Source organism: Geodermatophilus sp. SYSU D00965 (assembly GCF_054050075.1).
The window spans coordinates 1-166,413 of sequence record NZ_JBJGYQ010000012.1; the positions used below are offsets into that span (position 1 = coordinate 1).

The window sequence follows — 166,413 nt, forward strand, 5'->3', positions numbered from 1 at the left end:
GCGCCGGCCCCCCCCCCCCCCCCCCCCCCCCCCCCCCCCCCCCGGGCGGGGGCCGCCCGCGGCCCCCCCCCCCCCCCCCCCGACGGCGCACGCGCGGGACGGAGTGGTGGGTCAGGCCGGGGCGTCGGCGTCCTGCATCGAGGCCGCGGACGCCTCGGGGCCCCGCTCCACCGCCGCCGGGTCCATCCACATGACCTGCCAGCCGTGGCCGTCGAGGTCGAAGAAGCTGCGTGAGTACATGAAGCCGTGGTCCTCGGCGCCATCCGCCTCGGAGCCGCCTGCGGCGAGCGCAGCGGCGCTGACCGCATCGACCTCGTCGCGGGACGACACGCTGAAGGAGTACAGCGCCGAGGTGTGGGTGGTGGGATCGGCGATCGGGAGCTTGGCGAACTCCGCGAACTTCTCCCGGCTGAGCAGCATGACGAAGGCGTGCTCGCCGACCAGCATGCACGCGGCGGTCGCGTCGGTGAACGCCGGGTTGAAGCCGAACCCGAGCTGCGCGAAGAACGCCTTGCTGCGCTGGAGGTCCGCGACGGGCATGTTCACGAAGAGCATGCGGCCGGGGTGTGCGGAACTGGTCATGCTGGATCTCCACTCGGTGGCTCGACGGCGTACGTCCTGGTGGACCGGCACGGCCGGCGGAACTCATCGGTGGTGTCGTCAGCCGCCGGTGACCGCGGCGCGCTCCCGGGCGGCCAGCTCGCGCTTGAGCACCTTGCCCGCCGCCGACACCGGGATCGCGTCGATGAAGACGACGTCGCGCAGCCGCTTGTAGGGCGTCACCCGGCCGTTGACCGCGGCCATGACCGACTCGGGCGTGAGCGCCGCGCCGGCGGCGTCGTCCCGGCGGACGACGTAGGCCACCGGCAGCTCCCCGGCCTGCTCGTCGGGGCGGCCGACCACCGCGGCGCCGGCCACGCCGGGCACGCCGAACAGGACCTCCTCCAGCTCGCGCGGGAAGACGTTGTAGCCCTTGTAGAGCAGCATGTCCTTGGTGCGGTCGACGATCGACAGGTAGCCGTCCTCGTCGAGCACCCCCACGTCGCCGGTGTGGAACCAGCCGTCGGCGTCGATCGCCTCGGCGGTGGCCTCGGGCCGGTGCGCGTACCCGCGCATCACCTGCGGGCCGCGGATGCAGACCTCGCCGCGCTCGCCGGGCGGCAGCGGGTCGCCCCCACCCAGCGGCCGGATGGTCAGCTCGGTGTCGAAGACCGGTACGCCGACGGTGCCGGCCTTGCGGGTGCCCGAGCGGAACGACGGGTTGCCGGTGGCCTGCATGGTCACCTCGGTGAGCCCGTAGCCCTCGCCGATGACGGCGTCGGGCAGCAGCGCACGCAGCTTCTCGATGAGCGGCACCGGGAGGGGCGCGGCGCCGCTGGAGACCCCGCGCACCGAGGAGAGGTCGGCGTCGGCGACCCCGGGCACCTGCAGCAGCGCGACGAACACCGGGGGTGCACCGCCGATCGACGTCACCCGGTACCGGACGGCGTCCTCGACGTACCGCGCCGGGTCGAAGCGCCGGTGGACCACCGTCGTCGTCCCGGCCATGACCAGGCCGTTGAGGTAGCCGATCGCGCCCATGGCGTGGAACCACGGGGTGAGGTTGATGATCCGGCCCTCGCCGAGCCGGGTGGGGACCTCGTCCGGGCCGAGCACCTGGCGCAGCGTCACGTCCCCGGCCCCGTCGAGCTCCGGCAGCGACCCCGACGTCCAGCAGCCCGACTGGAGCACGTTGGTGACCACGGCGCGGTGCGGCAGCTCGACGCCCTTGCTGACCCCGGTGGTGCCGCCGGTGTAGGCCAGGTGGGCCAGGTCGGTGGCGACGTCGAGGTCCGCGTCGAGGTGCCGGTCGGCCGGGTCGGCGGCGAGCAGGTCGGCCAGGTCGACCTCGCCGGGCGCGAGGCCGTCGAGGCGCGCGGCCAGGTCGGTGGTGTGCGCGGGGCCGGTGACGACGACCGTCCCGACGGCGGTGCCGGCCAGCGCCGTCCGCACGAGGGGCAGGACCTGGTCCCAGGTGACCAGGACGCGGGCGCCGGCGTCGGCCAGCTGGGCGGCGAGGTCGGCGGCCGGCAGCAGCGGGTTGGTGGGGGAGAAGGTGGCCCCGGCGAGCAGGACGCCGTAGTAGACGGCCGGGTACTGCCGGCAGTTCGGCAGGTGCACCGCGACGACGTCCCCGCGGCCGACCCCCGAGTCGGCCAGCCAGTTCGCCACCGCGTGCGCCCGCCGCGCGAGCTCGGTGAAGGTCAGCTCGACGTCGGAGTCGACGAACGCGACCCGGTCGCCCCAGCGACGGGCGGCCGCCCGCAGGACGGAGCCGACCGGCACCGCCGGGTAGTCCAGCGAGCGGGGCAGGCCCGGCGGCCAGCTGCGCGCCGACGTGCTCAGGGGGGCCTGCGGTGCGGTCATGCGGGTCCTTCCTCGGCGGGGTCCCCAGCGTGGCGCACGTCACAACCCGTGTCGAGAGCCCACCGTGGGTGAGGATGGACCGATGAGCGACCAGCGCACGGCCCTCGTCCTCGGCGGCGGCGGCATCACCGGCATCGCCTGGGAGATCGGCGTCCTCGCCGGCCTGGCCGAGGCGGGCGCCGACCTCACCGGTGCCGACCTCGTGGTCGGCACGTCCGCCGGGTCGGTGGTCGGCGCGCAGGTCACCAGCGGCGCGGACCTCGAGGCGCTGTTCGCCCGCCAGCTCGAGCCGCCGACCGGCGAGAAGGTCGCGCGCATGACCCGCGCGGCGCTGGCCCGCTACGGCTGGGCGATACTGCGCAGCCGGCGGGACGACGTCGCGTTCCGCCGTCGGGTCGGTGCATTGGCGCTCGCCGCGGAGCGGGCGGGCCTAACGCCGCCCGAGCAGGAGCGGCTCGACGTCATCGGCTCGCGGCTGGTGAGCACCGAGTGGCCCGACCGGGCGCTGACGACCACCGCCGTCGACGCGGAGACCGGCGAGTTCCGCACCTTCACCCGCGACTCCGGCGTGCCGCTGCTGCTCGCGGTCGCGGCCAGTTGCGCCGTGCCCGGCGTCTACCCGCCGGTGACCATCGACGGCCGCCGCTACGTCGACGGCGGGATGCGGTCGGCCGCCAACGCCGACCTCGCCGAGGGCTACGACCGGGTCGTCGTCCTCGCGCCCATCCCGCGCGGCGTGGGGCCGATGGCCAGCGTCGACGCGCAGGTCACCGGGATGGTCGCCCGCGTCGCCGTCGTCTCCCCGGACGAGGCCAGCCGGCGGGCGATCGGCCGCAACGTCCTCGACCCGGCCGCGCGGGCCGGGTCGGCGCGGGCCGGCCGCGCCCAGGCCGCGGGCGTGGCCCTGCAGGTCGCCGAGGTCTGGCACGGCTGAGCGCGGCCCCCTGCAGGGTCCCGGCGCGAGCTCGCGAGCGACGGGGGGCAGGGGGTCCTTCTAGAGGGCGCCGGCGGAGTGCTCCTCGCGCAGCCGGGTCTTGAGCACCTTGCCGCTGGGGTTGCGCGGCAGCGCGCCGACCAGCGAGTACTCCCGCGGGTTCTTGTAGCGAGCCAGCCGCTCCCGGCACCAGGCGGACAGCTCCGCAGGCGTCGGCGGGTCGGCCGGGTCCCGCGGGGCGACGACGGCCAGCGGCGCCTCCCCGTAGCGGGTGTCGGGGACGCCGATCAGCGCCACCTCGGCGACCTTCGGGTGGGCGGCCAGCACGTTCTCGACCTCGGCGCAGTACACGTTCTCGCCGCCGGTGATGATCATGTCCTTCTTGCGGTCGACGACGTAGAGGTAGCCGTCCTCGTCCTGCCGCACGAGGTCGCCGGAGTGGAACCAGCCGCCCGCGAAGGCCTCCGCGGTCGCTTCCGGTTTCCCCCAGTACTCCTCCATCACCATGGGGCTGCGGTAGACGATCTCGCCGACCTCGCCCTGCGGGACGTCGTCCATCGCGTCGTCCACGATGCGGACCTCGACGTTGAGCATCGGCGTGCCGATCGAGCCGATCTTGCGGACGGCGTCCTCGCCGCGGAGGAAGCAGGTGACCGGGCTGCACTCGGTCTGCCCGAACGCGGTGATCACCTCCGCCTGCGGGAACGTGTCGATCATGGTGCGCAGCAGCGCCGTCGACGCGGGCGCCGCGCCCCACGAGATGCGCCGGAGCGAGGACAGGTCGCGGGAGGCGATGTCCGGGACGGCGACCACCGCCGCCCACATCGCGGGCACCAGGAAGATGTTCGTGACCCGCTCCCGCTCGATGAGGTCGAGCGTGGCCACCGGGTCGAACCCGCCCGACCGCAGGATGACGTGCGTGCCGCCGAGCAGCAGCGGCGGCAGGCCCCCGGCCAGCCCGGCGATGTGGAACAGCGGCGCGCCGGGGACCGCGACCCGGTCGGCGGGGTCGACGCCGAGGTGGGTGACCTGGCTGAACGCGTGCACGAGCAGGTTGCGGTGGGTCAGCACCGCGCCCTTGGGCCGGCCGGTCGTGCCGGAGGTGTACATGACGAAGGCGGGGGCGGTCTCGTCGATCTCGACGTCGAGCGGCTCGCTGCCGGCCGCGGCCAGGGCCGCCTCGTACTCGGCGCCGACGGTCAGCACGGTGCGGACGCCGGGCACCTGCTCCCGGGCCTTGGCCGCCACCTCCGCGAGGGCGGGGTCGACCACGAGGGCGACCGCGCCGCTGTCGGCCAGCACGTAGGCCACCTCGTCGGCGACCAGCCGGAAGTTGACCGGGACGACGATCGCGCCCAGCCGCACCCCGGCCAGGTAGGACTCCCACACCTCGAGCGAGTTGAGCCCGAGCACGGCCACCCGGTCGCCGGTGCCCACGCCGCACTCGGCCAGCGCGCGGGCCAGCCGGGTCACCCGCTGGTCGAGGTCGGCGTAGCTGCGGCCGGTGCCCTCGAACCGGAGCGCGACGGCGTCCGGCGTCCGCCGGGCCCAGCGGGCCAGCTGGTCGCTCGCGGTCATGCCGCGGCCCTGCAGCCGGGGGATCTCGACGCTCACGGGCCCTCCTCGCAGAGTGGGACCCGCGTCATGCTCACGGCGGCCTGCGCCGGGGTCAACCGCCGAAGAGCATCCGCTCGGCGAGCCGCTTCCACAGCGCCACGTGCGGGTCGGTCGCGGCGGGGCGGTCCTCGAAGGCGTAGACGACCGCGACCCCGCGCATGCTGGTGAACAGCAGCTCGCAGGTCTCGGCGTACAGCGGGGCCGCGGCGATCTCCGGCCCCCAGATCTCGTCGGCCACCGCGCGGATGGCCGCCCGGAGGCGCCGCTCCTCGGCCCGCAGCGCCGCCCGCAGCTCGGGGTCGGTGCGCGCCGCCGTCCACAGCTCGGTCGCGGCCCGGAACGGCGGCTCCTGGAACGTCGCCCACATCAGGTCGATGGCGCGGTCGACCCGCTCGGGGCCGGCCGGCTGGTCGGCCATCAGCGCCGCGGCCCGCTCGCGGACGGCGGCCAGCAGCGTGGTCGACAGGTGCTCGGCGGCGGCGACCAGCAGCTCGGCCCGGTTGGGGAAGTGGTGCAGCAGCCGCCCGCGGGACACCCCCGCCCGCGCCTGCACGGCCAGGGTCGAGGCGCCGGCGTACCCCTCCTCGACCAGGCAGGCCACGGCCGCGTCGAGGATGAGCGCCCGGCTGCCGGCGGTCCGCGCGGAGCGGGAACGCGGGCCGGGCGGCGCGGCGGGGTCGGCGGTCACCGCGCGAGCGTAGGGCCGGGGGACCACGCCGAACAGTCACCGTTGACCGTTCCGGGGGACCGCTGCCACGCTGCCGCCGTCCGCACCGACGAGGGAAGGCGCCGCCCGTGGACTTCGACGACACCCCGGACGAGGCGGCCTTCCGGGCCGGCGTCCGCACCACCCTGCAGGAGCACGCGGGCGAACTGCTGCACGTCGGCGCGGGGGAGGAGGCGGTGGACGCGCGCACGCACGAGGCCGCGCTGCGCCGGACCCAGCGGGTGCTCGCCGAGGCCGGCCTGGTCGGGATCCCCTGGCCGCGCGAGTACGGCGGGCAGGGCGGCACGCTGGTGCAGCAGGCGATCGTGCAGCAGGAACTGGCCCGCGCCCGGGTGCCCACGTTGATCAACCACATCGGGCTGGGCATGTGCGGGCCGACGGTGATCGCGCACGGCAGCGAGGACCAGAAGCGGCGGTACCTGACCCGGCTGCTGCGCGCCGACGACGTGTGGTGCCAGCTGTTCAGCGAGCCGGGGTCGGGGTCCGACCTGGCCGCCCTGCGCACCACCGCCGTGCGCGACGGCGACGACTGGGTGGTCAACGGCCAGAAGGTCTGGACGACGCTGGCGCACGTCGCCGACCTCGGCATCCTGCTCGCCCGCACCCACCCGGACCGGCCCAAGCACGCCGGCCTGACCATGTTCGTGGTCGACGTCCACGCGCCCGGGGTGACGGTGCGGCCGCTGCGGCAGATGGTCGGCTCGGCCGGGTTCAACGAGGTCTTCTTCGACGACGTGCGCATCCCCGACGCCGAGCGGCTCGGCGAACCGGGCGAGGGCTGGCGGGTCGCGCTGACCACGCTGATGAACGAGCGCGTCGCCATCGGCGGGGCCGGCAGCGACCTCGGCGTCCCGGTGGAGACCCTGGTCGCGCACGCCCGCGAGCGGCTGCCGCGGCTGGACCCTGAGCGGCAGGTGCTGGCCCGCCAGGCGGTGGGCCGGGCCGTCGTGGCGTCGCTGGCCACCCGCTACACCGGCTACCGCCGGTTCACCGTGCTGAGCAAGGGCGGCGTCCCCGGGCCGGAGGCGAGCGCGGGCAAGCTCGCCGGCACCGCCGCGGCGAAGCTGGTGGCCGACGCCGGCGTCCGGCTGCTCGGCGACGACGCGGTCTACGCCGCGACCGCCGACGGCGACGACACCTGGCAGCGCAGCCAGGGGTACCTCCCGGGGCTGGCCATCGCCGGCGGCACCGACCAGGTGCTGCGCAACGTCCTCGGCGAGCGGGTGCTCGGCCTCCCGCCCGAACCGCGCACCGACAAGGCCCGGCCGATGGCGAGGTGACACCGGTGGACTTCGACCTCGGCCCCGACCAGCGCGACGCCGCCGCCGGCGCCCGCGACTTCTTCCGCGGCACGGCGTCGGTGGCCGCCGCCCGGGCCGCGCTGGAGGGCGGCGCGGTAGCGCCCGGCCACGAGGCGCTGGCCGACATCGGCTTCCTCGGCATCACGGTCCCGGAGTCGGCGGGCGGTGCCGGCGGGTCGCTGCTCGACCTCGCCGTCGTCGCCGAGCAGGGCGGCGCGGTGCTGGCCGGGCCGTCGCTGGTCACCGCCGCCCGTGCCGCGGTGCTGCTGGGTGAGGCCCCCGACCTCGCCGCGCGACTGGCCGACGGGTCGGCGCGGTTCGCCGTCCTCGACGGGCCGGGAACCGGCTCGGCGCCGTCGATCGACGCGGCCGGGGCGACGCTGTTCCTCGCTCTGGACGACGGCGCGCTGGTGGTCGGCGAGGGAGTGGCCACGCCGGGCACGCCGCTCGACGCCACCCGCGGGCTGGCCTCGGTGCGGCTGACCTCCCGGCGGGTGCTGGCCGACGACGCCGCCGGCCTGTGGGCCCGCGCCCGCCAGGTGGCCACGGTCGTGCTCGCCGCCGAGGACCTCGGTGCCGCCGACGCCGCCGTGCGGATGGCCGTGGGGTACGCCCAGCAACGGGAGGCGTTCGGCCGGCGGATCGGCTCCTACCAGGCGGTCAAGCACATGCTGGTCGACGCCTGGGTCGGCGTGGACCAGCTGCGCTCGCTGGTGTGGTGGGCGGCGTGGGCCGCCGACGCCGCGCCCGACGAGCTGCCGCTGGCCGCGTCGGCCGCCAAGGCGCAGGCGGCCGAGGTGCTGGAACAGGCCGCCGAGACCTGCATCCAGGTGCACGGCGGCATCGGATTCACCTGGGAGCACGACGCCCACCTGTACTGGCGGCGGGCCAAGGTCGACCGGCTGCTGCTGGGGGACGCCGCCGAGCACCTCGACGCCGTCGCCCGCCTCGCCGTGGCCGGCGCGCTCGGATGACACCGACCCAGCTGCGGTACGCGGTCGCCGACGGGGTCGCCACGATCACCCTCGACCGGCCCGACCGGCGGAACGCCTTCACCGCGGTCATGGCCACCGAGCTGGCCGCCGCGGCCGCGGCCGCCGACGCCGACGACGCCGTCCGGGTGGTCGTCGTGACCGGCGCGGGGCGGGCGTTCTGCGCCGGCGCCGACCTGGGCGGCGGGGAGGGCACGTTCTCCGACCGCGCCGCGCGCCCCGACCCGGTGCCCCGCGGCACGGTGGACGGCGTCCCGCGGGACTGGGGCGGGATCGCGTCGCTGCCCTTCGCGGCGCTGCGCAAGCCGGTGGTCGCCGCGGTGAACGGCCCGGCGGTCGGCGTCGGCGCGACGCTGACCCTGCCGATGGACGTCCGGATCGCCGCGGAGTCGGCGCGCTTCGGCTTCGTCTTCCCGCGCCGCGGCATCGTGCCCGAGGCCGCCTCGTCGTGGTTCCTCCCGCGGGTGGTCGGCATCAGCCAGGCGGTGGAGTGGGTGGCCACCGGCCGGGTCTTCGACGCCGCGGAGGCGCTGCGCGGCCGGCTGGTCTCCCGCGTGGTGCCCGACGCCGACCTGCTGCCCACCGCCCTGGCGCTGGCCCGGGAGATCGCCGACAACACCTCCGGGGTGGCGGTCGGGGCGGCCCGGCAGCTGCTGTGGTCGATGCTCGGCGTGCCCTCGCCGTGGGACGCCCACCGGGCCGAGTCCCGGGCGCTGGTCGAGCTCGGGGCCGGGCCGGACGCCGCCGAGGGGGTCGCCTCGTTCCTGGAGAAGCGGCCGCCGCGGTTCACCGCGCGCCTGGGGGAGGGAGCGGTGGCCGGCGTCCCCCGGTGGCCGCAGCCGCCCGAGGACGTGACGCCGTAGCGGAGTGCGAGAGCGCAGGGAACCCGCGCCGAGGCACTCCGGTACCCCGTTTGTCCACACCGGTTGCTCGGGCAGGAGCGCGGCGTGGACACCGAGATCACGCTGCGGGTCGACGGCGCGGCGCACCCGCTGCGCGTCGACACCCGCACCACCCTGCTCGACGCACTGCGCGAGCGGCTGCGCAACACCAGCCCGAAGAAGGGCTGCGACCACGGCCAGTGCGGCGCGTGCACCGTGCTGCTCGACGGCCGCCGGGTCAACAGCTGCCTGGTGCTGGCCGTCACCGTCGACGACGCCGAGGTCCGGACGTCGAACGGGCTGGCCGCCGACCGCGAGCCGCACCCGCTGCACCGGTCCTTCGTCGAGCGCGACGCCTACCAGTGCGGGTACTGCACCCCCGGCCAGGTCTGCTCGGCCGCCGGAGTGATCGAGGAGGCCCGGGCCGGCTGGCCCAGCGCGGTGACCGCCGACCTCACCGCGGACGACGTCGAGCTCACCGACGCCGAGATCCGCGAGCGGATGAGCGGCAACCTGTGCCGCTGCGCCGCCTACGCGAACATCGTCCCGGCGGTGGCCGAGGTGGCGGCGGCGAGCGGGGTGCGCCGGTGAGGGAGTTCCGCTACGAGCGCGGCACCGACCCCGCCGCCGCGGTCGCGCTGCTGGCCGCCGAGCCGGGCGGAGCGTTCCTCGGCGGGGGCACCAACCTCGTCGACCTGATGAAGCTCGGCGTCGCCACACCCGACGTGCTGGTCGACGTCCGCACCCTCACCTCGCGCGAGGTGACCGACCTCCCCGACGGGGGCCTGCGGATCGGCGCCGGCGTGCCCAACGCCGACCTCGCCGCCGACCGCCGGGCCCGCGAGCGCTACCCGGTGCTGGCCCAGGCGCTGCTCGCCGCCGCCTCCGGGCAGCTGCGCAACCGCGCCACCACCGCGGGCAACCTGCTGCAGCGCACCCGCTGCGGCTACTTCACCGACGTCACCAAGCCGTGCAACAAGCGCGAGCCGGGCGCCGGCTGCGGCGCGCTGCGCGGGCTGCACCGCAACCACGCGATCCTCGGGCAGACCCTGGAGGGGCCCGGCACCTGCGTGGCCACCCAGCCGTCGGACATGGCCGTCGCGATGGCCGCCCTCGACGCGGTCGTGCAGGTGCTCGGCCCCGACGGCGAACGCAGCGTCCCGATCGGCGAGCTGCACCGGCTGCCCGGGGACGACGCGTCCCGCGACACCACGCTGCGGCACGGGGAGCTGATCACCGCCGTCGACCTGCCGCCGCTGGGCATGCCGTCGCGCTACCGGAAGGTCCGCGACCGGGCGTCGTTCGCCTTCGCGCTGGTCAGCGTCGCCGCGGCGCTGCGGGTCGAGGACGGCGTGGTCGCCGACGTGCGGCTGGCCCTCGGCGGGGTCGCGCACAGACCGTGGCGGGCCACCGCCGCCGAGGAGGTGCTGCGCGGGCAGCCGGCCACCGAGGAGGCGTTCGCCGCGGCCGCCGGCGCCGAGCTCGCCGCGGCCACCCCGCTGCGGGACAACGGCTTCAAGGTGCCGCTGGCCCGCAACGTCGTCGTCCGCACCCTGCTCGAGCTGACGGGAGCGACCGCGTGACCACCCTCGACCGCGTGATCGGCGCGGGCATCGACCGCATCGACGGCCCGGCGAAGGTACGTGGCACCGCGCCCTACGCCTTCGAGCACGACCCGGGCGAGCCGATCGCGCACCTCGCGCTGGTGCAGAGCACCGTCAACCGCGGCCGGATCACCCGGCTGGACCCCACCCGCGCGGAGGCCCTGCCGGGCGTGCTCGCCGTGCTCACCCCGGCCAACGCGCCGCGGCTGTCCGGGGACCTGCCCTCCGACCTGCCGGTGCTGCAGTCCCTGGACGTCCACTACCAGGGCCAGGTGGTGGCGGCGGTCGTCGCGGAGGCCTCCGAGATCGCGCGGGCTGCGGTCGGGCACGTGGCGGTCGACTACGCGGCCGAGCCGCCCGACGTGCGGCTGTCGACCGAGCGGCCCGACCTCTACGCGCCGCCGCAGGTGATGGCCGGCTACGAGACCGACTCGGTGATCGGCGACGTCGACGGCGCGCTGGCCGCGGCGCCGGTCGTCGTCGACGCCACGTACGAGACGCCGACCCAGCACAACAACCCCATCGAGATGCACACCTCGATGGCCCGGTGGGACGGCGACAGCCTGACGCTGTGGGACGCCAACCAGGGGCCGCACACCATCGTCAAGGACCTCGTCGCCGCCTTCGGCCTGGAGGAGGGCCGGGCGCGGGTGGTCTCGCCCTACGTCGGCGGCGCGTTCGGCTCGAAGGCGTTCACCCACCCGCACCAGATCCTGGCCGCGATGGCCGCCCGGGTGGTGGGGCGCACCGTCGTCCTCGAGCTCACGCGGCAGCAGATGTTCAGCCTGGTCGGCCACCGGACGCCCACCATCCAGCGGCTCCGGCTGGGCGCCGACCGCGACGGCCGGCTCACCGCGGTCAGCCACGAGGTCGTCGAGCACACCGCGCGGATCAGCGAGTTCGCCGAGCAGACCGCGACCTGCACGCGGGTCATGTACGCCGCCCCGAACCGGCGGACGACGCACCGGCTGGCCCGGCTCGACGTCCCGCCTCCGACGATCATGCGCGCGCCGGGGGAGACCCCGGGCATGTTCGCCCTGGAGTCGGCGATGGACGAGCTGGCCCACGCCGCCGGCGTCGACCCGGTGGAGCTGCGCGTCCGCAACGAGCCCGCCGAGGACCCCGAGCGGGGGATCCCGTGGTCCTCCCGGTCCCTGGTGCCCTGCCTGCGCACCGGCGCCGAGCGGTTCGGCTGGGCCGGGCGGGACCCGCGGCCCGGCGTCCGCACCGACGGCCGCTGGCTGGTCGGCACCGGCGTCGCCGCCGCCACCTACCCCGCCCGGCGGCGCAAGGCCGACTGCCGCATCTCGGTCGACGGGCGGGGGCGCTACACCGTCGAGATCGACGGCTCCGACATCGGCACCGGCGCGTGGACGGCGCTGTCGCAGATCGCCGCCGACGCGCTGGGGGTCGGCATGGGCGACGTCGAGCTGCGCATCGGCGACAGCCGGCTGCCCTTCGCCGGCGGGGCGGGCGGCTCGACCGGGCTGGCCTCGTGGGGCTCGGCGATCGTGCTGACCGCGCGGGAGGTGCGCCGGCGGCTGGCGGGCTTCGGCGGCCAGCTGCCCCCGGACGGCGTGACCGTCGACGGCGGCGTCGACGGTCCCTCACCGCACGCCGAGCGGTACTCGATGCACTCCTTCGGCGCGCACTTCGTCGAGGTGCGGGTCGACGCCGACACCGGCGAGGTGCGGGTGCCGCGGGCGACCAGCGTGTACGCCGCCGGGACGATCGTGAACGCCAAGACCGCGCGCTCCCAGTTCCTCGGCGGCTTCTGCATGGGCCTGTCGATGGCGCTGCACGAGGAGTCGGTGCAGGACGAGGAGTTCGGCCACTACGCCAACCACGACCTGGCCGAGTACCACATCGCCACCAACGCCGACGTCGGCGAGATCGACATCTCCTGGCTCGAGGAGGAGGACCCGCTGGTCAACGAGCTGGGGCTCAAGGGCATCGGCGAGATCGGCATCACCGGGGCCGCGGCCGCCGTCGCCAACGGCTACTGGCACGCCACCGGCAAGCGCATCCGCGACCTGCCGATCACCCCCGACAAGTTCTTCCGGCCCTGAGCGGAGTGGGAGGGACGCGTCCTCCGCGCCCTCCCACTCCACTCGGGCTCAGCTCGCGATGGCGGCGACGGGGGAGGTGCGGACGGCGCGGCGGGCCGGCAGCACCGAGGCGAGCAGCCCGGCGACCGTGGCGACGGCGACGATCGCGGCGACCTGCAGCCACGGGACGTCGACGACCACCTCCCCGGCCATGCCGAGCACCGACGCCGTCCCGGTGACCCCGTAGACCCCGCCGAGGACGACGCCCAGCACCGCGGCCACGCCGGAGACGAGCACCGCCTCCCAGGCGAGCAGCGCACGCAGCTGGCGGCGGGTCAGTCCCAGCGCCCGCAGCAGGCCGTTCTCCTGGCGGCGTTCCACCACCGACAGCGCCAGGGTGTTGCCGACCCCGATCAGCGCGATCACCACGGCCACCCCGAGCAGCCCGGTGACGACGAGCAGCAGCACGTCGAGCACGTCGTCCATCTGCTCGCGGAGGCTCACCAGGCCGGTCACCTGCGCGTCGGTGGTCGCCGTCCCGACGGTGTCGGTCACCGCGTCGACGACCGCGGTCTGGTCGCCGCCGTCGGCCAGCCGCAGCCACACCTGGCTGACCGCGGCGTCCGGGGCGAGCCGGGCCAGGTCGGCGGCGAGCACCAGGGGCGGGGCGTCGCCGTCGACGACCTGGGCGCGCAGCGTCTGCGACCCGCCGGCGCCGGAGAGGGCGACCGGGGAGCCGTCGGTGACCGCCCAGGAGTCGGCCAGCCACTCGGGGACCAGCACCTCGCCGGCGTCGGGCAGCGGGGTGTCGGCGGTGGACCGCAGCACCGGGACCGCCGTCGCCTCGTCCACCCCGTAGACCGTCCACGGCTGCCCGTCGGGCCCGGTGAGGTCGGCGGCCGGCAGCGCCGTTCCGCGGGCGACGCCGTCGACGCCCTCCAGCCGGGCGAGCAGCGACCCCGGCAGCTCTCCGGCGAGCCCCTCCACGACCACGTCGGCGGGGTAGGCCGCGGCCAGGCCCGCGGCCGCGGTGGCCCGGGTCGACGCGGTGCCCACGACCATCGCCGTGGTCAGCGTGACGCCGATGAGCAGCGCGGTGGCCGTCGCCGCCGTCCGCCGCGGGTTGCGGGTGGCGTTGCCGGCGGCGAGCCGCGCCGGCACACCGGCGCGGGAGACCAGGCTCCCGGCGGCGCGCACCACCGGCGGGACCCCCCGCTGCGCCAGCAGCACGACGCCGAGGAAGCTCAGCACCCCGCCGGGCAGCGCGACGAACACGCTGGCCACCGCCACGCCCAGCGCCAGCAGCGCGGCGCCGGGGAGGAGCAGCAGCAGGCCGAGGACCAGCCGCAGCACCCCGGGGCGCGAGCGCAGCGGGGCGGGGTCGACCGGCCGCAGCGCGGCCAGCGGCGCCACCCGGGTGGCCCCGCGGGCGGGGGCGAGCGCGGCGAGCAGCGTGGTGAGGGTGCCGACCGCGAACCCCGCGACGACGGCGAGCCAGGGCACCGACACCCCCGACAGCGGCACCGGGGACTCCACGCCCCCGGCCAGCGCCGAGACGGCGGCGGCCAGCCCGATGCCGGCGCCGACGCCGAGCGCGGAGGCGGCCAGCCCGGTCAGCGCCGCCTCGCCGAGCACGCTGCGCCGCACCTGGCGGGCGGTCGCGCCGACGCAGCGCAGCAGCGCCAGGTCACGGGTCCGCTGGGCGAGCAGCACGGCGAAGGTGTTGGCGATGACCAGCCCCGCGACGACCACGGCGACCGTGCCGAAGACCAGCAGCACCGCCGTCAGCGCCAGGGCGTTGCCGAGCATGCTGCCCGCGCGTTCCTCGGCCTGCTCGGTGCCGGTGCGGACGGTCACACCCCGCCCGTCGAGGGCGCCGCGGACGTCGGCGGCCAGCGCGGTCTCGTCGGTGCGCGGCCAGCCGGCGACGCGCAACTCGGTCGGGTCGACCGCGCCCCACGCCCGCGCCTGCGCCGGGGTGGTCCAGGCGCGGCCGTAGAGCCCCGCCTCGGGGTCCCCGCCGAGGTCGACGACGCCGCTGACGGTGACGGGCGCGGCGATCCCGGTGCCGCCGTCCACCTGGAGCACGTCGCCGACCGCGGCGCCGACCCGCTCGCTGACCGCCACCTCGCCGTCCCGGTCGGGCAGCGAGCCGGCCGACAGCCGCTGCCAGCGCAGCGCGGGGTCGTCGGCGACGGCGCCGACCACGACGTACTGCGCGCCCGCCCGGCCGGGGACGACCGCCTGCACCGACGTCTCCCACTCGGGGGCCACGGCCTGCACGCCGGGCAGCGCGGTCAGCGCCGCGACGTCCCCGGCCAGCGACCCGCCGTCGTCGGAGGTGACGACGACGTCGCTGCCGACGTACCGGGCGCCGGCCGCGGTGAGCACCGTGGACCGGGTCGTCTCGTTGAGCACCAGCGTCGCCACGACGAAGGCGACGGCCAGCACGATCGCCACGCAGCAGGCGACCAGCCGCGCGGCGTGCGCGCGGACCGACGCGAGGGTCACCGAGCGCACGTCAGGCCCCCAGACCGCGGAGCGCGGAGACGACGGAGTCGGCGGTCGGCCGCTGGACCTCACCGGCCAGCCGGCCGTCGGCGAGCAGCACCACCCGGTCGGCGTAGGACGCCGCGATCGGGTCGTGGGTGACCATCACGACGGTCTGGCCGGTCTCGCGGACGCTGCTGCGCAGCAGGTCGAGCACCTCCGCGCCGGCGCGGGAGTCGAGGTTGCCGGTGGGCTCGTCGGCGAAGACGACGTCGGGGCGGGGGAGCAGTGCGCGGGCGACGGCGACCCGCTGCTGCTGGCCGCCGGAGAGCTCCGCCGGCCGGTGGCGCAGCCGCTCGCGCAGCCCGAGCCTGGCGACGACGGCGTCGAACCAGGCGGGGTCGGGACGCCGGCCGGCCAGCTGCAGCGGCAGCACGATGTTCTCCCGGGCGTCGAGCACCGGCAGCAGGTTGAACGACTGGAACACGAAGCCGATCCGCTCCCGCCGCAGCCGGGTGAGCCGGTCGTCGGGCAGTCCGGTCAGCTCGGTGTCGCCGACCCACACCTGACCGCTGGTGGCGGTGTCCAGCCCGGCCAGGCAGTGCATCAGCGTCGACTTGCCCGACCCGGACGGCCCCATGATCGCGGTGAAGGCGCCGCGGTCGAAGTCGACGTCCACCCCGGCCAGCGCGTGCACGGCGGTCTCGCCGCTGCCGTGGACCTTCGTCAGCCCGCGGGCGCGCACGGCGGCGGCCGAGGACGGCGGCTCGCCGGGGACGGTCAGGACGGGGACGGGAGCGGACACGTGGGCACCTCCGACAGGGCGTGATCAGGAACGGTGATCACGCTGCCGGGCGGAGGCGTCCCGCCGCGTCGGAGCGCGGGCTGATCTCGCCGTCCGCCCTCGGTCCGACCCGCCGTCATCCCGCGGTCGCACCCCTCTCCGCCGGTCCCCGCGGAAACCGACGCCGAGGGCGGGGCGGTCCCCGCGGGGACCGCCGCGCCTAGGCGTCGCGCAGCAGGTCGGCGGGCCGGACCAGGCCGGTGCGATAGGCCAGGACGACGGCCTGGACGCGGTCGCGCGAGCCGGTCTTGGCCAGCACCCGCCCGACGTGGGTCTTCACCGTCGCCTCGCTGACCACGAAGTGCGCCGCGATCTCGGTGTTGGTCGCCCCGTAGGCCATCTGCTCCAGGACCTCGCGCTCGCGGGGGGTGAGCTCGGCCAGCTCGTCGGGGCCCCCGGCCGGTCGCGGCGCGCTCCCGCGCAGCAGCGGTGCCACGTGCTGGAGCAGTCGCCGGGTGGAGCTGGCGGCGATCACCGAGTCCCCGGCGTGCACCGTCCGCACGGCGGCGAGCATCTCCTCCGGCGGGGCGTCCTTGAGCAGGAAGCCGCTGGCCCCGGCGCCGATCGCGGCGACCACGTACTCGTCGAGGTCGAACGTGGTCAGGACGACGACCCGCGGCGGCTCGGGCAGCGCGCTGACCTGCCGGGTGGCCTCGATCCCGTCCATCGCCGGCATCCGGACGTCCATGAGGACGACGTCTGCCGGGGTCCGCGCGAGCAGCGCCACCGCGTCGGCGCCGGTGCCCGCCTCGCCGACCACGGTGAGGTCGGGCTGGGAGTCGATCACCATCCGGAACCCCGCGCGGACCATCTGCTGGTCGTCGACGAGGACGACGCGGATCTGACCAGTCATCGGCGGGCAGGGTAGGGCAGCACCGCGTGCACCCCGAAACCGCCGCCGGGGCGCGGGCCGGCGTCCACCCGGCCGCCGTGCAGCCGCGCCCGCTCGGACATCCCGAGCAACCCCTGGCCGGCCCCGTCGGGCTCGACCATGGCGGCCGAGGCGCCCCGGCCGTCGTCGAGGACCGACAGCTCCAGCGCGTCGGGCCGCCAGTGCAGCCGCACCCACGCCCGGCCGGCGGGGCCGGCGTGCTTGAGCACGTTGGTCAGCGACTCCTGCACGATCCGGTAGGCGGCCAGCTGCGGGCCGGCGGGCAGCTCGCGCGGGGTGCCCTCCACCAGCAGGTCGACGTCCAGGCCGCTGGACCGGACGTCCTCGACCAGGCCGGGGATCGCGGCGACGTCGGGCTGCGGGGCGTACTGCTCCCGGTCCTCCTCCCGCAGCACGCCCAGCAACCCGCGCATGTCGGCGAGCGCCTGGCGGCCGGTGGTGGCGATCGCCTCGAGCGCGTCGGTCGCGGCGGCGGGGTCGGCCCTGCCGGCGTAGCGGCCGCCGTCGGCCTGGGCGATGACCACCGAGAGGGAGTGCGCCACGACGTCGTGCATCTCGCGGGCGATGCGGGCCCGCTCGGCGGTGGCGGCCAGCCGCATCTCCTGCTGGCGCTCGAGCTCGAGCAGCCGGGCCCGCTCCTCCAGCTGGGCCAGCCGCAGGCCCCGCGCCCGGCGCAGGTCGCCCAGCGCCCAGGCCGCCACGACGGCGACCCCGATGGACCCGGCCGTCGGCAGCAGCGAGTCGCTCGCCCCGCCCGAGAAGTACCGCAGCGCGGCCAGCACCGCGCCCAGGAGGCCGACCACCAGACCGGCCCGGCCGGCCCAGCGCGGGGCGTACGCGGCGAGCGCGTAGACCATGACCAGCGCCGCGACGTTGGCCGCGAGGAACTGCTCGACGACGACGAGCTCGAGCAGGCCCGCGGCCACGACGACCGCGGCTGCGCGGACCGGCCGCCGGCGCCGCCAGGCCAGGGGGACGGTCAGGGCCGTCCCGACGACGAACGCCGTGGCCTCGGCCGGCCAGTACGAGCCGTAGGGCAGGAGGACCGTCAGGAACCAGACGAGCCCGGCGATGCCGGCGTCCACGGCGGAGGGGTGGGCGCGCAGCCACGTCTCGAGGCGTTCGAGCGGAGGGCGGCCGTCCATCGCGACGACCCTAGGCAGCGGCCCCGACGGCGTCGTCCACCCCCGGGATGACCCGCGCGTCCGACCCCGGGGTGAGGCCGCGGTTCCGCTGACGGTTCCCGACGCGCGCGGTCGCGGTGCCGGACTACGCGGCGGTCGGCGGCTGAGCGGTCGCAGGGACGACGTCGCGACGAGCCGGGGGTGGGCTCAGCGGGCGTCGAGGTGGCGCAGCAGCGTCTCACCCAGGTCGCGCATGTGCTCGACCTGCTCGGGGGTGAGCTGGTCGAACAGGTGCGTGCGCACTCCCTCGACGTGCACCCGCGCGGCGGCCTCCAGGGCGGCGAACCCCTCGTCGGTGAGGACCGCCAGCTGGCCGCGGCCGTCCTCCGCGCAGACCTGCCGGCGCACCCAGCCGCGCTCCTCCAGCCGCGCCACCGCGTGCGAGAGCCGGCTGCGGGAGGACAGGCAGCGGTCGGCGAGCTCGCTCATCCGCAGCCGCCGGCCCTCGGCCTCCGACAGCGCGACGAGGATCTCGTAGTAGGCGTGGGAGATGCCGGTCTGGCGGGTGAGCTCGCGGTCGAGCCGGTCCTGCAGGAGCAGCGAGCTGTACAGCCAGGCCCGCCAGGCCCGCTGCTCCTCGGCGTCGAGCCAGCGGGGCTCCCCGTGCGCGGTCATGTCGATCAGGGTACTGGCGGAATAGATGAGCCTTCAACTACGCTAGGCTCCGGCAGAAGGTCAAGCGCTCAATCACCTCAGGAGACTCCCATGACCAGCACCGCCACCCAGATCCCCGGCTACGTCGTCGGCACGTGGGACATCGACCCCACCCACTCGACGGTGGGCTTCTCCGTCCGCCACATGATGGTCAGCAAGGTCCGCGGCTACTTCCGCGACTTCTCGGGCGAGATCGTCACCGCCGAGGACCCGACGCAGTCCACCGTCACCGCGCGGATCAACATGGACTCCATCGACACCCGGCAGGAGCAGCGCGACGCGCACATCCGCTCCGCCGACTTCTTCGACGTGGGCAACCACACCGAGATGACCTTCCGCTCCACCGCGGTCCGCACCGACGGTGCCGACTGGACCGTCCTCGGTGACCTGACCATCAAGGGCATCACCAAGCCCGTGGAGCTCGAGCTCGAGCTCAACGGCTTCGGCCCCGACGCCTACGGCGGCACCCGCGCCGGCTTCTCGGCCAAGACCGAGATCTCCCGCAAGGAGTTCGGCGTCGACATCGACATGCCCATGGACGGCGGCGGCGTCGTGGTCGGCGACAAGATCAACGTCGAGCTCGAGATCGAGGCCGTGCTCCGCGCCGCGTGAGCGACTCGTACCGCAGACGGAGGCCCCGGGCAGTCGCCCGGGGCCTCCGTGGCGTTCCGGGTCCTCCCAGCCGATCGACAGCACGCTGCCAGGCGCGCGGCCGACGCTGGCCCCGTGGGAAGGTCCCTGCCCCCGTGGCCGGCCACCTCCGGCCGGCTCGTCCTCGGCAGCCGGCCGGCATCCGTCCCGGAGGCGTCCGGTGTCCGCTGACCGGCGACGGGCGGTCCTCGGCGGCGCGGTCGCCGCGGTGCTGGTCGCGGTCGCGCTGGTCGTCGTGGTCGTCGTCCAGGAGGCTCGGACGTCGGCCCCGGCGAACGCGGCCGTCCCCGCCGGCACGGTCGACGACGGCACCGGCATCGCCGTCGGGGCGGCCTCCGCGCCGGTGACCGTGGACGTGTACGAGGACTTCCAGTGCCCGGTCTGTGCCTCCTTCGAGGCGACGAACGGCGCCACCCTCGACCGGCTGGTGCAGGACGGCACGGTCCGGCTCGTCCACCACCCGATCGCCTTCCTGGACCGGGCGTCGACGACCGACTACTCCACCCGGGCGCTCGACGCAGCCAGCGTGGTGCTCGACCGGGCCGGCGTCGAGGCCTTCGTCCGGTTCTCCGACCTGCTCTTCACCGCCCAGCCGCCCGAGGGCGGTGCCGGCCTGACCGACGACCGGCTGGTCGACCTCGCCGCGCAGGCCGGGGCGTCGGGCCAGGCGGTCGAGGAGGGCATCCGCGACCGCGCGTTCGCGGACTGGACGCGGCAGGTGACCGACGCGGCCGGCCGTGCCGGGGTCGCCGCCACACCGACCGTGCTGGTCGACGGCACGCCGGTCGCGAACTCCCGGCTCACCCCGGCCGGCATCAGCGCCGCGGTCGAGGCCGCCGCGCGCGGCTGACGGGGTCCCACCCGCGTCCCGGCCGGTGCGGCAGCATCCGACGGGTCCGGGAGGGGGAGGGATGTCCAGGGTGCTGCGCGCCGCGGCCTGGCCCACCCTGCTCGCCGGCCTCGTGCTCATGGCATGGGCGGGGCTGCGGTCGGCCCGCTACCGGCCGGGCTGGCTCGAGCCGGAGGTCGCCTGCCTGCGGTCGGGGGAGTGCAGGCCGGCCGACGTCGAGGCCGGGCTGACCGCCCTGTGGTGGGCGGTGGGCGCCGGGGCGGTGGTGCTCGCGGTCGGCGTCGTCCTGGTCGCCCTGCGCCGCCCGCCGGTCGCCGTCGGCCCGCCGGCGCGCGGTCGACCGCCCCTGGTGCACGCGGTGGTCGTCGCCGCGGCGGGCAGCGCGGTCGGCCTGCTGCTGGAGCTGCCCCTGCTCGTGGCCCTGTTCGCCGGGGCACACGCCGTGCCGGCGGCGCTCGCCGTCCTGTGGCTGGTCCAGGCCGAGGTGCTCGCCGGGCTCGGCCTGCGCCTGGGCCCGCCCGGGACGTCGCCGCGCCGGGCCTGGCTCACCGGGCTGGCGGTCAGCGGTGCGGCCACGTTCCTGGTCGCCCTCGCGGTCGGTGCCGGGTGGGCGGGGTCCGGCGACTGGTGGCTCCTCCTCCTGGCCGACGGCGCCCTGCTCGGCCTGGGGACCGCCGTCGCTCGGCTGACCGGCGAGGCCGGGCGCGGCGGGTCACCGCGGCACGCCGCCGTCGCCCTCGCCGTGTTCGGGGTGGCCGCGTTCGTCCTCCTCGGCGGCGTCCAGGCGCTGGTGCGGACCGGGGTCCCGGCGCTCGTCGCGCTCGGCCCGCCGCTGCCCGAGGAGCCCGCCCTCACGGCGCCGGCGCCGACCGCCCCACCGGCATCACCCGTCCCGCTCCCGCCGCCGGTGACCACCCCGCCTCCGCCGCGCGTGGCGGCCGACGTGCCGTGCGCGGTCGGCGACCTCGACCTCGCCGTCGTCGGATTCGACGCCGCGATGGGGGCCCGGGCGGCGAGCGTGCAGGCGCGCAACACCGGCGACGCCCCGTGCTGGGTGGAGGGCGTGCCCGTGGTGACGCTGCTGCAGGGCGGCCGGCCGCTCGCCCTCACCGTCGAGCCCGGCCGGAGCCCGACCGGCGGGCCGGCGCCCGTCGAGCGGGTCGGCATCGCCCCCGGCGGGACGGCGCTGTCGCTGCTGACCTGGCGGACGTACGCCGGCTGGGCCGACGCGCAGACCCCGCAGTCGGTCACCGTGGCCCTCGACGCGGGCTCCCCGGCGGTCGAGGCGGGCATCGTCGGTGGCGCGCCGCAGGTCCCGTTCGACATCGCCGACGGCGGCGCGTGGGGCATCGCCCCGTGGGCGCCGCCCTGGAACTGACCGGCGCGGACCGGACCGCGGCGAGGGGGAGACTGGTCGGCATGTCGACGTCCACGCTGACCCGTGCCCGCACCCGCTTCCCGTCCGCCCTCCTGGTCGCGCTCGGGCTCGCCGCCGGCTTCGGCGTCGCCCAGGGCACCGGCGTGCGCGCGCTCGGGGGCGCCCTGTTCGCGCTCGGCGGCCTGGGGGCGGCGTGGCTGTGGGTGCAGCGGCGCGGCTGGGCGGTCGCGCTCGGGCTGGGCGCCCTCTACGTCGGCGCCTTCGTGCTCGCCCACGTCCTGGCGCTCGGCGTGGGGATGGCGGCCTGGCTGGCCGTGGGATTGGTCACGATCGCCGCCGCAGGGGTGACGTTCGCGCTGGCCGATCGAGCCTGAGCTGCTGGAACGGCCACCCTCCAGGGGCCCGCGCCGAGCCCGCGAGGCGTGGGGAGGAGGCTGGTCCTTCTAGAGTGGGAAGGTCGCCGGGCCGGCGGCCGTTACCCGAGATGCCGCGAGCGCCGACTGCCGCGGATCCCCGAACTCCCCCGAGGTGCCGTTCCGCATGCCCACCCGCGACGACCTGCGCAACGTGGCGATCATCGCCCACGTCGACCACGGCAAGACGACCCTGGTCGACGCCCTCCTCCGCCAGGCGGGCGCCCTCGGGCGCGCCAAGGGCGAGGGGACGGACAACGACTCCACGCAGGACCGCGTCATGGACTCGATGGACCTCGAGCGTGAGCGCGGTATCACCATCCTCGCCAAGAACACCGCCATCCGGCTGGCCGACGAGAACGGCAACCCGGTGACGGTCAACATCGTCGACACCCCCGGCCACGCCGACTTCGGCGGTGAGGTCGAGCGCGGCCTGTCGATGGTCGACGGCGTCGTCCTGCTCGTCGACTCCTCCGAGGGGCCGCTGCCGCAGACCCGGTTCGTGCTCCGCAAGGCGCTCGGCAAGGGGATGCCGGTCATCCTCGTGGTGAACAAGACCGACCGCTCCGACGCCCGCATCGCCGAGGTCGTCGACGAGACCTACGAGCTGTTCATGGAGCTGCTCGAGGACAACGGCCTGGACACCGACGCGCTCGAGTTCCCGATCGTCTACTCGAACGGCAAGACCGGGCAGGCCTCGCTCACCCGGCCGGCCGACGGCACCAGTCCCGACAGCCCGGACCTCGGTCCGCTGGTGAAGACCCTGCTGGAGACCATCCCGGCGCCCACCTACGACGCCGAGGAGCCGCTGCGCGCGCAGGTCACCAACCTCGACGCCTCGCCGTTCCTGGGCCGGCTGGCGCTGCTGCGCATCCACTCCGGTGAGATGAAGCGCGGCCAGCAGGTCGCCTGGTGCCGCACCGACGGCACGGTCAAGAACGTCAAGATCACCGAGCTGCTCGTCACCGAGGGGCTCACCCGGACCCCGGCCGACAGCGCCGGCCCCGGCGACCTGGTCGCCATCGCGGGCATCGAGGAGATCATGATCGGCGACACCCTCGCCGACCCCAACGACCCGCGCCCGCTGCCGCCGCTGACCGTCGACGAGCCGTCGATCTCGATCACCATCGGCATCAACACCTCGCCGATCTCCGGCAAGTCGGGCAAGAAGCTCACCGCCCGGCTGATCAAGAACCGGCTCGACCAGGAGCTGGTCGGCAACGTGTCGGTGCGCATGCTGCCCACCGAGCGCCCCGACACCTGGGAGATGCAGGGCCGGGGCGAGCTGGCCCTGGCGATCCTCGTCGAGCAGCTGCGCCGCGAGGAGTTCGAGCTGACCGTCGGGCGGCCGACCGTCGTCACCAAGGAGATCGACGGCAAGCTGCACGAGCCGGTCGAGCGGGTCACCATCGACACCCCGGGCGACTACGTCGGCACGCTGACCCAGGCGCTGGCCACCCGCCGCGGCCGCATGGAGAACCTCGTCCACCACGACACCGGCTGGGCGCGGATGGAGTACATCGTGCCGTCGCGGGGCCTGATCGGGTTCCGCACCGAGTTCCTCACCGAGACCCGCGGCACCGGCGTCCTCAACCACAACCTCGAGGGCTACGAGCCGTGGATGGGCGACATGCGCGCCCGCCCGACCGGCTCGCTGGTCGCCGACCGGCAGGGCGTGGCGACGTCGTACGCGATGTTCTCGCTGCAGGAGCGCGGCTCGATGATGGTCGCCCCGGGCACCGAGGTGTACGAGGGCATGATCGTCGGCGAGAACTCCCGCCCCGACGACATGGACGTCAACATCACCAAGGAGAAGAAGCTCACCAACATGCGGTCCTCGACCGCTGAGGAGCTCGAGCGGCTCATCCCGCCGCGGATCCTGAACCTCGAGCAGGCGCTGGAGTTCTGTGCCGAGGACGAGTGCGTGGAGGTCACCCCGGCCGCGATCCGCGTGCGCAAGGTGATCCTCGACCAGAGCGAGCGGGGCAAGGCCCGCAACCGCAAGCCGAAGGTCTGAGGCCGGGGGGCGCTGTGTGCACACACCGCGCCTCCCGTGCGGTGCCGTCCGCGCTGTGTGCACACAGCGCGGGCGGGTTGACGGCCGAGTGAGCTGTCGTCGTCGCGACGCGTGCGCGACACGCCGTCCCTGACGGTGGCGACCGCCCACTCGGCCGTCGGCGTCTTTGACACTCCTCCGGCTGCGTCCCTACGGTTCCGAGTCGTCCCAGGACCGCTCGTCGGGGCCCGATCCCGTCCGTTCCCCGTCCCGACGTGCCCCGCCACCGTGCGACGACGCCGGTGGACCGCACGGACAACGGAGTCCTCCATGACCGGACGCCCGACCCCCCTCCCACCCGCCGCGACCTCCCGGGGACGCCTCCGCTGGCCGCTGGTCGCCGCGGCCGGTGCCGGCCTGCTCGTCACCGCGTTCGCCAGCCCCGCCGCCGCGCAGGGCCCGACCACGACCGTCGAGCCCTTCGGCACCGCCCCCGACGGCACCCAGGTCGAGCGCTGGACCCTGGCCAACGGGGACGTGACGCTGCGCGTGCTCACCTGGGGCGGCGTGATCCAGTCGCTGGAGGTCCCGGACGCCGACGGCGAGGTCGAGAACGTCGTCCTCGGCTTCCCGGACCTGGCCGGCTACGTCGAGGACACCGACCCCTACTTCGGCTCCCTCATCGGCCGCTACGGCAACCGCATCGCCGGCGGCACCTTCACCCTCGACGGCACGGTCCACCAGCTGCCGCAGAACGACGGGCCGAACACGCTGCACGGCGGTCCCGACGGCTTCGACGACCGCGTCTGGGAGGCCACCGACGTGGGCGACGACGAGGTCGCCGCGCTGCAGCTCGAGCTGGTCAGCGAGGACGGCGACCAGGGCTTCCCCGGCACGCTGACCGCGACGGTCACCTACAGCCTGGACGCCGAGTGGCAGCTGACGGTCCACTACGAGGCCACCACCGATGCGCCGACCGTGGTCAACCTGACCCAGCACACCTACTGGAACCTCGCCGGCGAGGGGTCCGGGAGCATCTACGACCACGAGCTGCAGCTCGACGCGAGCGGGTACACGCCGGTCGACGAGACGCTCATCCCCACCGGCGAGATCGCGTCCGTCGAGGGCACCCCGTTCGACTTCCGCGAGCCCACCGCGATCGGCTCGCGCATCCGCGAGGACGACCAGCAGCTGCTCTTCGGCCAGGGCTACGACCACAACTGGGCGCTGGACCGCGAGGACGACGGGGCCCGCGAGGGCTCCGACAGCGAGGACCCGCTCGAGGAGGCGGCGGTGCTGCGCGACCCGGACAGCGGCCGCACCCTCACCATCTCCACCACCGAGCCGGGCATCCAGTTCTACTCGGGCAACTTCCTCGACGGCACGCTGGTCGGCACCGGCGGCTCGGTCTACCGGCAGGGCGACGGGCTGGCCCTGGAGACCCAGCACTTCCCCGACTCGCCCAACCAGCCGGACTTCCCGTCCACCGAGCTGCGCCCCGGCGAGGTCTACGACAGCACCACCGTCTTCGCCCTGACCAGCTGAGACGGGCCGCCGACGACCGTCGTGATCACCCCGTGACCAGCTGTGATGACGGGCCGGGTGGCCGGAACCCGCCGACGACGCGTTCCCCGGGACCCGCCGGGCCCGCTCCGTAGGTTCTCCTCGGGCCCGTGTACCTGGGGCGACATCCGACGTGGGAAGGCGGCGCGACGCTGATGAGGACGACCCTGCAGACGCTGGCAGCCGAGGGGCACCGGGGCGGGATCGACGTCCGGGTGAGCCTGCGCAGCGACGCGGGGTCGGGGGAGCACCCCTTCGACGGCGCCTGGTTCCCGCGCAGCCGCGACCTGGCCGTGGAGGTGCCCGAGCTGGTCGCCGCCCTCGACAGGCGCGGCCTGCGCATCGAGCGCTTCACCTACCCGCTCGACGCCTGGACCGCGTGTCCCCGCAAGGTCGCCGTCGGGGGCCGGGTGGTGCGCACCGGGGGCTTCCGCAGCATGGACCCGGGCGTGGTCTGCCTCAGCTGGGACGGCGGTACCCGCCGGGCGGACCTCCTCGTCGTCCCCCCGGAGACCGACGTCATCACCGGGGCGCGGGCGTTGCGCCTGTGCACCCGGCGGGGCCTGCCGCGCTCGCCGCAGATGGTGCTGGCCGCCGCGCGGTCGCTGCCGCTCCCGCAGGTCCCCCGGCTGCCGGTCACGGTCTGAGCTCGTTCGCCGGCCGCGAACCGGCTGGACGGCGGGGGAGCGGCTCGGCTGGGCTGTCGGCATGCGACTGCTCGTCCTCGGCGGCACCCACTTCCTCGGCCGGCACGTGGCGACGGCGGCCCTCGACCGCGGGTGCGAGGTGGCCACCTTCACCCGCGGCGTCTCCGGCCCCCCTCCGGACGGGGTCCGCGCGCTGCACGGCGACCGCGACGACCCGGCCGCGCTGCCGGCCGCCCTCGACGGCTGGGCGCCCGACCTCGTCGTCGACACCTCGTGCCAGACCCGCGCCGCGGCCCGCAACGCCGCCGAGGTGCTGACCGGCGTCCGGGGATACGCCTTCGTCAGCAGCCTCAACGCCTACCGGGACTGGCCACCCGGGCCGATCCGCGGCGAGGACGAGCCGGTCTGGGAGAGCGACGAGGACGAGTACGGGCCGATCAAGGCCGAGGCCGAGCGGGTGCTCGGCGCCGCGCTCCCCGGCCGCTTCCTCACCGCCCGCGCCGGCCTGATCGTCGGCCCGGACGACCGCGTGCACCGGCTGGGCTGGTGGCTGCAGCGGATCGCGCGCGGCGGTCGGGTCGTCGTCCCCGACGCGCTGGACCAGCCGATCGCCGCGGTCGACGTCCGGGACCTCGCCGGCTGGCTGGTGGACGTGGCCGCGCGTGGCGAGTCCGGTGCGGTGAACGCCACCGGCCCGGCGGGGATGACCACGCTGGGCGGGCTGCTCGACCTGTGCCGGCGGGTGACCGGCAGCGACGCGGAGTGGGTGGTGGTCCCCGAGGTGGACCTGCTCGCCGCGGGCGTCGAGCCGTGGCTGCACCTGCCGCTGTGGCTGCCCGCCGAGATGGCCCGCACCGCCTGGGACGTCGACACCAGCCGGGCCCGGGAGCTGGGACTGCCCAGCCGGCCGCTGGAGGAGACCGTCGCCGACACCTGGGCGTGGCTGCGCACCGTCGACGAGCTGCCGCCCCCGCCGCACGGGCTGCCCGTGCCCGGCCTGCCCGCCGACCTGGAGGCCGCGCTGCTCGCCGGTCGCTGAGGTCAGCGGCGGCGGGCCCGCAGCACCTCGTCGGCGTGGTGGTCGCCGTGCCCGCCACCCGGCCGCGGCCGCCTCTCGGCCACCAGCACCTCCCAGGCCCGCGGGTCCAGGTCGGCCGCCACCTCGCCGGCGGCGGCGAAGCGGTCCGCGCCCCAGACGGCGGCGCGCTCCTCGTCGAAGGCATGGCCGACCCACAGCAGGGTGCCGCCGGGGACCACCGCCGCCGCCAGCCGCGGCACCAGCTCGCGGCGGAGCGCCTCGTCCGGGTGCAGGAAGTGCGCGGTGACCAGGTGGAAGACCTGCGGCGGCCGGTGGGTCGCCACGTCCCCGCGGACCCACTCGACCCGCGCGGTGAGCCCCGCCGCGGCCGCGTGCTCCGCGGCGCGCGCCAGCGCCACCTCCGACCAGTCCAGGCCGGTCACCTGCCAGCCGCGGCCGGCCAGCCACAGGACGTCGCCGCCCTCCCCGCAGCCGACGTCCAGTGCGCGCCCCGGCGTCAGGTCGGCGGCCTCGGCCACCAGGACGTCGTTGGCCCGGCCGCTCCACAGCGAGGGCGCCGCGCGGTAGCGCTCCTCCCAGGACGCGGAGTCGAGGCCGGCCGGCTGGGGTCCGTGCTCGTGCATCGTCACGCTCAGACCCCGTGCCGCCGGTCGCCCAGCACCGCGTCGCCCAGCTCCCGCTCGGCGGCGGGGGAGAAGGGTGCCCGGCGGGCGGCGACGGCCCGGGCGGTGTCCTCCTCGACCAGGTCGGCGTTGATCCGCGCGGCCGCCGTCAGCCCCTGGGCCGCCGCGCTGACCACCTGGGCCCGCAGGTCGGTGACGTTGCCGGCCAGGTACACGCCGGACACCGTGGTCGCGCCGTCGGCGCCGGTCGGGACGGCGCTGCCGAACACGTGACCGCCCATCCGGAGGTCCTCGGCGACCAGGCCGAGCGAGGCCAGCAGGGCGGAGCGGGCGGTGAACCGCGGGGCCACCACCAGGGCGTCCCGGTGGACCAGCCGGCCGGACACCAGCCGGACCCCGGTGAGCCGGTCGCCGGCGGACTCCACGGCGGCCACCTCACCGGTCACCACGGCGATGCCGCGCGCGGCCAGCTGGTCCCACTCCTCCTCGGCCGGCTCGGGGCCGGTGTGCAGGAAGAGGGTGACGTCGTCGCTCCACTGCCGCCACAGCAGCGCCTGGTGCACCCCGAAGGAACTGGTGGCCAGCACGCCGATCGCGTGGTCGCGCACCTCCCAGCCGTGGCAGTAGGGGCAGTGCAGGACATCGTGACCCCAGCGCTCGCGCAGCCCGGGCACCGGGGGGAGCTCGTCGACCAGGCCGGTGGTCACCAGCAGCCGCCGGGCGTGCACGGTGCCGCCCTCGGCCAGCTCGACGGCGAACCCGCCGTCCTCCGCGGTCGCGGCGACGGCCGTCCCGGCCCGCAGCTCGCCGCCGTAGCCGGTCACCTCGGACCGCCCGGCGGCGAGGAGGTCGCCCGGCGGGGTGCCGTCCCGCCCCAGGTAGTTGTGCATCTCCGTGGCCGGGGCGTTGCGCGGGGCCCCGTCGTCGATCACCAGCACCGACCGGCGGGCCCGGCCCAGGGCCAGCGCTCCGCTCAGGCCGGCCGCCCCGCCGCCGACCACCACCACGTCGTACCGCTGCATCGTCGTCCTCCTCGTCGTCCGGTGCCGACGACGGTGCACCTGGGGACGGCGTCTTGACAAACACCTTTGCCGGAACCGCAAAATGGGCCATGGTCGACGACGCTCCTCCGCTCACCGACGTCCTCGACGCGGTCGGTCCCCGGCTGCGTTCGCTGCGCCAGCAGCGCGGCGCGACGCTGGCCGAGCTGTCGGCGACCACCGGCATCTCGGTGAGCACCCTGTCCCGCCTGGAGTCCGGGCAGCGCCGGCCCAGCCTGGAGCTGCTGCTCCCGCTGGCCCGGGCGCACGACGTCCCGCTCGACGAGCTGGTGCAGGCGCCGACGGAGGATCCGCGGGTGCGCGCGCGGCCGGTCCTGCGCAACGGGATGACGATGTGGCCACTGACCCGGCGGCCGGGCGGGCTGCAGGCCTACCGGGCGGTCATCTCGCCGGATGCGGCCCGCGGCGAGCCGGAGCAGAAGAGCCACGAGGGCTACGAGTGGATGTACGTGCTCTCCGGACGGCTGCGGCTGCTGCTCGGCGAGCACGACCTGGTGCTCGTGCCCGGCGAGGTGGCCGAGTTCGACACCCACGTGCCGCACTGGTTCGGCGCCGCCGGGAACGAGCCGGTGGAGGTGCTCCTGCTCTTCGGTCCGCAGGGGGAGCGGATGCACGTGCGGGCCCGTCCCCGCTCCCGCTGAGTCGTCAGCGGGTGGGGACGGCGTCGGCCGTCTCGGCCTCCTCCAGCCGGGCGGCTTCGGCGGCGAGGGCGTCGGCGGACTCCAGGGCGCGGTCCTTGCGGTACTCGCGGAAGGAGTGGACGACCGCGGCGGCCCAGAGGGCGTAGAGGGCGGCGTAGACGGTGTAGCGGACCGGGTCGGAGGCGTCGATCCAGTCGCTGCGCAGCAGGGTGCGGGTGTTGGTGATGACGATGATCCCGCCGACCAGGGAGCCGAGCATGCGCGGCGGGACGTGGCGGACCAGCCAGGCGGCGATCGGGGCGGCGATCAGCCCGCCGAGGAGCAGGGCCAGCACCCAGCCGAAGTCGATGCCCTGGGAGCCCAGGGCGAGCAGGAAGCCGAGGCTGGCGGCCAGCGCGACGAGGAACTCGGAGGTGTCGATGGAGCCGATCACCTTGCGGGGTTCCATCCGGCCGCTGGCCAGCAGGGCGGGGGTGCCGACCGGGCCCCAGCCGCCGCCGCCGGTGGCGTCGACGAAGCCGGCGACCAGGCCCAGCGGGCCCAGGAAGCGCTTGCGGACCGGCTTGCCCAGGTGCCGGCGGTCCACGCCGCGCAGGGTGAAGCGGATCAGCAGGTAGACGCCGAGGGCGAGCAGGATCAGCGACATGACCGGGGCGGCGACCTCGGTGGAGAGGCTGGCCAGCACGGTGGCGCCGAGGAAGGCCCCCACGGCGCCGGGGACGCCGACCTTGGCCACCACGCGCCAGTCGACGTTGCCGAACTTCCAGTGCGACAGGCCCGAGGCCAGGGTGGTGCCGATCTCGGCGAGGTGGATGGTGGCCGAGGCGGTGGCCGGGTTGGTGCCGATGGCCAGCAGCAGGGTGGTCGAGGTGACGCCGTAGGCCATGCCCAGGCTGCCGTCCACCAGCTGCGCACCCAGACCGACCAGGGCGAGCAGGACGAGGGTCCTCACCGGGACCCCTCGCGCGCGTCGCGTCCCTCCGGGGACGCCGTCACCACTGCCACACCAGCATGTGTACGGAGCGGCGCAGGCGGGCGGAACGCCTCAACCGGGGGGACGCCGACGCCGCAACCTGGGGGTGGACGACGAGAAGCCCCGCCCGGCGGTGTGCCGGGCGGGGCCTCTCCGTGTTCGGCGTGGCCCCGGGACGGGGTCCGTGCTCAGTCCTGCGGAGCGCTGGGCCGGCCGGCGGTCAGGTTGCGCCGCAGGTCGGCCGCGTCAGCGGCGTCGGCCGTCTCGGCCTCCTCCAGCCGGGCGGCTTCGGCGGCGAGGGCGTCGGCGGACTCCAGGGCGCGGTCCTTGCGGTACTCGCGGAAGGAGTGGACGACCGCGGCGGCCCAGAGGGCGTAGAGGGCGGCGTAGACGGTGTAGCGGACCGGGTCGGAGGCGTCGATCCAGTCGCTGCGCAGCAGGGTGCGGGTGTTGGTGATGACGATGATCCCGCCGACCAGGGAGCCGAGCATGCGCGGCGGGACGTGGCGGACCAGCCAGGCGGCGATCGGGGCGGCGATCAGCCCGCCGAGGAGCAGGGCCAGCACCCAGCCGAAGTCGATGCCCTGGGAGCCCAGGGCGAGCAGGAAGCCGAGGCTGGCGGCCAGCGCGACGAGGAACTCGGAGGTGTCGATGGAGCCGATCACCTTGCGGGGTTCCATCCGGCCGCTGGCCAGCAGGGCGGGGGTGCCGACCGGGCCCCAGCCGCCGCCGCCGGTGGCGTCGACGAAGCCGGCGACCAGGCCCAGCGGGCCCAGGAAGCGCTTGCGGACCGGCTTGCCCAGGTGCCGGCGGTCCACGCCGCGCAGGGTGAAGCGGATCAGCAGGTAGACGCCGAGGGCGAGCAGGATCAGCGACATGACCGGGGCGGCGACCTCGGTGGAGAGGCTGGCCAGCACGGTGGCGCCGAGGAAGGCCCCCACGGCGCCGGGGACGCCGACCTTGGCCACCACGCGCCAGTCGACGTTGCCGAACTTCCAGTGCGACAGGCCCGAGGCCAGGGTGGTGCCGATCTCGGCGAGGTGGATGGTGGCCGAGGCGGTGGCCGGGTTGGTGCCGATGGCCAGCAGCAGGGTGGTCGAGGTGACGCCGTAGGCCATGCCCAGGCTGCCGTCCACCAGCTGCGCGCCCAGACCGACCAGGGCGAGCAGGACGAGGGTCTTCACGGGTTACTCCGGATCCGGGGAGGAGGTCGCGGGCGCGCGGCAGCGCGCGGCACAGCGCGGGACGAACGGGGGAGCGGTGCGCAGCAGCGCGAGGGGTCAGCAGCCCGGACAGCGGGCGGTGCAGACGCGCAGCAGGTCGACGTGGATCCGGCTCACCAGGAGCACCGTCGTCGCCGCCACGGCGATATGTCTACCAGATCGATCGGGATTGACGCCAAGGCCGGTCCCAGCCAGCGGGACACCGTCCTCCCGGCGGGGACGCGACGGGCCCGGCAGGACGCGCCTGCCGGGCCCGTGGGGAGGGAGCTCCCCGGGTGTGTCAGCCGACGACGAGGTCGGTGAGGAAGTAGGCCAACGCCGCGACCGCGGCCGCGGCCGGGAGCGTGACCACCCAGGCGACGACGATGTTGCCGGCCACGCCCCAGCGGACCGCCGAGAGCCGTCGGGTGGCGCCGACGCCCATGATCGACGTCGTCGTGATGTGCGTCGTCGAGACGGGGACGGCGAAGACCGTCGCGGTGGTGACCATGACGCCGGAGGCCACCGTCTGGGACGCGAAGCCGCCGGCCGGGGTGAGCTGGATGATCCGGCGTCCCATCGTCCGCATGATGCGGAACCCCCCGGCGTACGTGCCGGCGCTGATCGCGAGCGCAGCGGCCAGGACCACCCACAGCGGCACGGTGAAGTCCTCGATCTCCCCGGCGGTGAACAGCGCCAGGGTGATGACCCCCATGGTCTTCTGCGCGTCCTGCAGGCCGTGGCCGAGGGCCATCGTCGCCGAGCTGAGGATCTGCGCGTACTTGAAGCCGCGGTTGGCCCGGGCGACGTGGGCCCCCCGGAAGGACCACAGGAGCAGCAGCATGAACAGGTAGCCCAGGCCGAAGCCCACCATGGGCGACACGACCATCGGGACGACGACCTTGTCGAGCACGCCCATCCACTGGACGGTGTGCGCGGCAGCGAGCGCGGCGCCGACCAGCCCGCCGATCAGCGCGTGCGACGACGACGAGGGCAGCCCGAACCACCAGGTGATCAGGTTCCAGATGATGGCGCCGATCAGCGCGGCGAAGACGATCTCGAGCCCCTCGGTGCCCTCGGGGGCGTCGATGATGCCCTCGCCGACGGTCTTGGCCACCTCCGTGGACAACAGCGCGCCGACCAGGTTCATCACCGCGGCCAGCGCCAGGGCGACCCGCGGGGTGAGCGCCTTGGTCGACACCGCCACGGCGATGGCGTTGGCCGCGTCGTGGAAGCCGTTGGTGTAGTCGAAGGCCAGGGCCACCAGGACGATGACGACCAGCGCGACGAAGGCGGCGTCCATACGGGGTCAGGACTCCTTGACGGTGATCGTCTCGACCACGTTCGCCACGTGCTCGAAGGCGTCCGCGGCCTCCTCGAGCTGGTCGGCCACCTCCTTGAGCTTGAGGATCTCCAGTGCGTCGAACTCGCCGCTGTAGAGGCGCGACAGCAGCCGCCGGTACAGCTTGTCGGCCTCGTTCTCGATGCGGTTGACCTCGATCCAGTAGTCGGAGAGGTCCTTCAGCGTCCGCAGCCGGGGCATCGCCTCGGCGGTCGTCTGGGCGGCCCGCTGCAGCAGGGCGGCCTGCTGGGTCATCTCGGCCGGCAGGGTGCCCAGGCCGGTGAGGATCACGAGGTCGGCGGCGGCTTCGACGAAGTCCATGACGTCGTCGAGGTCGCTGGCCAGGTTGTAGATGTCCTCACGGTCGAACGGCGTGACGAAGCTCGAGTTCAGCTGCCGGAAGATCGCGTGGGTGGACTGGTCGCCAACGTGCTCGAGCTCGCGCAGCTTGTCGGCCAGCTCGCCGCGGCGGGCGTGGTCGTGGATGAACTCGCTGAGGACGGCGGTGGCCGTCACCAGGTTCTCCGCGGAGGCGGTGAACAGCGGGTAGAAGCTCGAGTCCTTGGGGGTCAGGCTGAAGGGCACGACGTGGGGCTCCCGATCGGCTAGGGGGACCGTCACCCGCCGGCCTGGCGGTCACACGGCCGTCGGGCAGCATAGGTGCCCGTTCACCGCGGGTTCACGCAGGTGTCACGCCCGCGCGGCGTCGGCTTCCCCTCCGGAGAGGGCGTCGACCAGGTCGGCCCGTGCCCGGGCGACCCGCGACCGGATCGTGCCGACCGGGCAGCCGGCCACCTCCGCGGCCTCGGCGTAGGGCAGGCCCAGGAGCTGGGTCAGCACGAACGCCTCGCGCCGGTCGGGTGCCAGCCGGGCCAGCAGGTCGGTGACGACGGCGCCCTCGCCCACGTGGTCGGCGCCGTCGGTGCGCTCGAGCCCCTCCAGGTCGGCGTCCTCCCGGACGAGGGTGAGCCGCCGGCGCCGCCGGGAGCGCACCGCGTCGGCGCAGACCCGGCGGGCGATCGCCAGCAGCCAGGTGCGCAGCGAGGACCGGCCCTCGAACCGGTGCAGGGCACCGAAGGCGCGCAGGTAGGTCTCCTGGGTCAGGTCGTCGGCCGACTGCCGGTCGCCGAGGGCCGCGCACAACCGCCAGACGTCGGACTGGGTGGCCCGCACCAGCGCCGCCGCGGCGAGGGGGTCGCCGTCGACGGCGGCGGAAGCCAGCCGCTCCAGTTCGTCCACGCCGTCCATCCTCCCGGGAAGCCGCCGGCCGGACTGCTCCCGAAATCGGGGGGAACCAACCGGCCCCGGACGACGACTACCCCATCATGCAGTGCACCCCCTACCGCGAGGCGCTGTCGGCGCGACTCGACGGTGAGCACCCCGGTCTGCCGGCCGGCGAGCTCGACGCCCACCTCGCGTCGTGCGCCGCCTGCGCGGCCTGGGCCCGTCGCGCCGAGCTGGTCACCCGGCGGGCCCGCCTGGCCCCGGCCCCGGCTGTGCCGGATCTCACCGCCGCGGTCCTGGCCGCGCTGCCCCGGGAGCTGCCGGGGGCCGCAGCGGCCGCCCGTGCCCGGCTGGCCGCCACGGCGCTGCGGCTGGCCCTGCTGGCGGTGGGGGTGGCCCAGGCCGGGTTCGCCTGGCCGGCGCTCGCCTCCGGGGCGGCCGCGATGAGCGCACCGGTGCACATGGCCCACGAGTCGGGTGCCTGGAACCTCGGCATCGCGGCCGCCTTCCTCGCCGTCGCCGCCGCTCCGCGCCTGGCCGCCGGTGCGCTGCCCTTCCTCGGCACGGCGGCCGTGCTGCTCGCCGTCCTCACCGTCGCCGACCTGCGGGCCGGCCACGTGCACGCCGACCGCGCCCTGGCCCACCTCGTCCTGCTCGTCGGCGTCGCCCTGGTGGCGACCGTCGCCTGGCGGGGGCGCCGGCGCAGGGCGGTCCCCGCGGTCGCCCGCGAGCGGGTGCCGGCGTGACGCGCCGCCCACCGGCCGCGGCGCTGCTCCTGCTGCTCGGCCTGCTGGGGGCCTGGTTGGGTGCGGGGGTCGTGACGGCGCCGCCCGCGGCCGCCCACGCGGAGCTCGTCTCCACCGATCCGGGGGAGGGGGCCCGGCTCGCCGCGATGCCCTCGCAGGTGACCCTGCGGTTCAGCGAGGGCGTCTCGCTGGGCGCCGGCTACGCCCGGGTGCTGACGTCCGACGGCGAGCGGGCCGACACGGGCACCGCCGGGGTGGAGGACGCGACGCTCACCGTGCCGCTGCGGAGCGGCCTGCCCGACGACGGCTACCTGGTGACCTACCGCGTGGTGTCGGCCGACTCGCACCCGATCTCGGGGGCGTACTCCTTCGTCGTCGGCGACGGGGAGCTGGTGCCGGCGGGGAGCTCGGCGAGCGAGGCCGACAGCGACCCGGTCGTCGCCGCCCTCCTGCCGGTCGCCCGCTGGCTGGGCTACGCCGGCCTGGCGCTCGGGATCGGGGTGCCGGTGCTGCTGCTGACCGGCTGGCCCGCCGGCTGGGCGTCGCCGCGGCTGCGCCGGCTGGTGACCGGCGGGCTGGCCGCGGTCGCCGCGGGCGCCGTCCTCACCTTCCTGCTGCAGGGGCCCTACGCCGCGGGCAGCGGGCTGGGCTCGGTGGCCGACTCGGCGCTGCTGGGCGCCACAGCGGCGTCGGCGAACGGCATCACGCTGCTGGTCCGGGCCGTGCTGGCTGTGGCGCTGCTGCTCGCGCTGTGGCCGTCGTGGGGCAGCGGGCAGGCACCCGAGCGCAGCGTCCTCGTCGTCGCCGGCCTCGCGGCGGCCGGGCTGGTGCTCGCCACCGCCGCGGTCGGGCACCCGGTCGCGGGCCCCTGGCCGGTGCTGGCCGTGGCGGCGGCGACCGTGCACACGGCCGCCATGGCCGTGTGGCTGGGTGGTCTGGTCGCCCTGCTCGCCGGGGTCCTGCGCGAGGACGCCCCCGCGGCCGACCTGGCCCGCGCGCTGCCGCCGTTCTCCCGGCTGGCCGCCGGGTCGGTGACCGCGCTCGTCGTCACCGGCGTCGTGCAGTCGGTGCGGGAGGTCGGCTCGCCCGCCGCCCTGGTGACGACGACCTACGGCTGGGTGCTGGTGGCCAAGCTGGCCCTGGTGCTCCTGCTGCTCGCCGCGGCCGGCATCTCCCGGGTGTGGGTGCAGCAGCACCTCGGGATCTCCCGCCCGCGGCCGGCCGGGCGCCGCCGGGTGACCGCGCACGCGTTCTCCGCGACCGCCGACCCCGAACCGCACCCGGCGGTCGCCTCGGCCGCGGGGGCACGGGCCGAGGTCCAGGCGCAGGCCGCCGCCGTCGAGCGCCCCGTGCTGCGCCGCTCGGTGCTGGTGGAGCTGGGCATCGCCGTCGTCGTCCTGGCGCTGTCGGCGGTGCTCGTCGGCACCCCGCCGGCGCGCGCCGAGGTCGCCCAGCCGGTCGACGTGACCCTGCCGCTGCAGACCGCCGCGGGTACCGACGGCAGCGTCCAGGTCTCCGTCGACCCGGCCACCAGCGGACCCAACACGCTGCACGTCTACCTCTTCGACCAGTCCGGGCAGCTCGCCCAGCCGGCCGACATCCGGGTGACCCTCACCGAGCCGGAGCAGGAGATCGGCCCGATCGACGTCGCCCTGGAGCCGGCCGGGCCCGGCCACTACGTCGGCGACGGGATGGCCATCCCGGGCGCCGGCACCTGGACCCTCGCGGTCACCGTCCGCCTCGACGAGTTCACCGCCAGCACCGCCAGCACCACGCTCGCGGTGCGCTGACCCCCGCACGACCCCGTTCCGACAGGAGAACCATGTCCGCACCGCTGCCCAGACCGCTCGCCCGGCTGGGTGTCGTCGTCCTCGCCCTGCTCACCGCCCTGGCCGCCGCCGTCGCGACGGCCGGCGTCGCCTCGGCGCACGTGAGCGTCTCGTCGGCCGACGCCGCACCCGGCGGCTTCGGCAAGCTCACCTTCCGGGTGCCCAACGAGAGCGACACCGCCAGCACCGTGGCGCTGCGCATCTCCATCCCGGAGGAGGCGGCGATGGCCTCGCTGCGCTACGAGGCCGAGCCCGGCTGGACGGTGACGATGACCACCTCGGACCTGCAGACGCCGCTGGAGAGCCACGGTGAGCAGGTCACGAGCTACGTCTCGGTCGTGGAGTTCCGGGCCGCGGAGGGCGGCGGGATCCGGCCGGGGGAGTTCGCCGAGTTCTCGCTGTCGGGTGGACCGATCCCGGACGTCGACCAGGTCGCCTTCCCGACGGTGCAGACCTACAGCGACGGCACCGAGGCGGCGTGGATCGAGCCGACCGTCGAGGGCCAGCCGGAGCCGGAGCGTCCCGCGCCGGTGCTGGCGCTGGCCGGCGGCTCGACGGGCTCGAGCGGCGAGGAGCCGGCCAGTGCCGGTGCGGCCGAGCCGGCGTCCGGTGACACGGCCACCGAAGCCGCGGCCTCGACCGAGGCGGCGGGCGACGGCGGCTCGAGCACCGGCACGGTCGCGCTGCTGCTGTCGATCGTCGCCCTGCTCCTGGGCCTCGGCGGCGTCGCCCTGGGGTGGCGGGCCGGCCGTCGTACCGTGTCCTCGTGACCCCGCACCGCCGCAGCCGTCCGGCCGTCCTGGCGCTGTGCGCCGGGCTCCTGCTGGCCGGCTGCGGCGGTGGCGCCGCCGCCGAGGACGGCGAGGGGCACGACCACTCCGGCGGCGTCGCCGTGGTCGAGGGCCCCGAGGACCGCTATGCCGGCCTCGACCTGCCCGATCCCTACCAGCGGCCCTCGTTCACGCTCACCGACACCGCCGGCCAGGCCTACGACTTCGCGGCCGCGACCGCCGGCACGCCGACGCTGCTGTTCTTCGGCTACACCAACTGCCCCGACGTCTGCCCGACGACGATGGCCGACGTCGCCGTCGCGCTGCGCGGCCTCGACCCGGCGCTGGCCGAGCAGGTGCAGGTGGTCTTCGTCACCACCGACCCGGCGTTCGACACCCCGGAGGTGCTCGCCGAGTACCTGGGCCGGTTCGACGGCGACCTGCCCAACCGCTTCGTCGGGCTGACCGGCGACCAGGCCGCGGTCGACCGCGCGCAGCTGGCCACCGGCGTGCCGCTGGCCGAGGAGCAGGGCCGGCTGCACTCCTCGCTGCTGCTGCTGTACGGCGCCGACGACCTGGCGCACGTGGCCTTCGACACCGGCAACACCAGCCGCGACATCGCCGGCGACCTCGAGCTGGTGGCGGGGGCGTGAGCCGCGCGGCCGGGCGTCTGCTGGTCGTCGTCCTCGGGGCGCTGGCCGCCCTGCTGGTGGCCGGCCCGGCGCAGGCGCACGTCGGCGGCGGGGCCGCCGGCAGCGACTTCGACGCGCGCGTGCTGGCCGTCGAGCCCGCGATGCCGGGCGTCGAGGTGCGGGCGCTGTCGTTCGGCGACGAGTTCGAGGTCGTCAACCCGACCGCCCACGACGTCGAGGTGCCCGGCTACTCCGACGAGCCCTACCTGCGGATCGGCCCGGACGGCGTCTGGCGCAACGCCAACAGCCCGGCCACCTACATCAACCTCGACCGGTACGGCCGGACGACGCTGCCGACGAACGCCGACCCCGACGCCGAGCCGGAGTGGGTGCAGGTCTCCACGCAGCCGCAGTACGTCTGGCACGACCACCGCACCCACTGGATGAGCGAGGGGCTGCTGCCGCCGGTGGTGGCCGCCGACCCGACCCGTGACCACGTGGTGTCCGAGTGGGTCGTCCCCGTGTCCTACGCCGGCACCGCCGTGCAGGTGCGCGGCGAGCTGACCTGGAGCCCGCCGCCGTCGCCGTGGGTCGTGTGGCCGGTCTACGCCGCGGTCGCCCTGGTGGCCGTGGCCGCCGGGCTGCTGGCCCGCGGGCCCCGGCTGCTCGGCGGGCTGCTGCTCGTCGGCGGGGCCGCCGCGCTGTGGCACGCCGCGATGACCCCGGAGCCGGCGGCCAGCACGTCGTCGCACGCGGGGGCCGTCGTCTCGGCGCTGCTGCCCGCGCTCACCGCCGTCGCGGTCGCGGTCCTGGGGTTCGTCGCCTCCCGGCGCGGGCGCGGGGCGATGACCGGGCTGCTGGCCGTCGTCCTCGGCTGGCTGTTGCTGGTGCAGGGGCTGCCCGACGTCGACGTCCTGTGGACCGCCCACGCGCTCTCCAGCGGCCCGGCCCTGCCGGGCCGGGCCGCCGTCGCCCTGCTCGTGGCACTGGGAGCCGGCTGTGTCGTCGGCGGCATCGCCGCGACCCGCCGCTTCCGGGAGACCGGTGGCCGCCCCGGCTCCCGGCCGGCCGAGGAGCCCCTGCCGGTCGGCTGACGAACGGCCGGATCAGTCCTCGGGGACGGGGTGCAGCCGGCCCCGGGCGGCGAACATCTCGTTGGCCCGCTCGAGGTCGGCCTCGAAGTCGACCTCGACGGCGGAGAACCGGGAGATGTCCAGCGGCCGGAACCGCAGCCCCTCGCCGAGGATCGCCGTCTCGATGCCGCGCTCGAAGTAGTCCTGCGGGGCACAGGCGGCCAGGTGCTCGACGAGGACCGGCTTGTCCGCCGACGACACGTAGTTGATCCCCACCGCCTCGCCCAGGCCGCCGACGACGGTCTTGGACAGCTCGGCGATGCAGCCGTCGGCGTCGAGCGTGTACTTGACCTCCTCGTCGGCGACGGTCGAGGTGTCGACGCACACGAAGCTCTCGTCGGCACGCAGTGCCGGCAGCGCCGCCTCGAGCACCTCCGGGTCGAAGACGACGTCCCCGTTGAGCCAGAGCACGCCGCCGTCGCGGGTGGCGCGCAGCGCACGCAGCAGGCTCTGCGAGGTGTTGGTGACGGCGTAGTCGGGGTTGTAGGCGAACCGGACGTCCGGCACCGCCTGCATCACCCGCTTGGCCTTGAACCCGACGACGACGGTCACGTCCGCCGCCGGGCCCAGGACCGCGCGCAGCCCGTCGAGCTGGCGCTGGAGGATGCTGCGGCCGTCGTGCAGCGGGGTCAGCGGCTTGGGCCAGGGCCGGCCCAGCCGCGTGCCCATGCCGGCGGCGAGGATCACGACCTGGACGGGCGCCGGCACCGGCGCGGCGGCCGGGGTCGGGGCCGTGGGCAGCGTGCGGGTCAGGCCCAGGCGTGCGGTGGTGGCGCGGTCAGCGAGCACTGTCGTCCCCTCCTCGGGTCGTGGTGTCGGTTCCCGGCGCCTGCGCACCGGTTGAGAACAGCAGGTCGAGGACGCGCTCGGTGGCGTGCCCGTCCTCGAGGTGGCAGAAGGTCTCGCGGAAGCGGGCGTAGCGCTCGGCGTGCGCCGCGGCCACCGCGTCGAGGTCGGCGACCGCCTCGATCAGCTCCTTGCTGGTCGACAGCAGCGGGCCCGGCGCGACCTCCTCCAGGTCGAAGTAGAACCCGCGCAGCTCGTCGCGGAAGTACTCCAGGTCGTAGGTGTAGAAGAGCATCGGCTTGCCGGTGATGGCGAAGTCGAACATGGTCGACGAGTAGTCGGTGACCATGGCGTCGGCGGCCAGGTAGAGGTCGCGGATGTCGGGGTGGCTGCAGACGTCGCGGACCGGTGAGCCGTCCACGATCTCCAGCCGGTCCATGACCATGTTGTGCAGCCGCAGCAGCAGCACGTGGTCGGCGCCCAGCCGCGCACTGAAGTCGTCGAGGTCGACCGGGAACTCGAAGTCCTGCGGCCCGGTCTTGTTGAAGACCAGGTCGTCGCGCCAGGTGGGGGTGTAGAGGACGACGGTCTGGTCGTCGGTGACGCCCAGGTCGGCCCGGACCGCGGCCCGCACCTCGTCCCGCTGCGGGCTGCTGAGCAGGTCGTTGCGCGGGTAGCCGGTCTCGTGGATCGGCCCGCGGTAGCCGAACGCGCGCCGCAGCCGCTCGGTGCTCGCCGCGTTGGGCGACAGCAGCAGGTCCCAGCGGGCGATGTCGTGCTCGAGGTAGGCCAGCCGGCCCTCCGGCGCCCACCGGACGTCGTTGTGGATCCGCTTGAGCGGCGTGCCGTGCCAGGTCTGCAGGTAGGTGGTGCCCGGCCGCTTCTCCCAGTCCAGCGGGATGTGGTCGTTGGAGATGACCACGTCCGCGCCCTCCAGCGCGGCGATCGACTCGGGGCTGCCGAAGGTCACGGTCGCCACGTCGTCGGGGAACGTGGACCGGGTGTGCGGCGCCGCCAGCCAGGTGTGCTGCGCGTCGACGCCCCGGGCCAGCAGGGCCTCGTACAGGGCCCGCGGGCTGTCGGAGAAGTGGCCCCGGAAGGCCACGTAGACGATGTTCACCGGTCACCTCCCGTGGTGAGCAGGTCGCCGGTCGCCGACCGGCGGCTGAGGGTGGGCAGGAGCAGGTCGGCCAGCTGCTGCCAGGACTCGACGATCGCCACGACGCCGGCGTCGCGCAGGGCGCCAGCCCGGTCGGCCCGCTCGGCCTCGGGCACGAACAGCAGGTTGCCGACGGTGGGACACCCGGCGCGGACGGCGGACAGCGCGCCCGGCACGGAGTCCTCGACGGCGAGACCGGCCTCCGGCGCGATGCCCAGCCGCTCGCAGGCGTGCAGGTAGACCGCGGGATCGGGCTTGCTCGTGGGGGCCGGCAGCGAGTCCTCCGCGCTGAACCGGACCGCGGGCGGGATGAGCTCGTCCAGGCCGGTGGCGGTGAAGCAGGCGGCCAGCCGGGTGAGCGCACTGGAGCTGACCGCGGCCAGGCGCAGGTGCCCCGACAGCGCGGTGAGCGCGTCGGTCGTCTCCGGGTGGGGGGTGAGGGTCGCCCCGAGGTGGGCGGTGACCGCCCGCTTCTCCTCGGCCACCCACGGCTCCACGTCGACCTCGGGGCGGCCGGCCTCCTCCGCCAGCCGGCGCGACGTCGTCCGGAAGTTCATGCCCGTGGTGGCCCGGCGCAGCTCCTCGGCGGTGAACCGGAGGTCCACCCCCAGCGAGTCGAGGAAGCGGTTGGTGACCTCCGCGGAGGCGACGAACGCCGGTTCCTCGGAGGGGAACAGGTTGCCGTCGGCGTCGCAGAGCAGGGCCTCGAGACGGGCGACGAGCGTCTCGGGGAGGGCGGGCATCGGGGGAGTCCTCCCGGGGGTCATCGGGGCAGGGTGAGGGCCGGGCCGGTGTCGGCCAGGGCGGCGGCGACGGTCACCCGGACGCCGAGCCGGTCGAGGCGCTCCAGCGTGCGCTGCAGGTCGGCGACGAAGTCCGGCAGGTCACCGAGGTCGCCGAACACCGGCCGCAGCGACAGCAGCGGCCGCGGGTCTGTGCCGCCGGCCAGCGCCAGGGCCTGGAGCTCCTCGCCGCGCGGGTCCTCGATCGGCAGCGGCCGGCCGTCGGGGCCGGTGCCGCGCAGGTACCGGCACCAGCCGGCGACGGCCAGGGTGAGCAGCGCCGCCGGCCGCCGCTCGGCCAGCGCCCGGTGCAGCGAGGGCAGCAGGTGGTGCGGCAGCTTCGTCGAGCCGCGCCGGCACAGCCGGGGCAGCCCGTCGGCGATGGCCGGGTTGGCGAAGCGCTGCACCAGGGTGCGCTTGTACTCGGCGAGGTCGACCCCGTCGGGCTGGGGGAGCAGGGGGGTGACCTCGTCGTCCATGAGCCGGGTCACGTACTCGGCGAAGACGGGGTCGGCCATCAGCTCGTCCATGCGGGCGTGGCCGGCCAGCGACCCGAGGTAGCCCAGTGCCGAGTGGCCGGCGTTGAGCAGCCGGGTCTTCATCAGCTCGTAGTCGCCGACGTCCGGGACGAACCGGACGCCGACCTCGTCCAGCGGCGGGCGGCCGTAGCTGAAGGTGTCCTCGATGAACCACTGCGAGAACGGCTCGGTGATGACCGGCCAGCGGTCGTCGACGCCGTAGCGCTCGGCGACCGCGGCCCGCTCCTCGGCGGCGGTCTGCGGGGTGATCCGGTCGACCATGCTGCTGGGGAAGGCCACCCGGTCGGTGATCCACCGCGCCAGCACCTCGTCGCGCAGTCGGGCCAGGCCCACCACGGCCGTGCGGGTGACGTCGCCGTTGCGGTGCAGGTTGTCGCAGGAGACGACGGTGAACGGCGGCGTCCCGGCCCGGCGGCGGCGGTCGAGGGCCTCCACGAGGTAGCCGAACACCGTGGTGGGTTCGTGTGGCCGCGCCCGGTCGCGGCGGATGTCGGGCTCGTCGGGGTCGAACTCGCCGGTGTTCGGGTCGAGCGGGTACCCGGCGCTGGTGATGGTGAGGGTCACCATGCGGGTGTGCGGGTCGGCGAGCCGGTCCAGGACCGCCGCGGGCGCGTCCGGGGCGAAGAGGTAGTCGACCATCACCCCGACGACGCGGGCGCGCTCACCGTCGGGGCTGCGCTCGACGACGGTGTAGAGGTGGTCCTGCGGGGCGAGGGCCTCGTGCATGGTGCGGTGGCGCAGGCCGACGCCCACGACGCCCCAGTCGTCGGAGATCCGCCGTTCGGCCAGTTCGTCGAAGTAGATGAGCTGGTGCGCGCGGGAGAAGCCCCCGACGCTGAGGTGCACCACGGCCGGCGTCAGCGACGTCCGGTCGTAGGTCGGCACGGTGAGCCGGGCGCCGTGGCTGTGCAGGGTCTCCTGCGTCAGAGGCCGGATCTCCGGGCGGGCGCCGGTCAGCAGCGAGGTGGTCGCCCCCTCCGAGAGGGCCGCTGCTGGTGGCTCCGGCATGCGCTCCGGCCTCGTCATGCAGCATCAGCCTCTCTCGTCCAGGTGGTGCGTTCGCCCCCTTCGCGCAGTCCGGTGCCGTCGTCCCATCGAAGGGCAACGGCTGGTGCGGCGTCGATCATCAGTACACGGAGAGCACCGATCGTGGCGAATCGGGCCTCGTGCGAGGGACACCGCGGCGGACGAGTGGGGACGTCCAGGCGCGGTGGTTTCACGCCGGGAGACGGGACTAGCCGGAACGGGCGGGTTCCAAACCGGACGCTGATCACACGGTCGCGTGACGCGTGGGGAGTGTGAGGCACGGAACACGGCGTGTCCCGGACGGCGCGCCGACCAGAGGGTCACGAATGCGTCACGGAGTGTTTGTATCGAGGCAACCCCTCCGGCCCGGCGACGGGCGTTCTTCCCCCACGAGACGGGTAGGTGCATGGCTGGTCGACGTCGCGCCACGACCACCGGCGACCGGTCGGTCGCCCGCAGGTCCGAGGCCCCCGACGGGGCGGCACGGCGCACCCGCGGACCCCGCCGGGGCCCGCTGCTGCTCGCCGCGGTCGTCGCCGGCGGGGTGATCGCCGGCGTCACGGGGGTCGCCGGTGTGCCGGACGCCGCGGCCGAGCCGACGTCGGTGCTCGCCGCGCAGCAGGAGCTGGTCACCGCCGACGAGGACCTCGAGCTCCTCCCGCAGGCGTCGATCTCCGTCGCCGAGGCCGAGGCGCGCCTGAAGGAGGTGGCCGCCTCCCGCGCGGCGCGGGCGGCTGCCGAGGCCGCGGCCGCGGAGGCCGCGCGCGAGGCGGCCCGGCCCAAGGCGGTCCTGCCGGTCGCCGGTGCCCGCCTGAGCAGCACGTTCGCCGCCCGCTGGGGCACCTTCCACTACGGCATCGACCTCGCCGCCCCGATGCGCACCCCGGAGTACGCGGCCATGGACGGCGTCGTGCTGCGGGCCGGGGCGGCCAGCGGGTTCGGCCTGGCGGTCTACGTCCTCCACGAGAACGGCGACGTGACCGTGTACGGCCACATGGACGAGATCCTCGTCGAGCCCGGCCAGTTCGTGGAGGCGGGGGAGACCATCGCGCTCCTCGGCAACCGCGGGCAGTCCACCGGCCCGCACCTGCACTTCGAGGTGCACCAGGGCGGCATCGACGGCAAGCGGATCGACCCGCTCCCGTGGCTGGAGGAGCGCGGCGTCGAGGTGTGACCGCCGCGTGGTGGGATGCGGGGGTGGCGGCCGAGGACGCGAACCGGCGGCTGCTGCGGGCCCGGGACGCGATGGACCGTGCCTACGCCGAACCCCTCGACGTCCCCACGCTGGCGCGGATCGCGCACGTGTCCGAGGCGCACTTCATCCGGACCTTCCGCGCCACGTTCGGCGAGACGCCCAACCGGTACCTGCAGCGGCGGCGGGTGGAGCGGGCGATGTTCCTGCTGCGCTCCACCGACCGCAGCGTGACCGACATCTGCATGGACGTCGGGTTCAGCAGCCTGGGGACGTTCAGCCGGGTGTTCCGGGACGTCGTCGGCGAGCCGCCGTCGGTGTACCGGCGGCGGGGGCCGTTGCCGGCCGTGCCGTCCTGCTTCGCGATGGCGTGGCTGCGGCCGAGCAGTTTCGGAGAAGCGCCGGGCACGTGATCGTCCCTAGCGTCGTCCCCATGCTGACCGCGATCACCATCACCCAGATCTACGTCCCCGACCAGGACGCCGCGCTCGACTTCTACGTCGGCAAGCTCGGCTTCGAGGTCCAGGCCGACATGGACTTCGGCCCCATGCGCTGGCTCACCGTGAACCTGCCGGGCCAGCCCGACCGCGCCGTCCTGCTGGAGCGGCCCGGACCGCCGTCGATGAGCGAGGAGACCGCCGCGCAGGTGCGCGACGCCGTCAGCAAGGGCGTCGCCGGCGGCCACCTCTTCTTCGCCTGCGACGACGCGCACAAGACCCACGCCGAGCTCAAGGCGAAGGGCGTGGAGATCACCGAGGAGCCGGTCGACCAGCCCTACGGCATCGACTTCGGCCTGCGCGACCCGTTCGGCAACCACATCCGCATCGCCCAGGTGAAGCAGGGCTGACCCGCCCCGACCCCCTGCGTCGGAGCGTCGACGCAGCCCTGTACAGTTGTCGACGGCTCGGGGGACAGCGACCGGGCCAGGCAAGGGGCTGTGGCGCAGCTGGTAGCGCACCACACTGGCAGTGTGGGGGTCAGGGGTTCGAGTCCCCTCAGCTCCACCCCGATCGACTCAGGCCGTTCCTCCTCCGGAGGGGCGGCCTGAGTCGTCTCCGGCATCTCCCCGACGTCCCCGGCCGGTGCCGTCGGGTCCGGGGCTCTCAGCCAGGGCCAGCGCCGTCTGAGGAAGCCGACGAACTCCTCGGGTCGCTCCCAGGCGGCGAAGTGGCCACCGGCCGTGCCCTGCTCCCGGACCTGGAGCTCGAAGAGCCGCTCGGCGACCGATCGTGGGGCGTGGACGGTGTCGTGGGGGAGCACGCTGACCACCGTCGGGACGGCGATCCGCTCGAGTGGCGGGCTGGGCTTCGCGCAGGGAGCGAACGACGTCCCGATCGTCCCGGACACCCGGTAGGCGGTGGTCCAGGTGAGCAGCTGGTCGCGGGGGAAGACGGACTCGACGGCACCTGCCGCGCCCGGCGACCCCGAGGCGTCGACGCCCCGGGCCTGGCGACCGGTACGCCGTCGACCCCGGTGCCCCCGATGGGGGAGGAGGCCGCGCCCGGTCTCAAGCGGCGGGCGAGGCGGGCCGTTGACCCGTTCGTGAGAGAGCGATGTCGCGTGTGGCGGACGACTCCGTGGAGTCCGGCCGGGCGCGCTCGTGCCCTGCTGGTGGTGGCCGGCCTGGTCGTGGCCTCCACCGTCCCCCTGCTCACTCCCTCACCGGGTGAACGGCTGGCCCTGCTGACCCTGTCGCTGACCATGTTCGCGCTGGTCCTGGCGAGCACGCTGCTCCCGTGGCGACGCTGGTCGCCGTGGGCCCTGCTGTTCTTCCCCTACTCCGCGATGGCCGGCGGTGCCGCTCTCGGGTACATCGACGGCCGCTTCGGGGCGTCCTACGTCGGCCTGCACACCCTGTGCTTCATCTGGGCAGGGCTCTACGGGCGCCCGCTCGCGAGTCTGGCGCTGTTGCCCGTGGCCGTCCCGACCTGGCTCGTCGCCCTGGACGGCTGGTCGCCCATCACCGGTGTGCGGATGCTCATCAGCGTGCTGCTGTGGTTGGTGGTGGCCGAGGTCCTGGCGGCCCTCACGCGCCGGAACGACCGGGTCGTCGCGCTGCTCGAGCGGGCCGCCCGGACCGACAGCCTGACGACCGTGGGCAACCGCGCCGGCCTGCGGGAGCGGCTGTCCTCCGTGCCGGACGGCGATGCCGTGGTCATGCTCGACCTCGACCACTTCAAGGCGATCAACGACGAACTGGGACACGCCGTCGGCGACCGGATCCTCAGCGACTTCGGTGCGACGCTGCGGACCTGCGTCCGTGCCGAGGACTTCGTGGCGCGCTATGGCGGCGAGGAGTTCGTGATCATCCTGAGCGGCGCGTCCGCCACCGAACCGGCCGTCGTCACCGCACGCATCCGCCGGCAGTGGGAGCTGCTCCACCCGCTGGTCACGTTCTCCGCCGGCATCGCCCGGCACCGTGCCGACCGCCGTGTCGACGCCAGCCTGGACGCCGCCGACCGAGCGCTCTACCAGGCCAAGGAGGCCGGGCGGGACCAGGACCGGTTCGAGCGGTCACCGGAGATCGCCGGCGAACCGTCGAGCCGGGCCCTCCTCCGGGCCTGACGGTAGGACCCCCGACTCGTCTCCGGTGCCGCGGCGGAGGGCTCAGGGCTCGATCAGGCCGGTGCGGATGGCGTAGCGGGTGAGCTGGGTCCGGTCCCGGATCTCCAGCTTCTGCAGGACGTTGGCCCGGTGCCGCTCGACGGTCTTGACGCTGATCACGAGCAGGGCGGCGATCTCCTGCGAGGAGCGGCCCTCGGCGATGAGCTTGACGACCTCCGTCTCCGGGGCCGACAGGATGCTGCCGGGCAGGCGTTCCCCGCGCCGGGCCCGCTGCAGGTACTCGCGCATCAGCGCGGTCAGGGCGGCCGGGTAGATGAACGGCTCCTCGCGGACCACCGCGCGGCACGCCTCGACCAGGTCCCGGTCGGCGACCGACTTGAGCACGTACCCGGAGGCCCCGGCTCGCAGCGCCTCGAAGAAGTACTGGTCGTTGTCGTACATCGACAGCAGCAGGATCCGCGTCCCCGGGGACCGGCGGGACAGCTCCCGGGCGGCCTGGAGGCCGGTGAGCCGGGGCATGGCGACGTCGAGGACGGCGAGGTCGACGGCGTGCACGCGGGCGAGGGCGAGCGCCTCCGCGCCGTCGCCGGCCTCCGCCACGACGCTGAGGTCGGGCTCGTTGTCGAGGATGAGCCGGACGCCGCGGCGGACCAGCGCGTGGTCGTCGGCCAGCAGGATCCGGGTGGGCGCGGCGTCGGTCACCGGCGGTCCTCCGGTCCGGGCACCGGCACGAGCAGCCGCAGCTCGGTCCCGCCCTCCTGGTGGGGACCGATGGTGAGCGTGGCGGCGACGAGCACCGCCCGCTCGCGCATGCCGCGGATCCCGGCCCCCTCGCGGACGTCGCCGAGCCCGCGGCCGTCGTCGACGATCCGCAGCTGCACGGCGTCCCCGGCGAACGTCGGCGCCAGGTCCACGCACACCCGGCAGGCTCCGGCGTGCCGGGCGACGTTGGTCAGCGCCTCCTGCGCGACCCGGTAGACGACCAGCTCGGCGTCCGGGCCGAGCGGCGGGAGGTCGGGGGAGAGCCGCCGGCACACGTCCGCCCCGGTGAGCGCGGCGTGCTCGGTCACCAGCGACGTCAGCGCGCTGACCAGCCCCAGGTCGTCGAGCACACCCGGTCGCAGCCGCCGGACGACCTGCCGCACCTCGTCCAGGCCCGCCCGCGCGGTCTCCTGCGCCAGGAGGACCTCCTGCGCCAGGTCGGCCGGCGCCCGGTCGGCCACCCGCCGCAGGCCCAGGAGGACGGCGGTCAGGCTCTGCCCGACCTCGTCGTGCAGCTCCTGGGCGACCCGCCGGCGCTCGGCCTCCTGGGCGGCCAGGGCCTGCCCGCTCGCGGCGGCGCGCTCGGCCTCGAGCCGGTCGAGCATGGCGTTGAAGCTCCCGATCAGCTCCGCGACCGGGCCGCTGCCCTCCTCGGGCAGCCGCTGTCCCGGGCGGAGCAGGTCCACGCCCTCCATCAGCCGCCGGAGCCGGTCCAGCGGCCCCAGCATCGTGCGGATCAGCACGCCGTTGGCCGCCAGGATCACCGTCAACCCGACGGCGAGCACCACCGCCTCGCGGGCCAGCACCGGCGCCGAGACAGTGGCCGGGGACGCCGCCAGCACGGCCGTGCCGACGGCGAACACGGCGCCGTTGACCAGGCAGACCCGCCAGAACAGCGGCAGCCCGCGATCGGCCCCGAGCGGTGCCCCCTGTGCCATCCGCCGCTCCCACCGCCGTCGTCCGGACCCGCCGCGTCGAGCGTCGGACACTCAGGCCCCGTCGGCCAAGGACCCGTGCAGAAGATGGGGCCCAGCACCCATGCCCCCCCGTCGGCGAATGGGTGCTGGCACGGATACCGCCCCCGCCGGCCGGCCGGTGAGGATCGGGCGCGGGCCGACGGCCGGCAGGTGGGGGAGGACGTCCACGAGGGGGCCGGGTGCACCACGTCGCTGAGGCACTCCTGGCCCTCGGCGGCGCCTTCCTCGTCTGCGGGCTGGTCGCGCGGGCCGGTGTGCCGATCGGGCTGCCGACCATCCCGCTGTTCATGCTCGCCGGGGTGCTGCTGGGACCGCACACGCCCGGGTTCGTCCTGGTCGGCGACCCGGGCGAGCTCGAGCTCGTCGCCCGCCTCGGGCTGGTCTTCCTCCTCTTCTACCTCGGGCTGGAGTTCTCCCTCGGCCAGCTGACCTCGGGCGGACGGCGGCTGGCGGCGGCCGCCGGGGTCTACCTGTGCCTGAACACCGGCGGCGGGCTGGCACTGGGCTTCGCGCTGGGCTGGGGGACGGCGGAGGCCTTCATCGTCGCCGGCATCGTGGGCATCTCGTCGTCGGCGATCGTGACCAAGCTGCTCGTGGAGACCCGGCGGCTCGGCAACCCGGAGACCCGCGTCATCCTCGGGATCGTCGTCATCGAGGACCTCTTCCTCGCCCTCTACCTCGCCCTCCTCCAGCCGGTGCTGGGCGGCGCCGAGGGCCTGCTCGACGCCGTCGTCGGCACGGCCGTCGCCTTCGCGTTCCTGCTGGTCCTCTCCCTGGTGGCCCGGTACGGCACGCGGGTGGTCAGCGGGCTCATGCGGACCAAGGACGAGGAGATCGTCGTCGTCCTCGCCCTGGGACTGGCGGTCACCACGGCCGGCGCCGGCGAGCACCTGGGGGTCTCCGACGCCATCGGCGCGTTCATGATCGGCCTGATCCTGGCGTCCACCCCGGCCGCGGCGCGGTTGCGCCAGCTGACCCACCCGCTGCGCGACGGCTTCGGCGCGATCTTCTTCTTCCACTTCGGCCTGACCATCGACGTCGGGGACGTCGTGGCCGTGCTGCCGCAGATCCTCGTCGCCGTCGGGACGACGGTCCTGCTCGCCGTCGTGGCCGGCGTCGTCGCCGCCCGCCTGCACGGGCTGGACCGCACGGGAGCCGCGAACATCGGCCTGACCGTGCTCACCCGCGGCGAGTTCTCGCTGGTCCTGGCGTCGCTGGCGCTGGCGGCCGGGCTCGACCCGCGGCTCGGCTCGTTCGCCGCCGGCTACGTCCTCGTCCTCGCCGTCCTCGGCCCGATCGCGGTCTACTCCTCGCCGCGCCTGGCCGTCCTCATCCCGCGCCGCCTGGTGCCCGGTCCCGCGACGAGGGTGCGGTCCGACGGCGTGCCGCTGGACCTGGACGTGGGCACCTCGTCGCTGCACGAGCTGGGCACGGACCTCCTGCAGGTCCGCGTGCTGCCCGGGTCCCGCCTGCACGGGGTCCACGTGAACGAGCTGCGGCTGCCGGAGGGCGCGACGCCCGGGCTGCTGGCCAGGGACGGCGCGACGTTCGCCGTCGCACCGCACACCCGCCTGCAGACCGACGACGTCCTCCTGGTGTTCACCGACCCGGCCGAACGGCACGCCACCGAGAAGCGGATCCTGGCGGTGCACCGCAGCGGCCGGCTGGCGCACTGGCTGGGCGACACCGGCTCGTGAGCGGTCAGCCGGTGCGTTCCCCCGGCACCAGGTGCAGCCCGGGGCGGATCCCCGGAGGGTGCAGCAGCTCCCGGTCGGCCGGGGCGTCGTCGTCCGCCGTCCGGTCGGCGTCCAGGCGCAGGCAGAGCAGCACGACGTCGTCCTGCAGCCGCCGGCCGGCGGTCAGCTCGGCCATGACGACGTCCCGCCAGACCGCCGGGTCGTCGGCGTCGATCTCCTCGGCGACGGCCGACAGCAGGCCCATGCCGGCGTCGAGGTCGCTGTCCCGGCGCTCGACGAGGCCGTCGGAGTACCAGAGCAGCACCGAGCCGGGCGGGACGGCGAGCTCGGCCTCGGCGCGGGGCTTGTCGGTGACGGCGAGCGGGGTGGAGCGGCCGCCCTGCAGGTATCGGGCCCGGCCGTCGGTGACCAGCAGCGGGGGAGGGTGGCCCGCGCAGGCGTAGCGCAGGACGCACGTCGTGGGGTCGTACTCCCCGTAGGCGAGGGTGGCGAAGGCCGCCCCGGGGATGCTCGGGCAGGCCTCGTCCAGCGCCTCGAGCACCTGCCGCGGTCCGGCGTGCCGGCCGCCGGCGATGACCCGCAGCGCCGAGTGCAACCGGCCCATCGCGGCCGCGGCGGGCAGGTCGTGCCCGACGATGTCCCCGACGACGATGGCGGCGCGCCCGCCGGGCAGGGGGAAGACGTCGTACCAGTCGCCGCCGATGTCGTGCTCCTGGTCGGCCGGCCGGTAGCAGCCGGCGACGGCCACCCCGGGCAGGTGGTCGGGCAGCACCGGGAGGAAGGCCTGCTGCAGCTGGTGGGCGGCCTCGTGCTCCTGCTCGTAGAGCCGCGCCCGGAGGAGCGCCTGGGCCATCAGCTCGGCGAGGGTGCTCGCGACGGCGGCGACCTCGGCGTCGCCGGCGGCGTCCGAGCCGAACCCGAAGCCGAGCGCGCCGACGGTCACCTCGCCGATCCGGGCCGGCACGGCCAGCGCGCTGCGGCTGTCGTCGGGCGGTTCGCCGGCCAGGCCGGCCGGGAAGGTGGCGTGCAGCGCCGGGAACTGCGCCCGGACCTGCCGGCCGGAGCCGACGGCGACGGCGAGGAGGGCGGGGGCGTCCAGCGGGAGGTCCCGCTCCACCGGTGCGGAGTCGTCGGGCACGGTGCGCCAGGTGCGCAACCGGGAGCCGTCCGGGGTGAGGACGCCGACCACGCCCTGGTCGGCGACCAGGCCGATGCCGCGCCGGACGAGCACCTGGGCGATCGCGTCCGACGTGGCCGCGTTGGCCAGCCCCGCCGTCACCTCCTGCAGGGCCTCCACCCGGCGGCGCACCGCCCGGTCCCGCTCGGAGACGGTCCGGGCCCGCTGCCGCTCCTCGATCTCGACGGCCAGCAGCCAGGCGGTCAGGACGGCGACGGCGAGGAACAGCTGCAGGCTGGCGATCTCCAGGTTGGGGACCCCGGCCAGGATCGCCCAGGGGCCCCGGCCCGCGGCGGTCACCACGTTCGCGGCCAGGGTCACGGCCAACCCGGCGGCGGTCACCATGGGGACGCCGTACACGAACGCGTAGGCGATCAGCAGCGGGACGGTGGCGTAGCTCAGCGGCACCACCACCGGCCAGAACGCCAGCACGGTGACCCCGGCGGCCAGGGTCACCAGCAGGACCCGCCGGACCGTCGTCCCGAGCGTGGGCCAGGCGCCGTCCGTGCGCCAGGTGAGCACCGTGCCGGCCACGGTGAGGACGCCCAGGCCGTCGCCGGCCCAGAACGGGAAGAAGGCGTCGAACCAGTCCCGGCCCATCGCCAGGTGGTTGGTGGTCGCGCCGATCAGCGCACCCACGAACGGTCCGGCGAGCACACCGCAGCCGATGAACGCGCCGAGGTCGCGACGCCGCCGGAGGTCGATCCGCTGGACGAACCGGCGCAGCAGCAGGGCGCCCACCAGGGGCTCGGCGACGTTGGCCAGCACGAAGCCGGCCACCGACGGGGCGGGCAGCCCGAAGTACAGGTCGACGGCGGCCTCGACGACGGCCGCGGTGCCGAGCACCCACGGCCACCGGCGCGGTGCGGTGAGGACCAGCGCCGAGAACGTGACCCCGGCGGGCGGGAAGAACACCGCGCCGATGGCCGAGGCCTCGAAGAGCGCGAAGGACACCGCCGATCCGGCGGCGTAGGCGGTGCCCACGACGAGCACGAGCCGCCACGGAGGCTGGGGAGAGCGCTGCCGGCTCGTCATCGAGCGCTCCGCGGATCGAGACCTCGCAACGTCGTCACGGGCTCTCGTGACCGCCACATCATGGCGTGCTCCGCGGTCGCCGTCACCCCCGCTGCCGGGTGCGGTCCGTGGTCCGGCGTCGTCCCCGTGCCCGGCGTCGTCCCGGTGTCCGGCGTCGTCCCGCCTTCTTGCGGGAGCCTTGCGACGCGGCGGTGGAGGTCGTGCGGGGCGCGCCCGAGACTGGGCGTCGTCCGGCGGAGGGTCCGTCGGACGCAGACCGGGGAGTGGCAGCGTGGCGGCGTCGACCGTTGAGTGCGTGACCTGGGTGTCCTCGGCCATCGCGCTGCCCTATCCCGACCGGCGCAGCGCCCTCGTCGGCCTGCGGGCGGAGATCGACCACGAGGTCGCGCGCGGCGACGTGGGGAAGCCGGACTGGTCCACCGCGGTGCTCGTCGGGCCGGTCCCCCTGCACGAGGGCGAGGGGCAGCGGTGGTTCGACTACGTGCTGTCGGTCGCCTGCCGACGGGGCGCAGCGGCTACGGGAGACGGACCGGGATGACCGGGCCGGGCGCGTGGGCCTCCGGTGCGACGGCGGAGCGGCCCAGCCCCAGCGGGTCGGGGTCCTCGCCGCGGTCGAGGACGTAGCAGGCCGCGATGACGCCGGCGCGGTCGTCGCGGATCTTCTCGATGATCTCGTCGATCGTCTCGACGACGCAGTACCGCGCGCCGTCGGTCAGGAAGACGACGGTGTCGGGAGTCGTCTCGACGCGCTCGATGGCGTCGGGGTCGAGGCGGCAGTAGTCGCCGCTGCGGCGGATGAGGCCGATCATGGCGGTCCTCCTGCTCGGCGGGGCATCGGGTCCCGGCGGCGGTCCCTGGGTGTCGGGCAGCCTCACCTTCGGCGGGTGGGTGCTCGCCCTTGAGTCCGGTGGTGGGAGCCGCCCCCATGGGGTGAGCGTTCCCGCGGGAACGTGGGGCGGGTCGGGCTCGCGCTGTCGGCCGGCGGCCCTCCGGCTCCTACGCCGCGGCCGGGCGTTCCCGCGGGAACGCTTCAGCGCCGTGACCTGCAATATTGTCACTCCCCGCTCCTAGTCTTCGAACATGCGTACGAATGAGGGGCCTGCGCCCGCCGGAACCGACCCCGCCGGAACCGACTTGGCGGAACTGGCCCGGCGGATCACGTCCGGCGCGGTGCGGCTGGCCGCGGCCACCGCGGCGTGGCTGACGCTGGTCGCCGAGTTCGACCGCCGAGAGGGCTGGGGCGCCTACGGCATCCGCTCGTGTGCCCACTGGCTGGCGTGGCAGTGCGGCATGTCGCCGGGAACGGCGCGCGAGCACGTCCGGGTGGCCCGGGCCCTGGTCGTGCTGCCCCGGATCGGTGCCGCCTTCGCGGCCGGCCGGCTGTGCTACTCCAAGGTCCGCGCTCTGACCCGCGTCGCCGAGCCGGACACCGAGGCCGAGCTGCTGGAGTTCGCGCTGGAGGCCACCGCCTCGCAGACCGAACGCGTCGTGCGCCAGTGGCGGCGTGCGGACGCCGCCGACCGGGACCGGGTCGCCGCCAGGCGGCAGTTCGAGTACTGGTGGGACGACGACGGCATGCTCACCGTCCACCTGCGCCTGGACGCCGAGCAGGGGGCCCGGTTCCTCGCCGGGGTGGACTCGCTGGCAGAACGCGCTGCCCGGCGGGACCGCGCCCAGGCCAAGCGGGCGGCAGCCGCCGGTGCTCCGGCCGGGCCCGTCGCTGCGCCGGCCTCGACCGCGCCGGAACGCGTCGACGACACCGACGAGGTCGCCATGGCCCGTGAGCGCACCACCGTGCGCCGGTGTGCCGCACTCGCCCAGCTCGCCGACGCCGCGGCCGACGCCGACCGCCGGGCCGGTGACCCACCGCGGCGGGAGGTCGTCGTGCACGTCGACGCAGCCGTCGTCGCCGACGACGCCGCCGCGGGCCGGGCCTTCCTCGAGGGTGGCCCTGCCCTGCACGCCACGGACGTGCGCCGGATGCTGTGCGAGGCCACCGTCGTGACGATGCTCTCCGCGGGGCGGGAGCCGCTGGCCGTGGGCCGGGGTCGGCGCCTGGCGACCCGCGCCCAGCGACGCGCCCTGCTCCGGCGTGACGGCGGATGCGCCCGGCCCGGCTGCCCCGAGGTGCGGATCGAGCGGCTGCACGCCCACCACCTGCGGCACTGGATCTTCGGCGGGCGCACCGACGTGGACAACATGGTGCTGCTCTGCGACGCCGACCACGGCCTGGTCCACGACCTGGACCTGGTCATGACCCGGCGTCACGGCGAGCTGGTCGTCACCACTCCTGACGGCCGCCGGGTGTGGGGTGTCGCCGATGCCGCGTTCGACGCCGGCCTGGCGGGTCTGTCGGACCCGTCCGGGCTGTCCCGTCCGTTGCGTGTGCCGGCCGAGCCTGGCCCGGCCGCACCGGAGGGCGCTCGGCGTTCCGGCGGTGCGGGCGCCGCGGAACGGTTCGTCGGGATCCACCCGATCGACCAGCAGGCCGGACGCCGCCCGCAGACTGCACCCGCCCGCCTCCGTGGCGTCGAGGGGCCCGGCTCACCTGGTCCGGACGAGCCCCCCGCGGCAGCCGGCGGCAGCGCGACGGTGACCGAGCTGCTCTTCCCCGACGGTGCGCCCGACCTGCCCGACGCGCTGCGCGTCAACGGCGAGCGGATCGACCTCGGCTACGTGGTCAGCGTCCTCATGGGACACCGCGACTTCGTCCGCCGGCTCGCAGCGGAGGCCGACGCGGCGGCGTGAGGACGACGGTGGGGTCGCGTTCCCGCGGGAACCCGACGGCAGCAGCCGGTGGGGTCCCGGAAGTGCGGCCCGGACCGGGTCGGGGGCGGTCGCGGCCGAAGGGAGCTGACCCGGGCGGTTCACCGAGAGGATGCTGACCATGCCCGTTCCGTCGGAGGTGAGCAGACCGTGACCGCACCGTCGGAACGGATGACCTGGGCCGCGGAGGTGGTCGCCGCCGAGCCGGGGGAGCGGGTGCTCGAGGTGGGCTGCGGGCCCGGCGCCCTCGTCGCGCTGCTCGCCGACCGCGGGGCCGAGGTGGTCGGGATCGACCGGTCGGCGGCCGTGGTCGCCTCGGCCGTCCGGCGCAACCGCGTCGCGGTCGAGGCCGGCCGGGTCCAGCTGCTGACCGCACCACTGGTCGACGCCGACCTCGGCCGCAGGGGGTCCTTCGACGTCGTGGTCGCGTTCGACGTCCGGGCCTTCTGGGACTCCGGCGCCGCGGCGACCTGGGCCGTCGTCGACCGCGCGCTGGCCACTCCGGGACGGGTCGTCGTGGCCTTCTCGGTCATGCGGCCGGGTGCCGAGGTCGCCGTCGTGGACGCGGTCGCCGAGCACGCCGCCCGGCGGGGCCTCGTGGTCGACGGCGTCTCCCGGCGTCCCGCCACGCCGATCGGGTCGGTCGCCGTCCGGTTGCTGCGGCGCGTCAGCGCGGGCTGAGCGAAGGCTCCCGCGTCGCCAGGCGGGACGCCTGCCCGAGCGGGGAGCCCCGGCCCGTACGGGCCCTCCTCCCTTCGGGGGAGCCCTGGCCCCATCGCTCAAGGCACCCGCAGGCACCGCCGATCACCCGCTCAGGTGACGGGAGCTCCGTCGCCGGGTCCCACCAGCGCGAGCGGATGGAGGAAGGTCGTGACCGAGCAGTCCGTGCTCGTCGTGGAGGACACCGAGGAGATCCGGGAACTGGTCTGCACGGTCCTGCGCCGCGCGGGGATGGACGTCCGTGCGGTCGCGTCCGGAGCCGAGGCGCTGGCCGAGGTCCGGCGCGCGGCGCCCGACGTCGTCGTCCTGGATCTGGGCCTCCCCGACGCGGACGGCACCGAGGTGTGCCGGCAGATCCGCGCCGAGAGCGAGTGCTACGTCCTCATGCTCACCGCGCGCGCCGAGGAGGTAGACCTGCTGATCGGCCTGGCCGTCGGCGCCGACGGGTACATGGCCAAGCCGTTCTCCCCGCGCGAGCTGGTCGCCCGCGTGCAGGCGATGCTGCGCCGGCCGCGCGTGCCGGCACCGCGCCCGGCGCCGGTCGAGGAGTCCGTCCTCCGCCTCGCCGAGCTCGAGGTGGACGAGGACAGCCGCGAGGTCCGGGTGGACGGCGCCGTCGTCGACCTGACCCGCACCGAGTTCGACCTGCTCGCCGCCCTCGCCTCCCGACCCGGCCGCGTGCTGCAGCGGGAGACGCTGCTGCGCGAGGTCTGGCAGACCGACTGGGAGGGCAGCGTCCGCCTGGTCGAGGCGCACATGTCCAACCTCCGCCGCAAGCTGCAGGCGGCCGGCCTCAGCTCGCCGGAGATCCGCACCGTCCGCGGGGTGGGCTACCGGCTGGTGGCGTAACCCGTCCTCCGACACGACAGCGGGCCCGGACCTCACCTGAGGTCCGGGCCCGTCGTGTGTCTGCGGTCAGCAGGTGACGACGTTGCTCAGTTCCGAGTTCGCCGTCCAGCCGTAGCTGGTGAGCGTCACCATCGCCAGGCGTGCCTGCAGGTCCACCACGCTGGCGTCGTAGTGCCCGGTCACGGTCGTCGCCGCGGGGCCGGCGTCCTCGAGGGGGTAGACCCAGCCGTTGTTGAGGATCGCGGCCAGCCGGTACCCGGTGACGCCGGGCGTCGCGCTGGGCTTCCACCTGCCGGTGGCGTAGAGGTCGGTGTTCTTGATCGTCCGGGTGGTCGTGTACTCGGTGCTGCTCGTCCACGTCGTCGTCGTGGTGTCGCTCTCGACGTTGCTCTTGCTGGTGGCCGTGGTCCGGGTCTCGCTGTAGCTGGTCCGGGTGGTGTACCCGGTGTACGGGTCCACCCGGTAGGTCTGCTTGATCACGGTCGTCGTCGTGGTGCACGAGGGGTCCACGCGGACGTTGGTCGGCGGCTGCACGGTCCGCGTGCCCAGCGTCGTCGTCACCGCGGTGCTGTCGGCGTACAGGGCCTGGGCCGGCAGTGACGCGCCGACGATCACGGCGACGATGAGGACGAGGAGGACGACAGTGCGGCGGACGGCGCTCACGGCCCCTCCCTCTCTGTCCGGTGCGGGACTCGGTGTCCCGGCGGTCAGGGACGACTCTGCTGTCCGGACCGCACGCGCCGCGCGAGGGAACCGCAAGAGTTCCGCAAGGCCGCGGCTGCGCCGCCCGGTTCAGCAGGTGAGCGTCTTGGAGAGGGCCGAGCTCGCCGTCCATCCGTAGGTGGTCACCGTGTCGATGGTCAGCTGGAGGTTGGTGGACAGGTAGTCGGCGTCGGCGTTGGCGCTCATCGAGGTGGCGTTGGCCGACTGGGCGAAGGTGAAGACGTCCCCGTTGCCGAGGTGGGCGACCATCTGATAGCCGCTGACGTTCGCCGAGGTGCTCGGCTTCCAGCTGGCGGTCGCGTAGAGCTCGGTGTTCTTCGACGTCGTGGTGATCGTGTACTCGTTCCAGCCCGGGCCGTCGGTGCGCGTCGTCGCGGTGCTGTCCACGTTCGTCCTGCTGGTCTGCGTGGTGGTGCTCTGGCTGTAGCCGGTCTGCGTGGACCCGCCCCAGTAGTTGGAGGTGTAGGTCCGCCGGGTCACCACGGTGGTGGTCAGGCAGGAGGTGTCGACCTTGACGCTGGTGGGCGGCTGCACGGTCAGCGTCCCGAGGCTCATCGCCGGCGCGGCGGCGGTGTCGGCGAAGAGGGCCTGGGCCGGCAGCGAGGCGCCGACGACGACGGCGACGGTGAGGACGAGCAGGACCAGGGTGCGGCGGACGGTGGTCACGCGTCGTCCTCCTCGTCGTGGGCGGGGTGCCAGATGGTGAGCAGGAGCCAGCCGGCGAGGAGGGCGGGGGCGCCGTAGACGAGGGCGTGGCTGATCCAGGGGGTGCGCAGGGCGGTGAGCAGGTGGCCGAGTTCGGGGATGACGGCCTGGACCTGGTAGGCGGTGTCGCCCTGGAGGACGGCGGTCCAGGGGTCGGGGGCCTCGTTGGCGTCGCCCTGGGTCTGGACGGTGACGGTGCCGTCGGGGGCGTGGGTGACGTCGGTGACGCGGTGGGTGACGACGCGGTGGTCGTCGATGGGGATGTGGTAGCTGATGATCATGCCCTCGGTGACGTCGGAGACGGCGAGGGGGGTGCTGATGACGACGTCGCCGGGGTCGATGGCCGGGGCCATGGAGCCGGTGAGCATGGTCATGGTGCGGTAGCCGAGCACGTGCGGGCCGATGGCCAGGCCGGCGAAGGCCACGACCGCCACCAGGACCAGCAGCCGGACCAGCCAGCGGCCGGCGAAGGCGGCCACCGGGGCGAGCACGCGGAGGGCGGGCCGGGCCACCGGGGGCAGCGGGCGGGCTGCCCCCGGCACGGCGAGGGGGAGGACGGCGGTCATGGCGGGGCTCTCCGGTCAGCTCGGCGGGACGGCGGTCGGTCGGGTCAGCGCGCGGTGCCGTTGCGCTGCACGCCGGTGAAGGTCAGCGAGAGCGTGTTGCTCAGGCCCTGGAACTGGTTGCCCGCCCCCGTGGGCAGGGAGATGCTCAGGACCAGCTGGTCGGTGCTGCCCGGGGTCAGGCTGGCCGGGCTCTGCAGGGCCTCGTCGGCGCGCAGGACGCCACCCGGGGTGAGGACGTTGCGCGCGGTGCCGCCCGAGCAGGAATAGGTCGGCGCGGTCGAGCTGCCGCCCTGGACCCAGCTCCCGGAGCACGCCTGCAGCGACAGCTGGAGGCCGTTGGTCTTGTCGGTGGTGAGCACGTTGGACGTGCTGGACGTGACCTTCAGCGACACCGAGGACAGCGCCGAGGTGCCGTCGTTCTTGAGGGCCACCAGGCGGTTGACGGAGTCGCCCGGGATGAGGTCGGAGATTGTTGCCGGGATCGCGGTGGCCGGCTGGGTCAGGTCGATCGACACCGTGCCCGTGGCCACCTGCGTCGACACCGGGGTGGTGGAGTCGGTGAAGGTACCGAAGGTGCCCAGGCCGGCGACGGCGGCGGCGGCGCCGATCACGCCGAGGGAACCGACGACCTTGCGGGCGGTGGTGGCGCGGGTCTTGCGGGTCATGGCTGTCGTCTCCTGCTTCCGGCCGGGGCGGGGTGTCCCGGCGACAGGAACGACTCTGGAGGCCGAACCGCAGGCACCCCGCCCGCTTTCCGCAAGAGAGGCGCAAGGCTCCCGCGAGGTCAGGGCGGGAGCCTCGGGCGGTGGTGGGCCGGCGGGCTGCGGGCTGCTCAGGCGCCGGCGACCGAGCGGAGCTCGACGACGAGGTCGTGGGCGAGGACGCCCCGGCGGGCGTCGCGGGCGATCGCCCGGCAGACCGCGGCGACCTCCGGGTGGCCGAGCTGGGCGCTGGTCCCGGCGAGCGTCGTCGACACCTGGGCGAGGGCCGGTGCGTCCCCGGCCCGGGCGCGGTCGGCGATGGCGGTCAGCCGGTCGGGCAGGGCGCTGACGTAGAGCTCCTGCAGCCGGTCCATCACGGCGGCGTCCACGTCCTCGTCGTGCAGGTCGCCGACCTCGGTGACCGGCTGCGGCGCCGCGGCCCGGTCACGGAGCAGGTCCAGCAGGATCTCGGCGCCCACGGGCTTGGGCAGGCAGGCCACGGCCCCGGCGGCGAGCGCGGCGGCCCGCTCCTCCGCGGGGGAGTCGCCGGCGACGACCAGCAGGTGTGCCCGGCTGCCCGCCACGCGCAGGCGGCGGAGCAGGGCGGGGCCCTCGCCGGCCGGGGCCGGCAGGTCGGTGACGACCAGGTCCAGGTCCAGGCGGCGGGCCAGGGTGAGGGCCTCGCGGGTGCCGGGAGCCTCGGAGACGTCCCAGCCGGTCACCCGCAGCAGGCCGGCGACCCGGGCGCGGTCGGTGGCGTCGGCGTCGACCACCAGGGCGGTCGGCCGACGGTGCGGCGAGCTCACGCGTCGTCCTCCTCGTCGCGGGCGGGGTGCCAGATGGTGAGCAGGAGCCAGCCGGCGAGGAGGGCGGGGGCGCCGTAGACGAGGGCGTGGCTGATCCAGGGGGTGCGCAGGGTGGTGAGCAGGTGGCCGAGTTCGGGGATGACGGCCTGGACCTGGTAGGCGGTGTCGCCCTGGAGGACGGCGGTCCAGGGGTCGGGGGCCTCGTTGGCGTCGCCCTGGGTCTGGACGGTGACGGTGCCGTCGGGGGCGTGGGTGACGTCGGTGACGCGGTGGGTGACGACGCGGTGGTCGTCGATGGGGATGTGGTAGCTGATGATCATGCCCTCGGTGACGTCGGAGACGGCGAGGGGGGTGCTGATGACGACGTCGCCGGGGTCGATGGCCGGGGCCATGGAGCCGGTGAGCATGGTCATGGTGCGGTAGCCGAGCACGTGCGGGCCGATGGCCAGGCCGGCGAAGGCCACGACCGCCACCAGGACCAGGGCCCGCACGGACCAGCGGGACACGAACCCCACGGCGGGGCGCAGCCGACCCAGGGTGCGGGCGGCGTCCTCGGCCGGGGACAGCGGGCGGGCTGCCCCCGGCACGGCGAGGGGGAGGACGGCGGTCATGGCGGGGCTCTCCGGTCAGCTCGGCGGGACGGCGGTCGGTCGGGTCAGCGCGCGGTGCCGCCGCGCTGCACGCCGGTGAACGTGAGGCTCAGCGTGCTGCTCTTGGCGGCGAACGCGTTGTCGGCCGTGGTCGGCAGCGAGACGGTGAAGACCAGGTTGTCGACCTTGCCGGGGGTCAGGCTGGCGGGGGTGTCGAGCGTGCGGTTGCTGACCGCCGGCCCCGTGCCCAGCGAACGCTGAGTCCCCGAGCAGGTGTAGGTCGGCGCGTCGGCGGTGCCGCCCTGCGTCCAGGCGACCGAGCACGACTTCAGCTCCAGCTGCAGGCCGTTGACGATGTCGGTGGTGAGCACCGTCGAGGTGGACGAGGTCACGCCCAGGGTGACCGAGGACAGCGGTGCGGTCCCGTCGTTGGACAGGGTGACCGCGCGGGACATGGTGTCCCCGGGCACGAAGTTGGCCGTGGTGGCCGGGATGGCGGCGGCCGGCTGGGCCAGGTTGACGTCCACGGTGCCGGTGGTGACCTGGGTCGAGATCGGGGTGGTGGAGTCGGTGAAGGTACCGAAGGTGCCCAGGCCGGCGACGGCGGCGGCGGCGCCGATCACGCCGAGGGAACCGACGACCTTGCGGGCGGTGGTGGTGCGGGCCTTGCTGCTCATGTCCTGCGTCTCCTGTCGTGGGGACCGGAACGGGTTGTTCCGGCGACAGGGACGACTCTGGAGGCCGAACCGCAGGCCCCCCGCCCGTCATCCGCAAGAGAGCCGCAAGCCTCCCGCGGGATCGCATCCCGGGGAGGCTCGCGAGGGGCGGGGAGGAGGGGGCCCGTCTAGCGCGGCAGGGTGAGCGTGAAGGTCGTGCCCTGCCCCTCGACGCTGGCCACTTCGAGCGTGCCGCCGTGCGCGGTGGTGATCGCCTTGGTGATCGCCAGGCCCAGTCCGACGCCGGGGACCGCGGCCCGCCGGGCGGTGGAGGCGCGGAAGAAGCGGGCGAACAGCTGTGCCTGCTCGCCGGCCGGGATGCCGATGCCGGTGTCGCTGATCGACAGCCGGGCGACGGGGACGGCGTCCGGCCGCGGGTCGCTGCCGACCTCGCCGTCCGCCGTCCGCCAGGCCTCGCGCAGCGTGAGGGTGACCCGGCCGCCGCGCGGGGTGAACTTCACCGCGTTGGAGACCAGGTTGTCGCAGGCCTGGCCGAGCCGGACGGCGTCCCCGCGGACGACCAGGCCGCCCTCGGGCGCGTCCACCACCACGTCGACGTCGGCGCCCGCCGCGGTGACCCGGGCGGTCTCCTCCGCGGCGCGGACGACGGCGGCGAGGTCGACGTCCTCGGGCTGCAGGCTGAACCGGCCGGCGTCGACCTGGGCGGTGAACAGCAGGTCGCCGACCAGCCGCAGCAGGCGCTGGGCGTTGCGCTCCACCGTGGTCAGGTACTGCCGCTGCTCGTCGGTGAGCGGCTGGTCGGGGTCGTCGAGGACCAGCTCCAGGTAGCCGAGGATCGAGCTCAGCGGCGTGCGCAGCTCGTGGCTGATGAGGCTCACGAACTGGTCCTTCATGCGCTCGGTGGCGCGGACCTCGGTCATGTCCGTGCCGACGAAGTTCCAGCCGGCGTGCGCGCCGGTGTCGTCGGTGCGCGGGGTGACCGCCACGGAGACGGTGAGCTCCTCACCGGCGGCGGTCAGGTACGTCCAGTCGCGGACGTCGCTGCCCTGCTGCTGCGCGGTGCGCACCAGCGCGGCCAGCCCACCACCGGCCTCGGCGAGCTCCTCGGGGAGGTGGAACTCGGTGATCCGGCGCCGCCGGACGACGGCGGCCCGGGGGAGGCCCAGCATCCGCTCGGCCCCGGGGTTCCAGACCCGGACGACGCCGTCCACGTCGGTGCCGATGATCGACTGCTCGGTGACCGCGTCGATGACGCTGGTCATCGTCTGCGCCCGCGCCTGCAGCATCCGCGTGGCGACCTCGAGCTCCCCGTCGCGGGTCTGCATCCGGGTGGTCAGGGCCGCGTTCTCCGCGCGCAGGCGCTCGACCTCGGCCTGCAGCGAACGGACGTCGGCGGGCGGCCGTGACGCCTCGGCGGTGGTCATGCGGGCGCTCCGGCGGTCAGGTCCCGGATGCGGGCCACCAGCCCGGCGACCGAGAAGGGCTTGGCGAGGTAGGCGTCGGCGCCGGCGGCCAGCCCGCGGGCGACGTCGTCGGGGGAGGCGCCGGCCGACAGCAGCAGCACCGGGACCGCGGCGGTGCCCGGCTCGGCGCGCAGCGCGGCGCAGACCTCCAGCCCGCTGGCGCCGGGCATCGACACGTCGAGGACGGCGAGGTCCGGGGACTCCGCCCGCACGGCGGTCAGCGCGGCGGTCCCGTCGGCCACGTCGGCGACCACGGTCCCCCCGGCCCGGCGGACGGCCAGGCACACGAGCGCGCGGATGTCGTCCTCGTCGTCGGCCACCAGCACGCGCGGGGCTGCGGTCGGCACGGGCGGGCTCCCTCGCATCCGGCGTCCCGGCGGCTCCGGGCGGTCGTTCCTTCCCGGACGACGTCGGCCTGCCGCAGCCGGTCCTGCAGAGCCCGCGGCCGGCTGCTCACCCCATCAGGGGACCCGAACGCACCGCGCCCCGCCGGGAGATCCCGGCGGGGCGCGGTGGTGGTGGAGCGACGAGTGCCTAGCTGGACGTGTGGCTCTGCACCGTCTGCCGTGACTCCTGGGCCTGGCCCTGGACGTCCTGGGCCGCGGACTGGCCCTCCTCCTTGACCGTCTGGGCGGCGTCCTGCGCGGTGGACTTGACCTCCTGGACGGCCTGCTGCGCGGCCGGCTGGAGCTCCTCCTTGATCTCCTGCGCGACCTGCTTGGCCGGGGCCAGCAGCGCGTCCTTGTTCTCGCGCACCGCGGTCTCGGCCTGCTGTGCCAGCTGCCGCTCCTTCTCGGTGGCGGGCATCAGGCTGGAGACCAGCCAGCCCACACCGAAGGCGATCAGCCCGGCGGCCAGCGGGTTGCCCTGCGTCTGCCGGACGATGGTGTCCGGCGCCTGCTGCACGGCGGTCGCCGCCGAGGAGGCGGCGTCCTGCACGGACTCGGCGGCGCTGCTCGCCTTGTCCTGGATGGTGCCGGCCGCGTTCTGCGCGTGGTACGAGGCCGTCGAGCGGGTGTCGTGCGCGGTGCCCATCACGGAGCTGCGGGCGTTCTGGGCGCTCCCCATCACTCTCTCCTTCGCGCGGGTGATGCGGCCCTTGGCCGCGGTGACCCGCCGGTCCACCACCCGGGCGGGGTTGACCTTCTCGTTGAGGGCGTCGACGTCGTAGCTCAGCTCACGCTGGGTGGCCTCGATCTGCCGACGGATGGCTTCCGGGTCGTTGCTGGTGGTCATGTCCAACTCCGATGTCTGAGAGGGGCCGGGTCAGTTGGGCTTGAGCGCGCCGGGCACCTGCTGGAGGGTGTCGACGGTGCGCTCGGGCTTCGGGTTCACGCGCTTGAGCTGCTTGCGGCCCATCACGAAGGTGACCGCCGCGATGACGCCCCAGATGACCGCCACGATCAGCGCGGCCAGCCCGGCGTCCATCACGTTCTCCAGCGCCCACCACAGGGCGATGGAGAGGAACAGCAGCACCATGTAGCCGGCGAACCCGGCCGCGCCCATGAGGCCCGCGCCCTTGCCGGCCTTGCTCGCCTCGGCCTTGACCTCGGCCTTGGCCAGCTCGAGCTCCTGGCGCATCAGCGTGGAGAGGTCCTTGGCGACCTCGCCCATCAGCTGGCCGACCGAGGTGCCCTCGACGTCCGGACGCCCCTCGGCGGTGGTGGGGGTGCCCATGGCGCCGCTGTGCGCCCCGTAGGTCTGCGCCTGCTCAGGGGAGACGGTGTAGTTGCCCTGGCCGTACCCGCCTTGCGGGTAGTTCTGCTGCGACGGGTCCTGGTAGCCCTGCGGCGACCCGACCGGCGACGCGCCGGAGTAGGGAGTCGTCATCGGTCAGACCCCCCGACCGGGCTGGCGGGCCGGGTCGTCCCAGCCGGACGTCGTCGTCGGCGGGACGGCGGCACCCTCGGGCGGCACCGTGCCGTACGGCGGCGGCGGGACCGGCGTGGTGCCCGTCGTCGGGGCGCCGCTGTAGCCGGCCCCCTCGCCGTAGCCGGTGGTCTCGGTGTACCCGGTCGTCGTGTCGGCGTAGCCGGAGTAGGCCGGCGCCGGGTCGACGTAGTTGGTCTGCGTGTAGCTCACCGTGGCCGCCCGGTGCTGGCCCGTCGCGGACCCCGAGTCGCTGTGGGCGGCCTTGACCCCGCTGGTCAGCCGGCCGGCGACGACGCCGGCGAGGGCGGCGCCGAGCAGGAAGGTGCCCGGCTTGCGGCGGGCGAAGGAGCGGATCTCGTCGAGCAGGTCGGCGGGCTCGCGGTTCTGCAGCCAGCTCGCGAACTCCTCGACCTTCGCGGTGCCCTGCTCCACCAGGTCACGGGCGGGCCCGGACGGTGCGCCGGTGCCGTCGACCATCCCGCGCAGCTGCGAGGCGATGCCCTGCAGGCCCTGAGCGGCCTTCTGCTGCGAGTTGACGGCCTGCTGGCGCACCTGGGAACGGCCCTGGTCCAGCAGGTTCTGCGCCTGCTGCTTGGTCTCGTAGGCGACCTCCTTGGCCTGGTCGGCGGCGGTCGAGGCGACCTGGCTGCCGGCCTGCGCGGCGGTCTGCCCGACGTTGCGGGCCTCGTCCTTCGCGACGTCGGTGGTGGAGGGGGAGTCGGAGGTGTACGTCGTGGTCGTCGTGCCGTACGTCGTCGTACCGGTCGTGGTCGTCCCGGTGGCCGCCGACCCGGCGGTCGCGCCGGATCCGGTGGGCGGGGGCGGCGGGAGCGGGGTGTCCATGGAGTGCGTCATGGTTCCTCCTCGGCGTGCGTCGTGGTCGGTGCAGGCGCTACCCAGATCGCGATCACCCACACATCCGCTGGACGGTCGTCGCCCAGGCGAATGTGCAGGTAGACCAGGCGCCGGCCCACCCTCGGAGGGTGGGCCGGGTCGCGCGGTGCTCGACCGCCGGACGCTTCCTCGCATCCCGGCGGAGCGGCGTCGGCGTGGCCGTGGCCCCCGGATCCCGGGTCCGGAGGCGCACGGTCGGGTCGTGCTCACCGCGTCTAGGTGGCGCCGTGTCGCGGTGCAGCGGATACCCGCAGGTGGGCCGACGAAACTGTGCCGTCCGGTCCGTGCGCCCCCCGGGCGCCTTCCGCGGACTAAGGTGAGGCAGTCCTTACCTCCGATCCCAGGAGCCTCCATGGCCGAGCAGGCCCCGCGCCGTCCGCGCACCCCCCGGCTGGCCACGGTGCTGCGCACCGCTCGGCCCACCCCGCACCTGGTGCGCCTCGTCCTCGGTGGGGAGGGGCTGGCCGGCTTCGCACCCGCGCACGCCGACAGCTACGTGAAGCTGGTGCTGCCGCCCGCCGGTGCGCCCTACGCGGCACCGTTCGACGTGGAGGCGGTCAAGGCCACCCACCCGCAGGAGCTCTGGCCGTGCCTGCGGACCTACACCGTGCGCGCGTGGGACGCCGCGACCGGCGAGCTCACCCTCGACGTCGTCGTGCACGGGGACGAGGGGGTGGCCGGCCCCTGGGCGGTGGCCGCGCGCCCCGGGGACACCGTGCAGCTGCTGGGTCCCGGCGGGGCCTACAGCCCCAGCCCGGACGCCGACTGGCACCTGCTCGTCGGTGACGAGACCGCGCTGCCGGCCATCGCCGCCGCGCTGGAGCGGCTGCCCGCGGGGGCGGCGGCGCGGGCGTTCGTCGAGGTGGCCGACCCCGCCGAGGAGCAGGACCTCGCCGTCGCGCCCGGTGTGGAGCTGGTGTGGGTGCACCGTGCCGGCCCGCCCGGGGTGGCGCTGGTCGCCGCCGTCCTGGCCACCGAGCTCCCGGCCGGCACCGTGCACGCGTTCGTGCACGGGGAGGCCGGGTTCGTCCGCGACCTGCGCCGGTTCCTGCGCGCCGAGCGCCTGGTACCCCGGGAGCTGCTGTCGGTGTCGGGCTACTGGCGGCTGGGGCGCACCGACGAGGGGTGGCGCGCGGAGAAGGCGGAGTGGAACGCGGCGGTGGAGGCCGAGGAGCAGTCCCTCGCCGTCGGCTGAGAGCGAGGGGTCCCGGTCTCAGCCGGTCCAGGGGAAGCGCGGGGAGCGGCGCTCGGCGAACGCGGAGACGCCCTCGGCGAGCTCGCCGGTCGTGATCGTCTCGCGGTACCAGCGGCCGGCGACGGCCCGGCCGTCCCCGCCGGCGGTCAGGTCGGCGACGATCTCCTTGACCGCGCGCTGGGTCAGCGCCGAGCGGGCGGCGAGCACCTCGGCGAGGGCGAACACCTCCCGCTCGAGGTCCTCGGCGGCCACCAGCCGGTCGACCAGGCCGGTGCGCAGCGCCGTCGGCGCGTCGATCAGCTCCCCGCTGAACAGCAGGTACTTGGTCGTGCCGGGCCCGACCAGGTCGAGCAGCGCCGCGGTCGACTCGGGCGTGTAGACGATGCCGACCCGGGCCGGGGTCACCCCGAACACCCCGGTCGGGTCGGTGAACCGCAGGTCGCAGCAGGTGGCCAGCTCCACGCCGCCGCCGATGCAGTGGCCGCGGATCATGGCGATCGTCGGCTTGGGGAACTCGCGCAGCGCGGTCTGCGCGGCGAGGTTGTCCGCCCGCAGCGCCGCCATCGGGTCCTCGGCGTCCGGGCCGCCGAGGAGGTCGGCGATGTCGGCGCCCGCGCAGAAGCTCGGCCCCTCTCCGGTGACGACCAGGACGCGCACGGCCGGGTCGCCGGCCGGCCCGGCCAGCACCTCCGGCAGCGCCGCCCACATGCCGGCGGTGAGCGAGTTGCGCTTCTCGGGCCGGTCGATGGTCAGGACGGCGACCGCGCCGTCGGTCTCCACCCGCAGGTGGCCCCTCTGCAGGGTCCCGCCGTGAGCTTGCGAGGGGCGGGGGGCGGAGGGGTCCTTTTCCATCAGCCCAGGTCGTCGGTGGCGAAGGTGTCGCACTGCGCCGGGTCGCCGGTCTGGTACCCGGTGGTGAACCAGCGCTGCCGCTGCTCCGACGAGCCGTGGGTGAACGCGTCCTGGTCGACGGTGCCGCCGCCGAGGTTGCGCTGGATGAAGTCGTCGCCGATGCGGGCAGCGGCGTCCAGCGCTCGGTCGACGTCGTCCTGGGTGATCTCGGCGATCAGCGGCTGGCCGGACTCGTCGGGCACCGTCTCGGCGTGGTTGGCCCAGCTGCCCGCGTAGCAGTCGGCCTGCAGCTCCAGCCGCACCGTCCCGCTCTCCGGGCCGGTCTCACCCGGGGTCACCTGCTGGTTGGTGCCGAGCAGGTTCTGCACGTGGTGGCCGTACTCGTGGGCGATGACGTAGGCGTTGACGAACAACCCGCCCTCGGCGCCGAACTGCTGCTGCAGCGTGTCGAAGAACGACAGGTCGATGTAGACCAGCCGGTCGCCCGGGCAGTAGAAGGGGCCCGAGCCGCTGGTCGCGCCGCCGCAGCTGGTCTGCACCGAGCCCTGGAAGAACACCGTCTTCGTGGGCTGGTACCGGTCGCCGAGCACGCCGGACCAGTAGTCCTGGATCGACTCGATGTCGGCGACGACCGCGCAGTCGACCGACTCGTTGGCGTCGGCCCCCGTCCGGCACTGCTGCTCGAGCTGGCCGTTGTCGGCGGTCTGCCCCTCGGCGAGGCCGCCCAGCTGGCCGAGGGCCGCGCCGGTGCCGCCCCCGCTGCCGCCGCCGAGCAGCTGGAACAGGACGAGGACCACGACGCCGACCAGGCCCAGCCCGCCGCCGCCGACCGCCAGGCCCTTGCCGCCGCCCAACCCGCCGCCGCGCCGGTCCTGCACGCCGGACGTGTCGAGGTCGGCGCCCTCGCTGTACCTCATCGCGCACATCCCTCCCGGTCGTGGGCACGCCGAGACGGTGCCGACCCCGACGGCGGTGCCCCGAGCGGACCCCGGTCATGCGCGCTCGGCGGCCTCCCCGCCGGTCGGGGTCCGGCTGGGCTGATCGCGCGGCTGGTCGCGGAGGAACAGGTACCAGTAGGACGTCGCGACGAAGACCACCGCGCCGACCAGGTTCCCCACGCCGGCCAGCACCCAGTTGAGCAGCACGTCGCCCCAGCCGATGTCCGGGACGCCGGCCCACATCGCCGCCGGCAGGAAGAACATGTTGGCGACGACGTGGTCGAAGCCCATGGCGACGAACGCCATGACCGGCAGGAAGACCGCCAGCACCTTTCCCGACACCGACTGCGCGGCCAGCGACATCCAGACCGCCAGGCACACCAGCCAGTTGCAGCCCACGCCGCGCAGGAAGACCTGCCACGGGGACTCGTGCAGGGCCTTGGCCTCGGCGATCGCGGCCAGCCGGTCGTGGGTCAGCGCGGCGTTGCCCGAGGAGCCGGGCGTGCCGATGACCCCGGTCTGGACGGCGAGGAAGTACGCCACGAACAGCGCGCCCAGCAGGTTGCCCAGCAGCACCAGGGTCAGGTTCTTGGCCACGTCGCTGCCGCTGAGCCGGCCGTGCATCGCGCCCAGCGGGACCAGCATCATGTTCCCGGTCGCGAGGTCGGAGCCGGCGACGATGACCAGGACCAGCCCGAGGGTGAAGGCCGCGCCCATGAACAGGGTGGGCAGCGTGCCCCAGGTGCCCGGGTCCAGGCCGGAGGAGACGGTGATCGCCACGAGCGCGCCGAAGGCGATGTAGGCACCCCCGAGGAAGGCGCTGACGAGCACGCGGTCCCACGTCCGGTGGACCTTCTTCGCCCCGGTCTCGCTGGCGACCTGGGCCATCTCGGGCGGTTGGCGGTCGGACATCGCGCCTCCACGCGGCAGCGGGCCTCGGTGTCCGGACGCTAGCGCCCGGCGGCCGACCCGGCTCGTCGACGGTGCGAGAGGGTGACCACCTCCAGGTGCCGATCTAGGGTCGGCCGACACCCTCGACACAGCCGGGAGAGCACATGGCCGTCTCCAACCGCGTCCGCAGCGCCCTCACCACGACGGTGCTCGCGACCGCGGCGACCGGGTTCCTCGCCGGGTGCGGGACGGACGACGACGACGAGCAGGTCGCCTACTGCACGAACGAGGACGGCGAGATCGTCGACGACGACTACTGCGACGACGGCTACCGCGGTCCCGGCGCAGGACTGTTCTTCCTCTACCTGGGCGGCTTCCGCCCCGGGCTGCCGGTCGGCACCGTGCTGCCCGCCGGCGGCACCCGGATCAGCCCCACCGACTCCGCCGCGCGCCAGCGGGCCGGCCTGCCGGCCACCGGCAAGGTGTCCGGCGGCACCCGCGTGACCGGGGGCATCGGGTCGGGCACGGGCGGCCGCGTCGGCACGGCCGGCGGCTGAGCGCGGTGCGGCGGATCGAGTCCGGCGTCGTCCGGCCCGGGTGGGAGGCCGAGATCGAGGCCCAGGGGCTGGTCTACAACCGCACCACCACGCCGGGCGGCGAGGAGCGCAGCTACTGGCGGGAGGGCCCCTTCTACGACTTCACGATGGCCGAGGTGACGCGGCTGGAGGGCTGGGTCGCGCAGCTGTTCGAGATGTGCGTGGCCGCGGGTGACCACGTCGTCGAGCACGACCTGTTCGACCGGATGCGGATCCCGCCGGTCGCCCGGGCGGAGGTCCGGCGCACCTGGGAGGCCGAACCGCCCAGCGTGTACGGCCGGTTCGACCTGCGCTACGACGGTCAGGGCCCGCCTCGGCTGCTGGAGTTCAACGCCGACACCCCCACCGGGCTGGTCGAGTCCGCGGTCACCCAGTGGAACTGGCACCTGTTCACCGGCCAGGGCGCCGACCAGTGGAACGCCCTCCACGACAGGCTCGTCGCCGCCTGGCGGCGCAACCTGCTGCGGTGGGAGCGGCGGACCGGCGTGCGGCCCCGCGTGCACCTGGCGTGGACGTCGGAGGAGCGCTCCGGCGAGGACCGGATGACCGTCGCCTACCTGATGGACACCGTCGTCCAGGCCGGGTACGAGGCGATCGAGCTCGTCGTCGAGGACATCGCGCTGGACGACGGCGACGGGCGCTTCTACGACCCGCAGGGCCGCCACCTCGACGTCGTCTTCAAGCTCTACCCCTGGGAGTGGCTGGTCGAGGACGAGTTCGGCGCCGCCGTCCTCGCCGACGCCGCCCGGCCCGGCGGGACGACGTGGGTCGAGCCGGCCTACAAGATGCTGTGGAGCACCAAGGCGCTGCTGCCGGTGCTGTGGCAGCTGTTCGGCGGCGACGCCGAGCTGTCCCAGCTGCTGCTGCCGGCCTACTTCGCCGACGAGATGCCGTCGTCCTGGCGGGACTACGTCCGCAAGCCGCTGTGGGGCCGGGAGGGGGCGAACGTCTCCATCGTCCGCGGCGGGGAGGTGCTGGTCGCCCAGCCGGGCGGGTACGGCACCGAGGGCTGGGTGGTGCAGGAGTTCGCCCCGTTGCCCGACTTCCCCGGCGTCGACGGCCCGCACCACCCCGTGCTCGGGGCGTGGGTGGTCGACGGCGAGCCGGCCGGGCTGGGCATCCGCGAGAGCGACGGGCTGATCACCGACAACCTCAGCTGGTTCGTGCCGCACACCATCGACCACCGGGCTCCGCAGGCCGTCGGGAGCCGGCCCGTCTAGGGTCCGGCCATGCCGCTCGAAGGGGAGTACGAGCCCAGTACGCAGCAGTGGGTCCGCGACCAGGTGGAGCGCTACGAGGCCACCGGCGGCCGCGAGGCCAACACGTTGCGCGACACCGGCATCCCGATCGCGATCTTCTGGACCCGCGGCGCCAAGACCGGCAAGGTCCGCAAGAACGGGCTCATGCGGGTCGAGCACGAGGGCGCCTACGCGATGGTCGGTTCCGTCGGCGGCGCGCCGAAGGACCCGGCGTGGGTCGCCAACGTGCGGGCGCACCCGGACCAGGTGACGGTGCAGGACGGCCCCGAGCCCTGGGACGGCGTCGCCCGCGAGGTCACCGGCGAGGAGAAGGCGCGGTGGTGGGACCGGGCGGTCGCCGTCTACCCGGAGTACGCCGTGTACCAGCAGCGGACCGACCGGGACATCCCGGTGTTCGTCGTCGAGCGGCGCCCCGGGTGATCACGAGTAGGTGAGGCTCGCCTAAGTTCTCCTGGTGCCGGAGGGACCGGCAGGCGAGGAGGACGGCTGTGCAGGGGATCGGGCGGTACCGCGGGGGAGCCCTCGCGGTGGCGGTGGGGCTGGCGCTGTCCGGCTGCGGCGCGGACGACGAGGGGACGACGGAGGCCGCGCCGACCGCGGAGACCCGCACGGTGGAGCACGCGCTCGGCACGACCGAGATCGAGGGCACCCCGGAGCGGGTCGTCGTCCTCGACACCGGCGAGCTCGACGCCGTCCTGGCCCTCGGCCTGACCCCGGTCGGCGCGGTGCGCACCGACGTCAGCGACGCCCTGCCGGCCTACATCGAGGACGCCGGCGCCGACCCCGCGGGGATCGCGAACGTCGGCACGATCGCCGAGCCGGACCTGGAGGCGATCGCCGCCCTCGAGCCCGACCTCATCCTGTCCAACGCCGTCCGGCACACCGACGTGTACGAGCAGCTCTCGGCCATCGCCCCGACGGTGTTCGCCGAGTCGATCGGCGAGTCGTGGCAGGAGAACCTGCTCCTCGACGCCGAGGCGCTGGGCCGGACCGAGGAGGCCGAGCAGCTGCTGGCCGCGCACGCCGACCGGGCCGCGGAGGTCGGTGCGCTGTTCGGGGACCCGGCAGCCACCGAGGTGAGCATCGTGCGGTTCCTCGACGGCACCGCCGTGCGGCTCTACGGCGAGGGCTCGTTCATCGGGGCGGTCCTCGCCGACGTCGGCTTCGCCCGTCCCGAGGCGCAGCGGACCACCGAGACCTTCGTCGAGGTCAGCCCGGAGGAGATCGCCTCCGCCGACGCCGACCTGGTGCTCTCCGCCGCCTACGGCGACGACGGCCGCACCGCCGCCGCGCAGATCACCGCCGGGGGCCTGTGGCAGGGCATGTCGGCGGTGCAGCAGGGCCGGGCCTTCGAGGTGGACGACGACCGCTGGTTCCTGGCGATCGGGCCGCTCGGCGCCCGGCTGGTCCTCGACGACCTGGAGCGGATCGCCGGGCAGCTGCCGGCCTGAGCGGACCGGGCCGGGCCCCGCGCGTGACGTCCGGCGGTCAGCCGGCCAGCTCGTCGGTGATCCGGCGGGCGAGCGAGCCGGCCAGCTCCGCGTCGCCGCGGGCCCGCGCGCCGAGCAGCCCCCACCCGAGGTCGGCGACCCAGCGGGACCGGGTGGTCCAGGCGGTGACCGCCGGGGTCGGCAGCAGCTCGGCCCGGGCGGCGGTGGCGACCTCGTTGAGGTGGACGAGGGCGTCGTGCAGCCGGCGATCGGCCGCCGTCCCCGGACCGGCCGCGGCGGCGGTGACCGCAGCGTCGGCCGTGGCGCGCACCGCGCCCGGGAGGCGGCGGCTGGCCGCGCGCGGCAGCAGGGACAGCCCGACGGCGAGGGCGAGCACGATGCCGACCGCGGTCTCGGCCAGCCGCTCGCCGATCAGGTCGGCGCCGGACCGCGCGGGCAGGCCGATGTGCACCAGCATCAGCACCAGCGGGGTGATGAACGAGACCGCCAGCACGTACTGGTGCGCGATGAGCAGCTCCACGCCCAGTTGCAGCAGGCCGACCAGCACGATCTCCACCGCGACCGGCAGGTCCAGCCAGATCAGCACGCCCGCGACGAGGACGCCGAGCACCGTGCCGGTCGCCCGGTGCAGCGCCCGGGCCCGGGTGGCGCGGGCGTCGGTGCCCAGCTGGACGCCGACCGCGGTGGCCGCCGCCCAGTAGGGGCTGGCCAGGCCCAGGGCGGTGGCGACCAGCCCGGCCCCGGCGGCGCCGACCCCGATCCGCAGCGCCATGGCCGCCCAGGGTGCGTGCCACCAGCGGTGGTCCGGGAGGGCGGCCTCCGGCAGCGGCGCGGTGCTGCGCGGCGTCTCCGGCAGCGCCCGCATGAACCGCTGCTCGACCTCGTCCAGGCGCCGGCGCAGCGTGCCGTCGTCCCGTCGGCTGCCGCTGCTGACCGCCGCCTCGGCCACGCGGATGGCGCGGGCGATCGTGCCGGGCCGCTGGGTGCCCAGCTCGCCGCGCTCGACGACCCCGACCGCCGCGTCGGCCGCGGCCAGGGCGCGCCGCTCCGGCCCGGTGGGGTCCCACAGCCAGGGCAGCATGCAGCCGGCCCAGGCCAGCGCCGCGCCGCCGGCCGCGGCCAGGGCGTGCGGGCCGAGGTCGGCCGCACCGGTGCCCAGGGCGCTCGACCCGCCGGCCACCAGCACGACGCCCAGCGGCCCGGGCGGGCCGACCCGCCACAGCAGGGCGACCGCGGCCGCCGCCGCGGCCAGCGCGCCGAGCAGCAGCGACAGCGCCACCGGGTGCCCGCCGGCCAGGGCGCCCAGCGTGCCGGACAGGGTCAGCGTCCCGGCCACCGCGGCGACGACGACCGCCCGGCGGCGGTAGGGGAGCGCGTGCCCGTAGACCGCGGTCAGCGCGGCGAGCGCCGCCGCGGAGCCGAGGTCGGCGCGGTCCGCCGCCACGCCGAGGCCGAGCGGCACGGTCATGCACACCGCGGCGGTGACCCCGCGTCGGCCGCCGGCCTGCCACAGCGCGGACAGGGCCGGCAGCGGCGGGCCGACGAGGTGGGGGCGCACCCGCCGCACGCGGGAGGGGGCAGCGGACACGACCCTCATCCTCACCGCTGCGCGGGCCCCGCACCGCCCGGCGGCGGCGTGATCTGCGACCCCGGTCCCTGGACGGCGTCCGCCGCTCCGAGCACCATGCCGAACACGACCACCGACCGGCTGTTGCACGCCGCGCTGATCCTCAAGGGCCTCGACGGCGCGGTCGAACTGCTCGCGGGCCTCGCGCTCGCCGTCGCGGGACCGCAGGCGCTCGCCGGGCTGACCCGCCGGGTGGTCGAGCACCACCTGCTCGGCAGTCCCCGCGGCACGCTGGCCGAGCGGTTCGCCGCGGGGGAGGCCGCGCTGGCCGGCGGCGACCGGACGTTCGCGATCGCGTACCTCACGCTGCACGGCCTGGTGAAGCTCGGCCTGGTCGTCGCCCTGCTGCGGGAGATCAGGCCCGCCTACCCGGTGGCGGTCGGCGTCCTCGGGGTCTTCGTCGCCTACGAGGCCCACCGGGCCCTGGGCACGGGGTCGGTGCTGCTGTGGGTCGCCGCCGCGCTCGACCTCGTGATCGCCGTCCTCGTGGTGCGCGAGTACCGGCGGCTGCTCAGAACCCGACGACCGCGTGGGGCCGGTAGGGCTCCTCGAGCCGTGCGATCTCCTCGTCGGTCAGGTGCAGGTCGACCGCCGCGACGGCGTCGTCGAGGTGCGCGTCCCTGGTGACGCCGACGATCGGCGCGGTGACCACCGGCTTGGCCAGCACCCAGGCCAGCGCCACCTGCGCCCGCGGCACGCCGCGCTCGGCGGCCACCTCGGCGACCCGCTCGACGACGGCGCGGTCGCCGGCCTCGTCGTACAGCGTGCGGCCGAACGCGTCGGACTCGGAGCGGGGAGTCGACTCCTCCCAGTCGCGGGTCAGCCGGCCGCGGGCCAGCGGGCTCCACGGGAGAACGCCGATGCCCTGGTCGGCGCACAGCGGGTGCACCTCCCGCTCCTCCTCCCGGTTGAGCAGGTTGTAGTGGTCCTGCATCGACACGAACCGGTGCCAGCCGTGCCCACCGGCCAGGTACAGCGCCTTGCTGAACTGCCAGGCCCACATGGACGACGCGCCGAGGTAGCGCACCTTGCCCGAGCGGACGCAGGCGTCCAGCGCCTCCAGGGTCTCCTCGATCGGCGTGTGCGGGTCCCAGCGGTGGATCTGGTAGAGGTCGACGTGGTCGGTGCGCAGCCGGCGCAGGCTGTCCTCGAGCTCGCGCAGGATCGCCTTGCGGGAGAGCCCCGCGCCGTTGGGGCCCGGGCGCATCCGGCCGTGCACCTTGGTGGCCAGGACGACGTCGTCGCGGTCGGTGAAGTCGCGGATCGCCCGGCCGGTGATCTCCTCGCTCGACCCGTCCGAGTAGACGTTCGCGGTGTCGAAGAAGGTGATGCCCGCGGCGACCGCCTTCTCGATCAGCCGGCGGCTGTCCTCCTCCGGCAGGCTCCACGGGTGGTTGCCGCGGGCCGGGTCGCCGAAGCTCATCATCCCGAGACAGAGCCGCGAGACCTCCAGACCGGTGTTCCCCAGGCGGGTGTACTCCATGGCCCCACCCAACCCCGGCCCCCCGGCCGCGGCCACCCCGGCACCGCGTCACGGCAGCTCCGCCGCCGCGCCGGGGACGGCCGCGGCGACCTCCCCGGAGAAGGCGGTGAACGGCGTCGCGGCGACCGTCCGGCGGGCACCCCGGCCCTCCCAGCGCCAGGTGCCCACCACCTGCCCGCGGTGGACGACGGTGCCCCGGAACAGCCCGTTGCCGCCCGGCGCGATGCGGTCGGCGAACTGCGGCGGGACAGCGCAGCTGCGGTCGGCGTAACCCAGGACGAACTCGTCGAAGCCGGGCAGCAGGAACAGCCCCGCGGCCTCGGCGCGGTGCTCCGCCAGCAGGTCGGGGGTCTGCGGCGCCAGGAGGTACTCGCGGCCGTCGACCTCCACCGCCGCCAGCTCCGAGCGGACGGCGGCGAGCGCGGCCCGCGCCTCGGTCAGCGGCAGCCCGGCCCAGCGGGCGAGGTCGGCGGCGGTGGCCGGGCCGTGGCCGACGGCGAACCGGCGGGCGAGCTCGGCCAGCGCCTCGGCGCGGTCGGGCCGGCGCGGCGCGGGGACCCACTCGTCGAGCAGCACGAACGCCTGCTCGGCGCCCTCGCGCGGCCCGAGGCAGAGCACCCCGGTCTGGCAGAGGACCCCCAGCAGGTGCGGACCCCGCTGCCCGGAGACGTCCAGGCCGGCCGCGGTGAGGACGGCGAGCAGCTCCCGCCGGCGGCAGCGGCGTCCTCCGGTCAGCGCGGCCACCGCCGCCTCCCGGGCCGCCGCGTGGTCCCCGGGCGTGAGCCCCAGTCCGGCCCGGCGGCCGGCGCCGCCGGCCAGCGCCCGCGGTGCGAGCAGCTCCAGCAGCCAGGGCAGGTCCTCGGCGGCGACCAGGTGCAGGGTGCCGCGCATCGGCCACGAGCGGACCACCTCGCCGGCGTCCAGCGCCGCCTCCACCCCGGCCCGCGACCGCTGCGCCGTCCGCAGGGCCACGGAGGTCAGGGCGCCGGGCAGGTCCTGCGCCTGCACGCACAGCAGCCCGCGCACCGCCTCGGCGGCCGTGGCCGGCCGGGGCCCGGCGATCCGCTGGGCCACCAGCCGCAGCAGCGCGAGCTCGCGGGCCGTCGTCTCGCGGGCCGTCGTCTCGCGGGCCGGAGTCATGCCGGCAGCCTGGCAGGCCGGTCCGACGATTCCCCAGGTCAGCGGAGCAGACGGAGGTACACCATGTCCTCGGCATCGGGCTCGGTGGTGAGGCGGGTGAACCCCGCCGCGGCGGCGGCGCGCAGGCTGGCGGTGTTGTCCGGCTCGATGCCCAGGACGAACTGCTCGACGTCGGCGGTCTGCGGCGCGTCGACCAGCGCACGCAGTGCCGCCCGCCCGTGGCCCTGCCCCCACCGGCCGGGGTCGACGACGTAGGCCGCGCCCATCGTCCGGCGGGGGTCGCTGGACAGGACGCGCTCGCGCTCCGGGTCCCAGGTCGTCCACCGGTCGTAGACGTCCCCGCCGATCTGGGCCACCGGGCGGCCCTCGGGGTCGACGAGCACGAAGGTGTGCGACCGCAGGACCCGGCGACCGCGGAACTCCTCGGTCCAGGTGGTGGTGCGCAGCGCCAGCTCCCGCTCGGGCCACTCGCGCCCGCCGAGCCGCCGCTGGACCTCGGGGGAGTCGAACCACGGCAGCACCGCCAGCAGGTGCTCCGGCTCGAAGGGGACCAGGCGGGCCGTCGTCCGGGAACGCACCCGGTCACGATGCCGCCGCTCCGGAGCGCGCGCACGCCGGCGGCCCGGACGCCGTGCGGGACGTCCGGGCCGCCGGGGACGGCTACCGCCGGGGAGCGGTCACGGCCGCGCCCGGTCCCGCCACAGCCGACCGCGGCCGGCCGCCAGCAGGAGCCCGGCCATCGCCAGCAGGCCGGCCGAGGCCGTCAGCGGCCCGGTCGGCGTCGCCGAGGCCGACGCCGCCCGGGTGGTTACGGCCTGCGGAGAGCCCGTGCCGCAGGCGTCCCCGGTCGCCGCGACCGGGCTGCCAGGATCGCCGGCGGCGGCGTTGCCGGAGGGGCCGCCGGAGGCCGGCCCGGTGCCGGCGACGTCCCCGTCCGGCCGCGAACCGGTGCCGGTGCAGTCGGCGACGGAGGCGCCGCCCGTCCCGGTGCCGCGCGCGGTACCGCTCCCGTCGGACCCGGTGCCCGGGCCGCCGGTGCCGGACGCCGGGCCGTTCCCGTCCCCGGCGCCGTCGGTCCCGCCCTCCGTGCCGCCGGTGCCGTCCCCGGAGCCGTTCCCGGAGCCGTCGGTCCCGGAGCCGTTCCCGGTCCCCGACGGGCCGGTGCCGCCGTCACCGGGCGGGGTGCCCGTGCCGGTGCCCTCGCCGTCCAGCAGGCCGGACCGGCCGAGCGGCAGGGTGACCCGCACCAGGAGGTCGCTGCCGGTGCCCGTGCCGCCCTCGTCGACCGGGACGGCCAGCACCGTTCCCCCGCCGAGGTCGACGTCGACGGTGCTGTCGGAGGCCACGTCCCCGCCGAGCAGGTCGGGGAGGAGCTCACCGGTCCCGACCGGGAGGCTCAGGGCGGGCTCGCCGTCCGGGTCCTCGTCGGGCCGGCCGGTCCCCAGCAGCCCGCCGACGTCCACCACGACGGAGTTCCCGGACAGCGGACCGCCGTCCTCCTCCGTGCCCGGGACCGGCAGGTCGACGGTCGCAGGACGGTCCCGGTCGAGCGAGACCGGCGCCTCCACCACCGTGTCTCGCCCGGTGGCCGGGTCGCCGTCGCCGACGGTCACCGCGTCCTCGAGGTCGACGAGCACGCCGGACCCGCCCGTCCCCGGCTGGACCGGGTCGGTCAGGTCGACGTGGACCGCGGTGCCCGTGGTCGGGTCGCCGTCGAGGACGTCGCCGAGGTCGCCGGTGACGACCGGGACGGTGACCGTGGTGCCGGCGGTACCCCCACCGGAGGTGCCGACCGGGACGGTGACGGTGAGGGGACCGTCGGGAGCCGGGTCCTCGGCCTCGGTGACGCGGACGGGGACGCTTCCCCCGCCGGCGCCGTCGTTCCCGAGGACGGTCGTGCCGGGCTCGGTGTTCGTGTCGACGGGGAGGGTGGGGCCGTCGCCGGCGTCGTCCCCGACGGTCAGGTCCTCGCCGGTCCCGGTGACGACCGGGGTGTGCAGGACGGTGCCGTCCTCGACCGGGACGGTCGTGGTTCCGCCGAGCACGTCGGCGGTGACGTCGTTCACGTCGGCTGCGGCGACGCCCGCTCCGGCGGCCAGCAGGCCACCGGTGAGCAGGGCGGTCCGCAGGCCGCGGTGCACCCATCTGTTCATCGCTGTCTCTCTCCGGGTCTGAGTGGACACCGGCCCCGGACGGGGCGGTGGCGTGCCGTGCCGGCTGGGCGAGCCGGCGCGGGGCACTCAGTCGGGGGAGAAGGACGGGTCGGAGGCGGTGTCGCCGGCCGCGTCGCGGGCTCCGGCGGAGCGGGCGCGGGCGGCGGCCAGGGCGGCGGCGGGCACGCCCGCGGCCAGGACGGCGCTGCCGGCGTCGGGAGCGGAGCCGCCCGCGGCGGCGGGAGCGGCGGACGCCGCCGGGGCCGGTGCGCCGCCGCCCGGCCACGGGGTGAGCGGGGCCGCCGGCGGGGTGCTCGGCGCGGTCGCGGCGCGCGGGTGGTCGTGCGCAGCAGCGGGGGTGGCGGCCGGCACCGATTCGGCGGGCGGCCCGGCCTGCGCGCGGACCGCCGGCTCGGCGGCCGCCGGGTCCTGCCCGGCGGCGGGATCGACCGTTCCGGGAGCCGGCTGCGCCGCGGCGCCGGGCCCGGCGGCGGGGGTCGGGGCCGGCACGGGCGCCGGCGCCGGCGCGGCGACGGGGGTCGCGGGTCGCTCGAGGCCGCCGGGCACCGGCGGGGTCACGGCCGGGACGACGGCCTCGAGCGACGACCGCACCGCGTCGGTGACCGGCGCGACGGCTGCCGCCGCGGACCGGACCGCCTGCGGGACGGCGGCACGGACGGGAGCGACCACCGGCTCGGCGACGGCGCGCACGGCCTCGGTCACCGCGGCGACGGCCGGAGCGTCGTCGGCCGGCGGCGAGACGGTGTCCAGGGGCGCGGTGGCGACCTCGGGGACCTCGGCTGCGAGGGCCCGGGGCAGCGTGTGCGCGGACTCCGCGACCTCGGCGACCGCCGAGGGGACCGGGAGCAGGTGGCGGGGCTCGTCGGCCGCGGCGGACGACGTCCCGAGCAGCCACGACCCCAGACCGAGGCCGCCCAGGAGTGCGGCCCGGGCCAGGACCCGACGCCCGCGAACCGCGCGGGGGAGGGCCGGCGTGCCGTCGGACATCGCTCCCCCTCCTCAGCGTGATCGGTCGTTCACCCGAGGTTAGGAACGTCGTGGTCGGGCCGCGCGTCGAGAGCCGTCCCCTCTTCGGGTGGCGTCACGGGCCACCCGTGACGCAGCGTGACGCCGACCGGCGCCGGCGCCGTTGCGGTACGCCGAGGTCCGGTTGCTCTCGGCGTGTGACTGCGCGCCGCGAGTGGGTACCGCGCTCGCGGACTGCACCCGACGGAAGACCCCACCATGAACCACTCCACCCCGGTCCCGGCACGTCCCGGTCCGGTTCCCCGCTCGGCCCGTCCCGGTCCGGTCGCGCGGTGACGCGGCTGTCCGGACGCAGGGTCGTGGTCACCGGCGGCGCCCGCGACATCGGCGCGGCGATCGTCCGCACCTTCGCCGCGGAGGGGGCGACGGTGGCGGTCCTCGACCCGCGGGTCGACGAGGCCGCCCGGCTGAGCGAGGAGGTCCGCGGGCGCTCCTACCGCGTCGACCTGTCCGACGTCACCGACACCCGTGAGGCGATGGAGAAGGCGATCGCCGGCCTCGGCGGGATCGACGTCCTGGTCAACTACGCCGGGGTGCAGCGGTTCGCGCCGCTGCTCGAGATGGACCCCGCCGAGCTGGGGGAGCCGTTCGCCATGCCCGCCCAGTCGATGCTCGTCGCCATCCAGGCCGCGGCCTGCGCCATGATCGGGTTCCGGGCGCCGGGGGACGACTGCGCCGGCAAGGTCGTCAACGTGGCCACCCCCGGCGGCACCGCCGGCGGCGGCCAGGCGCACTACGCGGCGTCGAAGGCCGCGGTCATGGCGCTCACCCGGGCCGCCGCGCACGAGCTCGGCCCGCACGGCATCACCGTCAACTGCCTGTGCCCGGGCCACGTCGTCGAGCAGGCCGCCGCCGGGACGCGCAGCCGCCCCGAGGTGGCCACCTGGTCGGCGCTCTCCCCGCTCGGCCGCCTCGGCGAGCCGCAGGACGTCGCCCGCGCGGCGCTGTTCCTGGCCTCCAGCGACGCGGACTACCTGACCGGCGACGCGCTCAACGTCGCCGGTGGGATGGTCCTGCACTGACAGACTCCCGGTCGTGCAGGCAGCCGACTGGGACGCGCGCTACGCCGAGCAGCAGCAGTGGTCGCCGGGGCCGAACGCGCTGGTCGCCGAGCTGCTGGCGGAGCTCCCGCCCGGGGCCGCGGTCGACCTGGCGGCGGGCGAGGGACGGCACGCGCTCTGGCTCGCCGAGCGCGGCTGGCGGGTGACCGCCGTCGACTTCTCCGCCACCGGGCTGGCCCGCGGGCAGGCCCGGCCGGGCGCCGCGCGCGTCGAGTGGGTGACCGCCGACGTCCTGACGTGGGAGACCGCGCCCGGTTCGCTGGACCTGGTGCTGGTCGCCTACCTGCACCTGCCGGAGCCGGACACCACCGCCCTGCTGCGCCGGGCGGTCGGCTGGCTGCGGCCCGGCGGCCGGCTGCTCGTCCTCGGCCACGACGTGGCGAACCCGGAACACGGCGTCGGCGGCCCGCAGGACCCGGCGATCCTGGCCAGCGTCGACCGGCTCGCGCCGGTGGCGGACCTGCTCGACGTCGACCGGCTCGAGCAGGTCCGCCGGGACACGCCGGCCGGCACGGCGCTGGACACCCTGCTGTGGGGACGGCGGAGGAGCTGAACGGTCCCCACCCGGCGGTACCGTGCCGACCGTGATGGGGATGGGCGGTGCCGGTGGCCGGCGGGCCGAGCGGCGACGGCGGCTCGTCGCGGCGGTGGTCGTGCTGGCCCTGGTGCTCGCGGCCGGGGCGACGGTGCTGTCCCTCGCTCTCGGCTGAGGAGGCGGTGCATGAGCGACATCGAGGAGTGGTTCGCCGCGGCGGGTCCGCGCGAGGAGGAGCTGCGCCGCGCCGACGCGCTGGTCACGGCCGCCGCGCCGGGGATCGACCGGCAGCTGGTGCCGGTCGGCAGCGGCCGCGTGCTGGGTTACGGGCTCATGCCCTACCGGCCGCGGTCGGCGAAGGAGACGACCACGTGGCCGCTCATCGCGCTGGCCGCGCAGAAGCGGCACCTGTCGCTCTACGTGTGCGCCGTCGTCGACGGGGAGTACCTGCCCGAGGCGCGGGCCGAGCGGCTCGGGAAGGTCTCCTGCGGCAAGAGCTGCATCCGGTTCGCCTCGCTGGACCGGGTCGACGAGGCCGAGCTCAGCGCCCTGGTGCGCGACGCCGTCGCCGCGACCGCGGCCGGGCACAACGCCTACGCCGCCGCCTGACCGCCGCTAGGGGCGGCCGACCAGCTCGCCGGCCGGCGTCGGCGCCAGCCGCAGCGCGGACCGGCTCCCGGCACGGCTGAGTCGCTCGGCCAGCTCCGCCGCGTCGGCGGCCGGCGCACGCTCCAGCCGCATCCGCCGTGCCCGCAGGACCGTTCCCCGCAGCTCGGTCAGGGCGCCGTCGGGGCCGAGCGTGACCAGCCACGCGACCCGCAGGTCCGGCCGGTGGTGCTCGTGACCGCCGATGCCCTCGTAGTCGTCGACGAGGTCGCCGCACCCGTGCAGCACCAGCCGGCCGCGGTGCACCTCGGCCGGGCGCGGGTGGTGGGAGGAGTGGCCGTGCACCACGTGGACCCCGCCGTCGACCAGGCGGGCGGCGAACGGCGGTTGGTCCGGCGGCACCGGCCAACCCCAGTTCGACCCCCAGTGCACCGAGGCGACGACGACGTCGTCCGGGCGCCGCACCGCCGCCACCCGGGCGAGGACGCGGTCCGCGGCAGCGGCGGTGAGGCGGTCGAGGAAGGCGACGCCGCCGCGTCGTCCGCTCGCCGCCCAGTCCGCCGGGATGCCGCTCGACGGCGTCCCGAAGGCGGTCACCACCAGGCGGCGGCCGCCGGGCAGCGGGACGACCGCCGGCGCCCACGCTGCCTCCTCGTCGGCTCCCGCCCCGGCGACCCGCAGCCCGGCCGCGGCGAGCGCAGCGAGGGTGTCGGCCAGACCGCGGGGGCCGAAGTCGAGCACGTGGTTGTTGGCCAGCACGCAGACGTCCGGGCGCACCGCCGCCAGGCACGGCAGGTTCGCCGGGTGCACTCGGTAGCAGACCGGCTTGCCGGGCGCGAAGTCCCCGTCGGCGGTCACGCTGGTCTCGAGGTTCACGATGCGGGCGTCCGGGGCTGCCGCGTCGAGCACGGCGAGCAGGTCGCCCCAGGGCGCGGCCGCGGGCAGCGGACGGCGGATCGGCCCGTTGACCTCCTCGGCGAGGCGGACGTAGGTGCGGGCGTCCCGGACGGCCCGCTCGCGCAGCTCCGGGTCGGCCGGGCAGGCGAGCACCTGGTCGACGCCGCGGCCGAGCATCACGTCGCCGCTGAGGAACAGCGTCATCGGGCGGCCGGTCACCGTGCTCAGCCGCTGTGCTCGCGTGTGCGGGTCAGGTGGGCGGCGAACCAGTCGCGGGCCAGCTCGGCGGCCGCCTGCAGCGTGCCGGGCTCCTCGAACAGGTGGGTGGCGCCCGGGACGACGGCCAGCCGGTGGGTGCACCGCAGCCGTTCGGCCGCCTGCCGGTTGAGCTCGAGCACCTGCGGATCGGCGCCGCCCACGATCAGCAGCGTCGGCGCCCGGACGTCGCCCAGCCGCGCCCCGGCCAGGTCCGGGCGGCCGCCGCGGGACACCACGGCGGCCACGCGGTCGTCGTCGGCGGCCGCGACGAGCGCGGCGGCGGCCCCGGTGCTGGCGCCGAAGCAGCCGACCGGCAGCCCCTGGACCGCCGGGCCGGTGCGCAGCCACGCGGTGACCTCGCCGAGGCGGGCGGCCAGCAGCGGGATGTCGAAGACGCTGCCGCGGTCGGCCTCCTCGGCCGGCGTGAGCAGGTCGAACAGCAGGGTGGCGAGGCCCGCGGCCTGCAGGACCCCGGCGACGTGGCGGTTGCGCGGGCTGTGCCGGCTGCTGCCGCTGCCGTGGGCGAACACGACCAGCCCGCGGGCGCCCGCCGGCACGGTCAGGGAACCGGCCAGCAGCACCCCGCCGGCGGGCACCTCGACGTCCTCGACCCGGTCGGCGCGGGCCGGGGTGCGGCTCGCCCGCAGCAGCTCCACCACCTCGTCGTCCCCGGTCGGGCGGAAGTCCGCGTAGAACTGCCCCACCGCGACGAACCGGCGGGGGACCTCCAGGCAGACCAGCTCGTCGACCTCCGGCTCCAGGGACCGGGTCCCCTCGCGGGCGCACACCGGGGCGGCCAGGACGACGCGAGCCGCGCCCTGCGCGCGGACGACCATGCAGGCCGCCCGCGCGGTCGACCCCGTGGCGATCCCGTCGTCCACGACGACCGCCGTGCGGCCGGCGAGCGGCACCGGCGGCCGGTCGCCGCGGAACGCGCGGGCGCGCCGGTCCAGCTCGGCCCGCTCCCGCCGCTCCACCCGCGCGAGGTCGGCCGGCCCGACGCCGGCCAGGGCGACCACCCGGCGGTCGACCACCGTGACGCCGCCCTCGCCGACGGCGCCCATGGCGAGCTCCGGCTGGACCGGCACGCCGAGCTTGCGCACGACGACGACGTCCAGCGGCGCACCGAGGGCGCGGGCGACCTCGGCGGCCACCGGGACCCCGCCCCGGGGCAGGCCGAGGACGACGACGTCGCCGCCGCGCAGGGCGTCCAGGCGCCGGGCCAGCCGCCGCCCGGCGTCCCGGCGGTCCGGAAACGGCACGAGCCACCTCCCGCCCCCGATGCTCCGCGCCCGCCCGGGCCGCCGACAGGGGACGTTGGTCCCAGATGGAGCCCGGGGGACCTAGGTCCCTGGCCCCGCGCGGGAGCGCCCGTCACGGTGGTGCAGACCGCCGACGGGTGCAGACCAACGCCCGTCCTCGCACCCCTGGGCCGCATGGAGGCGCTCCCGCATGACCGTGACCGACGACCCCGCCGTCGACCAGGCCGTCGCCCGGCTCGCCGACGAGTTCCACACGCGACTGCGGCCACAGGTGATCGGCACCGTGGTGCGCAACTGCCGGCGGGACCTCAGCGGTGTACCGGCCACGGCGCTGCCGGAGCTGGTCGAGCGTCTGGCGCGGGAGCGGCTGTTGTCGGTCGCCTGAAGGCCCGGGCGTAACGCGGTTGCGGCGGTCCGGACGATGTCCGGGTGGGCTACGTCGACGTGACCGGGGTGCGGCACACCCTGCCCGACGGGCGGGTGCTGCTCGACGACGTCTCCTTCCGGATCGGTGAGGGCGCCCGCGCGGCGCTGGTGGGGGAGAACGGCGCGGGCAAGACGACGCTGCTGCGGATCGTCGCCGGCGACCTCGTACCCGAGGCCGGCGCGGTGGCCCGCAGCGGCGGGCTCGGCGTGATGCGGCAGTTCATCGGGTCGGTGCGCGACGACACGACGGTGCAGCGGTTCCTCGTCGAGCTCTCCCCGCCCGCCGTCCGCGCCGCCTGGGACGCCGTCGAGGCCGCCGAGCTCGCGCTCATGGAGACCGACGACGACGCCGCCCAGCTGACCTACGCCGACGCGCTGGCGCAGTGGGGTGACGCCGGGGGCTACGACGCCGAGGTCACCTGGGACACGGTGACCGTCGCCGCGCTCGGCGTGCCCTACGACCGCTGCAAGTACCGCGAGCTGTCCACGCTGTCCGGCGGGGAGCAGAAGCGGCTGGCCCTGGAGGCGCTGCTGCGCGGGCCCGACGAGGTGCTGCTGCTCGACGAGCCGGACAACTACCTCGACGTCCCCGGGAAGCGCTGGCTGGAGCAGCGGCTGCTGGAGACCCGCAAGACGGTGCTGTTCGTCAGCCACGACCGCGAGCTGCTGGCTCGGGTCGCCGACCGGGTGGTCACCGTCGAGGGCGGGTCGGCGTGGGTGCACGGCGGCGGGTTCGCGACCTACGCCGACGCCCGGACGGCGCGGCACGACCGGCTGGCCGAGCTCCGGCGGCGCTGGGACGAGGAGCACCAGCGGCTGGTCGAGCTGGTCCGCACGCTGCAGCAGCAGGCGGCCAACTCGCCGGACATGGCCTCCCGCTACCGGGCGATGCAGACCCGGCTGGCGAAGTTCGAGGCGGCCGGGCCGCCGCCGGACCGCCCGCCGGAGCAGCGGGTGGCGATGCGGCTGCGCGGCGGGCGCACCGGCGTCCGGGCGGTGATGGCCGATCAGTTGGAGCTCACCGGCCTGATGCGCCCGTTCGACCTGGAGGTCTGGTACGGCGACCGGGTCGGCGTCCTCGGGGCCAACGGCGCGGGCAAGTCGCACTTCCTGCGGCTGCTGGCCGGGCAGGACGTCGGGCACAGCGGCTCGTGGCGGCTGGGCGCGCGCGTCGTCCCCGGCTTCTTCGCGCAGACCCACGCGCACCCGGAGTGGCTGGACCGGACGCTGGTCGACCTGCTCTGGCACGGGGAGCCCGGCCGGCCGGGGGTCGACCGGGGCCGCGCGATGGCCGCGCTGCGCCGCTACGGCCTGGCCGAGCAGGGCGACCAGGAGTTCCGGACCCTCTCCGGCGGGCAGCAGGCACGGTTCCAGGTGCTGCTCCTGGAGCTCTCCGGCGCGACCCTGCTGCTGCTCGACGAGCCGACCGACAACCTCGACGTCCTCTCCGCCGAGGCGCTCGAGGAGGCGCTGGCCGCGTTCGAGGGGACGGTGCTCGCCGTGACCCACGACCGGTGGTTCGCCCGCTCGTTCGACCGGTTCCTGGTCTTCGGTGCCGACGGCCGGGTGTACGAGTCGGCCGAGCCGGTGTTCGACGAGACGCGGGTGGCCCGCACCCGTTGACCGTCAGGGTGTCCTGACGGATGCTGGGTGCATGGTCGACGTGGACACCCTCGAGCGGGAGCACACGCTGCAGACCGCCGTCCGCCGGTACGAGGAGCTGCGCACGCGCGACTCGCTGGCCGATCCGGACGACGCCGGCGGGCCGCGCCCGCTGGACCGCGCCGAGGCGCTGGAACTGCTGGCGCTGGGCGAGGTGATCGCCCGCCGGGCCGGCCAGGGGCGGCAGCTCACCGTGCGGACGGCGCGGTCGGCGGGTGCGTCCTGGGCCGAGATCGGGCAGGCGCTGGGCACCACCCGCCAGTCGGCGTGGGAGGCGCACCGCCGGTGGATCGACGGCCAGGCCGCGCAGCACGGCACCGTGGGTGAGATCGGGTTCGACGCGGCCGACGCCGCGGCCGCCCGAGCCCTGGCCGGGGACCCGGAGGGCTGAGCGACCGTTGATCATGGGGTTGTCGCTGCCCCGCCCGGCGTGTCCTGCCGTGTCGGCTGCGACAACCCCATGATCAACGCGGGGAGGGGGCCGAGGGGAGCCGAGGGGCCGTCCTCAGCCGAACGCCCGGCCCTCGCCGCGGTAGGTCGGCACGGTGCCGGTGAGCGCGTCGCCGGCGACGGTGTGCAGGACGTCGACGTGCTCGCACAGCTCCCCGGCCTTGGCGTGGCGGAACCACACCCGGTCGCCGACCCGCAGTTGCGCCGCGCCCGGCCCGCGCAGCGGCGTCTGCACCTCCCCGGCGCCCTCGGCGCGCAGCAGCCGCAGCCCCGCGGGGAACACCGGGGAGGGGACCCGGTCCGCGCCGGGCGGGCCCGACGCGATCCAGCCGCCCCCGGCCACGGTCACGGTCCCCGGCGTCGGGACCCGGGTCACCGGCAGGGCGAACAGCGCGGCCGGGCGCGCGGTGAAGGCGCGGTACCCGTCGAACAGCGTCGGGCAGAACAGCCCGGAGCCGGCCGCCAGCTCGGTCACCGAGGGGTCGGCCGCGGTCCGCTCCAGGCTCCCGGTGCCCCCGCCGTTGACGAACTCCAGCGGGGCCACCGCGCCGACCGCCGCCACCGCGGCCGCCCGCCGGCCGATGAGCTCCCGGGCCGAGAGCGCCTGCACCCCGCGGACGGCCAGGCCGCGCGCGGGGCGGCCCGGCGGCGCGTCCGGGACGCCGGCGATCTGCGCCTCGTAGGCCATGAGGCCGACCAGCCGGAACCCCGGGCGGGCCACGACGGCGCGGGCGAGCGCGGCGGCCTGCGCCGGCTCGTGCACGGGGGAGCGGCGCACCCCGACGTGCACCCGGCCGCGGACGGCCCGGAACGAGGCGTCCACGTCGAGGCAGACCCGCACGGCCGGCCGCCGTCCGGGCGGGACGACGGAGTCGACGAGGTCGAGGTGGTCGGTGGAGTCGACGACGACCGTCACCCGCGCCGCGGCCGCCTCGTCGCCGAGCAGCCGCCGCAGCGCCGCCCGGTCCACCGACGGGTAGGCGACCACGGCGTCGTCGGTGACCGGGTCCGCGCCGCCGGCCAACCACAGCGCCTCGGCCAGGGAGTAGGCGAGCACGCCCGCGAAGCCCGGCCGGGCCAGCACCCGGCGCAGCAGCGCCCGGCTGCGCACCGACTTGCTCGCCACCCGGATCGGCCGCCCACCGGCCCGCGCGACGAGGGCGGCGGCGTTGGCGTCGAGCGCGTCGAGGTCCACCACGGCCAGGGGTGGGTCCAGATCGGCGGTGGCCCGGTCCAGCCGGGTGCGGGCCGCCTCGGCCGGGCGCGGGCGGACGGCGGTCACGCGGGCGAGCGTGGCCGCCCGACAGCGGAGGGTCAACCCCCTGGACGGGCCGTTGACCTGCGCAGTCCCGCCCGGGCAGAGTGCCGGGGTCCGATCGCGGCGGAGGAGGTCGGAGTGGCGGCTGGACCGGCGGAACCCGCAGACGTCAGACGGTGGCGCAACTGGGCGGGCAACCAGCGGGCCGAGGCGGTGGTGGTGGTCCACCCGACGTCCCCCGACGAGGTGGCCGCCGTCCTCTCCGCCGCGGCCGAGGCCGGCCGGCGCGTGCGGCCCGTCGGCAGCTGCCACTCCTTCTCGGCCATCGGGCGGCCCGAGGACGTCGCGCTGGTCCTCGACGAGCTGTGCGGCGTCTCGGTGGGCGACGACGGCCTGGTCACCGTGGGCGCGGGGACCCCGCTGTACCGGCTCACCGCGGAGCTCGCGCGCACCGGCTGGGCGCTGACCAACCTCGGCGACATCGACCGGCAGACCGTCGCCGGCGCGCTGGCCACCGGCACGCACGGCACCGGTGCGCGCTTCGGCGGGCTGGCCACCCAGGTGCGCGCGCTGGACCTGGTGACCCCGGCCGGCGAGCTGCTGCACTGCGACGCGGACACCCACCCCGAGGTGTTCGCCGCCGCCCGCGTGGGGCTCGGCGCGCTGGGCGTGGTCACCGCGGTGACCCTGCAGGCCGAGCCTGCGTTCGCGCTGCACGCGGTGGAGGGGCCGGGCCGGCTCACCACCGCCCTGCGGGGCTTCGAGACGCTGATGACCTGCGCCGACCACGTCGAGTTCTACTGGTTCCCGCACACCGACGCGACGCTGGTCAAGTGCAACACCCGGGTCCCGCTGGCGGAGGGGCTCGACCCGCTGCCGCGGTGGCGCGCGGTGTGGGACGACGAGGTCCTGGCCAACGCGGCCTTCGCCGGGGTGGTCGCGGCCGGACGGCGGGTGCCCGCGCTGGTGCCGCCGCTGGCCCGGGCCTCCGCCCGCGCGCTGGGCGCCCGCAGCTGGACCGACCACTCCCACCGGGTCTTCGTCAGCCGCCGGCGGGTGCGCTTCCTCGAGATGGAGTACGCCGTTCCGCGGGCGCAGGCGCCGGCGGTGCTGGCCGAGCTGCGGCGGGTGCACGAGGCCGGCGACTGGCGCACCGCGTTCCCGGTCGAGGTGCGGCTCGCCGCGGCCGACGACATCCCGCTGTCGACCGCCTCGGGCCGCGACACCGCCTACGTCGCCGCCCACGTCCCGGCCGCGACCGACCCGGGCCCCTGGTTCGCCGCGCTGGAGGAGATCGCCGGCGCGGTCGGCGGGCGCCCCCACTGGGGCAAGCTGCACGGCCTGGACGCCGACCTGCTCCTGCAGCGCTATCCCCGGTTCGACGAGTTCCTCGCCGTCCGCGACCGGCTCGACCCGACCGGCGTCCTGGCCAACGACCACCTCGACCGGGTGCTCGGCCCGGCGCCCGGCCGCTGACCCCTCATGCCGTGGGCGTGCCCCCGATGGCGTCGAGCTCCTCGAGCTCGCGGGGGCCCAGCACCAGCGCGGCTGCGGTCAGGTTCTCCTCGAGGTGGGCCACCGACGAGGTGCCGGGGATGAGCAGCACGTTCGGGCTGCGGGCGAGCAGCCAGGCCAGGGCGACCTGCATGGGGGAGGCCTCCAGCCGGCGGGCGACCGTCTCCAGCGCCGCCGACTGCAGCGGGGTGAACCCGCCCAGCGGGAAGAAGGGCACGTAGGCGATCCCCTCGCGGGAGAGCGCGTCGATCATCGGGTCGTCGTGCCGGTGCACCAGGTTGTAGTGGTTCTGCACGCAGACCACCGGTGCGATCGACTGAGCCTCGGCCAGCTGCTGCGTCGTCACGTTGCTGACGCCGAGGTGCCGGACCAGCCCCTCCCGCTGCATCTTCGCCAGGGCCTCGAACGGCTCGGCCAGCGAGCGCTCCACCGGCTCGGCGAACCCGGGCATCCGCAGGTTCACCACGTCCAGGGCGTCCACGCCCAGGTGGCGCAGGTTGTCCTCGACCGCCGAGCGGAGCTCGTCGGAGGAGAGGGCCTCGGGCCAGCCGCCCTCCGGCGTCCGCCGCGCCCCCACCTTGGTGACGATGACGAGGTCGTCGGGGTAGGGGTGCAGCGCCTCGCGGATGATCTCGTTGGTGACGTGCGGGCCGTAGTAGTCGCTGGTGTCGATGTGGTCCACACCGAGCTCGACCGCCCGGCGGAGGACGGCGACGGCGGCGTCACGGTCGGCCGGCGGGCCCATGACGTGCGGGCCGGCGAGCTGCATCGCGCCGTAGCCCAGCCGGTGCACCGACCGGTCGCCGAGGGGAGCCTGTCCGGACCGTTCCGCCGTGATGGTGGTCATGAGGGGGCCCTACCCCGGCGGTCGCATCGTCAGGCTGCGGTCTGGCACACGGTGTCGGCCGGCCGCGGCTCGAGGGCGGCCGGGGTGGCCTCGGCCCGGCCCACCGACCGGGCGAGGACGGCGATCCCGGCGCCGACCACCGCGACGACGGCACCGACCCACATCGGCGCGGTGTAGCCCAGCCCCAGCGAGAGGACCAGCGCGCCCAGGGCCGCACCGACGGCGTTGGCCACGTTGAACGCGGCCTGGTTGGCCGCCGACACCAGGCTGCCGCCCCGCACCTGCGCGGCCTCGATGACGCCGTTCTGCACGACCGGGCCCAGGGAGAAGGCGATGGCCCCGAACAGCACCAGCAGCGCCACCGCGGCGACCGGCGTCCGGGCGAGGAAGGCGAAGGCGACGAGGACGACGGCCGTGCCCACCAGCCCGACCGCGACGAAAGAGAAGCCGAAGCGGTCCCCGAACCGGCCGCCGACCAGGGTGCCCACGGTGGTGCCGATGCCGAACAGCGCCAGGACCGGCGTCACCCACTCGACCGGGATGCCGCCGAGCTCGGTGAGGATCGGGCTGACGTAGCTGTAGACGGCGAACAGCGCGGCGAAGCCGACCATCGTCAGCCCCAGCACCAGCCACACCTGGCCGCGCCGGAAGGCGGCGAGCTCGCTGCGCAGGTCGCCGGGCTCCCCGAGGTCGCGGGGCAGCCAGGCGAGCAGGCCGGCGATGGTGACCAGGCCGATGACGGCGACGGCGCCGAGCACCACCCGCCAGCTGGTCTGCTGGGCCACGAAGGTGCCGACGGGCACGCCGATCACGTTGGCCAGCGTCAGGCCGACCATCATCAGCGAGATGGCCTGGGCGGCCCGGTCGGGGGCGACCAGCCGGCGCGCGGCGACCGCACCCACGCCGAAGAACGAGCCGTGAGCCAGCGCGGCGAGGACGCGGGCGGCGGCCAGCGTCTCGTAGGTCGGGGCCAGCGCCGACAGCGCGTTGCCGACGACGAAGACCACCATGAGGCCGACCAGCGTCTGGCGGGGCGAGAAGCGCACGCCCAGCGCGGTCAGCGTGGGGGCGCCGACGACCACGCCGATCGCGTAGGCGGAGATGAGCATGCCGACGGCGGACACCGAGACCCCGAGTCCGCCGGCGATCTCGGGCAGCATGCCCATCACGACGAACTCGGTGGTGCCGATGCCGAAGGCGCCGATGGCGAGGGCGAGCAGACCGCGGGGCACGGAGGAACTCCTGGGGGACGACGACTTCGGGTGTGGCTCGGACTGCGTCGTCCTGCCGGGGTCGGTTCCGACCCTCTCTCAGGGCAAGTCAGTGCCCCGCACAGGCATGCCCCGAACGCCGGGTGGGTCTCCTCACACCCGGCGTCCGGGGCCCGGCCGGGAGGTCAGGGCTTGAGCAGCACCTTGACCGCGCCGTCCTTCTTCTCCCGGAAGTTGGCGTAGGCCTCCGGCGCCTGCTCGAGCGGCACGTGGTGGGTGGCGAAGTCGTCCACGCCGAGGGGGTCGCCCTCGGTGAGGATCGGCAGGATGTCGGGCACCCAGCGCCACACGTTGGCCTGGCCCATGCGCAGCTGGATCTGCTTGTCGAACATCCGCATCAGCGGCAGCGGGTCGGTCGCGCCGCCGTAGACGCCCGACAGCGAGATGGTCCCGCCGCGGCGGACGGCGTCGATCGCGGCGTTGAGCGCGGCCAGCCGGTCGACGCCGGCGACCTGCATGACCCGCTCCATGATCGCGTCGGGCACCACCGCGGTCGCCTTCTGCGCGATCGAGGCCAGTGGGGAGCCGTGTGCCTCCATGCCGACGGCGTCGATCACGGCGTCGGCGCCGCGGCCCTCCGTCGCGTCCTGGATGGCCTGCACGACGTCGTCCTTCCTGGTGGAGCGGATGACCTCGGTGCCGCGGGCGGCGGCCCGGGCGAGCCGCTCGGGGACGATGTCGGACGCGTACACCTTCTCGATGCCCAGGTGGTGGGCGATGCGGGTGCACATGTCGCCGATCGGGCCCAGGCCCAGGACCAGGAGCGTCCCGCCCGGGGGTACGGCGGCGTACTGGACCGCCTGCCAGGCCGTGGGCAGGACGTCGGAGAGGTAGACGAAGCGGTCGTCGGGGAGCCCCGTGGGGACCTTGATCGGCAGCGTGTTGCCGAACGGCACCCGCAGGTACTCGGCCTGTCCCCCGGGGACCTGCCCGTAGAGCTTCGTGTAGCCGAACAGGGACGCCCCGAAGCCCTTGTCGCGGTTCTGCGTGGTCTCGCACTGGGACTGCAGCCCCTGCGAGCACATCCAGCAGGTGCCGCAGGAGATGTTGAAGGGGACGACGACCCGGTCACCGGGCTTGACGGCGGTGACCTCGGAGCCGACCTCGCGGACGATGCCCATCGGCTCGTGGCCCATGACGTCGCCGACGGTCATGAACGGCGCCATCACCTCGATCAGGTGCAGGTCCGACCCGCAGATGCCGCTCGAGGTGACCTCGATGACGACGTCGGTGGGCTCCTGGATCGTCGGGTCCGGGACGGTGTCCACCCGGACGTCGGCACGGCCGTGCCAAGTCACTGCGCGCATGGAGTGTGCTCCTCCGGTCGGGCTGTCAAGGGCGCGATCAAGCCCCTCCTGCCCGGTCGTGACCTGCATCGCCCCTGCATCCAACCCGCCCCGGCGAGTCAGCTACTCAACGTGATGAAGGATATACGCCGAGTTGAATGACAACAGTGCAAACCTGTGGCGCGGATCACGAAACCGCAGGTCAATGCCCCTGTATTCCAATCACGAAACGATAACGACGTGTTTACATGGGCCCCGCCCGCTCCCCCGGGCACCGCACGACGACCCCCTGTCCCCTCCGGAAGCCAGGTGCATGACTCCGCTCCACTCCGACCGCCTCCTCACCGAGGGGCCGGTGCCCGCCCCGGGCGCTGCGACCCCCGCTGAGATCCCGGCCGCGGCCCCGTCCTCCCGGCGGCAGCCCGCGACCGAGGCGTCGACGCAGACCACCCCGACGCCGCGCACGGGGGATGCGCAGCCGTCGGGAGAGCCCGCTCCTCGGACGTCCGGCGACCGGCCGGCGCGCACGCTGGCCGAGGTCACCGACCTCGCCGACCTCACGGGTCAGGCCGAGGCCGCCGCCCGGGCCGGCATCGACCTCCCCGGGGTCCGCACCGAGGACACCCGCCCGCAGGCCGGGGCCGCCGCGACCGGCGGGCGGCACGGCCGCCTCCGTCGCACGGCGCCGCCGGCGCGGCACCGCCGTCCCGCGATGTACCTCGCCGCCGCCCTCGTCGGGGCCGCCGGTCTCGGGGTGTTCTCCGTGGGTGACCGCGTCGCGCAGGCCGACGCCGAGTCGGTCAGCCGCTCGGTGAGCGTCGCCGCGGAGCTGGGCCTGGACAGCCAGTCGCCGGCCGCGGTCGAGGCGTCCGACGAGGCCCGGCTGGAGGAGATGACCGCCAGCCGCACCGCGCGCGAGGCCGAGCAGGCCGCCGCCGCGCAGGCCCAGGCCGAGGCCGACCGGCTGGCCGCCGAGGCCGCCGCGGAGGCCGCCCGGCCCAAGGCCGTGCTGCCCGTCGCCGGCGCCCGGCTCAGCAGCACCTTCGGGGCCCGCTGGGGCACCCTGCACGCGGGCATCGACCTCGCCGCGCCCATGATGACCCCCGAGTACGCCGCGGCGGACGGGATCGTCCTCGAGGCCGGCCCGGCCAGTGGTTACGGCAACGCCGTCTACATCCAGCACGAGAACGGCGACGTCACCGTCTACGGGCACATGGAGCAGATCCTCGTCACGCCCGGCCAGGTCGTCCGTGCCGGGGACACGATCGCGCTGCTCGGCAACCGCGGCCAGTCCACCGGGCCGCACCTGCACTTCGAGGTGCACGTCGGTGGCGTCAACGGCCAGAAGATCGACCCGCTGCCGTGGCTCCGGGAGCGCGGCGTCCAGATCTGAAGAAGGACCCCCTTGCCCCCCGCCGCTCGCGCGCTCGCGGCGGGGCCCTGCAAGGGGGCCGTTCCAGCACGTCACCGAGCTCGGAGCCCTGCAGCGGGGCCGTTCCGGCACGTCACCGGGCCGGGGCCACCCGCGCCCGCCGCCGGGTGGGGGAGACTGCCCGGTGTGCGGCGCGGGACGGAGGTGGGCGGCTGATGGGCCACGACCACGGCCACGCCCACGGCCCGGCCACCGCCTCGGCGCAGTACCGCCGGCGGCTGGCCGTCGTCCTCGGCCTGACCGTCGCGGTCATGGCCGCGGAGGTCGTCGGCGCCGTCGTCTCGGGGTCGCTCGCGCTGCTCGCCGACGCCGGCCACATGGCCACCGACGCGCTCGGCGTGGCACTGGCCCTGGGCGCGGTCTCCCTGGCGCAGCGGCCCGCCTGCGGACGGCGGACCTTCGGCTGGCAGCGGGTGGAGATCCTCGCCGCGGTCGCCAACGGCCTGCTGCTGGTCGGGGTGGCCGGCTACGTGGTGGTGGAGTCGGTGCGCCGCATCGGCGACGCGCCGGAGATCGGCTCGGGCGTCATGCTGGCCGTCGCCGCGGCCGGCCTCGTGGTCAACCTCGGTGGCCTGGCCCTCCTGCACCGCGGGCGGAGAGACTCGCTCAACGTCCGCGGCGCCTACCTCGAGGTGCTCGGCGACGCGCTCGGCTCGGTCGCGGTCATCGTCGCCGCCGTCGTCGTCGCCACGACCGGCTGGACGCCGGCCGACACCGTGGCGTCCCTGGTCATCGCCGCGCTGGTGCTGCCCCGCGCCTGGTCCCTGCTCCGGGAGGCCGTGGACGTCCTGCTGGAGGCCGCGCCCCGCGGGGTCGACCTCGACGAGGTGCGGGCGCACATCCTCGGTGTCGACGGCGTCCTCGACGTCCACGACCTGCACGCCTGGACCATCACCTCGGGCCTGCCGGTGCTCTCCGCGCACGTCGTCGTCACCGACGAGGCGCTCGAGGCCGGGCACGGGGGACGGGTGCTCGACGCCCTCTGCGCGTGCCTGGGCAGCCACTTCGACGTCGAGCACTGCACCTTCCAGTTGGAGGGCGAGGCGCACGCCGGGCACGAGGCGCCCGTCCACGATTGAAGGACCACCCTTTCCCCCACGCCTCGCAGGCTCGGCGCGGGCCCCTGAAGGGTGGCCGTTCCAGGACGTGACCAAGTGGGAGAGTGGAGCGCACCAGCACGGCACGGCAGGAGGCGCACTCGGTGGAGCACGGTCACCACTCGGGCATGTGGGTGCCCGCGGAACCACCGACCTGGGGGCGGATGTTCCTGCCGCACCTGGAGCCGTGGTCGGTGCTCGCCGTCCTGAGCCTGCTCGGGCTGGTCGGCTACCTGGCCGCGCTGGTGGTGCTGCGCCGGTCGGGGGTGGCGTGGCCGTGGTGGCGGACGGCGTCGTGGATCGCCGGCTGCCTGTCGCTGTTCGGGGTCACCGGCACCTGGCTCAACGGCTACAGCATGGTGCTGTTCAGCGTGCACATGGCCCAGCACATGGTGCTGTCGATGATCTCGCCGCTGCTGCTGCTCATCGGCGCCCCGGTGACGCTGGCGCTGCGGACGCTGCCTCGCGGGAAGGGGCTCGCCGGCGTTCCGCGGGCGCTGCTGCTCGACGCCCTGCACAGCCGCGTGGCGCGGTTCCTCTCGCACCCGCTGTTCACGCTGCCGCTGTTCCTCGGCAGCCTCTACGGGGTCTACTTCACGCCGCTGTTCGACGCGCTCATGAGCAACCCCGTGGGGCACCAGTTCATGCTGGCCCACTTCACCGTGACCGGGCTGCTGTTCTTCGGGCCGATCCTCGCCCAGGACCCGTGGCCGCGGACCATGGGCCACGGCGGCCGGATGCTCGAGCTGCTCATCCCGATGCCGCTGCACGCGTTCTTCGGCGTGGCGATCATGATGGCCGGCGCGCTGGTGGTGGAGACCTTCGCGGTGCCCCCGGCCGGCTGGGGCGTCGATCCGCTCAGCGACCAGTCGACCGCCGGCAGCATCGCGTGGTCCTTCGGCGAGCTGCCGACGGTGTTCGTGATGGCGATCGTGCTCTTCTCCTGGATGGGCTCGGAGGACCGCAAGGGCAGGCGGCTCGACCGTGCCGCCGTCCGCACCGAGGACGCCGAGCTCCAGGCCTACAACGCCCGCCTGCGGGCCCTCGCCGCCCGGGACGGCTGAGTCCGTCGCCCCCTCCCCGCGATGATCATGGGGTTGTTGCCGGCTCCCACGGCGTGTCCCGCCGTGTCGCCGGCAACAACCCCATGATCAACTGCGGGGGAGGGGTGGAGCTCAGCCCACGTGGACGACGGCGTCGCCCTCGGCGGGCAGGTCGTCCTTGGTGGCCTTGATGAGCACCGCCGCGACGACGGCGCCGAGCACCAGCAGGCCGGCCGCCCAGGTGAAGGCGGTCGTGTAGCCCTCGACCTGCGCGGTCAGGCCGAGCGCCGGGTCCTGCGGGTTCGCCCCCGAGGTCAGCGCGTCGGCCGTGTAGGCGCTGATCGCGCCGACCGACAGCGAGGCCAGGACGGCGGTGCCGATGGAGGCGCCCACCTGCTGGGTGGCGTTGAGCATGGCGCTGGCCGCGCCCGCGTCGTGCTCACCCGCACCGACCAGCGCCAGGTTCGACAGCGGGACGAAGGTGAACCCGAGGCCCAGGCCGAGCAGGAGCTGGCCCGGGAAGGGCAGCTGCCAGAAGCCCGTGTCGAGGCCGACGAAGGACAGCGTGAACAGCCCGGCGGCGGCGAGCAGCCCGCCCAGGACCATGAGGGGCTTCGGCCCGACCCGCGGCACCAGGGCGCTGGCCGCACCGGCGGAGATGAACACGCCCAGCGTCGTCGGCAGCGAGGCGAGGCCGGCGACCACCGGCTCGTAGCCGAGGACCTGCTGGAAGTACAGGCTCAGGAAGAAGAACGCCCCGATGAGCCCGGCGCCCACCAGCGTCGAGGTCAGGTAGGCCCCGCCGCGGTTGCGGTCGAGGACGATGCGCATCGGCAGCAGGGGGTTGCGGGTGCGCAGCTCCAGCAGGACGAACAGCGCCAGCAGCACCAGGCCGCCGACGATGAAGACCCAGGCGAGCCCGTCGGTCCACCCGCTCTCCGGCGTGACCAGCGTGGGGCTGCCCTGGGCCGCGGCCCGCGCGTTGGCCTCCGCGGCCGCGATGGAGTTGGTCTGCGAGGCCTCCGCCACGCGGGTGAAGCCGTAGACGATCGAGGCCAGGCCGAGGGTCACCAGGACCGCGCCGGGGATGTCGTAGCGCGTGTCACCCGGGGCCTTGCTCTCCGGGACGATCGGGATGGCCAGCACGACGGCGAGCAGCGCGACGGGCAGGTTCACCCAGAAGCACCAGCGCCAGTCGGCGTACTCGGTCAGCACACCGCCCAGCAGCAGGCCGACCGCCGAGCCGCCGCCGGCGATGGCGCCGTAGACGCCGAAGGCCTTGGCCCGCTCCTTGGGGTCGGTGAACAGCACGGTGAGCAGCGCCAGCGACGCCGGGGCCAGCAGGGCGCCGAAGACGCCCTGCAGCGCCCGGGCGGCGAACAGCATGCCCTCGTTCTGGGCGATGCCGCCGAGCGCGGAGGCGATGGCGAAGCCGGCCGCGCCGACCAGGTAGGTGCGCTTGCGGCCCCAGAAGTCGGCGATCCGGCCGCCCAGGAGCAGGAAGCCGCCGAAGGTCAGGGTGTAGGCGGTGACGATCCACTGCTGGGTGGCCGCGGTGATGCCCAGGTCGGCCGAGACCGCGGGCAGCGCGATGTTGACGATGGTCGCGTCGAGGATGACCAGCAGGACGGTCATGGCGATGACCCCCAGGGCCAGCCACCGCCTCGGGTACGGCTCCTCGCCGACGTGGCCGGCGCCGGAGGCGCGCGTGGACGTGGGGTCAGTCATGGGGGAGTCCTCGAGAGGTCGTGCGGGAGTGGGGCGACGGCGTCGTCGGCTGCCGCAAGATATCCGCCTGCGAGCATGGGTTCGTGCCGTTTTCCCTGGTGTTCACCGCGGACACGCACGTCCCCAAGCGCGCGCGTGACCTACCTCATGCCCTGTGGGCGGCCATCGACGCGGCCGACGTCGTCGTGCACGCCGGTGACTGGGTGGACGTGGCACTCCTCGACCGCATCGAGGAGCGCGCCCGCCGGCTGGTCGCGGTGTACGGCAACAACGACCACGGGGCGCTGCGCGAGCGGCTCCCCGAGGTGGCCCGCGCCGAGCTCGCGGGCATCCGGCTGGCCGTCGTCCACGAGACCGGTGACAAGAAGGGCCGCGAGGCCCGCTGCGCGGCCCGCTTCCCGGACGCCGACCTGCTGGTCTTCGGGCACAGCCACATCCCCTGGGACACCACCGCCGACACCGGTCTGCGGCTGCTCAACCCGGGATCGCCGACCGACCGCCGCCGCCAGCCGCACGGCACCTTCGTCACGGCCGTCGCCGCCGACGGCGCGCTGCACGAGGTGACGTTCCACCCGGTCGCCCGGTGACCGCCGGGCCCGCCAGCCGGCGGCCGTGGCCTCCCGGGGCGGTGGACCTGCTGGCCTGCCCGGTGTGCGGCGGCCCGCTCGCGGCGCTGCCCGGCGGCAGCGGTCTGCGCTGTCCCGCCGGGCACGCCTTCGACCGCGCGCGGCAGGGACAGGTCACCCTGCTGCCGCCCGGGCACGTGCCGCCGTCCGGCGACACGGCGGAGATGGTCGCCGACCGGGTGGCCTTCCTCGCCGCGGGGCACTACCGCGGGATCACGCAGGCCCTGGGGGACGCCGTCCTCGCGGAGCCGTGCCCGCCGGCGACCCTGCTCGACCTCGGCGGTGGCACCGGGCACCACCTGGCCGGCGTCCTCGACCGGCTGCCCGACGCGGTCGGCGTCGTCCTGGACTCCTCGCGGTACGCCGCGCGCCGGGCGGCCGGTGCACACCCGCGGGCCCTGGCGGTCGTCGCCGACGCCTGGGCGCGGCTGCCGGTGCGGGACGCCGCCGTGGACCGGGCGCTGGTGGTGTTCGCCCCGCGCAACGGCCCGGAGATCGCCCGGGTCCTTCGGCCGGGCGGCCGGCTCGTCGTCGTCACCCCCGCCGCCGACCACCTCGCCGAGCTGGTCGGTCCGCTGGGGCTGCTGCGCGTCGACCCCGAGAAGGGACGGCGGCTGGCCGCCACCCTCGAGCCGCACCTGCGCCAGGTGGCGGCCGGGGGGCACCGGGAGCGGCTCGAGCTCGACCGGACGGCGGTGCGGACGCTGGTGGGCATGGGGCCGCACGCCCGGCACCTCGCCCCGGAGGCGCTGGCGACGGCGGTCGCCGGCCTGCCGGAGTCCTCCCCGGTGACCGTGTCGGTGGACCTCACCACGTGGGCCCGCGCCGGGTGACCGGTGAGTCCGGTCACGGCACGGTCACGGCGCAGCGGCCCTGACCGGCGCGCCTGCCCCCGTCGCCGGGAGGTGTCGCACAGGCACCGCTTATGCTGCGACGGTGACGATCGCACCGGCGCCGATCGTGAGCCGGCCGAGCCCGGCTCGCGAGGTCGAGAAGGGCTCGCGGCTCTCGAACCTGCTGCGGACCACCGACCACAAGACCATCGGCCTCATGTACCTGGCCACCTCGTTCGCATGGTTCATGGTGGGCGGGCTCATGGCCCTCCTCATGCGCGGCGAGCTGGCCCGGCCGGGGCTGCAGTTCCTCTCGCCCGAGCAGTACAACCAGCTGTTCACCATGCACGGCACGGTGATGCTGCTGTTCTTCGCGACGCCGCTGTTCTTCGCGTTCGCGAACCTGATCATGCCGCTGCAGATCGGCGCGCCGGACGTCGCCTTCCCGCGGCTGAACGCCTTCTCCTACTGGCTGTTCCTCTTCGGCAGCACGATCGCGGTGTCGGGCTTCCTGACCCCCGCCGGTGCCGCGGACTTCGGCTGGTTCGCCTACACGCCGCTGTCCGACGTCACGAACTCGCCCGGCGCCGGCGCCGACCTGTGGATCGCCGGCCTGGCCGTGTCCGGTCTGGGCACGATCCTCGGTGGCGTCAACTTCATCGCGACGATCGTCTGCCTGCGGGCGCCGGGCATGACCCTGTTCCGGATGCCGATCTTCACCTGGAACGCCCTCGTCACCAGCGTGCTGATCCTGCTGGCGTTCCCGATCCTGACCGCGGCGCTGTTCGCCCTGCTGGCCGACCGGCAGCTCGGGGCGCTGGTGTACTCCGAGGAGAACGGGGGCGCCATGCTCTGGCAGCACCTGTTCTGGTTCTTCGGCCACCCCGAGGTCTACATCATCGCGCTGCCGTTCTTCGGCATCGTCACCGAGATCATCCCGGTGTTCTCCCGCAAGCCGCTGTTCGGCTACAAGGGCATGGTCTTCGCGACGCTGGCCATCGGTGGCCTGTCGCTGTCGGTGTGGGCGCACCACATGTACGCCACCGGCGCGGTGCTGCTGCCCTTCTTCGCCTTCCTGACCTACCTGATCGCCGTGCCCACCGGGATCAAGTTCTTCAACTGGATCGGCACCATGTGGCGGGGGCAGCTGACCTTCGAGACGCCGATGCTGTTCTCCGTCGGCTTCATGGTCACCTTCCTCCTGGGCGGCCTCACCGGCGTGCTGCTGGCCAGCCCGCCGCTGGACTGGCACGTCTCCGACAGCTACTTCGTCGTCGCGCACTTCCACTACGTGGTGTTCGGCACCGTCGTGTTCGCCGCCTACGCCGGCATCTACTTCTGGTTCCCGAAGATGTGCGGCCGGATGATGGACGAGCGGCTGGGCAAGCTGCACTTCTGGCTGACCTTCATCGGCTTCCACGGCACGTTCCTCGTCCAGCACTGGCTGGGCAACGAGGGCATGCCGCGCCGGTACGTCAACTACCTGCCCACCGACGGGTTCACCACGCTGAACACGGTCTCGACGATCTTCTCGTTCGTGCTCGGCGCGTCGACCATCCCGTTCCTCTACAACGTCTTCAAGTCCTGGCGGTTCGGGCCGCTGGCGCTGCGCGACGACCCCTGGGGCCACGGCAACTCGCTGGAGTGGGCGACGTCGTCCCCGCCGCCGCGGCACAACTTCCTGGAGATCCCGAAGATCCGCTCCGAGCGGCCGGCGTTCGAGGCGCACTACCCGCACCTGCTCGAGCGCCTGGAGCGGGAGGCTCACGCAGGGAAGCGGCACGAGCCGTACGCGGGCGAACTCGGCCTCAGCGCCGGGAGCCGGCAGGGGAGCAAGGACCCCGACCCCACCTGAGGGAGGACCCCCTGCCCCCCGCCCCTCGCAGGCTCGCGTCGGGACCCTGCAGGGGGCCGCTCCCCGGAAGTGCAGCAACAGCGACGCCCCGTCGGCCCCGGCCGGCGGGGCGTCGCCGCGTGTGCGGCACGATGAGGCCGTGCCGCTCGACCCCGCCCCCCGCACGCCGCCGGACCCCCGCCCCGAGACGCCCCGGGCCCTGCTGACCGTCACCGGGGTCGACCGACCGGGTGTCACCGCACGGCTGTTCACCGCGCTGGCCGACGCCGGCGACGGACGGCGGGCCATCGAGGTGGTCGACGTCGAGCAGGTCGTCGTCCACGGCCAGCTGGTGCTCGGCGTGGAGGTCACCGCCGTCCGGCTGGACGGCGGCCCGCCGGTCGACGACGCGGCGTTCCTCGCCCGGCTCGCGCGGCTGGCCGGCGAGGTCGCCGACGCCACGGGCATGCAGGTGCAGGTGGACTCCGTGGACGAGGAGAAGCGGTCCAACAGCCGGGCCCACCACGTGATCGTGCTGGGCCGGCCGGTCCCGCCGGCAGCGGTCGCCGGAGCCGCCTCGGCCGTGGCCGGGCTCGGCGGCAACATCGACGCCATCCGCCGGCTCTCGGACTACCCGGTGGTGAGCTTCGAGCTCACCGTCTCCGGCGCCGAGGCCACCGAGCTGCGCACGGCGCTGGCCTCGGTGGCGTCCCGGACCGGTGCCGACATCGCCGTCGAGCAGGTCGGCCTGACCCGGCGCAGCAAGCGGCTCATCGTGCTCGACGTCGACTCCACCCTGGTCCGCGGCGAGGTCATCGACGAGCTGGCCGCACGGGCCGGCCGGGCGGCGGAGGTCGCCCGCATCACCGCCGCGGCGATGAACGGCGAGCTCGACTTCGCCGAGTCGCTGCGGGCCCGGGTGGCCGCGCTGGCCGGGCTGCCGGTGGAGGTGCTCGACGAGGTGCGCGAGGCCCTGGTGCTCACCCCGGGGGCCCGCACGCTGATCCGGACCCTCAAGCGGCTGGGGTTCCGCTGCGGCGTCGTCAGCGGTGGCTTCACGCAGATCACCGACCCGCTCGCCGAGCAGCTGGGCCTGGACTTCGCCGCGGCCAACACCCTCGAGGTGGCCGACGGCAAGCTCACCGGCGGGCTGGTGGGGGAGATCGTCGACCGCGCCGGGAAGGCCCGCGCGCTGGTCCGCTTCGCCGACGAGTACGGCATCCCGCTGGACCAGACGGTGGCGGTCGGCGACGGCGCCAACGACCTCGACATGCTCAACGCGGCCGGGCTGGGCATCGCCTTCAACGCCAAGCCCTACGTCCGCGAGCAGGCCCACACGGCGCTCAACCAGCCCTACCTGGACGCCGTCCTGCAGGTGTTGGGCTTCACCCGCGACGAGGTCCTCGACGCGACGTGAGCCGGTCTGATCGCGATCATGGCGCGGTGACCACCGGTCCGGACGCCGGCGTGGTCACGGCGCCATGATCGTGACGGAGAGCTCGCTCAGGCGGGCTGGTGGACCGTCCCCTCGAGTTCCACGCCGGCGGCGCGCAGCTGGGCCAGGGCGGCGTCGGTGGTCTCCGGGGCCACGCCCGCGGTGAGGGCCAGGAGCACGCGGGTGGCGAAGCCCTCGCGGACGGCGTCGAGCGCGGTGGCCCGCACGCAGTGGTCGGTGGCGATGCCGACGACGTCCACGGCGTCGACCCCGCGCCCGCGCAGCCAGTCGGCCAGCAGCACGCCGTCCGCACTGCCCTCGAAGCCGGAGTAGGCCGCGGAGTAGTGGCCCTTGTCGAAGACCGCCGCGATCGGCTGCCGGTCCAGCCGCGGGTGCAGCTCGACCCCGTCGCTGCCGGCCACACAGTGGGCCGGCCAGGTCCCGACGAAGTCCGGCTCCTCGTGGAAGTGGTCGCCGGGGTCGATGTGGTGGTCGCGGGTGGCCACCACGTGGGCGTACTCGCCGGCGTGCGCCCGGACGTGCGCGCTGATCGCCGCGGCGACCGCCGTCCCGCCGGCGACGGCGAGGCTGCCGCCCTCGCAGAAGTCGTTCTGCACGTCGACGACCACCAGTGCGCGGGACATCGCGGTTCCTCCCCGGGTCAGGACGTGATCGTCTCGATGGCGCAGTCCCCACGGGAGAGCGCCCAGGCCTCCTGCGGCAGCGCCGCGCGCACCCGCTCGTGGTGGGCGCGCGCCTCGGCGAGCGCCTCGGTCGGCGTGGCGGAGCTGAGCACGGTGCCGCCCTTCACCAGCGGGACGACGAGGTCGCGGTCGCCGTCCCGGGGGTCGATCGGCGCGCTGCTGATGACCTCCGCGGTCGCCGTCCCCGAGTCGTCGTGCCGGCGGACGGCGTGCTTGCGGCCGCCCACGGAGTTCTTGCCCTCGCTCTTCTTGGCCACCGGGACCCCGTCGCGCTCGACCAGCTTGTAGACCATCCCGGCGGTGGGGGCGCCCGAGCCGGTCACCAGCGAGGTGCCCACGCCGTAGCCGTCGACCGGCGCGGCCATGAGCCCGGCGATGGCGTACTCGTCGAGGTCGCTGGTGACGATGATCCTCGTGCCGGTCGCGCCCAGGGAGTCGAGCAGCTCCCGCGCGTGCGTGGCCAGGGTGGGCAGGTCGCCGGAGTCCAGACGGATCGCGCCCAGCTCCGGGCCGGCCACCTCGACGGCGGTGCGGATGCCGCGGTCGACGTCGTAGGTGTCGACCAGCAGCGTCGTCCCGACGCCGAGGGCGGCGACCTGCGCGCGGAAGGCGGAGGCCTCGTCGTCGTGCAGCAGGGTGAAGGCGTGCGCGCTGGTGCCGGTGGTGGGGACGCCGTAGCGGCGGCCGGCCTCGAGGTTGGACGTCGCCCGGAAGCCGACCAGGTGCGCGGCCCGCGCGGCGGCGACGGCGGCCTCCTCGTGGGTGCGCCGCGAGCCCATCTCGATGCACGGCCGCGCGCAGGCGGCGCCGACCATGCGGGCGGCGGCCGACGCGATCGCGCTGTCGTGGTTGAGGATCGACAGGATCAGCGTCTCCAGCAGCACCCCCTCGGCGAACGACGCCCGCACGGTGAGCACGGGGGAGGCGGGGAAGAACAGCTCGCCCTCGGCGTAGCCCTCGACGTCCCCGCTGAAGGAGAAGTCGGCCAGCCAGTCCAGCAGGCGGGCGTCGGTGAGGCCCTGGTCCCGCAGCGACGCGACGTCCTCGTCGGAGAAGCGGAACCGGGGGAGCTGGTCCAGCAGCCGCCCGGTGCCGGCCACCACGCCGTAGCGGCGGCCGTGCGGCAGGCGGCGGGCGAAGACCTCGAAGACGCAGTCGCGGTCGGCGGTGCCGTCGGCGAGTGCGGCGGCGACCATCGTCAGCTCGTACCGGTCGGTGAGCAGCGCGGAACCCGTCGACATGGCCACCGAGCCTAGGCCGGTGGCGCGGCGGCGACTCGGCGAGTTGCCCTCGTCCTAAGGTGAGGGGGTGGCCGGACCCCTCGCGCCCACACGGACGCCCGAAGAGACCGCCGAGGAGCGCGGCGACCTCGACCGGCCGTGGGTGACCATCGTCTGGAACGACCCGGTCAACCTGATGAGCTACGTGACCTTCGTGCTGCAGGAGCTGTTCGGCTACGACGAGCCGACGGCGACCACGCTGATGCTGCAGGTGCACCACGAGGGCAAGGCGATCGTCAGCTCCGGGCCGCGGGAGCGGATGGAGCACGACACCAGCCGGCTGCACGCCTACGGGCTGTGGGCCAGCTTCCAGCGCGACGCATGAGGCCGTTCCGCCGCAGGGGGGACGACGTGGTGGCCCGGCTCGAACCGGCCGAGGCCCACATCGTGACGCTGCTCCTCGACCAGCTCGAGCAGCTGCTCGCCGCCGACACCAGCGACGTCAGCGGGGACCCGGTGATCGCCCGGCTGCTGCCCACGGGGCACCGCGGGGACCCCGAGCTCGCCGCCGACTTCCGCGAGATGACCGAGTCGGCGCTGCGCTCGGGCAAGACCGACGACCTGGCCACCGTGCGGGCCACCCTGCCGCCGGACGGCGGGCCGGTGCGGCTCGACCCCGACCAGGCGGCGGCGTGGCTGCGGACCAGCAACGACCTGCGCCTGGCGCTGGGCACCCGGCTCGACGTCACCGAGGACACCGAGCCGCCGGAGGACCTCGGCAGCGACGAGGGCCAGCAGCTCGCGGTCTACTACTGGCTCACCGGCCTGCAGGGGTCGCTCGTCGACGCACTCGCCGCCGGTCGCGCCGGCCGAAGGTGAGCAGCACCAGCGCCACGAGCAGCGCGTCGAGGGCGAACAGGACGTAGACCATCCCGTGCAGCTCGACGTCCCGCAGCAGCGCGCCGACGGTGGAGACCAGCACGACCGCCGAGAGCGCGAAGACCAGCAGCACCACCAGCGAGCGCAGGGTGACCAGCAGCACCAGGGAGGCCCGGTCGGCCCCGACGTCGCTGCTGTAGTGGCCGCTGCGGCGCCGCAGCCCGCCGAACCCGAGCATCAGGGCGGGCGGGGCCATCAGCAGGACGCCGACGGCGACGAGCAGCGAGGAGACCACGAGAGGGCACCGTATCGGGCGGTCCCGGCCGGGCCCCGCACGAGCCTGGGGACGTCCTGGACGACCCCCTGCTGGGGCCCGCTCCGAGCCCGCGAGCGGTGGGGGGCAGGGGGTCTGGCCTCGGCTCCTGGCCCGCTGCAGGGGCCCGCCGCGAGCCCGCGAGCGGTGGGGGGCAGGGGGTCTGGCCTCGGCTCCTGGCCCGCTGCAGGGGCCCGCCGCGAGCCCGCGAGCGGTGGGGGCAGGGGGTCCTTCTAGACTGGGGCCGTGCTGCGCATCGACCGCGCGACCTACGACGCCATCGTGGCCCACGCCCGGGAAGACCACCCGGACGAGGCCTGTGGCGTCGTCGCCGGCCCCGAGGGCAGCGACCGCCCCGAGCGCTTCATCCCGATGCTCAACGCCGCGCGGTCGCCCACGTTCTACGAGTTCGACTCCGGGGACCTGCTCAAGCTCTACCGGGAGATGGACGACCGGGACGAGGAGCCGGTGGTCATCTACCACTCGCACACCGCCACCGAGGCGTACCCGTCGCGCACCGACATCAGCTACGCGTCCGAGCCCCACGCGCACTACGTGCTGGTCTCCACGCGGCACCACGGTGCGCAGACCGGGCTGGCCGGCGACGACGTCGAGTTCCGCAGTTTCCGCATCGTCGACGGCGAGGTCACCGAGGAGGACGTCGAGGTCGTCGAGTCCTACCTGTTCGGCCACTCGCCGACCACCGTCGTCTACGACTGAAGAAGGACCTTCCTGCCCCCACCGCTCGCAAGCTCGCGGCGGGCCCCTGCAGGAGGGCCGACGGGGCCGGCCGACGAGGTTCAGGAATGCCCCGCGGCGAACGGGCGTTGCCCGACCAGACGCACGGCCTGCTGCCCATCAGCGGGCCCGCCACCCCCACATCCCGAGGAGATCAGCACGCCATGGCCATCGAGGTCCGGATCCCGACCATCCTGCGCACCCACACCGGCGGCAACAAGACCGTCGAGGGCACCGGGGACACCCTGGCCGCGCTCGTCGACGACCTCGACGCCAAGCACCCGGGCCTGAAGAACCGCCTGGTCACCGAGGACGGCAAGCTGCACCGCTTCGTCAACGTCTACGTCAACGACGAGGACGTCCGCTTCACGGGTGCGCTCGACACCCAGGTCAAGGACGGCGACTCGGTGACGATCCTCCCGGCGGTCGCCGGCGGCTGCTGAGCCCTCCGCTCGGCCCGCCCCCGCCCGCCTCCCGGAAGAGCACCCCCATGGCCCGCTTCGCCTCACTCGTCGACTCGCTCGGCAACACCCCGCTCGTGGGGCTGCCGAACCTGTCGCCGTCCCCTGACGTCCGGCTGTGGGCCAAGCTCGAGGACCACAACCCCACCGGCTCGATCAAGGACCGCGCGGCGATCTCGATGATCGAGGCGGCCGAGAAGGAGGGGAAGCTCAAGCCGGGCGACACCATCCTCGAGCCGACCAGCGGCAACACCGGGATCTCGCTGGCGATGGTCGCCCGCCAGCGGGGCTACCGGCTGATCTGCGTGATGCCGGAGAACACCTCGATCGAGCGGCGCCAGCTGCTGGAGATGTACGGCGCGCAGATCATCAGCTCCCCGGCGGCCGGCGGCTCCAACCAGGCCGTCGCCGTCGCCAAGGGGCTGGCCGCCGAGCACGACGACTGGGTGATGCTCTACCAGTACGGCAACCCGGCCAACGCCGAGGCGCACTACACCGGCACCGGCCCGGAGATCCTCGCCGACCTGCCCTCGATCACCCACTTCGTGGCCGGCCTGGGCACCACCGGCACGCTCATGGGGGTCTCCCGCTACCTGCGGGAGAAGAAGCCGGACGTCCGGGTGATCGCCGCCGAGCCGCGCTACGGCGAGCTGGTCTACGGCCTGCGCAACATCGACGAGGGCTTCGTGCCCGAGCTCTACGACCCGACGCTGCTGGACTCCCGGTTCAGCGTCGGGCCGCAGGACGCCGTCCGCCGCACCCGCCAGCTGGTGGAGCAGGAGGGCATCTTCGCCGGGATCTCCACCGGCGCGATCCTGCACGCGGCGTTGGGCATCGCCGACAAGGAGGTGGCGGCCGGGCGCAAGGCCGACATCGTCTTCATCGTCTGCGACGGCGGCTGGAAGTACCTCTCCACCGGGGCCTACGCCGGCACCCTCGAGGAGGCGACCTCCGCGCTCGAGGGCCAGCTCTGGGCCTGAGCCGGGTCCTGCTGTGCCCTTCGAGCCGGGGCCTGCTCGGGGCGTGAGCCGCGTCTCCCGGTGTCGCCAGCTAGCCTGACCTGCGTGTCTGGGGCGGCTGCGTGAGGCTCACCATCGTCGGGTGTTCGGGCAGCGGCCCCGGGCCGGCGTCCCCCGCGTCGTGCTACCTCGTCGAGCACGACGGGTTCCGGCTGCTGCTCGACCTCGGCAACGGCTCCTTCGGCGCGCTGCAGGCCCTGGCCGACCCGGCCACCGTCGACGCGGTCTTCCTCTCCCACCTGCACGCGGACCACTGCCTCGACGTCGCGCCCTTCGTGGTCTGGCACCGCTACTCGGGCCGGTCCTCCCGCCAGCTGGTGCCCATGTACGCCCCGGTGGGCGCCGAGCGCCGGCTGGCCCTGGCCTACGACTCCGACGGCGAGGGGCTCACCGACGTCTTCGACTTCGTGCCCGTCGGCGCGGGGCAGCTGGAGCTGGGACCGTTCGAGGCCGAGCTGGCCCGCACCGCGCACCCGGTCGAGTGCTACGCCATCCGGCTCACCGCCGGCGGCCGGTCACTGGTCTACACCGGGGACACCGGCGCCAGCGCGGCCGTCGTCGAGCTGGCCCGCGGCGTCGACGTCCTGCTGGCCGAGGCCGCGCACCCCGACGTCCCCGACCTGCCCCCGGCGCTGCACCTCACCGGCCGGGAGGCGGGCGAGCACGCCGCCGCAGCGGACGTCGGCCGGCTGCTGCTCACCCACGTGCCCGCGTGGGTCGACCGCGACGCGCAGCTGGCCGACGCGCGCGCGGTGTTCACGGCGAGCGAGCTCGTGGAGCCCGGCGCCACGTACGACGTCTGAGCGAGGACCCGTCCCGGGTCGCACTTGCCCGGGCGTCTCGGTCCGGGCACGGTGGGCCGGGTGGTGGACGACGAACGCGACGGCGTGCGGCTGACCAGCCTGGACGCACCGCTGGGTGACGGGCTGGAGGTCACCAAGGGCGACCTCGTCGAGCACCTCGACGCGTTCGCCGACCGGCTGGTGCCGCAGCTGGCCGGGCGCCCCCTGTCGGTGAAGCGGGTCCGGCCCGGCCAGGAGCCGTTCATGCAGCGCAACGTGGCCAAGGGCGCGCCGGAGTGGGTGCGGACGGTCGCCGTCTGGTCCACCGGCGCGCACCGCGAGGTGCACCAGGTCCTCTGCGACGACCGCCGGACCCTGCTGTGGCTGGCCAACCAGCGGGCCGTGGAGTTCCACGTGCCCTTCGTCCGGGCCGGCGAGACCGAGCCGACCGGGATCGTGCTCGACCTCGACCCGCCCGAGGACGCCGGGTTCGACGTCGTCGTCCGCGCCGCCGAGCTGGTGCGCCGGGCCCTCGCCGACTCCGGGCTGGCCGGTGCGGTCAAGACCAGCGGCTCCAAGGGCGTGCACGTCGTCGTCCCGGTGCGCGGGGCGCGGGCGGACGACGCGGCGGCGGCGACCCGGGCGCTGGCGGTGCGGGCCGAGCGGCTCGACCCCGAGCTCGCCACGACCGCCTACATCAAGGCCGATCGGCACGGCCGGGTCTTCCTCGACTCCACCCGGTCCTACTCGTCGACGATCGTGGCGGCCTACAGCCCGCGCATCCGGCCCGGGCTGCCCGTGTCGGCCCCGGTGGCGTGGGCGGACCTCCCGGCCGCCCGCGCCGGCGAGCCCACCGTGCGGACGGCCGTGGAACAGCTGGGGGACGGGGACCGGTGGGCCGAGCTGCTGCCCGAGCCGCAGGAACTGCCGGCCGACCTGGTCGCCGAGGGGCACACCATCCCGGTGGCCCGGGTGCAGGCGATGCACGAGGGCCGGCGGCGGGCGCGGGCCCGTCGCGCGGAGGGAGGGGACTGACGGTTCCGCGCTCCCTCCACAGCCGGGGGTGCCGTCCACAGCCGGACCCGCCGTAGCCCGCACGGGCACCGGCCGGCGGCGCAGGCTGCCGGCATGACGATCGATCCGCAGACCACCGCCTGGCTCGACCAGGAGGACGCCCACCTCGCCGGGGTGGTCCGGGCCCACCGCTGGGCAGTGACCTACGTGTGGCCGGGCGAGGACGGCGAGGGGCCGTCGTTCGGCTACACCGTCGGGTTGTTCGGCCTCGGCCACCCGGAGCTGGTCGTCGTCGGGCTGGACGCCGACACCACGCACGCGATGCTGCAGCGGGTCGCCGGCGAGGTCGCCGCCGGCCGCGACCTCGTCCCCGGCGAGCTGCTGACCTGGGACGACCGGGTGAGCGCGCTGTTCGTCGAGGCGTGCCCGAACCCCGGCGAGGTGCTGTTCGCGGCCAACCGCTTCTACCGGCGGCCGCCGGAGCACTCCGTTCCCGCCTACCAGCTGGCCTGGACGCACAGCGACGGCAGCTTCCCGTGGGAGCCCGGCTACCCGTGCGGCCCCGGTTGCCAGCCGCGACCGGGGACGTGGCGGGCGTGAGCGGGTCCGCCCGTCCGCGAACCCGCTCGTCGCCCCGGCGGCCGCCACGACGGCCGCGCGCCCGTGCTGCTGTACGCGGCCGGCCGAGGTGCAGGCCGAGGCCGAGGGGTCAGGCCAGGCCGAGGTCCCGGCGCAGCTTGGCCACGTGCCCGGTGGCCTTCACGTTGTAGGCGGCCTTCTCGATGCGGCCCTCGGCGTCCACGACGAAGGTCGACCGGATCACGCCGATGACCTCCTTGCCGTACAGCTTCCGGGGGCCGTACGCGCCGTAGGCCTTGAGCACCTGCTTGTCGACGTCGGAGACCAGGGTGATGCCCAGGCCCTCCTTCTCGCGGAAGCGCAGCAGCTTCTCCGCGGGGTCCGGCGAGATGCCGATGATGTCCAGCCCCGCCTCGGCCAGCTCCCCGGCGGCGGCGGTGAAGTCGACCGCCTGGGTGGTGCAGCCCGGGGTCAGCGCGGCGGGGTAGCAGTAGACGATCACCCGGCGCCCGCGGTGGTCGGCGAGCGACACCGGGTTGCCGTCCGCGTCGGGCAGCGTGAACTCCGGTGCCGGGTCCCCGGGGGCCAGGCGGACGGGGGCCGTGTCGATGCCGTTGGCGGTGTCGGTCATGCCCGGCATCCTGCCCTGTCCGGCCCACGGGTCTCCACGGGGAGCACCCCGCACGGACCAGCCCCCGGGACGCCGGAGGGGCGTTCCCGCTGGTCGGCGCGGCGAGCCGTGGACGTGCTCCCGGTCACACCGTCCTCTAGAGTCCCCGCCCGGTGCGGCGCTCGCCCGGACCACCGGCAACAGCAGATCCTCGAGGAGATCCCAGATGACCCGGTACGTCCTGGTGCACGGAGCGTTCGGCGGTGCCTGGTGCTGGGAGCCGGTGGCCGTCGCGCTGCGGCAGCGGGGGCACTCGGTCGTGGCGGTCGACCTGCCCGGGTCCGGCGCCGACCGCACGCCCGTCGAGCGGGTGACCCTCGACGCCTACGCCGAACGGGTGTGCGCCGCACTGACGGCGGACCCGGAGCCGGCCGTCCTGGTCGGGCACAGCATGGGCGGGGTGGTCATCACCCAGGCGGCGTCCCGGTGCCCGCAGCAGGTCAGCCGGCTGGTGTACGTGGCCGCCTTCCTCCCGCGGGACGGGGAGAGCCTCAAGGGGCTCACCGAGCTGCCCGAGGGCGCGGGGGACGGCGTGCAGAGCAACATGACCGTGAGCGGCGAGCCGCCCGTCGCGGAGATGTCCCCGCAGGCGGCCCGCGAGGTCTTCTACGGGCACTGCACGGACGAGCAGGCGGACTGGGCGCTGCAGTACCTCGGCCCCCAGCCGGTGCTGCCGTTCGTCACGCCGGTCACGCTCGACCCGGCCGTGGCCGACGTCCCGCGGCGGTACGTCCTGTGCACCGCCGACCGGGCCATCCCGCCGGCCCTGCAGCGCCGGATGGTCGAGGCCAGCCCGTGCGAGGAGGTCCTCGAACTCGACGTCGACCACTCTCCCTGGCTGTCGGCGACCGAGCCGCTGGTCGACTTCCTGGAGCGCTGACCCGGGCCCGCTCCTGGCCCGACCGCGGCCGTCAGCCGGGCAGGAAGCCCGTCAGCCGGGCAGGAAGGCCGTCAGCCGGGCAGGAAGGACAGCCGCACCTGCCGCTGCGGGTTGTCGGTGTTGGTGTCGACCAGGCAGATCCGCTGCCAGGTGCCCAGCTCCATGCGCCCCTGGAGCACCGGCACGGTGGCGTGCGGGGGGACGAACGCCGGCAGCACGTGGTCCCGGCCGTGACCCCGGCTGCCGTGCCGGTGCCGCCAGCGGTCGTCGCGGGGGAGCAGTTCGTCGAGCTGGGCCAGCAGGTCCTCCTCGCTGCCGGAGCCGGTCTCGATGATCGCCACCCCCGCCGTCGCGTGCGGCACGAAGACGTGCAGCAGGCCGTCGGCCTCGCTCCGCACGAACTCGGCGCACTCGTCGGTGAGGTCGACGACGGCCGGCACCCCGCCGGTCCGGACCGCTCGCAGCTCCGATCGCATGCCGGTGATCCTGCCGGGCGGCGGAGGTGCCCGCGCGGCGCACTACTGTCGGAGCACGTGACGGCGATCCCCGGCAAGACCCGCCCCGACGGCCGGGCGGCCGACCAGCTCCGCCCCGTGACGATCACCCGCAACTGGCTCGACCACGCCGAGGGCTCGGTGCTGGTGGAGTTCGGCCGCACCCGCGTGCTGTGCGCCGCGAGCGTCACCGAGGGCGTGCCCCGCTGGCGCAAGGGCTCGGGCCTGGGCTGGGTCACCGCGGAGTACGCGATGCTGCCGCGGGCCACCCACACGCGCAGCGACCGGGAGTCGGTCAAGGGGCGCATCGGCGGCCGCACCCACGAGATCAGCCGGCTGGTCGGGCGCTCGCTGCGGGCCTCGATCGACCTGGCCGCGCTGGGGGAGAACAGCATCGCGATCGACTGCGACGTCCTCCAGGCCGACGGCGGCACCCGGACCGCGGCCATCACCGGCGCCTACGTCGCGCTGGCCGACGCCGTCTCCTGGCTCGCCGACCGCAAGAAGCTGGCGAAGAAGACCGCGATCGTGCAGTCGGTCGCCGCGGTCAGCGTCGGCGTCGTCGACGGGCAGCCGCGGCTGGACCTCGCCTACGAGGAGGACGTGCGGGCCGGCACCGACATGAACGTCGTCTGCACCGGCGACGGGAGCTTCGTCGAGGTGCAGGGGACCGCCGAGAACGGCGTCTTCGACCGGGCCACCCTCGACGCGCTGCTGGACCTGGCCGTCGGCGGGTGCGCCGAGCTGACCCGCGTCCAGACCGCGGCCCTGGCGGGGGCGGCCCGGTGAGCACCCGGTTGCTGCTGGCCACCCGCAACCCGGGCAAGCTCGCCGAGCTGCAGCGGCTGCTGGAGACCGCCGTCCCCGGGGTGACCGTGGTCGGCCTGCGCGACGTCGAGGACTACCCGGAGGCGCCCGAGACCGGTGCCACCTTCGCGGAGAACGCGCTGCTCAAGGCGCGGGAGGCGGTGCGCTACACGGGTCTGCCGGCGGTGGCCGACGACTCCGGGATCGCCGTGGACGCGCTCAACGGGATGCCCGGCGTGCTCAGCGCGCGCTGGTCGGGCCGGCACGGCGACGACGACGGCAACACCGCGCTGCTGCTGGGCCAGCTGGCCGACGTGCCCGACGAGCGGCGGGGAGCGGCGTTCGTCTGCGCGGCCGCGCTCGTGACCCCCGAGGGCGCCGAGCGGGTGCTGGAGCGCACCTGGCGGGGGCGGGTCGCCCGGGACAAGCGCGGCACGAACGGGTTCGGCTACGACCCGGTGTTCGTCCCCGAGGGGCTCGAGCTCACCGCGGCCGAGCTGGCCCCGCAGGAGAAGGACGCCCGCAGTCACCGAGGCCAGGCCTTCGCGGCGCTGGTCCCACTGGTCGCCGAACTCCTCGGGCGCGCCTGACCGGCCGCCTCCGGTCGCCGTTCACCGGCTGGCGACCCACTCGACGAACCACAGCGAGAACGACGCGATCGCCGGCGGGAAGGCCAGCACCAGGAAGGCGGCCATCGCGCGGTCGCCGCGGAAGGCGATCCGGCGTCCGGGGCCCTTGGGGCGGTGCCGGCCGGTGATCGGCAGCGGCGTCCGGGCGACGGCGGCCTCCTGGCCGGCGGTCAGCGCGACCGAGCGGGCGGCCTGCCAGGCCTCCACCCGCGTCCAGCCGGTGGAGAACCCGCACAGGACGGCCAGCGCCGCCGCGCCGGCGAGCACCAACGGCAGGCCGACCACCCCGAGCACGACCAGGCCGGCGGCGGCGGCCCCGGCGGTGAAGCCGGCGACGGTGACCGCGGCCAGCACGAACACCGCGCCGAACGCGACCATGAGGATGACGTAGCCGGGCAGCATGGTCTCCAGCCAGGACCGGCCGAGCAGCTGCATGAGCGGGACCTCGGCGGCCAGGACCACCGCGCAGACGGTGAACACCCGCCGCAGCGACACCCGCGGCGGCGTGACCGCCCAGTCGGCCCGCGTGCGGGGGGCGGACAGGATCGTGCTCACGCGTGCACCTCCGGGGTCGCGACGTCGTCCTGGGCCACGTCCCGCCACGGCACCTGCCGGGCCGCTTCGGTCGCGGCGTGCCGCCCCGAGCCGGCCGGCACGGGGGCCTGTTCGCGGGCCGGTGCGGCGGCCGCGCCGGCGGGCCCGCCCTGGACGTGGGCGGACAGGCCGTGCTGGGTCTTCTCCCAGTAGAACGGCTTGGTCAGCAGCTGCCAGGCCGCCTTGTACGAGGCGATCGAGTGCAGCAGCCAGTACAGCGGCGACAGCAGCGCGAAGGGCACCAGGCCGTAGCTGCGGCGCTTGAAGCCGGCCAGCAGCGACAGGTAGATGATCACGCCGTTGCCGAAGAGCAGGTTGGCCAGGCTCACCAGCGTCAGCCACTCCGGCAGCGCCGGGACGACCGCGCCGGGGAACAGCAGGTCGGTCAGGAACAGCAGGTACAGCCACGGGGTGGCCAGGAACATCAGCGGCGTGCCGCCGATGAGCAGCGCGAAGCCGAGGGTCTGCCGCAGGCCGACGGTGCGCACCAGGCGCAGCGGGTGGCGGGTGTGCACCAGGACCGTCTGCATGTAGCCCTTGATCCAGCGGCTGCGCTGCCGGATCCAGTTGCCGACGGCCATGTTGGCCTCTTCGTAGGTCGTCGAGTTCACGACCGCGACGCGGTGCCCCCGCGCCGAGGCGCGGATGCCCAGGTCGGCGTCCTCGGTGACGTTGAAGGGGTCCCAGCCGCCGAGCTGGCGCAGCAGGTCGGTGCGGAAGTGGTTGCTCGTGCCGCCCAGGGGGATCGGCAGCCGCAGCTTGTCCAGGCCGGCCAGCGTGTAGTCGAACCAGGACGAGTACTCGAGCGTGAACATGCGGGTGAGCAGGTTCTCCCGCGCGTTGAAGTAGTTCAGCGCGGCCTGCACGCACACCAGGTCCTCGCCGCCCTTGCGGAAGGCGATCAGCGCCTTCTTCAGCTGGTCGGGGTCGGGGCGGTCCTCGGCGTCGTAGATGACGACGAACTCGCCGCGGGCGAACGCCAGGCCGACGTTGCACGCCCGGGGCTTGGTCTTGGGCAGCGAGTGCGGGACGACGACGATGCGCACCAGGTCCGGCGGGGCGGCGGCCAGGGCGGCGGTGAGCGTCTCCGGGTCGTCCTCCTCCAGCAGGAGCAGGATCTCCAGCTTCTCGCGGGGGTAGTCCAGCGCGGCGAGGTTGCGCATGAGCAGGCCGACGATGCCGGCCTCCTTGTACACCGGAACGAGGATCGTGTACCGCGGCAGGTCGGTGTCCCGGAGCGCGGCGACCTCGGCGTCGGTCACCTGCTCGACGGTCTCGTAGGCGGTGCCGACGGTGCTGATCAGCGCCTTGGTCCCGACGGCGAGGGCGACGGCGACGTTCACCGTGGCGACCAGCCAGAACATCGTGGTGGAGAACCACAGGGCCGCGCTCACCAGCGTGCCGACGGCGACGGTCACCCCGAGGGCGACCTGCGGCCAGACGAACACCTTGGACGCCGACTCGTCGGGACGCCGCTCGGCCAGCGAGCGGACCGCGTCGTGGACGAGCTCCTCCCGCCAGACGGTGCGCAGCGCGCGCTGCACGTCCCAGTCGGTGGTGACCACCTGGCGCACCCGCGGGATGCCGGTGCGGGCCACGACCTCCTGGGCGACGTGCGCTGAGGGCCGGCCGGCGGTGGCGACGACGACCTGCAGTTCCCCGTCGGGGGCCTGCTCCACCTGGAGAGGCACCCACACCTCGCGGGCGAGCATCGCCGACGGGAACAGGCGCGCCAGGTCGGCGTCCACCTCGACCGGGTCGACGAAGGCCATGTCCGCGCCCCACACCTCGGCGAGGGCCACGTAGAGCTGGCGGCGGGTCACCAGGCCGCGGGCGAGCAGGACCGCCCCGAGCGGCTCGCCGACGCGCTCGTGCTGGCGGAGGGCGTCGAACAGCTGCGTCTCGGTGAGGACGCCCTGCTCGACCAGGACGTCACCGAGCCGGCGCTCGGGCTGCGGCAGGACCGCGCCGGGGGCCGGGCTGGCGGAGGTGCTGCCGGCGGGGGCCGGCTGCGGGGACAGGGTCGTCACGAGGAGGTCGTCGGCACGCCGGCGGCCGAGGTCAAACCGGCCTGCCCACGGCATCACCCGGAGGGGGGAGGGTCAGCGCGGGGTGGGGGAGAAGCCCAGCCAGTCGAGCAGCTCGCCGTCGGCGTCCGGGTCCCAGGCGCCGGGGTCGTCGGCGCGCAGGGCCGCGCGGGCGCGGTCGACCAGGCCGGTGAGCGCGCCGGGGGCGCGGTGGCGGGCCGGCCGCGGGCGGAGGGTGTCGGGGCGAAGGAGGGTCACGGACACCGGTGTCGGCAGGCCGCTGCCGGTGGCGGAGACCGGACCGGGCAGGGACGACCCGATCGGGCGACCGGTGTCGCCCGGGCGGGCTCCCCCCGCCGGGTGACGCCACCGCGCCCGCACTGCGGGAACGCGCTGCGGGCGCCGATCGGGTCTGCGAGCACCTCGCGCGACGCGAGGCCCGACCGTGGGAGAACTCCATGTCCGACCGGACCGCGAGGACGTCGGCGCCGCGAACGCGGCGGCGGGGCCGCAGGCTGTCGACGCACGCCGCCACGGCCGGCCTCGTGGTCGTGCTGCTCGTGCTCACCGTCTTCTCCGTCACCGCCGCCGTCGCCAACGCGCGCGCGGCCGGGAAGGCCCAGTAGAGCGCCGCGGTCAGCGCGTCGTCGGAGGACGCCGAGCGGTCGCTGCTGCGCATGGAGGAACTGGGCGACGAGCTGGCCGCGGGCCCGGACGAGGACCTGCGCGCGGAGTTCGACGCGGCCAGCGCGGCCACCCGCGCGGCCCTGGTCGAGCTGGGCGCGGTCCCGGGCACCGGGCACGCGGCGCTGGTCTCCGGCTGGCTGCGGCTGCACCAGTGGTACGACGACTCCGTCGACGGGCTGATCGCGGCCGCGGCTCGCGCTCCCGAGGGCGCGGAGGACTACGAGGACGCCTACGTCGACCCGTACCACGACGCCCTCGAGGCCGTGGTGGTGGACGAGGCCCGGGAGCACGTCGACGACGCGACGCGGGCGCTGGAGGACATCGGGCGCACCCAGGTGGTCCTGCTGTGGGCGACGCCGGCCGTCTTCGGCGTCGGCCTGGTGCTCGTCGGCTGGTTCACCACGGTGCTCACCCGCAGCCGGAGGGAGACCGTCGCCCAGGCCGAGCGGAACCGGCAGCAGGCCCTCCACGACGCGCTCACCGGCCTGCCGAACCGCACCCTGCTGCGGCAGCGCGGCGAGGCCGCGCTGGCCGGCGACCCCGGTGCCGCCTCCGCGCTGATGCTCATCGACCTGGACCGCTTCAAGGAGATCAACGACACCCTCGGCCACGCCTACGGGGACCTGGTCCTCCAGGAGGTCGCCACCCGGCTGCGGGAGACCGTCCGGGGCACCGACACCGTGGCCCGCCTCGGTGGCGACGAGTTCGCCGTCCTGCTGCCCACCGTCGACGGCCGCGACGCCGCGCTCGACCTGGCCGACCGTGCCCTCGCGGCCATGGCGGCGGCGATCGAGGTCGACGGGGTCACGCTCGACGTCGACGCCAGCATCGGCATCGCGCTCTCCGGCGAGCACGGCACCGACGTCGAGACGCTGCTGCAGAACGCCGACATCGCCATGTACCACGCCAAGGACCGCGGCCTGGGCGCGTGCGTCTACGACGCCGGCCTCAACGAGCACAGCCCCGAGCGGCTCGGACTGCTCGGCGAGCTGCGCCGGGCGATCGACAACCGGGAGCTCGTCCTGCACTTCCAGCCCAAGGCCGCGCTCACCGGCGCCGGCGTGTGCGGGGTGGAGGCGCTGGTGCGGTGGGACCACCCCGAGCGCGGGCTGGTGCCCCCGGCGTCGTTCATCCCGCTGGCCGAGCGCACCCCGCTGATCCGGCCGCTCACCCGCTACGTCCTCGACGCCGCCCTGGAGCAGTGCGCGCGCTGGCAGGCGGCTGGCCGGGAGCTGCACGTCGCGGTCAACGTCTCGGCCCGCAACCTCCTCGACGAGCGGTTCGTCGACGACGTCCTCGAGCTGCTCGCCCGCCGCGAGGTCCCGGCCTCGTGGCTGCAGCTGGAGGTCACCGAGAGCGCGATCATGGCCGACCCGGAGCGCGCCCGGCTGATCCTCGGCCGCCTGGCGGGCGAGGGCATCACGCTGTCCATCGACGACTTCGGCGCCGGGTACACCTCGCTGGCCCACCTCAAGGACCTGCCGGTGCACCAGCTGAAGATCGACCGGTCGTTCGTCGCCCGGATGACCGCCGACCGCAGCAACGCGCTGATCGTCCGGTCGGTGGTGGAGCTGGGCCACAATCTCGGGCTGACCACGGTCGCAGAGGGCGTGGAGGACGGGCCGACGTGGGACCGGCTGGCCGAGCTCGGCTGCGACGTCGCCCAGGGCTACCACCTGTGCCGCCCGTTGCCGGCCGAGCAGCTCGAGGCGTGGTTCGACCGGGCGTCGGTCCCCGCCTGAGTGCGGGAGGGGGGAGTCGAACCCCCACGCCCGAAGGCACCAGATCCTAAGTCTGGCGTGGCTGCCGTTACACCACTCCCGCGCAGGTGCCGAGTCTAGGAGGCGGTGGCGGGGGAGCAGCCCGGCCACGCGGGGTCGCCCGTGCGGGTGGCCCCGGCCCGACGGGAACGCGCTGGTTCACGCGCCGTCTGGCAGGCTGTCGCCCGTGCCTCGCGACCCTCGACAGATCCAGCTGGAGATCGACGCCGCCCGTGAGTCCCTCGCGGCCACCCTCGACCAGCTGGTCTACCGGAGCAGCCCGCAGCGCCTCAAGGCCAAGGGGCAGGCCGCCGCGCAGTCGTTCCTGCAGACGCCGGCCGGCATGGCCGTCGTGGGCGGGATCGGCCTGCTGATGACGCTGGTCATCGTGCAGAAGGTCCGGCACCGCAACGGCTGACGTGCGCGGCCCGCGGCCCGACCCGGTCGGTCCGGGGCAGGAGTCGGTCTGGGACTACCCCCGCCCGCCCTCGGCCGAGGTGACGGGGCGGCGGATCGTGGTCGAGCTCGGCGGCCGGGTGCTGGCCGCGACCGATCGGGCGGTGCGGGTCTGCGAGACCAGCCACCCGCCGGTCTACTACGTCCCCCGCGAGGACGTCGCCGACGGCGTCCTCCAGCGGGGGGCGGGCTCCTCCCTGTGCGAGTGGAAGGGCGCGGCCACCTACTGGGACGCCGTCGTCGACGGCCGCCGGGTCGCGGCCGTCGGCTGGTCCTACGAGGACCCGGTCCCGCGGTACGCGCTGCTCCGCGGGGCGATCGCCTTCTACCCGGGCCGTGTCGACCGGGCGCTGGTCGACGGCGAGCCCGTCCGCGCCCAGGCCGGCGGCTTCTACGGCGGCTGGATCACCGACGAGGTCGCCGGCCCGTTCAAGGGGGAGCCGGGGACGCTCGGCTGGTGAGTCAGGACGCCTTCGGCCGCGCGTTCTCGACCAGCGGCATCACGACGACCTCGAGCACCCGGTCGACGTACTCGTCGTCCACCGGCTCGCCGGTGAGCAGCCACCGCTGCACGATGAGCGCGCTGGTGGCCTCCGCCGTGACCGACTGCGCCAGGCCGGGGCCGACCTCGCCGCGGGCCTCGGCGCGCGCCCACATGTCGGCGTAGACCCGCCGCCAGACGGCCAGCGGACCGTTGCGGAAGGCCTCGACCAGCGCCGGCTGGTACTGCATGGCCGGCAGCAGCGACCGGATGGCGGCCCCGGCGGGGCTCTGGGTGGCCTCGGCGACCACGTGCATCATCGCGCGGAGGTCGCCCTCGATGCTGCCGGTGTCCGGCGGGGCGGCGACGAACTGGTTGAGGTCGGAGATCGTGTCGACGACCAGGTCCTGCTTGGTCCGCCAGCGACGGTAGATCGTCGCCTTGCCGACGCCGGCCTCCGCCGCGACGGCGTCCATCGTCAGCGCCCCGTAACCGACCTCGGCCAGCAGACGCAGGATGGCCGCCCGGATCACGCCGTCCCGGCTGGGGTCCCGGGGACGGCCGCCGCGGGTGGAGCGAGACGCGTCAGTCATGTGGAGAGCGACCATGGGGTTGACCTTAGACATTCAAGTTGGCGACGGCCGACAGGCATGCAACGTGTGCGTTCAGGATCCGGTTCCGGCACGGGATCGGGACGCCAGCGCGCCTGTGCGGGGGCGCGCGCCCGCTGGGTCATCCTGCAGGAGTGGCGAGCACCCTCCCCGAAGCCCGGCGACGGGAGTACTGGCACGTCCCCGGCCACGCGAACCGCGTCCTCCTGGGCGGCACGGACGAGCACCTGCTGGCGGCGGTGGCCCGCACCGCGCGGGCGCTCGGGCTGTCGGTGTCGGCGGCGCCGGACCTCCTCGACCTCACCGACGAGGAGGGTGAGCGCGGCATCGAGCGGCTGTTCAAGCGGCTGGCCCGCGAGCTGACCACCGCCGAGGCCGACGGCGTGCGGGTGGTGACCGACCCCCCGGCCGAGCGGAGCGCGCTCACCGCCCGGCTGCTGACCGCACCCCCGCTGGGCGTGGAGCTGGCCCGCCGCGGGGTGACCGCCGACATCGGGCTGCTCGCCGAGGCCGAGCTGTGGTCGGCCTACCAGCCGATCGTGCGGCTGGCCGACCGGCGGGTCGTCGCCCACGAGGCGCTGCTGCGCGGCCTGGTCGACGGCCGGGAGGTCGGCGGCGGGGACCTGTTCTTCGTCGCGGAGTCCGCCGGCTGGCTCGCCCGGCTGGACCGCATCGGCCGCGAGACGGCGATCGCCGGCGCGGCGCCCTGGCTGGGGGACGCCGACCTGTTCGTCAACTCCCACCCCGCCTCGATCCACCGGCCGGAGGTGGCCCTCGCCGGCACCGAGCAGGCGCTGCACGACGCCGGCATCGACCCCGGGCAGCTGGTGGTCGAGGTCGGCGAGGTCTCGGCGGTGGCCGACCGCGGGCACCTGCTCTCGGTGCTCGAGCACCAGCGGTCGCTGGGCTGGCGGATCGCCCTGGACGACGTCGCCGCCGGCTGGTCGAGCCGGGAACTGCTGGTCACCGTGCGGCCCGACGTGGTCAAGCTCGGCAAGGCGCTGGTCCAGGCCCTGCCGGACGACGGCGCCCGCACGATGGTGCGGTCGGTGGTCGAGCTGGCCCACCGGCTGGGTGCGCTGGTCGTGGCCGAGGGGGTGGAGGACGAGCAGGTCGCCGAGGAGGTCGAGGAGCTCGGTGCCGACCTCGGGCAGGGCTGGCTGTTCGGCCGGCCGGTCACCCCGCGCGCGGCGTGGAGCGGGCCGGCCGGCCGGCCCGTCCCCGGGACCGCCCGGTGATCCTCGCGTGATCACGACCGCAGCGTGCGCGCGGCGGCCTCCCCGCGCGCGGGCACGACGGCGCGAACCGGGGGGTCCGAAGGGCCCTGTCGCTCGCGTGTCGCAGCGGTGTGCCGCCGTACCCGTCGTCACACCCCGGGAGGACGCCTCCGCCCCGCTCGCATGACGAGGGAGGTGGTCAGTGCAGGCCCCAGCCGGTGAGGACCGGACGGCGGTGCTCGTGGCCGAGGACGCCGTACGAGCCGGCCGGCAGGGCCAGCAGCGAGCCGGCGGCCGGCTCCAGGCCGAGCCAGCGCGCCGTGAGGATCCGCAGGACGTGCCCGTGGGCGACCAGCATGACGTCGCCGTCGGCGAGCAGCGGGCGGGCCCGGTCCAGCACGCGGTCCACCCGCTTGCCGACGTCGGCCAGCGACTCGCCGGGGGTGTCGCCGGCGATCGTGCCGTCGACCCAGATCGACCAGGGCCGGCCCAGCTCCTCGCTGATCGCCGCCGTCGTCCGGCCCTCGTAGCCGCCGTAGTCGAGCTCGACGAGGTCCTCGTCGGTGCCGGTGGGGGTGAGCCCGGCCAGCTCGGCCGTCCGGCGGGCCCGCAGCCGGGGGCTGACCCACACCGCGGCGAAGGTGCGGCCCTCGAAGACGCCGGCCAGCCGCCGCGCCTGCTCCTCGCCCTCGGGCAGCAGCGGGAGGTCGGTGACGCTGGTGTGCTGGCCGCTGAGGCTCCACTCCGTCTGTCCGTGCCGGAGCACGACGATCTCGCCCATCGGACCTCCTGGCTGTCTCGGCGGTCCCATCCTGGAGGGGCGGCCCCGTCGTCCGCGACCTCGGCCCCGCGGTCGCGGGGAGTGCCGGCCGCTCGGCGCCGTCAGCGCCAGCGGCGCAGGGTCCCCAGCCGCAGACGGTGCCGGCGCGGCCGCTCCTCGGCCCGCCGCGCCGCCCGCACCGGGCGGGTGACCGCGGACCGGGCCGGGGCGACGCCGACCGGCGCGGGCAGCGCGGCGGGGGCCGCCGTCCGGGACGGCCGCACCGGGTCCTCGCCGGCCAGCGGGCCGTCGAGCTCGAGCCGGTCGGCGAGCCCGGCGGCCCGCACGAGCCGCCGGGTGGCCGCCGGTGCGCCGACGACCCGGCACTGGCGCCCGGCAGGGACCAGGTCGGCGGTGAAGACGGTGAGCGCGTGCAGGGCCGAGGAGTCCCGGAATCGGGTGCCGGCCACGTCCACGACCACCCGGCGGGTGCCCAGGGCGGCGGCCTGCTGGAGGGCGGTGGTGAGCCGGTCGACGGTGGTGGTGTCCGCGTCGCCGGTGACCCGGACGACGACCTGGTCGGGAGCTGGGACGAGCGCGACTCGCAGGTGCGGCACGGACACTCCGGCGGTTGGTGCGAGCCCCCAAGCGGTTTCGGGGGGCTGCCGTCGACGCTAGTGCGGGGCCGCCCGTTCCCACAACAGGGAGTGGTCAGGTGACTGCACTGCGCGCCGGGCGTGTCGCGGCGACCCGCCGGAGCGGCCCACGTCCGTGGGCGGCACCATGGCCGGCGTGGACGCCGAGGACTTCAGGCAGGTCGTGGACGCCGTCCGGCACCTGGTCCGTGAGGCGGTGGTCCCGCTGGAGGAGCGGATCGAGGACGAGGACCGCATCCCCGACGAGCTGCGCGCCCGCATCGCCGAGATGGGCCTGTTCGGCTACGCGCTGCCCGAGGAGTACGGCGGCCTGGGCGTCACCATGGCCGAGGACGTCGAGCTGGCCTTCGAGTTCGGCTACACCACGCCCGCGTTCCGGTCCCTGTTCGGCACCAACAACGGCATCGCCGGCCAGGTGATCGCGAAGTTCGGCAGCGCCGAGCAGAAGCAGGCGTACCTCCCGCGGCTGGCGTCGGGCGAGCTGATCGGGTCCTTCGCCCTGACCGAGGCCGAGGCCGGCTCCGACCCGTCGGGCCTGCGCACCACCGCCCGCCGGGACGGCGACGGGTGGGTGCTCACCGGCAGCAAGCGGTACATCACCAACGCGCCGCTGGCCGACCTGTTCGTGGTCTTCGCCCGCAGCGACCCCGAGGAGCGGGGCGGTCGCGGGATCTCCAGCTTCGTCGTCGACGCCGCCACGCCCGGGGTCACCGTCGGGCCCAAGGACCGCAAGATGGGGCAGGCCGGCGCCTGGACCGCCGAGGTCTTCTTCGACGACGCCCGCGTGCCCGCCGGCGCGCTGGTCGGCGAGGAGGGCCGCGGCTACTCGAAGGCGCTGACCGTCCTCTCCCGCGGCCGCCTGCACATCGCCGCGCTCTGCGTCGGGATGGCCCAGCGGGTGCTCGACGAGTCGGTCGCCTACGCGGCCACCGCGCGCCAGGGCGGTGCGCCGATCGGCCGGTTCCAGCTGGTGCAGGCGCACCTCGCCGACGTCCACGCGGAGCTGCTCGCCGGGCGGGCGATGGTCCGCGACGTCGCCGCCCGCTACGACACCGGCGAGGACACCTCGATCGGCCCGTCGTCGGCCAAGCTCTTCTGCACCGAGATGGTGGGCCGCGCCGTCGACCGGGCGGTGCAGGTCCACGGCGGCCTGGGCTACCTGCGCACCACCCCCGTCGAGCGGTTCTATCGCGACGCCCGCCTGTACCGGCTCTACGAGGGGACCAGCGAAGTTCAGCGGGTGATCATCGGCGGCGGACTGCTCCGCGCCGCGGGCATGCCCAAGGACTGAGCCACTCTCGGCCCCCGCAGGTTCCCGCCGCGGCCCCGTCCCGAGGCGGCCCCGTCCAGAGGCTCGCCACGAGCCTGCGAGTGGTGAGGAGGACGGGGTCCTTTCAGTTGGCCCGCGGGCCGGGTGCGTTGGCCGGGTCGCCGGCGGGGTCGCGCTCGGGGCCGCCGGCGGGCTGCAGCAGCGCCCCGGGTGCCCCCTCGCCGCGGCCCATCGCCGCCACGAACTGCGCGAGCACCTCGTCGCCCCGGTGGAACGGCGCCCAGTCCAGCAGCCGGCGCGCCCGGGTGGTGTCCAGGGCCGGCGCCTGCGTGCCCAGGTCCAGCCAGCCGGGCTCGGTCGGCACGAGGTGCGCGGTGAACGCGGCCGTCAGGGCCATCCGCAGCACGACGGCCGGCACCGGCACCCGCGTGGCGCCCAGGGTGCGGGCGATGTCGTCGGCGTCCATCACCGGCTGCGCGGCCAGGTTGAACGGGCCGGGCGCGCGGCGGTCGAGCACCCGGCCGAGGGCGTCGGCGACGTCGTCGGCGTGCACGAACCCGACGTGCACCGAGGGCAGGGGGAGGGGCAGCAGCCGGGCGACGGCGCCGGGCAGCAGCCGCGCGGCGCCGAACAGCAGCGGGCCCAGGAAGTACCGGCCGATCTCGCTGCTGGCCTCCGGCTGCAGCACCAGCGTCGGGCGGACGACGGTCAGCGTGGTCTCCGGGCGACGGCCGAACACCTCGCGGACCACCCGCTCGGCCTCGGACTTGTCCCGGCTGTACTGCGACGAGGGGATGCCCGTGGTGGGCCAGTCCTCGGCGACCTCCCGGCCGCCGGCGCCGGGGGCGTACGCCCCGAGCGAGGACATGTGGACGAAGTGCTTCACCCCCGCGGCCGCGGCTGCCCGGGCGACCCGCCGGGTGCCCTCGACGTTCACCCGGCGCAGCCGCTCCGGCTCGCGCCCCGGCTGCAGCGCCCAGGCGAGGTGGACGACGGCGTCGACGCCGTCCAGGAACGGGGTGAGCTCGTGCTCGCTGCGCGTCTCGCCGAGGTCGGCCAGGTGCCAGCGCACGCCGTCGTAGGGCGGGGTGCCCGGCGGTTGGCGCCGCGCCAGACCGCGGACCTCGGCCACGCCGCTGGAAGCGGCGGTGAGCCGGCGCAGCAGCGCCGTCCCGACGTTGCCGCTGGCCCCGGTGACGGCGACCTTCAGGCCCTGGAGGTGGTCGCGGGACAGTTCAGCCATGCAGGGCGGCTACCCGCCGGGCGGCGGGTGTACCCGGGGCTGTCCCGGGCGGTCCCCGTGGCCGTCACGGGGCCTCGCCCCGGGCTCTGTCCCCGAAGGCGGCTTCAGGGACACCGAGTCCATCAGCACTGGCATCATCGGGTTCACCGCTTCGAGCATCTGGGGCGGATTCCTTGATGAGCCGCGGCGGTCTGCCGTCCAGCGTCCGCAGCTGGGCCGCCCCCGGCGTGAAGGAAACCCGTGACTCCCTGCGCCGCCTCTGCCTGCCCGCTGACAGTCCTCTCCTGGCGGCTCGGCGCTGTGCCGCTGACCGACCTCTGGTGGCGCTACACCGCTCTGGGCGGACACCAGCCCCGCTCCGCGCTGGCGGATTACCTGGTCGACGCCGCCGCCTGGCCGGCCGCTGAGCACAACGTCCTCGCTCAGACGCTGAACGAGAACCTGTGGGATCTGGGCCTTCCCAGTCTGGCTCCGCACCGCGAACTCCAGGACGCCGTGCGGAGAACCGCACCACACACCGACCCCGGCCGGCGGGCCGGAGCCAGCCTGCTGCCGGCGATGCCCGGGCCCACGGCCTCGCCGCTCGAACAGTCCACTGCGGGGCCGTCGTCGCTGCCAGCGGTGGCGGTCGCGGAAGGAGACGACGTGGACGACGACGTCGCGGCCAGGACGGCCGAGTTGTGGCACCGAGCTCGGGCCGCCTGCCTGGCGGCCGAGCGGGCGCACCAGCAGGCCGAACGAACGCTCAGCCTGTCGCACACGTACCACGAGCTGACGCGCCTACGCCGCCACCGCACTGCGTAGCGGCAAGAACACCTCAGTACCCACGTGCTGCCCTAACCTGCGGTGTCCGCAGGAGCTGAAGGGGTAGCTCACCAGGACGGTCGCGCGGGATCCCGGGGTGCCGGGCGACCCAGACCCGGTGGTCCTGACCCGTGGCCACCGGGTCGACTCGACCTCACCCCTGCCGACCCGGGATCTCCCCGGTCTCCACCAGCCGCCGCGCCACCTCCCGGAGCTTGACGTTGCTCTCCTGGGACAGCCGGCTGAGCACGGCGAACGCCTGGTCCGGGGTGATCCTCAGCCGCTCCATCAAGATGCCCTGGGCCTGCCCGATCAGGGTGCGGGTCGCCATCGCCGAGCGCAGCTGCTCCTCGGTCTGCGCGCTGCGCAACGCGACCGCGGCCTGCGCGGCGAACGCCAACCCCTCGCCCCGGGTCTCCTCGTCGAAGGCGGCCGGCTCCGGCGAGTACAGGTTGAGCGCGCCGAGGCTGTTCTGCTCCGCGTCGGTGAACAGCTGCAGCGACAGGCTGCTGCGGATGCCGGTCTCCTCCACGACCGCCCGCGTCCAGCGGGGATAGCGCTCATCGGTGGTCATGTCGTCGATCTGGAAGGTCTCGTGCTCCCAGATCGCGTCCAGGCACGGCCCCTGCTCCAGCTCGTACTGCAGCCGGTCGGCCCGGCCGGCCCGGTCGTCGGTGACCGCCGGGGTCTCCACCTCGCGGCGCTGCTTCACCAGCGACACGCTGGCCCACACCTCCCCGTCGAGGTTGTGCGCGGCGGCCTCGACCACCCGCTGCAGCGTGGCCTGCATGTCCGGTTCGCTGACCAGGTCGCGGGCGATCCCGGCCAGCCGCTCGTTGAAATCCGTCATCTCGGACATCCACCGCTCCTCCGCACCGTCAGCGGCCCGGACGACCCGGGATCGGAGCCCTACCCCGACCGGATCCCGCGTCATGCCCTCCGTCGCCCGATTCCCGTCCCCCGGCTACGGGGCCGGCGCGGCAGCCACGACCACCAAGCGCCACGCCCATCGGCGCAGCCGAGTCGAAGCCGGACCGCCAGGCTGTCTCACAGTGGGCCGCTCAGGGACACCGGCCGACCCCCGTGAGGGTCGCCTCAGGGGACGCCCCACCATCGTTGATCTGCTGACACGACCGCGCGGCCGCCGTCGTGCTGCAGCCGCGTGGGAGACCACCGCTCCGGCGCGGAGGTGATCGGGGTGACGTGGAGTGCCGCCGCTGAGGCCGCCGCGCTGGCCGTCAGCCTGGTCAGAGAGGGTGCCACGGACGCCGAGGCCCTCGCGCAACTGCCCGGTGCTCAGCTCGGTCGCCGCGGAGCGCGCCGCGCAGTTCTACCTGCGAGAGGTGGCCGGGATCGACCCCCGTACCTGGCGAAGGCACCGGGACTGACCTACGGCAGAACAGGTCCCACAGTGGGCCGCTCGGAGACATCATCGACGGCTCGCCCAGCGGTGGCCTCGGCACCCGCCTCTACACACCGGTGAACGCCACCCACCGATGACTCCGGCCCGCGGTGGCAGTCCATCCCGTGTGCGCGACGCTGGAGGAGCGGACCTGATGGACACAATTGAGCAGACCATGCCGTCGGTCATGGACGGCGTGTGGACAGGCGACCTGCCGACCACGACGGACGCTCCGACATGGCCGTGATCGAGGACGTTCGGCCGCTGGGCACTGGACTGGAGCGCTCGTACCAGGTCTACGTACGCGGCAGACTGAAGTTCCGCGTCGAGCAGATCGTCTACGTGGCGTTCTCCCTGGACGAGCGCGTGATGGGCTTCGCGTTCCCCAGGGAGGAGCGGGAGTCGCTGGTTCTGAGCGAGCCGCACAAGTTCCAGATGCCAGCGGCGTCGGACATGCGCTTCAACTGGGTCCATGCCGACCTTGCTGCGTTGGACCCGACCGAAGCGCGTGAGCTCGTCGTCGACGCGTGGCGCGCGGTCGTCCCCAGGAAGCTCTCCGCCGCCTACGACCTCATCCATCCCATGGGCCCGGGCTGAACACTGGTCTCTCTAACGACTCGGGGCGGGGGGGGGGGGGGGGGGGGGGGGGGGGGGGGCGGGGGGGGGGGCGGGCCCGGCCCGGCCGCGGCGCGGGTGGGGGGCGGCGCCCCCGCCCCCCCCCCACCCCCCCCCCCCCCCCCCCCCCCCCCCCCCCCCCCCCCCCCCCCCCCCCCCCCCCCCCCCCCCCCCCCCCCCCCCAACCCCCCCCCCCCCCCCCCCCCCCCCCCGCCCCCCCCCCCCCCCAGGCCTCTTCGACCGTGGGACCGCAGACAGCCGAGGAACGGACGCTGCACGATTCGGGCTGTTCCCACGTGGGCCGCCGCCCAGCGACACCGGCCGGCTCGCCGTGAGGGCGGCTCCAGGATGCTGGCGTCGGCAGACCTCGGGACGGCAGGCCGCAGACCGTCACGCGAGCGCGTCGGCCCCGGTCGACCCGGCGGCGCAGACACGACAGTCGCCGTGCACGGAGCGACCCCGGCGTCCCCGAGGAGGGCGCGCCATCACGACCCATCTGTGCCGCCTCCAGGCGAGGATGGCGGGGATGCACCGCACGCGCCCGCAAGCGTCGGCACGGGGACCGGATGAGGTCATGGAAGCGCAACGCACAGCCGTCGAACCGCTCACCCTCGACCGCGCCGAGGTCCTGCTCGAGGGACCCGAGGCCTTCACGCGCACGTTCGGCTACCGGGTCGCCGATGACTACCTGGCCTTCCCGGAGGCGCTGCCCGCAACGGTGCAGGCGCTTCGGGACGGGATGGACCCCGACTGGTTCAGCTACCTGATCATCGACCCCACCACGGTCACGGTCGTCGGCCTCGGCGGCTTCACCGGTCCACCGACCGACGGATCCGTCGAGATCGGCTACAGCATCGCTCCGGCCCACCGCGGCCGGGGCCACGCCACCGAGGCCGCCCGCCGCTGGCTCGACATCGCCACCGCCCGTGGAGTGACGCTGGTGTGCGCCCACACCCTGGCCGGCGAGAACCCCTCGACAGCAGTCCTGCGGCGACTGGGCTTCCGGCGCACCGCCGACCTCATCGATCCCGAAGTCGGTGCCGTCTGGCGCTGGGAGCTGGCGTCCGACACGAGGCACCCGTAGCGCCCGACAGCAGAGGGCGGGTGGAGCGGTGGCTGTAGGAGCTGTCCCTGCACCGGCCGCCCGAGCACTGTGGGCGACCCTCTCGGAGGAGATGACCGCGGCGACGGTGCGATGTGGGCCAGTGCCAGTGGTTGCGGCGACGCCACCACCCGGGCACGGACAGGGGCACGGCCATGAGCCTGCCCGCAACGCCGCCTCGCCGGTCGACAGCGTTCGCTCCTCGGCAGCGCCAGGCACGTTCCCGCGGGAACGTGGTCGAGGCCCAGACCTTGACGGCGTTCCCGCGGGAACGTGCCGACCGGCGGCCCGGGGCGGCGCCACCGGCTGGTGAGGGATGGCGGGACCCACGCGTTCCGCCGTCACCCGATCGTCACAGACGACGACCACGGCGGTAACCGACGCAACGTCTACTGACGCGCAACCGCGAACACCGCGAGTAGACGATCGAGAGGCCCTGCATGGACGTCGGAAGCACCGCCTTCATCCTCGCCGCCACGATGGCCGTCGCCCTGATGATCCCGGGGCTGGCCCTCTTCTACGGGGGCATGGTGTCCTCCCGCGGCATCCTGAACATGATCATGATGGTGTTCGGAGCGGTCGCCGTGGTCGGCGTGCTCTGGACGCTGTTCGGCTTCTCCGTCGTCTTCGGCGACTCCTACGGCGGAGCCGGCCTGCTCGGGAACGTCACCGAGTACCTCGGCCTGGGCTCGCTGGTCTCCGGGGACGAGTCCGCGGCGCTGCCCCCGGCACTGGTGGCGATCTTCCAGGCGCTGTTCGCCGTCATCACCACGGCGCTCATCGCCGGCGCGGTCGCCGACCGGGTCCGCTTCGGCCCGTGGCTGTTGTTCGCCGGGCTGTGGGCGACCCTGGTCTACTTCCCGGTCGCGCACTGGGTGTTCGCGTTCGACTCCGCCGACGGCAGCGTCCTCGGCGGCTGGATCGCCAACAAGCTCGCCGCGGTCGACTTCGCCGGCGGCACCGCCGTCCACATCAACGCGGGCATCGGCGCGCTGGCCGTCGTCCTGGTGATCGGCAAGCGCACCGGCTGGCCGCGGCAGGCCCGGCCCAACAACCTGCCGATGGTGGCGCTCGGCGCCGGCATCCTGTGGTTCGGCTGGTTCGGCTTCAACGGTGGCTCGGCGCTCGCCGCGGGCAACAGTGCCTCGGTGGTCATGCTCACGACCTTCAACGCCACCTGCGCGGCGATCCTGGCCTGGCTGCTGGTCGAGAAGTTGCGCGACGGCCACGCCACCACGCTGGGCGGGATGTCCGGCGCCATCGCCGGCCTGGTCGCGATCACGCCGTCCTGTGGCGCGGTCACCCCGATGGGCGCGCTCGCGGTCGGTGCGATCGCCGGGGCGATCTGCCCGCTGGCCATCTCGCTGAAGTACCGCTTCGGCTACGACGACGCGCTTGACGTGGTCGGCGTCCACCTGGTCGGCGGCATCATCGGCACCCTGCTGGTCGGGGTCTTCGGCTCGGCCGAGGCCCCCAGCGGCCGCGCCGGCCTGCTCTACGGCGGCGGGTTCGAGCTGCTGGGCGTGCAGGCGGTCGCCGCGATCGCGGTGGTCGGCTACTCCTTCGTCGTCACGCTGGTCATCGCCCTGGCCATCCAGAAGACGATCGGGCTGCGGCTGACCAAGGAGGCCGAGGTGGGCGGCATCGACGTCGCCGAGCACGCCGAGGTCGCCTACGACCTCGACGGCAGCCCGCACTCCCCGGGCGTGACGTCGACGCCGGAGAGCGTCATCGCCACGGCCGAGCGGATCGCCGCCGGTGCCGGCCCGCGGACGGAGTCGCCCGCCGGCTGACCCCCACCCCAGCGACGATCACGGCGTCGTGGCCGCCCGGGACGCGCTCCCGGTGGTCACGGCGCCGTGATCGCGCTGGGGTCGCAGGCCGAGGGACACCAGCCCGATCAGCAGCACCGCCCCCGCGGCGGCCCAGAAGCCGGCGGGGACACCGGCGGCCTCGGCCAGCCGCGGCACGAGCAGGCTGCCGCCGAGGCCGCCGACCATCAGCGCCAGCGAGAACGCCGACAGCGCGGTCGACCGCTGCCCGGCGCCGACCCGCCCGTGCAGCAGGTCCTTCCACAGCGGCCAGGCGGTGGCGTTGGTGAGGTAGAAGACGGCGAAGGCCACCCCGGCCAGCGCGACGTCCCCGGCGAAGGCCACCGCGGCCACGGCCACGGCGCCCAGGACGGCCAGCGCTCCGCTCGCCACGGCCACGGAGCCGCGGGCGCCCCGGCGGGCGGCCGGGGCGAGCAGCGCGCCGGCCCCCGCTGCGCCGTACGAGACCGCCATGACGACGCCGAAGACCGCCGACCCCTCCGTGCTGCTGCCGACCAGGTCGGCCACGTGCAGCGGGCCGAGGAGCTCGAGGGTGGTCAGCACGGTGCCGACCAGCAGCGAGACGGCGAGCAGTCGCCGCAGCAGCCGGTCCCGGACCACCAGGTGGGCGGTGTCCCGCACGACCGCGGGCACCGCGCGCAGCCCGGCCCGCAGCGCCGCCGTCCCGCCCGCGTGCGGTGCGGCCACCGGGACGACCAGGACCGCGACGGCGACCAGCGAGACGGCGGCCAGCCCGGCCGCGACCAGCAGCGGCAGGGTCAGCGCCCGGCTGCCCGACCCCGCCAGCAGCGGCAGCGCGCCGCCGAGCACGGCACCCAGGCACAGGCCGGCGCCGTCGGCCGCCGCCGCCCGGGACAGCCCCGGCGTCACGTCGGCCGCCGGGTCGGCGGTCCTGACCGTGTCGACGTACCAGGCCTCCAGCGGACCCGAGTCCAGCGCGCGGCCCACCCCCTTGAGGGCCCAGGCGACGGCGAACACCGCCACGCTGCCGGCGAGCGCGGTCATGAGCAGCCCGGCCACCGTGAGCGCCCCGGAGAGCAGCAGCACCGGCCGGTGGCCGATCGCGTCGGCCAGCCCGCCGGTGGGCAGCTCCAGCGCCAGCGTGACCACCGAGTAGACCGCGACGACCACACCGATGTCGGCGGGGGAGAGGCCGCGCGCGGACATCAGCAGCACCGTCACCGGGGTGCTGAGCCCGACCGGCAGCCAGCGCAGCGCGGTGAGGCCGACGTAGCGGCGGGTGGCGGCGCGGACGCCAGGCGGCCGGCTCACGCCGGGTACTCGCGCAGCCGGAACAGGTCGACCAGCACGTGCACCAGCGGCTGGTCGGTCTCCTCCTCCTCGGCCCGCCAGCGCTCGAGGACGGCGTTCAGCTCGTCGGCGAGCGCCCGGGCGCGGGCGGGGGAGAGGCGCAGTGCCCAGTCGCTGAGCGACGCGTCGTCCCGCAGTGTCTCGGGGAGTTCCTCGCGCTGCTCGGCGTGGGCGGCCAGCAGCCGCCGGTGCTGGCTCAGCGAGCGGTGGGTGAGCTCGTCGACGACCTCCCGCCCGCCGGGCTGGTCGACGAGCTCCTCGGTGTGCCACTGGGTGCTGCGGTGCAGGGCCCGCCACCAGCGCTCGCGGCCGGTGCCCTCGCCGGGCACCTCCTCGACCAGGTCGAAGGAGGCCAGCTGGCGCAGGTGGTAGCTCGTGGCGCCGCTGCTCTCCCCGAGGCGCTGGCCGAGCTTCGAGGCGGTCGACGGCCCCTCGGCGCGCAGCAGTCCCAGCAGCGTCGCGCGCAGCGGATGGGCGAGCGCGCGCAGGACGCGCGGGTCGCGGACGTCGACGACGGGGATCGATGGGAGGTCCTCGGGCACGCGGCCGAGGCTAGCCGTGCAAAGACTCCTTTGCAAAGGACTCTTTGCACTAGGTGACGGCGGGGTCGTCCTCCAGCGCCCGGCCCCGCCGCTCGGGCAGTGCCCAGGCGGCTGCCGCGGTGAGCACGAAGAACGCCGCGAACGTGCCGAAGACCAGCGGGTTGCCACCGGCGGCCAGCAGCGGGGGCACGCACAGCGGCGCGGCGATCGAGGCGATCCGGCCGAAGCCCGCCGCCGCTCCGGCACCGGTCCCGCGCAGTGCCGTCGGGTAGACCTCCGGCGTCACCGCGTAGACCGCGCCCCACGCGCCGAGGTTGAAGAACGACAGCACCATGCCGGTGACCAGGACCGCCGTCTCGCCGTCGGCCAGCGCGAACAGGCCCGCGCCGACGGCGGAGCCGATCAGGAAGACCACCAGGGTCGGGCGCCGTCCCCACCGCTCGATGAGCACCGCGACCGCGGCGTAGCCGGGCAGCTGGGCGAGGGTGATCAGCAGGGTGAAGCCGAAGGAGCGCACCAGCGAGAACCCGGAGGCCACCAGCAGGGTGGGCAGCCAGATGAAGGCGCCGTAGTAGGAGAAGTTGATGCCGAACCACACCGTCCACAGCGCCGCCGTGCGGCCGCGCGTGCCGCGGGCCCACAGCGCCCCGGGGCCCGGCGGCGTCACCGGCCGCGCCGGGGCCGACGGCACCGGGGCGACCCCGGCGGCGGACTCGAACCGGCGCACCGCGGCCTCGGCCTCGTCGGTCCGCCCCCGCAGCTCGAGGAACCGCACCGACTCGGGCAGCCCGCGGCGCACGACCACGGCGTACACGGCCGGGACGACACCGACAGCGAGCGCCCACCGCCACCCGGCCTCGCTCCGCGGGACGACCAGGTAGCCGATCAGCGCCGCGAGCAGCCAGCCGACCGCCCAGAACGCCTCCAGCAGCACGACCACCCGGCCGCGGACCCGTGCCGGCGCGTACTCGCTGACCAGCGTGGAGGCCACCGGCAGCTCGGCGCCCAGGCCGAGCCCGATGAGGAAGCGGAACACCAGCAGGGCCGCCACCGACCAGGACAGCGCGGCAGCGCCGGTGGCCACCCCGAACACCAGCAGGGTCAGGGCGAAGACCTGTCGCCGGCCGATCCGGTCGGCCAGCAGCCCGCCGAGCGTGGCGCCAAGGGCCATCCCGACGAAGCCGATGGAGCCGATCCAGGACAGCTCGGTGGTGCTGAGCTCCCACTGGACGGCGAGCGCGGCCATGACGAAGGAGATGAGGCCGACGTCCATCGCGTCCAGGGCCCAGCCGACCCCGGAGCCGACCACGAGCCGGCCGTGCTGGCGGGTGAACGGCAGCCGGTCCAGGCGCTCCGCCCGGCTGAGCGAGGTCGTCGTCGCGTCGGTGCTCATCGGGCCGCGGGTACCCCGGGCGACCGCCGGTCACGCGGGGTGTGCAGGTCAGCCGTCGCTGTCCTCGCCGTCAGTGGCGTCGTCGACCTCCTGCTCGACGTCGTCGACGCCCTCCTCGACGTTCTGCTGGACGTCGTCGTCGACGACGTCACTGCCGCACGCGACGGTGGTGAACGAGGCGGCGACGAGGGCGATGCCCGCCGCGGCGGTGCGCCAGCGGCTGCGGGTGGGTGCGGACACGGGTCCTCCTCGGGTCGTCCGGGGTCTTCCCCGGGGAGTGCCCTCGGAGGGGCCGGGCCATGCCCCGTGGCTGCTAGGGGGTGACGTGCCCGTAGCCGGTGACGGTCAGGAACCGGATCGGCAGCTCCACCAGCGCGGCCGGCCCGTGCGGACCCTCGCCGTCGAACACCAGCGAGTCGCCGGCGTGCATCTCGTACCGGGCCTCGCCGTGCCCGTAGACCATGACGCCCTCGAGCACGTAGAGGAACTCGGTCCCGGGGTGCTGGAAGAGCGGGAAGACCTCGCTGGCCTCGGTGAGGGTCACCAGCAGCGGCTCGAGCCGCTTGTGCTCGCCGCGCAGTGACCCCAGCAGCTGGTAGAGGTGGCCGACGTTGCTGCCGCGCCGCACGATCTGCGCGCCGTGCCCGGCGGGGGTGAACACCGCCTCGCGCTCGGCGTCCAGCCCGCGGAACAGCGCCGTGACCGGCACGGCGAGGGCGTCGGCGAGCCGGGCCAGGCTGGAGAGGCTGCAGGAGGTCTGCGCGTTCTCGATCTTGGAGAGCATCGCCTTGCTCATGCCGGTGAGCCGGGCCAGCTCGGCCAGCGAGATGCCCTTGGCCAGCCGGAACTCGCGCACGCGGAGGGCGATGACGTCCTCGAGATGGCCGCTGGGCGCCTCGTCGTGGGCGCCGGCCGGGGTGACCTCCACCGGCCGAGCATAGGTCCGGTGAGACGCCGGGAATCCCCGGTTGACCTGAACGTCACGCACAGTTGACCCATCCGGCGTACACCCTCCGTAGCTTCGGTCCACCCACAGTGGACGACCCGCGGAGGCGACATGACCACGAGTGCACCGGCCATCGGCCACGTCACGGGCGGCGCGGAGGGGCTGCCCAGCATGGAGGTGCCCGACGTCCGGGCCTTCATCGGCGACGCCCTGGCCAACCCCGGCGGCGCCGAGCTCTGCGGCGGCTTCTTCGAGCTGTTCGCGGGGGAGCCGCTGGACTACCACTACACCTACGACGAGATGAAGCTGGTGGTCGAGGGCGAGTTCCACCTCACCGACCTCGACACCGGCCAGCGGGTCGTGGCCCGGGTGAAGGACGTGCTGTTCTTCCCCAAGGGCTCGCGCATCCGCTTCGAGACCCCCGACCGGGCGCTGGGCTTCTACACCGGCCAGCGCTCGTTCGCGCCCTGACCGGCATGGGGACCGAGCACACGAGCGTCCCGCGCTGGCCGGCCGCCGACCCGGGGGTGGACCCCGCCGCGCGGTCGCTGACCCTGTTCGGCTTCGGCGCGGCCGGGGTCGACGCCGTCCGGCGATGGCTGGGCCAGGTGCCCGCGCGCACGCCGGTCACCGCCACCACCACCGGTGCGGCCGACGCCGCGGTGCTCGCGGAGCTCGCCCGGCGGGTGGCCGCCAGCACGGTGGGCTGGCGGCTGATGCTCGCCGGGCCCGAGGCCGACGTCCTCGCCGCCCGCGCGGTCGCCCTCGACGGCGGACTGCTCGACGCCGAGGTGCGGACGCTGGTCACCGGCACGGAGCGCAAGCGGGTCTTCTGCCCGCACTGCCGCGCCACCACCGAGGCCGACGTGCCGGTCGGCGGCGAGACCGGCTGCACCGGGTGCGGGCGGCGGCTGTTCGTCTACTGGCACGTCTCCCGGCGGGCCGGCAGCTACCTGGGCTTCATGGCCGACGCCGAGGAGGTCGCATGACGGCCGTGCTGGCCGCGCCCCCGGTCGCCGAGGTCGCCCCGGGCGGGCTGGTGCTCGAGGTCGCCTCGGTCGCCGACGCCGCGCCGGGCGTCCGGACGCTCGCGCTGCGCCGTCCGGACGGCGGGCTGCTGCCCGGGCACCCGCCGGGCAGCCACCTGGTCCTGACCTGCGGGGACCGCCGCAACGCCTACTCGCTGACCGGGGACGGCGTGCCGGCCGACGAGTACCGCATCTCGGTGCTGCTGTGCCCGGACGGCGCCGGCGGCTCGGCGTTCGTCCACCGGCTGCGGCCCGGCGACCGGGTGGCCGCCTCCCGGCCGCGCAGCGCGTTCGCCCCGGTGTCGACCGCCCGCTCCCACCTGCTCGTCGCCGGCGGCATCGGGATCACGCCGATGCTGTCGCACGCGCGGGCCGCGGTCCGGTGGGGGCGCTCGTTCCGGCTGCTCTACGGCCACCGTGCCGGTGCCGGCGCGCACCTGGCGGAGCTGGCCGAGCTGTGCGGCGACCGGCTCACCGCGATCGACGACACGCCGCGGATGCTGGACGAGGTGGCCGCCGCGCTGGCGTCCCAGCCGGTCGGCACGCACGTCTACGTCTGCGGGCCGGGCCCGCTGATCAGCTACGTCGAGGAGACCGCCGCCGCGCTCGGCTGGCCGCCGCAGCGGGTGCACGCCGAGCGGTTCTCCGCGGCCGACCTCGACCCGGGTGAGCCGTTCACCGCCCGGCTGGCCCGCAGCGGGACCTCGGTGCCCGTGCCCCCGGGGGTCTCGCTGCTCTCCGCGCTGGAGGGCGCCGGGGTCGCCGTCCCGAGCATGTGCCGGCAGGGCGTCTGCGGCGAGTGCCGGTTGCCGGTGCGCGCCGGCCGGCCCCTGCACCGCGACCTGTTCCTCTCCGAGGCCGAGCGCGCGGCCGGCGACGCGGTCATGGCCTGCGTCTCCCGCTGCGCCGACGACGAACTGGAGCTCGACCTGTGACCGCCGTCCTGCCCGACCGCACCGCCCGCTTCCCGTTCCCCTTCCCGGCCGACACCTACCGGTACTCGACCAACGTCGAACCGGCCCGCCGCCCGGTGGTCACCGCCGCCGGCGGGTGGGGCGACCGCGTGCTCGACGTCGACGCCGAGTACGCCGCCGAGCTGGCGGTGCGGGCCGACGTGCTGGCCGCCGACCCGACCCGCTGCCAGCAGCTGCCGCACATGCGGGTGGCCGCCTGGGACGCGCTGATCACCCTGCTGCCGGACCTGGCCGCCACGTACCCCGAGGTCATGGCGCTGCGCCGGCACGGGGACCGGTGGTCCTGGCGCAACGACCTGCTCGGCACCTCGACGTCGTTCGTCGTGGGGGACGACGACTCGCTGCCCGGGGGGCCGCTGCGCTTCCTCGGCAGCCAGGTGCAGGAGGACGTCGTCCTGCTCGACCAGCGCGAGGGGTCGCTGTGGGCCGACGCCGGGCTGGTCACCTTCGCCGCCGACTGGTCGATGGGCTTCGACGTCGGGATGCGCTTCCTCGAGGTGCACGGTCCGGTGCCGCGAGTGCACGAGGCGGGCGTGGTGCAGCGCGCCGAGCAGTTCCTCATGCGGCTGCAGCCGGGGGAGGAGTACCGCCGCACCAACTGGACGATGACCGTCGACCGGCGGCTGGACACCTCCACCGAGACCTATCCCGAGTGGGGCCCCGACCGGCGGCTGGTCGTCGGCGACCCGGCGCTGCCCGACCGGCTGCACCTGCGGGTGGAGGTGCAGCACCTGCTCCGGCTCGGCGCCTCCGACGCGGTGTGCTTCCTCATCCGCTCCTACCTGCTGTCGCTGCGGGAGCTGGCCGCGGTGCCGCAGTGGGGAGCCCGGTTCGCGGCCGTGCTCGCCGAGCTCCCCGACGACATGGCCGACTACAAGGGCCTCACCCGCTACCGCGGAGCCGCCGTCGACTGGCTGCGCTCCGGCTGAGGTCCGCCGGACGCAGTGCGGGCGTTCCTCGCGCGTCGTGGGTCCTGCAGGACCGGCATGGCCCGAGGAGCGCCCGCACTGCTGTGCGCCCCCTCCGTCGGTTTCCGCGGAAACCGGCGGGGTGGGGCCACGGGCAACACGAACTCCCCGCACCGGTAACCGTCGCGAAACGGACGCCGGGTTCACTCACAGGCGACAACAGTTCACGTCAGTGGACGAGATGCCTGGAGGCTCCCCGTGTCGCTCACCGCCACCCGTCCCGAGGCCCCGCCGGTCCACCGGCCGGCCGCCCCGGTCGAGGCCGACCTCGCCACCCGTGCCCGCGCCGACGGCATCGAGTTCGTCATGGCGCTCTTCGTCGACCTGACCGGCAAGCCCTGCGCCAAGCTCGTGCCGATCGAGGCGGTCGAGGAACTGCAGACCGAGGGCGTCGGCTTCGCCGGCTACGCGGTCGGCGCGATGGGCCAGGAGCCGAAGGACCCCGACCTCATGGCCATCCCGGACCCGGCCTCCTACATGCCGGTGCCCTTCATCCGGCCGGGCCTGGCGATCGTGCACTGCGACCCGCACGTCGAGGGCCGCCCGTGGCCGTACGCGCCCCGCGTCATCCTCAGGGAGCAGCTGGCCCGCGCCGCCGACCTCGGCCTGGAGCTGAAGGTCGGCGCCGAGGTCGAGTACTTCCTCGTCGAGCGCGGCCCGGACGGCGCCCTGCGCCCGGCCGACCCGAAGGACACCGCCGAGCGCCCCTGCTACGACGCGCGCGGGCTGACCCGCATGTACGACCACCTCACCGCGGTCTCCAAGGCGATCAACTCCCTCGGCTGGGGCAACTACGCCAACGACCACGAGGACGGCAACGGGCAGTTCGAGCAGAACTTCGCCTACGCCGACGCGCTGACCACCGCCGACCGGGTGGTGACCCTCCGGTACCTGCTCTCCGTGCTGGCCGAGCAGCGCGGGATGACCGCGACGTTCATGCCCAAGCCGTTCAGCGACCGCACCGGCAGCGGGCTGCACATGCACCTGTCCCTGTGGCGGGACGGCGTGCCGGCCTTCCCCGAGGACGGCGACCCGCGCGGGCTGGGCCTCTCGCCGCTGGCGTACTCGTTCGTCGCCGGCCTGATCGAGCACGCCGCCGGGCTGCAGGCGGTGCTCGCCCCGACCGTCAACTCCTACAAGCGCACCGGCGCCAGCTCCACCCGGTCGGGCGCGACCTGGTCCCCGCGGACGGCGACCTACGGCGGCAACGACCGCACCCACCTGCTGCGGGTCCCCGACGGCAACCGGGTCGAGCTGCGCGGCGGCGACGGCTCGGCCAACCCCTACCTGGCCGCGGCCACGGCCCTGGCGGCCGGGCTGGACGGCGTCCGCCGCGGGCTGGACCCGGGCGACCCCGGCGCCACCCGCAGCGCGACGCTGCCGCCGACGCTGCTGCACGCGGTGGAGGCGCTGGAGGCCGACCCGGTCGTCGCCGGCGCGCTCGACGCCGCGGGCCCGGGGGTGTCGGGCTACTTCGCCGGCCTCAAGCGCGACGAGTTCTTCGAGTGGCACGGGCAGGTGACCCCCTGGGAGGTCGACCGCTACGTGACCGCCTTCTGACAGCCGGACCGAGAGAGAGGACCCACTGACGTGTGCGGGATCGTCGGGCTCCACCTGCGGGAGCCCTCCCTGTACCCCCGGCTCGGCGAGCTGCTGACCGGGATGCTCTGCCAGGTCACCGAGCGGGGCCCGGACTCCGCCGGGGTCGCCGTGTACGGCGACCCGCGGTGGTCGCCGCCGGGCGAGGCCGGCGTCTCGCTGCTGACCGGCGACCGGACGGCGGACGACGTCGCCGATGCCGTCCGCGCCGTGCTGCCCGAGGCCGAGGTGGTCGACGCCGGCCAGACGCTGGTCGTGCACGCCGCCACCGACCCCGACACGCTGGCCGCCGTCGTCCGGGAGGCCGTGCCGGGCAGCCTGGTGATCGGCGTCGGCGAGGAGGTCGCCGTCCTCAAGGGCGTCGGCCACCCCCAGGCGCTGGCCGCCGAGTTCGGCCTGCCCGCCGCGCAGGGCTGGCAGGGCGTGGCGCACACCCGGATGGCCACCGAGTCGGCGGTCACGCCGGCGCACTGCCACCCGTTCTCGGTCGGCACCGACCAGTGCCTGGTGCACAACGGCTCGTTCGCCAACCACGCCACCATCCGCCGCGAGCTCCAGGCGGCCGGCACGCAGTTCGACAGCGACAACGACTCCGAGGTCGGCGCCCGGTTCGTCGCCGCCCAGCTGGCCGCCGGTTACGACCTGGAGAAGTCGCTGAAGCTGCTCTGCGAGCGGTTCGACGGCTTCTACACGCTGCTGGTCTCCACGAAGGACAGCTTCGCGGTGGTCCGCGACGCCATCGCCTGCAAGCCCGCGGTGGTCGCCGAGACCGCCCAGTGGGTGGCCATGGCGTCGGAGTACCGCGCCCTCGCCGGGCTGCCCGGCATCGAGAACGCCCGCATCTTCGAGCCCGAGCCGGAAGAGGTCTACGCATGGCAGCGCTGAGCACGATCGAGATCGGCTCGGACACCGAGCCCGCCGTCGTCGACCTGTCCCTGTCCACCGTGCGGGAGCTCAACCAGGCGCTGCACGCCCCCGACGTCGCCGACAAGGCACCGACCTGGCGGGTCACCTCGCCCGACGGGAAGCACAACGTCGCCGTCGGGCTGGACGCCGGGATCGACGTCCGCATCGAGGGGCACGTCGGCTACTACTGCGCCGGGATGAACAAGTCCGCGACGGTGACCGTCGAGGGCAACGCCGGGGTCGGCGTGGCGGAGAACATGATGAGCGGAACCGTCCGGGTGCGCGGCAACGCCTCGCAGTCGGCCGGGGCCACCGCGCACGGCGGGCTGCTGGTCGTCGAGGGCTCGGCGTCGGCGCGCTGCGGCATCTCGATGAAGGGCGTGGACATCGTCGTCGGCGGCGACGTCGGGCACATGAGCGCCTTCATGGGCCAGGCCGGCCGGCTGGTCGTCTGCGGCGACGCCGGGGACGCGCTCGGCGACTCCCTCTACGAGGCCCGCATCTACGTGGCCGGCTCGGTGAGGTCGCTCGGCGCGGACTGCGTCGAGAAGGAGGTCCGGCCCGAGCACCTCGCCGAGCTCGCGGGGCTGCTCGCCGCGGCCGGTCTGGACGCCGACCCGCGCGACTTCCGCCGGTACGGCTCGGCCCGCCGTCTCTACAACTTCCACGTCGACAACGCCTCGGCGTACTGAGGGGACCCCGTCATGCTCCGCGAGTCCGCGACCTTCGACCGCGCCACGATCGCCGAGATCCAGCGCGCCGCCGAGACCGGCATCTACGACATCCGCGGCGGCGGCGCCAAGCGGCGCGTGCCGCACTTCGACGACCTGCTCTTCCTGGGTGCGTCGATGTCGCGCTACCCGCTCGAGGGCTACCGCGAGCGGTGCGACACCGACGTCGTCCTCGGCGACCGCAATGCCACCTACCCGCTGCACCTGTCCACCCCGGTGACCATCGCCGGGATGAGCTTCGGCGCGCTCTCCGGCCGGGCGAAGGAGGCCCTCGGCCGCGGCGCCAGCGAGGTCGGGACCTCGACCACCACCGGCGACGGCGGGATGACCGAGGAGGAGCGCGGTCAGTCCAAGCACCTCGTCTACCAGTACCTGCCCTCGCGCTACGGCATGAACCCCGACCACCTGCGGATGGCCGACGCCATCGAGGTCGTGCTCGGCCAGGGCGCCAAGCCCGGCGGCGGCGGGATGCTGCTCGGCCAGAAGATCACCGAGCGGGTCGCCGGGATGCGCACCCTGCCCGTCGGCGTCGACCAGCGCAGCGCCTGCCGGCACCCCGACTGGACCGGCCCCGACGACCTGGAGATCAAGATCCGGGAGCTGCGGGAGATCACCGACTGGGAGAAGCCGGTCTACGTCAAGATCGGCGCCAGCCGCACCTACTACGACGTGAAGCTCGCCGCGAAGGCCGGCGCCGACGTCATCGTGCTCGACGGCATGCAGGGTGGCACGGCCGCGACCCAGGACGTGTTCATCGAGAACGTCGGCATCCCGACCCTGGCCGCGCTGCCCCAGGCGGTGCAGGCGCTGCAGGAGGAGGGGCTGCACCGGCAGGTCCAGCTGGTCGTGTCCGGCGGCGTCCGCAACGGCGCCGACCTGGCCAAGTGCATGGCCCTGGGCGCCGACGCCGTCGCGATCGGCACCGCCGCGCTCATCGCGCTGGGCGACAACGCCCCGCACCTGGACGAGGAGTACCGGGCGCTGGGCTCGGCGGCCGGGTTCTACGACGACTGGCAGGCCGGCCGCGACCCGGCCGGCATCACCACCCAGGACGACGAGCTGGCCGCCCGCCTCGACCCGGTCGTCGGCGGACGGCGGGTCGCCAACTTCATCCGGGTGATGACGATGGAGGCGCAGATCATCGCCCGCGCCTGCGGCAAGGCCCACCTGCACTCGCTGGAGCCCGAGGACCTGGTCGCGCTGACCATCGAGGCCGCCGCGATGGCCCGGGTGCCGCTGGCGGGGACGTCCTGGATCCCCGGGCAGGGGCTGTGACCGACCTGCGGGTCGAGGTCGCCGTCGTCGGCGCCGGCCTCATGGGCGCCGCTACGGCGTGGGAGCTGGCCCGGCGGGGGGTGTCGGTGGCGCTGGTCGAGGCGTTCGACCCGGGCCACGTGCACGGCAGCTCCCACGGCACGTCCCGCATCGTCCGGCGGGCCTACGCCGACCCGTTCTACGTGCGGCTGACCGGGCGGGCGTTCGACCGCTGGACGCAGGCCGAGGCCGACACCGGGACGACGCTGCTGCAGACCACCGGCGGCCTCGACCACGGCGCGGCGCGCGACCCGGTCGGCCTGGCCGGGCTGATGCAGCGGGAGGGCGTGCCGCACGAGCTGCTCTCCGCGGCCGAGGCCGAGGGCCGCTGGCCGGGGATGCGCTTCGACGGGCCGGTGCTGTTCCACCCGGAGGCGGCGGTGCTCGACGCCGACGCCGCGGTGGCCGCCTGGGTGCGCCGGGCCGGCGAGCTCGGCGGGACGGTGCTCGGCCGGACCCGGGTCCTGGCGATCGAGCCGCTGGGGGACGGCGTCCTGCTGCGCACCGACGGCCCGGCGGTCGCCGCCGACCGGGTCGTGGTCGCCGCCGGACCGTGGCTGCCCGAGCTCGCGCCGGCGGTCGGCGTGCCGCTGGGCCTGCCGCCGCTCACGGTGTTCCAGCAGCAGGTGTTCCACTTCCGGCTGCGCGACCCCGGCGCCGCCTGGCCGACGTTCGTGCACAAGGGCGACCTGCAGCTGTTCGGGTTGCCCTCGGGTGCCGACGGAGGCCCCCGGCCGGCGTTCAAGGTGGCCCAGCACGACGGCGGCACCGCTACCACGGCGTCGGGCCGGGACGGCCGGATCGACCCGGCGTCGCGGGAGCGGGTCGCCGGGTACGTGGCGGAGTTCCTCCCCGGCCTGGACCCCGAGCCCGTCGCGCAGGGCAGCTGCCTCTACACGACCACCCCGACCGAGGACTTCGTGCTCGACCGGGTCGGCCCGGTCGTCGTGGTCTCCCCGTGCTCGGGCCACGGGGCCAAGTTCGCCGCGCTGGTGGGGGAGCTGGCCGCCGACCTCGCGCTGGACCGAGCGGGCGCCGAGCCGCGGTTCGCCCTCCCGGCGCTGGTCTGAAGCGGAGTGGGGGGGGGGGGGGGGGCCGCCCCCCCCCCCCCCCCCCCCCCGGGGGCCGCGCGGCCGGGGGGCCGCCCCCCCCCCCCCCCCCCCCCCCCCCCCCCCCCCCCCCCCCCCCCCCCCCCCCCCCCCCCCCCCCCCCCCCCCCCCCCCCCCTGCGCGGGTCAGGCGGCGAGCTGCTCGCAGTCGCCGCAGCGCAGCACGCCGACGGTCGACTCCTGCCAGTCGACGTCGGGGAGTGCGGTCACCTCGCTGCCGCACACCGCGACGGCGTCGCCGCGGACGGCCGGGCGGGCGACGGCGTGCGCCACCCCGGCCGGCTGGTCGTCGTCCCGGACGCCGAGGACCGACGAGGGCCCGACGGCGACGATCCGCTTCGACCCGGCCACGTAGTCACTGAGCATTCGACACACTGTGCCACCGTCCCGTGACGGACAGGGACGAGAGGGGCTGTGACGGTCCCCCTCTTGCCGGTCGCAGCCGGGTGTGCCCGCCGTCCTGACCTGGACGGCGGAGCGCGGCGTCCGGCATCAGCCGTGCCGGCGGACGTGCTCGGCGACGAGCTCGGCGGTCCGGTCGGGGGCCAGTTCCGGGATCCAGTGGGTCACGCCCTCGAGTACCTCCAGCCGGTACGGCGCGTCGACGAAGCGGTGCGTGGCCTCGGTCGCGGTGCGGCCGAGGAAGGCGTCCCCGGTGCTCCACAGGTGCAGCGTCGGGACGCGGACGGTGCCGACCGGGTCGCGGGCGTCCAGCGGCAGGGCCCGGTACCAGGCGATGGCCGCGGCCAGCGCGCCCGGCTCGCGCATCCGGGCGACGTAGTGCTCGCAGAGGTCCGGCGGCAGGTCGCTGCGCAGGAACATCCTCCGCAGCGGCTCGCCGCCCCCGACCAGCAGCAGTCGCTCGGGCAGGAACGGGACCTGGAACAGCGCCATGTAGTACGACCGCAGTGCCTGGTCGCTGGTGACGAGCGCCTGCGCCATGGCGGCGGGGTGCGGCACGGAGAGGGCGGTCAGCGTGCGCACCCGCTCGGGGTGCCAGGCGGCCAGCGCCCACCCGACGATCCCGCCCCAGTCGTGGCCGACCAGGTGGGCGCTGCCGAGCCCGGCTTCGTCGAGCAGCGCCAGCACGTCCGCGGTCAGCTCGCGCAGCCGGTAGGCCGACCGCCCCGGCGGCCGGGCGCTGGGGGAGTAGCCCCGCTGGTCGGGCGCGAGGGTGCGCAGGCCCGCGGCGTGCAGGCCGGCCGCGACCGCGGTCCAGGCGGTGGAGTCCTGCGGGAAGCCGTGCAGCAGGACGACCGGCTCGCTCTCGGGTGGCCCGCCGTCGCGGACGTCGAACACCATGCCCTCGCGCCGGAAGCTGTCCACCCCGCGACCCTGCGCGCCGACCGGGCGGTCCGCCAGTCGTCCCTGCCCTCACGTTCCGTGACGAACCGGGCACCGACACGCGACCGCCCGGACGGGTGCCGGGACTGGCGTCGCCGCGTCGGCCGGGACAGGGTGGGTGTGATGACCGCCGCACTCGATCCCAGGGCCGTCGCGGACACGGTCACCGACCCCGAGTTGCCGCTGCTCACGCTGAGTGACCTGGGTGTGCTGCGCGACGTCCGCGTGGAGGAGGGGATCGTCGTCGTGGAGATCACGCCGACCTACACCGGCTGCCCGGCCATGGGGACGATGCGGGCCGACCTGCTGCGGGCCCTCCACGAGGCCGGCTGGCCCGACGTCGACGTCCGGACCGTGCTGGCGCCCCCGTGGAGCACCGACCGGATCACCGCGGCGGGCCGGCGCAAGCTCGTCGAGGCCGGCATCGCGCCACCGGGCCCGGCGCCACAGCCCGGGGAGGACCCGGTGCCGCTGCCGCTGGGCGCGCCCCGGCGGACGGCGTCCTGCCCGCTGTGCGGGTCCGACGACACCGAGGAGGTCAGCGAGTTCAGCGCGACGGCGTGCAAGGCGCTGCGCCGCTGCCGCAGCTGCCGGGAGCCGTTCGAGCACCTCAAGGAGATCTGAGCTCCGGCGTCCCGGACGCACGCGGCGGCGGCATCCGGGACCATGGGGGAGTGACGGCCACCTCGGAGGAGCTCATCGTCCTCGTCGACGACGACGGGACGGCGATCGGCACGATGCCCAAGCCGCTGGTGCACCACGGCGAGACGCCGCTGCACCGGGCCTTCTCCGCCTACCTGTTCGACGACGCCGGGCGGCTGCTGGTCACCCGCCGCGCCGAGGGCAAGCAGACCTTCCCGGGCATGTGGACCAACACCGTCTGCGGCCACCCCGGGCCGGGGGAGGACGACGCCACCGCGATCGCCCGGCGGGCCGCCTTCGAGCTGGGCCTGGGCGTCGACGGGCTGCGGGAGGCGCTGCCCGGCTACCGCTACCGCGCGGAGTTCCGCGGCGTCGTGGAGAACGAGGTGTGCCCGGTCTACCTGGGCCGCTTCACCGGCACGCCCGCCCCCGACCCGACCGAGGTCGGTGCCTGGGAGCTGCTGGACTGGACGGACTTCCGCCGCCGCCAGGAGGCCGACGGCGACAACGCGTGGTCGCCCTGGTGCCGCGAGCAGGCGCGGCTGATCGAGGCCGCCGGGCTGGCTCCGGGCAGCAGACCGTAGCCAGGGCCGCACGAGGCGTGCCGGCCGCGCGGGGGCGCTCGTGTCGCTGCCCGGGAGCCGTCGACGCGCCGTCCTAACTTCCCGCGCATGGAGCGCCGACGGTTCCTGCTCTTCCTCGCCGCGGGTGTGGCCGGTGCTGCCGTGGGCCGCGGCACCTCGGGCCTCGTGGACCCGGAGCAGGCCCCTCTTCCCCCCGCCGTCCCGGCCGCCGAGCCCGTGACCCCGGTCGCCCGGCAGTTCCTGGACCCCCCGGTCGGCGCCGTCGACCAGCTCCCGGGGGAGGGGACGAAGCTGGCGCTCACCATCGACGACGGCACCAGCTCGGAGGTCGTCGGCTCGCTGTGCACCTTCGCGAAGGACAGCGGCGTCCGGCTGACCTTCTTCCCCAACGGCATGTACAAGTCCTGGGAGGAGAACGGCGAGCTGCTGCAGCCGCTGCTGGACTCCGGTCAGGTGGCGATCGGCAACCACACCTGGTCCCACCCCGACCTGACCACGCTCTCCGACGGGCAGGTGGCCGACGAGATCGGCCGCAACCGCGACTGGCTGGAGACGACGTTCGGTGCGCAGGACACCCCGTTCTTCCGCCCGCCGTTCGGCTCCCACGACGAGCGGGTGGACCGCATCTCGGCGATGGTCGGCCACCCCACGGTGGTCCTGTGGAACGGCACGTTCGAGGACAACCGGCTGCTCAGCGCCGAGGAGCTGATGGCCGCCGCGCGCAAGTGGTTCGCCGCCCAGTCGATCATCGTCGGCCACGCCAACCAGCCGACGATCACGGAGGTGTACGAGGACCTGCTCGAGCTGATCGCCGACCGCGGCCTGCAGACGGTCACCCTCGCCGACGTGTGGGGGCCGCCGAGCCTGTCCGTGGTGCAGACGGTGTCGGGCAGCGCGATCACCACGTAGGTCGTCCCGACCTGCGGCCGACCGCGTCTTCGGCGAGGCTGATCACGGCACCGACGTGATCAGCAGTGGAGGAGCGGATGGCAGAGCGCGGGACGTTGGCGGGGCGGGTCGCCCTGGTGACCGGCGGGGCGAGCGGACTGGGCCGGGCGACGTGCGTGGCCCTCGCGGAGGCCGGCGCGCACGTGGCGATCGCCGACATCGACGCGACCGGCAGCGAGGCGACCTCGAAGCTGGTGGCCGACGCGGGCGGCTCCGCCGAGGTCGTCCCCCTCGACGTCACCGACGACGCGAGCCGCCGGCAGGTGGTGCAGCAGCTGTTCGACGCCCACGGCGACGCGTTCGACGTCCTGGTCAACGTCGCCGGCATCGACCGCCCCGGGTACATCACCGACATCGACCTCGCCGACTACCAGCGGGTGCAGGCGGTGAACTGCGAGGGGCCAGTCTTCCTGACCAGCGAGTTCGTGAAGCGGGTGCAGCACCTGCCCGAGGGGCGCACCGCGGACGTCGTCCACATCGTGTCGCTGTCGGCGATCACCTCCGGCAGCGGCGCGATCGCCTACAACGGCTCCAAGGCCGGCTTCCTCAACGCCACCCGGTGCATCCAGCGGGAGCTGCGGGAGAAGGCGCGGAAGGCCGACGACGGCACCGAGCGGCCCTTCCCGTGCCGGGTCCAGGCGGTCATCCCGGCCGCCATGGACACCCCGATGATGGAGCAGTGGGGCATCCCGTCCCACCTGATGATGCCGCCCTCGGCCGTCGCCGAGATGGTGCGCTACCTGGTCACGCTGCACCCGGCGGCCTTCGTGCCGGAGATGCAGATCGTGCCGCGACTCGAACCCAACTTCCCCCGCTGACCTGCGGTGCCCGTCAGGAGGAGGCGCGGCATGAGCTCGACCGACCCCGAAGACCCCACGCCCGACACCGCGATGGCATCGGGCTCCGACGCCGGTGAGCCGGGCGGCCACCTCGGCCCGGGCGACCTGTCACCCGACGAGGAGCGACTGCTCGCGGCCCTCGAGCGGGACGCCCGCTCGGCGGCGGTCCCCCCGGAGGAGACGGCCGCAGAGGTGCGCGCGGCCGAGGACGAGGCGCCGCTGCCCGGGGAGGGCGGCGACCAGGACGACGGGCTGTCGGCCCGCTTCACGGCCCCGCCGGACCAGCCCTAGCCGGAGCCGAGGCGGACGGCGACCAGCGCCACGTCGTCCTCCGCGCCGTGCGGGAGCAGCCGGGCCACGACCTCGTCGCAGACCTCGTCGACCGGCCGCTCCCGCAGGGCGGCGAGCTCCTCGCGCAGCCGCGCGACGCCGACGTCGAACACCTGGTCGCGGCGCTCGACGAGCCCGTCGGTGTAGAGCAGCAGCGTCGAGCCCGGCTCCAGGAGCGTCTCGGACTCCTCCCGGCGCGCGGTCGGGTCGACGCCCAGCAGCAGGCCGGCCCGCGGCGGGGTGAGCGCCCGCGCCGCGCCGTCCGGCCCGACCACGAGCGGTGGCAGGTGGCCGGCGCTGCACCAGCGCAGCCGCGCGCCACCGGACGCCGGGTCGGGCGTGAGCCGGCCGACCAGCACCGTGGCCAGGGCGCCGAGGTGCAGGCCGGCGACGGCGCTGTCGAGCCTGGCCAGGACGGCGCACGGGCCCTCGGCGTTGTCGAAGGCGATGCCGCGCAGCAGCGCGCGCAGCTGGGCCATGTCGGCCGCGGCGGCCGTGTCGTGGCCCACGACGTCGCCGATGACCAGCATCGTCGAGCCGTCGGGCTGCTCGAAGACGTCGTACCAGTCACCGCCGACCTGGCTCACGCTGGTGGCGGGCACGTAGCGGACGGCGACGTCGAGCAGGGCCGACGCGGGCGGGTCGGTGAGGTGGCTGCGCTGCAGCGTCTCCGCCGCCCGGACCACCCGGCGGGAGCGCGCGTACAGCGCCTCCAGCAGGTGGGTGCGCAGCTGGGTGACCTCCGCGAGCTCGTGCGCCGTCCACGGCTCGGCGCGGTCGCGCACCGTCTCCCGCCAGCGGTCGAACGACCGGCGCGGGCTCAGCCGGATCTCGTCGCCCTCGCGGGCGGCGATCGCCTTGTTGTGCGGGTCCCCGCCCCAGTCGACCGTGCGGACCGCCTCGGCGCGGTGCCAGAGCACGTACTGGCCGTCGGGCAGGGGCAGCACGAGGACGCCGCACGCGGGCTCGGCGACCTCGGCCAGCGCGGGGGCCGCCAGGCGCAGCGAGTCGGTGGCCACGACGTCCTCGGACCGGGCAGCGGCCCAGGACGCGACGGCCTCGGCCGCGCCGTCGGGCAGGGGGGTGCCCCGGCTGCCGGTGCGGCCCTGCAGCGCCACGACCACGCCGTCGGCGGGCAGCAGGTCGAGCAGGCTGGGCGAGCCGAGCAGCGTCTCGGCCAGCGGGCGGTCCTCGTCGAGCGTGGCGGCGGTCAGCCAGGCCAGCGTCGAGCGCACCTGCAGCGCGCGGTGCACCTCGTCCTCCTCGGCGCGGTCGACCAGCCGCACCGACAGGGTGGAGCCGAGGAACTCCGCGGCCGCCCGGGTCGCGTACGGCGGGGCGTGCGGGCCGGAGTAGTGGTGGCAGGCGATCAGGCCCCACAGCCTCTCGTCGCGCAGCAGCGAGAGGGACATGGAGGCGCGCACGCCCATGTTCTGCAGGTACTCGACGTGGATGGGGGAGACGCTGCGCAGCGCGGAGTAGGTCAGGTCCAGCGGCTCCCCGGTCGCCGGCAGCGCGGCCGGCTGCAGCCGCGCGGGGACGTAGTCGACGTCGGAGATCAGCCGGATCCAGTTCTTCTCGTACAGCGCCCGCGCCTGGGCGGGGATGTCCGAGGCCGGGTAGTGCAGGCCGAGGAAGGAGTTCAGGCCCGGCGCCCTGGCCTCGGCCACCACCTCGCCGTTGTAGTCGGCGTCGTAGCGGTAGACCATCACGCGGTCGAAGCCGGTGAGCTGGCGGACCGCGGCCGCGGTGATGTCGTAGAGCTCCTGCAGCGTCGAGGCGCGGTTGAGCTCGCCGACGGTGCCGCGCACCGCCTGGTAGGTGTTCGGGAAGGAGAACGGCCGGGGCCCACGGGCCGGCTCCAGCTCCACGACCAGCACCGTGGCGGGCGGGGTGCCCTCGCCGACCACGGCCCGGTGCAGCAGGGCGTCGACCGGCACCGGGCTACCGTCAACGTCGAGGGTGACCTCGACCGGGTTGCGCTCGCGCAGGTCCCCGAACGCGCTGGCCGACCGGGCGACCGCCTCGGCCGCCGCGATCCCGAGGACCTCGGGCAGCCGCCGGCCCAGCGCCGCACGCCAGTCCAGCCCGACCAGGTCGGCGAGGTTCTCCGACGCCTGGACGACGACCAGCTCCGGCTCGTCGACCGCGAGCAGCACGCCGCGCGGCTGGATGCTGCCCGGGACGTGGATCGGCTCGCGCTCGCAGTTGCTCAGGTCGATCGGCGTCCCCGGCGGGAGCAGCTCGAGCTCGGGTTCGGTGCGGCTCACGCGGGGGTCCCGACCGGGGTGACCCACTCGGCCAGCGCGGTGAACGTGGTCCGGGCGGCGTCGACGAGCCGCCCGGCGTCACCCCCGGCGGCCACCCGCTCCCGGGTCACCCGCCGGTAGGCGTGCCACATCGCGCCGGTCTCGGTGCCGTAGGGGGAGAACGCGCCGATCTCCACCCCGGGCCCGAGGGCCGGCAGCGCGGCCAGGTGGCGGGAGATGAACGTGCCGCCGAGGGTCGAGCCCTCCAGCACGTACAGCCGGCCGAGGGCCTGGTCGGTGTCCTCGACGCCGGGCAGGTCCGGGACGTCGTCGGCCTCGTCGGGAGCGCCCAGTGCCCGCAGGTCGGCGGCGAACAGGTGCGCCCGCCGGCGCCGCGACCAGTCGGCGGTCTCCGCGTCGGCCGGCTCGCGGCGTGCCCAGGTGTCCAGGCCGGCCTCGGCGGCGGTCCAGAAGGCGTGCAGCCGGGCGAGGACCTCGACCAGCCGGTCCCTGCGCAGCTCCGGGTCCATCAGCCCGAGGGTGGTCTCGACCTGCTCGTGCTCGGCGGCGGTCGCCGACCGCAACGTCGTGAGGACGTCGACGCGCCCCGCTTCTCGAGGCAACGCCTCTCCTCCCACACCGGTCAGCTACCCGAGGGTAGGCCACCCATGCGCCGTAGGTGCACGCTGCAACCGAGGCGGCCCGTACGGCTGTCGCTGGTGGCGGGGGCGGCGGCTGCCTAGCGTCGGTGGTCTCGGGTTGCCGGACGGCGGAGGTGGGCGTGCTCTCGCAGAAGGCGCTGCTGCTCGGCGCGTCCCGCCGGCCGGGGCTGCGCCGGCTGGTCACCGGCACCCCGGCCACCCGGCGGGTGGTGGACCGCTTCGTCGCCGGGGAGACCCTCGACGACGCGCTCACCGTCGTCCGCCGGCTCACCGGGGCGGGGATCGCGGTCACCCTCGACCACCTGGGGGAGGGCGTGACCGACCGCGCCGAGGCACGCCGCTCGCGCGACGTCTACCTGGAGCTGCTCGACGGCCTGGCCCCGCTGGGCCTGGGCCGCGCCGCCGAGGTGTCGGTGAAGCTCTCGGCGTTCGGCCAGGCGCTGCCCGACGGCGGCTCCGACCTGGCCCTCGACCTGGTCCGGCCGGTGGTGGAGGCGGCCGGCGCGATCGGCACCACGGTGACCCTCGACATGGAGGAGTCGGCCACCGTCGACTCGACCCTCGCCGTCCTGACCGAGCTGCGCCGCGACCACCCCGGCACCGGCGCCGTGCTGCAGGCCGCGCTGCACCGTACGGAGGACGACGCCCGCGCGCTCGCCGTCGCGGGGTCGCGGGTCCGGCTGGTCAAGGGCGCCTACGACGAGCCGCCGTCGGTCGCGTACCAGAGCCGCGCGGAGGTCGACGCCTCCTACGCCCGCTGCCTCGGGATCCTGATGACCGGCCCCGGCTACCCGATGGTCGGCAGCCACGACCCCCGGCTGGTCGCGATCGCCCAGCGGCTGGCCGCGCGGGCCGGACGGCGGCCGGACTCCTGGGAGGTGCAGATGCTCTACGGCATCCGCTCCGCCGAGCAGCGCCGGCTGGCCGCGGCCGGCGTCTGCGTGCGCGCCTACGTGCCCTACGGCGCCGACTGGTACGGCTACTTCATGCGCCGCCTGGCCGAGCGGCCGGCCAACCTGCGCTTCTTCCTCCGCTCCCTCGTCACCACTGGTTGAGAGGCACGCCCATGGACGGCATCACCCGAGTCCCCCCGCCGCGCAACGAGCCGGTGCTCACCTACGCCCCGGGCTCGCCGGAGCGGGCGGCCCTCCAGGCCCGCCTGACCGAGCTGGCCGCCGAGCCGCTCGAGCTCACCATGGCCCTGGGCGAGCAGCGGCGGCTGGGCCGCGGCGAGCGGTTCGACGTCGTCCAGCCGCACCGGCACGCCGCCGTCCTCGGCACCGCGGCGCACGCCACGCACGCCGACGCCCAGGACGCGGTGGCCTGCGCCAAGGAGGCCGCGCCGGCCTGGCGGGAGCTGTCCTTCGACGACCGTGCCGCGGTGTTCCTCAAGGCCGCCGAGCTCTTGTCGGGCCCGTGGCGGCAGACGCTCAACGCCGCGACGATGCTCGGCCAGAGCAAGACCGCCTACCAGGCCGAGATCGACAGCGCCTGCGAGCTGATCGACTTCTGGCGTTACAACGTGCACTTCGCGCGGCAGCTCCTCGAGGAGCAGCCGGTCTCCAGTCCCGGGGTGTGGAACCGGGTGGACCACCGCCCGCTGGAGGGCTTCGTCTACGCGGTCACCCCGTTCAACTTCACCGCGATCGCCGGCAACCTGCCCACTGCCCCGGCGCTCATGGGCAACACCGTCGTCTGGAAGCCCGCGCCCACCCAGCAGTTCGCCGCGCACTTCCTCGTGCAGCTGCTCGAGGCGGCCGGCCTGCCGCCCGGGGTGGTCACGATGGTCACCGGCGACGGGGTCGCGGTCTCCGACGTCGTCCTGGCCGACCCGGACCTGGCCGGCATCCACTTCACCGGGTCCACGGCGGTGTTCCAGCACCTGTGGCGGACCGTCGGCCAGAACATCGACCGGTACCGCGGCTACCCGCGCATCGTGGGGGAGACCGGCGGCAAGGACTTCGTCGTCGCCCACCCCTCGGCCGACCTCGACGTGCTGCGCACCGCGCTCATCCGCGGGGCGTTCGAGTACCAGGGGCAGAAGTGCTCGGCCGCCTCGCGCGCCTACGTGCCGCGCAGCGTGTGGTCCCGGCTGCGCGACGACCTCATCGGGCAGACCGAGGCGCTGCCGATGGGCGACGTCACCGACCTGGCCAACTTCATGGGCGCGGTCATCGACCGGCGGTCGTTCGCCAAGCTCACCGGCGTCCTCGACCGGGCTCGGGAGGACGACGCCCTGACCGTCGTGGCCGGCGGGCAGGCCGACGACGCGGAGGGCTTCTTCGTGCGGCCGACGATCGTCGAGGGCACCGACCCCGGCCACGAGGTCTTCACCACCGAGTACTTCGGCCCGGTGCTGGCCGTGCACGTGTACGAGGACGCCGACTACGACGCCGCGCTGGCGCAGATGGAGTCGGTGGCCCCGTACGCCCTGACCGGCGCGGTCATCGCGCAGGACCGGGCCGCGATCGCGCACGCCGAGCGGTTCCTGCGGTTCGCGGCCGGTAACTTCTACGTCAACGACAAGCCGACCGGCGCGGTCGTCGGGCAGCAGCCCTTCGGCGGCGGGCGGGCCTCGGGCACCAACGACAAGGCCGGCGCCGCGCAGAACCTGCTCCGCTGGACGTCGACCCGCGTGGTCAAGGAGACGTTCGTCCCGCCCACCGACCACCGCTACCCGCACATGTAGAAGGACCCTCCTGCCCCCCACCACTCGCGAGCTCGCGGCGGGGCCCTGCAGGAGGGCCGTTCCAGCACGTCACAGGGCGGGCCAGCGGACCAGGCCGTCGTGGCCGAGGACGGCGCCGGCCGACGGGCGGTGCGGGGCGAGCCGGCCGTCGGGCATCAGGTGGGTCACCGGCACGCCGCGGGCGAGGACGGCGACGTCGGCGACCAGCCGCCGGTGGCAGCGCCACCACACGCTCTCGCTGCACATCACCGCCACCGGGGCGGTCGCCGCCTCGGCGAGCACCTCGTCGAGGGCGGCGCCGAACTCCGCGGTGCGGGTGTGCGCGGCGTAGGCGGCGAACTGCGCGACGGTCCACCAGCCGTCGGCGACGGGCTGGTCAGGGGGCAGCCGCCGCCGGCCGCCGAGCCGCGCGTCCCACCGGTAGCCGATGCCGGCCGCGGGCAGCCACTGCTCGAGGGCCTCGCGCCGGACGTCGGGGTTGGTGCGGCTGCCCGGGAACCGGCGGACGTCGACCACCAGCGCCACCCCTGCCGCGGCCAGCCGGGCGCCGAGGTGGGAGCGGTCCTCGGGCCCGTGGCCGACGGTGAGCAGCGGCATGCCCCGTCCCTACCCGCTCCCGCTGCGAGGAGGGTGGCGCGGCATGCTGGTCGGCCGGGCGACGCAGCCCGGGCGAGGGGAGCGGTGTGGCCGGCGAGGTGGGGACGAGGGAGTCGCTGTGGCGGCTGCCGGCGATGCGGGCGCTGGTCGGCGCGACGGCGCTGGGCTTCGCCAGCTACTGCCTGACCCTGGCCTCGCTGCCGGCCTACGCGGTCGCGGGTGGCGCCGACCCCGACACCGCGGGCGTGGTCACCGCCGTCTTCCTCGGAGTCACCGTGGCGGTGCAGGCCGCCGTGCCGGCGCTGACCGCCCGCCTCGGCCTGGGCCCGGTGCTCGCCGCGGGGCTGCTCGCGCTCGGGGCGCCGGCGCCGCTGTACGCGCTGGGCGACGGGTTGCTCTGGCTGTCGGCGATCGCGGTGGTGCGGGGCGCCGGGTTCGCCGTCCTCACTGTGCTCGGCGCGCTGCTCGCCGCGCAGGTCGCCCCGCCCGAGCGCCGCGGCGAGGCGATCGGGCTGTACGGGCTGGCCATCGCGGTGCCCAACCTGCTCGCCGTCCCGGCGGGGGTCGCGCTGGTCCTGGACGGGCACGCCGGCTGGCTGGCCTGGCTGGCCGCCGCGCCGGTGCTGGCGCTGCCGCTGGTGCCGGGCCTGGTCCGGTCGGTCCGGCTCCAGGCGGCGGCCGGCGGCTCGTCGCGCGCCGCCGTGCGCGCCGCGCTCGCCCCGTCGGCCGTGCTGCTCGCCGTCACCCTCGCCGGCGGCGGGCTGGTGACGTTCCTGCCGATCGAGCGCCCCGACGGCGCCCTGGCGACGGCGGCACTGCTCGTCTTCGGCGTCACCGGGGCGCTGACCCGCTGGCGGGCGGGGCTGCTCGCCGACCGCGCCGGCACCCGGCGACTGCTGCCCGCGGGCGTGCTGGTCACCGCGGTCGGGCTGGGCACGGTCGCCGCCGGCCTCGGCGCGGGGGACGCCTGGGTGCTGATCGGGGCGGGGTTGTTCGGCGCCGGGTTCGGCGCGGTGCAGAACCTCACCCTCGTCACCGCGTTCGCCCGTGCCGGGGAGGGCGGAGCGACCGCCGCCAGCGCGCTGTGGAACGCCTCGTTCGACGTCGGCACCGCCGTCGGCGCCCTCGTGCTGGGCCTGGTCGCGGCCGGCGTCGGCCTGCCGTGGACCTACGTGCTCGTCGCCGCCGGGCTGCTGCTCGTGCTGCCGGTCGCGCGCGCGGCGACCCCGCGACCGGCCGGCTGACTCACCCGGCGGCGCGGTCCGCGGCCTCCCGCAGCGCGCGGAGGAAGAGGACCTCCTCGGCGGACCGGCGCAGCCACGCCCGCAGCCCCTCCGGGTCGTTCCGGGCGGCGTCGCGCAGCTGCGCCAGGTGCAGCTGCCGGGTGCTGGCCTGCGCGCGCTGGGCGGGTGGCAGCTGCCGGCCGTCGGCGCGGGCCAGCGCGGTCAGCCCGGCGCCGACGAACACCAGGTCGCGGATCCCGCCGACCCGGGCGAGCAGGGCGTCGGCGGCGGCGGGGTCGTCCTCGCCGAGCAGGCGGACCAGCTCCTCCGCTGTCCGCCGTCCGGCCTCCTGGGATTCGAGTGCAGTCACGATGGGCCATTGTCCTGCACCGCCACTGCCGGCGTTCCTCACTCCCTGCTGGTCCCCTGCCCGGCGTTGATCATGGGGTTGTTGCTGGCGCCACCGGAGTGTCCGGCCGTGTCGTCGGCAACAACCCCATGATCACCGGAGAGAGGGACGGGCGTGCCGCCGCCGCTACGCGTCCCGGCGGGAGAAGGCCACCGCGGCGACGGCCAGGACGGCGGCCACCTCGGCGACGAACACCGCGAACCCGGGCCACGGGTCGAGCAGCAGCGGGTTGAACGACTCCGGCGTCGCGACGCGGGCGCCGGCGTTGCCGGGCATCAGCTTGGTCGCCCACTCGCCCCAGGCGCCGGGCAGCAGCATGACCATGTTGCCGACGACGAACACCAGCCCCAGCACGATCGACAGCGCCGCGGCGGTGTGCCGGACCAGCAGCCCCACCGCGGCGGCCAGCAGCCCGAGCCCGGCCATGTACAGGCCGCTGCCCAGCAGCGCGCGCAGCACGCCGTCGTCGCCGAGCGCCAGGCCGATGCCCTCCCGGTCGAGGAACCAGTTGCCGCCGAGGTAGCCGGCCAGCGCGGTGAGGGTGCCGGCGACGAACAGCGTCCCGGTGAGGACGACGGCCTTGGCCGCGAGCACCGTCCCGCGCCGCGGGGTGGCCGCCAGCGTCGCCCGGATCATCCCGGTGCCGTACTCGCTCGTCACCGCGAGCGTTCCCAGGACGATGGCGGTGACCTGGGCGAACATCATCCCCCAGGTGACGAACGCCCCGGCCGGCTCACCGGTGTCCCCGCGGGCGAGGTCCGCGGCGGCCAGCGCGCAGACCAGGGTGGTGAGCCCCGCGCCGAGGACGAGCATCGCCACCACCGACCACGGGGTCGACCGCACGGTCCAGAACTTGATCCACTCCGCGCGCAGCGCCGCCCCGGCCCCGGGCGTCGAGGGCGCCTCGTGGCGGGTCTTCGGGCGGGCGTCGACGGCGGTCATCGCTGCGCCCCCGCGTACTCGACGCTGTCGGCGGTGAGGGTCATGAAGGCGTCCTCCAGCGAGGAGCGGACCAGGGTCAGCTCGTGCAGCAGGAGGCCGGAGCGCCCGACCAGCTCACCGACGGCGGCGGCGTCCCGGCCCTGGACCCGCAGCTCGCCGCCGTACGCGGCGACGTCGAGCCCGTCGCGGCGCAGCAGGGTGGCCACCTCGTCGTGCTGCGGGCTGCGCACCCGCACGTAGGAGGCGGCGTGCTCGGCGATGAAGTCCGCCGTCGAGCAGTCGGCGAGCACCCGGCCGCGGCCGATGACCAGCAGGTGGTCGGCGGTCTGTGCCATCTCCGACATCAGGTGGCTCGACACGAAAACGGTGCGGCCCTCGGCGGCGAGGTCGCGGGCCAGGGTGCGCACCCAGCGGATGCCCTCCGGGTCCAGCCCGTTGACCGGCTCGTCGAGGACGACGACCGGCGGGTCGCCCAGGAGCGCCGCGGCGATGCCCAGCCGCTGGCCCATGCCCAGTGAGAAGCGGCCCACCCGGGTGTGCGCGACCGAGGTCAGGCCGACCAGGTCGAGCACCTCGTCGACGCGGCGGACCGGGATGCCGTTGCTCGCCGCCAGCCAGCGCAGGTGGTCGCGCGCCGAGCGGCCCGGGTGCAGCGCCCGGGCCTCGAGCAGCGCGCCCACCTCGCGCAGGGGAGCGGGGGAGTCGGCGTAGCGGCGGCCGTTGACGGTGACGCTGCCGGAGGTCGGCCGGTCCAGGCCGAGGACCATGCGCATCGTCGTGGACTTGCCGGCGCCGTTCGGGCCGAGGAAGCCGGTGACCCGTCCGGGCGCGACGGTGAAGGAGACGCCGTCGACGGCGGTCTTGGGGCCGTAGGTCTTGGTCAGCCGGTGCGCGGTGATCATGCGGCGCACCGGCGGGGCGAGGGCAGGGAGGTCATGCCGTCGAGGCTGTCGGCCGACGGCGCCCGGCAACATCCGGGAACCCCCTGGACCGACCCTGAACGGTCCCGGAGGCTGCTCGGTCGAGATCGGGCGATCTCGCACGCTCGGGGCGCCGGATCCGGGCGAGATCCCGTGATCTCGACGAGGGGGGCGAGGAGCTCAGGCCGAGCGGGGCAGGGCGTCGTGCGGGTGCAGCAGCCGGCGGAGGGCGACGGCGGCCTCCCGGCCGGCGCGGTTGGCGCCCACGGTGCTGGCCGACGGCCCGTACCCCACCAGGTGCACCCGCGGTTCGCCCGCGACCGCGGTGCCCGCCATGCGGATGCCGCCGCCGGGGCCGCGCAGCCGCAGGGGCGCCAGGTGGCCGAGCGCGGCGCGGAAGCCGGTGGCCCACAGGATCGCGTCGGCGCGGACGAACCGCCCGTCGTCCCAGGCCACGCCGTCGGGGGTGATCCGGTCGAACACCGGCAGCCGGTCGAGCACCCCGCGCTCGCGGGCCTCCCGCACCCACGGGGTGACCACCAGGCCGGTGACGCCGACGACGCTGCCCGGGGACCGTCCCTCACGGACGGCGTCGGCCACCAGCGCGACCGCGGCCCGGCCCGCCTCCGGCCCGAACGGCTCCTCCCACCACACCGGTGGGCGCCGGGTGACCCAGGTGGTGTCGGCGACCTCGGAGATCTCGCCCAGCAGCTGGACCGCCGAGGCGCCGCCGCCCACGACGACGACCGACCGGCCGGCGAACTCGGCGGCCCCGCGGTAGTCGACGGGGTGCAGCTGCCGGCCGCGGAACAGCTCCTGCCCGGGGTAGCGCGGCACGAACGGGGCGGTCCACGTGCCGGTGGCGTTCACGACCGCGTCGGCGGTCCAGTGGCCGGCCGACGTCTGGACGAGGAACCGGTCGTCGTCGGTGCGGCGCACCGCCGTCACCCGCACCGGCCGGTGCACCGGCAGCCCGAAGTGCTGCTCGTACTCGGCGAAGTAGGCCGGCACCGCCGCGGCGGCGGGCACGTCGTCGCCGGCCTCGGGGAAGGGCAACCCCGGCAGGTCGTGCACGTGGTGGGTGCGGGCCAGCGTCAGCGACGGCCACCGGTGCTGCCACGCGCCGCCGGCGCGGGCCTCGCCGTCCAGGACGACGAAGCCCGCGCCGGGCGCGAACCCCTGCCGGGCGAGGTGGTGCGCGGCGCTCAGCCCGGCCTGGCCGGCGCCGATGACGACGACCTCGACGTCCCTGCTCACGCAAGTGACAACCGTGCCGGTCGTGCGGACCTTCCTCAGCCGAGCCGGGCGGGGGTGAGCCGGTCCAGCTCGGCGCCGGTGAGCGTCGCGATGTCGTCCGGGTCGTACCCGAAGCGCACGGTGACCGCGCCCAGCCGGGCCTCCACCAGGTCGGTGGGCCGCTCGTCGGAGCCGTCGGCCGGCCGGTACCACCAGCGCTCGGCGAGCACCGGCAGACCGCGGCGCCGCAGCCACGCCGCCGCCTCCTCCCGGTCGGGGAAGGTGCGCAGGGCCGAGCCGAAGAGCGCGTGCGCGACCACGCACCGGGCGCCGTCGCGCCGCTCGGTGCTCAGGTAGCCCACCAGCTCGCCGTCCTCCCCGCGGTGGACCGGCTCCAGCTCCTCGTTCCTGGTCACGTCCGGAACGGTAGGGAGGCCCACAACCGGGTTTGGCGCATCTTGCGGATCCCTTGCGGTTGACCGGCGGGAGCCCTGCGGTTGGCCCGCCAGAGTTCCTCGTGTCGCCGGGACACCGGCGAGGAGACCGAACGAGGAGAGCACCGTGACCAACCGGGACACCCGCGCCACCCGCGCCCGGATCGCCGCATCGATCGGCGTGCTCGGGGTCGCCGCGACCGTGGCGGGGCTGGGCACCTTCGGGACCTTCACCGACAGCACCACCCCGGTGGTCACCCAGCTCGACACCGGCGTGCTGTCCATCGCGCTCACCGAGGCCGCCGACGCCGCGACGCTGTCGCTGTTCGACAACGGCGTCTTCCTGGCCGGGGACTCGGAGAGCTCGGCGATCGACCTGGTCAACGACGGCACGGTCGCGCTCTCGGAGCTGCGGCTGGGCTCGGTGGCGACGGCGTCCAGCGTGCTGGACAGCGACCCGGTGCACGGGCTGCAGCTGGCCGTCGAGGGGTGCTCGGAGGCCTGGGAGTCCGCCGGCGGGGCGTGGACCTGCGACGGCACGACGACCGACTTCTACTCCGGGCCGATCGTGCTCGACGCAGCGCTCGGCGGCGCGGCGAGCCTGGCGCCGGGCGGGGTCACGCACCTGCTGCTGACCGCGTCCCTGCCGTCGTCGACGGGCGCGGACCTCGTCGAGGGGGCCAGCAGCTCCCTGGACTTCACCTTCAGCGGCGTGCAGCGCAACGGCGCACCGCGATGAGCCGGCCCGCCAGGGCCTGACAGACAGCCGGCGTCTCCATCGCACGGGGGGACGGAGCCGCCGGCACGCACGACCGGCGTCTCCATCGCACGGGGGGACGGAGCCGCCGGCTCGCACCACCGGCGACGTCGAGGGGGACGACGTCGCCGGGCACGAGGACCGGTGTCACCGCGGGGGAACGGTGCCATCGGCTCGCACCACCGGCGACGTCGAGGGGGACGACGTCGCCGTGCACGACGACCGGGGTGACCGCGGGGGAACGGTGGCATCGGCCGGCACGACGATCGGCACCGCCGAGGGGGACGGCAGAGCCGGTCGAGGGGGAACGGCCGAGGCCGGCCGCGGGGCACACCCGCGGCCGGCCTCGCGGCGTCGGAGGAGCCGGTCGGGCAGCCGGCGAACCGCGTCATCCCCGTGTCGCGCTGGGTACTGTGCCGCTCACTCTGCGGAAGCACTAGATACGCGTTACGTTCGACTGATGACTGTCGGTGATGGAGTCTGGCAGGGGGAGGCCGCGCCGACCCGTACCCGCACGGGCAACCGCCGCCTCGACCCTGCTCGGGACAAGGCCATCGCCGCGGCGGTGCTCGAGGTGCTCGGCCGCGAGGGGTGGGCCGGGCTGACGATGGACGCCGTCGCCACGGTCGCCGGGGTGGGGAAGGCGACCATCTACCGGCGCTGGTCGAGCAAGACCGACCTCCTGCTCGGGGTCATGGACGTCGCCGGCGGGCAGGTGGTGGCCGCCCCGGACACCGGCGACCTCCGAGGGGACCTGGTCGCGCTGATGACCGCCAGCACCACCCGGCTGGAGGGCCCCACCGGCCGGATGACGCGCAGCCTGCTCGGCGCGGTGGTCGACGACCCGGCGCTCGCCGAGGCCTACCAGCGCGGCCCCCTGGCCTGCTGGGACCGCGCCTGGGCGACGGTGTTCGAGCGCGCGGTCGAGCGCGGCGAGATCAGCCGGTCGGCGGCGGACTCGGTGGCGGCGGAGATCTGCCCGGCGGTGCTCGTCCTGCGGTGGCTGACCGGGCGCCCCGTCGACGCCGACCTCGTGGCGCAGGTGGTCGACGCGGTGGTGCTCCCCCTGCTGCACTGCCCTGGGACGCCGCGCCAGGAGCCGTGAGGCCCGGACCCGCGTCGTCCTGACCCCGCCCGGCCGGGCGACAGCGCGTTTCGGACCGGCGGGAACGGGGCAGCGGGCGCAGACCGTCGTCGGGAGGGCCGGGTGAACCTCGAGAAGGTCGTCTTCGGCTTCTTCGTCCTGCTCGCGGCGACCCTGAACTTCGGCTTCTTCATCGGCGACATCGACGACCCGACCGTGCACAACCCCTACGAGTTGTTCGCCGCGGTCGTGGTCAACCTGATCGCCACCGTGCTCAAGTTCGGCGACCGCACCCAGATCGGCGCGGTGCACCTGGCCACCAGCCTGGTCGCCGACCTGCAGCTCATCGGCGCGGCGCTGATGTACGGCTACGCCGTCTACGTCTCGACCGCGGGGATGACCGCCGCCTGGACGGCGAGCGTCGTGTCGCTGTCCGGCGGCGCGCTGCTGGCCAACATCGTCTCCGTCGTCCTGCTGGTGGTGGAGACGGTGTCGTTCCACCGCGGCTGAGGGGAGACCGGCGTGGGCAACCCCCTGCTGACCTTCTGGCGGGACATCTTCGGCCGGGAGGAGGACGAGCGGCGGGGCAAGCGGGCGATCCTCCGCGCCGCCGCGTCCTCGGCCGCCCAGGCCTCGGCCACGATCTTCCTGGTCATGCGGCGGATGCGCGCGCCGCTGATCGTGCTCATCGGCATCTTCGCGGTGAGCGTGCTCGGGCTGACCCTCATCCCCGGTCAGGACGCCGAGGGCCGGCCGTGGGACATGGGCTTCTTCGACGCCTTCTACGTCATGAGCTACACCGCCTCGACCATCGGTTTCGGCGAGATCCCGTACCCGTTCACCTACAACCAGCGGATGTGGGTGACGATCTCGATCTACCTCACCGTCATCGGGTGGGCGTACGCGATCGGGTCGCTGCTGGCCCTCCTGCAGGACCGCGCCTTCCGCTCCGCCCTGGCGCTGCAGCACTTCACCCGCAAGGTGCGCCGGCTGCGGGAGCCGTTCGTGCTGGTCGCCGGGTACGGCCGGGCCGGGGAGCTGCTCGGGCACTCGCTCGACGCGCTGGGCCGCCGGTTCGTCGTCCTGGACGCCTCCGACGAGCGCATCGACGACCTGGAGCTGGGCTCCTTCCACGCCGACGTCCCCGGGCTGGCCGCCGACGCCCGGGACCCCGGCCACCTCGCCGTCGCCGGGCTCGACCACCCCTGCTGCGAGGCGGTGGTGGCCCTGACCGACGACGAGGAGGCCAACCTGTCGGTGGTCATGGCCGCGGCGCTGCTGCGGCCGGACCTGCCGGTCATCGCGCGCGCGACCTCCCGCGGCATGGCCGAGCGGATGCGGGCCTTCGGGTCGCCGAACGTGGTCAACCCCTTCGACCGGTTCGGCGACCTGCTCCGCCTGGCGCTGCGCGCCCCGGCCGCCTACCAGCTGCTGACCTGGCTGGAGAGCGGGCCGGGTGCGCCGCTCCCCGAGCGCGCCACCCCGCCGCGCAGCGGCCGCTGGGTGGTCTGCGGCTACGGGCGGCTGGGCCGGGAGCTGACCGGCGACCTGCGGGCGGAGGGCATCCGGGTCACCGTCGTGGAGTCCGCGCCGGCCGACGCCGAGACCGACGGTCTGCTGGCGGTGGACGGGTCCGAACCCGGCGCGCTGACCGAGGCCGGGCTCGAGGACGCCGTCGGGTTCGTGGCGGGCACGAACAACGACATCGCCAACCTGTCGCTGGTCGCCGCCGCCCGGCGGGCCAACCCCCGGCTGTTCGTCGCGGCGCGGCAGAACCGGCCGGCCAGCGCCCCGCTGTTCGCGGCGATGGACACCGACGCGCTGCTGGTGCCGACCGAGGTCATCGCGCACGAGGTCTACGCCCAGCTGGCCACGCCCCTGCTCTGGCGGTTCCTGCGCGAGATGCCCGGCCGCGGCGACGAGTGGGCGGCCGACCTGGTCGAGCGGCTGCGGCAGCTGTGCGGGCGGCACCTGCAGTCGCTGTGGAAGATCCGGCTGACCGCCGCCGAGGCGCCCGCGCTGGTGCGCCGGCTGGCCACGGGGCACGCCTGCCTCGGCGACCTGCTCCGCAACCCGGAGGACCGGGACGAGCCGCTGCACGCGCTGGTGCTGCTCGTGCTCCGCGGCGACGAGGCCACGCTGGCCCCGGACGGCGACTTCGAGGTCCGCGCGGGCGACGAGCTGCTGCTCGCCGGCTGGTCCGCGGCGCGGCGGGCGCTGTCGACCGCCCTCGTGGTCGACGCCACCCTCGAGTACGTGGTGACCGGACGCCGCGTGCCGTCGAGCTGGATCTGGCGGAAGCTCAGCCGCACCCCGCCGGCACCGGCCGAGGCGCCGCGGTCGCGGCCGACCGCCCGCACGCCGTCCTGACGCCCGGGCCGGACCGCGTCGCCGTACCGTTCCGGCCGGGGCCGCCGCGCGGCGCGTCCCCGCGAGGAGGCGGCGATGGCGACCGACCAGCACCTGGGCCTGGCGTGCTCGTTCTGCGGCAAGGGCACCGACGAGGTCGCCCACCTCGTCGCCGGCCCGGGGGTCTACATCTGCGACGGCTGCGTGCGGCTCTGCTCGGAGGTCCTCGAGGAGGTCGAGGAGGGGCGGGCCCCCGCGCCGGGGGGGGGCCGCCCCCCCCCCCCCCGCGGTGCCCCCCCCCCGCCCCCCCCCCCCCCCCGGGGGTGCGGACCCCCCACC

General features: G+C 75.3%; 174 protein-coding genes and 2 tRNA genes. 95 read left to right on the top strand and 81 right to left on the bottom strand.

Annotated features, from left to right (window positions below; translation table 11 throughout):
* Window positions 1–111 precede the first annotated feature (111 nt).
* On the bottom strand, window positions 112–582 hold the full coding sequence (locus ACI789_RS12780) for a VOC family protein (protein ID WP_457009514.1): 471 nt from the start codon (window positions 580–582) through the stop codon (window positions 112–114).
* Between the two features lie 78 nt (window positions 583–660).
* Window positions 661–2,406 (bottom strand): class I adenylate-forming enzyme family protein, encoded by a 1,746-nt coding sequence (locus ACI789_RS12785; protein ID WP_457009516.1) that lies wholly within the window; start codon window positions 2,404–2,406, stop codon window positions 661–663.
* An 82-nt stretch (window positions 2,407–2,488) separates the two neighbouring features.
* Here ACI789_RS12785 and ACI789_RS12790 point away from each other — a divergent pair, with 82 nt between their 5' ends.
* Window positions 2,489–3,340 (top strand): patatin-like phospholipase family protein, encoded by an 852-nt coding sequence (locus tag ACI789_RS12790; RefSeq protein ID WP_457009518.1) that lies wholly within the window; start codon window positions 2,489–2,491, stop codon window positions 3,338–3,340.
* Window positions 3,341–3,400: 60 nt separating this feature from the next.
* Here ACI789_RS12790 and ACI789_RS12795 read toward each other — a convergent pair whose 3' ends face one another.
* Window positions 3,401–4,954, bottom strand: a complete 1,554-nt coding sequence (locus tag ACI789_RS12795) for a long-chain-fatty-acid--CoA ligase (protein WP_457009520.1) — start codon at window positions 4,952–4,954, stop codon at window positions 3,401–3,403.
* A gap of 55 nt (window positions 4,955–5,009) precedes the next feature.
* Window positions 5,010–5,645 carry a TetR/AcrR family transcriptional regulator gene (locus ACI789_RS12800; RefSeq protein ID WP_457009522.1) on the bottom strand — a complete coding sequence of 212 codons (636 nt, stop codon included), beginning with the start codon at window positions 5,643–5,645 and terminating at the stop codon, window positions 5,010–5,012.
* Between the two features lie 107 nt (window positions 5,646–5,752).
* Here ACI789_RS12800 and ACI789_RS12805 point away from each other — a divergent pair, with 107 nt between their 5' ends.
* From ACI789_RS12805 to ACI789_RS12830, 6 genes are all read left to right on the top strand, one after another.
* Window positions 5,753–6,964, top strand: coding sequence for an acyl-CoA dehydrogenase family protein (locus ACI789_RS12805; protein WP_457009524.1), 1,212 nt, complete (start codon window positions 5,753–5,755; stop codon window positions 6,962–6,964).
* Between the two features lie 5 nt (window positions 6,965–6,969).
* Entirely contained in the window at window positions 6,970–7,959 is a 990-nt protein-coding gene (locus tag ACI789_RS12810) for an acyl-CoA dehydrogenase family protein (protein ID WP_457009526.1), read from the top strand.
* Window positions 7,956–8,840: an enoyl-CoA hydratase-related protein gene (locus tag ACI789_RS12815; protein WP_457009528.1), complete on the top strand. Its 885-nt coding sequence runs from the start codon at window positions 7,956–7,958 to the stop codon at window positions 8,838–8,840. The genes ACI789_RS12810 and ACI789_RS12815 overlap by 4 nt, the downstream gene beginning before the upstream one ends.
* An 84-nt stretch (window positions 8,841–8,924) precedes the next feature.
* Window positions 8,925–9,449 carry a 2Fe-2S iron-sulfur cluster-binding protein gene (locus tag ACI789_RS12820; protein WP_457009530.1) on the top strand — a complete coding sequence of 175 codons (525 nt, stop codon included), beginning with the start codon at window positions 8,925–8,927 and terminating at the stop codon, window positions 9,447–9,449.
* On the top strand, window positions 9,446–10,441 hold the full coding sequence (locus tag ACI789_RS12825; RefSeq protein WP_457009532.1) for an FAD binding domain-containing protein: 996 nt from the start codon (window positions 9,446–9,448) through the stop codon (window positions 10,439–10,441). Before ACI789_RS12820 ends, ACI789_RS12825 begins: the two co-directional genes overlap by 4 nt.
* The gene (locus ACI789_RS12830; RefSeq protein ID WP_457009534.1) at window positions 10,438–12,531 is read left to right on the top strand and encodes a xanthine dehydrogenase family protein molybdopterin-binding subunit; all 2,094 of its coding nucleotides are present in this window, start codon (window positions 10,438–10,440) and stop codon (window positions 12,529–12,531) included. The genes ACI789_RS12825 and ACI789_RS12830 overlap by 4 nt, the downstream gene beginning before the upstream one ends.
* Before the next feature lie 48 nt (window positions 12,532–12,579).
* Here the strand turns inward: ACI789_RS12830 and ACI789_RS12835 are convergent, their stop codons facing one another.
* From ACI789_RS12835 to ACI789_RS12855, 5 genes are all read right to left on the bottom strand, one after another.
* A complete protein-coding gene (locus tag ACI789_RS12835) occupies window positions 12,580–15,021 on the bottom strand; it encodes an FtsX-like permease family protein (protein ID WP_457009536.1) in 2,442 nt (813 codons plus the stop codon).
* 10 nt (window positions 15,022–15,031) lie between these two features.
* Window positions 15,032–15,805, bottom strand: a complete 774-nt coding sequence (locus ACI789_RS12840; RefSeq protein ID WP_456919830.1) for an ABC transporter ATP-binding protein — start codon at window positions 15,803–15,805, stop codon at window positions 15,032–15,034.
* 199 nt (window positions 15,806–16,004) lie between these two features.
* Window positions 16,005–16,697, bottom strand: coding sequence for a response regulator (locus tag ACI789_RS12845; RefSeq protein ID WP_457009539.1), 693 nt, complete (start codon window positions 16,695–16,697; stop codon window positions 16,005–16,007).
* A complete protein-coding gene (locus tag ACI789_RS12850; RefSeq protein ID WP_457009541.1) occupies window positions 16,694–17,881 on the bottom strand; it encodes a sensor histidine kinase in 1,188 nt (395 codons plus the stop codon). Before ACI789_RS12850 ends, ACI789_RS12845 begins: the two co-directional genes overlap by 4 nt.
* A gap of 186 nt (window positions 17,882–18,067) precedes the next feature.
* The gene (locus tag ACI789_RS12855; protein WP_457009543.1) at window positions 18,068–18,535 is read right to left on the bottom strand and encodes a MarR family winged helix-turn-helix transcriptional regulator; all 468 of its coding nucleotides are present in this window, start codon (window positions 18,533–18,535) and stop codon (window positions 18,068–18,070) included.
* Between the two features lie 90 nt (window positions 18,536–18,625).
* Between ACI789_RS12855 and ACI789_RS12860 the strand changes: the two genes are divergently transcribed.
* The 8 genes from ACI789_RS12860 to ACI789_RS12895 all read left to right on the top strand — a co-directional run bounded on the left by ACI789_RS12860 (window position 18,626) and on the right by ACI789_RS12895 (window position 27,111).
* Window positions 18,626–19,186: a YceI family protein gene (locus ACI789_RS12860; protein ID WP_457009545.1), complete on the top strand. Its 561-nt coding sequence runs from the start codon at window positions 18,626–18,628 to the stop codon at window positions 19,184–19,186.
* A gap of 199 nt (window positions 19,187–19,385) precedes the next feature.
* Complete coding sequence (locus ACI789_RS12865; protein WP_457009547.1) at window positions 19,386–20,075, top strand: DsbA family protein; 690 nt, start codon at window positions 19,386–19,388, stop codon at window positions 20,073–20,075.
* A gap of 61 nt (window positions 20,076–20,136) precedes the next feature.
* Window positions 20,137–21,453, top strand: a complete 1,317-nt coding sequence (locus tag ACI789_RS12870; protein WP_457009549.1) for a DUF4232 domain-containing protein — start codon at window positions 20,137–20,139, stop codon at window positions 21,451–21,453.
* Window positions 21,454–21,494: 41 nt separating this feature from the next.
* The gene (locus ACI789_RS12875; protein WP_456919839.1) at window positions 21,495–21,827 is read left to right on the top strand and encodes a hypothetical protein; all 333 of its coding nucleotides are present in this window, start codon (window positions 21,495–21,497) and stop codon (window positions 21,825–21,827) included.
* Between the two features lie 166 nt (window positions 21,828–21,993).
* Window positions 21,994–23,883, top strand: coding sequence for a translational GTPase TypA (gene typA, locus ACI789_RS12880; RefSeq protein ID WP_457009551.1), 1,890 nt, complete (start codon window positions 21,994–21,996; stop codon window positions 23,881–23,883).
* A 309-nt stretch (window positions 23,884–24,192) separates the two neighbouring features.
* The gene (locus ACI789_RS12885) at window positions 24,193–25,407 is read left to right on the top strand and encodes an aldose epimerase family protein (protein ID WP_457009553.1); all 1,215 of its coding nucleotides are present in this window, start codon (window positions 24,193–24,195) and stop codon (window positions 25,405–25,407) included.
* Between the two features lie 173 nt (window positions 25,408–25,580).
* Window positions 25,581–26,072 carry a DUF5994 family protein gene (locus tag ACI789_RS12890; protein ID WP_457009555.1) on the top strand — a complete coding sequence of 164 codons (492 nt, stop codon included), beginning with the start codon at window positions 25,581–25,583 and terminating at the stop codon, window positions 26,070–26,072.
* A 61-nt stretch (window positions 26,073–26,133) separates the two neighbouring features.
* Complete coding sequence (locus tag ACI789_RS12895) at window positions 26,134–27,111, top strand: NAD-dependent epimerase/dehydratase family protein (RefSeq protein ID WP_457009557.1); 978 nt, start codon at window positions 26,134–26,136, stop codon at window positions 27,109–27,111.
* Between the two features lie 2 nt (window positions 27,112–27,113).
* Here ACI789_RS12895 and ACI789_RS12900 read toward each other — a convergent pair whose 3' ends face one another.
* Together ACI789_RS12900 and ACI789_RS12905 are read right to left on the bottom strand one after the other, a co-directional pair.
* Window positions 27,114–27,734 carry an SAM-dependent methyltransferase gene (locus tag ACI789_RS12900; protein WP_457009825.1) on the bottom strand — a complete coding sequence of 207 codons (621 nt, stop codon included), beginning with the start codon at window positions 27,732–27,734 and terminating at the stop codon, window positions 27,114–27,116.
* A gap of 8 nt (window positions 27,735–27,742) precedes the next feature.
* Window positions 27,743–28,756, bottom strand: a complete 1,014-nt coding sequence (locus ACI789_RS12905) for an NAD(P)/FAD-dependent oxidoreductase (protein ID WP_457009559.1) — start codon at window positions 28,754–28,756, stop codon at window positions 27,743–27,745.
* Window positions 28,757–28,845: 89 nt separating this feature from the next.
* On the opposite strand from ACI789_RS12905, the gene ACI789_RS12910 reads away from it, so the two are divergent.
* On the top strand, window positions 28,846–29,436 hold the full coding sequence (locus ACI789_RS12910) for a helix-turn-helix domain-containing protein (RefSeq protein ID WP_457009561.1): 591 nt from the start codon (window positions 28,846–28,848) through the stop codon (window positions 29,434–29,436).
* Window positions 29,437–29,440: 4 nt separating this feature from the next.
* On the opposite strand, the gene ACI789_RS12915 is transcribed toward ACI789_RS12910, so the two are convergent.
* The 5 genes from ACI789_RS12915 to ACI789_RS12935 form a co-directional block, all read right to left on the bottom strand.
* Window positions 29,441–30,388, bottom strand: coding sequence for a sulfite exporter TauE/SafE family protein (locus tag ACI789_RS12915; protein WP_457009563.1), 948 nt, complete (start codon window positions 30,386–30,388; stop codon window positions 29,441–29,443).
* Between the two features lie 209 nt (window positions 30,389–30,597).
* Entirely contained in the window at window positions 30,598–31,593 is a 996-nt protein-coding gene (locus ACI789_RS12920; protein WP_457009565.1) for a sulfite exporter TauE/SafE family protein, read from the bottom strand.
* 319 nt (window positions 31,594–31,912) lie between these two features.
* Window positions 31,913–32,914: an anion permease gene (locus tag ACI789_RS12925; RefSeq protein ID WP_457009567.1), complete on the bottom strand. Its 1,002-nt coding sequence runs from the start codon at window positions 32,912–32,914 to the stop codon at window positions 31,913–31,915.
* A 6-nt stretch (window positions 32,915–32,920) separates the two neighbouring features.
* Window positions 32,921–33,538, bottom strand: coding sequence for a DUF47 domain-containing protein (locus tag ACI789_RS12930; protein WP_456918864.1), 618 nt, complete (start codon window positions 33,536–33,538; stop codon window positions 32,921–32,923).
* Window positions 33,539–33,643: 105 nt separating this feature from the next.
* Window positions 33,644–34,192 carry a sigma-70 family RNA polymerase sigma factor gene (locus ACI789_RS12935; RefSeq protein ID WP_456918865.1) on the bottom strand — a complete coding sequence of 183 codons (549 nt, stop codon included), beginning with the start codon at window positions 34,190–34,192 and terminating at the stop codon, window positions 33,644–33,646.
* Window positions 34,193–34,278: 86 nt separating this feature from the next.
* Between ACI789_RS12935 and ACI789_RS12940 the strand changes: the two genes are divergently transcribed.
* The 5 genes from ACI789_RS12940 to ACI789_RS12960 are packed head-to-tail and all read left to right on the top strand — an operon-like array spanning window position 34,279 to window position 39,248.
* Window positions 34,279–34,923 carry a zf-HC2 domain-containing protein gene (locus tag ACI789_RS12940; protein WP_457009569.1) on the top strand — a complete coding sequence of 215 codons (645 nt, stop codon included), beginning with the start codon at window positions 34,279–34,281 and terminating at the stop codon, window positions 34,921–34,923.
* On the top strand, window positions 34,920–36,713 hold the full coding sequence (locus tag ACI789_RS12945) for a FixH family protein (RefSeq protein ID WP_457009571.1): 1,794 nt from the start codon (window positions 34,920–34,922) through the stop codon (window positions 36,711–36,713). The genes ACI789_RS12940 and ACI789_RS12945 overlap by 4 nt, the downstream gene beginning before the upstream one ends.
* 32 nt (window positions 36,714–36,745) lie before the next feature.
* Complete coding sequence (locus ACI789_RS12950) at window positions 36,746–37,522, top strand: YcnI family protein (RefSeq protein ID WP_457009573.1); 777 nt, start codon at window positions 36,746–36,748, stop codon at window positions 37,520–37,522.
* Complete coding sequence (locus ACI789_RS12955) at window positions 37,519–38,175, top strand: SCO family protein (RefSeq protein ID WP_457009575.1); 657 nt, start codon at window positions 37,519–37,521, stop codon at window positions 38,173–38,175. The genes ACI789_RS12950 and ACI789_RS12955 overlap by 4 nt, the downstream gene beginning before the upstream one ends.
* The gene (locus tag ACI789_RS12960; protein WP_457009577.1) at window positions 38,172–39,248 is read left to right on the top strand and encodes a hypothetical protein; all 1,077 of its coding nucleotides are present in this window, start codon (window positions 38,172–38,174) and stop codon (window positions 39,246–39,248) included. The genes ACI789_RS12955 and ACI789_RS12960 overlap by 4 nt, the downstream gene beginning before the upstream one ends.
* 12 nt (window positions 39,249–39,260) lie before the next feature.
* Here the strand turns inward: ACI789_RS12960 and ACI789_RS12965 are convergent, their stop codons facing one another.
* The 4 genes from ACI789_RS12965 to ACI789_RS12980 are packed head-to-tail and all read right to left on the bottom strand — an operon-like array spanning window position 39,261 to window position 43,579.
* On the bottom strand, window positions 39,261–40,076 hold the full coding sequence (locus ACI789_RS12965; protein ID WP_457009579.1) for a phosphocholine cytidylyltransferase family protein: 816 nt from the start codon (window positions 40,074–40,076) through the stop codon (window positions 39,261–39,263).
* Entirely contained in the window at window positions 40,066–41,193 is a 1,128-nt protein-coding gene (locus ACI789_RS12970) for a CDP-glycerol glycerophosphotransferase family protein (protein ID WP_457009581.1), read from the bottom strand. The genes ACI789_RS12965 and ACI789_RS12970 overlap by 11 nt, the downstream gene beginning before the upstream one ends.
* The gene (locus ACI789_RS12975) at window positions 41,190–41,975 is read right to left on the bottom strand and encodes an HAD family hydrolase (RefSeq protein ID WP_457009583.1); all 786 of its coding nucleotides are present in this window, start codon (window positions 41,973–41,975) and stop codon (window positions 41,190–41,192) included. Before ACI789_RS12975 ends, ACI789_RS12970 begins: the two co-directional genes overlap by 4 nt.
* Before the next feature lie 20 nt (window positions 41,976–41,995).
* On the bottom strand, window positions 41,996–43,579 hold the full coding sequence (locus ACI789_RS12980) for a mannitol dehydrogenase family protein (RefSeq protein WP_457009585.1): 1,584 nt from the start codon (window positions 43,577–43,579) through the stop codon (window positions 41,996–41,998).
* A 406-nt stretch (window positions 43,580–43,985) separates the two neighbouring features.
* On the opposite strand from ACI789_RS12980, the gene ACI789_RS12985 reads away from it, so the two are divergent.
* The 5 genes from ACI789_RS12985 to ACI789_RS13005 all read left to right on the top strand — a co-directional run bounded on the left by ACI789_RS12985 (window position 43,986) and on the right by ACI789_RS13005 (window position 47,336).
* Window positions 43,986–44,753, top strand: a complete 768-nt coding sequence (locus tag ACI789_RS12985) for a M23 family metallopeptidase (RefSeq protein ID WP_457009587.1) — start codon at window positions 43,986–43,988, stop codon at window positions 44,751–44,753.
* Complete coding sequence (locus tag ACI789_RS12990) at window positions 44,750–45,184, top strand: helix-turn-helix domain-containing protein (RefSeq protein WP_457009589.1); 435 nt, start codon at window positions 44,750–44,752, stop codon at window positions 45,182–45,184. The genes ACI789_RS12985 and ACI789_RS12990 overlap by 4 nt, the downstream gene beginning before the upstream one ends.
* A gap of 20 nt (window positions 45,185–45,204) precedes the next feature.
* Entirely contained in the window at window positions 45,205–45,618 is a 414-nt protein-coding gene (locus tag ACI789_RS12995) for a VOC family protein (protein WP_457009591.1), read from the top strand.
* An 84-nt stretch (window positions 45,619–45,702) separates the two neighbouring features.
* Window positions 45,703–45,775, top strand: a tRNA-Ala gene (locus ACI789_RS13000).
* Between the two features lie 610 nt (window positions 45,776–46,385).
* Window positions 46,386–47,336 carry a GGDEF domain-containing protein gene (locus ACI789_RS13005; RefSeq protein WP_457009593.1) on the top strand — a complete coding sequence of 317 codons (951 nt, stop codon included), beginning with the start codon at window positions 46,386–46,388 and terminating at the stop codon, window positions 47,334–47,336.
* Between the two features lie 42 nt (window positions 47,337–47,378).
* On the opposite strand, the gene ACI789_RS13010 is transcribed toward ACI789_RS13005, so the two are convergent.
* Window positions 47,379–48,038 (bottom strand): response regulator, encoded by a 660-nt coding sequence (locus ACI789_RS13010; protein ID WP_457009595.1) that lies wholly within the window; start codon window positions 48,036–48,038, stop codon window positions 47,379–47,381.
* Window positions 48,035–49,036, bottom strand: coding sequence for a HAMP domain-containing sensor histidine kinase (locus ACI789_RS13015; protein WP_457009597.1), 1,002 nt, complete (start codon window positions 49,034–49,036; stop codon window positions 48,035–48,037). The genes ACI789_RS13010 and ACI789_RS13015 overlap by 4 nt, the downstream gene beginning before the upstream one ends.
* A gap of 218 nt (window positions 49,037–49,254) precedes the next feature.
* Between ACI789_RS13015 and ACI789_RS13020 the strand changes: the two genes are divergently transcribed.
* Window positions 49,255–50,772, top strand: a complete 1,518-nt coding sequence (locus ACI789_RS13020) for a cation:proton antiporter domain-containing protein (protein WP_457009599.1) — start codon at window positions 49,255–49,257, stop codon at window positions 50,770–50,772.
* Window positions 50,773–50,776: 4 nt separating this feature from the next.
* Here ACI789_RS13020 and ACI789_RS13025 read toward each other — a convergent pair whose 3' ends face one another.
* Entirely contained in the window at window positions 50,777–52,984 is a 2,208-nt protein-coding gene (locus ACI789_RS13025; protein ID WP_457009601.1) for a SpoIIE family protein phosphatase, read from the bottom strand.
* 295 nt (window positions 52,985–53,279) lie between these two features.
* On the opposite strand from ACI789_RS13025, the gene ACI789_RS13030 reads away from it, so the two are divergent.
* Window positions 53,280–53,522, top strand: coding sequence for a hypothetical protein (locus ACI789_RS13030; protein ID WP_457009603.1), 243 nt, complete (start codon window positions 53,280–53,282; stop codon window positions 53,520–53,522).
* Here ACI789_RS13030 and ACI789_RS13035 read toward each other — a convergent pair.
* Window positions 53,500–53,793 carry a flagellar FlbD family protein gene (locus tag ACI789_RS13035; protein WP_457009605.1) on the bottom strand — a complete coding sequence of 98 codons (294 nt, stop codon included), beginning with the start codon at window positions 53,791–53,793 and terminating at the stop codon, window positions 53,500–53,502. The two genes, ACI789_RS13030 and ACI789_RS13035, sit on opposite strands and share 23 nt — an antisense overlap.
* 325 nt (window positions 53,794–54,118) lie before the next feature.
* Here ACI789_RS13035 and ACI789_RS13040 point away from each other — a divergent pair, with 325 nt between their 5' ends.
* The 3 genes from ACI789_RS13040 (at window position 54,119) to ACI789_RS13050 (ending at window position 57,319) form a co-directional block, all read left to right on the top strand.
* Window positions 54,119–55,732 (top strand): DUF222 domain-containing protein, encoded by a 1,614-nt coding sequence (locus ACI789_RS13040; RefSeq protein ID WP_457009607.1) that lies wholly within the window; start codon window positions 54,119–54,121, stop codon window positions 55,730–55,732.
* Window positions 55,733–55,780: 48 nt separating this feature from the next.
* Complete coding sequence (locus tag ACI789_RS13045) at window positions 55,781–56,431, top strand: SAM-dependent methyltransferase (RefSeq protein ID WP_457009609.1); 651 nt, start codon at window positions 55,781–55,783, stop codon at window positions 56,429–56,431.
* A 189-nt stretch (window positions 56,432–56,620) separates the two neighbouring features.
* Complete coding sequence (locus ACI789_RS13050) at window positions 56,621–57,319, top strand: response regulator (protein WP_457009611.1); 699 nt, start codon at window positions 56,621–56,623, stop codon at window positions 57,317–57,319.
* Between the two features lie 66 nt (window positions 57,320–57,385).
* On the opposite strand, the gene ACI789_RS13055 is transcribed toward ACI789_RS13050, so the two are convergent.
* The 12 genes from ACI789_RS13055 to ACI789_RS13110 form a co-directional block, all read right to left on the bottom strand.
* A complete protein-coding gene (locus tag ACI789_RS13055) occupies window positions 57,386–57,982 on the bottom strand; it encodes a hypothetical protein (protein ID WP_457009613.1) in 597 nt (198 codons plus the stop codon).
* A 129-nt stretch (window positions 57,983–58,111) separates the two neighbouring features.
* Window positions 58,112–58,708, bottom strand: coding sequence for a hypothetical protein (locus tag ACI789_RS13060; protein WP_457009615.1), 597 nt, complete (start codon window positions 58,706–58,708; stop codon window positions 58,112–58,114).
* Window positions 58,705–59,313 carry a signal peptidase I gene (locus tag ACI789_RS13065; protein WP_457009617.1) on the bottom strand — a complete coding sequence of 203 codons (609 nt, stop codon included), beginning with the start codon at window positions 59,311–59,313 and terminating at the stop codon, window positions 58,705–58,707. The genes ACI789_RS13060 and ACI789_RS13065 overlap by 4 nt, the downstream gene beginning before the upstream one ends.
* A 44-nt stretch (window positions 59,314–59,357) precedes the next feature.
* Window positions 59,358–59,978 carry a TasA family protein gene (locus ACI789_RS13070; protein WP_457009619.1) on the bottom strand — a complete coding sequence of 207 codons (621 nt, stop codon included), beginning with the start codon at window positions 59,976–59,978 and terminating at the stop codon, window positions 59,358–59,360.
* 167 nt (window positions 59,979–60,145) lie between these two features.
* Window positions 60,146–60,820, bottom strand: coding sequence for a response regulator (locus ACI789_RS13075; protein WP_457009621.1), 675 nt, complete (start codon window positions 60,818–60,820; stop codon window positions 60,146–60,148).
* A complete protein-coding gene (locus tag ACI789_RS13080) occupies window positions 60,817–61,431 on the bottom strand; it encodes a signal peptidase I (RefSeq protein ID WP_457009623.1) in 615 nt (204 codons plus the stop codon). The genes ACI789_RS13075 and ACI789_RS13080 overlap by 4 nt, the downstream gene beginning before the upstream one ends.
* Before the next feature lie 44 nt (window positions 61,432–61,475).
* Window positions 61,476–62,087 carry a TasA family protein gene (locus tag ACI789_RS13085; protein WP_457009625.1) on the bottom strand — a complete coding sequence of 204 codons (612 nt, stop codon included), beginning with the start codon at window positions 62,085–62,087 and terminating at the stop codon, window positions 61,476–61,478.
* Between the two features lie 167 nt (window positions 62,088–62,254).
* Window positions 62,255–63,511, bottom strand: a complete 1,257-nt coding sequence (locus tag ACI789_RS13090) for a sensor histidine kinase (protein ID WP_457009627.1) — start codon at window positions 63,509–63,511, stop codon at window positions 62,255–62,257.
* Complete coding sequence (locus ACI789_RS13095; protein WP_457009629.1) at window positions 63,508–63,897, bottom strand: response regulator transcription factor; 390 nt, start codon at window positions 63,895–63,897, stop codon at window positions 63,508–63,510. Before ACI789_RS13095 ends, ACI789_RS13090 begins: the two co-directional genes overlap by 4 nt.
* 187 nt (window positions 63,898–64,084) lie before the next feature.
* Window positions 64,085–64,786 (bottom strand): DUF3618 domain-containing protein, encoded by a 702-nt coding sequence (locus ACI789_RS13100; protein ID WP_457009631.1) that lies wholly within the window; start codon window positions 64,784–64,786, stop codon window positions 64,085–64,087.
* A 30-nt stretch (window positions 64,787–64,816) separates the two neighbouring features.
* On the bottom strand, window positions 64,817–65,380 hold the full coding sequence (locus ACI789_RS13105) for a phage holin family protein (protein ID WP_457009633.1): 564 nt from the start codon (window positions 65,378–65,380) through the stop codon (window positions 64,817–64,819).
* Between the two features lie 3 nt (window positions 65,381–65,383).
* Window positions 65,384–66,277, bottom strand: a complete 894-nt coding sequence (locus ACI789_RS13110) for a hypothetical protein (protein WP_457009635.1) — start codon at window positions 66,275–66,277, stop codon at window positions 65,384–65,386.
* Window positions 66,278–66,668: 391 nt separating this feature from the next.
* Here ACI789_RS13110 and ACI789_RS13115 point away from each other — a divergent pair, with 391 nt between their 5' ends.
* Window positions 66,669–67,511, top strand: a complete 843-nt coding sequence (locus ACI789_RS13115; protein WP_457009637.1) for a siderophore-interacting protein — start codon at window positions 66,669–66,671, stop codon at window positions 67,509–67,511.
* 18 nt (window positions 67,512–67,529) lie between these two features.
* On the opposite strand, the gene ACI789_RS13120 is transcribed toward ACI789_RS13115, so the two are convergent.
* From ACI789_RS13120 to ACI789_RS13130, 3 genes are all read right to left on the bottom strand, one after another.
* Window positions 67,530–68,291, bottom strand: a complete 762-nt coding sequence (locus ACI789_RS13120) for an enoyl-CoA hydratase/isomerase family protein (protein ID WP_457009639.1) — start codon at window positions 68,289–68,291, stop codon at window positions 67,530–67,532.
* 71 nt (window positions 68,292–68,362) lie between these two features.
* A complete protein-coding gene (gene ypfJ / locus ACI789_RS13125; protein WP_457009641.1) occupies window positions 68,363–69,280 on the bottom strand; it encodes a KPN_02809 family neutral zinc metallopeptidase in 918 nt (305 codons plus the stop codon).
* Between the two features lie 75 nt (window positions 69,281–69,355).
* Window positions 69,356–70,213, bottom strand: coding sequence for a formate/nitrite transporter family protein (locus tag ACI789_RS13130; protein WP_457009642.1), 858 nt, complete (start codon window positions 70,211–70,213; stop codon window positions 69,356–69,358).
* A 143-nt stretch (window positions 70,214–70,356) separates the two neighbouring features.
* On the opposite strand from ACI789_RS13130, the gene ACI789_RS13135 reads away from it, so the two are divergent.
* The 4 genes from ACI789_RS13135 to ACI789_RS13150 all read left to right on the top strand — a co-directional run bounded on the left by ACI789_RS13135 (window position 70,357) and on the right by ACI789_RS13150 (window position 73,498).
* Window positions 70,357–70,749 carry a hypothetical protein gene (locus ACI789_RS13135; RefSeq protein WP_457009643.1) on the top strand — a complete coding sequence of 131 codons (393 nt, stop codon included), beginning with the start codon at window positions 70,357–70,359 and terminating at the stop codon, window positions 70,747–70,749.
* Between the two features lie 5 nt (window positions 70,750–70,754).
* Window positions 70,755–72,008, top strand: coding sequence for a glutathionylspermidine synthase family protein (locus ACI789_RS13140; RefSeq protein WP_457009645.1), 1,254 nt, complete (start codon window positions 70,755–70,757; stop codon window positions 72,006–72,008).
* Between the two features lie 9 nt (window positions 72,009–72,017).
* The gene (locus ACI789_RS13145; protein ID WP_457009647.1) at window positions 72,018–72,467 is read left to right on the top strand and encodes a nitroreductase family deazaflavin-dependent oxidoreductase; all 450 of its coding nucleotides are present in this window, start codon (window positions 72,018–72,020) and stop codon (window positions 72,465–72,467) included.
* 68 nt (window positions 72,468–72,535) lie between these two features.
* Window positions 72,536–73,498: an ABC transporter substrate-binding protein gene (locus ACI789_RS13150; protein WP_457009649.1), complete on the top strand. Its 963-nt coding sequence runs from the start codon at window positions 72,536–72,538 to the stop codon at window positions 73,496–73,498.
* A 37-nt stretch (window positions 73,499–73,535) separates the two neighbouring features.
* On the opposite strand, the gene ACI789_RS13155 is transcribed toward ACI789_RS13150, so the two are convergent.
* Entirely contained in the window at window positions 73,536–75,086 is a 1,551-nt protein-coding gene (locus ACI789_RS13155) for an FUSC family protein (protein ID WP_457009651.1), read from the bottom strand.
* 96 nt (window positions 75,087–75,182) lie between these two features.
* Between ACI789_RS13155 and ACI789_RS13160 the strand changes: the two genes are divergently transcribed.
* A complete protein-coding gene (locus ACI789_RS13160; protein ID WP_457009653.1) occupies window positions 75,183–75,752 on the top strand; it encodes a DUF2127 domain-containing protein in 570 nt (189 codons plus the stop codon).
* On the opposite strand, the gene ACI789_RS13165 is transcribed toward ACI789_RS13160, so the two are convergent.
* The 5 genes from ACI789_RS13165 to ACI789_RS13185 all read right to left on the bottom strand — a co-directional run bounded on the left by ACI789_RS13165 (window position 75,637) and on the right by ACI789_RS13185 (window position 80,909).
* Entirely contained in the window at window positions 75,637–76,608 is a 972-nt protein-coding gene (locus ACI789_RS13165) for an aldo/keto reductase (RefSeq protein ID WP_457009655.1), read from the bottom strand. The genes ACI789_RS13160 and ACI789_RS13165 overlap by 116 nt on opposite strands.
* Before the next feature lie 48 nt (window positions 76,609–76,656).
* Window positions 76,657–77,748 carry a winged helix DNA-binding domain-containing protein gene (locus ACI789_RS13170; RefSeq protein WP_457009657.1) on the bottom strand — a complete coding sequence of 364 codons (1,092 nt, stop codon included), beginning with the start codon at window positions 77,746–77,748 and terminating at the stop codon, window positions 76,657–76,659.
* Window positions 77,749–77,786: 38 nt separating this feature from the next.
* On the bottom strand, window positions 77,787–78,326 hold the full coding sequence (locus ACI789_RS13175; protein ID WP_457009659.1) for a GNAT family N-acetyltransferase: 540 nt from the start codon (window positions 78,324–78,326) through the stop codon (window positions 77,787–77,789).
* Between the two features lie 99 nt (window positions 78,327–78,425).
* A complete protein-coding gene (locus ACI789_RS13180; RefSeq protein WP_457009661.1) occupies window positions 78,426–79,901 on the bottom strand; it encodes a hypothetical protein in 1,476 nt (491 codons plus the stop codon).
* An 87-nt stretch (window positions 79,902–79,988) separates the two neighbouring features.
* Entirely contained in the window at window positions 79,989–80,909 is a 921-nt protein-coding gene (locus ACI789_RS13185; RefSeq protein WP_457009663.1) for a hypothetical protein, read from the bottom strand.
* A gap of 311 nt (window positions 80,910–81,220) precedes the next feature.
* On the opposite strand from ACI789_RS13185, the gene ACI789_RS13190 reads away from it, so the two are divergent.
* The 4 genes from ACI789_RS13190 to ACI789_RS13205 are packed head-to-tail and all read left to right on the top strand — an operon-like array spanning window position 81,221 to window position 83,153.
* Window positions 81,221–81,970: an SDR family NAD(P)-dependent oxidoreductase gene (locus ACI789_RS13190; protein WP_456918939.1), complete on the top strand. Its 750-nt coding sequence runs from the start codon at window positions 81,221–81,223 to the stop codon at window positions 81,968–81,970.
* A 13-nt stretch (window positions 81,971–81,983) separates the two neighbouring features.
* Complete coding sequence (locus ACI789_RS13195) at window positions 81,984–82,562, top strand: class I SAM-dependent methyltransferase (protein ID WP_457009665.1); 579 nt, start codon at window positions 81,984–81,986, stop codon at window positions 82,560–82,562.
* Between the two features lie 31 nt (window positions 82,563–82,593).
* Entirely contained in the window at window positions 82,594–82,719 is a 126-nt protein-coding gene (locus ACI789_RS13200) for a hypothetical protein (protein ID WP_456918941.1), read from the top strand.
* Between the two features lie 11 nt (window positions 82,720–82,730).
* Window positions 82,731–83,153 (top strand): DUF1801 domain-containing protein, encoded by a 423-nt coding sequence (locus ACI789_RS13205; RefSeq protein ID WP_457009668.1) that lies wholly within the window; start codon window positions 82,731–82,733, stop codon window positions 83,151–83,153.
* A gap of 6 nt (window positions 83,154–83,159) precedes the next feature.
* Here the strand turns inward: ACI789_RS13205 and ACI789_RS13210 are convergent, their stop codons facing one another.
* The gene (locus ACI789_RS13210) at window positions 83,160–84,266 is read right to left on the bottom strand and encodes a CapA family protein (protein WP_457009670.1); all 1,107 of its coding nucleotides are present in this window, start codon (window positions 84,264–84,266) and stop codon (window positions 83,160–83,162) included.
* A gap of 5 nt (window positions 84,267–84,271) precedes the next feature.
* The gene (locus tag ACI789_RS13215; RefSeq protein WP_457009672.1) at window positions 84,272–85,567 is read right to left on the bottom strand and encodes a phosphoribosyltransferase family protein; all 1,296 of its coding nucleotides are present in this window, start codon (window positions 85,565–85,567) and stop codon (window positions 84,272–84,274) included.
* 190 nt (window positions 85,568–85,757) lie between these two features.
* Here ACI789_RS13215 and ACI789_RS13220 point away from each other — a divergent pair, with 190 nt between their 5' ends.
* The 3 genes from ACI789_RS13220 to ACI789_RS13230 are packed head-to-tail and all read left to right on the top strand — an operon-like array spanning window position 85,758 to window position 88,046.
* Window positions 85,758–85,952: a three-helix bundle dimerization domain-containing protein gene (locus ACI789_RS13220; RefSeq protein WP_457009674.1), complete on the top strand. Its 195-nt coding sequence runs from the start codon at window positions 85,758–85,760 to the stop codon at window positions 85,950–85,952.
* Between the two features lie 44 nt (window positions 85,953–85,996).
* The gene (locus ACI789_RS13225; protein WP_457009676.1) at window positions 85,997–87,616 is read left to right on the top strand and encodes an ABC-F family ATP-binding cassette domain-containing protein; all 1,620 of its coding nucleotides are present in this window, start codon (window positions 85,997–85,999) and stop codon (window positions 87,614–87,616) included.
* Window positions 87,617–87,647: 31 nt separating this feature from the next.
* Complete coding sequence (locus ACI789_RS13230; RefSeq protein ID WP_457009678.1) at window positions 87,648–88,046, top strand: hypothetical protein; 399 nt, start codon at window positions 87,648–87,650, stop codon at window positions 88,044–88,046.
* A 114-nt stretch (window positions 88,047–88,160) separates the two neighbouring features.
* On the opposite strand, the gene ACI789_RS13235 is transcribed toward ACI789_RS13230, so the two are convergent.
* Window positions 88,161–89,387 (bottom strand): alanine racemase, encoded by a 1,227-nt coding sequence (locus ACI789_RS13235; protein ID WP_457009680.1) that lies wholly within the window; start codon window positions 89,385–89,387, stop codon window positions 88,161–88,163.
* Between the two features lie 114 nt (window positions 89,388–89,501).
* Here ACI789_RS13235 and ACI789_RS13240 point away from each other — a divergent pair, with 114 nt between their 5' ends.
* On the top strand, window positions 89,502–90,839 hold the full coding sequence (locus tag ACI789_RS13240; protein ID WP_457009682.1) for a D-arabinono-1,4-lactone oxidase: 1,338 nt from the start codon (window positions 89,502–89,504) through the stop codon (window positions 90,837–90,839).
* A gap of 4 nt (window positions 90,840–90,843) precedes the next feature.
* On the opposite strand, the gene ACI789_RS13245 is transcribed toward ACI789_RS13240, so the two are convergent.
* The 3 genes from ACI789_RS13245 to ACI789_RS13255 form a co-directional block, all read right to left on the bottom strand.
* Window positions 90,844–91,725, bottom strand: a complete 882-nt coding sequence (locus ACI789_RS13245) for an aldo/keto reductase family oxidoreductase (RefSeq protein ID WP_457009684.1) — start codon at window positions 91,723–91,725, stop codon at window positions 90,844–90,846.
* Between the two features lie 29 nt (window positions 91,726–91,754).
* Window positions 91,755–92,957 (bottom strand): MFS transporter, encoded by a 1,203-nt coding sequence (locus ACI789_RS13250; RefSeq protein WP_457009686.1) that lies wholly within the window; start codon window positions 92,955–92,957, stop codon window positions 91,755–91,757.
* 164 nt (window positions 92,958–93,121) lie between these two features.
* A complete protein-coding gene (locus ACI789_RS13255; RefSeq protein WP_456918952.1) occupies window positions 93,122–94,303 on the bottom strand; it encodes an alcohol dehydrogenase catalytic domain-containing protein in 1,182 nt (393 codons plus the stop codon).
* Between the two features lie 292 nt (window positions 94,304–94,595).
* On the opposite strand from ACI789_RS13255, the gene ACI789_RS13260 reads away from it, so the two are divergent.
* The 3 genes from ACI789_RS13260 to ACI789_RS13270 all read left to right on the top strand — a co-directional run bounded on the left by ACI789_RS13260 (window position 94,596) and on the right by ACI789_RS13270 (window position 97,875).
* A complete protein-coding gene (locus ACI789_RS13260) occupies window positions 94,596–95,675 on the top strand; it encodes a peptidoglycan DD-metalloendopeptidase family protein (RefSeq protein ID WP_457009688.1) in 1,080 nt (359 codons plus the stop codon).
* A gap of 194 nt (window positions 95,676–95,869) precedes the next feature.
* Window positions 95,870–96,793: a cation diffusion facilitator family transporter gene (locus ACI789_RS13265; RefSeq protein WP_457009690.1), complete on the top strand. Its 924-nt coding sequence runs from the start codon at window positions 95,870–95,872 to the stop codon at window positions 96,791–96,793.
* A gap of 83 nt (window positions 96,794–96,876) precedes the next feature.
* On the top strand, window positions 96,877–97,875 hold the full coding sequence (locus ACI789_RS13270) for a cytochrome c oxidase assembly protein (protein ID WP_457009691.1): 999 nt from the start codon (window positions 96,877–96,879) through the stop codon (window positions 97,873–97,875).
* 111 nt (window positions 97,876–97,986) lie between these two features.
* Here the strand turns inward: ACI789_RS13270 and ACI789_RS13275 are convergent, their stop codons facing one another.
* On the bottom strand, window positions 97,987–99,582 hold the full coding sequence (locus ACI789_RS13275) for an MFS transporter (protein ID WP_457009693.1): 1,596 nt from the start codon (window positions 99,580–99,582) through the stop codon (window positions 97,987–97,989).
* Between the two features lie 83 nt (window positions 99,583–99,665).
* On the opposite strand from ACI789_RS13275, the gene ACI789_RS13280 reads away from it, so the two are divergent.
* From ACI789_RS13280 to serB, 4 genes are all read left to right on the top strand, one after another.
* Window positions 99,666–100,169: a metallophosphoesterase family protein gene (locus ACI789_RS13280; protein WP_457009695.1), complete on the top strand. Its 504-nt coding sequence runs from the start codon at window positions 99,666–99,668 to the stop codon at window positions 100,167–100,169.
* 41 nt (window positions 100,170–100,210) lie between these two features.
* On the top strand, window positions 100,211–101,041 hold the full coding sequence (locus ACI789_RS13285; protein ID WP_457009827.1) for a putative RNA methyltransferase: 831 nt from the start codon (window positions 100,211–100,213) through the stop codon (window positions 101,039–101,041).
* A 103-nt stretch (window positions 101,042–101,144) separates the two neighbouring features.
* Entirely contained in the window at window positions 101,145–102,896 is a 1,752-nt protein-coding gene (gene ctaD, locus ACI789_RS13290; RefSeq protein WP_457009697.1) for an aa3-type cytochrome oxidase subunit I, read from the top strand.
* Between the two features lie 139 nt (window positions 102,897–103,035).
* The gene (serB, locus tag ACI789_RS13295) at window positions 103,036–104,292 is read left to right on the top strand and encodes a phosphoserine phosphatase SerB (protein ID WP_457009699.1); all 1,257 of its coding nucleotides are present in this window, start codon (window positions 103,036–103,038) and stop codon (window positions 104,290–104,292) included.
* 86 nt (window positions 104,293–104,378) lie between these two features.
* Here serB and ACI789_RS13300 read toward each other — a convergent pair whose 3' ends face one another.
* Window positions 104,379–104,954, bottom strand: coding sequence for an isochorismatase family protein (locus ACI789_RS13300; protein ID WP_457009701.1), 576 nt, complete (start codon window positions 104,952–104,954; stop codon window positions 104,379–104,381).
* 17 nt (window positions 104,955–104,971) lie between these two features.
* Complete coding sequence (locus tag ACI789_RS13305; protein ID WP_457009703.1) at window positions 104,972–106,255, bottom strand: nicotinate phosphoribosyltransferase; 1,284 nt, start codon at window positions 106,253–106,255, stop codon at window positions 104,972–104,974.
* 67 nt (window positions 106,256–106,322) lie between these two features.
* On the opposite strand from ACI789_RS13305, the gene clpS reads away from it, so the two are divergent.
* Together clpS and ACI789_RS13315 are read left to right on the top strand one after the other, a co-directional pair.
* On the top strand, window positions 106,323–106,619 hold the full coding sequence (gene clpS, locus ACI789_RS13310; protein ID WP_456918962.1) for an ATP-dependent Clp protease adapter ClpS: 297 nt from the start codon (window positions 106,323–106,325) through the stop codon (window positions 106,617–106,619).
* Between the two features lie 29 nt (window positions 106,620–106,648).
* Window positions 106,649–107,113, top strand: coding sequence for a DUF2017 family protein (locus tag ACI789_RS13315; protein ID WP_457009705.1), 465 nt, complete (start codon window positions 106,649–106,651; stop codon window positions 107,111–107,113).
* Here ACI789_RS13315 and ACI789_RS13320 read toward each other — a convergent pair.
* Window positions 107,052–107,408, bottom strand: a complete 357-nt coding sequence (locus ACI789_RS13320) for a hypothetical protein (RefSeq protein WP_457009707.1) — start codon at window positions 107,406–107,408, stop codon at window positions 107,052–107,054. The two genes, ACI789_RS13315 and ACI789_RS13320, sit on opposite strands and share 62 nt — an antisense overlap.
* Window positions 107,409–107,672: 264 nt before the next feature.
* Between ACI789_RS13320 and ACI789_RS13325 the strand changes: the two genes are divergently transcribed.
* The 6 genes from ACI789_RS13325 to ACI789_RS13350 all read left to right on the top strand — a co-directional run bounded on the left by ACI789_RS13325 (window position 107,673) and on the right by ACI789_RS13350 (window position 112,040).
* Window positions 107,673–108,146 carry a Mov34/MPN/PAD-1 family protein gene (locus tag ACI789_RS13325; RefSeq protein WP_457009709.1) on the top strand — a complete coding sequence of 158 codons (474 nt, stop codon included), beginning with the start codon at window positions 107,673–107,675 and terminating at the stop codon, window positions 108,144–108,146.
* A 182-nt stretch (window positions 108,147–108,328) separates the two neighbouring features.
* Entirely contained in the window at window positions 108,329–108,607 is a 279-nt protein-coding gene (locus ACI789_RS13330; protein WP_456908608.1) for a ubiquitin-like small modifier protein 1, read from the top strand.
* 47 nt (window positions 108,608–108,654) lie between these two features.
* Complete coding sequence (locus ACI789_RS13335; protein WP_456918966.1) at window positions 108,655–109,605, top strand: PLP-dependent cysteine synthase family protein; 951 nt, start codon at window positions 108,655–108,657, stop codon at window positions 109,603–109,605.
* Between the two features lie 101 nt (window positions 109,606–109,706).
* Window positions 109,707–110,447: an MBL fold metallo-hydrolase gene (locus ACI789_RS13340; RefSeq protein WP_457009712.1), complete on the top strand. Its 741-nt coding sequence runs from the start codon at window positions 109,707–109,709 to the stop codon at window positions 110,445–110,447.
* Window positions 110,448–110,507: 60 nt separating this feature from the next.
* Window positions 110,508–111,461, top strand: a complete 954-nt coding sequence (locus ACI789_RS13345; RefSeq protein WP_457009714.1) for a DNA polymerase domain-containing protein — start codon at window positions 110,508–110,510, stop codon at window positions 111,459–111,461.
* 93 nt (window positions 111,462–111,554) lie between these two features.
* A complete protein-coding gene (locus ACI789_RS13350; protein ID WP_457009716.1) occupies window positions 111,555–112,040 on the top strand; it encodes a DUF4262 domain-containing protein in 486 nt (161 codons plus the stop codon).
* Between the two features lie 109 nt (window positions 112,041–112,149).
* On the opposite strand, the gene bcp is transcribed toward ACI789_RS13350, so the two are convergent.
* Window positions 112,150–112,650, bottom strand: coding sequence for a thioredoxin-dependent thiol peroxidase (gene bcp, locus ACI789_RS13355; RefSeq protein WP_456918970.1), 501 nt, complete (start codon window positions 112,648–112,650; stop codon window positions 112,150–112,152).
* Window positions 112,651–112,855: 205 nt separating this feature from the next.
* On the opposite strand from bcp, the gene ACI789_RS13360 reads away from it, so the two are divergent.
* Window positions 112,856–113,569 carry an alpha/beta fold hydrolase gene (locus ACI789_RS13360; RefSeq protein ID WP_457009718.1) on the top strand — a complete coding sequence of 238 codons (714 nt, stop codon included), beginning with the start codon at window positions 112,856–112,858 and terminating at the stop codon, window positions 113,567–113,569.
* 71 nt (window positions 113,570–113,640) lie between these two features.
* Here the strand turns inward: ACI789_RS13360 and ACI789_RS13365 are convergent, their stop codons facing one another.
* Window positions 113,641–114,045: a secondary thiamine-phosphate synthase enzyme YjbQ gene (locus ACI789_RS13365; RefSeq protein ID WP_457009720.1), complete on the bottom strand. Its 405-nt coding sequence runs from the start codon at window positions 114,043–114,045 to the stop codon at window positions 113,641–113,643.
* A gap of 57 nt (window positions 114,046–114,102) precedes the next feature.
* On the opposite strand from ACI789_RS13365, the gene rph reads away from it, so the two are divergent.
* Window positions 114,103–114,852: a ribonuclease PH gene (rph, locus tag ACI789_RS13370; RefSeq protein ID WP_457009722.1), complete on the top strand. Its 750-nt coding sequence runs from the start codon at window positions 114,103–114,105 to the stop codon at window positions 114,850–114,852.
* The gene (gene rdgB, locus ACI789_RS13375) at window positions 114,849–115,460 is read left to right on the top strand and encodes an RdgB/HAM1 family non-canonical purine NTP pyrophosphatase (protein ID WP_456918974.1); all 612 of its coding nucleotides are present in this window, start codon (window positions 114,849–114,851) and stop codon (window positions 115,458–115,460) included. The genes rph and rdgB overlap by 4 nt, the downstream gene beginning before the upstream one ends.
* Window positions 115,461–115,481: 21 nt before the next feature.
* Here rdgB and ACI789_RS13380 read toward each other — a convergent pair whose 3' ends face one another.
* The 3 genes from ACI789_RS13380 to ACI789_RS13390 form a co-directional block, all read right to left on the bottom strand.
* Window positions 115,482–116,054, bottom strand: coding sequence for a hypothetical protein (locus tag ACI789_RS13380; RefSeq protein ID WP_457009724.1), 573 nt, complete (start codon window positions 116,052–116,054; stop codon window positions 115,482–115,484).
* Window positions 116,051–118,123 (bottom strand): glycosyltransferase, encoded by a 2,073-nt coding sequence (locus ACI789_RS13385; RefSeq protein ID WP_457009726.1) that lies wholly within the window; start codon window positions 118,121–118,123, stop codon window positions 116,051–116,053. The genes ACI789_RS13380 and ACI789_RS13385 overlap by 4 nt, the downstream gene beginning before the upstream one ends.
* A 72-nt stretch (window positions 118,124–118,195) precedes the next feature.
* Entirely contained in the window at window positions 118,196–118,378 is a 183-nt protein-coding gene (locus tag ACI789_RS13390; RefSeq protein WP_457009728.1) for a hypothetical protein, read from the bottom strand.
* Between the two features lie 200 nt (window positions 118,379–118,578).
* Here ACI789_RS13390 and ACI789_RS13395 point away from each other — a divergent pair, with 200 nt between their 5' ends.
* Entirely contained in the window at window positions 118,579–118,746 is a 168-nt protein-coding gene (locus ACI789_RS13395) for a hypothetical protein (RefSeq protein ID WP_457009730.1), read from the top strand.
* Between the two features lie 51 nt (window positions 118,747–118,797).
* Entirely contained in the window at window positions 118,798–120,549 is a 1,752-nt protein-coding gene (locus tag ACI789_RS13400) for a putative bifunctional diguanylate cyclase/phosphodiesterase (RefSeq protein WP_457009732.1), read from the top strand.
* A 1-nt stretch (window position 120,550) separates the two neighbouring features.
* Here the strand turns inward: ACI789_RS13400 and ACI789_RS13405 are convergent.
* Window positions 120,551–120,631, bottom strand: a tRNA-Leu gene (locus ACI789_RS13405).
* A gap of 123 nt (window positions 120,632–120,754) precedes the next feature.
* Between ACI789_RS13405 and ACI789_RS13410 the strand changes: the two genes are divergently transcribed.
* Window positions 120,755–120,985, top strand: a complete 231-nt coding sequence (locus ACI789_RS13410) for a DUF3618 domain-containing protein (RefSeq protein WP_457009734.1) — start codon at window positions 120,755–120,757, stop codon at window positions 120,983–120,985.
* A gap of 1 nt (window position 120,986) precedes the next feature.
* Window positions 120,987–121,484, top strand: a complete 498-nt coding sequence (locus ACI789_RS13415; protein WP_457009736.1) for a DUF427 domain-containing protein — start codon at window positions 120,987–120,989, stop codon at window positions 121,482–121,484.
* Window position 121,485: 1 nt separating this feature from the next.
* On the opposite strand, the gene ACI789_RS13420 is transcribed toward ACI789_RS13415, so the two are convergent.
* A complete protein-coding gene (locus ACI789_RS13420) occupies window positions 121,486–122,097 on the bottom strand; it encodes a TetR/AcrR family transcriptional regulator (RefSeq protein WP_457009738.1) in 612 nt (203 codons plus the stop codon).
* 152 nt (window positions 122,098–122,249) lie between these two features.
* On the opposite strand from ACI789_RS13420, the gene ACI789_RS13425 reads away from it, so the two are divergent.
* Complete coding sequence (locus ACI789_RS13425; protein ID WP_457009740.1) at window positions 122,250–123,353, top strand: EAL domain-containing protein; 1,104 nt, start codon at window positions 122,250–122,252, stop codon at window positions 123,351–123,353.
* 178 nt (window positions 123,354–123,531) lie between these two features.
* Here ACI789_RS13425 and ACI789_RS13430 read toward each other — a convergent pair whose 3' ends face one another.
* Together ACI789_RS13430 and ACI789_RS13435 are read right to left on the bottom strand one after the other, a co-directional pair.
* Window positions 123,532–124,113 carry a histidine phosphatase family protein gene (locus tag ACI789_RS13430; RefSeq protein WP_457009742.1) on the bottom strand — a complete coding sequence of 194 codons (582 nt, stop codon included), beginning with the start codon at window positions 124,111–124,113 and terminating at the stop codon, window positions 123,532–123,534.
* A 101-nt stretch (window positions 124,114–124,214) separates the two neighbouring features.
* Entirely contained in the window at window positions 124,215–124,709 is a 495-nt protein-coding gene (locus ACI789_RS13435) for an STAS domain-containing protein (protein WP_457009744.1), read from the bottom strand.
* A 166-nt stretch (window positions 124,710–124,875) separates the two neighbouring features.
* Between ACI789_RS13435 and ACI789_RS13440 the strand changes: the two genes are divergently transcribed.
* Window positions 124,876–126,039, top strand: a complete 1,164-nt coding sequence (locus ACI789_RS13440; RefSeq protein WP_457009829.1) for an acyl-CoA dehydrogenase family protein — start codon at window positions 124,876–124,878, stop codon at window positions 126,037–126,039.
* Window positions 126,040–126,142: 103 nt separating this feature from the next.
* On the opposite strand, the gene ACI789_RS13445 is transcribed toward ACI789_RS13440, so the two are convergent.
* Window positions 126,143–127,261 carry an NAD-dependent epimerase/dehydratase family protein gene (locus ACI789_RS13445; protein ID WP_457009746.1) on the bottom strand — a complete coding sequence of 373 codons (1,119 nt, stop codon included), beginning with the start codon at window positions 127,259–127,261 and terminating at the stop codon, window positions 126,143–126,145.
* Between the two features lie 300 nt (window positions 127,262–127,561).
* Here ACI789_RS13445 and ACI789_RS13450 point away from each other — a divergent pair, with 300 nt between their 5' ends.
* Window positions 127,562–128,065 (top strand): hypothetical protein, encoded by a 504-nt coding sequence (locus ACI789_RS13450; protein WP_457009748.1) that lies wholly within the window; start codon window positions 127,562–127,564, stop codon window positions 128,063–128,065.
* A 154-nt stretch (window positions 128,066–128,219) separates the two neighbouring features.
* Here the strand turns inward: ACI789_RS13450 and ACI789_RS13455 are convergent, their stop codons facing one another.
* Window positions 128,220–128,924: an ANTAR domain-containing protein gene (locus tag ACI789_RS13455; protein WP_457009750.1), complete on the bottom strand. Its 705-nt coding sequence runs from the start codon at window positions 128,922–128,924 to the stop codon at window positions 128,220–128,222.
* A 780-nt stretch (window positions 128,925–129,704) separates the two neighbouring features.
* Here ACI789_RS13455 and ACI789_RS13460 point away from each other — a divergent pair.
* From ACI789_RS13460 to ACI789_RS13470, 3 genes are all read left to right on the top strand, one after another.
* Window positions 129,705–130,064 (top strand): MmcQ/YjbR family DNA-binding protein, encoded by a 360-nt coding sequence (locus ACI789_RS13460; RefSeq protein WP_457009752.1) that lies wholly within the window; start codon window positions 129,705–129,707, stop codon window positions 130,062–130,064.
* 544 nt (window positions 130,065–130,608) lie between these two features.
* Complete coding sequence (locus tag ACI789_RS13465) at window positions 130,609–131,166, top strand: GNAT family N-acetyltransferase (RefSeq protein ID WP_457009754.1); 558 nt, start codon at window positions 130,609–130,611, stop codon at window positions 131,164–131,166.
* A gap of 458 nt (window positions 131,167–131,624) precedes the next feature.
* Window positions 131,625–132,977, top strand: coding sequence for an ammonium transporter (locus ACI789_RS13470; protein ID WP_457009756.1), 1,353 nt, complete (start codon window positions 131,625–131,627; stop codon window positions 132,975–132,977).
* Between the two features lie 18 nt (window positions 132,978–132,995).
* Here the strand turns inward: ACI789_RS13470 and ACI789_RS13475 are convergent, their stop codons facing one another.
* From ACI789_RS13475 to ACI789_RS13495, 5 genes are all read right to left on the bottom strand, one after another.
* The gene (locus ACI789_RS13475; protein ID WP_457009758.1) at window positions 132,996–134,288 is read right to left on the bottom strand and encodes an MFS transporter; all 1,293 of its coding nucleotides are present in this window, start codon (window positions 134,286–134,288) and stop codon (window positions 132,996–132,998) included.
* The gene (locus tag ACI789_RS13480) at window positions 134,285–134,869 is read right to left on the bottom strand and encodes a helix-turn-helix domain-containing protein (RefSeq protein ID WP_457009760.1); all 585 of its coding nucleotides are present in this window, start codon (window positions 134,867–134,869) and stop codon (window positions 134,285–134,287) included. Before ACI789_RS13480 ends, ACI789_RS13475 begins: the two co-directional genes overlap by 4 nt.
* A gap of 49 nt (window positions 134,870–134,918) precedes the next feature.
* A complete protein-coding gene (locus tag ACI789_RS13485) occupies window positions 134,919–136,262 on the bottom strand; it encodes an MFS transporter (RefSeq protein ID WP_457009762.1) in 1,344 nt (447 codons plus the stop codon).
* Between the two features lie 48 nt (window positions 136,263–136,310).
* The gene (locus ACI789_RS13490) at window positions 136,311–136,502 is read right to left on the bottom strand and encodes a hypothetical protein (protein WP_456918995.1); all 192 of its coding nucleotides are present in this window, start codon (window positions 136,500–136,502) and stop codon (window positions 136,311–136,313) included.
* A 73-nt stretch (window positions 136,503–136,575) separates the two neighbouring features.
* Complete coding sequence (locus tag ACI789_RS13495) at window positions 136,576–137,190, bottom strand: helix-turn-helix domain-containing protein (protein WP_457009765.1); 615 nt, start codon at window positions 137,188–137,190, stop codon at window positions 136,576–136,578.
* 129 nt (window positions 137,191–137,319) lie between these two features.
* On the opposite strand from ACI789_RS13495, the gene ACI789_RS13500 reads away from it, so the two are divergent.
* From ACI789_RS13500 to ACI789_RS13540, 9 genes are all read left to right on the top strand, one after another.
* Window positions 137,320–137,679: a cupin domain-containing protein gene (locus tag ACI789_RS13500; RefSeq protein WP_456918997.1), complete on the top strand. Its 360-nt coding sequence runs from the start codon at window positions 137,320–137,322 to the stop codon at window positions 137,677–137,679.
* 5 nt (window positions 137,680–137,684) lie between these two features.
* Complete coding sequence (locus ACI789_RS13505; protein ID WP_457009767.1) at window positions 137,685–138,197, top strand: dimethylamine monooxygenase subunit DmmA family protein; 513 nt, start codon at window positions 137,685–137,687, stop codon at window positions 138,195–138,197.
* Complete coding sequence (locus tag ACI789_RS13510; protein ID WP_457009769.1) at window positions 138,194–139,171, top strand: PDR/VanB family oxidoreductase; 978 nt, start codon at window positions 138,194–138,196, stop codon at window positions 139,169–139,171. Before ACI789_RS13505 ends, ACI789_RS13510 begins: the two co-directional genes overlap by 4 nt.
* Window positions 139,168–140,139, top strand: coding sequence for a heme-dependent oxidative N-demethylase family protein (locus tag ACI789_RS13515; protein WP_457009771.1), 972 nt, complete (start codon window positions 139,168–139,170; stop codon window positions 140,137–140,139). The genes ACI789_RS13510 and ACI789_RS13515 overlap by 4 nt, the downstream gene beginning before the upstream one ends.
* A gap of 237 nt (window positions 140,140–140,376) precedes the next feature.
* Entirely contained in the window at window positions 140,377–141,738 is a 1,362-nt protein-coding gene (gene glnT / locus ACI789_RS13520) for a type III glutamate--ammonia ligase (RefSeq protein ID WP_457009773.1), read from the top strand.
* 30 nt (window positions 141,739–141,768) lie between these two features.
* A complete protein-coding gene (locus ACI789_RS13525; protein WP_457009775.1) occupies window positions 141,769–142,662 on the top strand; it encodes a hypothetical protein in 894 nt (297 codons plus the stop codon).
* Window positions 142,650–143,375 (top strand): GltB/FmdC/FwdC-like GXGXG domain-containing protein, encoded by a 726-nt coding sequence (locus ACI789_RS13530; RefSeq protein WP_457009777.1) that lies wholly within the window; start codon window positions 142,650–142,652, stop codon window positions 143,373–143,375. Before ACI789_RS13525 ends, ACI789_RS13530 begins: the two co-directional genes overlap by 13 nt.
* Before the next feature lie 12 nt (window positions 143,376–143,387).
* Entirely contained in the window at window positions 143,388–144,689 is a 1,302-nt protein-coding gene (locus ACI789_RS13535; protein WP_457009779.1) for an FMN-binding glutamate synthase family protein, read from the top strand.
* Window positions 144,686–145,798 carry an FAD-dependent oxidoreductase gene (locus ACI789_RS13540; protein WP_457009781.1) on the top strand — a complete coding sequence of 371 codons (1,113 nt, stop codon included), beginning with the start codon at window positions 144,686–144,688 and terminating at the stop codon, window positions 145,796–145,798. Before ACI789_RS13535 ends, ACI789_RS13540 begins: the two co-directional genes overlap by 4 nt.
* Before the next feature lie 164 nt (window positions 145,799–145,962).
* On the opposite strand, the gene ACI789_RS13545 is transcribed toward ACI789_RS13540, so the two are convergent.
* The gene (locus tag ACI789_RS13545; RefSeq protein ID WP_456921045.1) at window positions 145,963–146,202 is read right to left on the bottom strand and encodes a hypothetical protein; all 240 of its coding nucleotides are present in this window, start codon (window positions 146,200–146,202) and stop codon (window positions 145,963–145,965) included.
* Between the two features lie 126 nt (window positions 146,203–146,328).
* On the bottom strand, window positions 146,329–147,162 hold the full coding sequence (locus tag ACI789_RS13550; RefSeq protein WP_457009783.1) for an alpha/beta fold hydrolase: 834 nt from the start codon (window positions 147,160–147,162) through the stop codon (window positions 146,329–146,331).
* A 141-nt stretch (window positions 147,163–147,303) separates the two neighbouring features.
* Here ACI789_RS13550 and paaD point away from each other — a divergent pair, with 141 nt between their 5' ends.
* The 5 genes from paaD (at window position 147,304) to ACI789_RS13575 (ending at window position 150,484) form a co-directional block, all read left to right on the top strand.
* Window positions 147,304–147,804: a 1,2-phenylacetyl-CoA epoxidase subunit PaaD gene (paaD, locus tag ACI789_RS13555; RefSeq protein ID WP_457009785.1), complete on the top strand. Its 501-nt coding sequence runs from the start codon at window positions 147,304–147,306 to the stop codon at window positions 147,802–147,804.
* A gap of 50 nt (window positions 147,805–147,854) precedes the next feature.
* Entirely contained in the window at window positions 147,855–148,406 is a 552-nt protein-coding gene (idi, locus tag ACI789_RS13560) for an isopentenyl-diphosphate Delta-isomerase (RefSeq protein ID WP_457009787.1), read from the top strand.
* Between the two features lie 87 nt (window positions 148,407–148,493).
* Window positions 148,494–149,315 (top strand): polysaccharide deacetylase family protein, encoded by an 822-nt coding sequence (locus tag ACI789_RS13565; RefSeq protein WP_457009789.1) that lies wholly within the window; start codon window positions 148,494–148,496, stop codon window positions 149,313–149,315.
* A gap of 77 nt (window positions 149,316–149,392) precedes the next feature.
* Window positions 149,393–150,172 (top strand): SDR family NAD(P)-dependent oxidoreductase, encoded by a 780-nt coding sequence (locus ACI789_RS13570; RefSeq protein ID WP_457009791.1) that lies wholly within the window; start codon window positions 149,393–149,395, stop codon window positions 150,170–150,172.
* A 30-nt stretch (window positions 150,173–150,202) separates the two neighbouring features.
* The gene (locus ACI789_RS13575) at window positions 150,203–150,484 is read left to right on the top strand and encodes a hypothetical protein (RefSeq protein WP_457009793.1); all 282 of its coding nucleotides are present in this window, start codon (window positions 150,203–150,205) and stop codon (window positions 150,482–150,484) included.
* On the opposite strand, the gene ACI789_RS13580 is transcribed toward ACI789_RS13575, so the two are convergent.
* Both ACI789_RS13580 and ACI789_RS13585 read right to left on the bottom strand, forming a co-directional pair.
* Complete coding sequence (locus ACI789_RS13580) at window positions 150,481–152,793, bottom strand: SpoIIE family protein phosphatase (RefSeq protein ID WP_457009795.1); 2,313 nt, start codon at window positions 152,791–152,793, stop codon at window positions 150,481–150,483. The two genes, ACI789_RS13575 and ACI789_RS13580, sit on opposite strands and share 4 nt — an antisense overlap.
* Window positions 152,790–153,395, bottom strand: coding sequence for a biliverdin-producing heme oxygenase (locus tag ACI789_RS13585; RefSeq protein WP_457009797.1), 606 nt, complete (start codon window positions 153,393–153,395; stop codon window positions 152,790–152,792). Before ACI789_RS13585 ends, ACI789_RS13580 begins: the two co-directional genes overlap by 4 nt.
* Window positions 153,396–153,553: 158 nt before the next feature.
* Between ACI789_RS13585 and ACI789_RS13590 the strand changes: the two genes are divergently transcribed.
* Window positions 153,554–154,489: a proline dehydrogenase family protein gene (locus ACI789_RS13590; RefSeq protein ID WP_457009799.1), complete on the top strand. Its 936-nt coding sequence runs from the start codon at window positions 153,554–153,556 to the stop codon at window positions 154,487–154,489.
* Between the two features lie 11 nt (window positions 154,490–154,500).
* Window positions 154,501–156,123, top strand: a complete 1,623-nt coding sequence (gene pruA, locus ACI789_RS13595; RefSeq protein ID WP_457009801.1) for an L-glutamate gamma-semialdehyde dehydrogenase — start codon at window positions 154,501–154,503, stop codon at window positions 156,121–156,123.
* Window positions 156,124–156,192: 69 nt separating this feature from the next.
* On the opposite strand, the gene ACI789_RS13600 is transcribed toward pruA, so the two are convergent.
* Window positions 156,193–156,720 carry a DUF488 domain-containing protein gene (locus ACI789_RS13600; RefSeq protein WP_457009803.1) on the bottom strand — a complete coding sequence of 176 codons (528 nt, stop codon included), beginning with the start codon at window positions 156,718–156,720 and terminating at the stop codon, window positions 156,193–156,195.
* An 86-nt stretch (window positions 156,721–156,806) separates the two neighbouring features.
* Between ACI789_RS13600 and ACI789_RS13605 the strand changes: the two genes are divergently transcribed.
* The gene (locus ACI789_RS13605; RefSeq protein ID WP_457009805.1) at window positions 156,807–157,964 is read left to right on the top strand and encodes an MFS transporter; all 1,158 of its coding nucleotides are present in this window, start codon (window positions 156,807–156,809) and stop codon (window positions 157,962–157,964) included.
* Between the two features lies 1 nt (window position 157,965).
* Here ACI789_RS13605 and ACI789_RS13610 read toward each other — a convergent pair whose 3' ends face one another.
* The 5 genes from ACI789_RS13610 to ACI789_RS13630 form a co-directional block, all read right to left on the bottom strand.
* On the bottom strand, window positions 157,966–158,313 hold the full coding sequence (locus ACI789_RS13610) for a hypothetical protein (RefSeq protein WP_457009807.1): 348 nt from the start codon (window positions 158,311–158,313) through the stop codon (window positions 157,966–157,968).
* A gap of 165 nt (window positions 158,314–158,478) precedes the next feature.
* Window positions 158,479–159,294 (bottom strand): ABC transporter permease subunit, encoded by an 816-nt coding sequence (locus ACI789_RS13615; protein WP_457009809.1) that lies wholly within the window; start codon window positions 159,292–159,294, stop codon window positions 158,479–158,481.
* Window positions 159,291–160,196: an ABC transporter ATP-binding protein gene (locus ACI789_RS13620; protein WP_457009811.1), complete on the bottom strand. Its 906-nt coding sequence runs from the start codon at window positions 160,194–160,196 to the stop codon at window positions 159,291–159,293. The genes ACI789_RS13615 and ACI789_RS13620 overlap by 4 nt, the downstream gene beginning before the upstream one ends.
* 198 nt (window positions 160,197–160,394) lie before the next feature.
* Window positions 160,395–161,471: an NAD(P)-binding domain-containing protein gene (locus ACI789_RS13625; protein WP_457009813.1), complete on the bottom strand. Its 1,077-nt coding sequence runs from the start codon at window positions 161,469–161,471 to the stop codon at window positions 160,395–160,397.
* Window positions 161,472–161,506: 35 nt separating this feature from the next.
* Window positions 161,507–161,866 carry a hypothetical protein gene (locus ACI789_RS13630; protein ID WP_456921028.1) on the bottom strand — a complete coding sequence of 120 codons (360 nt, stop codon included), beginning with the start codon at window positions 161,864–161,866 and terminating at the stop codon, window positions 161,507–161,509.
* A gap of 145 nt (window positions 161,867–162,011) precedes the next feature.
* On the opposite strand from ACI789_RS13630, the gene ACI789_RS13635 reads away from it, so the two are divergent.
* From ACI789_RS13635 to ACI789_RS13655, 5 genes are all read left to right on the top strand, one after another.
* Window positions 162,012–162,623: a hypothetical protein gene (locus ACI789_RS13635; protein ID WP_457009815.1), complete on the top strand. Its 612-nt coding sequence runs from the start codon at window positions 162,012–162,014 to the stop codon at window positions 162,621–162,623.
* 478 nt (window positions 162,624–163,101) lie between these two features.
* Entirely contained in the window at window positions 163,102–163,746 is a 645-nt protein-coding gene (locus ACI789_RS13640; RefSeq protein WP_457009817.1) for a TetR/AcrR family transcriptional regulator, read from the top strand.
* A 102-nt stretch (window positions 163,747–163,848) separates the two neighbouring features.
* Window positions 163,849–164,235, top strand: coding sequence for a DUF6394 family protein (locus tag ACI789_RS13645; RefSeq protein WP_457009819.1), 387 nt, complete (start codon window positions 163,849–163,851; stop codon window positions 164,233–164,235).
* Window positions 164,236–164,247: 12 nt separating this feature from the next.
* Window positions 164,248–166,095 carry a potassium channel family protein gene (locus tag ACI789_RS13650; protein ID WP_457009821.1) on the top strand — a complete coding sequence of 616 codons (1,848 nt, stop codon included), beginning with the start codon at window positions 164,248–164,250 and terminating at the stop codon, window positions 166,093–166,095.
* Window positions 166,096–166,170: 75 nt separating this feature from the next.
* A partial coding sequence (locus tag ACI789_RS13655; protein ID WP_457009823.1) for a ClpX C4-type zinc finger protein occupies window positions 166,171–166,413 on the top strand: 243 nt, incomplete at its 3' end.

Bases quoted from the DNA above. Each gene is read 5' to 3' on its own strand.
- ACI789_RS12780 (WP_457009514.1), bottom strand. From the start codon at position 582: ATGACCAGTTCCGCACACCCCGGCCGCATGCTCTTCGTGAACATGCCC.
- ACI789_RS12785 (WP_457009516.1), bottom strand. From the start codon at position 2,406: ATGACCGCACCGCAGGCCCCCCTGAGCACGTCGGCGCGCAGCTGGCCG.
- ACI789_RS12790 (WP_457009518.1), top strand. From the start codon at position 2,489: ATGAGCGACCAGCGCACGGCCCTCGTCCTCGGCGGCGGCGGCATCACC.
- ACI789_RS12815 (WP_457009528.1), top strand. From the start codon at position 7,956: ATGACACCGACCCAGCTGCGGTACGCGGTCGCCGACGGGGTCGCCACG.
- ACI789_RS12845 (WP_457009539.1), bottom strand. From the start codon at position 16,697: ATGACTGGTCAGATCCGCGTCGTCCTCGTCGACGACCAGCAGATGGTC.
- ACI789_RS12850 (WP_457009541.1), bottom strand. From the start codon at position 17,881: ATGGACGGCCGCCCTCCGCTCGAACGCCTCGAGACGTGGCTGCGCGCC.
- ACI789_RS12855 (WP_457009543.1), bottom strand. From the start codon at position 18,535: ATGACCGCGCACGGGGAGCCCCGCTGGCTCGACGCCGAGGAGCAGCGG.
- ACI789_RS12860 (WP_457009545.1), top strand. From the start codon at position 18,626: ATGACCAGCACCGCCACCCAGATCCCCGGCTACGTCGTCGGCACGTGG.
- ACI789_RS12870 (WP_457009549.1), top strand. From the start codon at position 20,137: ATGTCCAGGGTGCTGCGCGCCGCGGCCTGGCCCACCCTGCTCGCCGGC.
- ACI789_RS12875 (WP_456919839.1), top strand. From the start codon at position 21,495: ATGTCGACGTCCACGCTGACCCGTGCCCGCACCCGCTTCCCGTCCGCC.
- typA (WP_457009551.1), top strand. From the start codon at position 21,994: ATGCCCACCCGCGACGACCTGCGCAACGTGGCGATCATCGCCCACGTC.
- ACI789_RS12885 (WP_457009553.1), top strand. From the start codon at position 24,193: ATGACCGGACGCCCGACCCCCCTCCCACCCGCCGCGACCTCCCGGGGA.
- ACI789_RS12890 (WP_457009555.1), top strand. From the start codon at position 25,581: ATGAGGACGACCCTGCAGACGCTGGCAGCCGAGGGGCACCGGGGCGGG.
- ACI789_RS12895 (WP_457009557.1), top strand. From the start codon at position 26,134: ATGCGACTGCTCGTCCTCGGCGGCACCCACTTCCTCGGCCGGCACGTG.
- ACI789_RS12900 (WP_457009825.1), bottom strand. From the start codon at position 27,734: ATGCACGAGCACGGACCCCAGCCGGCCGGCCTCGACTCCGCGTCCTGG.
- ACI789_RS12905 (WP_457009559.1), bottom strand. From the start codon at position 28,756: ATGCAGCGGTACGACGTGGTGGTGGTCGGCGGCGGGGCGGCCGGCCTG.
- ACI789_RS12910 (WP_457009561.1), top strand. From the start codon at position 28,846: ATGGTCGACGACGCTCCTCCGCTCACCGACGTCCTCGACGCGGTCGGT.
- ACI789_RS12925 (WP_457009567.1), bottom strand. From the start codon at position 32,914: ATGGACGCCGCCTTCGTCGCGCTGGTCGTCATCGTCCTGGTGGCCCTG.
- ACI789_RS12940 (WP_457009569.1), top strand. From the start codon at position 34,279: ATGCAGTGCACCCCCTACCGCGAGGCGCTGTCGGCGCGACTCGACGGT.
- ACI789_RS12950 (WP_457009573.1), top strand. From the start codon at position 36,746: ATGTCCGCACCGCTGCCCAGACCGCTCGCCCGGCTGGGTGTCGTCGTC.
- ACI789_RS12975 (WP_457009583.1), bottom strand. From the start codon at position 41,975: ATGCCCGCCCTCCCCGAGACGCTCGTCGCCCGTCTCGAGGCCCTGCTC.
- ACI789_RS12980 (WP_457009585.1), bottom strand. From the start codon at position 43,579: ATGACGAGGCCGGAGCGCATGCCGGAGCCACCAGCAGCGGCCCTCTCG.
- ACI789_RS12985 (WP_457009587.1), top strand. From the start codon at position 43,986: ATGGCTGGTCGACGTCGCGCCACGACCACCGGCGACCGGTCGGTCGCC.
- ACI789_RS12995 (WP_457009591.1), top strand. From the start codon at position 45,205: ATGCTGACCGCGATCACCATCACCCAGATCTACGTCCCCGACCAGGAC.
- ACI789_RS13015 (WP_457009597.1), bottom strand. From the start codon at position 49,036: ATGGCACAGGGGGCACCGCTCGGGGCCGATCGCGGGCTGCCGCTGTTC.
- ACI789_RS13025 (WP_457009601.1), bottom strand. From the start codon at position 52,984: ATGACGAGCCGGCAGCGCTCTCCCCAGCCTCCGTGGCGGCTCGTGCTC.
- ACI789_RS13035 (WP_457009605.1), bottom strand. From the start codon at position 53,793: ATGATCGGCCTCATCCGCCGCAGCGGCGACTACTGCCGCCTCGACCCC.
- ACI789_RS13065 (WP_457009617.1), bottom strand. From the start codon at position 59,313: ATGACCGCCGTCCTCCCCCTCGCCGTGCCGGGGGCAGCCCGCCCGCTG.
- ACI789_RS13070 (WP_457009619.1), bottom strand. From the start codon at position 59,978: ATGACCCGCAAGACCCGCGCCACCACCGCCCGCAAGGTCGTCGGTTCC.
- ACI789_RS13080 (WP_457009623.1), bottom strand. From the start codon at position 61,431: ATGACCGCCGTCCTCCCCCTCGCCGTGCCGGGGGCAGCCCGCCCGCTG.
- ACI789_RS13085 (WP_457009625.1), bottom strand. From the start codon at position 62,087: ATGAGCAGCAAGGCCCGCACCACCACCGCCCGCAAGGTCGTCGGTTCC.
- ACI789_RS13090 (WP_457009627.1), bottom strand. From the start codon at position 63,511: ATGACCACCGCCGAGGCGTCACGGCCGCCCGCCGACGTCCGTTCGCTG.
- ACI789_RS13100 (WP_457009631.1), bottom strand. From the start codon at position 64,786: ATGACCACCAGCAACGACCCGGAAGCCATCCGTCGGCAGATCGAGGCC.
- ACI789_RS13105 (WP_457009633.1), bottom strand. From the start codon at position 65,380: ATGACGACTCCCTACTCCGGCGCGTCGCCGGTCGGGTCGCCGCAGGGC.
- ACI789_RS13110 (WP_457009635.1), bottom strand. From the start codon at position 66,277: ATGACGCACTCCATGGACACCCCGCTCCCGCCGCCCCCGCCCACCGGA.
- ACI789_RS13115 (WP_457009637.1), top strand. From the start codon at position 66,669: ATGGCCGAGCAGGCCCCGCGCCGTCCGCGCACCCCCCGGCTGGCCACG.
- ypfJ (WP_457009641.1), bottom strand. From the start codon at position 69,280: ATGAGGTACAGCGAGGGCGCCGACCTCGACACGTCCGGCGTGCAGGAC.
- ACI789_RS13130 (WP_457009642.1), bottom strand. From the start codon at position 70,213: ATGTCCGACCGCCAACCGCCCGAGATGGCCCAGGTCGCCAGCGAGACC.
- ACI789_RS13135 (WP_457009643.1), top strand. From the start codon at position 70,357: ATGGCCGTCTCCAACCGCGTCCGCAGCGCCCTCACCACGACGGTGCTC.
- ACI789_RS13145 (WP_457009647.1), top strand. From the start codon at position 72,018: ATGCCGCTCGAAGGGGAGTACGAGCCCAGTACGCAGCAGTGGGTCCGC.
- ACI789_RS13160 (WP_457009653.1), top strand. From the start codon at position 75,183: ATGCCGAACACGACCACCGACCGGCTGTTGCACGCCGCGCTGATCCTC.
- ACI789_RS13165 (WP_457009655.1), bottom strand. From the start codon at position 76,608: ATGGAGTACACCCGCCTGGGGAACACCGGTCTGGAGGTCTCGCGGCTC.
- ACI789_RS13170 (WP_457009657.1), bottom strand. From the start codon at position 77,748: ATGACTCCGGCCCGCGAGACGACGGCCCGCGAGACGACGGCCCGCGAG.
- ACI789_RS13180 (WP_457009661.1), bottom strand. From the start codon at position 79,901: ATGAACAGATGGGTGCACCGCGGCCTGCGGACCGCCCTGCTCACCGGT.
- ACI789_RS13185 (WP_457009663.1), bottom strand. From the start codon at position 80,909: ATGTCCGACGGCACGCCGGCCCTCCCCCGCGCGGTTCGCGGGCGTCGG.
- ACI789_RS13205 (WP_457009668.1), top strand. From the start codon at position 82,731: ATGAGCGACATCGAGGAGTGGTTCGCCGCGGCGGGTCCGCGCGAGGAG.
- ACI789_RS13220 (WP_457009674.1), top strand. From the start codon at position 85,758: ATGACCGTGACCGACGACCCCGCCGTCGACCAGGCCGTCGCCCGGCTC.
- ACI789_RS13230 (WP_457009678.1), top strand. From the start codon at position 87,648: ATGGTCGACGTGGACACCCTCGAGCGGGAGCACACGCTGCAGACCGCC.
- ACI789_RS13245 (WP_457009684.1), bottom strand. From the start codon at position 91,725: ATGACCACCATCACGGCGGAACGGTCCGGACAGGCTCCCCTCGGCGAC.
- ACI789_RS13255 (WP_456918952.1), bottom strand. From the start codon at position 94,303: ATGCGCGCAGTGACTTGGCACGGCCGTGCCGACGTCCGGGTGGACACC.
- ACI789_RS13260 (WP_457009688.1), top strand. From the start codon at position 94,596: ATGACTCCGCTCCACTCCGACCGCCTCCTCACCGAGGGGCCGGTGCCC.
- ACI789_RS13265 (WP_457009690.1), top strand. From the start codon at position 95,870: ATGGGCCACGACCACGGCCACGCCCACGGCCCGGCCACCGCCTCGGCG.
- ACI789_RS13275 (WP_457009693.1), bottom strand. From the start codon at position 99,582: ATGACTGACCCCACGTCCACGCGCGCCTCCGGCGCCGGCCACGTCGGC.
- ACI789_RS13300 (WP_457009701.1), bottom strand. From the start codon at position 104,954: ATGTCCCGCGCACTGGTGGTCGTCGACGTGCAGAACGACTTCTGCGAG.
- ACI789_RS13305 (WP_457009703.1), bottom strand. From the start codon at position 106,255: ATGTCGACGGGTTCCGCGCTGCTCACCGACCGGTACGAGCTGACGATG.
- ACI789_RS13330 (WP_456908608.1), top strand. From the start codon at position 108,329: ATGGCCATCGAGGTCCGGATCCCGACCATCCTGCGCACCCACACCGGC.
- ACI789_RS13335 (WP_456918966.1), top strand. From the start codon at position 108,655: ATGGCCCGCTTCGCCTCACTCGTCGACTCGCTCGGCAACACCCCGCTC.
- ACI789_RS13350 (WP_457009716.1), top strand. From the start codon at position 111,555: ATGACGATCGATCCGCAGACCACCGCCTGGCTCGACCAGGAGGACGCC.
- bcp (WP_456918970.1), bottom strand. From the start codon at position 112,650: ATGACCGACACCGCCAACGGCATCGACACGGCCCCCGTCCGCCTGGCC.
- ACI789_RS13360 (WP_457009718.1), top strand. From the start codon at position 112,856: ATGACCCGGTACGTCCTGGTGCACGGAGCGTTCGGCGGTGCCTGGTGC.
- ACI789_RS13365 (WP_457009720.1), bottom strand. From the start codon at position 114,045: ATGCGATCGGAGCTGCGAGCGGTCCGGACCGGCGGGGTGCCGGCCGTC.
- ACI789_RS13395 (WP_457009730.1), top strand. From the start codon at position 118,579: ATGTCCGACCGGACCGCGAGGACGTCGGCGCCGCGAACGCGGCGGCGG.
- ACI789_RS13400 (WP_457009732.1), top strand. From the start codon at position 118,798: ATGGAGGAACTGGGCGACGAGCTGGCCGCGGGCCCGGACGAGGACCTG.
- ACI789_RS13420 (WP_457009738.1), bottom strand. From the start codon at position 122,097: ATGACTGACGCGTCTCGCTCCACCCGCGGCGGCCGTCCCCGGGACCCC.
- ACI789_RS13430 (WP_457009742.1), bottom strand. From the start codon at position 124,113: ATGGGCGAGATCGTCGTGCTCCGGCACGGACAGACGGAGTGGAGCCTC.
- ACI789_RS13440 (WP_457009829.1), top strand. From the start codon at position 124,876: ATGGCCGGCGTGGACGCCGAGGACTTCAGGCAGGTCGTGGACGCCGTC.
- ACI789_RS13445 (WP_457009746.1), bottom strand. From the start codon at position 127,261: ATGGCTGAACTGTCCCGCGACCACCTCCAGGGCCTGAAGGTCGCCGTC.
- ACI789_RS13455 (WP_457009750.1), bottom strand. From the start codon at position 128,924: ATGTCCGAGATGACGGATTTCAACGAGCGGCTGGCCGGGATCGCCCGC.
- ACI789_RS13460 (WP_457009752.1), top strand. From the start codon at position 129,705: ATGGCCGTGATCGAGGACGTTCGGCCGCTGGGCACTGGACTGGAGCGC.
- ACI789_RS13465 (WP_457009754.1), top strand. From the start codon at position 130,609: ATGCACCGCACGCGCCCGCAAGCGTCGGCACGGGGACCGGATGAGGTC.
- ACI789_RS13470 (WP_457009756.1), top strand. From the start codon at position 131,625: ATGGACGTCGGAAGCACCGCCTTCATCCTCGCCGCCACGATGGCCGTC.
- ACI789_RS13485 (WP_457009762.1), bottom strand. From the start codon at position 136,262: ATGAGCACCGACGCGACGACGACCTCGCTCAGCCGGGCGGAGCGCCTG.
- ACI789_RS13500 (WP_456918997.1), top strand. From the start codon at position 137,320: ATGACCACGAGTGCACCGGCCATCGGCCACGTCACGGGCGGCGCGGAG.
- ACI789_RS13505 (WP_457009767.1), top strand. From the start codon at position 137,685: ATGGGGACCGAGCACACGAGCGTCCCGCGCTGGCCGGCCGCCGACCCG.
- ACI789_RS13510 (WP_457009769.1), top strand. From the start codon at position 138,194: ATGACGGCCGTGCTGGCCGCGCCCCCGGTCGCCGAGGTCGCCCCGGGC.
- ACI789_RS13530 (WP_457009777.1), top strand. From the start codon at position 142,650: ATGGCAGCGCTGAGCACGATCGAGATCGGCTCGGACACCGAGCCCGCC.
- ACI789_RS13535 (WP_457009779.1), top strand. From the start codon at position 143,388: ATGCTCCGCGAGTCCGCGACCTTCGACCGCGCCACGATCGCCGAGATC.
- ACI789_RS13545 (WP_456921045.1), bottom strand. From the start codon at position 146,202: ATGCTCAGTGACTACGTGGCCGGGTCGAAGCGGATCGTCGCCGTCGGG.
- paaD (WP_457009785.1), top strand. From the start codon at position 147,304: ATGACCGCCGCACTCGATCCCAGGGCCGTCGCGGACACGGTCACCGAC.
- ACI789_RS13565 (WP_457009789.1), top strand. From the start codon at position 148,494: ATGGAGCGCCGACGGTTCCTGCTCTTCCTCGCCGCGGGTGTGGCCGGT.
- ACI789_RS13570 (WP_457009791.1), top strand. From the start codon at position 149,393: ATGGCAGAGCGCGGGACGTTGGCGGGGCGGGTCGCCCTGGTGACCGGC.
- ACI789_RS13575 (WP_457009793.1), top strand. From the start codon at position 150,203: ATGAGCTCGACCGACCCCGAAGACCCCACGCCCGACACCGCGATGGCA.
- pruA (WP_457009801.1), top strand. From the start codon at position 154,501: ATGGACGGCATCACCCGAGTCCCCCCGCCGCGCAACGAGCCGGTGCTC.
- ACI789_RS13600 (WP_457009803.1), bottom strand. From the start codon at position 156,720: ATGCCGCTGCTCACCGTCGGCCACGGGCCCGAGGACCGCTCCCACCTC.
- ACI789_RS13615 (WP_457009809.1), bottom strand. From the start codon at position 159,294: ATGACCGCCGTCGACGCCCGCCCGAAGACCCGCCACGAGGCGCCCTCG.
- ACI789_RS13620 (WP_457009811.1), bottom strand. From the start codon at position 160,196: ATGATCACCGCGCACCGGCTGACCAAGACCTACGGCCCCAAGACCGCC.
- ACI789_RS13640 (WP_457009817.1), top strand. From the start codon at position 163,102: ATGACTGTCGGTGATGGAGTCTGGCAGGGGGAGGCCGCGCCGACCCGT.